General features: G+C 71.3%; 189 protein-coding genes, 3 tRNA genes, 3 pseudogenes and 1 riboswitch (1 of these 196 cut by a window edge). Of the genes and pseudogenes, 122 read left to right on the top strand and 73 right to left on the bottom strand.

Features of this window, described 5'->3' with window-relative positions:
- The 3 genes in view from ACZ7J0_RS22790 to ACZ7J0_RS22780 are tightly spaced (each overlapping or abutting the next) and all read left to right on the top strand, a layout consistent with a single transcriptional unit that may run on beyond the window.
- Window positions 1-309 carry the 3' portion of a DeoR/GlpR family DNA-binding transcription regulator gene (locus ACZ7J0_RS22790; protein WP_470890079.1) on the top strand. The gene continues 453 nt to the left of window position 1, outside the view, so only the last 309 of its 762 coding nucleotides appear in the window; its start codon lies beyond the left edge, outside the window; it ends in the stop codon at window positions 307-309.
- Window positions 306-1,259, top strand: a complete 954-nt coding sequence (gene pfkB, locus ACZ7J0_RS22785; RefSeq protein WP_470890077.1) for a 1-phosphofructokinase — start codon at window positions 306-308, stop codon at window positions 1,257-1,259. The genes ACZ7J0_RS22790 and pfkB overlap by 4 nt, the downstream gene beginning before the upstream one ends.
- Window positions 1,256-3,808 carry a fructose-specific PTS transporter subunit EIIC gene (locus ACZ7J0_RS22780; RefSeq protein WP_470890075.1) on the top strand — a complete coding sequence of 851 codons (2,553 nt, stop codon included), beginning with the start codon at window positions 1,256-1,258 and terminating at the stop codon, window positions 3,806-3,808. Before pfkB ends, ACZ7J0_RS22780 begins: the two co-directional genes overlap by 4 nt.
- 149 nt (window positions 3,809-3,957) lie before the next feature.
- Here the strand turns inward: ACZ7J0_RS22780 and ACZ7J0_RS22775 are convergent, their stop codons facing one another.
- The 3 genes from ACZ7J0_RS22775 to ACZ7J0_RS22765 form a co-directional block, all read right to left on the bottom strand.
- On the bottom strand, window positions 3,958-4,779 hold the full coding sequence (locus ACZ7J0_RS22775) for a DUF6227 family protein (protein WP_470890073.1): 822 nt from the start codon (window positions 4,777-4,779) through the stop codon (window positions 3,958-3,960).
- Window positions 4,780-4,913: 134 nt separating this feature from the next.
- Window positions 4,914-5,963, bottom strand: coding sequence for a P1 family peptidase (locus tag ACZ7J0_RS22770; RefSeq protein ID WP_470890071.1), 1,050 nt, complete (start codon window positions 5,961-5,963; stop codon window positions 4,914-4,916).
- An 81-nt stretch (window positions 5,964-6,044) separates the two neighbouring features.
- Window positions 6,045-7,280, bottom strand: coding sequence for a low temperature requirement protein A (locus ACZ7J0_RS22765; RefSeq protein WP_470890069.1), 1,236 nt, complete (start codon window positions 7,278-7,280; stop codon window positions 6,045-6,047).
- Between the two features lie 478 nt (window positions 7,281-7,758).
- On the opposite strand from ACZ7J0_RS22765, the gene ACZ7J0_RS22760 reads away from it, so the two are divergent.
- The 6 genes from ACZ7J0_RS22760 (at window position 7,759) to ACZ7J0_RS22735 (ending at window position 13,056) form a co-directional block, all read left to right on the top strand.
- Window positions 7,759-8,733, top strand: coding sequence for an MFS transporter (locus ACZ7J0_RS22760; RefSeq protein ID WP_470890117.1), 975 nt, complete (start codon window positions 7,759-7,761; stop codon window positions 8,731-8,733).
- Window positions 8,730-11,054 carry a molybdopterin oxidoreductase family protein gene (locus tag ACZ7J0_RS22755; RefSeq protein ID WP_470890067.1) on the top strand — a complete coding sequence of 775 codons (2,325 nt, stop codon included), beginning with the start codon at window positions 8,730-8,732 and terminating at the stop codon, window positions 11,052-11,054. The genes ACZ7J0_RS22760 and ACZ7J0_RS22755 overlap by 4 nt, the downstream gene beginning before the upstream one ends.
- A 9-nt stretch (window positions 11,055-11,063) precedes the next feature.
- Window positions 11,064-11,663 (top strand): 4Fe-4S dicluster domain-containing protein, encoded by a 600-nt coding sequence (locus ACZ7J0_RS22750; RefSeq protein ID WP_470890065.1) that lies wholly within the window; start codon window positions 11,064-11,066, stop codon window positions 11,661-11,663.
- Entirely contained in the window at window positions 11,660-12,313 is a 654-nt protein-coding gene (locus ACZ7J0_RS22745; protein WP_470890063.1) for a QcrA and Rieske domain-containing protein, read from the top strand. The genes ACZ7J0_RS22750 and ACZ7J0_RS22745 overlap by 4 nt, the downstream gene beginning before the upstream one ends.
- The gene (locus ACZ7J0_RS22740) at window positions 12,310-12,678 is read left to right on the top strand and encodes a hypothetical protein (RefSeq protein WP_470890061.1); all 369 of its coding nucleotides are present in this window, start codon (window positions 12,310-12,312) and stop codon (window positions 12,676-12,678) included. Before ACZ7J0_RS22745 ends, ACZ7J0_RS22740 begins: the two co-directional genes overlap by 4 nt.
- Before the next feature lie 183 nt (window positions 12,679-12,861).
- Window positions 12,862-13,056 (top strand): hypothetical protein, encoded by a 195-nt coding sequence (locus ACZ7J0_RS22735; RefSeq protein ID WP_469121479.1) that lies wholly within the window; start codon window positions 12,862-12,864, stop codon window positions 13,054-13,056.
- Window positions 13,057-13,072: 16 nt separating this feature from the next.
- Here ACZ7J0_RS22735 and mscL read toward each other — a convergent pair whose 3' ends face one another.
- From mscL to ACZ7J0_RS22705, 6 genes are all read right to left on the bottom strand, one after another.
- A complete protein-coding gene (gene mscL, locus ACZ7J0_RS22730) occupies window positions 13,073-13,573 on the bottom strand; it encodes a large conductance mechanosensitive channel protein MscL (RefSeq protein ID WP_470890059.1) in 501 nt (166 codons plus the stop codon).
- Window positions 13,574-13,711: 138 nt separating this feature from the next.
- On the bottom strand, window positions 13,712-14,197 hold the full coding sequence (locus tag ACZ7J0_RS22725) for a hypothetical protein (protein ID WP_470890057.1): 486 nt from the start codon (window positions 14,195-14,197) through the stop codon (window positions 13,712-13,714).
- Between the two features lie 313 nt (window positions 14,198-14,510).
- On the bottom strand, window positions 14,511-15,353 hold the full coding sequence (locus ACZ7J0_RS22720; RefSeq protein WP_470890055.1) for an S-methyl-5'-thioadenosine phosphorylase: 843 nt from the start codon (window positions 15,351-15,353) through the stop codon (window positions 14,511-14,513).
- A 102-nt stretch (window positions 15,354-15,455) separates the two neighbouring features.
- Complete coding sequence (locus ACZ7J0_RS22715) at window positions 15,456-15,788, bottom strand: FmdB family zinc ribbon protein (protein WP_470890053.1); 333 nt, start codon at window positions 15,786-15,788, stop codon at window positions 15,456-15,458.
- A 68-nt stretch (window positions 15,789-15,856) separates the two neighbouring features.
- Complete coding sequence (locus ACZ7J0_RS22710) at window positions 15,857-17,137, bottom strand: MFS transporter (protein ID WP_470890051.1); 1,281 nt, start codon at window positions 17,135-17,137, stop codon at window positions 15,857-15,859.
- 240 nt (window positions 17,138-17,377) lie between these two features.
- Window positions 17,378-18,916, bottom strand: a complete 1,539-nt coding sequence (locus ACZ7J0_RS22705; protein ID WP_470890049.1) for a potassium/proton antiporter — start codon at window positions 18,914-18,916, stop codon at window positions 17,378-17,380.
- Between the two features lie 270 nt (window positions 18,917-19,186).
- Here ACZ7J0_RS22705 and ACZ7J0_RS22700 point away from each other — a divergent pair, with 270 nt between their 5' ends.
- Window positions 19,187-21,916: a penicillin acylase family protein gene (locus tag ACZ7J0_RS22700; RefSeq protein WP_470890047.1), complete on the top strand. Its 2,730-nt coding sequence runs from the start codon at window positions 19,187-19,189 to the stop codon at window positions 21,914-21,916.
- Here the strand turns inward: ACZ7J0_RS22700 and ACZ7J0_RS22695 are convergent.
- Window positions 21,906-22,541 (bottom strand): 5-formyltetrahydrofolate cyclo-ligase, encoded by a 636-nt coding sequence (locus ACZ7J0_RS22695; RefSeq protein WP_470890045.1) that lies wholly within the window; start codon window positions 22,539-22,541, stop codon window positions 21,906-21,908. The genes ACZ7J0_RS22700 and ACZ7J0_RS22695 overlap by 11 nt on opposite strands.
- Before the next feature lie 94 nt (window positions 22,542-22,635).
- On the opposite strand from ACZ7J0_RS22695, the gene galU reads away from it, so the two are divergent.
- From galU to ACZ7J0_RS22660, 7 genes are all read left to right on the top strand, one after another.
- Complete coding sequence (galU, locus tag ACZ7J0_RS22690; protein WP_468710415.1) at window positions 22,636-23,538, top strand: UTP--glucose-1-phosphate uridylyltransferase GalU; 903 nt, start codon at window positions 22,636-22,638, stop codon at window positions 23,536-23,538.
- A gap of 4 nt (window positions 23,539-23,542) precedes the next feature.
- Window positions 23,543-24,877 (top strand): molybdotransferase-like divisome protein Glp, encoded by a 1,335-nt coding sequence (gene glp, locus ACZ7J0_RS22685; RefSeq protein WP_470890042.1) that lies wholly within the window; start codon window positions 23,543-23,545, stop codon window positions 24,875-24,877.
- Window positions 24,878-24,994: 117 nt separating this feature from the next.
- Window positions 24,995-25,495 (top strand): cyclic pyranopterin monophosphate synthase MoaC, encoded by a 501-nt coding sequence (gene moaC / locus ACZ7J0_RS22680; RefSeq protein ID WP_469121469.1) that lies wholly within the window; start codon window positions 24,995-24,997, stop codon window positions 25,493-25,495.
- Window positions 25,492-26,007, top strand: coding sequence for a MogA/MoaB family molybdenum cofactor biosynthesis protein (locus ACZ7J0_RS22675; protein WP_470890039.1), 516 nt, complete (start codon window positions 25,492-25,494; stop codon window positions 26,005-26,007). The genes moaC and ACZ7J0_RS22675 overlap by 4 nt, the downstream gene beginning before the upstream one ends.
- The gene (locus tag ACZ7J0_RS22670) at window positions 26,004-26,618 is read left to right on the top strand and encodes a GNAT family N-acetyltransferase (protein WP_470890037.1); all 615 of its coding nucleotides are present in this window, start codon (window positions 26,004-26,006) and stop codon (window positions 26,616-26,618) included. The genes ACZ7J0_RS22675 and ACZ7J0_RS22670 overlap by 4 nt, the downstream gene beginning before the upstream one ends.
- A gap of 142 nt (window positions 26,619-26,760) precedes the next feature.
- Window positions 26,761-27,855 (top strand): divisome protein SepX/GlpR, encoded by a 1,095-nt coding sequence (gene sepX, locus ACZ7J0_RS22665; RefSeq protein ID WP_470890035.1) that lies wholly within the window; start codon window positions 26,761-26,763, stop codon window positions 27,853-27,855.
- 75 nt (window positions 27,856-27,930) lie between these two features.
- A tRNA-Ala gene (locus ACZ7J0_RS22660) sits at window positions 27,931-28,007 on the top strand.
- A 239-nt stretch (window positions 28,008-28,246) separates the two neighbouring features.
- Here the strand turns inward: ACZ7J0_RS22660 and ACZ7J0_RS22655 are convergent.
- Window positions 28,247-29,212: a trypsin-like serine peptidase gene (locus ACZ7J0_RS22655; RefSeq protein ID WP_470890033.1), complete on the bottom strand. Its 966-nt coding sequence runs from the start codon at window positions 29,210-29,212 to the stop codon at window positions 28,247-28,249.
- Between the two features lie 275 nt (window positions 29,213-29,487).
- On the bottom strand, window positions 29,488-29,967 hold the full coding sequence (locus ACZ7J0_RS22650; protein WP_470890031.1) for a GNAT family N-acetyltransferase: 480 nt from the start codon (window positions 29,965-29,967) through the stop codon (window positions 29,488-29,490).
- Window positions 29,968-30,016: 49 nt separating this feature from the next.
- Between ACZ7J0_RS22650 and ACZ7J0_RS22645 the strand changes: the two genes are divergently transcribed.
- Window positions 30,017-30,814 (top strand): exodeoxyribonuclease III, encoded by a 798-nt coding sequence (locus ACZ7J0_RS22645; RefSeq protein WP_470890029.1) that lies wholly within the window; start codon window positions 30,017-30,019, stop codon window positions 30,812-30,814.
- Window positions 30,815-30,960: 146 nt separating this feature from the next.
- Here the strand turns inward: ACZ7J0_RS22645 and ACZ7J0_RS22640 are convergent, their stop codons facing one another.
- Window positions 30,961-31,653 (bottom strand): MerR family transcriptional regulator, encoded by a 693-nt coding sequence (locus tag ACZ7J0_RS22640; RefSeq protein WP_470890115.1) that lies wholly within the window; start codon window positions 31,651-31,653, stop codon window positions 30,961-30,963.
- 183 nt (window positions 31,654-31,836) lie between these two features.
- Here ACZ7J0_RS22640 and ACZ7J0_RS22635 point away from each other — a divergent pair, with 183 nt between their 5' ends.
- The 4 genes from ACZ7J0_RS22635 (at window position 31,837) to ACZ7J0_RS22620 (ending at window position 35,456) form a co-directional block, all read left to right on the top strand.
- The gene (locus ACZ7J0_RS22635; RefSeq protein ID WP_470890027.1) at window positions 31,837-33,366 is read left to right on the top strand and encodes a flavin-containing monooxygenase; all 1,530 of its coding nucleotides are present in this window, start codon (window positions 31,837-31,839) and stop codon (window positions 33,364-33,366) included.
- A complete protein-coding gene (locus tag ACZ7J0_RS22630; protein ID WP_470890025.1) occupies window positions 33,363-34,280 on the top strand; it encodes an alpha/beta fold hydrolase in 918 nt (305 codons plus the stop codon). The genes ACZ7J0_RS22635 and ACZ7J0_RS22630 overlap by 4 nt, the downstream gene beginning before the upstream one ends.
- Window positions 34,277-35,158, top strand: coding sequence for an SDR family oxidoreductase (locus ACZ7J0_RS22625; RefSeq protein WP_469121461.1), 882 nt, complete (start codon window positions 34,277-34,279; stop codon window positions 35,156-35,158). Before ACZ7J0_RS22630 ends, ACZ7J0_RS22625 begins: the two co-directional genes overlap by 4 nt.
- Window positions 35,159-35,276: 118 nt before the next feature.
- Window positions 35,277-35,456, top strand: coding sequence for a hypothetical protein (locus ACZ7J0_RS22620; protein WP_468710402.1), 180 nt, complete (start codon window positions 35,277-35,279; stop codon window positions 35,454-35,456).
- 98 nt (window positions 35,457-35,554) lie between these two features.
- On the opposite strand, the gene ACZ7J0_RS22615 is transcribed toward ACZ7J0_RS22620, so the two are convergent.
- Window positions 35,555-38,827, bottom strand: a complete 3,273-nt coding sequence (locus ACZ7J0_RS22615) for a S41 family peptidase (RefSeq protein WP_470890022.1) — start codon at window positions 38,825-38,827, stop codon at window positions 35,555-35,557.
- A gap of 136 nt (window positions 38,828-38,963) precedes the next feature.
- Between ACZ7J0_RS22615 and ACZ7J0_RS22610 the strand changes: the two genes are divergently transcribed.
- Together ACZ7J0_RS22610 and ACZ7J0_RS22605 are read left to right on the top strand one after the other, a co-directional pair.
- The gene (locus ACZ7J0_RS22610) at window positions 38,964-39,539 is read left to right on the top strand and encodes a TetR/AcrR family transcriptional regulator (RefSeq protein ID WP_470890113.1); all 576 of its coding nucleotides are present in this window, start codon (window positions 38,964-38,966) and stop codon (window positions 39,537-39,539) included.
- Window positions 39,540-39,649: 110 nt separating this feature from the next.
- On the top strand, window positions 39,650-41,806 hold the full coding sequence (locus tag ACZ7J0_RS22605; RefSeq protein ID WP_470890020.1) for an MMPL family transporter: 2,157 nt from the start codon (window positions 39,650-39,652) through the stop codon (window positions 41,804-41,806).
- A 95-nt stretch (window positions 41,807-41,901) separates the two neighbouring features.
- Here ACZ7J0_RS22605 and ACZ7J0_RS22600 read toward each other — a convergent pair whose 3' ends face one another.
- The gene (locus ACZ7J0_RS22600) at window positions 41,902-42,321 is read right to left on the bottom strand and encodes an SsgA family sporulation/cell division regulator (RefSeq protein ID WP_470890018.1); all 420 of its coding nucleotides are present in this window, start codon (window positions 42,319-42,321) and stop codon (window positions 41,902-41,904) included.
- Between the two features lie 162 nt (window positions 42,322-42,483).
- Here ACZ7J0_RS22600 and ACZ7J0_RS22595 point away from each other — a divergent pair, with 162 nt between their 5' ends.
- From ACZ7J0_RS22595 to ACZ7J0_RS22575, 5 genes are all read left to right on the top strand, one after another.
- On the top strand, window positions 42,484-43,557 hold the full coding sequence (locus tag ACZ7J0_RS22595) for an energy-coupling factor ABC transporter permease (protein ID WP_470890016.1): 1,074 nt from the start codon (window positions 42,484-42,486) through the stop codon (window positions 43,555-43,557).
- A 1-nt stretch (window position 43,558) separates the two neighbouring features.
- A complete protein-coding gene (gene cbiQ, locus ACZ7J0_RS22590) occupies window positions 43,559-44,320 on the top strand; it encodes a cobalt ECF transporter T component CbiQ (protein WP_470890014.1) in 762 nt (253 codons plus the stop codon).
- The gene (locus tag ACZ7J0_RS22585; protein ID WP_470890012.1) at window positions 44,317-45,075 is read left to right on the top strand and encodes an energy-coupling factor ABC transporter ATP-binding protein; all 759 of its coding nucleotides are present in this window, start codon (window positions 44,317-44,319) and stop codon (window positions 45,073-45,075) included. The genes cbiQ and ACZ7J0_RS22585 overlap by 4 nt, the downstream gene beginning before the upstream one ends.
- A gap of 126 nt (window positions 45,076-45,201) precedes the next feature.
- On the top strand, window positions 45,202-46,362 hold the full coding sequence (locus ACZ7J0_RS22580; RefSeq protein WP_470890010.1) for a serine hydrolase domain-containing protein: 1,161 nt from the start codon (window positions 45,202-45,204) through the stop codon (window positions 46,360-46,362).
- Window positions 46,359-47,147 (top strand): SDR family NAD(P)-dependent oxidoreductase, encoded by a 789-nt coding sequence (locus tag ACZ7J0_RS22575; RefSeq protein WP_470890008.1) that lies wholly within the window; start codon window positions 46,359-46,361, stop codon window positions 47,145-47,147. The genes ACZ7J0_RS22580 and ACZ7J0_RS22575 overlap by 4 nt, the downstream gene beginning before the upstream one ends.
- Here ACZ7J0_RS22575 and ACZ7J0_RS22570 read toward each other — a convergent pair.
- The 4 genes and pseudogenes from ACZ7J0_RS22570 to ACZ7J0_RS22555 all read right to left on the bottom strand — a co-directional run bounded on the left by ACZ7J0_RS22570 (window position 47,144) and on the right by ACZ7J0_RS22555 (window position 50,771).
- Entirely contained in the window at window positions 47,144-47,734 is a 591-nt protein-coding gene (locus ACZ7J0_RS22570; RefSeq protein ID WP_470890006.1) for a Uma2 family endonuclease, read from the bottom strand. The two genes, ACZ7J0_RS22575 and ACZ7J0_RS22570, sit on opposite strands and share 4 nt — an antisense overlap.
- A 58-nt stretch (window positions 47,735-47,792) precedes the next feature.
- Window positions 47,793-48,677, bottom strand: a pseudogene (locus ACZ7J0_RS22565) (helix-turn-helix domain-containing protein); the annotation flags it as partial.
- An 841-nt stretch (window positions 48,678-49,518) separates the two neighbouring features.
- Window positions 49,519-50,091 (bottom strand): dihydrofolate reductase family protein, encoded by a 573-nt coding sequence (locus ACZ7J0_RS22560; protein WP_470890004.1) that lies wholly within the window; start codon window positions 50,089-50,091, stop codon window positions 49,519-49,521.
- 119 nt (window positions 50,092-50,210) lie between these two features.
- A complete protein-coding gene (locus ACZ7J0_RS22555) occupies window positions 50,211-50,771 on the bottom strand; it encodes a dihydrofolate reductase family protein (protein ID WP_470890002.1) in 561 nt (186 codons plus the stop codon).
- A 158-nt stretch (window positions 50,772-50,929) separates the two neighbouring features.
- Between ACZ7J0_RS22555 and ACZ7J0_RS22550 the strand changes: the two genes are divergently transcribed.
- Complete coding sequence (locus ACZ7J0_RS22550; protein ID WP_470890000.1) at window positions 50,930-51,574, top strand: TetR/AcrR family transcriptional regulator; 645 nt, start codon at window positions 50,930-50,932, stop codon at window positions 51,572-51,574.
- A 560-nt stretch (window positions 51,575-52,134) separates the two neighbouring features.
- Here the strand turns inward: ACZ7J0_RS22550 and ACZ7J0_RS22545 are convergent.
- Entirely contained in the window at window positions 52,135-52,551 is a 417-nt protein-coding gene (locus tag ACZ7J0_RS22545) for an ATP-binding protein (protein WP_470889998.1), read from the bottom strand.
- A 156-nt stretch (window positions 52,552-52,707) separates the two neighbouring features.
- Between ACZ7J0_RS22545 and ACZ7J0_RS22540 the strand changes: the two genes are divergently transcribed.
- Window positions 52,708-53,556 (top strand): helix-turn-helix domain-containing protein, encoded by an 849-nt coding sequence (locus tag ACZ7J0_RS22540; protein WP_470889996.1) that lies wholly within the window; start codon window positions 52,708-52,710, stop codon window positions 53,554-53,556.
- A complete protein-coding gene (locus tag ACZ7J0_RS22535; protein ID WP_470889994.1) occupies window positions 53,553-53,744 on the top strand; it encodes a DUF397 domain-containing protein in 192 nt (63 codons plus the stop codon). The genes ACZ7J0_RS22540 and ACZ7J0_RS22535 overlap by 4 nt, the downstream gene beginning before the upstream one ends.
- A 9-nt stretch (window positions 53,745-53,753) precedes the next feature.
- On the opposite strand, the gene ACZ7J0_RS22530 is transcribed toward ACZ7J0_RS22535, so the two are convergent.
- The 3 genes from ACZ7J0_RS22530 to ACZ7J0_RS22520 form a co-directional block, all read right to left on the bottom strand.
- Window positions 53,754-54,599, bottom strand: coding sequence for an EamA family transporter (locus ACZ7J0_RS22530; RefSeq protein WP_470889992.1), 846 nt, complete (start codon window positions 54,597-54,599; stop codon window positions 53,754-53,756).
- Window positions 54,596-56,233, bottom strand: coding sequence for a penicillin-binding transpeptidase domain-containing protein (locus tag ACZ7J0_RS22525; protein WP_470889990.1), 1,638 nt, complete (start codon window positions 56,231-56,233; stop codon window positions 54,596-54,598). The genes ACZ7J0_RS22530 and ACZ7J0_RS22525 overlap by 4 nt, the downstream gene beginning before the upstream one ends.
- 118 nt (window positions 56,234-56,351) lie before the next feature.
- Window positions 56,352-58,082, bottom strand: a complete 1,731-nt coding sequence (locus ACZ7J0_RS22520; protein WP_470889988.1) for a dolichyl-phosphate-mannose--protein mannosyltransferase — start codon at window positions 58,080-58,082, stop codon at window positions 56,352-56,354.
- Window positions 58,083-58,155: 73 nt separating this feature from the next.
- Here ACZ7J0_RS22520 and rsmI point away from each other — a divergent pair, with 73 nt between their 5' ends.
- The 6 genes from rsmI to ACZ7J0_RS22490 all read left to right on the top strand — a co-directional run bounded on the left by rsmI (window position 58,156) and on the right by ACZ7J0_RS22490 (window position 63,594).
- A complete protein-coding gene (rsmI, locus tag ACZ7J0_RS22515; protein WP_470890111.1) occupies window positions 58,156-59,034 on the top strand; it encodes a 16S rRNA (cytidine(1402)-2'-O)-methyltransferase in 879 nt (292 codons plus the stop codon).
- 128 nt (window positions 59,035-59,162) lie between these two features.
- Entirely contained in the window at window positions 59,163-59,576 is a 414-nt protein-coding gene (locus tag ACZ7J0_RS22510; protein ID WP_470889986.1) for a hypothetical protein, read from the top strand.
- 31 nt (window positions 59,577-59,607) lie between these two features.
- A complete protein-coding gene (locus ACZ7J0_RS22505) occupies window positions 59,608-60,477 on the top strand; it encodes a TatD family hydrolase (RefSeq protein WP_470889984.1) in 870 nt (289 codons plus the stop codon).
- 71 nt (window positions 60,478-60,548) lie between these two features.
- Window positions 60,549-61,847 carry a ubiquitin-like domain-containing protein gene (locus ACZ7J0_RS22500; RefSeq protein ID WP_470889982.1) on the top strand — a complete coding sequence of 433 codons (1,299 nt, stop codon included), beginning with the start codon at window positions 60,549-60,551 and terminating at the stop codon, window positions 61,845-61,847.
- Window positions 61,844-62,704, top strand: coding sequence for a 16S rRNA (adenine(1518)-N(6)/adenine(1519)-N(6))-dimethyltransferase RsmA (gene rsmA / locus ACZ7J0_RS22495; protein ID WP_470889980.1), 861 nt, complete (start codon window positions 61,844-61,846; stop codon window positions 62,702-62,704). The genes ACZ7J0_RS22500 and rsmA overlap by 4 nt, the downstream gene beginning before the upstream one ends.
- On the top strand, window positions 62,701-63,594 hold the full coding sequence (locus ACZ7J0_RS22490) for a 4-(cytidine 5'-diphospho)-2-C-methyl-D-erythritol kinase (RefSeq protein WP_470889979.1): 894 nt from the start codon (window positions 62,701-62,703) through the stop codon (window positions 63,592-63,594). Before rsmA ends, ACZ7J0_RS22490 begins: the two co-directional genes overlap by 4 nt.
- A 117-nt stretch (window positions 63,595-63,711) precedes the next feature.
- Here the strand turns inward: ACZ7J0_RS22490 and ACZ7J0_RS22485 are convergent, their stop codons facing one another.
- Window positions 63,712-64,803: a hypothetical protein gene (locus ACZ7J0_RS22485; protein WP_470889977.1), complete on the bottom strand. Its 1,092-nt coding sequence runs from the start codon at window positions 64,801-64,803 to the stop codon at window positions 63,712-63,714.
- The gene (locus tag ACZ7J0_RS22480) at window positions 64,800-65,861 is read right to left on the bottom strand and encodes a hypothetical protein (RefSeq protein WP_470889975.1); all 1,062 of its coding nucleotides are present in this window, start codon (window positions 65,859-65,861) and stop codon (window positions 64,800-64,802) included. Before ACZ7J0_RS22480 ends, ACZ7J0_RS22485 begins: the two co-directional genes overlap by 4 nt.
- A 138-nt stretch (window positions 65,862-65,999) precedes the next feature.
- Here ACZ7J0_RS22480 and ACZ7J0_RS22475 point away from each other — a divergent pair, with 138 nt between their 5' ends.
- The 9 genes from ACZ7J0_RS22475 to ACZ7J0_RS22435 all read left to right on the top strand — a co-directional run bounded on the left by ACZ7J0_RS22475 (window position 66,000) and on the right by ACZ7J0_RS22435 (window position 78,723).
- Window positions 66,000-67,811 (top strand): ABC-F family ATP-binding cassette domain-containing protein, encoded by a 1,812-nt coding sequence (locus tag ACZ7J0_RS22475; RefSeq protein WP_470889973.1) that lies wholly within the window; start codon window positions 66,000-66,002, stop codon window positions 67,809-67,811.
- A gap of 251 nt (window positions 67,812-68,062) precedes the next feature.
- Window positions 68,063-69,913: an outer membrane protein assembly factor BamB family protein gene (locus ACZ7J0_RS22470; RefSeq protein WP_470889971.1), complete on the top strand. Its 1,851-nt coding sequence runs from the start codon at window positions 68,063-68,065 to the stop codon at window positions 69,911-69,913.
- Window positions 69,914-69,929: 16 nt separating this feature from the next.
- The gene (locus ACZ7J0_RS22465) at window positions 69,930-71,621 is read left to right on the top strand and encodes an outer membrane protein assembly factor BamB family protein (RefSeq protein ID WP_470889969.1); all 1,692 of its coding nucleotides are present in this window, start codon (window positions 69,930-69,932) and stop codon (window positions 71,619-71,621) included.
- An 85-nt stretch (window positions 71,622-71,706) separates the two neighbouring features.
- Window positions 71,707-73,524 (top strand): outer membrane protein assembly factor BamB family protein, encoded by a 1,818-nt coding sequence (locus ACZ7J0_RS22460; RefSeq protein WP_470889967.1) that lies wholly within the window; start codon window positions 71,707-71,709, stop codon window positions 73,522-73,524.
- Window positions 73,525-73,735: 211 nt separating this feature from the next.
- Complete coding sequence (locus ACZ7J0_RS22455; protein WP_470889965.1) at window positions 73,736-74,404, top strand: helix-turn-helix transcriptional regulator; 669 nt, start codon at window positions 73,736-73,738, stop codon at window positions 74,402-74,404.
- A 107-nt stretch (window positions 74,405-74,511) separates the two neighbouring features.
- The gene (gene galT, locus ACZ7J0_RS22450; protein ID WP_470889963.1) at window positions 74,512-75,555 is read left to right on the top strand and encodes a galactose-1-phosphate uridylyltransferase; all 1,044 of its coding nucleotides are present in this window, start codon (window positions 74,512-74,514) and stop codon (window positions 75,553-75,555) included.
- Between the two features lie 8 nt (window positions 75,556-75,563).
- Window positions 75,564-76,529, top strand: coding sequence for a UDP-glucose 4-epimerase GalE (gene galE, locus ACZ7J0_RS22445; RefSeq protein ID WP_470890109.1), 966 nt, complete (start codon window positions 75,564-75,566; stop codon window positions 76,527-76,529).
- Entirely contained in the window at window positions 76,529-77,677 is a 1,149-nt protein-coding gene (galK, locus tag ACZ7J0_RS22440; RefSeq protein WP_470889961.1) for a galactokinase, read from the top strand. Before galE ends, galK begins: the two co-directional genes overlap by 1 nt.
- A 284-nt stretch (window positions 77,678-77,961) precedes the next feature.
- Window positions 77,962-78,723 (top strand): LuxR C-terminal-related transcriptional regulator, encoded by a 762-nt coding sequence (locus tag ACZ7J0_RS22435; protein WP_470890107.1) that lies wholly within the window; start codon window positions 77,962-77,964, stop codon window positions 78,721-78,723.
- On the opposite strand, the gene tamR is transcribed toward ACZ7J0_RS22435, so the two are convergent.
- Entirely contained in the window at window positions 78,682-79,179 is a 498-nt protein-coding gene (gene tamR / locus ACZ7J0_RS22430) for a MarR family transcriptional regulator TamR (protein ID WP_468710357.1), read from the bottom strand. The two genes, ACZ7J0_RS22435 and tamR, sit on opposite strands and share 42 nt — an antisense overlap.
- Before the next feature lie 131 nt (window positions 79,180-79,310).
- Between tamR and ACZ7J0_RS22425 the strand changes: the two genes are divergently transcribed.
- Window positions 79,311-80,132, top strand: coding sequence for a trans-aconitate 2-methyltransferase (locus tag ACZ7J0_RS22425; protein WP_470889959.1), 822 nt, complete (start codon window positions 79,311-79,313; stop codon window positions 80,130-80,132).
- A gap of 190 nt (window positions 80,133-80,322) precedes the next feature.
- Here the strand turns inward: ACZ7J0_RS22425 and ACZ7J0_RS22420 are convergent, their stop codons facing one another.
- Both ACZ7J0_RS22420 and ACZ7J0_RS22415 read right to left on the bottom strand, forming a co-directional pair.
- Entirely contained in the window at window positions 80,323-80,997 is a 675-nt protein-coding gene (locus tag ACZ7J0_RS22420; RefSeq protein WP_470889957.1) for a TetR/AcrR family transcriptional regulator, read from the bottom strand.
- Window positions 80,994-81,962, bottom strand: coding sequence for an acyl-CoA desaturase (locus tag ACZ7J0_RS22415; RefSeq protein WP_470889955.1), 969 nt, complete (start codon window positions 81,960-81,962; stop codon window positions 80,994-80,996). Before ACZ7J0_RS22415 ends, ACZ7J0_RS22420 begins: the two co-directional genes overlap by 4 nt.
- Window positions 81,963-82,175: 213 nt before the next feature.
- On the opposite strand from ACZ7J0_RS22415, the gene ppc reads away from it, so the two are divergent.
- Window positions 82,176-84,905 (top strand): phosphoenolpyruvate carboxylase, encoded by a 2,730-nt coding sequence (gene ppc, locus ACZ7J0_RS22410; protein ID WP_470889953.1) that lies wholly within the window; start codon window positions 82,176-82,178, stop codon window positions 84,903-84,905.
- 87 nt (window positions 84,906-84,992) lie between these two features.
- On the opposite strand, the gene ACZ7J0_RS22405 is transcribed toward ppc, so the two are convergent.
- The 8 genes from ACZ7J0_RS22405 to ACZ7J0_RS22370 form a co-directional block, all read right to left on the bottom strand.
- Window positions 84,993-85,691 (bottom strand): LPXTG cell wall anchor domain-containing protein, encoded by a 699-nt coding sequence (locus tag ACZ7J0_RS22405; RefSeq protein WP_470889951.1) that lies wholly within the window; start codon window positions 85,689-85,691, stop codon window positions 84,993-84,995.
- Window positions 85,692-85,852: 161 nt separating this feature from the next.
- Window positions 85,853-86,314, bottom strand: coding sequence for a hypothetical protein (locus tag ACZ7J0_RS22400; RefSeq protein WP_470889949.1), 462 nt, complete (start codon window positions 86,312-86,314; stop codon window positions 85,853-85,855).
- A gap of 41 nt (window positions 86,315-86,355) precedes the next feature.
- On the bottom strand, window positions 86,356-86,952 hold the full coding sequence (gene pth / locus ACZ7J0_RS22395) for an aminoacyl-tRNA hydrolase (RefSeq protein ID WP_468710345.1): 597 nt from the start codon (window positions 86,950-86,952) through the stop codon (window positions 86,356-86,358).
- Window positions 86,953-87,080: 128 nt separating this feature from the next.
- The gene (locus ACZ7J0_RS22390; protein WP_470889947.1) at window positions 87,081-87,671 is read right to left on the bottom strand and encodes a 50S ribosomal protein L25/general stress protein Ctc; all 591 of its coding nucleotides are present in this window, start codon (window positions 87,669-87,671) and stop codon (window positions 87,081-87,083) included.
- A 321-nt stretch (window positions 87,672-87,992) separates the two neighbouring features.
- On the bottom strand, window positions 87,993-88,970 hold the full coding sequence (locus ACZ7J0_RS22385; protein ID WP_469121423.1) for a ribose-phosphate diphosphokinase: 978 nt from the start codon (window positions 88,968-88,970) through the stop codon (window positions 87,993-87,995).
- A gap of 109 nt (window positions 88,971-89,079) precedes the next feature.
- Complete coding sequence (gene glmU / locus ACZ7J0_RS22380; protein ID WP_470889945.1) at window positions 89,080-90,528, bottom strand: bifunctional UDP-N-acetylglucosamine diphosphorylase/glucosamine-1-phosphate N-acetyltransferase GlmU; 1,449 nt, start codon at window positions 90,526-90,528, stop codon at window positions 89,080-89,082.
- Between the two features lie 106 nt (window positions 90,529-90,634).
- A tRNA-Gln gene (locus ACZ7J0_RS22375) sits at window positions 90,635-90,708 on the bottom strand.
- Between the two features lie 11 nt (window positions 90,709-90,719).
- On the bottom strand, window positions 90,720-91,589 hold the full coding sequence (locus ACZ7J0_RS22370; RefSeq protein WP_470889943.1) for a hypothetical protein: 870 nt from the start codon (window positions 91,587-91,589) through the stop codon (window positions 90,720-90,722).
- A 164-nt stretch (window positions 91,590-91,753) separates the two neighbouring features.
- Here ACZ7J0_RS22370 and ACZ7J0_RS22365 point away from each other — a divergent pair, with 164 nt between their 5' ends.
- Window positions 91,754-93,067 (top strand): sensor histidine kinase, encoded by a 1,314-nt coding sequence (locus ACZ7J0_RS22365; protein ID WP_470889941.1) that lies wholly within the window; start codon window positions 91,754-91,756, stop codon window positions 93,065-93,067.
- A gap of 50 nt (window positions 93,068-93,117) precedes the next feature.
- Here the strand turns inward: ACZ7J0_RS22365 and ACZ7J0_RS22360 are convergent, their stop codons facing one another.
- Together ACZ7J0_RS22360 and ACZ7J0_RS22355 are read right to left on the bottom strand one after the other, a co-directional pair.
- Complete coding sequence (locus ACZ7J0_RS22360) at window positions 93,118-93,609, bottom strand: SUKH-3 domain-containing protein (RefSeq protein WP_470889939.1); 492 nt, start codon at window positions 93,607-93,609, stop codon at window positions 93,118-93,120.
- Window positions 93,610-93,619: 10 nt separating this feature from the next.
- Entirely contained in the window at window positions 93,620-94,156 is a 537-nt protein-coding gene (locus tag ACZ7J0_RS22355) for a YwqJ-related putative deaminase (RefSeq protein WP_470889937.1), read from the bottom strand.
- A 239-nt stretch (window positions 94,157-94,395) separates the two neighbouring features.
- Here ACZ7J0_RS22355 and ACZ7J0_RS22350 point away from each other — a divergent pair, with 239 nt between their 5' ends.
- The 3 genes from ACZ7J0_RS22350 (at window position 94,396) to ACZ7J0_RS22340 (ending at window position 99,059) form a co-directional block, all read left to right on the top strand.
- Window positions 94,396-95,391 carry an SMI1/KNR4 family protein gene (locus tag ACZ7J0_RS22350; protein ID WP_470889935.1) on the top strand — a complete coding sequence of 332 codons (996 nt, stop codon included), beginning with the start codon at window positions 94,396-94,398 and terminating at the stop codon, window positions 95,389-95,391.
- A 7-nt stretch (window positions 95,392-95,398) separates the two neighbouring features.
- Window positions 95,399-97,975, top strand: a complete 2,577-nt coding sequence (locus ACZ7J0_RS22345; RefSeq protein WP_470889933.1) for an SUKH-4 family immunity protein — start codon at window positions 95,399-95,401, stop codon at window positions 97,973-97,975.
- A 190-nt stretch (window positions 97,976-98,165) separates the two neighbouring features.
- Window positions 98,166-99,059 (top strand): DivIVA domain-containing protein, encoded by an 894-nt coding sequence (locus ACZ7J0_RS22340; RefSeq protein ID WP_470889931.1) that lies wholly within the window; start codon window positions 98,166-98,168, stop codon window positions 99,057-99,059.
- Window positions 99,060-99,452: 393 nt separating this feature from the next.
- On the opposite strand, the gene ACZ7J0_RS22335 is transcribed toward ACZ7J0_RS22340, so the two are convergent.
- Window positions 99,453-101,072, bottom strand: a complete 1,620-nt coding sequence (locus tag ACZ7J0_RS22335) for an MFS transporter (RefSeq protein WP_470889929.1) — start codon at window positions 101,070-101,072, stop codon at window positions 99,453-99,455.
- Window positions 101,073-101,284: 212 nt separating this feature from the next.
- Between ACZ7J0_RS22335 and ACZ7J0_RS22330 the strand changes: the two genes are divergently transcribed.
- The 3 genes from ACZ7J0_RS22330 to mfd all read left to right on the top strand — a co-directional run bounded on the left by ACZ7J0_RS22330 (window position 101,285) and on the right by mfd (window position 108,373).
- The gene (locus ACZ7J0_RS22330) at window positions 101,285-102,073 is read left to right on the top strand and encodes an ABC transporter ATP-binding protein (RefSeq protein ID WP_469121413.1); all 789 of its coding nucleotides are present in this window, start codon (window positions 101,285-101,287) and stop codon (window positions 102,071-102,073) included.
- Window positions 102,070-104,643 (top strand): ABC transporter permease, encoded by a 2,574-nt coding sequence (locus ACZ7J0_RS22325; RefSeq protein WP_470889927.1) that lies wholly within the window; start codon window positions 102,070-102,072, stop codon window positions 104,641-104,643. Before ACZ7J0_RS22330 ends, ACZ7J0_RS22325 begins: the two co-directional genes overlap by 4 nt.
- A gap of 199 nt (window positions 104,644-104,842) precedes the next feature.
- Entirely contained in the window at window positions 104,843-108,373 is a 3,531-nt protein-coding gene (gene mfd, locus ACZ7J0_RS22320) for a transcription-repair coupling factor (protein WP_470889925.1), read from the top strand.
- A 105-nt stretch (window positions 108,374-108,478) separates the two neighbouring features.
- On the opposite strand, the gene ACZ7J0_RS22315 is transcribed toward mfd, so the two are convergent.
- From ACZ7J0_RS22315 to ACZ7J0_RS22305, 3 genes are all read right to left on the bottom strand, one after another.
- Window positions 108,479-109,771, bottom strand: a complete 1,293-nt coding sequence (locus ACZ7J0_RS22315; RefSeq protein ID WP_470889923.1) for an SGNH/GDSL hydrolase family protein — start codon at window positions 109,769-109,771, stop codon at window positions 108,479-108,481.
- A gap of 103 nt (window positions 109,772-109,874) precedes the next feature.
- The gene (locus tag ACZ7J0_RS22310) at window positions 109,875-110,327 is read right to left on the bottom strand and encodes a phosphatase domain-containing protein (RefSeq protein ID WP_470889921.1); all 453 of its coding nucleotides are present in this window, start codon (window positions 110,325-110,327) and stop codon (window positions 109,875-109,877) included.
- Window positions 110,327-110,914, bottom strand: a complete 588-nt coding sequence (locus tag ACZ7J0_RS22305; protein WP_470889919.1) for a TetR/AcrR family transcriptional regulator — start codon at window positions 110,912-110,914, stop codon at window positions 110,327-110,329. Before ACZ7J0_RS22305 ends, ACZ7J0_RS22310 begins: the two co-directional genes overlap by 1 nt.
- 188 nt (window positions 110,915-111,102) lie before the next feature.
- Between ACZ7J0_RS22305 and ACZ7J0_RS22300 the strand changes: the two genes are divergently transcribed.
- Window positions 111,103-111,939 (top strand): SCO6745 family protein, encoded by an 837-nt coding sequence (locus tag ACZ7J0_RS22300; RefSeq protein WP_470890105.1) that lies wholly within the window; start codon window positions 111,103-111,105, stop codon window positions 111,937-111,939.
- Between the two features lie 85 nt (window positions 111,940-112,024).
- Here the strand turns inward: ACZ7J0_RS22300 and ACZ7J0_RS22295 are convergent, their stop codons facing one another.
- On the bottom strand, window positions 112,025-112,207 hold the full coding sequence (locus tag ACZ7J0_RS22295) for an antitoxin (protein WP_468710316.1): 183 nt from the start codon (window positions 112,205-112,207) through the stop codon (window positions 112,025-112,027).
- Window positions 112,208-112,467: 260 nt separating this feature from the next.
- Here ACZ7J0_RS22295 and ACZ7J0_RS22290 point away from each other — a divergent pair, with 260 nt between their 5' ends.
- The 7 genes and pseudogenes from ACZ7J0_RS22290 to ACZ7J0_RS22260 form a co-directional block, all read left to right on the top strand.
- Window positions 112,468-113,208 (top strand): HNH endonuclease family protein, encoded by a 741-nt coding sequence (locus ACZ7J0_RS22290; RefSeq protein ID WP_470890103.1) that lies wholly within the window; start codon window positions 112,468-112,470, stop codon window positions 113,206-113,208.
- A gap of 88 nt (window positions 113,209-113,296) precedes the next feature.
- Entirely contained in the window at window positions 113,297-113,641 is a 345-nt protein-coding gene (locus ACZ7J0_RS22285) for a hypothetical protein (RefSeq protein ID WP_470889917.1), read from the top strand.
- Entirely contained in the window at window positions 113,638-114,243 is a 606-nt protein-coding gene (locus ACZ7J0_RS22280; RefSeq protein ID WP_470889915.1) for a type 1 periplasmic-binding domain-containing protein, read from the top strand. The genes ACZ7J0_RS22285 and ACZ7J0_RS22280 overlap by 4 nt, the downstream gene beginning before the upstream one ends.
- A 234-nt stretch (window positions 114,244-114,477) precedes the next feature.
- Window positions 114,478-125,136: a LamG-like jellyroll fold domain-containing protein gene (locus ACZ7J0_RS22275; RefSeq protein WP_470889913.1), complete on the top strand. Its 10,659-nt coding sequence runs from the start codon at window positions 114,478-114,480 to the stop codon at window positions 125,134-125,136.
- A gap of 96 nt (window positions 125,137-125,232) precedes the next feature.
- Window positions 125,233-125,742, top strand: a complete 510-nt coding sequence (locus tag ACZ7J0_RS22270; protein WP_470889912.1) for a hypothetical protein — start codon at window positions 125,233-125,235, stop codon at window positions 125,740-125,742.
- 284 nt (window positions 125,743-126,026) lie between these two features.
- Window positions 126,027-126,461 (top strand): LppU/SCO3897 family protein, encoded by a 435-nt coding sequence (locus tag ACZ7J0_RS22265; RefSeq protein ID WP_470889910.1) that lies wholly within the window; start codon window positions 126,027-126,029, stop codon window positions 126,459-126,461.
- Window positions 126,462-126,707: 246 nt separating this feature from the next.
- Window positions 126,708-126,902, top strand: a pseudogene (locus ACZ7J0_RS22260) (serine/threonine protein kinase); the annotation flags it as partial.
- A 53-nt stretch (window positions 126,903-126,955) separates the two neighbouring features.
- Here ACZ7J0_RS22260 and ACZ7J0_RS22255 read toward each other — a convergent pair.
- The gene (locus tag ACZ7J0_RS22255) at window positions 126,956-127,810 is read right to left on the bottom strand and encodes a class I SAM-dependent methyltransferase (protein WP_470889908.1); all 855 of its coding nucleotides are present in this window, start codon (window positions 127,808-127,810) and stop codon (window positions 126,956-126,958) included.
- Window positions 127,811-127,971: 161 nt separating this feature from the next.
- Window positions 127,972-130,629: pseudogene (locus tag ACZ7J0_RS22250) on the bottom strand (YfhO family protein).
- A 125-nt stretch (window positions 130,630-130,754) separates the two neighbouring features.
- On the opposite strand from ACZ7J0_RS22250, the gene ACZ7J0_RS22245 reads away from it, so the two are divergent.
- From ACZ7J0_RS22245 to ACZ7J0_RS22230, 4 genes are all read left to right on the top strand, one after another.
- Entirely contained in the window at window positions 130,755-131,714 is a 960-nt protein-coding gene (locus ACZ7J0_RS22245) for a glycosyltransferase family 2 protein (RefSeq protein WP_470889906.1), read from the top strand.
- The gene (locus tag ACZ7J0_RS22240; RefSeq protein ID WP_470889904.1) at window positions 131,711-132,127 is read left to right on the top strand and encodes a GtrA family protein; all 417 of its coding nucleotides are present in this window, start codon (window positions 131,711-131,713) and stop codon (window positions 132,125-132,127) included. The genes ACZ7J0_RS22245 and ACZ7J0_RS22240 overlap by 4 nt, the downstream gene beginning before the upstream one ends.
- A gap of 80 nt (window positions 132,128-132,207) precedes the next feature.
- Entirely contained in the window at window positions 132,208-132,852 is a 645-nt protein-coding gene (locus ACZ7J0_RS22235; protein ID WP_470889902.1) for a SurA N-terminal domain-containing protein, read from the top strand.
- A gap of 21 nt (window positions 132,853-132,873) precedes the next feature.
- Window positions 132,874-133,845, top strand: coding sequence for a nucleoside triphosphate pyrophosphohydrolase (locus ACZ7J0_RS22230; protein WP_470889900.1), 972 nt, complete (start codon window positions 132,874-132,876; stop codon window positions 133,843-133,845).
- On the opposite strand, the gene ACZ7J0_RS22225 is transcribed toward ACZ7J0_RS22230, so the two are convergent.
- The gene (locus ACZ7J0_RS22225) at window positions 133,836-134,447 is read right to left on the bottom strand and encodes a Uma2 family endonuclease (RefSeq protein ID WP_470889898.1); all 612 of its coding nucleotides are present in this window, start codon (window positions 134,445-134,447) and stop codon (window positions 133,836-133,838) included. The two genes, ACZ7J0_RS22230 and ACZ7J0_RS22225, sit on opposite strands and share 10 nt — an antisense overlap.
- 109 nt (window positions 134,448-134,556) lie before the next feature.
- Here ACZ7J0_RS22225 and ACZ7J0_RS22220 point away from each other — a divergent pair, with 109 nt between their 5' ends.
- The 9 genes from ACZ7J0_RS22220 (at window position 134,557) to ACZ7J0_RS22180 (ending at window position 145,035) form a co-directional block, all read left to right on the top strand.
- Window positions 134,557-135,816, top strand: coding sequence for a cytochrome P450 family protein (locus tag ACZ7J0_RS22220; protein WP_470889896.1), 1,260 nt, complete (start codon window positions 134,557-134,559; stop codon window positions 135,814-135,816).
- Window positions 135,817-135,941: 125 nt separating this feature from the next.
- Window positions 135,942-136,940: a transglycosylase family protein gene (locus ACZ7J0_RS22215; protein WP_470889894.1), complete on the top strand. Its 999-nt coding sequence runs from the start codon at window positions 135,942-135,944 to the stop codon at window positions 136,938-136,940.
- A gap of 259 nt (window positions 136,941-137,199) precedes the next feature.
- Window positions 137,200-137,366: riboswitch (cyclic di-AMP (ydaO/yuaA leader) on the top strand.
- 5 nt (window positions 137,367-137,371) lie between these two features.
- Window positions 137,372-138,058 (top strand): transglycosylase family protein, encoded by a 687-nt coding sequence (locus ACZ7J0_RS22210; protein ID WP_470889892.1) that lies wholly within the window; start codon window positions 137,372-137,374, stop codon window positions 138,056-138,058.
- 282 nt (window positions 138,059-138,340) lie between these two features.
- Window positions 138,341-139,627, top strand: a complete 1,287-nt coding sequence (eno, locus tag ACZ7J0_RS22205) for a phosphopyruvate hydratase (RefSeq protein ID WP_470889890.1) — start codon at window positions 138,341-138,343, stop codon at window positions 139,625-139,627.
- 117 nt (window positions 139,628-139,744) lie between these two features.
- The gene (locus ACZ7J0_RS22200) at window positions 139,745-140,218 is read left to right on the top strand and encodes an FtsB family cell division protein (RefSeq protein WP_470889888.1); all 474 of its coding nucleotides are present in this window, start codon (window positions 139,745-139,747) and stop codon (window positions 140,216-140,218) included.
- 107 nt (window positions 140,219-140,325) lie between these two features.
- Window positions 140,326-140,862, top strand: coding sequence for a DUF501 domain-containing protein (locus ACZ7J0_RS22195; RefSeq protein WP_470889886.1), 537 nt, complete (start codon window positions 140,326-140,328; stop codon window positions 140,860-140,862).
- Window positions 140,859-141,776, top strand: coding sequence for a Ppx/GppA phosphatase family protein (locus tag ACZ7J0_RS22190; RefSeq protein ID WP_470889884.1), 918 nt, complete (start codon window positions 140,859-140,861; stop codon window positions 141,774-141,776). The genes ACZ7J0_RS22195 and ACZ7J0_RS22190 overlap by 4 nt, the downstream gene beginning before the upstream one ends.
- A gap of 390 nt (window positions 141,777-142,166) precedes the next feature.
- Window positions 142,167-143,549, top strand: a complete 1,383-nt coding sequence (locus ACZ7J0_RS22185; protein ID WP_470889882.1) for an NAD(P)/FAD-dependent oxidoreductase — start codon at window positions 142,167-142,169, stop codon at window positions 143,547-143,549.
- A gap of 190 nt (window positions 143,550-143,739) precedes the next feature.
- Window positions 143,740-145,035: a class I SAM-dependent methyltransferase gene (locus ACZ7J0_RS22180; protein ID WP_470889880.1), complete on the top strand. Its 1,296-nt coding sequence runs from the start codon at window positions 143,740-143,742 to the stop codon at window positions 145,033-145,035.
- Window positions 145,036-145,120: 85 nt separating this feature from the next.
- On the opposite strand, the gene ACZ7J0_RS22175 is transcribed toward ACZ7J0_RS22180, so the two are convergent.
- Together ACZ7J0_RS22175 and ACZ7J0_RS22170 are read right to left on the bottom strand one after the other, a co-directional pair.
- A complete protein-coding gene (locus ACZ7J0_RS22175; RefSeq protein ID WP_470889878.1) occupies window positions 145,121-147,649 on the bottom strand; it encodes an ABC transporter permease in 2,529 nt (842 codons plus the stop codon).
- 91 nt (window positions 147,650-147,740) lie between these two features.
- The gene (locus ACZ7J0_RS22170) at window positions 147,741-148,511 is read right to left on the bottom strand and encodes an ABC transporter ATP-binding protein (RefSeq protein WP_470889876.1); all 771 of its coding nucleotides are present in this window, start codon (window positions 148,509-148,511) and stop codon (window positions 147,741-147,743) included.
- A gap of 375 nt (window positions 148,512-148,886) precedes the next feature.
- Here ACZ7J0_RS22170 and ACZ7J0_RS22165 point away from each other — a divergent pair.
- Together ACZ7J0_RS22165 and ACZ7J0_RS22160 are read left to right on the top strand one after the other, a co-directional pair.
- Window positions 148,887-148,971: transfer RNA gene (locus ACZ7J0_RS22165), tRNA-Leu, on the top strand.
- Window positions 148,972-149,142: 171 nt separating this feature from the next.
- Entirely contained in the window at window positions 149,143-150,012 is an 870-nt protein-coding gene (locus tag ACZ7J0_RS22160; RefSeq protein WP_468710280.1) for a Bax inhibitor-1/YccA family protein, read from the top strand.
- Window positions 150,013-150,091: 79 nt separating this feature from the next.
- Here the strand turns inward: ACZ7J0_RS22160 and ACZ7J0_RS22155 are convergent, their stop codons facing one another.
- A complete protein-coding gene (locus ACZ7J0_RS22155) occupies window positions 150,092-150,322 on the bottom strand; it encodes a DUF4287 domain-containing protein (protein WP_468710277.1) in 231 nt (76 codons plus the stop codon).
- 99 nt (window positions 150,323-150,421) lie between these two features.
- On the opposite strand from ACZ7J0_RS22155, the gene ACZ7J0_RS22150 reads away from it, so the two are divergent.
- A complete protein-coding gene (locus ACZ7J0_RS22150) occupies window positions 150,422-150,748 on the top strand; it encodes a hypothetical protein (protein WP_470889872.1) in 327 nt (108 codons plus the stop codon).
- A gap of 56 nt (window positions 150,749-150,804) precedes the next feature.
- On the opposite strand, the gene ACZ7J0_RS22145 is transcribed toward ACZ7J0_RS22150, so the two are convergent.
- From ACZ7J0_RS22145 to ACZ7J0_RS22135, 3 genes are all read right to left on the bottom strand, one after another.
- Window positions 150,805-151,731 (bottom strand): hypothetical protein, encoded by a 927-nt coding sequence (locus ACZ7J0_RS22145; RefSeq protein WP_470889870.1) that lies wholly within the window; start codon window positions 151,729-151,731, stop codon window positions 150,805-150,807.
- 384 nt (window positions 151,732-152,115) lie between these two features.
- Window positions 152,116-153,336 (bottom strand): acetyl-CoA C-acetyltransferase, encoded by a 1,221-nt coding sequence (locus ACZ7J0_RS22140; RefSeq protein WP_470889868.1) that lies wholly within the window; start codon window positions 153,334-153,336, stop codon window positions 152,116-152,118.
- Between the two features lie 155 nt (window positions 153,337-153,491).
- Window positions 153,492-154,487 carry an SGNH/GDSL hydrolase family protein gene (locus ACZ7J0_RS22135; protein WP_470889866.1) on the bottom strand — a complete coding sequence of 332 codons (996 nt, stop codon included), beginning with the start codon at window positions 154,485-154,487 and terminating at the stop codon, window positions 153,492-153,494.
- Window positions 154,488-154,591: 104 nt separating this feature from the next.
- Here ACZ7J0_RS22135 and ACZ7J0_RS22130 point away from each other — a divergent pair, with 104 nt between their 5' ends.
- Entirely contained in the window at window positions 154,592-155,977 is a 1,386-nt protein-coding gene (locus ACZ7J0_RS22130; protein ID WP_469121385.1) for a cystathionine beta-synthase, read from the top strand.
- A 422-nt stretch (window positions 155,978-156,399) separates the two neighbouring features.
- Here the strand turns inward: ACZ7J0_RS22130 and ACZ7J0_RS22125 are convergent, their stop codons facing one another.
- Window positions 156,400-157,227 carry a helix-turn-helix transcriptional regulator gene (locus tag ACZ7J0_RS22125; RefSeq protein WP_470889864.1) on the bottom strand — a complete coding sequence of 276 codons (828 nt, stop codon included), beginning with the start codon at window positions 157,225-157,227 and terminating at the stop codon, window positions 156,400-156,402.
- 136 nt (window positions 157,228-157,363) lie between these two features.
- On the opposite strand from ACZ7J0_RS22125, the gene ACZ7J0_RS22120 reads away from it, so the two are divergent.
- On the top strand, window positions 157,364-158,110 hold the full coding sequence (locus ACZ7J0_RS22120; protein WP_470889862.1) for an SDR family oxidoreductase: 747 nt from the start codon (window positions 157,364-157,366) through the stop codon (window positions 158,108-158,110).
- Here ACZ7J0_RS22120 and ACZ7J0_RS22115 read toward each other — a convergent pair.
- Window positions 158,067-158,480 (bottom strand): hypothetical protein, encoded by a 414-nt coding sequence (locus ACZ7J0_RS22115; RefSeq protein WP_470889860.1) that lies wholly within the window; start codon window positions 158,478-158,480, stop codon window positions 158,067-158,069. The two genes, ACZ7J0_RS22120 and ACZ7J0_RS22115, sit on opposite strands and share 44 nt — an antisense overlap.
- Window positions 158,481-158,630: 150 nt before the next feature.
- On the opposite strand from ACZ7J0_RS22115, the gene ACZ7J0_RS22110 reads away from it, so the two are divergent.
- Complete coding sequence (locus tag ACZ7J0_RS22110) at window positions 158,631-159,467, top strand: MurR/RpiR family transcriptional regulator (RefSeq protein ID WP_470889858.1); 837 nt, start codon at window positions 158,631-158,633, stop codon at window positions 159,465-159,467.
- Between the two features lie 88 nt (window positions 159,468-159,555).
- Here the strand turns inward: ACZ7J0_RS22110 and ACZ7J0_RS22105 are convergent, their stop codons facing one another.
- Complete coding sequence (locus ACZ7J0_RS22105) at window positions 159,556-160,875, bottom strand: type III PLP-dependent enzyme domain-containing protein (RefSeq protein WP_470889856.1); 1,320 nt, start codon at window positions 160,873-160,875, stop codon at window positions 159,556-159,558.
- Between the two features lie 133 nt (window positions 160,876-161,008).
- Here ACZ7J0_RS22105 and hutU point away from each other — a divergent pair, with 133 nt between their 5' ends.
- The 10 genes from hutU to ACZ7J0_RS22055 all read left to right on the top strand — a co-directional run bounded on the left by hutU (window position 161,009) and on the right by ACZ7J0_RS22055 (window position 173,531).
- Window positions 161,009-162,667: a urocanate hydratase gene (hutU, locus tag ACZ7J0_RS22100; protein ID WP_470889854.1), complete on the top strand. Its 1,659-nt coding sequence runs from the start codon at window positions 161,009-161,011 to the stop codon at window positions 162,665-162,667.
- A 62-nt stretch (window positions 162,668-162,729) separates the two neighbouring features.
- The gene (locus ACZ7J0_RS22095; protein ID WP_470890101.1) at window positions 162,730-163,920 is read left to right on the top strand and encodes an allantoate amidohydrolase; all 1,191 of its coding nucleotides are present in this window, start codon (window positions 162,730-162,732) and stop codon (window positions 163,918-163,920) included.
- A complete protein-coding gene (locus ACZ7J0_RS22090; protein WP_470889853.1) occupies window positions 163,911-165,254 on the top strand; it encodes a formimidoylglutamate deiminase in 1,344 nt (447 codons plus the stop codon). Before ACZ7J0_RS22095 ends, ACZ7J0_RS22090 begins: the two co-directional genes overlap by 10 nt.
- A gap of 35 nt (window positions 165,255-165,289) precedes the next feature.
- Complete coding sequence (gene hutI, locus ACZ7J0_RS22085; RefSeq protein WP_470889851.1) at window positions 165,290-166,540, top strand: imidazolonepropionase; 1,251 nt, start codon at window positions 165,290-165,292, stop codon at window positions 166,538-166,540.
- A gap of 184 nt (window positions 166,541-166,724) precedes the next feature.
- Window positions 166,725-167,813, top strand: coding sequence for a GNAT family N-acetyltransferase (locus ACZ7J0_RS22080; protein WP_470889849.1), 1,089 nt, complete (start codon window positions 166,725-166,727; stop codon window positions 167,811-167,813).
- A 32-nt stretch (window positions 167,814-167,845) separates the two neighbouring features.
- Window positions 167,846-169,147: a glycosyltransferase family 2 protein gene (locus ACZ7J0_RS22075; protein WP_470889847.1), complete on the top strand. Its 1,302-nt coding sequence runs from the start codon at window positions 167,846-167,848 to the stop codon at window positions 169,145-169,147.
- Window positions 169,144-169,938 carry a polysaccharide deacetylase family protein gene (locus ACZ7J0_RS22070; RefSeq protein ID WP_470889845.1) on the top strand — a complete coding sequence of 265 codons (795 nt, stop codon included), beginning with the start codon at window positions 169,144-169,146 and terminating at the stop codon, window positions 169,936-169,938. Before ACZ7J0_RS22075 ends, ACZ7J0_RS22070 begins: the two co-directional genes overlap by 4 nt.
- An 80-nt stretch (window positions 169,939-170,018) precedes the next feature.
- Complete coding sequence (locus ACZ7J0_RS22065) at window positions 170,019-171,932, top strand: hypothetical protein (RefSeq protein WP_470889843.1); 1,914 nt, start codon at window positions 170,019-170,021, stop codon at window positions 171,930-171,932.
- Between the two features lie 13 nt (window positions 171,933-171,945).
- On the top strand, window positions 171,946-172,407 hold the full coding sequence (locus ACZ7J0_RS22060) for a hypothetical protein (RefSeq protein WP_470889841.1): 462 nt from the start codon (window positions 171,946-171,948) through the stop codon (window positions 172,405-172,407).
- On the top strand, window positions 172,404-173,531 hold the full coding sequence (locus ACZ7J0_RS22055; protein ID WP_470889839.1) for a glycoside hydrolase family 26 protein: 1,128 nt from the start codon (window positions 172,404-172,406) through the stop codon (window positions 173,529-173,531). The genes ACZ7J0_RS22060 and ACZ7J0_RS22055 overlap by 4 nt, the downstream gene beginning before the upstream one ends.
- A gap of 2 nt (window positions 173,532-173,533) precedes the next feature.
- Here ACZ7J0_RS22055 and ACZ7J0_RS22050 read toward each other — a convergent pair whose 3' ends face one another.
- The 3 genes from ACZ7J0_RS22050 to ACZ7J0_RS22040 all read right to left on the bottom strand — a co-directional run bounded on the left by ACZ7J0_RS22050 (window position 173,534) and on the right by ACZ7J0_RS22040 (window position 177,887).
- Window positions 173,534-175,702, bottom strand: coding sequence for a lipopolysaccharide biosynthesis protein (locus tag ACZ7J0_RS22050; RefSeq protein WP_470889838.1), 2,169 nt, complete (start codon window positions 175,700-175,702; stop codon window positions 173,534-173,536).
- Window positions 175,703-175,706: 4 nt separating this feature from the next.
- Window positions 175,707-176,855, bottom strand: coding sequence for a DegT/DnrJ/EryC1/StrS family aminotransferase (locus tag ACZ7J0_RS22045; protein ID WP_470890099.1), 1,149 nt, complete (start codon window positions 176,853-176,855; stop codon window positions 175,707-175,709).
- Window positions 176,856-177,023: 168 nt separating this feature from the next.
- Window positions 177,024-177,887, bottom strand: coding sequence for an RNA polymerase sigma factor SigF (locus ACZ7J0_RS22040; protein ID WP_470890097.1), 864 nt, complete (start codon window positions 177,885-177,887; stop codon window positions 177,024-177,026).
- 242 nt (window positions 177,888-178,129) lie between these two features.
- On the opposite strand from ACZ7J0_RS22040, the gene ACZ7J0_RS22035 reads away from it, so the two are divergent.
- From ACZ7J0_RS22035 to ACZ7J0_RS22010, 6 genes are all read left to right on the top strand, one after another.
- Window positions 178,130-178,498: an STAS domain-containing protein gene (locus ACZ7J0_RS22035; protein ID WP_468710239.1), complete on the top strand. Its 369-nt coding sequence runs from the start codon at window positions 178,130-178,132 to the stop codon at window positions 178,496-178,498.
- Window positions 178,499-178,577: 79 nt separating this feature from the next.
- Window positions 178,578-179,042, top strand: a complete 465-nt coding sequence (locus tag ACZ7J0_RS22030) for an ATP-binding protein (RefSeq protein WP_470889835.1) — start codon at window positions 178,578-178,580, stop codon at window positions 179,040-179,042.
- A gap of 153 nt (window positions 179,043-179,195) precedes the next feature.
- Window positions 179,196-179,858, top strand: a complete 663-nt coding sequence (locus ACZ7J0_RS22025; protein WP_470889834.1) for a peptidase — start codon at window positions 179,196-179,198, stop codon at window positions 179,856-179,858.
- A 23-nt stretch (window positions 179,859-179,881) separates the two neighbouring features.
- A complete protein-coding gene (locus ACZ7J0_RS22020; protein ID WP_470889832.1) occupies window positions 179,882-180,739 on the top strand; it encodes a COG1470 family protein in 858 nt (285 codons plus the stop codon).
- Complete coding sequence (locus tag ACZ7J0_RS22015) at window positions 180,736-181,860, top strand: hypothetical protein (protein ID WP_470889831.1); 1,125 nt, start codon at window positions 180,736-180,738, stop codon at window positions 181,858-181,860. The genes ACZ7J0_RS22020 and ACZ7J0_RS22015 overlap by 4 nt, the downstream gene beginning before the upstream one ends.
- Before the next feature lie 14 nt (window positions 181,861-181,874).
- Window positions 181,875-183,233: a hypothetical protein gene (locus ACZ7J0_RS22010; RefSeq protein ID WP_470890095.1), complete on the top strand. Its 1,359-nt coding sequence runs from the start codon at window positions 181,875-181,877 to the stop codon at window positions 183,231-183,233.
- A gap of 66 nt (window positions 183,234-183,299) precedes the next feature.
- Here ACZ7J0_RS22010 and ACZ7J0_RS22005 read toward each other — a convergent pair whose 3' ends face one another.
- The gene (locus ACZ7J0_RS22005; RefSeq protein WP_470889829.1) at window positions 183,300-184,817 is read right to left on the bottom strand and encodes a peptide MFS transporter; all 1,518 of its coding nucleotides are present in this window, start codon (window positions 184,815-184,817) and stop codon (window positions 183,300-183,302) included.
- A 460-nt stretch (window positions 184,818-185,277) separates the two neighbouring features.
- On the opposite strand from ACZ7J0_RS22005, the gene ACZ7J0_RS22000 reads away from it, so the two are divergent.
- A complete protein-coding gene (locus ACZ7J0_RS22000; protein ID WP_468710228.1) occupies window positions 185,278-185,955 on the top strand; it encodes a response regulator transcription factor in 678 nt (225 codons plus the stop codon).
- A 132-nt stretch (window positions 185,956-186,087) separates the two neighbouring features.
- Window positions 186,088-187,359, top strand: a complete 1,272-nt coding sequence (locus tag ACZ7J0_RS21995; RefSeq protein WP_470889827.1) for an ATP-binding protein — start codon at window positions 186,088-186,090, stop codon at window positions 187,357-187,359.
- A gap of 60 nt (window positions 187,360-187,419) precedes the next feature.
- Here ACZ7J0_RS21995 and ACZ7J0_RS21990 read toward each other — a convergent pair whose 3' ends face one another.
- Window positions 187,420-187,932 (bottom strand): GtrA family protein, encoded by a 513-nt coding sequence (locus tag ACZ7J0_RS21990; protein ID WP_470889825.1) that lies wholly within the window; start codon window positions 187,930-187,932, stop codon window positions 187,420-187,422.
- A 166-nt stretch (window positions 187,933-188,098) separates the two neighbouring features.
- Between ACZ7J0_RS21990 and ACZ7J0_RS21985 the strand changes: the two genes are divergently transcribed.
- From ACZ7J0_RS21985 to ACZ7J0_RS21970, 4 genes are all read left to right on the top strand, one after another.
- Entirely contained in the window at window positions 188,099-189,238 is a 1,140-nt protein-coding gene (locus ACZ7J0_RS21985; protein ID WP_470889823.1) for a 5-(carboxyamino)imidazole ribonucleotide synthase, read from the top strand.
- Window positions 189,235-189,756, top strand: coding sequence for a 5-(carboxyamino)imidazole ribonucleotide mutase (gene purE / locus ACZ7J0_RS21980; protein WP_470889821.1), 522 nt, complete (start codon window positions 189,235-189,237; stop codon window positions 189,754-189,756). Before ACZ7J0_RS21985 ends, purE begins: the two co-directional genes overlap by 4 nt.
- A 47-nt stretch (window positions 189,757-189,803) precedes the next feature.
- Window positions 189,804-191,027, top strand: a complete 1,224-nt coding sequence (locus ACZ7J0_RS21975; RefSeq protein WP_470890093.1) for a dipeptidase — start codon at window positions 189,804-189,806, stop codon at window positions 191,025-191,027.
- Between the two features lie 245 nt (window positions 191,028-191,272).
- Window positions 191,273-192,394 (top strand): dipeptidase, encoded by a 1,122-nt coding sequence (locus ACZ7J0_RS21970; RefSeq protein ID WP_470889819.1) that lies wholly within the window; start codon window positions 191,273-191,275, stop codon window positions 192,392-192,394.
- Window positions 192,395-192,396: 2 nt separating this feature from the next.
- Here ACZ7J0_RS21970 and ACZ7J0_RS21965 read toward each other — a convergent pair whose 3' ends face one another.
- A complete protein-coding gene (locus ACZ7J0_RS21965) occupies window positions 192,397-192,759 on the bottom strand; it encodes a VOC family protein (protein WP_470889817.1) in 363 nt (120 codons plus the stop codon).
- A gap of 92 nt (window positions 192,760-192,851) precedes the next feature.
- Between ACZ7J0_RS21965 and ACZ7J0_RS21960 the strand changes: the two genes are divergently transcribed.
- Window positions 192,852-193,367: a CGNR zinc finger domain-containing protein gene (locus ACZ7J0_RS21960; RefSeq protein WP_470889815.1), complete on the top strand. Its 516-nt coding sequence runs from the start codon at window positions 192,852-192,854 to the stop codon at window positions 193,365-193,367.
- A 117-nt stretch (window positions 193,368-193,484) separates the two neighbouring features.
- On the opposite strand, the gene ACZ7J0_RS21955 is transcribed toward ACZ7J0_RS21960, so the two are convergent.
- On the bottom strand, window positions 193,485-194,822 hold the full coding sequence (locus ACZ7J0_RS21955; RefSeq protein WP_470889813.1) for a UDP-glucose dehydrogenase family protein: 1,338 nt from the start codon (window positions 194,820-194,822) through the stop codon (window positions 193,485-193,487).
- A 209-nt stretch (window positions 194,823-195,031) separates the two neighbouring features.
- On the opposite strand from ACZ7J0_RS21955, the gene ACZ7J0_RS21950 reads away from it, so the two are divergent.
- Window positions 195,032-196,189, top strand: a complete 1,158-nt coding sequence (locus ACZ7J0_RS21950; protein WP_470889811.1) for an acyl-CoA dehydrogenase family protein — start codon at window positions 195,032-195,034, stop codon at window positions 196,187-196,189.
- A gap of 58 nt (window positions 196,190-196,247) precedes the next feature.
- Here ACZ7J0_RS21950 and ACZ7J0_RS21945 read toward each other — a convergent pair whose 3' ends face one another.
- On the bottom strand, window positions 196,248-197,513 hold the full coding sequence (locus tag ACZ7J0_RS21945) for an LCP family protein (protein WP_470889809.1): 1,266 nt from the start codon (window positions 197,511-197,513) through the stop codon (window positions 196,248-196,250).
- A gap of 129 nt (window positions 197,514-197,642) precedes the next feature.
- On the opposite strand from ACZ7J0_RS21945, the gene ACZ7J0_RS21940 reads away from it, so the two are divergent.
- Window positions 197,643-198,191, top strand: a complete 549-nt coding sequence (locus ACZ7J0_RS21940) for an acyl-CoA thioesterase (RefSeq protein ID WP_470889807.1) — start codon at window positions 197,643-197,645, stop codon at window positions 198,189-198,191.
- 43 nt (window positions 198,192-198,234) lie between these two features.
- Here the strand turns inward: ACZ7J0_RS21940 and ACZ7J0_RS21935 are convergent, their stop codons facing one another.
- The gene (locus ACZ7J0_RS21935) at window positions 198,235-199,695 is read right to left on the bottom strand and encodes an LCP family protein (RefSeq protein WP_470889805.1); all 1,461 of its coding nucleotides are present in this window, start codon (window positions 199,693-199,695) and stop codon (window positions 198,235-198,237) included.
- Window positions 199,696-199,820: 125 nt separating this feature from the next.
- Here ACZ7J0_RS21935 and ACZ7J0_RS21930 point away from each other — a divergent pair, with 125 nt between their 5' ends.
- The gene (locus ACZ7J0_RS21930) at window positions 199,821-200,837 is read left to right on the top strand and encodes a glycosyltransferase family 2 protein (RefSeq protein WP_470889803.1); all 1,017 of its coding nucleotides are present in this window, start codon (window positions 199,821-199,823) and stop codon (window positions 200,835-200,837) included.
- Window positions 200,838-200,919: 82 nt separating this feature from the next.
- Here ACZ7J0_RS21930 and ACZ7J0_RS21925 read toward each other — a convergent pair whose 3' ends face one another.
- The 4 genes from ACZ7J0_RS21925 to ACZ7J0_RS21910 all read right to left on the bottom strand — a co-directional run bounded on the left by ACZ7J0_RS21925 (window position 200,920) and on the right by ACZ7J0_RS21910 (window position 207,178).
- Window positions 200,920-202,629, bottom strand: a complete 1,710-nt coding sequence (locus ACZ7J0_RS21925; protein WP_470889801.1) for an LCP family protein — start codon at window positions 202,627-202,629, stop codon at window positions 200,920-200,922.
- Window positions 202,630-202,679: 50 nt separating this feature from the next.
- Window positions 202,680-204,407 carry an LCP family protein gene (locus ACZ7J0_RS21920; RefSeq protein ID WP_470889799.1) on the bottom strand — a complete coding sequence of 576 codons (1,728 nt, stop codon included), beginning with the start codon at window positions 204,405-204,407 and terminating at the stop codon, window positions 202,680-202,682.
- A 245-nt stretch (window positions 204,408-204,652) separates the two neighbouring features.
- Window positions 204,653-206,263, bottom strand: a complete 1,611-nt coding sequence (locus ACZ7J0_RS21915; RefSeq protein ID WP_470889798.1) for an LCP family protein — start codon at window positions 206,261-206,263, stop codon at window positions 204,653-204,655.
- 162 nt (window positions 206,264-206,425) lie between these two features.
- Window positions 206,426-207,178: a TIGR03089 family protein gene (locus ACZ7J0_RS21910; RefSeq protein WP_470889796.1), complete on the bottom strand. Its 753-nt coding sequence runs from the start codon at window positions 207,176-207,178 to the stop codon at window positions 206,426-206,428.
- Between the two features lie 137 nt (window positions 207,179-207,315).
- Here ACZ7J0_RS21910 and ACZ7J0_RS21905 point away from each other — a divergent pair, with 137 nt between their 5' ends.
- The 3 genes from ACZ7J0_RS21905 (at window position 207,316) to ACZ7J0_RS21895 (ending at window position 211,033) form a co-directional block, all read left to right on the top strand.
- The gene (locus ACZ7J0_RS21905) at window positions 207,316-208,644 is read left to right on the top strand and encodes a peptidoglycan recognition protein family protein (protein ID WP_470889794.1); all 1,329 of its coding nucleotides are present in this window, start codon (window positions 207,316-207,318) and stop codon (window positions 208,642-208,644) included.
- Window positions 208,645-208,747: 103 nt separating this feature from the next.
- A complete protein-coding gene (gene manB / locus ACZ7J0_RS21900; RefSeq protein WP_470889792.1) occupies window positions 208,748-209,830 on the top strand; it encodes a mannose-1-phosphate guanylyltransferase in 1,083 nt (360 codons plus the stop codon).
- A gap of 207 nt (window positions 209,831-210,037) precedes the next feature.
- Entirely contained in the window at window positions 210,038-211,033 is a 996-nt protein-coding gene (locus ACZ7J0_RS21895; RefSeq protein WP_470889790.1) for a DNA-3-methyladenine glycosylase family protein, read from the top strand.
- A 50-nt stretch (window positions 211,034-211,083) separates the two neighbouring features.
- Here ACZ7J0_RS21895 and ACZ7J0_RS21890 read toward each other — a convergent pair whose 3' ends face one another.
- From ACZ7J0_RS21890 to ACZ7J0_RS21880, 3 genes are all read right to left on the bottom strand, one after another.
- A complete protein-coding gene (locus ACZ7J0_RS21890) occupies window positions 211,084-212,427 on the bottom strand; it encodes a coenzyme F420-0:L-glutamate ligase (RefSeq protein WP_470890091.1) in 1,344 nt (447 codons plus the stop codon).
- Window positions 212,428-212,471: 44 nt separating this feature from the next.
- The gene (gene cofD, locus ACZ7J0_RS21885) at window positions 212,472-213,428 is read right to left on the bottom strand and encodes a 2-phospho-L-lactate transferase (RefSeq protein WP_470889788.1); all 957 of its coding nucleotides are present in this window, start codon (window positions 213,426-213,428) and stop codon (window positions 212,472-212,474) included.
- Window positions 213,429-213,493: 65 nt separating this feature from the next.
- Window positions 213,494-213,997 (bottom strand): cysteine dioxygenase, encoded by a 504-nt coding sequence (locus tag ACZ7J0_RS21880; RefSeq protein WP_470889786.1) that lies wholly within the window; start codon window positions 213,995-213,997, stop codon window positions 213,494-213,496.
- 681 nt (window positions 213,998-214,678) lie between these two features.
- Between ACZ7J0_RS21880 and ACZ7J0_RS21875 the strand changes: the two genes are divergently transcribed.
- The 3 genes from ACZ7J0_RS21875 to ACZ7J0_RS21865 all read left to right on the top strand — a co-directional run bounded on the left by ACZ7J0_RS21875 (window position 214,679) and on the right by ACZ7J0_RS21865 (window position 220,408).
- Window positions 214,679-214,942: a WhiB family transcriptional regulator gene (locus tag ACZ7J0_RS21875; RefSeq protein ID WP_015033978.1), complete on the top strand. Its 264-nt coding sequence runs from the start codon at window positions 214,679-214,681 to the stop codon at window positions 214,940-214,942.
- 223 nt (window positions 214,943-215,165) lie between these two features.
- Entirely contained in the window at window positions 215,166-218,879 is a 3,714-nt protein-coding gene (locus tag ACZ7J0_RS21870) for a glycosyltransferase family 2 protein (protein WP_470889784.1), read from the top strand.
- A complete protein-coding gene (locus tag ACZ7J0_RS21865) occupies window positions 218,876-220,408 on the top strand; it encodes a DUF5719 family protein (RefSeq protein WP_470889782.1) in 1,533 nt (510 codons plus the stop codon). The genes ACZ7J0_RS21870 and ACZ7J0_RS21865 overlap by 4 nt, the downstream gene beginning before the upstream one ends.
- A 142-nt stretch (window positions 220,409-220,550) precedes the next feature.
- Here the strand turns inward: ACZ7J0_RS21865 and ACZ7J0_RS21860 are convergent, their stop codons facing one another.
- A complete protein-coding gene (locus ACZ7J0_RS21860; protein ID WP_468714603.1) occupies window positions 220,551-220,979 on the bottom strand; it encodes a metallopeptidase family protein in 429 nt (142 codons plus the stop codon).
- Window positions 220,980-221,231: 252 nt separating this feature from the next.
- Here ACZ7J0_RS21860 and ACZ7J0_RS21855 point away from each other — a divergent pair, with 252 nt between their 5' ends.
- The 6 genes from ACZ7J0_RS21855 (at window position 221,232) to ACZ7J0_RS21830 (ending at window position 227,150) form a co-directional block, all read left to right on the top strand.
- Window positions 221,232-221,657 (top strand): DUF3499 domain-containing protein, encoded by a 426-nt coding sequence (locus tag ACZ7J0_RS21855; protein ID WP_468714605.1) that lies wholly within the window; start codon window positions 221,232-221,234, stop codon window positions 221,655-221,657.
- A gap of 108 nt (window positions 221,658-221,765) precedes the next feature.
- The gene (locus ACZ7J0_RS21850) at window positions 221,766-223,133 is read left to right on the top strand and encodes a phosphomannomutase/phosphoglucomutase (RefSeq protein ID WP_470889781.1); all 1,368 of its coding nucleotides are present in this window, start codon (window positions 221,766-221,768) and stop codon (window positions 223,131-223,133) included.
- Window positions 223,134-223,455: 322 nt separating this feature from the next.
- The gene (locus tag ACZ7J0_RS21845; protein WP_470889779.1) at window positions 223,456-223,638 is read left to right on the top strand and encodes a Trm112 family protein; all 183 of its coding nucleotides are present in this window, start codon (window positions 223,456-223,458) and stop codon (window positions 223,636-223,638) included.
- 70 nt (window positions 223,639-223,708) lie between these two features.
- Entirely contained in the window at window positions 223,709-224,899 is a 1,191-nt protein-coding gene (locus ACZ7J0_RS21840) for an SIS domain-containing protein (protein ID WP_470889777.1), read from the top strand.
- Window positions 224,900-224,940: 41 nt separating this feature from the next.
- Window positions 224,941-226,092: a mannose-6-phosphate isomerase, class I gene (gene manA / locus ACZ7J0_RS21835; protein ID WP_470889775.1), complete on the top strand. Its 1,152-nt coding sequence runs from the start codon at window positions 224,941-224,943 to the stop codon at window positions 226,090-226,092.
- An 80-nt stretch (window positions 226,093-226,172) separates the two neighbouring features.
- Complete coding sequence (locus ACZ7J0_RS21830) at window positions 226,173-227,150, top strand: cation diffusion facilitator family transporter (RefSeq protein ID WP_470889773.1); 978 nt, start codon at window positions 226,173-226,175, stop codon at window positions 227,148-227,150.
- A 169-nt stretch (window positions 227,151-227,319) separates the two neighbouring features.
- On the opposite strand, the gene ACZ7J0_RS21825 is transcribed toward ACZ7J0_RS21830, so the two are convergent.
- Window positions 227,320-229,380, bottom strand: a complete 2,061-nt coding sequence (locus ACZ7J0_RS21825) for a fructose-specific PTS transporter subunit EIIC (RefSeq protein ID WP_470889771.1) — start codon at window positions 229,378-229,380, stop codon at window positions 227,320-227,322.
- A gap of 518 nt (window positions 229,381-229,898) precedes the next feature.
- Between ACZ7J0_RS21825 and ACZ7J0_RS21820 the strand changes: the two genes are divergently transcribed.
- A partial coding sequence (locus tag ACZ7J0_RS21820; protein WP_470889769.1) for an adenosylhomocysteinase occupies window positions 229,899-230,686 on the top strand: 788 nt, incomplete at its 3' end.

The following is a 230,686-nucleotide window of genomic DNA, read 5'->3' as shown; positions in this document are numbered from 1 at the left end:
GCCGTCGACGCCTGGGCGCTGCGGGCCTACGGCGAAGTCCGCGCCGATGTCGTCTTCCTCGGCGCCAACGGCTTCTCGTCGCAGTACGGCCTCACCACCCCCGACCTCGCCGAGGCCGCCGTCAAGCGGGCCGTCATCGCCGCCGCCCGGCGCGTGGTGCTGCTCGCCGACTCGGCCAAGTACGGCCAGGAGCACTTCGCCCGCTTCGGTGACCTGAGCGAGGTCGACCTGCTCGTCACCGACAGCGGTTTCAGCCCCGAGGACGCCGCCGCCATCGAGGCGGCCGGCACGGAAGTAGTGCGCACATGATTCTCACCGTCACCCCGAACCCCTCCCTGGACCGGACGTACGAGGTGCCGGCCCTGGAGCGCGGGGGCGTGCTGCGTGCCTCCGCCGAGCGCATGGACCCCGGTGGCAAGGGCGTCAACGTCTCCCGGGCGGTCGCGGCGGCCGGCCATCGTACGGTCGCCGTCATCCCGCTCGGCGGTGCTCCGGGCGCGCTCGTCGCGGAACTCCTCACCGGCCAGGGCATCGAGGTCGTCCCCGTCCCCCTCGGCGGGCACACCCGCTCCAACGTCGCCGTCGCCGAACCCGACGGCACCCTGACGAAGATCAACGCGCCGGGTCCCGTGCTGACCCCCGGCGAGTCCGAAGCCGTCCTGGCCGCCGTGGGGGCCCACGCCCCCGCCGCGGACTGGATCGCCTGCTGCGGCAGCCTGCCCGGCGGCCTCGCCCCCGCCTGGTACGCCGACCTGGTCACCCGGGCCCACGGCTACGGCTCGCGGATCGCGCTGGACACCTCCGGTCCCTCGCTGCTCGCCGCGCTGCGCGCCCAGCCCGACGTCGTGAAGCCCAACGCCGACGAACTCGCCCAGGCCGTCGGCCGGCCCCTCGCGACGGTCGGCGACGCGGTCAAGGCGGCGGAGGAGCTGCGCGGTTGGGGCGCCGGCGCCGTCCTCGCGAGCCTCGGGGCGGACGGGCAGCTGCTGGTGTCCGAGGCGGGTCTGTGGTTCGGCTCGGCGGCCGTACCGGCCGTCCGCTCCAACGTCGGCGCCGGTGACGCCTCGCTCGCCGGCTTCCTGGCGGCCGGCGGCGAAGGCCCCGACGCCCTGGCGGCGGCGGTCGCGCACGGCGCGGCGGCGGTCGGACTGCCGGGCAGCGAGATGCCGACCCCGGCCGACCTGGACCCGTCGGCGGTCACCGTGACCGAGGACATCCCCCTGGACCGAGTACTCAGCGAGCAAGGGAGCCCGCGATGAGCCAGATGATCACCGCGGACCTGGTCGACCTCGACCTGGCCGCCCGCACGAAGTCGGACGCGATCCGCCTGCTCGCCGAGCGCCTGGTCGCCCAGGGCAGGGTCACGGACCTCGACGGCTTCCTCGTCGACGTGGCCGCCCGCGAGGCGCAGATGCCGACGGGCCTGGACGGCGGAATCGGCATCCCGCACTGCCGCAGCGCCCATGTCACCGCGCCCACCCTGGCGTTCGGCCGCGCCACCGACGGCATCGACTTCGGCGCCCCGGACGGCCCGGCGGACCTGATCTTCCTCATAGCGGCCCCCTCGGGAGCGGACGACGCCCACCTGACGATCCTGTCCACCCTGGCTCGCCGCCTGATGGACGAGGCGTTCACGACCGCGCTGCGGGGCGCGGGGGACGCGGGGGTCGCGGCATCACTGATCGCGGGTGACACCACGCCGCAGGCGGCGACGGGGGCGGGAGCGGGTAGGGACGGGGACGCGCCGCGGGCGGCCGCGCCTGGAAGGCCGCGCGCCCCGGAGGCGCACGCGCCGGCCGCGAAGGCCGACCTGCCTGCGTCGGACGCGCACGCGCCTGCCGCAGGCACGGACCTGCCGGCCGGGGACACGGACTTGTCGGCGGCGGTCGGGAGCCCGTCGGCCGGAGGCATGGACAGCCCGGCGGTCGGGAGCCCGGCGGCCGCTGGCGCGAGCGCGTTGGACTGCGGGGCGGGCTCGCCGGCCGCGGAGGCCGGCCCGTCGGGGGTGGTCGTGCACGCGCCGGCCGCGGGCGCGAATGCGCCGGAGCCCGGCGGGAACCCGTCGACCGGAGGGACGGACAACCCGGTGATGGTCGGGAGCACTTCGGTCGCGGGCACGGACAACCCGGCGGCACTCGGGAGCCCGTCGGACGGAGGCGCGAGCGCGACACGGTCCGGGGCGAACTCGTCCGCCGAGGACGCGAACACCCCCTCCCCGCCCGTGAGCTCGGGTGCCGCCCAGGTGGTCGTCGAGCCGGGCTCCCCGGCGGAGCCTGCCGCTCCTCCCGGCGCCCCTTTCCGGATCGTCGCCGTTACCTCGTGTCCGACCGGGATCGCCCACACCTACATGGCCGCCGAGGCCCTCGAAAGGGCCGGTCGGACGGCCGGCGTCGAGGTGGTCGTCGAGACCCAGGGGTCCGCCGGGTTCACCCGGCTGGACGCCGAGGTGATCGGCCGTGCCGACGGGGTGATCTTCGCGCACGACGTGCCCGTACGGGACAAGGAGCGCTTCGCCGGGAAGCCGACGGTCGACGTGGGCGTCAAGGCGGGAGTCAACCGGCCCGGTGAGCTGATCGCCGACGTGCGCCGCAAGGCGGAGCGCGGCGAGGCCACCGTGGGGGCCGCAGCTGCCACGCCCGGAACCGGCACGCCCGGAACCGACCCCCGAAGGCCCGGCACGCCGGTCGAGAAGGGCGGCGAACCCGGCGAGGGTTACGGCACCAAGCTCCGCAAGTGGCTGATGTCGGGCGTCAGTTACATGGTCCCCTTCGTCGCGGCGGGCGGCCTCCTCATCGCCCTCGGCTTCGCCATCGGCGGTTACGGCATCAGCGACGCCCCCTCCGTCGCCGAACACTTCGCCTGGGGCGAGGCCGCGAGCTGGGCCGCCCTGCTCTTCCAGATCGGCGGGCTCGCGTTCGGCTTCCTCGTGCCCGTCCTCGCCGGATACATCGCGTACGGGATGGCCGACCGCCCCGGCCTCGTACCCGGCTTCGTGGGCGGCGCGATCGCGCTCACGATCAACGCCGGGTTCCTCGGCGGCCTGGTGGCGGGTCTGATCGCGGGTGGCACGGTGCTCGCCGTCCAACGGCTCCGCGTGCCACCTGTTCTGCGCGGCATCATGCCCGTCGTCGTCGTCCCGCTGCTCTCGTCCGCGGTCGTCGGGTTCCTGATGTTCCTGGTGGTCGGCAAGCCGATCGCCGCCCTTCAGAAGGCCCTCACCGGCTGGCTGTCCGGCCTTTCCGGCGCCAACGCGATCATCCTGGGCGTGGTCCTCGGCCTGATGATGTGCTTCGACCTCGGTGGCCCCCTCAACAAGGTCGCCTACGCCTTCGCCGTCGGCGGTCTCACCACCCCCAACGACGGGTCCTTCAAGGTCATGGCCGCCGTGATGGCGGCGGGCATGGTCCCGCCGCTCGCGCTGGCGCTGGCCACCACCGTGCGCGGCGGGCTCTTCACCGAGCCCGAGCGGGAGAACGGCAAGGCGGCCTGGTTCCTCGGAGCTTCGTTCATCACCGAGGGCGCGATCCCCTTCGCCGCGGCGGACCCGCTGCGCGTCATCCCCGCCGCGATGGCGGGCGGCGCCGTGACCGGGGCCCTGTCGATGGCCTTCGAGTGCACCCTTCGGGCTCCGCACGGCGGATTCTTCGTGATCCCACTGATCGGCAACCCGCTCCTGTACCTGGTCGCCATCGTCGCCGGCATCCTCGTCAGCGCCGGTCTGGTGATCCTCCTCAAGGGCGCCCGGAAGACGAAGCCGGCTCAGCCGACCCCGGAGCGGGCGGAGCCCAAGGTGGCCGTCGCCGCCTGACCCGTGCTGAAGGCCGGCCCGTACCCGGGGCGGTCGTGGGCGGCGCGCACCCCGGGCGCGCCGCCCACGGTCTCGTGGCTTCAGCGGACTCGTGGTCTCAGCCGCCTCGTCGCCCCGCTCGCCTCAGCCGCCTCGTCGCCCCGCTCGCCTCAGCGGACTCGTGCCCGGTGTTCCATCGCCTCCCGCGCCACACGCTCCTCCTCGTACACCTCGCACATGTGCCGGCCGTCCGGTGTCGCCGTGTGCTCCACCTCCCAGAGGCTCAGCTCGCTGCCGTCGAGCAGCAGGAACGCGTGCTCGTAGAGCGTGAAACCGGCGCTCCCGCTCGCTCCCTCGGTGGCGCAGTGGCGCCCGAAGGCCTGGGTGATGTGGTGCGCGAACGCCGACCGCAGCCGGGACGCGGTCTCCTCGCCCGGCCGGTCCGGGTTCTCCGCGCGCCGCAGGACCCGACGGGCGTGGTCGGCCGAATTGTCCGGCACATACCTACGAGGCCCCGCCGGAAGCGGGCGCGCCAGCAGTCTCGCCACCAGTTCCATTTCCTCGGCCAAAGCGTTTGCGGCCAGCGAATCCTTGGCCAGAGCCTCCTCGACCAGAGCACCCTCGACCCGATTGTCCGTCGACGGGACCGCGCCCTCGGCACCCTCGCCCCGGCCGGCCGTCAGAGGCAGCCGTGACGCGGCCAGTATCGCCTCCGCCTCGTCCGTATAGAGCTCATACTGCTCCCCGGACTCCCGACCCGTGTTGTGCGCCAGTTCCCACAGGGTCAGCGTCGTGCCGTCGCTCAGCAGATACGTGTGCCGGAAGGTCGTCCGGTGCAGCGCCGCGCTGTGGTGGGAGGAGTGCAGTGAACTGGCGTGCGCCAGCGCCAATTCCAGGCGTTCGACCGTCGCGTCGGGCAGATCGAAGGAGTTGAGCGCCCGACCCATGAGTCGCTCGAGGTGTGTCTCGGTTGTCTCGTACGGATCGTTCAAGAGGGGTCTCCAGGCCGTCGCCGCATGTCACTTGATGCTTGCTTAACGTAGTCCCTGGGTCTGACATCGCGTCCGGGGTTCGGCAAAACGAAGGGGGCGCGCGGGAAGTTCCCCCGCGCCCCGGAGCGCCTCGTTCAACTTCCCTTGCTGGTAAGGAAGTCGAGGCCGTACAGCTCGGCGTACGAGGGGAACGTACCGCCCGGCCCCGCCACGCCGCGCGCCGCCAGGACCGCCCGGACGATCGCGCGCGCGACCGTGTCCGCACCCGCCGCCAGGATCGGGTTCAGCGCCAAGGGGTTCTCGCCGACCGGCAGGTCGCCGGTCGCCAGGGCGAAGACCGTGTCGCCGTCGTTGAGCAGATGAACCGGGCGCACCGCGCGCGCGATGCCGTCGTGCGCCGTTCCCGCGAGTTTGTGCGTCTGCGCGCGCGTCAGTGCCGCGTCGGTCGCGACGACCGCGAGGGTGGTGTTGAGCGGTGGTGGCGCGTTCCTGCCCCGCGCCTCCTCCAGGCGCCGCAGCGCCGCCGCGTGGACCTCCGGCGAGGGATACTCGGGCCGGCCCTCGAAGTACCGCCCGTAGAGCACCCCCGTCAGCGGATCGACCGCCGAACCCACCGCGTTGGCCACCACCAGCGCGCCCACGGTCACACCCGACTCCAGGACCGTACTGGCCGTCCCGACACCGCCCTTGAGTCCACCCACCACCGCGCCGGTGCCCGCGCCTACCGCCCCTTCCCCGACCGGGGCGCCGGACTCCGTCGCCGCCGCGGCCTCCACCGCCGCGCGTCCGGTCGAGGCGTCCGGGCGGGCCTTCCAGTCGCCGCCGCGTCCCAGGTCGAACACGCAGGCCGCCGGGACGACCGGCACCACCTGCGACGGGCCCGGGCCGACCGGTACTCCCCGGCCCTGTTCCTCCAGCCACGCCATCACCCCGGCCGCCGAGTCGAGGCCGTACGCGCTGCCGCCCGTCAGGACCACCGCCTCGATGCGCTGGACCAGATTGCGCGGGTCCAGCGCGTCCGTCTCCCGGGTGCCCGGCCCTCCGCCCCGTACGTCCACGGCGGCGATCGCGCCGCCCGGCGGCGCGAGGACGACGGTGGTCCCGCTGAGCGCGTTCGGCCCGGCCACGCGCGCGTGGCCGACGCGCAGTCCGGCCACGTCCGTCAGTGCGTCATTCTTGGTCATGTCCGCCTGCGTACCACGCCGGACGCCACCGCGTTCCCTCGGCCATCGCGTTCCCCGCGCCTTCCGCCTTCCGCCTCTGCCTCAGGCCGTCCGGCGCTCTCTGCGCCGCATGCGTGCCGTCAGCGCCATGCCGACCACGATGGTCGCCCCGGAGACCAGGCCCGCCACGAGGACCGCCCACCTGCCCGCGAACGAACTGCACAGGATCGCCAGCGCCGACGCCGGCAGGGCCAGCTGCTGGGCGATGCCGAACTTGAAGTACCGCGCGTGCAGCGCCCACACCGTCAGCAGGAAGATCGCCGCGGGGACGGTGACGGCGGACGACGCGGCGAGCGTCGAGAGGTGGGCCTTGCCGACTGCCTGCTCGACCGCGATCTCGATGCCGGCCCCGATCGCCGCCGCCGACGCGAAGATCAGATAGTGGCCGTAACCCCACAGGAACGCCTGTCGGTTGGAGAACAACCGGTTGTGGGCGGGCACGGCGAAGTAGATCCACCACGCGGCGAAGACGATCAGCAGACCACCTGCCGCGATCGCCAGCACCTCACCCAGCGCGTCGTTCTCGTCCACACCTGACTTCACGGCGACCGTGGCCGCGGCGATCGTCTCGCCCAGCACGATGATGGTGAAGAGCCCGTACCGCTCGGCGATGTGGTGCGCATGCCACTGCGTACTGAACTTCCTCTCCGCGAACACTGGCACGGACAGCTCGGCGACCACCATCACCAGGAAGACCCAGGGCCGTGCCCCTTCGGGCGCGAGCACGAGTGCCGTCCACCCGACCTGGCACAGCATCACCCCGCCCGCGTACCGCAGGGCCGTGGTGCGCTCGACGCCCGAGGCGTGGTGCGCCGCCCGCAGCCACTGCGAGACGAGCGCGAGCCGCATCACCACATATCCGAGCCAGACCATCAGGAACTCTTGGTCCTGGAAGGCCCGGGACACCCCTGCGGCGAGGATGAGGACACCGGCGATCTGTACGAGGGTGACGACACGGTAGAGGGCGTCGTCGTTGTCGTACGCCGACGCGAACCATGTGAAATTCATCCACGCCCACCAAATGGCGAAGAAGACCATCGCGTAACTGGCGATGCCCTCCCCGGTGTGGTGCTCGGCGACCGCGTGCACCAGCTGCGCGCCGGCCTGCGCGATGGCCACCACGAAGCAGAGGTCGAAGAACAGCTCCAGGGGCGTGGCGGCGCGATGCGCCTCGTCGCGGCTCCGGGACGTGAGGGGCCGCAGGGGGCGAGCGGGGCTCGGGGGGCGGGCCTGGCCGGATGAGGCACGGGGCGGCGTTTCGTCGGGCGTGTGCGTCATGAGCCCAGGACAGCAGAGCCGCCCCGGCGCCGACCCACCGCCGCGCTGAGCCGGGCGCCGGAGCGTCACGGCCCGATCCGGCCCGCGCGCGCTCCGCCGGCCGGGCTCGCTGCCCCGCCGCCCCGGTCCCCGCTGGCGAGCGGCACCTGAACCATCCGGGGGACCCACTCACCCTTCGGCCGTCGAAAACGGGATAAAAGTGTACGTAACACCCTACGGTGACCGGGTGACCGAGCCATCGCAGAGCCCCGATGACCCAGCCAGGGGTTCTACCGACGAGGCGCTCGGGCCGTCCGGCGCACCCTCGGGGAAGGTCTCGCCCCCGCCCGGCGCCCCGGAGGTTCCCGCAGCGGCCCCAGCCTCGAACCCCACCTCGAACTCCGCTCCCGACGCCGTACCCGCCCGCCCGGAGCCGGTCGTCCAAGGTCCCGACGCCGTTCGGCGCCGCGCGGCCCTCGCCGGGGCGGCGGTCTCGGTCCTGCTCGTCCTCGCGATCGTCCTCGGCAGCCGGCTGCTGCGCGACTTCGACTCCGCGCTCCTGCCCTATGCCGTCGCCACCGTCTTCCTCGCCTTCGGCGTCACCTACCGCTACACCGTCTGGGTCTCCGCCCCCGGCGCCCGGCGCCTCTTCAAGCAGGGGACGCGTTCCCTCCTCTCGGCCGACAACTTCCGCCGGGCCCCCACGGCCCTGCCCAGGATGATCGCCACCTACCTCGGCTTCCAGCGGTTCCTCGGTGCCCGCTCGCACGCCCGCTGGGTCGCCCATCAGCTGATCTTCTGGGGCTGCGTCCTCGCCGCGCTGATCACGTTCCCGCTGACGTGGGGCTGGTTCACCTTCACCTCGGGCAGCGGATCGGGCCCCGGTTACGAGATGCGGATCTGGGGCCTCGAGGTCCTCGGCTTCGACTCGCTGAGCTTCGTCGGCTGGCTCATGTTCCACGGCCTCGACCTCGCCGCCGTGCTGGTCATCCCCGGAGCCTCGTACTTCCTGTGGCGGCGGATGAGGGACCGGGGGGCCATCACCGGCCAGCGGTTCGCCTACGACCTGGTCCCGCTGATCGCGCTTGTCGTCATCTCCGTGACGGGCCTCCTGCTCACGTTCTCGTCGATCTTCCTCCATGGCGGCGGCTACCGGTTCCTCGCGATCCTCCACATGGTCTCGGTGGTCTTCACGCTCATCTACATCCCGTTCGGGAAGTTCTTCCACATCGTCCAGCGCCCCGCCGCCGTCGGCATGCAGCTCTTCAAGTACACCGGCCGTCAGGACGACCGGATCCTCGCCTGTCGCCGCTGCGGTGAACCGGTCGACACCACCGCCTATGTCGAGAACCTGCGCGGCACCATGCGCGACCTGCGCCTCGACTTCGACGAATGGACCGAGTACTGCCCGCGCTGCAAGCGCGTGCTCCGGGGCACCGCCTACCTGACCCACGTCAAGAAGGGCTTCAAGTGACGCGACAGCATGTGCGGCAGGCCCCGGCACCGGACGTCCCGCTCGACCCCTCCCTCGCCCCTCCCGGAACCAGGAACTTCCGCGACGCCGGTGGTATCCCCGCCGACCAGTGGCACGCCGACCAGAACGGCGAGACCCTCGTGCCCACCCACTGCTGCTTCTGCGGCATCCAGTGCGGCATGTATCTGCGCGTCGACCGCGGCGGCAAGGTCTTCGGCGTCGAGCCCCGCAACCACGACATCAACCGGATGCGGCTGTGCCCCAAGGGCATCAACGCCTATCAGCAGGTGAACCACCCCGACCGGCTCACCGCCCCGCTCATGCGGCGTTCCCGGGACGAGCCCTTTCGCGAGGCGAGCTGGGAGGAGGCCCTGGACTTCACGGCCGCCGAGATCCGCCGTGTCCAGGCGGCCCACGGCAACGACGCCTTCGGGCTGCTCGGCGGGGCGAGCCTCTATTCGGAGAAGACGTACCTGGTCGGCAAGTTCGCCCGGGTCGCCCTCAAGACCCGGCACGTCGACTACAACGGCCGCCTCTGCATGGTCTCCGCCGCCGGCGCCAACAAGCTCGCCTTCGGAATCGACCGGGCCGGCAACCCCTTCTCCGACATCCTCCTCACCGACTGCCTCCTGATCGCAGGGTCCAACGTCGGCGAGTGCTTCCCCGTGCTGACCCAGTACGTGTGGGGGGCCAGGGACCGGGGCGCCACCCTCATCGTCGTCGACCCGCGCGAGACCGCCGTCGCCCGCACCGCCGACATCCATGTCGCTCTGAAGCCCGGCACCGACGCGGCGTTCTTCAACGCCGTACTGCATGTGATCATCGCCGAGGGGCTCACCGACGAGGCGTATCTGGCCGCCCACGCCACCGGCTGGGACGAGGTCAGAAGGGCCGTCGGGGCGTGCCCGCCCTCCCTGGCCGCCGGGATCTGCGGGGTGCCCGAGGAACAGATCGTGCGGGTCGCCCGGGTGTTCGCCGGCGCCGGGAAGGCCATGGCCTGGCACGCCCGCGGGATCGAGCACCACTCCCAGGGCGTCGAGAACTGTCTGACGATCATCAACCTCTGCACCGCCACCGGAAACCTCGGCAAGCCCGGCGCCGGCTACGGCACCCTCACCGGCCAGGGAAACGGCCAGGGCGGCCGTGAGCACGGCCAGAAATCCGACCTGCTGCCCGGTGGGCGCTCCATCATGAACCCCGAGCACCGGCGGCAGATCTGCGAGATCTGGGGCATCGAGGAGTCCGAACTCCCGCCCGCCGGCACCTCCATGATGGAAATGGTCTGGCAGATGCAGCGCGCCGAGATCCGCGGCCTGATCGGCATCTGCAACAACCCGTTCGTCTCCCTCCCGAACTACGGCGTGGTGAAGGAGGGCTACGACGCGCTCGAATTCCACGCCCAGTTCGACTTCTTCCTCTCGGAAACAGCAGCCAACGCGCACGTGGTCCTGCCCGTGACCGTGTGGGCCGAGGACGAGGGGGTGATGGCCAACGCCGAGGCCCGCGTCGTCAAGCACAACAAGGCCCAGGAACCCCCCGCCGGAGTACGGACCGACACCTGGGTCATGTGCCGGCTGGCCGAACGCCTCGGCGCGGGCGACAAGTTCACCTTCGGCGGCCCACGGGACGTCTTCGACGAGCTCCGTGTCGCATCGGCCGGGACGGTCAACGACTACTACGGCATCACCTACGAACGGCTGGAGGAGACCGGCGGGATCGCCTGGCCCTGCCCGTCCACCGACCACCCCGGCACACCCCGCCTCTTCGAGGACGGCACGACCTACCACCCCGACGGCAAGATCCACCTGCAGGCCGTGGAATGGCATCCGCCGATGGACCCGTACAGCGAGGAGTACCCCCTCTCGCTCACCACCGGCCGCACCGTCGCCCACTTCCTCTCCGGCAACCAGACGCGGCGGCTCGGCGCCCTGGTCGAACAGACCCCGCGCCCCTGGGTCGAGGTCCACCCCTCCCACGGCTTCCGCAACGGCGATCCGGTCCGGGTCGTCACCCGCCGCGGAAGCGAGGTGTTCCCCGCCCTCGTCACCGAGGCGATCCGTCCCGACACCGTCTTCATCCCCTACCACTGGCCCGTCCCCACCGCGGCCAACGCCCTCACCATCGACGCCCTCGACCCGCGATCCAAGATCCCGGAGTACAAGGTGTGCGCCGCCCGGATCGAGGCCGCCGACCGCGTCGACGAGGTCCCCGCGCCTCCCGCCGCTCCGGGCCGCGAGGCCTACCCCGAGACCCAGGTCTCCCGCACCGACCCGATGCCGCCCACGACCCCGCAGGGCCGTGGCACCGCGGAGAGGAGCTGACGCCCCGCCATGATGGGCCGAACGATCTTCATTGACCCGGGGCGCTGCATCGGCTGCCAGGCCTGTGTCTCCGCCTGTCGCGAATGCGACTCGCACCGCGGCAAATCGATGATCCATCTCGACTACCCCGACGAGGGCCACTCGGTCGCCTCCCTTCCCACGGTCTGTATGCACTGCGAGGACCCGGTGGCCCCCTGCGCGGAGGTCTGTCCCGCCGACGCGATCCTGGTGACCGCCGACGGCGTGGTGCAGCAGGCCGACACGACGCGCTGCATCGGCTGCGCCAACTGCGTCAACGCCTGCCCCTTCGGCGTCCCGAAGATCGACCTCCAGGCGAAGCTGCAGATGAAGTGCAACCTCTGCTACGACCGCACCGCCTACGGCCTGGCCCCCATGTGCGCCACGGTCTGCCCCACCGGAGCGCTCTTCTACGGGACCGTCGAGGAACTCCGGGCCGAGCGGCCCGGCGTCGAGGTCGCCGACTCCTTCAGCTTCGGCGCCACCACCGTCCGCACGGGGGTGGCGATGGTCGTCCCCGCCGAGAAGATGCGGTGGCCCGTCCCCGGTGGCCTGCCCATCGTCGAGGTCAACGGGAGGGACGTCCGATGAGCGTCACCGAGCAGCAGCCCCCCGCGCCGGACCCGGGCGGCGACGCGGCCCACGACGCGCTCCTCGACCGCATCGCGGCCGACTCGCTCACCACACGCCGCGACTACCTCCGGATCGTCACCACCGTCTCCGGCGGTCTGGCTCTCGGCGGCCTCGCCGTCGCCGGGGGAGTCCTGCACCGGCACGGAGACAGCGAGACCACCCCTGCCCCCAAGAAGGTCGCCGAGCGGCTGCCGGCCGGCCAGTCCCTCGCCTTCCGCTACCCCGACGAGGACGACCGGGCCGTCGCCGTACGCCTGGAGGACGGCACCCTCGTCGGCTACTCGGCGGTCTGCACCCATCTCGCCTGTGCCGTCCTGTGGCGCGGCGACCGGGGCAGCGAGGGCGAGCTGTACTGCCCCTGCCACGAAGGCGTCTTCGACGCCCGCACCGGTGAGGTGACGGCCGGCCCACCACCCCGCGCGCTGCCCAAGGTGCTCCTGGTCGAGCAGGACGACGGCAGCGTCTGGGCGGTCGGCACGACCCGGTCGGGGGAGAGCGTCAAGGACGGCCTCTGCCGACAGCTCGGCGACGGGCAGGCAGCCACGGCCGAGCGCCTGGGCTGCGCAGGAGCCGCACCCCGTACGGAGGAGAGGAACAGGCGGACATGAGCGACGAACGGCCCCCTACGGGACCCGCCTACAACCCGGGCAGTGCTCAGCCACGGCTGAACCGGCCGCTCGGCGAGCGCTATCCGCAGATCCGGCCGACCAGCGGCTACGGAGACCCCCGGATCCGCCACACCGGACCGGGCCCGGGCGCCGGCGGCGAGCAGGACCCGGAGCGCTCCTCGAAGCTGTCGGCGCGACTCGCCCTGGCGCTCACCGTGCTCATCGGCCAGCTGTGGGGGCTGACGGTGGTCGTCGACGAGTGGATGACCGGAGACACCCACACCGCCTGGTGGGGCGCGGGCTTCCTGGTGCTGTCGTTCCTCGCGGTCCTTGGCCTGTGGCTGCTGGACCCGAAGGACCGCTGACGCCGAAGGGCCTCTTGCCCCCGAAGGACCGCTTGACCCCGAGTGCCCGCGTGACCCCGAGGGACCATGGAGCCTCGAAGGATCGCTTGACCCCGAGGGGCCATGGAACCTCGAGAATCCGTGGTTCCCTGATCACGCGTTGACCCCGGAGTACGCGTTGACCCCCCGGCGTACTCTGGACGTATGAGTACCGCCCCCGCCCTCGGACCGCGAGACGCGAAGCAGCCGAAGCCCACACCGAAGCTGATCTTCGACGATCCGCTGGACCAGCAGTCCGCGGACGATACGGACCGTGGGTGGGGTGAGCGGCCTCCCGGTGGTGACAGCGCCACCGACCTGGCGCGCTTCCTCGACGAGAAGCCGCCGCACCACCTCTGACGCCGGCCGGCGCCGGCTAGGGGGTGGTGCCCTGAGGCCCCACGCCCGCCGTGCCCGCCCCGGCCGAGTTCATCCCGGCCGTGACCGGACCGCGCTGATGGATCAGGGCGTCCCGGATCTCCTTGAGCACCTCCAGCTCGCTGATCTCCATGGTCTCCTGCACACCTGCCTTCGCCCTGTCCATCGCGGCCCTCCTGGCCAGGTACTTCGCCATGGGAAGGACCATCAGGAAGTAGACGACGGCCGCCGTGATGACAAAGCTGAGCGTGGCGCTGAGAACCGTTCCCCACAGGATCGGGATACCGCTCACCACGTCCCCGGCGTCGTTGACCCGGCAGGGGTCCTTCAAGCAGGACTGGTAGCCGGCCAGGTCCTTGGTGCCGAAGGCGCCGACGAGCGGATTGATGACCCCCTTGACCACCGAGTTCACGATCTGGGTGAACGCGGCGCCGATGACGACGGCGACCGCCAGATCGATCACGTTCCCGCGCATCAGGAAGGCCTTGAAGCCTGCCATCACGCTTTCCTTCTCCTTCGGGCTCACCCAAACGCCTTTCCTCGCGTGTGCAGTTGGCTGAGCCATTAGGCCGCGTACGGTGCATAGCAGTCCAATCCGTACACCCGGATCGACTACTTGACAGGGCGTCAGTGCGAATCAGCACACCGTCACCGCCAGTCGGGATGTCGAACCCGCGCCCGCCAGCGCCGTCGCCGTGGAGCGAGGAACGGCGAGGACGACCAGGGCGCCGCCGTCCGCGGCAGTCCCACCCGGCGCCGGAACGTCCTTCACCCGCGCGCCACTGGCCACCACCCGGGGCCGGCCCCCGCCCCCCATCGCCGGAGGGGCCGCGGCGATCACATCGACCCGGTCACCGGGCCGCAGCAGACGAACGGTGGCGGCGTCCGCGATGCGTACCGGCGCGGAGACCATCCGCACGGGCGGCCGCGACTCCCGGTCGGCGGCCACCGCACCCGGGCCGGGCGCATCCCCCGGGGAAGGGCCCAGCACGCCGGGCCCCATGGCCGCCAGCGCGGCCGCCGTCATCGCGAGACCGGCGGCCAGCGCCCGCCTCCGGCGCCGCAGGGCCCGCCTCAACCGGAGTTTGCCGCCCCGCACCCGCAGCGGCGGGAAGGGGGCCACCGTTCGGATCCCGGGAACGGTCGACGGCAAGAAGGGCGAAGAGGCCGAAGAGGGCGCACTGGATGAAGGGAATGAAGGCGATGAACGAAACGAAGGAGGTGAAGAGGGTGAAGAGGGTGAGGAGCGGAGGGGCGGGAAGGATGAGGGACCGGATGTCATGGCGAACACCGCCTGTCGCGAAGGGTCGCTCTCCGGACCGTCCGGAGAACACCCCCGACGATCCCGCCTTCGCTCCGGTCCCGCTCGGGCCTGTGGACAAGCCCGCCCTTGTGGAAAACCCGCTCACCCACAGGCGCCACAGCGCCCTCAGGGCCTACGGCAGTTCGATCCCCAGGTCCCACCCGTCGTGCGCGTGCGTGCACAAGCAGTCCCGGTCCGCCGTCTCCGGCAGGGCGCCCACCGCGTCGAACAGCACCTCGCGCAGCCGCCCCACGTTCTCGCCGAACACCTTGAGCACCTCGGTGTGCGAGACGCCCTCGCCCGTTTCCGCTCCCGCGTCCAGGTCCGTCACCAGCGCCATCGAGGTGTAGCAGAGCCCCAGCTCACGGGCGAGCACGGCCTCCGGGTGCCCCGTCATGCCGACCACCGACCACCCCGCCTGCGCGTGCCACCGCGACTCGGCCCGGGTCGAGAACCGAGGGCCCTCGATGACCACCATCGTGCCGCCGTCCACCGGGTCCCAACCGCGGCCGCGGGCCGCCTTCACGGCGACCCTGCGCCCATCGGGGCAGTACGGGTCGGCGAAGGTCGTGTGCACGACGTTCGGCACGCTGCCGTCCGGCAGCGGCTCACCGTCGAAGTACGTCTGCGCCCGTGCCTTCGTGCGGTCCACGAGCTGGTCGGGAACGAGCAGCGTGCCCGGCCCGTACTCCGGCTGAAGACCGCCCACCGCGCACGGCCCGAGCACCTGCCGCACGCCCAGTGACCGGAGCGCCCACAGATTGGCCCGGTAGTTGATCCGGTGCGGCGGGAGGGTGTGTCCGCGTCCGTGCCGGGGGAGGAAGGCGACCTGACGCCCGGCGATCTCCCCGACGAACAACGAATCGCTCGGGGGGCCGTACGGAGTGTCCACGGACACCTCCGTGACGTCGTCCAGGAAGGAGTAGAACCCCGAACCGCCGATCACACCTATGCCCGCGTACACGTTGGTCGCCATGGCGGCCACCCTAACGAAGTCCGCCCCGTCCCGGTGCGTCCGCATACGCCGAGAACCCCACCGTACGAAACGGTGAGGTCCTGGGAAGCGCGGAAAACCCGGTCAGGCGGCGGAGCTGGAGCCGCTCGACGAGGATGCCGTCGACGACGTCGAGGACGTCGACGCGGCGGGCTTCGCGTCCGAGGACGAGGAGCCCGTGCTGGACGTCGACGAGGTCGAGGACTTCGACGACGAGGCCGGCGAGCTGCTGGACGACGAGCCGCGGCTGTCGTTCCGGTAGAAGCCGGAGCCCTTGAAGACAATGCCGACGGCGGAGAACACCTTCTTCAGGCGTCCTTCGCAGCTCGGGCAGGTGGTCAGGGCGTCATCGGTGAACTTCTGCACCGCCTCGAGGCCCTCGCCGCACTCGGTGCACTGGTACTGGTAGGTCGGCACTTGTCTTCCTCCTGGCACTCTCACTCAATGAGTGCTAACGACTGTCCATACTGACGTATTCCGCGGAATCAGTCCACCGTCACCGGCACTCGGTGACCGATACCACGTGCCGCGATCCGTCCGGCGGGCCTCGGCGCGAGCCGCGACCGCAGGGCGAGGAGGGTGGTCAGCGCCAGGACGGTGCCGACCAGCGGCACCAGGAATCCGGTGCTCGCGCCGTGTTCGTCGGCCAGCCGGCCGGCGACCGTCACGGCGGCGGCCTGGCCCAGGGCCACCGCGCCCGTCAGCCAGGTGAAGGCCTCGGTGCGGGCGGTCGCCGGAACCAGCGTCTCGACCAGCGTGTAGCCGGTGATCAGGGCCGGGGCGATGAACAGGCCCACGACCAGGCCCAGCGCGCCGAGCAGCAGCACCGAGTGCACCGACCAGAGCAGCGAGGCCGCCACGGTGAGACCCGCGTAGCCCAGGACGAGCCTGCGGCGCGGTCCGATCTTCCAGGCGACGGCGCCGCACGCGATGCCGGCGAGCATGTTGCCGGCGGCGAAGACTCCGTACAGCAGACCGTTCGCGCCGGGGTTGCCGATCTCCTCGGTGAAGGCGGTCAGCGAGACCTGCATACCGCCGAAGACCGAGCCGATGCCGAGGAAGGCCACGGCCAGGACGCGGACGCCGGGGATGGACAGCGCCGAGGCGTGCGGCTGCTCGGACGAGGCCGCGGCGATCAGGCCGTACGCGGGCTGCGTGGAGCGCTGGGCGGCGAAGAACAGACCGCCGAAGAGGGTCAGGGCCGCCTCGGCGATCAGGCCGGCGGCCGGGTGGACGCCGGTGCACAGCGCGGTGGCGAGGACCGGGCCGACGACGAAGGTGAACTCGTCCGTCACGGACTCGAAGGCCGCGGCGGTCGGCATCAGCGGGGACTTCTCCAGCTTGGCCGCCCAGCGGGCGCGGACCATCGGTCCGATCTGCGGCACGGAGGCGCCGGTGGGCACGGCCGCGACGAACAGGGCCCACATCGGGGCGCCGGCGAGCGCGAGTGCCACTAGGGCCGACACCGAGGCGGTGTGGATGAGCACTCCGGGGAGGAGCACGGCGCGCTGTCCGACGCGGTCGGCGAGCTTGCCGCTCTGCGGGGCGAACATCGCCATGGAGACGCCGGTCACGGCGGCGACGGCACCGGCGCTGCCGTACGAGCCGGTGGTGTGCTGGACGAGCAGGACGATGCCGATGGTCAGCATCGCGAAGGGCTGGCGGGCGGCGAAGCCGGGCAGCAGGAACGAGAGGGCGCCGGGGGTGCGCAGGAGTTGTCCGTAGCCCGGGCGCTTCGTGGCGGACGTGGTGACCGTGGATGCCACGGTCCTTGCCTTTCTGCCGCCTGGTAGCGCTCCCCTGGGTGTACGGGAGCCGCCGAGAGCTGTCCTCATGCGCGGAACTGCGGTAGATGCCCGGCCCCACGGTGAGGGTGCCACGGCCGCCATACGGTCGCGCCAGCTCTGCGTCAGGCAGAGTTGGTCGATCAAGTGTTCCTTCATGGTACAGGGAGTGATGAGCTCGCGCCTGGGAAAAGACCACCCAATCTCACTGTGCACCTGTGATTAACCGGACGTTCGCCGACTGAAGAAGCGCTCGGCCCCGGCGATACGTCCCTTCAGGGCCGCGGTCGTCGCCGAGGCCCCGCCCTGGGCCGTCGCGCCGCCCGTGCCGAGCCAGCCCGCCAGCTTTCCGCCCTGGCCCACCGCCCGCAGCCGCCCCTCGGCCGCGTCGCGCACCGGATCGGTCGCGACCACGAGCAGCTCGTCCCCGCGCCGCAGCACGGTCGACGGCGCCGGTACGAAGCTCTTCCCGTCGCGTACGACCAGGGTGACCGCGGAGCCCGCCGGCAGCCGGAGCTCGGCGACCTCGACGCCGTGCATCTTGGACTTCTGCGGGATGGCGACCGACAGCAGATGCCCGCGCAGGCGCTCCAGGGGCGCCGATTCGACGCCGAGGTCGGCCGCCTCGGACGGGTCGCCGAGGCGCAGCGCCCGGGCCAGCCACGGCAGGGTGGGTCCCTGGACCAGGGTGTAGACCACGACGAGTACGAAGACGATGTTGAAGACCCGCTCGCTGCCCTCGATCCCGGACACCATGGGGATCGTCGCCAGGATGATGGGCACGGCTCCGCGCAGACCGGCCCAGGACATCAGGGCCTGCTCCTGCCAGGGGATGCGGAAGGGCAGCAGGCTGACCAGGACCTCCATGGGCCGGGCCACCACCGTCAGCACCAGGCCGATGACGACGGCCGGCCAGAAGTCGCTGAAGAGCTTGTGCGGGGTGACCAGCAGTCCGAGCAGGACGAACATGCCGATCTGGGCGATCCAGCCGAGTCCTTCGGCGAAGCCCCGGTTGGCCGGCGCGTGCGGCAGCTTGGCGTTGCCGAGCACCATCGAGGCGAGATAGACGGCGAGGAAGCCACTGCCGTGCGCCATGGCGCCGGCGGCGTACGCCACGACCGCGATGGCCATGACGGCGATCGGGTAGAGGCCCGAGGCGGGCAGGGCGACATGCCGCAGTCCGAACGAGCCGAGGAAGCCGACCGCGAGTCCGATGCCCGCGCCGATCGCCAGCTCCAGCGCGATCTTGCCGACCAGGACGTACCAGTGGTCGACCGGGCCGACCGTGGAGAAGGCCACGACGAGGATCACCACGGGCGCGTCGTTGAAGCCGGACTCGGCCTCCAGGACGCCGGTGACCCGGGAGGGCAGCGGGATCTTGCGCAGGACGGAGAAGACCGCGGCGGCGTCCGTCGAGGAGACGACCGCGCCGATGATCAGGGCGGGCCGCCACTCCAGGCCGACCAGATAGTGCGCGGCGGCCGCCGTGATGCCCACACTCACCGCGACGCCGACGGTCGACAGCACGACCGCCGCGGGCAACGCGGGTTTGATCTCCTTCCACTTGGTGCCCAGGCCACCCTCGGCCAGGATCACCACCAGTGCGGCATAGCCGATCACCTGGGTCAGCCCGGCATTGTCGAAGTGGACCTTGCCGATGCCGTCCTGCCCGATGGCGACCCCGATCCCGAGGTACAGCAGCAGGCTGGGGAGCCCGCTCCGGGACGAGACGCGCACCGCCGCGACGGCGATGAGCAGCACGAGCGAGCAGATGAGCAGGAGTTCATTGAGCTGGTGGACAGTCAGTGGCCGTTCCTTCCGCGACGGGCGGCCGGATCGTTCCTCCAGCAGCCGGTACTTCGTTACCTTACCTAATCTTTAACGTTTTCTTGACGCGGTCGATCATTCGTCCGGTAACCGTCCGAAAGTGCGTCGGTCGCTTCCTTACTGACACCGCGTCCGGGCCGGGGGAGCGCTGCGCCTATGGTTGCTCCAGCACTCCAGGACCACCCTGCCCCTCGAAGGACAGCGATGCCCGCCAACACCACTGCCTCTTCCGCCAGCAAGAAGGGGCGACGCGCCCGCCTGCTCATCATCGTCCTGGTGTTGGCGCTGGTCGCGGGCGTCGGCTATGGCACGTACTGGGGCATCAGTACCGTTCGTGCCTCATATCCGCAGACGAGCGGCACGATCAGGATCGACGGGCTCTCCGGACCCGTCGACGTCAAGCGCGACGCCTACGGCGTTCCGCAGATCTACGCCTCCAGCGACGAGGACCTCTTCCGCGCCCAGGGGTTCGTCCAGGCGCAGGACCGGTTCTACGAGATGGACGTCCGGCGCCACATGACCTCCGGCCGGCTCTCCGAGCTGTTCGGCAAGGACCAGGTGGACACCGACGCCTTCCTTCGCACGCTCGGCTGGCGCCAGGTCGCCCAGCGGGAGTACGACACCAAGCTCACGCCCGAGACCAAGAAGAACCTCCAGGCCTACGCGGCGGGCGTCAACGCCTATCTGCAGGGCAAGGAGGGCAGCGACGTCTCGGTCGAGTACGCGGCCCTCGGCTTCGTCAACGACTACAGGATCGAGCCGTGGACGCCGGTCGACTCGGTGGCCTGGCTCAAGGCGATGGCCTGGGACCTGCGCGGCAACATGCAGGACGAGATCGACCGTTCGCTGATGACCAGCAGGCTCAGCGCGTCGCAGATCCAGCAGCTGTACCCGGCCTACCCGTACGGCCTGCACAAGCCGATCCTCGACAAGGGCGGCGTGAACAAGGCCACCGGGAAGTTCGACCCGGACCGTACGCCGTCCTCGGAGGGCGCCAACGGCCCGGAGGGTGCGGCGCGGGGCCTGCAGTCGCAGCTCTCCGCGCTCTCCGAGACCCTCGACGAGATCCCGGCGCTGCTCGGTCCCAACGGCAACGGCATCGGATCCAACTCATGGGTCGTCTCCGGCAGGTACACGACCTCCGGCAAGCCGCTGCTCGCCAACGACCCGCACCTGGCCCCGCAGCTGCCCTCCCTCTGGTACCAGATGGGCCTGCACTGCCGGAGCGTCACGGCCACCTGTCGCTACGACGTGGCCGGCTACACCTTCTCCGGCATGCCCGGCGTGATCATCGGCCACAACCAGGACATCGCGTGGGGGTTCACCAACCTCGGCGCGGACGTCACCGATCTGTACCTCGAGAAGATCTCCGACACGGGCTACCAGTACGGCGGCCGGGAGCTGCCGTTCACCAACCGCGACGAGGTCATCAAGATCGCGGGCGGTACGAGCAGGACCATCACCGTACGGTCCACCAACAACGGCCCGCTGGTCTCCGACCGCAGCAGTGAGCTGGAGAAGGTCGGCGAGAAGGCCCCCGTCAGGAACTCCGCACCCGACCGCGGCGACGGATACGCGGTGGCCCTGCGCTGGACCGCGCTGGACCCGGGCAAGTCCATGGACGCGGTCCTGGAGCTCAACCGGGCCAGGGACTTCAAGGAGTTCCGGGCGGCCGCCAAGGACTTCGACGTGCCCTCGCAGAACCTGATCTACGCGGACGCCAAGGGTCCCGAGGGCCACATCGGCTACCAGGCCCCCGGAAAGATCCCGGTCCGCGCGGCGGGCCACGACGGCACCCTGCCGGCCCCCGGCTGGGACCCGGCGTACACCTGGAAGAAGACGACGGTCCCCTTCGAGGAACTTCCCTACGAGGAGGACCCGGACCGCGGTTACATCGTCACCGCCAACCAGGCCGTCATCGACGCCGGGAAGTATCCCTACCTCCTCACCAAGGACTGGGGCTACGGCTCGCGCAGCCAGCGCATCAACGACCTCATCGAGTCGAAGATCAAGGACGGCGGGAAGATCTCGCCGGACGACATGCGGACCATGCAGACGGACAACCGCAGCGAGATCGCGACGCTGCTCAACCCGCTGCTGCTGAAGATCGACATCGCGGATCCGTACGTCCGCGAGGCGCAGAAGCTGCTGGAGGGCTGGGACTACACCCAGGAGCCCGACTCGGCCGCCGCCGCGTACTTCAACGCGGTCTGGCGCAATGTCCTCAAGCTGGCCTTCGGCAACAAGCTGCCCAAGGAGCTGCGGGTCGAGGGCGACTGCATAAACGTCCGCCCGGCCGACTTCACGGGCCCGGTCGACGAGCAGAACAAGCTGGTGCGCGAGTGTGGTCAGCGCGACCCCGAGTCGGCGCAGCCGGACGGCGGCGACCGCTGGTACGAGGTGGTCCGCCCGCTCCTCAAGAACGAGAAGAGCGAGTGGTGGAAGTCCGAGCCGAGCCGTACGGACGAGGCCACCGTGACCCGCGACCAGCTGCTGGCCCGCGCGATGGAGGACGCCCGCTGGGAGCTGACCGCCAAGCTCGGCAAGGACGTCTCCACCTGGAGCTGGGGCAGGCTGCACCAGCTGACGCTGAAGAACCAGACCCTTGGCACACAAGGGCCGGGTTTCCTCCAGTCCGTGCTCAACCGGGGGCCGTGGAACCTGGGCGGCGGCGAGGCGGCGGTCAACGCCACCGGATGGAACGCGGCGGGCGGCTATGACGTCATCTGGGTGCCGTCGATGCGGATGGTCGTCAACGTCGGCGACTGGGACAAGTCCCGCTGGATCAACCTGACCGGCGCCTCCGGGCACGCCTACAACGCGCACTACACCGATCAGACCGAGCTGTGGACCAAGGGCGAACTGCTCGACTGGGCCTACGGCGAGCAGGCCGTCACGGCGGCCACGCAGGAAGCCCTGGTCCTCAGTCCGTAGGACGGGGGGCAGGGCTCCGGCCCGAGGGGCCCCAGGCCCTGAACCGGACGACGCCCTCGGGCGTCACCACCGCGTGTACGGGGTGGTCGTGCGGCTCCTCCGGGACCCGGGCGACCACCTCGTTCGCGTACAGGAGCACCACCAGCGCCGGATCCGCGCCGGCCCGCGCGAGCCGTGCGAGGACCCGGTCGTAGGAGCCGCCGCCCCGCCCCAGGCGCATCCCCCGGGCGTCCACGGCGAGACCGGGCAGCAGCACGGCGTCGGCGCCCAGGACGGCGTCCGGGCCGAGCCGTTCTCCGGCGGGCTCCAGCAGGCCGCGCCCGGCGCGCACCAGGCTCTCCGCACCCTCGTACAGTCCCCAGTCGAGGTCGTTGTCCTCGAGCAGCACCGGCAGCAGGACGCGCACGCCCATGCCGCGCAGCGCGTCCAGCAGTGCGCGTGTGCCGGGCTCGCGGCCCACCGACACATAGGCGGCCACCGTGCGGGCGTGCGCCAGTTCGGTGAGCTCCAGTGCGACATGAGCGAGAATCGTTCCGGTGTCGCGGACCTCGTCGCCGGTCAGCAGCGCCCGCGAGGCGAGCAGTTGGCGTCGAAGAGCGGCCTTGTCGGACATGTCGCCTGGCATGGGGAACTCACAAACCTCTCGTATCCGTTCTTATGATCAGGAAGTTAATCGGAGTCTCATCTTCGCCACATACCGACCGGATATGGTGCTCCGCATGACTCAGTCGCCCTCCAGGATCAGCAAGGCTGTCATCCCAGCCGCCGGGCTCGGAACCCGGTTCCTCCCGGCCACCAAGGCCACTCCCAAAGAGATGCTGCCTGTCGTCGACAAACCCGCCATCCAGTACGTGGTCGAGGAGGCGGTCGTCGCCGGCCTCACCGACGTCCTCATGGTGACCGGTCGGAACAAGCGACCCCTGGAGGACCACTTCGACCGGAACTACGAGCTGGAGGAAGCGCTGACCCGCAAGGGGGACAGCGAGCGCCTCGCCAAGGTCCAGGAGTCCAGCGACCTCGCCACCATGCACTACGTACGCCAGGGCGACCCGCGCGGCCTCGGCCACGCCGTCCTGTGCGCCGCCCCGCACGTCGGCGACCAGCCCTTCGCCGTCCTGCTCGGCGACGACCTGATCGACCCGCGCGACCCGCTGCTGTCCCGCATGGTCGAGATCCAGGAGCGCGAGGGCGGCACCGTCATCGCCCTGATGGAGGTCGAGCCCGCCCAGATCGGCATGTACGGCTGCGCCGCGGTCGAGGCCACCATCGACTCCGACGTCGTCAAGGTGACGGACTTGGTGGAAAAGCCCGATCCGGCCGACGCCCCCAGCAACTACGCCATCATCGGGCGGTATGTCCTGGATCCGGCGATCTTCGGGATACTGCGCGAGACCGAGCCCGGCCGTGGCGGCGAGATCCAGCTCACCGACGCGCTGCAGAAGCTCGCCATGGACGAGAAGATCGGCGGCCCGGTGCACGGCGTCGTCTTCAAGGGCCGCCGCTATGACACCGGCGACCGGGGCGACTATCTGCGTGCCATTGTCAGACTCGCGTGCGAACGTGAGGACCTGGGCCCGGAGTTCCGGGCGTGGCTTCGCAGTTACGTCACCGAGGAGATGTAGCACCTTGAGCAGCACGGCAGTACCGGCACCGTCATCGCCGTCCTCCGGCCTCTGGTCGGTCGACGAGCACCTGGACGACATCCTCGCCGCGGTGAAGCCGCTCGAACCCATCGAGCTGCAACTCCCCGACGCACAGGGCTGCGTCCTCGTCGAGGACGTCACGGTGCCGGTCGCGCTGCCGCCGTTCGACAACAGCTCCATGGACGGGTACGCGGTCCGGGTCGCCGATGTCTCGGGCGCCTCCGAGGAGTTCCCGGCGGTCCTGACGGTCATCGGCGACGTGGCGGCGGGCAGCGGCGAGCCGCCGACCGTCGGACCCGGACAGGCGGCGCGCATCATGACCGGCGCCCCGCTGCCGCCCGGCGCCGAGGCCGTCGTCCCGGTCGAGTGGACCGACGGGGGCACGGGCGGCGGAGCGGCCACCACCATGCGCCCCGCGGGAGCCGCCCCCGAGGGCGCGAGCGGCGAGGTCCGGGTCCACCGGCCGGTCCAGGCCCGCGCGCACGTCCGCGCCCGGGGCAGCGACGTCCAGTCGGGCGACCTGGCGCTGGAGGCCGGCACGGTCCTCGGGCCGCCCCAGATCGGACTGCTCGCCGCCATCGGCCGCGGCACCGTGCGGGTTCGCCCCCGCCCCCGCGTGGTCGTGATCTCCACGGGCAGCGAACTGGTCCAGCCCGGCGAGGACCTGGGCGAGGGACAGATCTACGACTCCAACAGCTTCGCGCTAGCGGCCGCGGCGCGGGACGCGGGAGCCATCGCCTACCGCGTCGGCGCGGTCACCGACGACGCCGACACCCTCCGCGCGGCCATCGAGGACCAGCTGATCCGTGCCGACTTGCTGGTCACCACAGGCGGCGTCAGCGTCGGCGCGTACGACGTCGTCAAGGAGGCCCTCTCCTCCGTCGGCGACCAGGACGAACCGGGCAGCGGCATCGACTTCCGCAAGCTCGCCATGCAGCCGGGCAAGCCGCAGGGCTTCGGCTCGATCGGCCGCGAGCACACCCCCCTGCTCGCCCTGCCGGGCAATCCGGTCTCCTCGTACGTCTCCTTCGAGCTGTTCGTCCGCCCCGCGATCCGCGCGCTGATGGGTCTCAACGATCTGCACCGGCCCCGCGTGCGTGCCGTGCTTAAGGCGGACAAGGCGCTGTCCTCACCGGCCGGCAAGCGCCAGTTCCTGCGCGGGACGTACGACGCGGAGAGCGGCACCGTCACTCCGGTGGGCGGCACCGGCTCCCACCTGATCGCCGCGCTCGCCCACGCCGACGCCCTGCTCGTCGTACCGGAGGACACCACGTCCGTGGACCCGGGCGCCGAGCTGGAAGTGGTCCTCATCCGCTGACGACGCCCAGGTGGCGGTAACGTGTCTGCGCTGTGCCTTCCGGGGGACGTCCCCCGGACCTCCGCCGCCCTGCGGGCCGTGCGGGGAACCGGCGCCAGAACGCGAGGCGGAGTCCAGTTGAGTACGCAAGGCAGGCTGACGCACATCGACGAGGCGGGGGCGGCCCGCATGGTCGACGTCTCCGGGAAGGACGTCACCGCGCGGACCGCGCGCGCCAGCGGCCGGGTCCTGGTCTCGCCGCGCGTGATCGAGCTGCTGCGCGGCGAGGGCGTCCCCAAGGGAGACGCGCTCGCCACGGCCCGGATCGCCGGGATCATGGGCGCCAAGCGCACCCCGGACCTCATCCCGCTCTGCCACCCCCTCGCGGTCTCCGGTGTGACACTGGACCTGACCGTCGCGGACGACGCGGTGGAGATCGCGGCGACCGTGAAGACCACCGACCGCACCGGCGTCGAGATGGAGGCGCTGACGGCCGTCTCGGTCGCCGCGCTGACCGTCGTCGACATGGTGAAGGCGGTCGACAAGGCCGCGGTGATCTCCGACATCCGCGTCGAGGAGAAGACCGGCGGCAAGTCCGGCGACTGGGCGCGCGACGCGGGTGAGGAGGCCGGGGCGTGAGCGCCGCATCACCCGACACCCCGCGGGCCGCCTACCGTGCGCTCGTCGTCACCGCGTCCAACCGGGCCGCCGCAGGCGTGTACGAGGACAAGGGCGGGCCGGTCCTCGCCGAGGGCTTGGCCGCGCTCGGCTTCACGGTCGACGGTCCCCAGGTGGTGCCCGACGGGGAGCCCGTCGAGGCCGCCCTGCGGGCCGGGGTCGCGGCCGCGTACGACGTCATCCTGACCACCGGCGGCACCGGCATCTCGCCGACCGACGCCACCCCCGAGGCCACCGGACGCGTCCTCGACTACGAGATCCCCGGCATCCCCGAGGCGATCCGCGCGTACGGCCGGGAGAAGATCCCCACCGCCGCGCTCTCCCGCGGCCTCGCCGGGGTCGCGGGCCGCACCCTGATCGTCAATCTGCCGGGCTCGCCCGGCGGTGTGCGCGACGGACTCGCCGTCCTTGACCGGCTGCTGGTCCACGCGGCCGATCAGCTCCGGGGCGGCGACCACCCCAGAACGTCATGATCCCGTCCTGGCCCGCGGTCCTGGTCGACGGCGATGTGGTGCTGCGGCCGATAAAACACCGTGACCAGCGGGCCTGGCGCGAGGTCAACCGGCGCAACCGCGACTGGCTGCGGCCCTGGGAGGCCACCATTCCGCCGCCCGGGCCCGGCGGCCCCGTCGTCCAGCGCCCCACGTACCGCCAGATGGTCCGCCATCTGCGGGCGGAGGCCAACGCCGGCCGGATGTTTCCCTTCGTGATCGAGTACGAGGGTCGCCTCGTCGGCCAGATCACGGTTGCCGGGATCACCTGGGGATCCATGTGCTCGGGCCATGTCGGCTACTGGGTCGACCGCGATGTGGCGGGCCGCGGCGTCATGCCGACCGCGGTCGCGCTCGCCGTCGACCACTGCTTCCGGACGGTCGGACTGCACCGGATGGAAGTCTGCATTCGCCCGGAGAACGGGCCGAGTCGGCGGGTGGTCGAGAAATTGGGATTCCGCGAGGAAGGGCTGCGCCCGCGCTATCTGCACATCGACGGTGCGTGGCGCGACCATCTGGTGTTCGCTCTGACGGCGGAGGAAGTCCCCGAGGGACTGCTGCGCCGCTGGCACGCGGCACAGTCCCGTAAATGAAATAAACGTTCGAATTCAATCAAGGGTTGACCATCAACTGATCTGAAGAGTCATAAAAAAAGTCAGTGATATCAGCCAGATCGTGCGACACACCGGCTCAATTGGCCGATGCCCTCGCGCGAACCCCTCTACCGTGTGAGGCGTGAGCAGCAGCGGCCTCATCTACGCAGTCATTGTCGGGGCCTGGGCCGCCTACTTGGTGCCGATGTGGCTCCGCAGGCAGGACGAGCTCAATGAGGCCCGTCCGACGGAACGCTTCAGCACCGCCATCCGGCTGCTGTCCGGACGGGCGGGAATGGAGCGCCGTTACGCCAAGGAGCTGCGGGAGCGCGACGCCGAGTCGGAGCAGCCGCCGCACGGCGGCGCCGACGAGGAGTGGCGTTCCGGCGACGGGCGGGTGGTTCCAGCCGTGGACCCGGACGCCGTGACGGACCGATTGAGTTCTGTCGACGTCCGGGCCTTCGCCGCGCCTCCGGACCGTACGGAAGCGCGCATCGAACTCCCGGCCCCCGTCCCGGCCCAGGCGTCGTCGCGGCGCCCGCGCCCCGACCGGTCGGCAGCCGAACGCGCCCGCCGCGGCCGGGTCCTGGCCCGTCGGCGACGCACCACGGTGGTCCTCTTCCTCGCCTTCACGCTCGGCGCGATCGTCGCCGCCGTCGGCGGCCTCGCCTTCCTCTGGGCCCCCGCGGCCCCGGCGGTGCTGCTGAGCGCGTACATCGTGCACCTGCGCACGCAGGAGCGGCGCCGCTTCGTGTACGTGATGGACCGCCGCCGCGCCGAGGTGGCGGCCCAGCGGCTGCGCGAGAGCCGCCCGCCGCGCCGGCAGGCCACGCCGGAGCCGGACGAGGAGACGTCCCACCCCGAACCGGAACCCGCGCCCGCGCTCTCCCCGCAGGAGGCCGGCCGCCGCGCGCTCGTCGAGCAGACGGACCACGCGGAGTGGGTCGACCAGCAGCGCGAGCGCGGACCGGCCCGCGGCGACAGCTGGGATCCCGTCCCGGTCCCGCTTCCCACGTACGTGACCGCGCCGGTCGCCCCGCGCGCCACGAGCGGTGTGGACGTGACCGACCCGGAGACGTGGAGCTCGGCCCGCTCCTCCACGGCGGACCCGACCCCCACCCCGCCACCGGCGCCGCCCCGGCGCACCGCCCCGCAGCGCAAGGGCCGCGACCACGGCCGCACGCCGCTCTTCGACCAGTACGCGGACGAGGACCGGCCCAGAGCCGCCAACGAGTGAAGGGCCTTGGCTGACCAGCGGGGGAACGGATTTCCAACCACCCCGATCGGGATGCTAATGTTTCACACGTCGCAAGGGCCTGTGGCGCAGTCTGGTAGCGCACCTCGTTCGCATCGAGGGGGTCTGGGGTTCAAATCCCCACAGGTCCACCAGCGCACAAAGAGATCCCGTCCGATCTGATTGATCGGACGGGATCTTTGTGTTGCGCCTTCTCGGTGTTGTGCCTCCTCGGCGAACGGCGGCCCTCGAGGATCTGGGTGGCCGTGACGCGGCCCGCATGTCGGCCGGGGCGAACACGCGAGTATGTCAGCGGTTCCGGCGTGCGGGAACGGGCCGGGACAGCGGGGGCGGGGTCCGGTGGGGCTCGCCCGCCGGACCCCGCCGCTGTCCGTCAGGACGTCTGGGCCTTGTCGTAGAGGGCCTTGGCGTCATTGCCGAAGTACGGGCCGAACATCCGGTTCGGCAGGAAGGTGTAGCCGAAGCTGTTCACCGAGACCTGCAGGCCGGTGCCGGCCGACTCGCTGAAGCCGGTGAACCAGGGGCCACCGCTGGAGCCGCCGGTCATGTTGCAGCCGAGGCTGTGGTCCTGTGAGAACAGGAAGTCCTTGGAGGAGTTCCCGCTGCAGTACACGAGCTTGGTGCCGTCGTACGGTGACGCCGCCGGGAAGCCGAAGGCGTACATCGGCTTGTTGTAGCCGCCGTTGAACTGGATGCCCTGGGCGCCGGTGACGGAGGTGAGCTTCTGGCCGTTCAGCGGGGCGACGACGGCCGCGCCGACGTCGTAGTTGATGTCCTCGCTCGCCTCCCACTGGGGTGTGGTCAGCGTCTTGGACGCGGCCCACTGGCCGTACGGCGCGCTGCCGTTGTTGTACGCGGGGACGAAGACCCAGTTGGTGTGCCAGCTGCCCTGGTACTTCACGCAGTGACCGGCCGTGATCACGGTGCTGGCGTTCTGGCTGGTGACCGCGTTGCCCGAGCAGGAGGCCGTACGCCCCTGGAAGCTGAAGAACACCCGGCCCGAGGTCTTCACGACCGCGCCGCCGCCGGTCCACGCGCCGCCCGCCTGGGGGAACGCGGTGGGTGCGACGGTCGTCGTCGCGGCGCCCGGCTTCGGTGGCTTGAGGCTCTTGAGCGCGCTGGGCGTGAGTAACAGGTCGAGAGGGGTGGCGGCGCGCATCCGCTCGGCGGTCCAGAAGCTACGAGCCGAGTGCTGCTCGGCGGCGGACGCGGCGCGGGCGGCGGGGGCCGCGGTGGTGCCCGGGGCGGCCGCGGTGGCCGCGCTCGCGGCGGACAGGCCGCCGGTGAGCAGGGCGCCCACTGTCAACAGGATGGCCGTGGCTGTGCGTTGGCGTCTCACGCATGTCTCCTTCTGCCGGGGCAGGTGGGGGATGAGAACGGTGCGGATCGGCTTGCGTGAGGCAGCGTGCCACGAGAACGGGGTGTTTGTCAGGGGCGCGTCAGGCGTAGGTTGCCGGGGCATGGGAGCGGGGCTCTCGCGCCGGGAGCACGGAGCCCGGGGGTTCCGTGCGGCGGGCCCCGGGTGCCGGGGGTCGGGCGGCGAGGGGGCCGGGCGGGGAAGGTCGGCGGGGGGTCGGGCGGCGGTCGCCGGGCGGGGGCCGGCGAGGTGTCCGGCTAGGCCAGCGGCTTCGCGAAGCAGCGGCTGTTGTCGTAGTGCCGGTAGGCGCCGAACTTGGAGCACGGTTCGTACCCGCTGGAGAGGTACAGCGCTATCGCCTCCGGCTGCTTCGCGCCGGTCTCCAGCACCATCCGCGTGCGCCCCGCCTCCCGCGCGTCGTCCTCCAGGGCCGCGAGGATCCGGCGGGCGAGGCCGAGGCCGCGCGCCTCGGGGACCACGAACATGCGCTTGAGCTCGGCGTCGCCGTCCGAGTAGCCCTCGTCGTTCTGCTCCTGGGAGCGCCAGCCGCCGGTGGCGACGGGGCGGTCCTGGAGGTCGTACGCCATCAGATAGAGGCCCCTCGGTGGGGCGAACATCGACGGGTCCAGGGGTGTGACATCGCCCCCGTCGCCGTAGCGGGCGGCGTATTCCAGCTGGACCTGGTCGTTGAGTTTGACGGCGTCCGGGTGGTCAAAAGCGATTCTTTGAATATTCATGCGAAGTATCGTACATCTATGCGGGTCGTGGTGTCGGTAGGGTGCCGGGATGTTCACCGTGACAACCGCGAATGTAAACGGGCTGCGCGCCGCCGCCAAGAAGGGCTTTGTGGAGTGGCTGGCCACCACTGAGGCGGACGTGGTCTGTCTGCAGGAGGTGCGCGCCGAGGCGGCGCAGCTTCCCGACGAGGTCCGGGCGCCGGAGGGCTGGTTCACCGTGTTCGCCCCGGCCGCCGCGAAGGGCCGCGCGGGCGTTTCGCTGTACACCCGGCGTGAGCCGGATCACGTGCGCGTCGGCTTCGGTTCGGCGGAGTTCGACGGCAGCGGCCGGTACGTCGAGGCGGATCTGCCGGGCGTCACGGTCGCCAGTCTCTATCTCCCCTCCGGTGAGGCCGGCACGGAGCGGCAGGACGAGAAGATGCGCTTCATGGGCGAGTTCCTGCCGTATCTGAAGTCCCTCAAGGAGCGCGCGGCCGCCGACGGCCGCGAGGTGCTGGTCTGCGGCGACTGGAACATCGCCCACCAGGAGGCCGACCTCAAGAACTGGAAGTCCAACCGGAAGAACGCCGGCTTCCTCCCCGAGGAGCGGGAGTGGCTGACCCGCGTCTTCGGCGAGGCCGCCTATGTCGATGTGGTCCGCGCCCTGCACCCGGACCAGGAGGGCCCTTACTCCTGGTGGTCCTACCGCGGCCGCGCCTTCGACAACGACGCCGGCTGGCGCATCGACTACCAGGTCGCCACCGCGGGTCTCGCCGCCCGTGCGGTGAAGGCCTGGGTCGAGCGGGCGGCCACCCATGGCGAGCGCTGGAGCGACCACGCACCCGTGACGGCGGTCTACGAGCTCTAGAGCGGCGAGCCCGGGGCCTGCGGTCCCAAGAGCACGGGGCCCGTTGTCGACGAGCGCGGGGCCTGTCGTCGTCCACGGGCTCCAAGCCTCCGGTTCGCGGGCTCGAAGCCTCCGGTCCGCGAGCTCCAAGCCTTCGTCGGCGAGCTTCAGGCCTTCGGGCTACGAGCTGTGGGTGTCGGACCGCCGGTCCGGCCGGCCTCCGCCGCGTGTGCGCGTCCGTCCGTGTCCGTCCTCAGCCGCCGGTCGAGGGCCATCGACAGCTCCGCCTCCACCACGCTCTTGGCGAGGGGGCGGAGCCGTTCGATGTCCTTCTCCTCGGCGTGCGAGCGCAGCAGGTCGGTGAACAGGCCCGCCAGTTCGTCCGCGTGTTCCCTGACCCGGCGGCCGGCCGCCAGTACGGCCGCCAGCGGAATGCCCTCCTTGACCAGCGCCGCCGAGACGTCCAGCAGACGACGGCTGATGTGGACGATCGCGTCGCCGTCCGTTGCCAGATAGCCGAGGTCCAGCGCGGCCATGAGGTTCTCCGCGGTGACCTCGCCCGCGAAGTAGTCGGCGAGCTCCTGAGGGGTGAGCCGGACCGGCTCCTCCTCGGTCGGTTCGCCGAGGCCCAGCACCTCGCCGACGTCCTTGCCGCTCTCGAAGGCGGTGGCGAGGTCGGCGATGCCATTGAGGGTGTGGCCGCGCTCCAGAAGAGCGGCGATCGTGCGGAGCCGGGCCAGGTGGTGGCTGTCGTACCAGGCGATCCGTCCCTCGCGGCGCGGTGGCTGGATCAGTCCGCGCTCGCGGTAGAAGCGCAGGGTCCGCACGGTGATGCCGGCCTCCTCGGCCAGCTCCGCCATGCGGTATTCGCGTACGTCGGACACCGGTCCAGATCCTTCTGCCACACCGGTCAGCCTATGTTGTACCGCCGGTAACTTTTACTCTCCGTACCTCTACCGCTCGGTAGGGGACTGCTCTAGTCTCCCCATCGTGCCAGTGATTGCTGGCACGGTCTGGCTGGGTACTGTGCGGCAGGAGGCAGCATGACGAAGCACGAGCATGTTCGAGTGGCGGTGATCGGATCCGGATTCGGCGGCCTGGGGGCCGCGGTCCGGCTGCGCCGCGAGGGGATCACCGACTTCGTCGTCCTGGAGCGGGCGGACTCCGTCGGCGGGACCTGGCGGGACAACAGCTATCCGGGATGCGCCTGCGACGTTCCTTCCCACCTCTACTCGTTCTCCTTCGCGCCCAACCCCGACTGGCCGCGCACCTTCTCCGGGCAGCGCCACATCCGCGCGTACCTGGAGCACGTCGCCGACACCTTCGGGCTTCGCCCGCACCTGCGCCTGAACCACGAGGTGCGGATGATGCGCTGGGACAACGACGAACTGCGCTGGGACATCGAGACCTCCCAGGGCTCGTTCACCGCCGACGTGGTCGTCTCCGCGACCGGGCCGCTCTCCGACCCCAAGATCCCCGACATCGCGGGCCTCGCCGGCTTCCCCGGCAAGGTCTTCCACTCGGCCCGCTGGGACCACGACTACGACCTGACCGGCAAGCGCGTCGCGATGATCGGGACCGGCGCGTCCGCGATCCAGATCGTCCCGGCGATCCAGCCGAAGGCCGGCTCGCTGACCCTCTTCCAGCGCACTCCCCCGTGGGTGATGCCCCGCATGGACCGGCGTATCAGCGGCGTCGAGCGCTGGCTGCACCGACAGCTGCCCTTCACCGGCACCGCGCGGCGCGGGCTGCTCTGGGGCATCCGCGAGCTGCAGGTCAGCGCCTTCACCAAGCGCCCCAACGAACTCGGCCTGGTCGAGTCCCTGGCGAAGGCCAACATGGCCAAGGCGATCAAGGACCGGGCACTGCGCGCCAAGCTGACGCCCTCGTACCGCATCGGCTGCAAGCGCATCCTGCTCTCCAGCGAGTACTACCCGGCCGTCGCCAAGCCCAATGTGGACGTCATCGCCTCCGGCCTGGCCGAGGTGCGCGGCAGCACCCTCGTCGCGGCCGACGGCACCGAGACCGAGGTCGACGCGATCATCTTCGGCACCGGCTTCCACGTGACGGACATGCCGATCGCCGAGCGGGTCGTGGGCGCGGACGGCATCACGCTCGCGGAGTCGTGGAAGGGCGGCATGGAGTCGCTGCGCGGCGCCACCGCCGCCGGCTTCCCCAACTGGATGACGATCATCGGGCCCAACACCGGCCTCGGGAACTCCTCGATGATCCTCATGATCGAGTCGCAGCTGAACTACATGGCCGACTACCTGCGCCAGCTCGACGTCCTCGGCGGCCGCGCCGCCCTCGCCGCCAGGCCGTCCGCCGTCGGCGCGTGGAACCGCAAGGTCCAGGGCCGGATGGAGCGGACCGTCTGGAAGGCGGGCGGTTGCGACAGCTGGTACCTCGACGCGAACGGCCGCAACACCACCCTGTGGCCCGGCACGACGGCCGAGTTCCGGCGTGAGACGCGCGAGGTGGACCTCGGCGAGTACGAAGTGCTCCGGCCCCCGTCCCGGCCTGCCGTGAAGGCCGCGTCGGACGCCACGCGGAAGACCGAGGCCGTCTCATGAGCCGACTCCTGAAGCGTGACAGCCCCGTCCCCCCGCAGCCCGCACGCGAGCTGACCGCCGTCTCCGCCGACGGCTCGCGCGTCCATGTCGAGGTGTACGGCCCCTCCGGCGCCCCCGCCGTGGTGCTCGCCCATGGCTGGACCTGCTCCATACAGTTCTGGGCCGAGCAGATCCGCGACCTCTCCGCCGACCACCGGGTCATCGCCTACGACCAGCGGGGACACGGCCGCACGCCGCTGGTCGGCCGGACCGGATACTCCACCGACGCGCTCGCCGACGACCTGGAGGCGGTGCTCGACACCGCCCTCGAGCCGGGCGAGAAGGCCGTGTTCGCCGGCCACTCCATGGGCGGGATGACGCTCATGGCCGCCGCTGGCAGACCGGCCTTCCAGGAGCACGCCGCCGCCGTTCTGCTGTGCAGCACCGGCGCGTCGGCACTGGTCGCCGAGTCGACCGTGCTGCCGATGCGGCCCGGCGGGCTGCGCACGCGGCTGACCCGGTCCATCCTGGGCGCGCGGGCGCCGCTGGGGCCGGTCACCGTGCTGTCGAAGAAGTTCCTGAAGTACGGGACGATGGGCCCGGGGTCGGCACCCGACCGGGTCGACGCGTGCGCCCGGATCGTGCACGCCTGCCCGAGGGCTTCCCGGGTCGCCTGGTCGCACGTCCTGGCCGGGCTGGACCTGGCGGCCGGTGTCCGTGAACTGACCATGCCGACGGCCGTGATCGTCGGGACCGCCGACCGGCTGACCCCGCCCGTGCACGCCCGCTCCCTGGTGGCCGAGCTCCCCCACTGCGTCGGGCTCGTGGAGCTCGCCGGGATGGGCCACATGACACCGGTGGAGGCGCCCGAGGCGGTCACCGCCCGGCTCCGCGAGCTCGTGACGACGTACATCGAGATGAGGGAAGCCGTATGAGCAGGGTGAGTCTGGAAGGCCAGGTCGCGGTCGTCACGGGCGCCGCGCGCGGCGTCGGCGAGCTGCTGGCCCGCAAGCTGTCGGCGCGCGGGGCGCGGATCGCGCTCGTCGGACTGGAGCCGGACGAGCTGAAGGCGGTCGCCGGCCGACTGCACACCGACTGCGACTGGTGGCACGCCGATGTCACCGACCACGAGGCGATGGCCCGGGTGGCGCAGGAGGTCAAGGAGCGCTTCGGCAAGGTCGACATCGTCGTCGCCAACGCCGGTGTCGCCTCCGGGGGCCCCTTCGTCGACTCCGACCCGGTGGCGTGGCGACGGGTGATCGAGGTCAACCTGATCGGCGGGGCGGTGACGGGCCGGGCGTTCCTGCCCGTCCTGATGGAGAGCCGGGGCTACTTCCTCCAGATCGCCTCGCTCGCCGCGATCACCCCCGCGCCGATGATGACGGCGTACTGCGCCTCCAAGTCGGGGGTGGAGGCCTTCGCGCACAGCCTGCGCGCCGAGGTCGGCTACAAGGGCGTGCGGGTCGGCGTCGGCTATCTGTCCTGGACGGACACCGACATGGTCCGGGGCGCCGACCAGGACGACGTGATGCGGGAGCTGCGGGAGCGGCTGCCCTGGCCGTCGAACCGTACGTATCCGCTGGGGCCGGCCGTGGACCGGATCGTGGAGGGCATCGAGCGCCGGTCGGCGCATGTGTACGCGCAGTGGTGGCTGCGGGGGATGCAGTCGATCCGGGGCTATCTGCCGGGACTCATCGCCACCGTGGGGCAGCGGGAGATGAAGCGCTTCGAGCCGAGGCTCGCCGGGGTCTCCAAGGGCCTGGTCGGGGCGGGCGGAGCGGCGGACGAGCAGGAGCGCACCGAGCGCGCGTGATTCCTCGGCCGCCCGGCCGAAATGCGCGGAATGTTCCGTCGTGCCACGCTGGTCGAGGCCCCGGGGGCAGCACTGCCCCCGATTCCCACACCCCTTGTAGGAGTGAACCTCGATGGGCATGGCAGACCAGTCAAAGGACAAGGCGCAGCAGCTCAAGGAGCAGGCGAAGCAGAAGGCCCGCAGCACCAAGGAGCAGGCTTCGCAGCGCTCTTCGAAGGCGAAGGACGACGCCGAGCAGGAGACGCTCAGGGAGCAGCAGGCGGCTCAGGACAAGTTCGACCAGGACTACGACATCTGACATCGGTCTCAGGTGCCGGCATCTGACACCGGTCACTGAAGAGGCGCACCCGGGACGCCGGGTGCGCCTCTTTCCGTGTCCCACCGCCGTCCCGCGGCTCACTCCCGCGGCGGCAGCTTCGGGCGGCGCAGGTCCGGGATTCCCGAGTACCCCGGCGGCATCGCCGCGGGCGTCTTGGCCAGCAGCGACAGCGCCAGCCGTACCGCGTCGTCGAGCTGGGCGTGGCGGCCCTCCGCCCAGTCCAGTGGGGTGCGCAGGATCGCCAGGTCCGGTTCGACGCCGTGGTTCTCGATGGACCAGCCGTACTCGTCGAACCAGGCCGCGTTCATCGGCACCGTGATCACCGTGCCGTCGCCCAGTCGGTGCCGACCGGTCATGCCGACCACCCCGCCCCAGGTCCGCTGGCCGACCACCGGGCCGAGGCCGAGCAGCCGGAACGCGGCCGTGATCATGTCACCGTCCGAGGAGGTCGCCTCGTCGGCGAGGGCCACGACCGGGCCGCGGGGCGCGTTCGAGGCGTACGAGACGGGCTGCGCGTCGCGCGTCAGGTCCCAGCCCAGGATCTTGCGGGTCAGTTTCTCGATGACCAGCTCGCTGATGTGTCCCCCGGCGTTGCCGCGCACGTCCACGATCAGTGCCGGGCGGGAGACCTCCAGTCGCAGGTCGCGGTTGAACTGGGCCCAGCCCGAGCCGCCCATGTCCGGGATGTGCAGATAGCCGCACCGGCCACCGCTCAACTCCCGCACGACCTGGCGGCGTTTGGCGACCCAGTCCTGGTAGCGCAGCGGCCGCTCGTCGATCAGCGGGACCACCGCGACCCGGCGGGCCCGCCCCTCGCCCTGGGCGGGCTCGAAGGTCAGCTCGACCGTCGTGCCGCCGGACGCGGCGAAGAGAGGGTAGGGCCCGGACACGGGGTCGACCGGACGGCCGTCGACATGGGTGAGCACCGCGCCCTCACGGATGCCGGTGCCGGCGAGCGGTGAGCGCGCCTTGGAGTCGGAGGACTCGCCCGGCAGGATCCGCTTGACCAGCCAACGGCCGTCCCTGCAGACCAGGTTGGTGCCGAGCAGCCCCATCGGGCGCTGGTAGTGCGGCGGTCCCTCGTTGCGCCGCGCGGGGGTGACATAGGCGTGCGAGGTGCCGAGCTCGCCCAGGACCTCACGCATCAGATCCGCGAACTCGTCGGGGGAGGCGACCCGTTCGACCAGCGGCCGGTACTGGTCCAGGACGGCCGTCCAGTCCAGGCCGCCCATGTCGGGCGCCCAGAAGTACGCGCGGATGATCCGGCCCGCCTCGTCGTACGCCTGGCGCCACTCCGCCTCCGGGTCCACCTGGTGCACGATCCGGCGCAGATCCACATAGACCGTGGAGTCTCCGTCTCCGGACTCGGTGGAGGGGACCGCGCGCAGATCGCCCTCGTCGACGACGACCAGCCGGGTGCCGTCGCCGCTGACCGCGAACCAGTCGAGGTGGTCGACCAGTTCGGACTTGCGCGCCTTGGTGATGTTGAAGTACTCGAGGGTCGGCCGGCCCGAGGTGTCCGCCGGGTTCGCGAACGTCTCGCCCAGCGCGCCCGAGATCGGCCACCGCAGCCAGACCAGGCCGCCGCCGCTCACCGGGTGCAGCGCCGAGTACTTGGACGCGGCGACCGGGAAGGGCGTGACCCGGTCCGGGAGCCCCTCGATCTCCACGATCACGGTGCCCCCGGCCTGGGCGGCCCCTTCTCCGTCGCTCTCGCCCGGGTCCAGGCCCCCCGCCGCGGGCCGCCCGTCGGGCAGCAGCGCGAAGGGGGAGGGCGTCGTCGAGGAGAGTGGTACGAGATAGGGGCGGCAGCCCAGCGGGAACGACAGATCGCCGGTGTGCACGTCGTACACCGGGTCGAAGCCGCGCCAGGACAGAAACGCGAGATAGCGGCCGTCCCGGGTGAAGACCGGGTTCTCGTCCTCGAAGCGGCCGTTGGTGACGTCGACGACCGTGCGGTCGCCGGGCCCGGTGATCCGGGCCATCTTGATCTGCCGCAGCGACCGGCCGATTCCCGGCTGCGACCAGGTCAGCCAGGCGCCGTCGGGCGAGAACGCCAGATCGCGCACGGGCCCGTTGATCGAGTGGATCAGCTCGGTGACCTCGCCGTTCGACTCCTCCGTGGCGTCGACGAGCAGCAGCCGCCCGTCGTGGGAGGCGAGGGCGAGCCGCTCCCCGTCCGGGTCCGCCACCATCTCGTGGACGCGCCCCAGCTCCCCGGAGGCCAGCCGCCGGGGCTCGCGGTCACCGCTCGCCCGGGGGAGGTAGCCGATCTCGATGGCGTCCTCGCCCTCGGCGTCCGTGATGTAGGCGACCTGGCCGCCGCTGCCCAGCATCTCCGGCAGCCGGACCCGGACGCCCGGGGTGTCGGTGATGGTGCGGGCGGGTCCGTCGCGGTGGGTGAGCCAGTACAGCGAGCCGCGCACCGAGACGGCGCTGGCGCGGCCGGTCTCGTCGACCGAGATGGCGTCCACGTGGTTGGCGGCGGCGACCTGGTAGGAACGCCGGCCGGTGCGCGGCCCGCCGAGCCGCACCTCCAGCTTCCGGGGCCGCGAGTCCGGGGTCAGTTCGTCGACGATCCACACCTCCCCGGCGCACTGGTAGACGACCCGCTGCCCGTCGGACGAGGCGTGCCGTGCGTAGAAGGCGTCGTGGTCCGTGTGGCGGCGCAGATCGCCGCCGTCGTACCGGCAGGAGTAGAGGTTGCCGATCCCCTCGTGGTCGGAGAGGAACGCGATCCGGCCGCCCACGAACATCGCGCAGTCCAGGTGCCCCCCGATGTCCGCCAGCAGCTGCTCGCCGTGCAGCCACAGCCGCCCGGTCGCCCCGCCCCGGTACCGCTTCCAGGCGGCGGGCTCGTGCGGCGGCTTGCCCGTCAGCAGCAGGGTGCGCCGCTGCCCCTCGATGTCGGCGACGGCGATGTCGGAGAGCGGGCCCCAGGGCAGCCGTCGCCCGGGGGAGCCGTCGGTGGGCACGGTGTAGCCCCAGGAGTAGTACGAGAAGGGCTGGCCGTGCGAGGAGACGGCGAGGATGTCGCCGTCCGGGGACCAGCCGCAGACGCGCGTGTCGGGGGAGCCCCAGTAGCTGAGCCGCCGGGAGGGTCCGCCCTCCACCGGGGCGAGATGGATCTCCGGGTCGAGGCTGCGCCAGCTCGTGTAGGCGATGAACCGGCCGTCCGGCGAGAAGCGCGGGTGGCCCACCCGGGTCCGGTCGACGGTGGCCCGCCAGGCCCGGCCGGGTTTCTGGCCCTCGGCGACGAGGGGCGCGACCCAGAGGTCGTCCTCGGCCGCGAAGCACAGCAAGTCGTCGTGCAGATGCGGATAGCGGAGATACGCGACGTCATCACTCACTCCCCAATGCTTTCCGCGGGGAGGGGGGTCGGCAACTTGTGGTGCGGGACACATGCGAAACGTTGCCGTTTCGCTGGGCGGTGGGCTACCGTCGTACCCGTAAGAGTACGAAACCGTTTCGTTTCGCAGGAGGCTGATCATGGCCGGCAGGCTCACCCCCGAACGGGAGTCCGAGCTGTACGGAGCCGTCCTCGATCTTCTCCGCGAAGTCGGCTACGACGCCCTCACCATGGACGCCGTCGCCGCCCGCACCCGCTCCAGCAAGGCCACCCTCTACCGCCAGTGGGGGAGCAAGCCGGAACTGGTCGCGCGGGCGATGCGGCACAACAAGCCGGTGGGGGTCGCGGAGATCGACACCGGTTCCCTGCGCGGTGACTTCCACGAGATCGTCGCGCGCACCGACGACTGCCAGATCGAGAAGGACTCCGCGCTGATGCGCGGCCTGGCCCATGCCGTCCACGACCATCCCGAACTGCTCCAGGCGCTGCGCGAGCTGATCGTCGAACCCGAGATGACCGGGCTCGACGAAGTGCTGCGGCGCGCGGTGGAGCGCGGTGAGGTCGCCGGGGACAACCCGGCCCTCACCCTCGTACCGCACATGCTGATCGGGGCGTTCGTCGCCCGTCCGCTGATCGAGGACCGATCGGTCGATCAGCAGTTCCTCCGGCAGTACCTCGACGCCGTGGTCCTCCCCGCCCTCGGCGCTCCCTGAGTCCCACCCCGCACGTCCGCACCATCCGCAACACCTGACGCGTCACCGCTCGCGCCGTCGGGTCGGCTCCCCATGCCCTTGTCTCACCCACTCAATGGGAGTACGCCCCCGTGGCCACGTTCCTCTACAAGCTCGGCCGGTCCGCCTTCCGGCGCCGCCGGCTCGTCGCCCTGCTGTGGGTCGCGCTGCTGGCACTCGCCGGTGTCGGCGCCGCCACCGCGCCCACCGCGACCTCCAGTTCCTTCTCGATACCCGGCACGGAGGCCCAAAAGGCCTTCGACCTGCTCGAAGAGCGTTTCCCCGGCGGCAGCGCCGACGGTGCCACCGCCCGGGTCGTCTTCAAGGCGCCCGCCGGCCAGAAGATGACCGACCCCGCCAACAAGGCCCGGGTCGACAAGGCCGTCGCCGCGCTCAAGTCCGGCTCGGACCAGATCGCCACCGTCACCGACCCGTACACCGGCAAGGCCGTCTCGCGCGACGGCTCGACCGCGTACGTCTCGGTCACCTACAAGGTCAGCGGCATGGAGCTGACCGACGCGACCCGTGAGGCGCTCGAGAAGGCCGGCCACGACGCCCAGGGGCAGGGGCTCACCGTCGAGATCGGCGGTGACGCGCTCCAGGCCATGCCGAAGACCGGCGCGGGCGAGATCGTCGGCGTGGTCATCGCCGGGATCGTCCTGGTCATCACCTTCGGCTCGCTGGTCGCCGCCGGACTGCCGCTGCTCACCGCGATCATCGGCGTCGGCATCGGTGTCTCCACGATCGCCGCGCTCGCCAGCGTCCTGGACCTGGGTTCGACCACCTCCACCCTCGCGATGATGATCGGCCTCGCGGTCGGCATCGACTACGCGCTCTTCATCGTCTCCCGCTACCGCGCCGAGCTCGCCGAGGGCCGCGAGCGCGAGGAGGCGGCCGGACGGGCCGTCGGCACCGCCGGCTCCGCGGTGGTCTTCGCCGGCCTGACCGTGGTCATCGCCCTGGTCGGCCTCGCCGTCGTCAACATCCCGATGCTGACCAAGATGGGCTTCGCCGCCGCCGGCACGGTCGTGATCGCCGTCCTCATCGCGCTCACCCTCATCCCGGCGCTGCTCGGCTTCGCGGGCAAGCGGGTGCTGGGCCGCAAGACGCGCAAGGGCGCGGCCCCGAGCGACAGGCCGAACATGGGCACCCGCTGGGCGCGGTTCGTGCTGCGGCGCCCAGTGGCCGTCCTGTTGGCCGGTGTCATCGGTCTCGGCGCCATCGCGCTGCCGGCCGCGTCGCTGGAGATGGGCCTGCCGGACGACGGTGCGCAGCCGGCCTCCACCACCCAGCGCCGGGCCTACGACCTGCTGTCGGACGGCTTCGGCCCGGGGTTCAACGGACCGCTGCTGGTCGTCGTCGACGGAGACAGGGCGGCGGCCGACGAGACGGTCACGACGATCAAGGGTCTCGACGGGGTCGTCGCCGTCACCCCGCCGACCCCCAACAAGGCCGGCGACACCTCGATGATCACCGTGATCCCGAAGGACCGGCCGTCCTCCGTCGAGACCGAGGACCTCGTCCACGCGATCCGTGACGCCAGCGGTGACGACGTCCTCGTCACCGGCGCCACCGCGATGAACATCGACTTCTCGCAGAAGATGAACGACGCGCTGCTGCCGTATCTGGCGCTCGTCGTCGGCCTCGCCTTCCTGCTGTTGATGGTGGTCTTCCGCTCGGTCCTGGTTCCGCTGAAGGCGGCGCTCGGCTTCCTGCTCTCCGTCGTCGCGGCTCTCGGAGCGGTCGTCGCGGTCTTCCAGTGGGGCTGGCTGGGCTCCCTCTTCGGGGTCGAGCAGACCGGCCCGATCATGTCGATGATGCCGATCTTCATGGTGGGCGTGGTCTTCGGCCTCGCGATGGACTACGAGGTCTTCCTGGTCACCCGGATGCGCGAGGCCTACGTCCACGGGGAGCGGCCCGGCGAGGCCATCGTGACCGGCTTCCGCCACGGGGCCCGCGTGGTCACCGCCGCCGCGGTGATCATGATGGCGGTCTTCTCCGGCTTCATCGGCTCCAGCGAGCAGATGATCAAGATGATCGGCTTCGGTCTCGCGATCGCGGTCCTGTTCGACGCCTTCGTGGTCCGCATGGCGATCGTCCCGGCGGTCCTGGCCCTGCTGAGCCACCGCGCCTGGTGGCTGCCGCGCTGGCTGGACCGCGCCCTGCCCAACGTGGACGTGGAGGGTGAGGGGCTGCGCAGGGAACTGGGCGAGGCACCGGACGAGGACCGGGAGCTGGTCAAGGCCTGACCCCGTGGACACGGGGCCCCACCTGAGCGGGGTGGCGGTCCCGGTTCGCCCGGGCAGCCCGTGGGGACGGGGTCTGCCGGGCGGTCGTCACGCCGTCATCGCGTCCGAGTCACGGACGTGGTGGCGGCGTACGTACGTGTGAGGAACCGGACCAGCGCCGAGGCGTTGAACTGCACCACGGAGACGCTGTCCTGGGTGTGGAATTCGACCACCACCTGGACCCGGCCGCAGGGCCACACGCCGACCGGTCCGTGCCGGGCGGGCGCGCGCAGGCCGGATTCGAGGAGGTCGCGGGGGAAGGCCCATTCGACGCCGCCGGGGAAGACGAAGCGGACGGTGGAGGGGGCGGCGACGGGGTCGTAGCGCAGGGCGACCGGGATCACGCGGGACAGCGGGGCGTCGGTGACGAGCCAGCCCTTGGCGAGCTGTTCGACCCCCGGGCTTTCGACCGCGGGATGTTCGACCGCGGCGCCGACGCGGCTGTCGACGGCGGGGCCATCAGCGGCGGGAGACATCGACCGCTCCTCACATTCGTCTTATTTGTCTCTAATGTCGCATATTTCGAGGCGTGTGCCTCGCGCTCTGCCGTCACCTATGCGCTCTTGCAACCTCTTTGCAGGTGGGCACTATCATCAAACGGTTCCCTACTCTCCAGCCTGGCCGAAAGCAGAGCTCCCATGCATGTCCCCGACGGATTCATCAACGCGCCCGCGTCCCTCGCCGCGGGCGTCGTCGCGGCGGCCGCCGTCGCGGTCAGCCTGCGCGGGGCCCGCCGGGAGCTCGGGGGCAGCGCCCTTTCCGACGGCCACGGGGGAGAGCGGACCGCGCCGCTCGCCGGACTGGTCGCCGCGTTCATCTTCGCCGTGCAGATGCTGAACTTCCCCGTCGCGGCCGGCACCAGCGGTCATCTCCTCGGAGGCGCCCTCGCCGCGATCCTGGTCGGGCCGTACACCGGAGTGCTCTGCATAGCGGTCGTCCTGCTGATGCAGGGCGTCCTCTTCGCCGACGGCGGGCTCACCGCGCTCGGCGTGAACATCACGGTCATGGGCGTCGTCACCGTCGTCGTCGCGTACGCGCTCTTCCGCGGCCTGGTCAAGGTGCTGCCCCGGAGCCGCCGCTCGGTGACCATCGCCTCCTTCGTCGCCGCGCTGGTCTCCGTGCCGGCCGCGGCCGGCGCCTTCACCCTCATCTACGCGATCGGCGGCACCACCGACGTCCCGGTCTCCAAGGTCCTCACCGCCATGGTCGGCGTCCATGTCCTCATCGGCATCGGCGAGGCGGTCATCACCATGCTGACCGTCGGTGCCGTCGTCGCCGTGCGCCCGGACCTGGTCTACGGCGCCCGGGGCCTGAGCGCGCCGCTCAAGCTCCGCGTCGGCGGCGAGCTGGTCGACGCCGAGCCGGTCGGCGAGGCCCGCCCCGCCGCCGCCGGCTCCGCCAAGAAGCTGTGGATCACCGGCCTGGTCACCGCTCTCGTCCTCGCCGGATTCGTCTCCTTCTACGCCTCCGCCAGCCCCGACGGCCTGGAGAAGGTCGCCGCCGACCAGGGCATCGACCGGAAGGTCGAGGACCACGCGGCCGCCGACTCCCCGCTCGCGGACTACGGCGTCAAGGGCATCGAGGCCCCCCGGCTCTCCGGCGGCCTCGCCGGTGTGATCGGCGTCGGGGCCACGGCCGCTGTCGGCGGCGGCCTCTTCTGGGCCGCGCGTGGCCGTCGCGCCCAGCGCCGGCGCGCGACGGAAACCGTCTGACATGGGCGCGGGCCACAGCCACAAGCTCTTCCGACACGGACACTCGCCCCTGCACCGGCTGCCTCCGCACTGCAAGCTCGCCGCCGTCCTCGCCTTCGTGATCGTGGTGGTCTCCACGCCCCGCGAGGCGATGTGGGCCTTCGCGCTGTACGCCGTCCTGCTCGTCGCCGTCGCGGCCGTGGCCCGCGTCCCCGCCCGCTTCCTGCTCAAGCGCCTCGCGATCGAGATCCCGTTCGTCGCGTTCGCGTTCCTGATGCCCTTCGTGGTGCCCGGCGAACAGACCGGCATCCTGGGGCTCTCCGTGAGCGTCCCGGGTCTGTGGGGCGCCTGGAACGTCCTCGCCAAGGGAACCCTCGGTGTCGCCGCGTCCGTACTCCTCGCCGCCACCACCGAACTGCGCTCGCTGCTGCTCGGCCTCCAGCGACTCAAGCTGCCGCCGCTGCTCGTGCAGATCGCGAGCTTCATGGTCCGCTACGGCGACGTCATCACGGACGAGATGCGGCGGATGTCGATCGCCCGCCGCTCGCGCGGTTTCGAGGCGAGCGGAGTGCGCCATTGGGGTGTCCTCGCCAAGTCGGCGGGGGCGCTCTTCATCCGCTCCTACGAACGCGGGGAGCGGGTGCACCTCGCCATGGTCAGCCGCGGCTACGCCGGCTCGATGCCCGTCATCGACGACGTGACCGCCTCCCGGACCCAATGGGCGTCCGCCGCCGCCCTCCCCGCCGCCGCCCTGATCATCTGTCTGCTGGGATGGACGCTATGACTGCCACGCTCGAACCGTCCCTGGAGGTACGCGGGCTCGCGTACGCCTACCCCGACGGCCACCAGGCCCTCTTCGGCGTCGACCTCACCGTCGGCCGGGGGGAGCGCGTCGCGCTCCTCGGACCCAACGGCGCCGGCAAGACCACGCTCGTCCTGCATCTGAACGGCATCCTCACCGGCGGCGCGGGCACGGTCGCCGTCGCCGGGCTGCCCGTCGCCAAGAACCACCTCGCCGAGATCCGGCGCCGGGTCGGCATCGTCTTCCAGGACCCCGACGACCAGCTGTTCATGCCGACCGTCCGGGAGGACGTGGCCTTCGGCCCGGCCGCCGCCGGGGTCCGGGGCGCCGAGCTGGAGGCCGTGGTGCTCCGCGCGCTGGAGCGGGTCGGCATGGCCGAGTTCGCCGACCGGCCGCCGCACCACCTCTCCTTCGGGCAGCGCCGCCGCGTCGCGGTGGCCACCGTCCTCGCGATGGAGCCGGAGATCCTGGTCCTGGACGAGCCCTCCTCCAACCTGGACCCGGCCTCGCGCCGGGAACTGGCCGACATCCTGCGCTCGCTGGACGTCACCGTCCTGATGGTCACGCACGACCTTCCGTACGCCCTGGAGCTGTGCCCCCGCTCGGTGATCCTCAGCGACGGTGTGATCGCGGCTGACGGCCCGACCCCGGAGATCCTGGCCGACACCGGGCTGATGCACAGCCACCGGCTGGAGCTGCCGTTCGGTTTCGATCCCCGGTCCGTCGCCCTGGGGTAGTGACCGGGAGGGCCGGCCCGGGACGAGCGGGCGCGGCCCCGCCGTACCGACCCGAACCCCGGAATCCGGCCCCCACCGGCCACGTTGCACCATGGGGTGAGACGAACGTGAGAGGGAGCGTGGGACGTGGACGTCCAGGGCACGGTGACGGCGGGATTCGAGCCGGTCAGGGACGCGTTCCTGCGCAATTTCGAACAGCGCGGTGAGCGGGGCGCCGCCGTCGCCGTCTACCGCCACGGCGTGAAGGTCGTCGACCTGTGGGCCGGCAGCAGGGACGTCGACGGGACCGCGCCCTGGGCCCTGGACACCGCGCAGATCATGCGCTCGGCGACGAAGGGCGTCGCCGCCGCCGTACCGCTGCTGCTGCACCAGCGGGGCCAGCTCGACCTGGACGCCCCGGTCGGCACGTACTGGCCGGAGTTCAAGGCGGCCGGCAAGGACCGGGCCCTCGTCCGGCACCTCCTCTCGCACCGCGTCGGCCTGCCCGTACTGGACCGTCCGCTGACCCTCGCCGAGGCCGTCGACCTGGAGACGGCCATGGACGCCGTCGCCGCGCAAACGCCCGTCTGGGAGCCCGGCACCGACCACGGCTACCACCCGCACACCTTCAGCTGGCTGCTGAGCGGCCTGGTCAAGCGGGTCACCGGCCGGACGCTGGGACGCTGGGTCGCCGAGGAGATCGCCGGGCCGCTCGGCCTCGACCTGTGGATCGGGCTGCCGGCCGACGAAGCACACCGAGCCGGCCGCGTCGGCCCCCTCGAGGAGCCCGAGACCACCCAGGGCGGCGGACTCAAGCTGCGCCCCAAGCGCGCCGTCACCGACGCCTACCGCGACCCGGCCTCGCTCACCAGGCGCGCCTTCGGCGCGATCGACCCCGCCCCGGACGAGAACGACCCGCTCTACCGCGCCGCCGAACTCCCCGGCTCCGCCGGCGTCTCCACGGCCCGCGCGCTCGCCCGCTTCTACGCGGCGACGATCGGCGCGGTGGACGGCCACCGCCTCTTCGCCCCGGCGACCCTGACCCTCGCGCGGACGGAGGAGTCCGAGGGCCCGGACCGGATCCTGGTCGTGGGCACCCGCTTCGGCCTCGGTTACATGCTCCACAGCACCGCCTCGCCCCTGCTGGGCCCCGGCTCCTTCGGCCACCCGGGCCGCGGCGGCTCCCTCGGCTTCGCCGACCCGGAGTCCGGGATCGCCTTCGGGTACGTCACCAACGGCATGCGCAAGACCGTGACGGCCGACCCCCGGGCGCAGGCGCTGGTCCGGGCGGTACGTTCGGCCCTATGACGCATCGCTTCGAGGGCTACGGCGTACTGGTCACGGGCGCGGCACGCGGCATCGGTGAGGCGACCGCCCGCAGACTCGCGGCGGAGGGCGCCCGGGTGCTGGTGACCGACATCGACGGCGAGGCGGCCGCGACCGCCGCCGACGCGATCCCCGGCGCGCTGGCGTTCCGCTGCGACGTGGCCGACCGCGCCTCGGTCGAGGCGGCGGTGGCGTACGCGGCCGACCACCTCGGCGGCCTCGACGTCCTCGTCAACAACGCGCTCGCCCGGGTGGCACCGGACGCCGAACGCCTCGAGGACGAGGGCGACGAGGGCTGGCGGCAGAACCTGGACGTCACGCTGATGGGCGCGTTCCGCTGTGCCCGGGCGGCGATGCCCCTGCTCGCGGCGTCGGGCCGGGGCGCCATCGTCAACATCGGCTCCGTCAACGCCGAACAGGACTTCGGCAACCACTCCTACAGCGCGGCCAAGGCGGGCCTAGCCTCCCTCACGCGCACGCTCGCGGGCGACGCGGCGGGGCGAGGGGTCCGCGTCAACCAGATCAACCCCGGCACGATCGCCACCCGCGCCTGGGAGGGCCGCGAGAAGGAACTCGCCGTCCTCGCCGAGCGCGTCTATCCCCTGGGCCGCGTCGGCACGCCGGACGACATCGCGGCCGCGGTCGCGTTCCTGGCATCGACGGACGCGTCCTGGATCACGGGCACGACGCTCCGGGTGGACGGTGGCCTGCTGGCGGTGAACACGGGGTTCGCGTGGGCGCTGGGCAGGGACGGGGGCAGCGACTAGGTGTACCGCGGAAGGTTCTCCGTGGAGATGGTCCAGTGGGCGATGGAGACGTCCTCGCCGTAGAAGAACTCCTTGCGGGTCGCGTAGCGGGGGCCGTCCGGCGTGGCGTGGATGTCCGAGAGGACGGCGCCCGTACCGGTGCGGGGATCGAAGATCGCGTACACGGGGATGCCGAGGAGCGGGTAGTCCCGCATCTTGCCGACCCAGTCGTTGTCCGGGTTGGACCGCGAGACGACCTCGACGGCGGCGAGGAGGGTCCGCGGGTCGAAGGAGCCGTCCCCCTCCATGTCGGCCTCAGCGATCACCATGACGTCGGGGTGGCGCATGACGCCCTCGGGCTCGTTCTCGACGTCTGGTTCCCCTGTGTGGGCCGCCAGCTCATCCGGCATCACCTTTTCCAGGCGCTTGCGCAGCCGCAGCACGGTCAGCTCATGGGGACGTCCCGGGGCCCGCATGTCGTGGACGATTCCTTCTCTGGTGATCTCGAACTTGCCAGGGACGGTGTCGTCCAGGCTTCGCAGGGCCTCGCGCATGGTCAGGTAGTGCTGACTGCCCTGCCGCTGCGTGTCGTCCGGGGCGATGGTCATGTCGCTGGCTCCTCGTCCGTGGCCTGGGGCCCGAGTCATCAGTTTCAGGCCAGGCGGCCTCCATGCGCTCGGTTCGGCAGTCGCGGCAGCTGCCCGCTTCGGGGGCGCGGAAGGCCCTGTCGCAGTCCTCGCAGGTCTGAAGCGGGTCGGGGGCGCGGGGTGCGGCGGGCAGCGGGGGTGGCAGCAGGGCGGTGAGGCGGTGGGCCAACAGGGCCGCCGGGTGGCGCAGGTCATCCGGGAGGCTCGCCGTCAGGGTCCGGCGTACGGCGTCGGGCGCGGCCCCACGCTCCAGCCAGGCGGAGACGCCCGGGGCCAGGCGGTGTACGTCGCGTTCGGCGAGCGTCAGCCGGGGCTCGTGCCGGCGCAGGTCGGCGAGGAGATCGGTGGCGACGCGGTGCTGTGCGGGGCCCACGGGGGCGACAGGGGCGGGGAGCGGGGGTGGCGGGGTCCTCGGAGGCGCGGCGGGTGGCGGGGGCGCGGGAGGAGGGGGCGGCGGTACGGGGTCGGGATCGGGGTTCGGATCCGGGGTTGGGGCTGGGTCCGGGGGTGTGTCCGGGTCCGGGTGCGGCGGGCGTACGGCTCCCGGCTTGTTGTACGAGACCGTACGGGCCACCACCTGCCCGTTCGGCAGCCGCTCCCGGGTGCGCTCCAGGTAGCCGTGAGCCTCAAGTTCCCGCAGGGCGGCGGCGATACGGATCTCGCCCTCGGGGAAGCGCTCGGCGAGTGCCTTGATGCCGACACTCGCACCGGACGGCATCGACTGGATGTGGGTGGCGAGCCCGATCGCGACGAGCGACAACTGGCCGTGCTGGGCGAGGTGATTGCCGATCACGGTGTAGTGCGCGGTGTGGCGCGTGTTGACGTGGATGACACCGGATCGGGTGGCAACCGGGCGATGCTGGGCCGCGGAGCCCACTGGCGCGCTAGGGTTCTGGTTATCCATCGGGAAGGTAGTGCTTCCTTGTTGGTCAGGCCCTCGATCGGGATCGCTAGTCCCGGCCGGGGGCCGTCTCATGTCCGGGTGGTCGCCGAGAGCATATGCCAGGCAAGTACCCACAAATCCAGCCCAGTTGGCCGCAACCACTCGTGTGGGTGACGCAGGGTGAGCGGGAGGCTGGAGGGGCTTGGTTGGGTACTTTCCCCTCAGGGATTGAAAGCTTTTTACGTCGTGGCGAACCGCCCCGCGGCAGCCCGCGACCCGGCGTGACCGGGGCCTGTCGATGCGGGTTCCGGCGGTCGGGTGGGGCCGGGTTCCGTTGGCTTCTGGTGGTGGCCGCCCTCTCTCCGAGTGTGGCGGTCTGCGCCGCCCCCTCAAGGGCGCTCCTACGTCGCGTCGCTGCGCGATGGGCTGCGCCCACCCTTGACCGGCCGACTCCGTCCGCCTTTTCACACTCGGAGGGCGTCCCGGGGGTGGGGTTCTCCACGCCCCGGGTTCGCTTCGGGCTCGGGTGGGGTTGGCGTGCGCGGGTCAGAGCTGCGCGGTAGTGGGATGGGGCGGTGACGGCTTGGCTTAGCGACGGGCGGCCGGTGGGGTGTTGGGGTGCCAGCTGGTGGTTGATGCCCGGTGGGGGCTTGGCCCGGGGCGGCGGCGAGACAAACAGTCATGGCAGGCCCAGGAGGTGGGGCGGGTGGTGCCTGTGTGATCGGTGCGGCATCGCCAGGGTCTGACCGCTGCTTGCGATGACTGTTTGTGCCGCGCGGCGGGACTAGGGCGTGTCTGACGGGTCGGTAGTGGGCTTGGGCCGTAAAGGGGCCTTTGACTGCGGCGGTCGTGTCGGAGGTCGTCAGCGGACGACGTCGAAGACGTTCTTCTGCAGGCCGTTGGCGTAGGCCTCGTGCTCGACGAGCTTCAGCTTCTGGGTGTCCTTGTCCGTGGCGCTGAAGAGGCGCTTGCCGGCGCCGAGCAGAAGCGGGAAGACGAGGAGGTGGTAGCGGTCGATCAGGCCGGCGTCCGAGAGGGCCTGGTTCAGGGAGGCGCTGCCGTGGACGATGATCGGGCCGCCTTCCGTCTTCTTGAGCGCGGCGACCTCGTCGAGCGAGCGCAGGATCGTGGTCTCGCCCCAGTTCGACACCAGGTCGTCCTCGGTGAGGGTGGTGGAGACGACGTACTTCGGTATCGCCTTGTAGTCGGCGAAGTCCTCCATGTCGGGCCACACCGGGCTGAACGCCTCGTAGCTGGTCCGGCCCATCAGCATCGCGGTGGCTTCCTTCTGCTCCCGGCCCTTGATGTCGAATGCTTCGGGCAGGAACTCCGTGTGCTTGAAGGTCCAGCCGGAGTTCCGGTATCCGGGCTCGCCGCCCGGAGCCTCCACAACGCCGTCGAGCGAGATGAAAGCGGTGCTGATCAGAGTGCGCATTTCGGGTTCCTCGGTGTCTCGTGTATGGGTGCAAGAAGGTTCAGTCGTGGTCTTTGACTGCCGGCCGCGGAGAAACTCATCGGTCGTCGACCGCTCGTCGGGCGGCCGGGGCGAAACGGCTAGTTGGCCCGTTCGTGACGCAGGAGGACCACCTGGGAGTCGAAGGTCCTGGTCTCGGTGAGCATCAGGTCGAACCGCTGCTGCGGGGTGGTGAAGACGGGCTTGCCGCCGCCGAGTACGACGGGGTGGACGAAGATCTGGTACTCGTCGATCAGCTGCTGTTCGGTGAGGTAGCCGGCCAGCGTGGAGCCGCCGAACAGCAGCAGGTGGGCGCCGCTGTCCTTGAGGGCGGTCAGCTCCTCGACCACGTTGGTGCTGATGACGCGAGTGTTCCAGTCCGCCTCGGTCAGCGTCGAGGAGACGACGACCTTGGACGCCTTGCGCCAGACGGGCGCGAAGGCGAGGTCGTGCTCGTGGGAGGAGAGCTCCTCGGCGCGGGGCCAGAAGCCGGACATCATGTCCCACACCACGCGGCCGTACAGGAAGATGTCGGCGCTATTGGTGAGGCTCTGCGAGTAGGCGGACAGTTCGGCGTCCATGCGGGGCCAGTCGAACTCCCCGTTCGGGCCCTCGATGAAGCCGTCCAGCGACTGGTGCACGAAGTGCGTGATCTTGCCCATGAGTATCGGGTCCCCTGGCGACAGATGTCCGGACGGCCGTTGACCGGCCCTTGTGTACGATGTCCACATTCGGAGGGTGCGGAGCTCCTCGCCCCCGAGTGATCATGCAGGAGCCTAGACGACGTAAGTGGATGCTGTCCACATTGGAGGCGGAAGCCATGGCGGCGACTGGGAACGACATACCGAGGCGGGACACCTACCGCCACGGCGATCTGCGCAACGCACTCATCGACGCGGCCCTCGAACTCGCCCGCCAGGGCGGCCCGGAGGCCGTCGTGCTGCGCGCCGCCACGCGGCAGGCCGGGGTTGTCCCCAACGCCGCCTACCGGCACTTCGCCGACCGCGACGCCCTGCTCCACGCCGTCTCCCAGGCCGCCATGGCCCAGGTCGCCCGCACCATGGAGGCCGAACAGGCCGCCCTGCCGCCCGCCGAGGACCCGGTGGCCGCCGCCCGGGCCCACTTCCGTGCCGTCGGCACCGGATACCTCCGCTTCGCCCAGGAGGAACCCGGCCTGTTCCGCACCGCCTTCCACGTCCCCGGCGACATGACCCACGCCGCCGACGACACCGCCGCGGGCGTCACCGGCAAGACCCCCTTCGAGCTGCTCGGGGAAGCCCTCGACGGCCTTGTGGACACCGGGCTCCTGGCCGAGGACCGGCGCCCCGGAGCCGAGTTCCTCGCCTGGTCGGCCGTCCACGGACTCGCCGTCCTCCTCATCGACGGCCCCCTCCGCGGCCTCCATCCCACCCAGGCCCATGACGCCGGCCAGCACGTCATCGACATGATCGAACGCGGCATCTGACACCACCAGGGACGACGGGACGCTGCCGCGGGATCAACTGTCATGGGAAGCGGCCGGGGTGGGACATCTGGCCACTGGTGTGACGGGTGGGGCGGCCACCAGGCCCCCGGCCCTCCTAGTGCCGACAGTTAGTGCCGTTCTCCCCTACCGGGCATCAGCCACCAGCCTGTGCCCCGGCCGTCATCCGTGGGGTTCGTCGCCGAACCAGCCCAGCAGCCCCATTCCACGTGGGCGCACCCCCCACCCGCCGGAGCGAGGTCCTGAATTCCAACTCCCCACCGGGCGTCACCCGCTGAGCGAAGCCCGACAGCCCCATTCCACTGCCGCGCAGCTCTGACCCGCACACGCCAACCCCACCCGGGCCCCGACCCACACTGTCGCGTGGAGAACCCCACCCCCGGGCCGCCCTCCGAGAGTGTTTTGCGCGGGTGGAGTCGGGCCGTCAAGGGTGGGCGCAGCCCATCGCGCAGCGACGCGACGCAGGAGCGCCCTTGACGGGCCGGCGGAACCCGCGACTCTCGGAAGGAGGGCGGCCACCACCAGAAGCCAACCGGCCCGGTTCAGGTGGGGAGAGCAAGCTCCGCCCAGACCGCCTTGCACGGTACGGGACCCTCCGTCGTGCCCCAGCGGCTTGCGAGGGCCTCGACCAGGAGGAGCCCCCTGCCCGACTCCTCGTCCCCCTCCGCCTTCCCGAGGGCCGGGAGACGGTCACCCCGTGTGTCGGTGACCTCGATCCGGAGCGTGGCCCCGGACGCGGTGATGGTCAGGCGAAAGTCTCGTCCCCGTACCCGCCCGTGCAGTACGGCATTGGCCGCCAGCTCGGCGACGACATGGGCCGCGTCCTCGAACGGCAGTCCCCACGCGCGGAGTTGCTCCACTGCCAGCAGCCTGGCCAGTCGGGCTGCCCTGCGGGTCGACGAGAGCTGGACGCTGAACTGGCGTACAGGCGCCAAGGTGTGGGCGGCTTCTTGATTCATGTCACTCAGCGTGGCGGGCCGTGCGTACGCTGCACAGCGACACCGCCCTTACGTACGGTTACTGTCCGCAGACTGTCCGGTCCTGTCCCGACTGTCTCGCGCGACCCCCCGGGTAGAGGGCGCTGAGGACGAACGGCACGTCGGAGGTGGGGACTCATGAGCGGCGACACGGATGAGCCAGGGTGGGAAGTCGATCCGGACGACGAATCAGGAGCGGCGGTGATCGCGGCGGTCGGCCGCCAGGTGAAGCTCCGCCGCGAGGCGAAGGGGCTGCGGGCAGCGGACTTCGGCGAGGCGATCGGCTACGGCGAGGACCTGGTCCGGAAGGTGGAGCGGGGAGACCGGATTCCGCGCCCGGAGTTCCTGGAGCGGGCGGACCAGGTGCTGGGGGCGGACGGCCTCATCTCGGCCATGAAGAAGGACGTCGAGAAGGCGCGCTATCCGAAGAAGGTCCGCGAGCTGGCGAAGCTGGAGGAGCGAGCCGTTGAGTTCGCGCTGTACAGCAACCACAACATCCACGGTCTGTTGCAGACGACGGAGTACGCACGGGCTTTGCTTGAAACCCGGCGTCCCGCCTACCCGCTGGACGAGTTGGAGCGGCTGGTGGCGGCGCGCATAGCGCGGCAGTCCGTCTACGAACGGGTGCCTGGTCCCGAGCTGAGCTTTGTCCAGGAAGAGGTGACCCTGCGGCGGCCGATCGGGGGGACAATGGTGTTGCGCCGACAGCTCGAACACCTGCTTGAGGTAGGGGCGTTGCCGAACGTCGAGATTCAGGTGATGCCGACTGCCTGCGGCGACCACCCAGGAACTGGCGGCTTGATCGAAGTGCTGAAGTTCGGAGACGGCACGGCCGTGGGACGCTCCGACGGCAAGTTCAACGGCCGTCCCGTCCAAGACCCCCGGCAGCTCCGAATCCTTGAGCTGCGATATGGCATCATCCGGGCCCAGGCTCTCACGCCCCGGGAGTCGATGGCCTTTATCGAGCAATTGCTGGGAGAAACATGATCCGCAAGGCAGAGCTGGAGTGGTTCAAGAGCAGCTACAGCAGCAGCAGTGAAGGCGATGACTGCCTCGAAGTCGCCAACACCCCCTCCCACATCCACGTCCGCGACTCCAAAGACACCACCCTCACCCCCCTCACCTTCGCTCCCACCACCTGGGCCGGCTTCATCACCTTCGCCACCACCCCCTGACCCCCTGCCTCACCCCGCGTGCAGCATCAACCCGATCCCCACCACCATCAACCCCGCCGCCGCGATCCTCGGCCCCCCGAACCGCTCCTTGAAGAACACCGCTCCGATCGCCGCGCCCACGATGATCGAGGACTCCCGCAGCGCCGCGATCGGGGCCAGGGGTGCCTTCGTCTGGGCCCAGAGGACCAGGGCGTACGCCGAGACGGACAGGACCGCGCCGAGGGCGCCGCGGGAGGCGTGGGGGCGGAGCTGGGCGGCGAGGGCGGCGCGGCGGCGGTAGAAGGTGTAGGCCGGGATCGCCGTGCCCTGGAGGACCATCAGCCAGGCGATGTACCCGAGCGGGGAGCCCGAGGCGCGGACGCCCACCCCGTCCACCACCGTGTAGAGCGCGATCGCGAGCCCCGTCCCGCCCGCGGCCAGCAACGCCGGCCAGTCGGGGCGGCTTCCCCCGCCCCGGATGCCCCACAGTGCCAGTCCCACCAGCCCCGCGCAGGCAACCGCGACGCCCGTCAACTGCCAGCCGTCCGGCACCTCGTGAACGAACGCCGCCGCGAGGACCGTCACCACCAGCGGAGCCGTACCCCGCGCGATCGGATACATCTGACCGAAGTCGCCGAGGGTGAAGGAGCGCATCAGCAGCGCCATGTAGCCGATGTGCAGCGCCGCCGAGGCGACGAGGTAGGGCCACGCCGCCGGCATCGGCACGAAGAGGGCCGTGGCCGCCCCGACCAGGACGCCGCCCCCCGAGATGAGGGTGAAGGAGAGCAGCTGGTCCTTGATGTGGTGCGCGAGGGCGTTCCAGCAGGCGTGCGTGACTGCGGCGACGAGAACGGCCGCTGCGACGAGCGGGGTCACCGCGCCTTCAGTACGGAGGCCACGACCGGGCCTGCCGCGTCGCCTCCGTGACCGCCCGACTGGACGACGGCCGCCGCCGCGAGGTCGTCGGCGTAACCGGTGAACCAGCTGTTGGAGGTGGCCTGTCCGTCGGCCTCCGCCGAGCCGGTCTTCGCACCCTTGTCGCCGCCGACCCCGGCCATCGCCTCCGCGGCCGTGCCGTTGCCGGTCGCGGCGGCCCGCATCATCTCCCGCAGACCCGAGGCGATGGAGTGGGGGAGCGGCTGGGCGGTGGCCAGTTCACGGTCGTCGAGGTCCCTGGGGACGATGACGGGCTGTCTGAAGCCGCCGCTCTTGGCGGTGGCGGCGAGCGAGGCGACATTGAGCGCGCTCATCGTGATCTTCCCCTGGCCGATGTACGAGGCGGCGGTCTCCACGCCCGTGGACTCCGGCACGTTCCCGTCGGCGGCCGGGATGCCGGTCTGCCAGTTCTCACCTATGCCGAAGTACTTCCGGGCGGTCGCGCCCAGGGCCGTACCGGCGATGTTCTTCGCGTTGAGGGGCTTGATCGCCTTGATGAAGGCGGTGTTGCACGAACGGCGGAAGGAGTCCTTCAACGTCCCGTCCGGGATGGAGAAGTCCTTGAGGTTGTGGAAGGTGTACCCCTCCCACGAGACCGTCGACGGACACTCGACCTTGGTGTCCGGCCCGGCGATGCCGTGGTCCATCATCATCGTCGCGCTGACGATCTTTATCGTGGATCCGGGGGCCTGCGCGCCGAGGAAGGCCGTATTGAAGCCTGCCGCCGGGCTGTTGGCGACCGCTCTGATCTCGCCGGTGGACGGTTTGACGGCCACCACCGACGCGTGCCCGTACTTCTTCACGGCCTTCTCGGCGGCCGCCTGGACGCCCGCGTCCAGCGTGGTCTTCAGCTCGCCCGGCTTCCCCTTGGCGAGCGTGAGCAGGGTGGTGTCGGCCGTGCCCTCCACCCCGCTGTCGATGTAGAGCTCGACGCCGGGGGTGCCGGTGGTCTTCGCCCCGTACTTCGTGCGCAGCTGGTCCAGGATGGGGCCGAGCGAGGGGTACTTCTCCTTCGTCAGCTCGACGCCCTTGTGGTCGACGGCCTTGATCTCCGCCGACTTCGCCTCGCCGGTCCTGAGCGTGCCGGTCTTGGTGAGTTGCGGGTGGATGACCGTCGGCTGCCAGTCGACGAGCGGCTTCCCGCTGGTCAGGCCGCGGACGACGGTCAGCGACGAGGAGTAGGTGAGCGGCTTGGACTGTCCGTTGTAGGTGACGGTCGCGGCGACCGTGAACGGCACCTTGGTGCCGACCGGAGTGCCCGGGGTGATGACGGCCCTGGAGACGTGGGCCGTCTCACGGAACCCCTGGACGGCCGGTCCGGCGGCGCCGGAGTTGTTGGTGAGCGCGGCGGCCTTCTCGCTCTCGCCCGCGGCCCAGGCGGCGAGGAACTCCTCGGCGGTGGTCCTGGTCTCCTCGGCGTCCAGCGGGCCGGTCTTCCTGGAGACCTCGGCGGACTTGGTGGACGTGCCGCCGCCGCTCAATCCGTTCCAGAGGTTGTAGCCGCCGTAGCCGACGCCGCCCGCGACGACGACGAAGACTCCCCCGACAACGGCGACCTTCGCTCCGCTGCGCATCGTTCAGTTCCCTCCCCCAAGAGCCCACTTGAACACGTTCAAGTGACTGACAGGAGCACTCTACGGGACAGTGGTGACAGCGGGGGATGGTTGTGGCCGGAACGAAACGAGGTCCCGGTCACACCCACGTATCGAGCCACATACGGCTCCGCCAGGAATCCATCGGAATCGCCTCGCCCGTGTACAGCGGCCAGAAATAGATGAAATTCCAGACGATGAGAAGAACGAGCACACCCGCCCCGACCGCGCCGATCGTCCGCCGCCGCTCGTCCGAGCCCGGTGGCCCCACCAGCGCGCCGATCATCATCGCCACCGCGAGACACAGGAACGGCACGAACACGACGGCGTAGAAAAGGAAGATGGTGCGCTCCTGGTAAAAGAACCAGGGCAGCCAGCCCGCCGCGATTCCGCAGGCGATCGCGCCCGCCCGCCAGTCACGCCGGAAGAACCAGCGCCACAGCACATACAGAACCGCGAAACACGCCGCCCACCACAGCAGCGGCGTACCGATCGCCAGCACCTCCCGCGCGCACTTCTCCGTCGCGTCCACCGGGCAGCCGTCGCGGCCCGCCGCCGGGTCCTCGTAGAAGTACGAGACCGGGCGGCCCAGCACGATCCAGCTCCACGGATTGGACTGGTACGTGTGACCGGACGTCAGATTGACGTGGAAGTTGTAGACCTCGGTCTCGTAGTGCCACAGGCTCCGCAGCCAGTCCGGCAGCCACGACCAGGCGCCCCCGCCGTGCCCCTTGGCCGCCCAGTCCCGGAAGTACCCCTTGTCGGAGACGATCCAGCCGGTCCAGGAGGCGATGTACGTGAGGATCGCCACCGGGACGACCGAGACGAACGCCGGGATCAGGTCCCGCCTGAGCACCGCCGCGTACGGACGGATCGCACCCGCCGTCCGGCGGCCACCCGCGTCCCACAGCACCGCCATCAGACCGAACGCGGCCATGATGTAGAGGCCGTTCCACTTCGTGGCGAACGCCAGGCCCAGCATCACGCCCGCCGCGATCCGCCACGGACGCCACCCCAGCCGCAGCGCCTCCGCGACCTCCGCGTCCGGCCGCAGCACCCCGCCGTCCTCGTCGGGATCCACCGGAAGCGCCGCCGCCAGCCGCCGCCGCGCCGCATCACGGTCGATCAGCAGACAGCCGAACGCGCCCAGGACGAAGAACATCAGCACCAGGTCGAGCAACGCCGTGCGGCTCATCACGAAATGCAGCCCGTCCACCGCGAGCAGCAGCCCCGCCAGACAGCCGAGGAACGTCGAACGGAAGAGCCGCCGGCCGATCCGGCACAGCATCAGCACCGACAGCGTGCCGAGCACCGCGACCATGAACCGCCAGCCGAACGGATCGAATCCGAACAGCTGTTCGCCGAGCCCGATGACCCACTTGCCGACCGGCGGATGCACCACATAACCCGGCTCCACCGGTACCGGCACCGCCGAGGGGTCCGCGAGGATCGACTTGTCGACGTCCTTCGGCCAGGCACCCTCATAGCCCTGATTGACCAGCGCCCAGGCGTCCTTCGCGTAGTACGTCTCGTCGAATATCACCGACTTCGGGCTGCCCAGGTGCCAGAACCGCAGCACCCCCGCGAGCAGCGCCACCAGCACCGGCCCGCCCCACGCGGCGATCCGCGTCAGCCGGTCCGCCAGAGCCGGGGAGACCCCGAGCAGCGACCACACCCGCCAGGACGGCCGCGTGTACGGCGGCACAAGCCGCTCCCGCAGCCCGATCTCCTTCCGCGGCGCATACCCGAATCGGCGCAGGCGCTGCTGCCACGCGGGCGGCTCTTCCCCGGCGTCTTGGCCCTGCAGAGCCTCTGGCGCAGTACTGGTCACCGCGCCATCGTAGGGAACGCGTCTGTGCGAGTCGCCTCTCCGGGCTGCGAGGATGGCTCCTGTGACAGGAACGGTGACCGGAACACTCGTACTCGCAGGGACCCCCATCGGTGATATCGCGGACGCCCCGCCACGGCTCGCCGCCGAGCTGCAGACCGCCGACATCGTCGCCGCGGAGGACACCCGGCGGCTGCGCGGGCTGACCAGGGCGCTCGGCATCCACACCTCGGGGCGTGTCGTCTCGTACTTCGAGGGCAACGAGTCGGCCCGCACCCCCGAACTCGTCGAGGCGCTGGCCGGCGGGGCCCGGGTGCTGCTGGTCACGGACGCGGGCATGCCCTCCGTCTCGGACCCCGGCTACCGCCTCGTGGCCGCCGCCGTCGAGCGGGACATCAAGGTCACGGCCGTCCCGGGACCGTCCGCCGTGCTCACCGCGCTCGCCCTGTCCGGGCTGCCCGTGGACCGCTTCTGCTTCGAGGGCTTCCTGCCCCGCAAGGCCGGCGAGCGCCTCGGCCGGCTCCGCGAGGTGGCCGACGAGCGCCGCACCCTCGTCTACTTCGAGGCCCCCCACCGCCTCGACGACACCCTCTCCGCGATGGCCGAGGTCTTCGGCGCGTCGCGCCGCGCCGCGGTCTGCCGTGAGCTGACCAAGACGTACGAGGAGGTGAAGCGCGGCGGCCTCGGTGAGCTGGCCGCCTGGGCGGCCGAGGGCGTGCGCGGCGAGATCACCGTCGTCGTGGAGGGCGCCCCCGAGACGGGCCCCGCCGAACTCGGCCCCGAAGAGCTGGTGCGCCGGGTCGCCGTGCGCGAGGAGGCGGGGGAGCGTCGCAAGGAGGCCATCGCGGCGGTCGCGGCCGAGGCGGGCCTTCCCAAGCGGGAGGTCTTCGATGCCGTCGTGGCGGCAAAGAACGCGGCTCGAGAAGCCCCCGCGGAAAGTAAAGGTCTATCGTAAAAGGCAAAGCCAAGACCGTGCAGCGGCCCTCTCGGCAAGGGAACGCCAAAGAGCGTTCCATTGTTCGACCGGCGCTGATGCGCTCCCGCCGGAAAAGGCGTCCACTGGGTCAGTGGAGAGGAGCTGGCATGAGTGAGATCACCGGCACATCCGTCGGCCACGAGGCGTACGCCTTCGCCTGTATGCGCTGCGGCCACGGCTGGGAGCAGGCGTATGACATAGAGCACCACATCGACGCCTCCGGCCATGAATTCATCGTCTACAGGACGGACGGGGAACGGGTACCTTCCCCGCTCTCCAGCCCCACGTGCCTCAACTGCGGAAGCCACGTGGTCCGGATCATGCGGGCCGGCCAGGTCTCCTCGGTGCGAAACCTGATGGAGCGGGCGGCGCAGGAGCCCCGGGGCAAGAAGATGCCGGAGTCCGCGCCGGCCGGACCGGTCGCCCAGCAGCCCGAGGCCGTCGAACCCGCCGAGGGCGCGCCGCGCGAGCCTCACCACTGGCACCTCTCGGACCTGCTGCACCCCTTCCAGAAGAAGTAGGCCCGCCCCGGGCCCTCGTACCATCGGGCCCATGAGTTCGAAGGACGCCCCTCCGCCCCTGCCCGAGCCGCTGCCGGTGGCCGTGGCCGATTCGCACACCCACCTGGACATGCAGGCCGGCACCGTCGAGGAGGCGCTCGTCAAGGCCGCCGCCGTCGGTGTCACCACGGTCGTGCAGGTGGGGTGCGACCTCAAGGGGTCCCGCTGGGCGGCCGAGACCGCCGCCGCGTACGAGAACGTGCACGCCGCCGTCGCCCTGCACCCCAACGAAGCCCCGCGGATCGTCCTCGGGGACCCTGAGGGCCGGTCCCGGCAGGGCGCCCGCGAGGCAGGCGGGGACGCGGCGCTCGACGACGCCCTCGCCGAGATCGACCGTCTGGCCGCCCTGCCCGAGGTCAGGGCGGTCGGCGAGACCGGCCTGGACTACTTCCGCACCGGCCCCGAGGGCATGGCCGCGCAGGAGCGCTCCTTCCGCGCGCACATCGAGATCGCCAAGCGCCACGGCAAGGCGCTCGTCATCCACGACCGCGACGCGCACGCCGATGTGCTGCGCATCCTCGCCGACGCGGGCGCCCCCGAGCGGACCGTCTTCCACTGCTACTCCGGCGACGCCGACATGGCCCGCGTCTGCGCCGACGCCGGTTACTTCATGTCCTTCGCCGGCAACGTGACCTTCAAGAACGCCCAGCCGCTGCGCGACGCACTCGCCGTCGCCCCATTGGACCTCGTCCTCGTGGAGACCGACGCGCCGTTCCTGACTCCCGCGCCCTACCGAGGACGGCCCAACGCCCCGTACCTCATCCCGGTCACCGTGCGGGCGATGGCGGCCGTGCGCGGGATCGGCGAGGACGTCATGGCCGAGGCCATCGCCACCAATACCGCCCGCGCATTCGATTACTGATGCATTACGGCGACCCTGTGTAGCCGCGCTGCTTTGGAGAGTGACCGGAGCTCCGCTAGTGTCCGGGCCTCGTGAGCACCTCGCAGGGCAGTCACCGAGCTTCACGGGGCGGGCGCCGAGCCGCCAGGACCGTCGACGCACCGCCGTCCCTCCACGAGTACGACACGCAGGAAGCGGTCCTCGTCCCGGGACAGGCGGTGGCCCCGGCCCCCGCCCCCGTGGGCGGCCGGGCCGAGGCCCGGCGGGCCGCCCGCCGCCGCAAGACCGGTGCGGGCGGCGCCGAAGGGCTGCGCCGGATCATCCCCCAGGCCCTTGTCGTCGCCTTCCTCGCCGGCGGCACCAGCGCCTTCGTCGCCAACGACAAGGCCGTCCGGCTCAGCGTCGACGGCGTCCCCCGCACGATGCACACCTTCGCCGACGACGTGGACGAACTCCTCGCCGACGAGGGCGTAGACGTCGGCGCCCACGACCTGGTCGCCCCCGGCCCCGGCGCCGCCCTCGCCAACGGCGACGAGGTCGTCGTCCGCTACGGCCGCCCCCTCACCCTCACCCTCGACGGACAGCGCCGCCGCCTGTGGACCACCGCCCGCACCGTCGACGGCGCCCTGCGCCAGCTCGGGGTGCGCGCCGAGGGCGCCTTCCTCTCCGTCTCCCGTTCCCTGGAGATCAGCCGCAAGGGCCTCACCCTCGACGTGCGCACGGAGCGCACCGTGACCTTCATGGCCGACGGCCGCGAACGCGCCATCCGCACCAACGCCGCCACCGTCCGCGAGGCCGTCGAGCAGGCCGGCATCACCCTCAGCGGCCAGGACACCACGTCCGTGGCGCCCGACAGCTTCCCCCGCGATGGCCAGACCATCACCGTCATGCGGATCACCGGCACCAAGGAGATCCGCGAGGAACCCATCCCGTACGACACCGAGAAGACCCGCGACCCGTCGCTGTTCGCCGGGACCGAGGTCGTCGAGCGCCAGGGCGCTCAGGGCGTACGCCGGGTCACCTACGCGTTGCGGACCGTCAACGGCGTCAAGCAGAAGCCGAGGAAGATCGGCTCGGAGATCGTCCGCGAGCCCGTCACCCAGCGGATCAAGGTCGGCACCAAGCCGCTGCCCTCGTCCGTCGCGGGCGCCGACGGTCTGGACTGGGGCGCGCTCGCCCACTGCGAGTCGGGCGGGCGGCCCGGCGCCGTGGACGCCTCGGGGACGTACGGCGGGCTCTACCAGTTCGACCCGGGGACCTGGCGCGCCCTCGGCGGCAGCGGCGTCGCGCAGAACGCGCCCGCCGCCGAGCAGACGTTCCGGGCCAAGAAGCTCTACGTGCAGCGGGGGGCGAGTCCGTGGCCGCACTGCGGCCGTAGGCTGTACCGGTGAGCACCACTGAGTCCGACGTCCTCCTCGGCCCCGCCGACATCCGTGAACTGGCCGCGAAGCTGGGCGTACGCCCCACCAAGCAGCGCGGTCAGAACTTCGTCATCGACGCCAACACGGTCCGCCGGATCGTCCGCACGGCCGGGGTGCGCGAGGACGACGTCGTGGTGGAGGTCGGGCCCGGCCTCGGCTCACTGACCCTGGCGCTCATCGAGGCCGCCGACCGTGTCGTCGCCGTCGAGATCGACGACGTACTGGCCGGGGCGCTGCCCACCACGATCGCGGCCCGCATCCCGGCGCGCGCGGACCGCTTCTCGCTGGTCCACTCCGACGCCATGCAGGTCCAGGAGCTCCCCGGCCCGCCGCCCACCGCGCTCGTCGCGAACCTTCCCTACAACGTCGCCGTGCCCGTCCTGCTGCACATGCTCGACCGCTTCCCGACCATCGAGCGCACCCTCGTCATGGTCCAGGCCGAGGTCGCCGACCGGCTCGCGGCCTCGCCCGGCAACAAGGTCTACGGCGTCCCCTCGGTCAAGGCGAACTGGTACTGCGACGTCAAGCGGGCCGGCGCGATCGGGCGCAACGTCTTCTGGCCCGCACCGAACGTCGACTCCGGGCTCGTCTCCCTCGTGCGGCGGGCCGAGCCGGTGAAGACGACCGCGTCAAAGGCCGAGGTCTTCGCCGTCGTCGACGCCGCGTTCGCCCAGCGCCGCAAGACCCTGCGCGCCGCGCTCGCCGGCTGGGCCGGGTCCCCGGCCGCCGCCGAGACCGCGCTGGTCGCCGCCGGGGTGTCCCCGCAGGCCCGCGGCGAATCCCTCACCGTGGAGGAGTTCGCCCGGATCGCGGAGGCCAAGGCGTGAGCGTCACCGTACGGGTCCCCGCCAAGGTCAACGTCCAGCTGGCGGTGGGCGGCGCCCGCCCCGACGGCTTCCACGACCTCGCCAATGTCTTCCTCGCCGTCTCCCTGTACGACGAGGTCACCGTCACCCCCGCCGAGTCGCTGACGGTCAGCTGCACCGGGCCGGACGCCGGCCAGGTGCCCCTGGACCGTACGAACCTCGCCGCGCGCGCCGCCGAACTGCTCGCCGCACGGCACGGCATCTCCCCGGACGTCCACATCCACATCACCAAGGACATTCCCGTCGCCGGCGGCATGGCCGGGGGCAGCGCGGACGGCGCGGGCGCGCTGCTCGCGTGCGACGCGCTGTGGGGTCTGGACTCGACGCGCGCCGAACTGCTCGACATCTGCGCCGAACTGGGCAGCGACGTGCCGTTCAGCCTGGTCGGCGGCGCGGCGCTCGGAACCGGCCGGGGCGAGAAGCTGACGGAACTCGAGGTCGGCGGCACGTTCCACTGGGTGTTCGCGGTCGCCGACGGGGGGCTGTCGACGCCCGTCGTCTTCCGCGAGTTCGACCGGCTCACCGAAGGCGTGGCGGTCCCCGCCCCCGCCGCCTCCCCGAAGCTCCTGGACGCCCTGCGCACCGGCGACGTCACCGCCCTCGCGGGCGCTCTCGGCAACGACCTCCAGCCCGCCGCGCTCTCCCTGCGGCCCTCGCTGGCGGACACCCTCGCGGCGGGCGCGGAAGCGGGCGCGCTGGCCGCGCTGGTCTCCGGCTCGGGCCCGACGACGGCCTTCCTCACCAAGGACGCGGACGCCGGACGGACGGTCGCCGAGGCACTGCTCGCGTCGGGGACCTGTCGCACGGCACGGGTCGCCTCCTCCCCGGCGCCGGGCGCGCGGGTGCTCTGACGCGGGTGCTCTGAAAGGTCCCCGGGCACGGGAACGCGGCACGGGCACGGCCCGCCGCTCATGGCCTGGGGACACGACCTAAGGCGCAGACCCGGTCGTTCAGGTCCCGGTCGCCGCTCAGGCCCAGGGCGAGGTGGGGGCCTGACAGCCGTGCCGCTTCGCCGACCGGTCCGCGAACCGCTGGAGCGCCGCACGCAGACCCGGGTGGTCGAGGACCAGCGACGAGTTCTGGAACCGCTCGCCGCGCGTGCGGACCTCGTACACCGCCGTGTTGCCGGCGCCCGGGCACTGGGCCTTCAGCAGATAGTGGCCGTCCGGTGCCACGCCCTTCTCGGGCGGCGCGTACGTCAGGTCGAACCGCTTCTGCCCGGCGAACGGACCGTAGTACGCGCTGAAGTCGTACAGCGACGCCCCCTGCAGCCCCCTGAGCGCACAGCCCTCGACCGGCGACGGGGCGGCCACGGTCTCCACAGCCGTACGGACGCCCCAGCGCCCGGCGGCCGCGGCGTCCAGGACTCCCGCGCAGGTCCCAGAGACCCGGGCCAGCGGCTTGTAGTCCCAGGTGCTGACCGAGACGCCGACGTCCTTCACCGGCTTGCCCGGCCGTGCCTCGCAGCCCGTGCGGCGCGCGTACGACATCGTCGTCTCCGTCAGTACGGACGTGAGCCGGTCCCGGGTCCGCGGGAGGTCGAAGTCGCCCGCGCCGATCTGTGCCTCGACCGTCGCCAGCAGGCCGTCCCCCGGCTTGGTGCCGCAGTCGAGCAGCAGCGACGCGGTGGCCTTGTTCCGGTGGTCGCCGCCCTGGTCCGGGTCGAAGTCGAACGAACCGGTCCACCCGTTGCCCAGCGGCGCGGCGCGGTAGCCGGGGTCGACGAACACCCGGGTCGCGTCCGCGGGCCGGATGACCAGGTTGAGCCGGAGGTTGCCGTCCTCGTCGGAGTCGGCCGCGCGCACGCGGCAGTACCAGGCGCCCTGCTGGAGGTCGATCGAGGACGTCAGTTCGGCCTCGTCGAACAGCGCCCGCACCTGTCCGGCCGCCAGGTCGCCGTCGCAGACCGACTCCAGCGCCCGGTCGTCGCGCCAGGCGTCGTAGCCGCCCGACAGCCAGAAGAACGTGCCCGCCACGGCGACGACCGCCGCCGTCCAGCCGGCCGTCAGACGCACCCGCCGCCGACGCCAGTACCGGTCCTGGTCCCGGTCGTCGCTCACTTCCACACCTTCCCGAGGATCTTGATGTCGTGGCAGTCGGGGGACGCGTCCAGATAGCGGTCCAGGAGGGCGTCGACACGGGTCGGCAGGGTGTCGCGTCCCACGCCCGACACGCTCACCCGGTGCAGGGTCGTGCCCTGCCGGCAGGTGGCCCGCGCCCAGGCGGCGAGCTCGTAGGCGCGCCGGGCCTTCGGCGGCCGGCTCGTGCCCGCGGCCGCGAGCTCCGCGCCGTACTCGGTGCGCACCTCACCCACCGCCACGCCCCACCAGCTCGCCGACGACACGGCCAGCAGCTTCTCCTCGTGTGCGGGCGCCTGGGCGCGTTCCAGGCTCAGCGAGCAGCCCCGGGCCCAGGGCGGGGTGCCGCCCCTGGCGCCGTTCTCCTGCGGCTTCCAGTCGCCGGAGCCCAGATACGCGGTCTTGAACCAGCGGCAGGTGGCCGGCATCTCGTCCTCGTCCTGGCCCGTGTCGTCGGCGGGCGGCAGCTGCCGCACATCGGCCCACCTCACCGCCGGCCCACCGCAGCCGTTCCTGACCCGGACGTCGTCGGCGAGGGCCGCGACGGCTTCCCGCAGCGGTGCCTCGTCCACGGTGTCGTCCATGGAGACGTGCAGCGACGCGTGGACGCGGAAGGCCGTCACCGGCCGGGCGTACCCGGGCAGCCCCTTCGGGCAGGGAACGGTCACCTGGGTGCCGGCCCGCTCATGGGCCAGGGCCCACTCGGGCGGGTCCTCGTACGGCGAGCTGCCCGTGATCTCGCCCACCCCCACACCGGTCAGCGGCGCGTCGAGCACCGGCACCGCCGTCACCTCCAGCGACGGGTCCTTCTCGTCGTCGCCGGTGACGGTGCAGGCCACCAGACCCCGTGGGCCGGGACCGGTGCGCAGCTCCCACCACGAGTCCTTTGCCAGGACGGAACGCACTGCGTCGGGCGGCAGCACCCCGCCGCACGCTCTCGCCAGCACCTCGTCGTTGTGGTCGTCGCGCAGCTCGAGGCGCACGACCACGAGTCCCGCCACCACCGCCGCGAGGACCAGCACCCCGGTGGCCTGAGGCAACCACCGATGCCGCCGAAACCGCGACCACACCGACTCGGCCACCCCGTGCTCCCCGCCCTCGAACGATCACCGCACGCTATCGCACGGCGCGCGGCGTCTACCCTTGGATGTCGATCCATCCCCCGGTACAGGAGTGAAATGGCCGTCAACCTGGTCAATGTCGAGGCAGTCAGCAAGGTGTACGGCACCCGTGCCCTGCTCGACGGTGTTTCCCTCGGCGTCTCCGAAGGAGACCGGATCGGTGTCGTCGGCCGCAACGGAGACGGCAAGACCACCCTCATCCGGATGCTCGCCAAACTGGAGGAGGCCGACACCGGCCGGGTCACCCACAGCGGCGGTCTGCGGCTCGGGGTCCTCACCCAGCACGACTCCCTCGATCCCACGGCCACCATCCGCCACGAGGTCATCGGTGTCATGGCCGACCACGAGTGGGCGGGCAGCGCCAAGATCCGTGACGTACTCACCGGACTCTTCGGCGGCCTCGACCTGCCCGGCTTCCCGCAGGGCCTCGACACCGTCATCGGGCCGCTGTCCGGTGGGGAGCGCCGGCGGATCGCACTGGCGAAGCTGCTCATCGACGACCCCGACCTGATCGTCCTCGACGAGCCCACCAACCACCTCGACGTGGAGGGCATCGCCTGGCTGGCCAAGCACCTCCAGGAGCGGCGCTCGGCGCTGGTCTGCGTCACCCACGACCGGTGGTTCCTCGACCAGGTCTGCACCCGCATGTGGGACGTGCAGCGGGGTGCCGTGCACGAGTACGAGGGCGGCTACAGCGACTACGTCTTCGCCCGCGCCGAGCGTGAGCGCATCGCCGCGACCGAGGAGGCCAAGCGGCAGAACCTGATGCGCAAGGAGCTGGCCTGGCTGCGGCGCGGCGCACCCGCCCGCACCTCCAAGCCCCGCTACCGCATCGAGGCGGCCAACGAGCTGATCGCCGATGTGCCGCCGCCGCGCGACACCAGCGAGCTGATGAAGTTCGCCAACGCCCGCCTCGGCAAGACCGTCTTCGACATGGAGGACGTGACGATCCAGGCCGGGCCCAAGGTGCTGCTCAAGCACCTGACCTGGCAGCTCGGCCCGGGCGACCGCATCGGCCTCGTCGGCGTCAACGGAGCCGGCAAGACCTCCCTGCTGCGCGCCCTCGCCGACGCCGCCACCAGCCGGGGCGAGGCGCAGCCGACGGCCGGCAAGGTCGTCGTGGGCAAGACCGTCCGGCTCGCCTACCTCTCCCAGGACGTCACCGAGCTGCCCCCGCAGCTGCGGGTTCTCGAGGCCGTGCAGCAGATCCGTGACCGGGTCGACCTCGGCAAGGGGCGCGAGATGACCGCGGGTCAGCTGTGCGAGCAGTTCGGCTTCGCCAAGGAGAAGCAGTGGACGCCCGTCGGTGACCTCTCCGGTGGCGAGCGGCGCCGGCTCCAGCTGCTGCGGCTGCTGATGGACGAGCCGAACGTCCTCTTCCTCGACGAGCCCACCAACGACCTCGACATCGAGACCCTGACCCAGCTGGAGGACCTCCTCGACGGCTGGCCGGGATCGATGGTGGTGATCTCCCACGACCGGTTCTTCATCGAGCGGACAACGGACAAGACGTTCGCGCTGCTCGGCGACGCGACCCTGCGGATGCTGCCGCGCGGGATCGACGAGTACCTGGAGCGCAGGCGGCGGATGATCGAGTCCGCCGTCCCCGCCTCAGCCCCCGCGCCCGCCGCGTCCGACTCCGGCAAGTCGGTGTCCGCCGCGGACGCCCGCGCCGCGAAGAAGGAATTGCAGAAGATCGAGCGGCAGCTCGACAAGGTCTCCCAGAAGGAGACCAAGCTGCACGCCCAAATCGCCGAAAACGCCACCGACTTCGAGAAGGTCGCGAAGCTCGACGCGGAGCTGCGGGAACTCGCGGGCGAGCGTGACGAGTTGGAGATGCGCTGGCTGGAGCTGGCCGAGGACGCCTGACCGCCGTCCCGCATGGCCGTGGGGAAGGCGTGCAGAGGCAATAACAAAGGCATCACGGGCCGGTCCTCCCTTGGGAACAGGGGTGGACCGGCCACTTTTGCGCCATGGCCCGAGTGATAGAAAGAAGGCCCGCTCGACTCACGTAACACTGCGGAATCCATGTCCGATTCGCTCCTTTCCGGCGGTACGTGCGCGCCGGAATCGCGGGGGAGGCCGGTCGGTCAGCGGACCGCACGAAGGGGGAAGCGCTGATGACTCAGCCACCCAGCAATCAGCCGCCCGGTTTCGGAACTCCGCAGGATCCGCCTCCGGGCTCCCCGAACTGGGGAGACAAGGCGCAGGGCGTTCCTCAGCCGCCCGCGCAGCCGCCGCAGATGCCGCCGGCCCCGCCTCAGGCACCGCAGATGCCGCCGGCTCCGCCCCAGGCCCCTCAGGCCCCTCAGACTCCGCCGCCCGGCCCGTACGGTCAGCCGCAGCAGCCGCAGCCCGGCTACGGCTATCCCCAGCAGCCGCAGCCCGGTTACGGCTACCCGCAGCAGCCCGGCCAGCCCGGTCCGTACGGCCAGCAGCCCGGCCCCTACGGCGGTTACCCGACCCAGCCGCAGTACCCCGGCGCCCCCACCCCTCCCGGCGGTGGCGGTGGCAACCCCTTCAAGGGCAAGCCCGGTGTCATCATCGGCGCGGCCGTGGCCGGACTCCTGGTCATCGGCGGCGGTACGTGGTTCGCGCTGAGCGGTGACGACGAGCCCAACAAGCCGGTCGCCAAGGAGAGCACGGGCGCGCCCCAGCCGACCGGCTCGGACTCCGTCGACACGGGCGACGGCACCGGAGGCGGCCGCGACGCCGGCGACGACCTCAACGGCGGGCGCAAGCCCGGCGAGGCGAAGGTGCTCTTCCTGACGAAGAACGACGTCGACCTGCCCCGTAACGGCGCCGAGGTGTACGGCCCCTGGGTCGTCGGCGACACGATCGTCAAGGGCATGTACAAGGAGGTCGCCGGATACTCGGTGACCGACGGCAAGAAGAAGTGGAGCGTGCCGCTCACCACCGAGATGTGCCTGGCCGCCCCGAACGCCTCGGCCGACGGAAAGATCATCATCGGGGTCAACGACGGCCCCGGTGAGAAGGCGAACTGCCGCGACATCCAGATGATCGACGCCAAGGCGGGGAAGGCGGGCTGGAAGACGCCCATCCCCAAGCGCGGCGGATTCGTCGGCCTGACCGACTACACCCTCGCCCTGAGCGGGACCACCGTCGGGGCCGCGGGCATGAACAACTCCTACGGTTTCGACCTGAACACCGGCAAGCAGCGCTGGGGTCTGCCGACCTCCGGTTGCGAGCCCTACGCCTACGCGGGCGGCTCCCAGCTGATCGCCGCCGCGAAGTGCCGCACCTCCGACGTGAACAAGGTCCAGCAGGAGATCCACGGGGTCGACCCGGTCACCGGCAAGCCCAAGTGGAAGTTCACGCTGAAGCCCCAGTGGGAGGTCGACAAGGTCTACTCGACCAGCCCCCTGGTGGTCTCCATCCAGCAGCTCGACGACGCCAACAAGCGCACGAAGTGGGGCATCATCGCGCTCACGGACAACGGCACGCTGCGCTCGCAGATGCAGGGCGGCAACGACAAGTTCCGCGCCGACTGCCGCCACGACTTCATCATCCTGGGCCAGGACATCCAGGGCTGCTCCGGCGTCGCCGCCGACGCGAACACGTTCTACATGTCCACCGAGCCGACCCAGCTCACCCGGGGCACGAACGCCGTCGTCGCCTTCGACCTGAACACCGGCAAGCCGAAGTGGCGCTCTCCCGCCGGCACCGAGCGCACCATGTCGCCGCTGGGTATGGAGAACGGCAACGTCGTCGTCTACATGGCGCCGTCGTGGGACAAGGCGGGCGCGGTCGCCACGATCGCGCCGACCGGTGGCGCGCCGAAGGTCGTGCTGAAGCACCCGGAGTCGACCGTGGAGATCGAGAACGGTTTCCCCGGCGGTGCCAGGGCCGAGTACGCCGGCGGCCGCCTCTTCCTCCTCGCCACTCGGGTCAGCGGGCGCAATGACGCCGAGGAGAAGGAGACCAAGACAATGATGGCCTTCGGTAAGTGACGGTCCTTCGACTCCGATGAATCAGCCACCACAGCCGTCACCGCAGGATTCCCCGCCCCCCACGTACGGGCCGTACGGCAGCTTCAATCCGTACGGGGGCGGGAGCTCCGCGCTGCCTCCGCCACCGCCGGAGTACTCCCTGGCGGCCCCGGCGAACGCGGAGCAGGCCGACGACGCCACTCCTCAGCCGGCGCCGACACCGATGCCGCTGCCCGGTCCGGCGGCCGTACCCGGGCCGTCACTCGTCCCCGAGGCGGCACCCGCACCGGCACCCGTCCATGCCCTGGTGCCGCAGACCGCTCCCCGTCGCCGTCGTCGGCCGCTGATCCTGATCGCCGCCGTCGTCGCGGCGGTCCTGGTCGCCGGAGGGGGCTCCTGGTACGTCCTCGGCGGCCCCGGCCACAAGGACGACAAGGCGGCGTCGAACGGGAACACGGCGTCCACGCCCAAGGCCGGGGGCGCCCCGACGCTGGACACCGCGGAGGCCGACAGGGTCAACGCCGGCCGGGTGACCGGTGACGCGAGGATGCTGTGGCTGCAGCGGGGCGGTGTCGACGTGCCGCGCACCGGCGTGGACGTGTTCGGCCCGTGGGTCGTGGGCAACACGGTCGTCACGGCGACGTACCGGACGATCACGGCGGTCTCCGCCGCGGACGGCCGGGTCAAGTGGACCCTTCCGCTCGACGCCGACATCTGCCAGGCCACACAGCAGAAGTCGGACAAGAACCAGATCCTCGTCGCGATGCGGGAGGGCGGCGGCGCCACCGGCGACTGCCTCCTGCTGCGGATGATCGACCTGAAGAGCGGCAAGGCGGGCTGGCAGCAGAAGGCGGGCCCGGACGGGATGGACGGCGTCGACAGCGGCCTGTCCATGGCGATCACCGGTGACACGGTCGTCGCCGGCCGTGCGGAGTTCGCCGCCGCCTACCGGCTCAGCGACGGCAAGAAGCTCTTCGGCCTGCCCCCGGGCAACTGCTCGCCGTACCGGTACGCGGGCGGGGCCAAGCTGATCGCCGTGCTGAACTGCCCCAGCGGTGCGGCCAACAGGTACCAGGAACAGCTCCAGGAGCTGGACCCGGTCACCGGCAAACCGCGCTGGACCTACCGGCTGCCCGTCTTCCACCAGGTCAAGGCCGTCTTCTCCGTGGCGCCCCTGGCCGTCGTGCTCCGCGACCGCTCGGCCGACAAGGTCAGCGTCCTCGTCCTCGACGAGAAGGGCGCCAAGCGTTCCACGCTGAGCCTCGAGGGCTTCTACGAACCCGGCTGTTCGACCCGGGTCGGAGACGCGACCAACCTCCAGACCTGCCAGGTGGTGGCACGGAGCACCAGCCTCTACCTCGCCTCGGTGCCCGCCAAGGCGGGCGCCGGCAACGAGATCGTCGCCTTCAACCTCGACAGCGGGAAGATAAGGCGGCACATCGCCGCGCCGGCCGGGCGGATCATGGTCCCGCTGCGGATGTCCGAAGACGGCCTGCTGGTACGGCTGGAGCCGACGAAGGACAAGGGCGGGGCGCTGCTGGTCGTCAACAGCGGTCCCCCGAAGCCGCTGCTCCAGCTCCCGGCCGCCACCGCCAAGGCCGAGAGCGCGCTCGACGCGCCGAGGGCGGTGTACGCCAAGGGGCGCTACATCATCGTGAACGGCAGGGTCGTCGCCGACGACGACGCCGCGGAGTTGAAGAGGGAGACGATGATGGCCTTCGGCAAGTGACCGCGTCCCGGGCTCTCTCCCACTCGCCCTCCTCTCTCCTTCCTTCTTCGTCCGAGACCCAAGAGACTTCAGAGGTACGCACGCCATGACGCAGCCGCCCCCACCGCCGAACCAGCCGCCCGGTCCGCCGCCGAACCAGCCTCCGGGCCCGCCCCCGCAGGGCGGTTTCGGCGCGCCCCAGGACCCGCCGCCCGGCGGTTTCGGCGCCCCGACGCCGCCGCCCGCGGACCAGTCTTCGTACGGCTACCCCCAGACGCCGCCGCCCGGCCAGCAGCCCTACGGCTATCCGCAGACCCCCCCGCCCGGCCAGGCCCCCGGCCAGGCCCCGGGCCAGCCGCCCCAGTACGGCTACCCGCCCCAGCAGCCGCAGTACGGCTATCCGCAGCAGCAGGGCCAGTACCAGCAGCCGACGACGCAGTACCCCTACCCGGGCGCTCCCGCCGGCGGCAAGAAGCTGTCCACGCAGATGCAGATCATCATCGCGGCGGTCGTCGCCGTCGTCCTGATCGCCGGTGGCGGCATCTGGTACGCGACCTCCGGCGGTGACGAGGGCAAGAAGAACGACGCCAACGGCACCTCCGGCTCGACCGACGGCGGCGGCAAGGGCGGCAACGGCCTCGGCGGCAACGGCAAGGAGAAGGCGCCCTCCAACACCCAGGCCAAGGTGGCCTTCCAGCTGCCCCAGCCGAAGGTCACCGACATCACCGATGTCGCGGGCTCCTGGATCACCGAGAAGGCGTACGTGAAGACGAACGTCAACTCGATCGTCGGCCACGACCTGGCCAAGGGCACGCCCCTGTGGACGCTGCCGCTGCCCGGCCAGGTGTGCGCCACCTCGCGGCACGTCTCCAAGGACAACAAGACCGCGATCGTCTTCGAGGCCACCAAGCGTGTCCCGCCGAAGAACTACCAGCCGTGCACCGAGGTCGGCGTCATCGACCTGCTCACCGGCAAGCTGGTCTGGAGCAAGTCCCTGACCAGCCCCCAGTCCGGCGACGACAAGGTGCGCTTCAGCGAGGTCACGCTGAGCGGCACCACGGTCGCGGCCGGCGGCACGGACGGCGGCGCCGCGTTCGACCTGGCCACCGGCGCCCCGCGCTGGAAGCCCCAGGCGAACGCCGAGAACTGCTACGACATGGGCTACGGCGGCGGCGAGGCGCTCGTCGCGGCGCGCAAGTGCGGTCCGTACGACAGCCAGTACGTCACCATCCAGAGCCTCAACCCGCTGACCGGCGCGCCGGTGTCCCAGTACAAGATGCCCACGGGCGTGAAGTACGCGGCCATCGTCTCCACCAAGCCCCTGGTGGTGGCCGCCGACGTCGGTGACACCGCCGGCGACGGCAGCGGCATCTCGGACTTCTTCTCCATCGACGAGAAGACCGGCAAGCTGAAGGCGAAGATCTCGGCCCCCGGCGACCGCTACGCCGCGCGCTGCCGTTCGACCGAGGTCGAGACCTGCTCCAAGGTCGTCGTCGGCAACGGGCGGATCTACCTGCCCACCGAGGACCACGAGGGCTCCGGCGAATACGGCGACACCAACGAGATCGTGTCGTTCGACCTCGCCACCGGCAAGCCGACCACCGACAAGGCCGACGCGGGCGACCGCTACTCGATGTTCCCGCTGCGCATGGACGGCGGCAACATCATTGCGTACAAGACCCCGCCCTACGACAAGGGCGGCCAGATCGTCTCCATCGACGGCGGCACCTTCAAGCAGACGACCCTGCTGGAGAACCCGTCCGAGGCGTCCGTGCGCAAGGCGGAGAGCAGCTTCTCGGTGGACTACGCCGAGATCCTCTACAGCAACGGCCGGCTGTTCATGTCGGAGATGATGATCAGCAAGCCCCGCGAGTCGACCCTGGGCGACAAGGAATACCTGGTGCTCTCCTACAGCACCAGCTGACAGCGGTGATGTACGCGGCCCGGTGCGTCGGGATGAATCGATGCGCCGGGCCGCGCGTGTTTGCAACTGGCCCTGATTGGCGAAGAATTCGGCATTCTGGGGGGCTTGTGGCACGTAAAGGGCGCGCGGCGTCGAACAAGCGTGTAGCTTGCCGGGTCAACAGGGCTGGGGGGCCGGGGGGCCGACTCCAGGGGGATTGGGGGGTTGCTCGATGGGCGTGCGGCTCATGGTGGTCGACGACCACCGACTGCTCGCCGAGGCGCTCGCCTCGGCACTGAAGTTGCGCGGGCACCGGGTGCTCGCGGCGGCCGCTCCCACGGCGGGCGTGGCCGACCTGGTGGTGAGCAGGGCGCCCGAGGTGTGCCTGCTCGGCACGGCGGCCCCCGCCGAACCCGGGGTGTTCGACCCCATCGTCCGGATCAAGCGCGAGCGGCCGCAGGTGGCCGTGGTGGTGCTCGGTCCGGTGCCGAGCCCGCGCGGGATCGCGGCGGCGTTCGCGGCCGGCGCCTCCGGATACGTACGCCATGACGAGCGCATCGAGGGCGTCGAGCGCGCCATGATGAAGGCGCGGGCGGGGGAGACGGCGGTCGCGCCGCAGCTGCTCCAGGGCGCGTTCACCGAGCTGCTCAATCCGGCGGCGCAGCCGGACGACGAGGGGCAGCGACTGCTGGCGATGCTCACTCCGCGCGAGGTGGAGGTCCTGGTCCGGGTCGCCGAGGGCGAGGACACCCGGCTGATCGCGGCGGGCATGGGCATCGCGCCGAGCACCGCCCGTACGCATGTGCAGCGGGTGCTCATGAAGCTGGGTGTGGGGTCGCGGCTCGAGGCGGCCGCGCTCGCCGCCCGGACCGGCCTGCTGGACCGCGCGCAGAAGCCCTGACCATCCGGATCTCCCCGAGACGTCCCCCGGTGCGTTCTGTTGACTGTCGATGTTTGATTATGGTTCCTTGTGTGTGGTTCTGTTTGAGTGCCGCACGGAGGTATCCCGTGAAGAAGACCGTGAGCAAGCTCGCCGACGGTCGCGAGCTCATCTACTACGACTCCGGTTACGGCTCCGCCCGCGACCGCGTCGACCAGCGGCCCCTCGGACCCGTCGCCACCACCTCGGAGATCCGCCGCGACGACCTCCTCGGCGATCACGTCGCCATCGCCTCCCACCGCCAGGGCCGTACGTACCACCCGCCGGCCGACGAGTGCCCCCTGTGTCCCTCCCGGGGCGGTCGCCACAGCGAGATCCCGGACTGCGACTACGACGTCGTCGTCTTCGAGAACCGCTTCCCCTCCCTCGCCGGTGACTCCGGTCGGTGCGAGGTCGTCTGCTTCACGTCCGACCACGACGCCTCCTTCGCCGACCTCGGTGAGGAGCGGGCCGCGCTGGTCCTCGCGGCCTGGACCGACCGCACCGCCGAACTCGCCGGACTCCCGCAGGTCGAGCAGGTCTTCTGCTTCGAGAACCGCGGCGCCGAGATCGGTGTCACCCTCGGCCATCCGCACGGCCAGATCTACGGCTATTCCTTCATCACGCCCCGCACCGCCCAGATGCTGCGCTCGGCCGCCGAGCACCGCGCCGCCACCGGCCGCAACCTCTTCGACGACCTTGTCGCGCGCGAACGCGCCGACTCCGTCCGGGTGGTGCTGGAGGGCGAGCACTGGATCGCGTTCGTGCCGTACGCGGCCCGCTGGCCGTACGAGGTCCACCTGCACCCCAGGCACCGCGTACCCGACCTGCGGGCCCTGGGCGACGGAGCCCGCACAGAGTTCCCACAGATGTATCTGGAACTCTTGAGACGCTTCGACCGGATCTTCGGCACGGACGCGCCGCCGACCCCGTACATCGCCGCCTGGCACCAGGCGCCGTTCCACCACGGGCAGCGCGACGAGTTCGGGCTCCACCTGGAGCTTTTCACCATCCGACGCACGTCCGGCAAGCTGAAGTACCTCGCGGGTTCCGAGTCCGGCATGAGCGTGTTCATCAACGACGTGCCGCCGGAGGCCGCGGCCCGGAGACTGCGAGAGGTGGCGACCAAGTGAGCAAGGCTGTGTCTTCCCGGTACCTGGTGACGGGCGGAGCGGGGTACGTGGGCAGTGTGGTGGCCGCGCACCTGCTGGAGGCGGGGCACGAGGTGACCGTCCTCGACGACCTCTCCACCGGTTTCCGCGAAGGGGTTCCGGCGGGCGCCGAGTTCATCGAGGGTCGCGTCCAGGACGCGGCGAAGTGGCTGGACCCGTCGTACGACGCGGTGCTGCACTTCGCGGCCTTCTCCCAGGTCGGCGAGTCCGTCGTGGACCCGGAGAAGTACTGGGTGAACAACGTCGGCGGCACCACCGCCCTGCTCGCCGCGATGCGGGACGCCGGCGTGCGCCGGCTCGTGTTCTCCTCCACCGCCGCGACCTACGGGGAGCCGGTCTCCGTCCCCATCACCGAGAGCGACCCGACGGCGCCCACCAACCCGTACGGCGCCACCAAACTCGCCGTCGACCACATGATCTCCGGCGAGGCGGCCGCGCACGGCCTGGCCGCCGCGTCCTTGCGGTACTTCAACGTGGCGGGGGCCTACGGCGCCCAGGGCGAACGTCACGACCCCGAGTCGCATCTCGTCCCGCTCGTCCTCCAGGTGGCCCTCGGTCGGCGGGCGGCGATCTCCGTGTACGGCGACGACTACCCGACCCCCGACGGCACCTGCGTACGCGACTACATCCACGTCGCCGACCTCGCCGAGGCGCATCTGCTCGCCCTGGACGCCGTCGCGCCCGGCGAGCACCTGATCTGCAACCTCGGCAACGGCAACGGCTTCTCGGTCCGCGAGGTGATCGAGACCGTCCGCCGGGTGACCGGTCATCCCGTGCCGGAGGTCCTCGCCGGGCGGCGGGCCGGCGACCCGGCGGTCCTGGTCGCCTCAGCCGACACCGCGCGCGAAAGGCTCGGCTGGACCCCCTCCCGCCCGGACCTGGCCGCCATCGTGGCCGACGCCTGGGCCTTCGCGAGAGAGCGGGAGCGCGGCTGATGGGGGTGGCGGAGGACTTCACCGCGCTGTACGGCGCCGCGCCCGAGGGCGTGTGGGCGGCCCCGGGCCGGGTCAACCTGATCGGCGAGTACACCGACTTCAACGACGGGTTCGTCCTGCCGCTCGCGCTGCCGCACACCGCGGTCGCCGCGGTCTCGCGGCGCACGGACGGCGTACTGCGGGTCCACTCGGCCGACGTGGACCAGGGCGTGGTCCACCTGGCCGTCGACGCCCTCGCTCCGGGCGGCGACACCGGCTGGGCGGCGTACCCGGCGGGCGTCCTCTGGGCCCTGCGGGAGGCCGGGCACCCGGTCACCGGTGCGGACATCCATCTCTCCTCGACGGTTCCCACCGGCGCGGGTCTGTCCTCCTCGGCGGCGCTCGAGGTCGTCACCGCCCTCGCCCTGAACGAGCTGTACGGGCTCGGACTCTCCCGCCCGGAGCTCGCGGTCCTCGCGCAGCGCGCCGAGAACGCCTTCGTGGGGGTGCCCTGCGGGGTGATGGACCAGATGGCGTCGGCCTGTTGCGTCGAGGGGCACGCCCTCCACCTCGACACCCGTGATCTGTCCTGGCGGCAGGTGCCGTTCGCCCCGGAGGCCCAGGGGCTCGCCCTGCTGGTCGTCGACACCCGGGTGAAGCACGCGCTCGGCGACGGCGCGTACGCCGAGCGGCGCGCCGGGTGCGAAACGGGTGCGCGGGCGCTCGGCGTGCGCACGCTGCGCGACGTGGATCCCGTGCAACTGCCGGGGGCCCTCGACCGCTTGTCCGCCGCGGCGGGGGAGCAGGTCGCGCGGTACGTCAGGCATGTGGTCGGGGACAACCAGCGGGTCGAGCGGACGATCGCGTTGCTGGAGGTCGGCGAGGTGCGCGCGGTGGGTCCCGTGCTCACCGAGGGCCACGCCTCCCTCCGCGACGACCTTCGGGTCTCCTGCCCCGAGCTGGACGTGGCGGTCGCCGCCGCCAACGACGCCGGGGCGCTGGGCGCCCGGATGACCGGCGGCGGTTTCGGCGGCTCCGCGGTCGTCCTCACCGAGGCGGACGGGGCGCCGGCGGTCACCGCAGCCGTCGAGAAGGCCTTCGCCGCCGCCGGGCACACCGCCCCGCGGATCTTCCCGGCGACCCCGTCCGCGGGCGCGCGCCGCCTCTGAAAACGGTGGCTCCTGTGGGCTTTTGTCGACCTCCGGCCCACAGGACCCACAGTCCACACCGCGGACGGTCAGTTCTGCGATTCGGCTTCCGTCGCAGTCCCCCGCCCGTACTCTGATGCACAGCGCCGGTGGGGGCCGGTGCTGATCAGGGGGCGAGACAGCCGGGTACGACGCCTGGGGCGGGGTAACTGTCACTGCACGGCGGCGGCCGTGCGACCGATGGGCCCCACACTCTCCGGGCGCCGTACCCGTGCCGGTCAGTTCCTCGACACTTGGGGGTGTCAGTGGTCCGTATCCGGGTTCTGGTGGTGGACGATCACCGCATCTTCGCCGAGTCTCTCGCCGCGGCTCTCGCGGCCGAGCCCGACGTGGACGTCGCGGCGGCCGGCAGCGGCCCGGCCGCGCTGCGCTGTCTGGAGCGGGCGGCCGCCGACGGCCGCCGATTCGATGTGATGCTGGTCGACGCCGACCTGGGGGCGGTGGCCGCTCCCGCCGTGGCCCGTGCGGTCCCCGACGGCGCGGAGGCAGCCGTCGACGGCATCTCGCTGGTGGCCGGGGTCCGTTCGGGCCAGCCCCAGGTCCGTACGGTCGTCCTGGCGGAGAAGGACGACCCGCGCCGGGCCGCCCTCGCGCTCCAGGCGGGGGCGTCGGGCTGGGTCGCCAAGGACTGCTCGCTGCAGCGGCTGCTCGCGGTGATACGGGGCGTCCTGCGCGACGAGACGCATCTGCCGGCCGCCCTGCTCACCGGCGTGCTGCGGGAGCTGACGGCGGCCCGCAAGCACCGCACCGACAGCGAGCGGCTCGTCGAGTCGCTGACCCCGCGCGAGCGCGAGGTGCTGCGCTGCATGGTCGCGGGCCTGGGCCGCAAGGCGGTCGCCGAGCGGCTGTTCCTCTCCCCGCACACCGTTCGTACGCATATGCAGAACGTGCTCGGGAAGCTCGGGGTGCACTCCACCCTGGCGGCGGTCGCGCTGGCCCGGCGGGCCGGGGTCGGCCCCGCCGAACTAGCCGGGAATGTTGTCGAACGGGGCGGTCAACTGGCGTAGCAGTCCGGCCAGTTCGCCGCGCTGTGCGCGGGACAGCTCACCCAGGATCGCCCGCTCCTGGGCGAGCAGCCCGGCGAGCGCCTGGTCGGCCCGGTCGCGGCCCTCGGGCGTGAGGCGGACCAGCACACCGCGGCGGTCGCTGGGGTCGGGCAGCCGCTCGACGAGGCCCTTCTTGGCGAGCCGGTCGATGCGGTTGGTCATCGTGCCGGAGGTGACCAGGGTCTGGGTGAGCAACTGCCCGGGGGACAGCTGGTACGGGGCGCCGGCGCGGCGCAGCGACGTGAGGACGTCGAACTCCCACGGCTCCAGATTGTGCTCGGAGAACGCGAGCCGGCGGGCCCGGTCGAGATGCCGGGCCAGCCGTGAGACACGGCTGAGTACCTCGAGTGGTTCCACGTCGAGGTCGGGGCGCTCGCGGCGCCATGCAGCGACCAGACGGTCGACCTCGTCCTCCATGTCGATCAGTGTAGAGGGTCCCTCGACATGAAGTCTCTTGACATCAAGATATATTCCGCTGGACTATTGGGCATGACCGGGCCGGAACCCCGTTCCGCTTCGTTGTTCCGTTCCAGCAAGGGGGCTCGAACATGCATTCCGCACCAACCTGGGATCCACAGCAGTACCTCCGGCACTCCGGCCATCGCACCCGGCCCTTTCTCGATCTCCTCACTCGCATACCCGACCTGCCCACGGGCGGCCGGCCCGCACGGATCGCCGACCTCGGCTGCGGACCCGGCAATGTGACGGCGCTGCTCGCCGACCGCTGGCCGGACGCACGGATCACCGGTTTCGACCTGTCACCCGAGATGCTGGAACAGGCCGAGAAGCACTACGCGGGAACCACCTCGGGCGGCGGCTGGCTGGATTTCCGCCCCGCCGACGCGGCCCACTGGACACCGGACGAGCCCTACGACCTGATCGTCTCCAACGCCGCTCTCCAATGGGTGCCCAACCATCCGGAGTCCTTCCCCGCCTGGCTCGACGGCCTCACACCCGGCGGCACGCTCGCCTTCCAGGTCCCCGGCAACTTCACCTCGCCCAGCCACGCCCTGCTCGGCGAGCTCTGCGACACCCCGTACTGGCGCCCCCGCGTCGGCGACCACGGCAGACGGTTCGTCCACGTCCTGGACCCGGCCGACTATCTGATCCGGCTCACCGACCTCGGCTGCGCGACCGACGTCTGGGAGACCACCTATTCCCAACTGCTGACCGGCGAGGACCCCGTCCTCGACTGGGTGAAGGGCACGGCCCTGCGGCCGGTCCTCACGGCCCTGGAGGGCGACGACGAGGCCATCGACGCCTTCCTCACCCAATACCGCCAGCTGCTCCGCGAGGCCTACCCGCCCGGTCCCCACGGCACGGTCTTCCCGTTCCGGCGGATCTTCGCCATCGCCCGGAAACCCGCCTGACCGGCGAGCGCGCATGGAAAACCGCGACCCGGGACGCCCACGCCGACGTGGCGCCCCGGGCCGCGGCCCTTCTTCGGCCGAGCCCAACCAACCGGCTATGGCCGGTCGCGGCGATCCCTGCCGCACGCCACCGCGCTTGCGATTTCCTCGCGCGCCCCACCTGCCCGGTGAAGACCGATCACCCGCCGGCTCAGTTCTTGCGGTGCCCTATCAGCCGCGGCTTCTGCTCCAGCCCGTCCAGGCCGTGCCACGCCAGGTTCACCAGATGCGCCGCGACCTCCGCCTTCTTCGGCTTGCGGACGTCCAGCCACCACTGGCCCGTCAGGGCCACACTGCCCACCAGCGCCTGCGCGTACAGCGGCGCCAGCTTCGGGTCGAAACCCCGGGCCTTGAACTCCAGGCCCAGAATGTCCTCCACCTGGGTCGCGATGTCGCTGATCAGCGAGGCGAAGGTGCCCGTCGACTGCGCCACCGGCGAGTCGCGGACCAGGATCCGGAACCCGTCCGTGTACCGCTCGATGTAGTCGAGGAGCGCGAAGGCGGCCTGCTCCAGAAGCTCCCGGGGATGGCCCGCCGTCAGCGCGCCCGTCACCATGTCGAGGAGCTGGCGCATCTCCCGGTCGACCACGACCGCGTACAGGCCCTCCTTGCCGCCGAAGTGCTCGTACACCACCGGCTTCGACACCCCGGCCTTCGCCGCGATCTCCTCCACCGACGTGCCCTCGAAGCCCTTCTCGGCGAAGAGCGTGCGGCCGATGTCCAGCAGTTGCTCACGGCGCTCGGCGCCCGTCATCCGCACCCGGCGGCCACGCCGGGGCTTGTCGCCGCTGTTCGTACTGCCGTCGATCGCCACGTCGTCAATCATGCCGCGTTCGCGGGCTCGTCCTGGCGTCGGGCTTCGATCCGGGAGGCGTTCGGCCAGCGCACGTCATAGGCCCAGCCCAGCTTCTCGAACCAGCGGATCAACCGGGCGCTGGAGTCCAGCTGGCCGCGCATCACACCGTGCCGCGCCGACGTCGGGTCGGCGTGGTGCAGGTTGTGCCACGACTCGCCGCACGACAGCACCGCCAGCCACCACACGTTGCCCGAGCGGTCCCGGGACTTGAAGGGGCGCTTGCCGACCGCGTGGCAGATCGAATTGATCGACCAGGTGACGTGGTGCAGCAGCGCGACCCGGACCAGCGAGCCCCAGAAGAAGGCCGTGAACGCCCCCCACCAGGACATCGTGACCAGCCCGCCCACCAGCGGCGGGATCGCGAGCGACAGGATCGTCCAGAAGATGAAGTCACGGGAGATGCGGCGGATCGCCGGGTCCTTGATCAGATCCGGCGCGTACTTGGCCTGCGGCGTGCGCTCCTCGTCGAACATCCATGCGATGTGCGCCCACCACAGGCCCTTGATCAGCGCCGGTACGGTCTCGCCGAACCGCCATGGCGAATGCGGGTCGCCCTCCGCGTCGGAGAACTTGTGGTGCTTGCGGTGGTCGGCGACCCAGCGCACCAGCGGCCCCTCCACCGCCAGCGAGCCCATGATCGCCAGCGTGATCCGCAGCGGGCGCTTCGCCTTGAAGGAGCCATGGGTGAAGTACCGGTGGAAACCGATCGTGATGCCGTGGCAGCCGATGTAGTACATCGCCACCAGCAGGCCCAGATCGAGCCAGCTCACGCCGCCCCAGCTCCAGGCCAGCGGCACCGCCGCGATCAGGGCGAGAAAGGGCACCGTGATGAACAGCAGCAGCGTGATCTGCTCGATCGAGCGCTTCTTGTCCCCACCGAGCGTGGCGGGGGGCAGATCCGGAGCGGGTTCCAGCACGTCGGGGCGTGTGGTCATGGGTGTCCCCTGGGGGTGAAGGGAGAAAAGGAAGGCGTGGCTACGCTCCCGTAACCTACGGCGACGTAAGTATGGCAGCGCCGGGGCCCGCGGCAAGAGGGCCATGGACGGCGTCACGAAAATGGACACCTATCCTGGGTGCGTCGGACAGCGCGGTCCGCAAGCCTCCAGTACCCCTCCAGACGTGCTCAAACACTGCAAGGAGCCGCACCTGTGAGCAGTGCCGACCAGACCCCTTCAGCCAGCGCCGAGCTGCGATCCGATATCCGCCGACTGGGCGATCTGCTGGGCGAGACCCTCGTCCGACAGGAGGGCCCCGAGCTTCTCGACCTCGTCGAGAAGGTCCGCAGGCTCACCCGTGAGGACGGCGAGGCCGCCGCCGAGCTGCTCGGCGACACCGATCTGGAGACCGCCGCCCGCCTGGTGCGCGCCTTCTCCACCTACTTCCACCTGGCGAACGTCACCGAGCAGGTCCACCGTGGCCGCGAGATGCGTGAGAAGCGCGCCGCCGAGGGCGGGCTGCTGGCCAGGACCGCCGACATGCTCAAGGACGGCGACGCCGAGCACGTACGCGAGACGGTCAGGAACCTCAACGTCCGGCCCGTCTTCACCGCGCACCCCACCGAGGCCGCCCGCCGCTCGGTGCTGAACAAGCTCCGCCGCATCGCCGAGCTCCTCGAAACCCCGGTCATCGCCGCCGACCGGCGCCGCCACGACCTGCGGCTCGCCGAGAACATCGACCTCATCTGGCAGACCGACGAACTGCGCGTCGTCCGGCCCGAGCCCGCCGACGAGGCCCGCAACGCCATCTACTACCTGGACGAGCTGCACGCCGGCGCCGTCGGCGACGTCCTGGAGGACCTCGCCGCCGAGCTGGAGCGCGTCGGCATCGAGCTGCCCGCCGGCACCCGCCCCCTCACCTTCGGCACGTGGATCGGCGGCGACCGCGACGGCAACCCCAACGTCACCCCCCAGGTGACCTGGGACGTCCTGATCCTCCAGCACGAGCACGGCATCACCGACGCCATCGAGGTCATCGACTACCTGCGCGGCCTGCTCTCCAACTCCATCCGCTACGCCGGCGCCACCGACGAGCTCCTGACCTCCCTCCAGGCCGACCTGGAGCGGCTGCCGGAGATCAGCCCCCGCTACAAGCGCCTCAACGCCGAGGAGCCCTACCGCCTCAAGGCCACCTGCGTGCGGCAGAAGCTCGTCAACACCCGCGAGCGCCTCGCCAAGGGCACCCCCCACGAGACCGGCCGCGACTACCTCGGCACCTCCGAGCTCGTCCACGACCTCACCCTGATGCAGACCTCGCTGCGCGAGCACCGCGGCGGGCTCTTCGCCGACGGCCGCATGGACCGGGTCATCCGGACCCTGTCCGCCTTCGGGCTCCAGCTCGCCACCATGGACGTACGCGAACACGCCGACGCCCACCACCACGCCCTCGGCCAGCTGTTCGACCGGCTCGGCGAGGAGTCGTGGCGGTACACCGACATGCCCCGCGACTACCGGCAGAAGCTCCTCGCCAAGGAGCTGCGCTCACGTCGGCCGCTCGCCCCGACGCCCGCACCTCTCGACGCGGCCGGGCAGAAGACCCTCGGCGTCTTCCACACGATCAAGGAAGCCTTCGAGCGGTTCGGCCCCGAGGTCATCGAGTCGTACATCATCTCGATGTGCCAGGGAGCCGACGACGTCTTCGCGGCGGCGGTCCTGGCCCGCGAGGCCGGTCTGATCGACCTCCACGGCGGCTGGGCCAAGATCGGCATCGTCCCGCTCCTGGAGACCACCGACGAGCTCAAGGCCGCCGACGTCATCCTCGACGGCATGCTCGCCGACCCCTCCTACCGGCGCCTGGTCTCCCTGCGCGGCGACGTCCAGGAGGTCATGCTCGGCTACTCCGACTCCTCCAAGTTCGGCGGCATCACCACCTCCCAGTGGGAGATCCACCGCGCCCAGCGCAGACTCCGCGACGTCGCTCACCGCTACGGCGTACGGCTGCGGCTCTTCCACGGCCGCGGCGGCACCGTCGGCCGCGGCGGCGGCCCCTCGCACAACGCGATCCTCGCCCAGCCCTGGGGCACCCTGGAGGGCGAGATCAAGGTGACCGAGCAGGGCGAGGTCATCTCCGACAAGTACCTGATCCCCTCGCTCGCCCGCGAGAACCTGGAACTCACCGTCGCGGCGACCCTCCAGGCCTCCGCCCTGCACACCTCCCCGAGGCAGTCCAGCGACGCGCTGGCCCGCTGGGACGCGGCCATGGACACCGTCTCCGACGCCGCGCACTCCGCGTACCGCAGGCTCGTCGAGGACCCCGACCTCCCCGCGTACTTCTTCGCCTCCACCCCCGTCGACCAGCTCGCCGACCTCCACCTGGGCTCCCGGCCCTCCCGCCGGCCCGACTCGGGCGCCGGTCTGGACGGTCTGCGGGCCATCCCGTGGGTCTTCGGCTGGACGCAGTCGCGGCAGATCGTCCCCGGCTGGTTCGGCGTCGGCTCCGGCCTCAAGGCGCTGCGCGAGGCCGGACTCGACCCGGTCCTGGACGAGATGAGCCGGCAGTGGCACTTCTTCCGCAACTTCCTCTCCAACGTCGAGATGACGCTGGCCAAGACGGACCTGCGGATCGCCCGCCACTACGTCGACACCCTCGTCCCGGAGAACCTCAAGCACGTCTTCGCCACCATCGAGGCCGAGCACGAGCTGACCGTCTCCGAAGTACTGAAGATCACCGGCGGAAAGCAGCTCCTGGACTCCAACCCGGCGCTCCAGCAGACCTTCGCCATCCGTGACGCCTACCTGGACCCGATCTCCTACCTCCAGGTGGCGCTCCTGGCCCGCCAGCGCAAGGCCGCCGAGGCCGGCGAGCAGCCCGACCCGCTCCTGGCGCGGGCGCTGCTGCTGACGGTGAACGGTGTCGCGGCGGGCCTGCGCAACACCGGCTGACGCTCGACGGCAGACATGACCGTGCCCCCGCCGGACTTCCGGCGGGGGCACGGTCACTCATGGCCCGAGGGCCCGGTTCGACCAGCCTCAGTGCTGCTGGGTCCTGCGGCGGCGCATCACCAGGAAGCCACCGGCCGCGGCCAGGGCCACCGCCACCGCCGCCATCGCGCCGACAGGCGCGCTGCTGCCGGTCTCGGCGAGGTCACCCTCGCCCGTGCCGCCCTGCTCCGAGGGAGCGGCCGCGGGAGCGGACGCGTCGTCGGCCGGCTTCTCGTCCGAGGGAGCCGAAGGCGCGACGGAGGGCTTCTCGACCGGCTTCTCCTCCGGCTTCTCGCCGGGCTTGCCGGGCTCCTCACCGGGCTTGCCCGGCTTCGCCTCGTCGCCGCAGTCGGTCTTGAAGACCTTGTGCTTGGCCCGGCCGTTCTCGCCCTCGAAGTTCCAGAACAGCTTGTACTGCCCGTCGGGCAGGGTCATGTCCGCCGTACGGCCGTGGCCCTCGGCGTCGAGCACGAGCGAGCCGGACTTGACGGTCTCGCCCTTGTCCAGGTCGTTGTTGGCCCAGGCCTCGATGTGCCAGGCCACCTTCTGGGCCGAGTCGAAGCCGAAGCTGTCGAGGTAGAAGGAGCAGACCTTCGGTTCGTTCCTGCGAAGCTCCGCGCCGGTCGTGGCGTCATGGATCTTCACGGTGCCGTTGTCGCCCTTGGGCGTGGCATAGGCGGACGGAGCCAGCAGCAGTGAGGCGGTCACGGCGGTGACCAGAGTGCCGGCGGGAATCAGAATGCGCATGGGCAGTCCAACGTGAGAGATGAGGGATGCCGTGGGGGGCGGCTCAGCTTCTTGCGGTAACAGCAGACCGTCAACGTCGATCAATGCGCATCGGTTACTTTTACGAAGGCGTGTCCGAATGCTCCTGGATAACGATCAGATGAACGAGCCATTCCGCATACTCAGAGCGCGAGGAACAACGCCAGCAACAGCGCCCCGCCGACCCCCGCCGCGCCCCACGCGACCCGCGTCAGCCGCAGCCCGCCACCGATGACCAGCGACGCCAGCAACAGCGCACCGCCCAGCGGCAGCCACGCGTGCAGCCCGCCCGCCCAGCCGGTCCGCACCACCTCGCTCGTTCCCGGCTTCACCACCACCCCGAACGCACCGCCCTTGCGCACGACGACCGACCGCTCGATCACCACACCCGTACGCGCCGGGGCGCCGCCCTCGGGGACGTAGCGGCCGGTGCAGGTGTCCTCACCGCAGCCGGCGACCGTCAAGGTGCCGTGCTCGCGCCCCTTCGGCAGCAGAACGTGCTGCGCGGAGCTCCACGAGGCCCGGACACCCGCGAGGACCAGCAGCAGGGCGACCAGCGCCATGGCGGCGTTGCGGGCGTAGGTGAACAGGACGGTCCGCTTCATGGGGCGCGATCCTTGGCCATGGGGCCACGCCTGGTCAACCGTCAGGAGTTGTACGCGGACTGCGCCCGCTCAAGCCCCTCGGTCACCAGACACTCCACCGCGTCCGCCGCCCGGTCCACGAAGTAGTCCAGCTCCTTGCGCTCCGAGGACGAGAAATCCTTCAGAACGAAGTCCGCCACCTGCATCCGCCCCGGCGGCCGGCCGATACCGAACCGCAGCCGGTGATAATCCGCCCCCATCGCCTTCGTCATCGACTTCAGACCGTTGTGGCCGTTGTCCCCGCCACCCAGCTTCAGCCGCAGCACGCCGTAATCGATGTCCAGCTCGTCATGGATCGCCACGATGTTCGCCGTCGGCACCTTGTAGAAGTCCCGCAGCGACGTCACCGGACCACCGGACAGGTTCATGTACGACATCGGCTTCGCCAGCACCACACGGCGGCTCGACGGCCCCGGCGGTCCCATACGGCCCTCGACGACCTGCGCCTGCGCCTTCTGCGCGCGCTTGAACTTTCCGCCGATCCTCCCCGCGAGGAGATCCGCGACCATGAACCCGACATTGTGCCGGTTCGCCGCATACTCCGGTCCCGGGTTGCCGAGGCCGACGATCAGCCAGGGGGCGCTCGCGTCGGTCGTCATCGTGGGGCGTCTCCTCGTACGGGTGCAGGGAACGGCTGCGGGGATCGGGCCGGGTGAAGGGCGGGACAGGGAAACGGGGTGGCGGGCCGCAGCCCACCACCCCGTCCGCGTCAAGCAGAGCCTACGGCTCAGGCCTCCGCGCCCTCGGTCTCACCCTCGGCCTCGGCGGCCGGCTCCTCGGCCTGCGCGGCCAGGATCTGGATGACGACGGCGTCCTCGTCGGTCACCAGGGTGGTGCCGGACGGCAGCGCGACGTCCTTCGCGTGGATGGAGGCACCGGCCTCCAGGCCCTCGATGGACACGGTGACGGACGTCGGGATGTGCGTGGCCTCGGCCTCGACGGAGAGCGTGTTCAGCACGTTCTCGACCAGGAAGCTGCCCGGGGCCAGCTCGCCCTCGGTCTCGACGACGACCTCGACGGTGACCTTCTCGCCACGACGCACGAGAATCAGGTCGACGTGCTCGAGGAAGCCCTTGATCGCGTCACGCTGGACGGCCTTCGGGATCGCGAGCTCGGTCTTGCCCTCGATGTCCAGGGACAGCAGGACGTTCGGGGTGCGCAGAGCCAGCAGCAGCTGGTGGCCCGGCAGCGTGATGTGGACCGGCTCGGTGCCGTGACCGTAGACAACGCCGGGAACCTTGTTCTCACGGCGGATGCGGCGGGCAGCGCCCTTGCCGAACTCGGAACGAGTCTCGGCGGAGATCTTCACCTCGGACATGTGCACTCCTCGTATGCAGAAACTGATGTGGCGGTCACCCGGCCACGACTGGCCTGCTACGAAGAGCGCGTCGATAACGGACCGCCGCACCTACCGGTACGGCCTCCCTCGCCGAGCAACTTCAACAGTGTACTCGGCACGCCCCCAGCGACCCAATCGATCACCCAGGCCCGCCGACGCCCTGGCCGGCCAGCACCGCGGTGGACGCGCTCAGAAGATGACGCACGCGCGTCGAGGGCCGGAGAAGGCAAGAGGAGAACCGGGAAAAGGGCCGCTCCCCGGCACGGGGAACGGCCCTTCTCCTTACGTACTACGTCCTGATCAGCCCTGCTCCTCGAAGAGGCTCGTCACCGAACCGTCCTCGAAGACCTCACGGACCGCACGCGCGATCGTCGGCGCGATCGACAGCACCGTGATCTTGTCCAGCTCCAGCGAGCCCGGGTCGGGCAGCGTGTCCGTGAACACGAACTCGCTCACCTTCGAGTTCTTCAGACGATCGGCCGCCGGACCCGACAGCACACCGTGCGTCGCCGTCACGATGACGTCCTCGGCACCGTGCGCGAACAGCGCGTCCGCGGCGGCGCAGATCGTGCCACCGGTGTCGATCATGTCGTCGACCAGGACGCACACCCGGCCCTCGACCTCACCCACGACCTCGTGGACCGTCACCTGGTTCGCCACGTCCTTGTCACGACGCTTGTGCACGATCGCCAGCGGCGCGTCCAGACGGTCGCACCAACGGTCCGCCACCCGCACCCGACCCGCGTCCGGAGACACGATCGTCAGCTTCGAACGGTCCACCTTCGCACCCACGTAGTCCGCGAGGACCGGCAGCGCCGACAGGTGGTCCACCGGGCCGTCGAAGAAGCCCTGGATCTGGTCCGTGTGCAGATCGACCGTGAGAATACGGTCCGCACCCGCGGTCTTCAGCAGGTCCGCGATCAGACGGGCCGAAATCGGCTCACGCCCACGGTGCTTCTTGTCCTGACGGGCATAGCCGTAGGACGGGATGATCACCGTGATGCTCCGGGCCGAAGCCCGCTTCAGCGCATCCAGCATGATCAGCTGTTCCATGATCCACTTATTGATCGGAGCCGTGTGGCTCTGGATCAAAAAGCAGTCCGCACCACGCGCCGACTCCTGGAAGCGGACGTAGATCTCACCATTCGCGAAGTCGAAAGCCTTGGTCGGCACGATGCCGACACCCAGCTGATGTGCGACCTCCTCGGCCAGCTCGGGGTGGGCGCGGCCGGAGAAGAGCATCAGCTTCTTCTCGCCGGTCGTCTTGATCCCGGTCACAGCACTGTCTCCTCAGACGTGTTCCCTGGCCGCGAGTCCGTCGAGCGCGAGCCAGCCGAATTTATGTGCACGTATCACGGTACGCCGAGTTCGACGCACCGGTTTCCGGTCAGCTTTCGCCGTCGGCCACTTCAGCAGCCGCCTGAGCGGCCTGCGCAGCCGCACTACCCGGCCGCTTCCTGGCCACCCAACCCTCGATATTCCGCTGCTGGCCCCGCGCCACAGCGAGCGAGCCGGGCGGCACATCCTTCGTGATCACAGAGCCCGCCGCGGTGTACGCCCCGTCCCCGATCGTGACAGGCGCCACAAACATGTTGTCCGAACCGGTGCGGCAGTGAGACCCGATCGTCGTGTGATGCTTCGCCTCACCGTCGTAGTTCACGAACACACTCGCCGCGCCGATGTTCGTGTACTCACCGATCGTCGCGTCACCGACATACGACAGATGCGGCACCTTCGTACCCTCACCGATCGTCGCGTTCTTCATCTCCACATACGCGCCGGCCTTTGACTTCACACCCAGCTTCGTACCAGGACGCAGATACGCGAACGGGCCCACCTGCGCGTCCGGACCGATCTCCACCGAGTCCGCCACCGTGTTGTCCACCCGCGCACCCCGACCCACGGTCGTGTCCCGCAGCCGCGAATTCGGGCCCACCTCGGCGTCCTCCGCGATGTGCGTCGACCCCAGCAACTGCGTACCCGGATGAACCACCGCGTCCGCCTCGAACGTCACCGTCACGTCCACCAGCACCGACGCCGGATCCACGATCGTCACACCGGCCGTCATCGCCCGCTCCAGCAGCCGCGCGTTCAACAACCCCCGCGCCTCAGCCAACTGCACACGATTGTTGATCCCCAGGATCTCCCGGTGATCACCGGCGACCGACGCGCCCACCCGGTGCCCCGCCTCACGCAGGATCCCGAGAACGTCCGTCAGGTACTCCTCACCCTGACTGTTGTCCGTACGCACCTTGCCCAGCGCATCCGCGAGCAGCAGCCCGTCGAACGCGAACACACCCGAATTGATCTCACTGATCGCCCGCTGCGCCTCGGTGGCGTCCTTGTGCTCGACGATCGCGGTGACCGCGCCCGAGTCACTGTCACGGACGATCCGCCCGTACCCGGTCGAGTCCGGGACCTCGGCGGTCAGCACGGTGACGGCGTTGCCGTCGGCGGCGTGCGTCGCCGCGAGAGCCTTGAGCGTGTCGCCGGACAGGAGAGGAGTGTCGCCACACACGACGACGACGGTCCCCTCAGGGGCCTGACCCAGCTCTTCGAGCGCCATACGAACGGCGTGACCGGTGCCGTTCTGCTCGTGCTGGACGGCGGTGCGGGTTCCCGCGTAGAAGGAGTCGAGGTGCCCCTTCACCTGCTCACGGGCGTGCCCGACGACCACGACGAGATGCTCGGGATCCAGCTCACGAGCGGCGGAGACGACGTGTCCCACGAGCGAGCGCCCGCAGATCTCGTGCAGGACCTTGGGGGTCTTCGACTTCATGCGGGTGCCCTCACCCGCTGCGAGGACGACGACGGCTGCCGGGCGGTTGGCGCTCACGGGAATGCCCTTCGGCTTCGGGTGGTGGACACCCGCAGGATACCGGGGGGTTTCTGGGGGGAAACGAGCGCGGGTCCTGACCGTGGAGGTCAGGACCCGAACGTTGTGGCTCCCGGGGAAGGAATCGAACCCTCATTCAATGGACCAAAACCATTTGTCCTACCATTAGACGACCCGGGATGGTCTGCTCCTTATGTCCGATTCTCTGAGGCGGCCTCAGGAGCAGCCCCTACTATGCCGCACCACCACCCCTCGATGCGACGGTAGAGGTCCGCGCTTTGCCGGACTTGGATCACCAGGCAGCCCCGGTAGCCCTCGTTCGTGTTCTTGCGGTTGGTCTTGGGGTTGTGCCTCTTGACCGTGGTCTTGCCGAAGGCGACGGTGTCCGCGCCGACGAAGTCGGCCCAGAACTGCTCCGCGCCGGAGATGTCCGCGGTTTCGTGGATGTGCACGTAGAAGCGCAGCCGATCCGCGGTGACCCCGAGGAGGCGGAGCCAGGCGAGGAAGACCTTGATCATGCGCGGGTCGCTGTTGACGAAGGTCACCCGCTCTTGTGGACGCGGGCCCTTGGCCTTCGTTCCCTCGGCCCAGTAGAGCCCGACGCCCACGAGGAACAGTTCGCGCTGGGTCATCCCGGCGATTTCCCGCTCCGCGTCCTCCTTGACCCGCTGCCGCTCCGCGTCCCGTCGCCCGAGTGTCGCTTCCCAGCCGCGCCTGGCGATCGCCGATGCCTCCTCGCGGGTCCTCGGCGGCGGCTTCGGCAGGTCCCTCACCCACAGCGAGATCGAACTCTTGGAGCAGCCCAGCTCGATCTGGATCTGGTCGTACGTCATTCCCTGGCGCCGCAGCTCCCGGGCACGCTCCCGCAGGTCGTCCTTGGCGCGTGGGCGCTTGGTCCATTCCGGGGGAGGCTCGCCCTTCACAAGGCGGCCCAGGATGTCGTTGTTGTCGATGTGGAGGCGATCGCGGATCTGGCGAAGGCTGAGGCCCTCCCGGCGGAGGGCCACCGCCTGCTCGCGTAAGCCCTCGAAGTCCGCGTACTTGCCCGTGGCAGATGTCATACGCACAAGCTCGTCCGGAATGTGAACCTCCGGCTCGAAAGCGCAAGCGATTCCGTAGTTCGGGGGATCCGCGCCCGTTCGGGCTGCGAAGTGCCCCGATCCGTGCTGCCGGACTCCTCGGACTCGCCGGAAAATCGTTCGCGCGCGCCCGTAGGCTGGAAGACATGACCACAACGGGGGCTAATCAGGACGCGGCGGGCACAGAGCCCCGTGGCTGGTGGTGGTGGGAGCGGCGGCGGAGTGCCGTGTTGGACGTGGGGCTCGGGCTGCTGTCGGCGGTGGAGTGCGCGTTGCAGGGGGTCGGGTTCGCGGGGCACGCGGGGTTGCCGGTGCCCGTGGGGGTGTTCTTCGGGTTTCTCGCCGGGGCCGTGCTGGTGCTGCGGCGGCGGTGGCCGATTGTCGTCGTGCTGGTGTCGATCGCGATCACGCCGGCCGAGATGGGCTACCTGATGAGCATCGTCGGGCTCTATACGCTCGCCGCCTCGGAGGTCCCGCGGCGGATCATCGCGGCGCTGGCGGGGATGTCGCTGGTCGCGGTGCTGATCGTGACGTTCGTGCGGTTGCGGCAGGATGTCGCGGCCGCGGATTTCGAGCCGGGTAGCTGGTACGTCCCGCTGGTGTCGGTCTTCATGTCTCTGGGGCTGAACGCTCCGCCGGTGCTTTTCGGGCTGTACATAGGGGCGCGGCGGCGGTTGATGGAGAGTCTGCGGGAGCGTGCCGACAGTCTGGAGCAGGAGTTGTCGCTGCTGGCGGATCGGGCGGAGCAGCGGGCGCAGTGGGCGCGGCGGGAGGAGCGGACCCGGATCGCGCGGGAGATGCATGATGTCGTCGCGCATCGGGTGAGTCTGATGGTGGTGCACGCGGCGGCGTTGCAGGCGGTGGCGGTGAAGGATCCGCAGAAGGCGGTGAGGAACGCGGCGCTGGTCGGTGACATGGGCCGGCAGGCGTTGACGGAGTTGCGGGAGATGCTGGGCGTGTTGCGGGAGGACGCGCCTGCTCCGGTGTCGGCTCCGGTGCCGTTGGCGGCGGTGGGTCTGGCGGCGGCCGCGGCGGCGCAGGGGGCGCTGGCGGCGGCGGAGGACGGTCCGTGTCTGGCCGAGGTCGAGGAGCTGGTGGAGCAGTCGCGGCAGGCGGGGACGGTGGTGGAGCTGGTGGTGGTCGGTGTGGCGCGGGGGTATGCGCCGGAGGTGGAGCAGACGGCGTACCGGGTGGTGCAGGAGGCGCTGACGAACGTCCACAAGCATGCGGCGGGGGCGAAGGTGGTTGTCCGGCTGGCGCACCGGGAGGCCGAGGTGGCGATGCAGGTGGAGAACGGCCCTTCGGACGTGGGGGTGGCGGATGCGGGTCTGCCGAGTGGCGGCAATGGTCTGGTGGGGATGCGGGAGCGGGTGACGGCCTTGGGTGGTGTGTTCGTGTCGGGGCCGACGGACGTGGGTGGTTTCCGGGTGTCGGCGGTGTTGCCGGCCCGGGGGGTGTGAGCGGGTCGTGTGGTGTCCGGGGGGAGCCGAATGGGCTGGGGCGCCGGTGGTCAGGGTGAGGTCAGCCGGGTGGGCTGGGCGCCGGTGATCAGGGTGGACAGGGCGGCGTCGATGTCGTTGCCGAGGTACCAGTCGCCGGTGTGGTCGAGGCTGTAGACGCGGCCTTGTTGGTCGATCGCGAGGACGGCCTGGTGGTCGCCTTCTTCTCCGAGGGGGGAGATGTCGGTGTCCAGGGCGCGGCCGAGGTCGGCGAGGGTGCGGGCGAGGTGGAGTCCGGCGAGCGGGTCGAAGCGGACGGTGGCGGGGGCTATCTGGCGGCCGGGGCCGGGGGCGGTGATGCGGAGGCTGCCGAATTCGGCCCAGGCTTCGACGGCGGCGGGGAAGACGCTGTGGCGGTGGCCGGCGGGTGTGAGGTGGGCGCGGAGGGTGTCGGCCCAGTGTTCGGCCTGTTTGATGTCCCAGCGGCCGGGGTGCCAGCCCGCTTCGCGGAGGGCGGCGTCGACCTCGACGGGGAAGCGGGTGGTGCTGAGGTGGTCGGGCATGGGGGCGCGGTCAGCCGTTCTGGGCGGTCGGGTCGACGGGGCGTACGCCGAAGTGGGCGAGCATGGCCGTGCAGGAGCGGCAGGGGGCGGCGTAGCTGCCGTGGAGGGGGTCGCCGTCCTCGCGGATGCGGCGGGCGGTGAGTTTGGAGTGTTTGAGTGAGCGGCGGGCTTCGCCCTGGGTGAGTGGTTTGCGTTGGGCGCGTTTGGTGCGGCCGGTTTCGGTGGCGGCGAGGTGTCGGGAGAGCAGGATCGCTTCGGGGCAGCGTCCGGTGAAGCGTTCGCGTTGGCCGCTGGTGAGGGTGTCGAGGAAGTCCTGTACGAGGGGGTGCAGGGCGGGGGGCTGGTCGCCGCGGCCGGCGGTGCAGGTGAGGGTTTCGCCGCGTACGGAGAGTGCTGCTCCGACGGTGGGCAGGATGCCGTCGCGGCGTTGACGCAGTGAGGGGGCGCGGGTGGGTTCGGCGCTGCTCCAGCTGAGGCGTGGGTCGCCTGCGGCGTTGGCTCCCGCGGTGCCGCCGGTGGTTGTACCACCGGTCTGTGCTGCGTACATGGTGCTGTCTTCCCCTCTTGCGCAATCCCCCGAGTTGCGGGACCAGCCTGCCAAATGGGGTGCCCGGTGGGGAAGCGGGGGCGCTGAAACGTGTCGAGGGTGTGTCGTGGGGGCGGCTGACCGTCACACGATTGTGACGGTTGGTCACGGTGGAGGTGGTCCGGGTGGCCCTGTTGCGGCAGCGCATAGGCTGTGCGGAACCAGCCAGACGCAGCAGGACGCAGCAGGGGGCAACCGCCATGACGACAGGTCGGCTCGGGCACGAGGCCGCGCCACCGAACGCGGCCTACGCCGGGCAGGTCGTGAACTTCCCGGACCCGGTCAGGGCTTCCCGGCATCCCCGAGGGGTGCGGGTGGACGAGGACGGCTTTCCGGATTTCTCGCCGTACGCGCGTGCGGCGGCGGAGATCGCGGAGCCTCCGGAGGGCTTCGGTGTGGACGAGCTGCGGTTGACGGACTATGTGTCCGCGAACGCGGCGCTGGCCGCTGCCGGGCATGAGCTGTGGGACACGATTCCGCCGGTGGCGACGCCGCACGGTTGGACGTGGCATCACGTGGCCGGTTCGCGCCGCATGGAGTTGGTGCCGGTCGAGGTGAAGGCGCTGTTGCGGCATCACGCGGGGGTGGCGACGTCCGCCGTTGATCAGAGCAAGCGGGGGACGCGGCCGTTGCAGGAGACGCGGCCGGCGCACTTCGGGCTGCCGAAGGGGTCGGTGTCGGTGACGGAGCAGCAGCTGCTGGGGGTGGAGGAGGATCTGGGGTATCGCCTGCCGGGTGCGTACCGCTCCTTCCTGAAGGCGGCGGGCGGGTGCGCGCCGGTGGGTGCGGCGTTGGACGCGGAGCTGGGGTTGTTGGTGGATCAGCCGTTCTTCACGGTGCGTGAGGAGGCGGCGGTCAATGACCTGGTGTACGTGAACAAGTGTCTGCGGGACCATCTGACGAAGGACTATCTGGGCGTGGGTTTCGTCCAGGGCGGGATCGTCGCGGTGAAGGTGCGGGGCGGTTCGGACGTGGGGTCGGTGTGGTTCTGCGCGTACGACGACGCGCGGGACCGGGACGGCTGGTCGGTGCAGGAGCGGGTGGAGCGGCTGCTGCTGCCGTGTGGTGAGGATTTCGACGCGTTCTTGACGCGGCTGGCGGGTAATCCGCCGGAGCTGGAGACGGTGGCGAATCTGATGGTGGACGGCGGCTTCGCGCGTGCGGTCCCGGTGTCGGACGAATCGGACGAGGGGTGACGGTCGAATGGTGACCTTCGCGCAGGCGCAGGAGCGCGCGGAAGAGTGGGTCAACGGCGACGTGCCCGCGTATCAGCATCGTGAGGTGCGGGTGCGGGAGTTCGACCTGGGGTTCGTGGTGTGGGCGGAGGACCGTGAGGACGGGCCGACGTCGGACGGGGGCCGGCAGCGGCTGGTGATCGCGCGGGACAGTGGTGAGGCGACGCTGTGGCCGGGGTTGCCGGTGGGTGAGGTGATCCGCCGGTACGAGGAGGAGTACGGGGTGCCGCAGGAGGCGCCGGAGCCGGCGGCGGCGCCCGCGCGGGTCGATCTGAACCAGACGTCGTTCTTGTTGAGTCCGCCGGAGTGGTTGCAGGACGCGGCGGACCGGTTGGGGATTCCGGATGGGCGGGGGTCGCGGGAGCCGGCCGGTTCGTCCGCCGGTGGGTCTTCGGGTTCGTCCGCGGGCGTGCCCGTGGCCGGGTCCGCGGGGTCTTCTACGGGGGCGCCCGCCGGTTCGGGTGCGGACGTGGGTGCCGTGAACGCGTCGCAGGCGGGTGGCAGTTCGTCCGCCGGGGCCGCGCCCTGGGAGGTCGGTTCGTCGGCGGGGGCGTCCTGGCCGAGCGCCGGGGGGCGTGACGACCACGAGTCGACGGCGTCGGAGGGCGTTGCCTCGGGCGCGCCGTGGGCAGACGCGAACGCCGGTGACGACAGTGGTTCCGTGCCCCTGCCGGCGACGGTGTTCGCACCGCCGCTCGCCGGGGCGGACGACGACGACACGCCCCCGCCGGTGGTGGGCGCGGACGCGCCGACGGCGCTGATGTCGGGCGGCAGCGGGCTTCCCCGTACGACAGTGGCCCCGGCGGTGGACGTCGCGGCGGCGGTGGCGGGGAGCCCGCCGTTCCCGCAGGGCGCGCCCGCGGGCCAGGGCGCGCCCGCGCCTGGCGCCCCTGGGGCTCCCGGCGCTCCTGGTGTGCCTCTCGGCCCGGGCGCTCCCGCGGCTCCCGGTGCTCCTGGTGTGCCCCATGCCCCTGGGGCTCCCGGCGGCGGCGGTGACATCGCCGATGCCGCCACGAGCAAGGCCGCCCTTCCGCCCCGTGCGTCGCGGGGCAGCGGCGTGGGGGCCACTCCGCCTCCTCCCGGGGCTCCGGGTACGCCCGGGGCCGGGTCGGCGGCTCCCGGTGCCCCGGCCGGCGGGTACGTGCCGACGCAGATGGTGGCGCAGCTGGGACCGGACGGCCCGCAGCCGCCGGGAACGCCGACTCCGCCGCCCGGTGGGGGCGTTCACCATGCGGCGACGATGCTCGCCAGCCCGAGCGCGATGGGGGCCGGTCCTGCCGCCCCGCCGCCGCCCGCGCCTCCTGGGGCGCCGGGTGCGCCCGGTGTTCCTGGTGGGGGCGCCCACCATGCGGCGACGATGCTCGCCAGCCCGAGCGCGATGGGCGCCGGCCCTGCCGCCCCGCCGCCGCCGGCTCCGCCCGCCGCGCCGGGTGTGCCCGGTGGCGGTGTGCACCACGCGGCGACGATGCTGGCCCAGCCCGGCCAGGTCGGCCCGCCGCAGCCGCCGCCCGGTGCGCCGGGCCCTGTGCAGGGTCCGCCGCCCGCGTACGGCTATCCGCAGCAGCCGACCGGTCAGCCGACCGTCGGCCCCGGCTACCAGGCCGTGCTGCGCTACCGCGCGCCCGACGGTTCCGAGGCCCAGATCATCCGTCGCTCGGCGCCCGGCACTCCGCACCCGGAGTGGCAGATCCTGCATGAGCTGCGCGCCATGAACGTGCCGCCGCAGCAGGTGCTCGAACTGCACACCGAGCTGGAGTCGTGCGAGCTGCCCGGTGGGTACTGTGCGCGGATGATCCGCGAGACATGGCCGCAGGCGCGGATCACGAACATCGCCCCGTACGGCAGGGACCATGCGGGCCGTCAGCAGGGCATGGCCCAACTGCTCACGCATCAGGGCGAGTTGCACCAGGTTGCGGACGGTCCCGCGCGGCCGGCGCCGATGCGGGCGCCGCTGCCGCACGTGCAGCCGCTGCCGCCGATCCCCCCGGAGGGGATCGCGCAGGAGCTGGCCGGCGCGTTCGGGCCGGGGATCTGCCGGTTCGACCAGCGCGCGGTGTCCCGTCAGGGGGTGCCGGAGCTGGTGGCGCTCACGCTCGTCTGGGCGGGGCTGCCGGCCGACTTCGGTCCGTTCTTCTGGGCGCAGCCCGCGCAGCCGGTCGTGCCGACACTCGCCGAGCTGGCCGCGCAGCGCCAGGTGCAGCCCGCGAGCGACGCGGGCTCGTACCTGGTCGTCGGTTCGGACTTCGGACGGGCGATCTGCGTCCAGTACGGCACCGCGCACATCGTCGCCGTGCCGGTGGAGGCGGGGCCCGGCGGTCAGCCGGTCGCGCCGCAGTTCGTGAACAGCGGGCTGCCGGAGTTCACCCGCAGTCTCGCGCTGCTCGGCCGGATGTGGCGGCTGCGCTTCGGGCTCAACCCGGAGCAGGCGGGACGCTGGACGGTCGACTTCCAGGCACAGCTGGCGATGCTCGATCCGGCGGCACTGTCGTCGCCGGAGAGCTGGTGGTCCGTACTCCTCGAGCAGATGTGGGACGGACTGCTCTGACCGGCCCGTTCACCGTCCCGTTCGCTTGAGGGGCGGGAGCCCGAACGCCCGAACGGCGGCGCCCGGCCTGGATCTCAGGCCGGGCGCCGCCGTTTCCGTGGGTGGGTGACGCATCCTTGACCGGAGAATGCGGGCGGAGTGCCGCGTATGGGGCGCTTCCGCTCGATCCGTCAGGAGAGGAGCGTCCGGAATGAGTTCAGGAGCACCACCGCACGGGTTCGACGTCGTGCGGGGCCGCGGCTACCGCGCCGAAGAGGTCGATCGCTTCCTCGCCCGTGTCTCCGCCGAGCGCGACGGCGCCTGGGAGCGCGCGGCGCGCCTGACCGTCCTGGCGAAGCAGATGGCGGGGGAGGCGGAGCGGCTGCGGGAGGTGGTCGGCGCGCTGGTCCCGCAGAGGTACGAGAACCTCGGCAGCCGCGCCCAGCAGATCCTGCTGCTCGGCGAGGCCGAGGCGGACGCGCTGCGGGTCACCGCGACGGAGGAGACGCACGCGCTCCGGGACGCGGCCGAGGCGGCGGCGCGCCGCAGCCGGGAGGACGCGCGGGACCACGCGGAGACGGTCGGCGCGCGGGCCGAGGAGGAGGCGCGCCGGATTCTGCTGGAGGCGCGGGAGGAGGCGGACGCGGCGCGGGCGGCGGCGCGGGCGGAGGCGGAGGGGATCCGTGGGGAGGCGCTGGCCGTACTGGAGGACACCCGGCGCCGCACCGAGGCGCTGCTCGCCGCGCAGCGCAAGGAGCACGGGGAGCGGGCGGAGGACGTGGAGCGCGAACTCGCCGAGCGCGAGGGGGCGATGGATGCCCGGCACGCGGAGCTCGTCGCCCGCGCGGAGGCCGCGCTGGCGGATGCGCAGCGGGACTTCGCCGAGCGGGAGGAGAGCGCCCGGCACGGTCAGGAGGACGCGGAGGCGCGGGCGGAGGAACTGCTGGCGGCGGCGCGGGCACGGCAGGAACGGGCCGAGCGGGAGACGGAGCGTCTGCTGCGGGAGCACGACGGGCTTCGGGAGGAGGTCCGGGCCCACATGGACCACGTCCGCGGCAGCCTCGCGGCCCTGACGGGCCGCGCCCCGGCGGACGGTTCCTCCTGAGCCGTAGCGGCCCCTCGCACCGGTCGGGCCGAGGGGGAATCGCTTGCCCCCCGGGCCGGTGCCGGCGGACGGAGCCTGGTGAGCCGGCCGGGGCCGCTTTCGCCGGGTGCGCGAGCGCCTCGTGGCGTTCGCGGAGTGTCCGGTGCGGCTCCTGTGCGTGGCCGCGCGCCATGGGCTGCGGTGGCACCACGGCCGGGTAAGGCCGGACGGATCCGCCCGACGTCAGCCGGCCCACCCCGTCGTCGCAGACGGGGGCGACTGAGGCGAAGGGGCGGGGCCGATCGCGCCCCCCGGGCCGATGCCGGCGCGCGAGCCTCTCGCCGCCGGCGGACGGTTCCTCCTGAGCCGAAGCGGCCCATCCCACCCGCCGCCCGCGGCGGTCCGCGCTGCTCGTTACTCCCGTTCGTCCTTGAGTACCGGGAAGCGCCGCGGCGCCAGGGTCAGGAGGGCGAGCAGGGCGAGCGCCGCCGCGGTGGCCGCGCCCACGTAGACGTAGTCCACCGCCGCGTCGACCGCGTGGCGGAGCTGGTCGGCGGCCGAGGTGGTGAGGGAGTCGGGGTCGTCCAGGGCGTGGGCCAGGGAGTCGAGGTCGCCGCTGCCGCCGAGGCGGGCGGCCAGTACGCCGTTGGCGATGGCGCCGAAGAGGGCGGCTCCGACGCTCTGGCCGACCTGGCGGCAGAAGAGGACGGACGCGGTGGTGGTGCCGCGCTCGGCCCAGGGGACGGTCGACTGGACGCCGACGATCAGGGGGAGCTGGAAGAGTCCTAGGGCCGCGCCGAGGAGCAGCATGAGCAGGGCGGGCTGCCACGGTTCGCCGGGGAAGGGCAGCAGGGGGAAGGCGAGCAGGATCAGCAAGGCGAGGGTGATGCCGATGACCGCGGTGAGCCGGAAGCCGATGCGGCTGTAGACGCGGTTGGAGAAGGCCGCGCTGACCGGCCAGCTGAGGGTCATCGCGGAGAGGACGAAGCCTGCGGCGATCGGGCCGAGGCCGAGGACCGCCTGGGCGTAGGTGGGGAGGAAGACGGTCGGCGCGACCATGAGGAGACCGAGCGCGCCGAGCGCCAGATTGACGGCGGCGATGGTCCGGCGGCACCAGATCCAGCCGGGGATGATCGGCTCGGCGGCCCTGCGTTCGATGAGGTAGGTGACCCCCGCGAGGAGGGCGCTGCCTCCGAACAGGCCCAGTGAGGGCGCCGACAGCCACGGCCAGGCGACCCCGCCCTGGACGAGGGCGGTCAGCAGCAGGGCGCCGGTGGCGAAGATGGCGAGCGCGCCGAGCCAGTCGACGGCGGGGCGCCCCGCCTCCGCGCGGTCGCCGTTCTTCTGCTCCCGGGCCCGTGAGGGCTCCTTCAGGTGGCGGGCGATCAGCCACAGGGCCACCAGCCCCACCGGGAGGTTGATGAGGAAGATCCAGCGCCAGTCCGCGTATCCCGCGAGGAGCCCGCCGGCCGCCGGGCCCGCGACCGAGGCGGTGGCCCAGACCGAGGACAGCTTCGCCTGGATCTTCGGGCGTTCCTTGAGCGGGTAGAGGTCCGCGGCGATCGTCTGCACCGTGCCCTGGAGCGCCCCGCCGCCGAGGCCCTGGACGATGCGGAAGGCGATGAGGGACGCCATGTTCCACGCGGCGGCGCACAGGAGTGAGCCGACCAGGAAAAGGATGATCCCCGCGATCAGGACCGGCTTGCGGCCGAACGTGTCGGACAGCTTCCCGTACACGGGCAGGGTGACGGTGACCGCGAGCAGATAGCCGGAGAACAGCCAGGAGAAGACGGCGAGCCCGCCGAGGTCCCCGACGATCTGGGGTACGGCGGTGGAGACGATGGTGCCGTCGAGCGCGGCGAGTGCCATGCCGAGCATCAGCGCCGCGACGACCGGCCCGCGTCCGTGCCGGGTGGTGGCGGGCGCCGCGGCGCCGGTTGTCGCTCCGACTTCGGCCACCAGGATTCCTTTCCCTATGCATGTATCTCGTCCGGACACCTTCTCACTTGAACCTGACGCAGGGGGAGGGGGCAAGGTCACCTCTGTGCGGCTCGCCCTGGAGGCGGAGACCCCCTAGGGGGTCGTCCCTACTTCGACCCAGGGAGCGGTCCTCCCACTGGAGGAGGAGCCGGACGCGCCCGGTCCCTACCGTGGACGTACGGGTCCGAGCGGGGGGCTGGGCCCGGCGGATGCCGTTTCCCGACCGCTGGACGGCATCGCTCATTCACCGATGGAGGAGACATACCGTGACTTCGGCTGTAACCATTCCCAGGCACGGGGGTACTGGAGGGAGTACGGCCGTCGCCGCGCGGGCGCGGCAGGTCGTCAAGGCCTACGGCTCCGGCGAGACTCGTGTCGTCGCCCTGGACCATGTCGACGTGGACATCGACCGCGGGCAGTTCACCGCGATCATGGGACCCTCCGGGTCCGGCAAGTCGACCCTGATGCACTGCCTCGCCGGTCTGGACACGGTCACCAGCGGCCGGATCCACCTCGCCGACACCGAGATCACGGGTCTGAAGGACAAGAAGCTGACGCAGCTGCGGCGCGACCGCGTCGGCTTCATCTTCCAGGCGTTCAATCTGCTGCCCACGCTGAACGCCCTGGAGAACATCACGCTCCCGATGGACATCGCGGGCCGCAAGCCGGACGCGGCCTGGCTCAACCGCGTGGTGGAGACGGTCGGTCTCGCCGACCGGCTGAAGCACCGGCCGACCCAGCTGTCCGGCGGCCAGCAGCAGCGGGTCGCGGTGGCCCGCGCGCTCGCCGCACGCCCCGAGATCATCTTCGGTGACGAGCCGACCGGAAACCTGGACTCGCGGGCCGGCGCCGAAGTGCTGGGGTTCCTGCGGCAGTCGGTGGACGAGCTGGGCCAGACCATCGTCATGGTCACCCATGACCCGGTGGCCGCCTCGTACGCGGACCGGGTGCTGTATCTCGCGGACGGCCGGATCGTCGACGAGATGTTCCGGCCGACCGCCGACGCCGTACTGGACCGGATGAAGGACTTCGACGCCCGGGGGCGGACGTCGTGACCGTACTCAAGGCCTCCGCGCGCAACTTCCTCGCCCACAAGGGGAGAATGGCGCTCTCGGCGGTGGCGGTCGTGCTGTCGGTGGCGTTCGTCAGTGGCACGCTCGTCTTCACCGACACGATGAACACCACGTTCGACAAGCTCTTCGCGGCGACGGCGTCCGATGTCACCGTCAGCCCCGCGTCCGCCGAGGCGGGCGAGGAGACCCCGCAGACCGGCCGCCCGGAGACGCTGCCCGCGTCGCTGGTGCGGACGGTGGAGAAGGCGGAGGGCGTCAAGGCCGCCGAGGGCGCGGTCGTCTCGATGAGCGTGACCGTCGTCAACGGCGCCAACGAGAACATGGGCTCCAGCAACGGCGCTCCCACGATCGCCGGCAACTGGACCCGCAACGACCTGCGTTCCATGGAGATCACCTCGGGTCACGCCCCGCGCGGACCCACCGAGGTGATGGTCGACTCCGGCACCGCGGAGAAGCACGGACTGGGGCTGGGCGACGACCTGCGCACCATCGCCGTCACCGGCGACCTCACCGCGAAGATCTCTGGGATCGCCACCTTCAAGGTCACCAACCCGGGTGCCGCGGTCGTCTACTTCGACACGGCGACCGCCCAGCGTGGACTCCTCGGCAAGGAGGGCGTGTTCACGCACATCTCGGTCGACGCGGCCGACGGTGTCAGCGACGCGCAGCTGAAGAAGAACGTGGCCGCCGCGCTCGGCGGCCCGTACAAGCTCCAGACCCAGCAGGAAGCCGCCGACGCGGGCCGTGAGGACGTCGGCTCGTTCCTCGACGTGATGAAGTACGCGATGCTCGGCTTCGCCGGGATCGCCTTCCTCGTTGGCATCTTCCTCATCGTCAACACCTTCTCGATGCTGGTGGCCCAGCGCACCCGCGAGATCGGTCTGATGCGTGCCATCGGATCGAGCCGCAAGCAGGTCAACCGCTCGGTGCTGGTCGAGGCGCTGCTGCTCGGCATCGTCGGCTCGGTCGCCGGTGTCGCCGCCGGTGTCGGTCTCGCCGTCGGGCTGATGGAGCTCATGTCCACCATGGGCATGGAGTTGTCCACGCAGGACCTGACGGTGCGGTGGACCACCCCGGCCGTCGGTCTGACCCTCGGCATCGTCGTCACCGTCCTGGCCGCGTACATCCCGGCCCGCCGGGCCGGCAAGGTCTCCCCGATGGCCGCGCTGCGCGACGCCGGGACCCCGGCGGACGCCCGGGCGGGACTGGTACGGGGCGGGATCGGCCTGCTTCTCACCGGCGTCGGCGCCGCCGCCCTGTGGACCGCCACCCAGGCGGACAAGGCGAGCACCGGGTCGCTCTGGCTGGGTCTCGGCGTGGTCCTCTCCCTCATCGGCTTCGTCGTCGTCGGACCGCTCCTCGCGGGCGGTGTCGTCCGGGTCATCAGCGTCCTGGTGCTGAGGATGTTCGGCCCGGTCGGACGGATGGCCGAGCGTAACGCGCTGCGCAACCCGCGCCGCACGGGAGCGACCGGCGCGGCCCTGATGATCGGCCTCGCGCTGGTGGCGTGCCTGTCGGTGGTCGGCTCGTCGATGGTCGCCTCGGCCACGGAGGAGCTCGACAAGTCGGTCGGCGCGGACTACATCATCCAGTCCGGCAACGGGCAGCCGATCATGCCGCAGGCGCAGGCGGCGCTGGAGAAGGTGCCGGGCATCGCCCATGTCACCGAGTACAAGTGGCTCGACGTCACGGTCACCGCTCCCGGCGGCACCCCGCAGAAGGACGGCCTCGTCGCCGCCGACCCGACCTACGCGCAGGATCTGCGCCGCGAGATGGTCGCCGGTGAGCTGCCGGCGGCCTACGGCGAGAACGCCATGTCCGTGGGCGACGACTACGCCGACAAGCACGGCGTGAAGCTCGGCGACGAGCTCACGGTCGCTTTCAAGGGCGGCCGGACGGCGAAGCTGAAGGTCACGGCGATCACCTCGGACGAGGGAAATGTCGACAAGGGCGCGATGTACACCAACATCACGACCGCCGAGCGGTACCTCCCCGCCGACCGGATGCCGAAGAACATGATCATGTTCGCGTCGGCCGAGGACGGCAAGGAGAAGGAGGCGTACGCGGCCCTCAAGAAGTCGCTCGCCGCCTACCCCCAGTACAAGGTGCAGAACCAGGCCGACTTCAAGCAGGACCTGAAGGACCAGGTCGGCCAGCTCCTGAACATCGTCTACGGTCTGCTGGCGCTCGCGATCATCGTCGCCGTGCTCGGTGTGGTGAACACGCTGGCCCTGTCGGTGGTCGAGCGGACCCGCGAGATCGGCCTGATGCGGGCGATCGGTCTCTCACGCCGCCAGCTGCGCCGCATGATCCGCCTGGAGTCTGTGGTCATCGCCCTCTTCGGAGCCCTGCTCGGCCTGGGCCTCGGCATGGGCTGGGGCACCTCCGCCCAGAAGCTCCTCGCCCTGGAGGGGCTGGGGGTCCTGGAGATCCCGTGGCCGACGATCCTCACGGTCTTCGTGGGCTCCGCGTTCGTCGGACTGATCGCGGCGCTGGTCCCGGCGTTCCGGGCGGGCCGGATGAACGTACTGAACGCCATCGCGGCCGAGTAGAGCCGTACGGGTACCGTGGGAACACGGCCCCGGTGAGCGTCCTCCACGCTCACCGGGGCCGTTTTCCCGTGCCGGACGGGGCGACCGGGTTGACAGGGTGACGCACGAGGTCTGGGCGTAGTCTGGGAACCCCCGGCCCGTTCGACGTGTCGGGCGGTTCGCGTTGCCCGCCCCTCGGAATCCCGGATGGATGTCCTTCATGAGTCTGTACGGTCTGCTCGACGCCGTAGTACGTGATCCGGCGCTCACCGGGGCGGTGAAGGCCGCGGCCGACGGTCATCAGCACCATGTCGACCTGGTCGGACCCCCGGCCGCCCGTCCCTTCGCCATCGCCGCGCTGGCCCGCGACTCCGGGCGGCCGGTGCTCGCCGTGACGGCCACCGGCCGGGAGGCCGAGGACCTGGCGGCGGCCCTGCGCAGCCTCCTCGACCCGGACACCGTTGTCGACTATCCCTCCTGGGAGACCCTGCCGCACGAGCGGCTCTCGCCGCGCTCCGACACCGTCGGCCGCCGCCTGGCGGTGCTGCGCAGGCTGGCGCACCCCTCGAAGGACGACCCGGCCGCCGGCCCGGTGTCGGTGGTCGTGGCGCCCGTACGCTCCGTGCTCCAGCCGCAGGTCAAGGGCCTCGGCGACCTGGAACCCGTCGCCCTGCGCAGCGGGGAGAGCGCCGATCTGAACGCGATCGTCGAGGGGCTCGCGGCGGCCGCGTACGCGCGGGTCGAGCTGGTCGAGAAGCGCGGCGAGTTCGCCGTGCGCGGCGGCATCCTCGATGTCTTCCCGCCGACCGAGGAACACCCGCTCCGGATCGAGTTCTGGGGCGACGACATCGAGGAGATCCGGTACTTCAAGGTCGCCGACCAGCGGTCCCTGGAGATCGCCGAGCACGGGCTGTGGGCGCCGCCCTGTCGTGAGCTGTTGCTGACCGACCAGGTGCGGGGGCGGGCGGCCGCTCTCGCCGAGCTCCACCCGGAGCTCGGCGAACTGCTCGGCAAGATCGCCGAGGGCATCGCCGTCGAGGGCATGGAGTCGCTCGCGCCGGTGCTCGTCGACGACATGGAGCTGCTGCTCGACGTGATGCCGGCCGGGTCCATGGCCGTGGTCTGCGACCCGGAGCGGGTGCGGACGCGGGCGGCCGACCTGGTGGCGACGTCGCAGGAGTTCCTCCAGGCCTCGTGGGCGGCGACCGCGGGGGGCGGTGACGCCCCCATCGACGTCGGCGCGGCGTCCCTGTGGGGCATCGCGGACGTCCGGGACAGGGCGCGCGAGCTGGGCATGATGTGGTGGTCGGTCTCGCCCTTCGCGGCCGATGAGAGCCTCGACGACGCCACCGTGAAACTCGGCATGCACGCCCCGGAGACGTACCGGGGTGACACCGCGCGGGCCCTCGCCGACACCAAGGGCTGGCTCGCCGACGGCTGGCGCACGGTCTATGTGACCGAGGCGCACGGCCCGGCGGCCCGTACCGTCGAGGTCCTCGGCGGTGAGGGCATCGCCGCCCGCCTCGACGGAGACCTCAGGGACATCGTCCCGTCGGTCGTCCATGTCGCGTGCGGCTCGATCGACTACGGCTTCATCGACCCGGGCCTGAAACTGGCTGTGCTGACCGAGACGGACCTGTCCGGACAGAAGGCCGCCGGCAAGGACGGTCAGCGGATGCCGACCCGGCGCCGCAAGACCATCGACCCGCTGACCCTGGAGGTCGGCGACTACATCGTGCACGAGCAGCACGGCGTCGGCCGGTACATCGAGATGGTGCAGCGCACGGTCCAGGGCGCGACCCGCGAGTACCTGCTGGTGGAGTACGCCCCCGCCAAGCGCGGCCAGCCCGGCGACCGGCTGTACATCCCGACCGACCAGCTCGAGCAGGTCACCAAGTACGTGGGCGGAGAGGCGCCGACGCTGCACCGGCTGGGTGGCGCCGACTGGACGAAGACGAAGGCGCGCGCGAAGAAGGCGGTCAAGGAGATCGCCGCGGACCTGATCAAGCTGTACTCGGCCCGCATGGCGGCGCCCGGCCACGCCTTCGGTCCCGACACCCCCTGGCAGCGCGAGCTGGAGGACGCCTTCCCGTACGTGGAGACCCCCGACCAGCTGTCCACCATCGCCGAGGTGAAGGAGGACATGGAGAAGACGGTTCCCATGGACCGGCTGATCTGTGGCGACGTGGGCTACGGCAAGACGGAGATCGCGGTCCGCGCGGCCTTCAAGGCGGTCCAGGACGGCAAGCAGGTCGCCGTCCTCGTGCCGACGACCCTGCTCGTGCAGCAGCACTTCGGCACGTTCTCGGAGCGGTACGCGCAGTTCCCGGTGAACGTCCGCGCCCTCAGCCGCTTCCAGTCGGAGACCGAGTCGAAGGCGACGCTGGAGGGCCTGCGTGAAGGCGCCGTCGACATCGTCATCGGCACGCACCGGCTCTTCTCCTCCGAGACGAAGTTCAAGGACCTGGGCCTGGTCATCGTCGACGAGGAGCAGCGCTTCGGTGTGGAGCACAAGGAGCAGCTGAAGAAGCTCCGCGCCAACGTCGACGTCCTGACGATGTCCGCCACGCCCATTCCCCGCACCCTGGAGATGGCGGTCACCGGCATCCGCGAGATGTCGACGATCACCACCCCGCCGGAGGAGCGCCACCCGGTGCTCACCTTCGTCGGCCCGTACGAGGAGAAGCAGATCGGCGCGGCGGTCCGCCGTGAACTGCTGCGCGAGGGGCAGGTCTTCTACATCCACAACCGCGTCGAGTCCATCGACCGGGCCGCGGCGCGCCTGCGGGACATCATTCCCGAGGCCAGGATCGCGATCGCCCACGGGCAGATGTCGGAGCAGGCGCTGGAGCAGGTCGTCGTGGACTTCTGGGAGAAGAAGTTCGACGTGCTGGTCTCCACGACGATCGTCGAGTCCGGCATCGACATCTCCAACGCCAACACCCTCATCGTGGAACGCGGCGACAACTTCGGGTTGTCGCAGCTGCACCAGCTGCGCGGCCGGGTCGGTCGTGGCCGTGAGCGCGGGTACGCGTACTTCCTCTACCCGCCGGAGAAGCCGCTGACGGAGACCGCGCACGAGCGCCTCGCCACGATCGCCCAGCACACCGAGATGGGCGCGGGCATGTACGTGGCGATGAAGGACCTGGAGATCCGCGGTGCGGGCAACCTGCTGGGCGGCGAGCAGTCCGGCCATATCGCCGGTGTCGGCTTCGACCTCTACGTCCGCATGGTCGGCGAGGCGGTGGCGGACTACCGGGCCTCGCTGGAGGGCGGTGTGGAGGAGGAGCCGCCGCTGGAGGTGAAGATCGAGCTGCCGGTCGACGCGCACGTCCCGCACGACTACGCGCCGGGCGAGCGGCTGCGTCTGCAGGCGTACCGCGCGATCGCCTCCGCCAACTCCGAGGAGGACATCAAGGCCGTCCGCGAGGAGCTCACCGACCGCTACGGCAAGCTGCCGGAGCCGGTCGAGAACCTGCTGCTCGTGGCGGGTCTGCGGATGCTGGCCCGGGCGTGCGGCGTCGGTGAGATCGTCCTGCAGGGGCCGAACATCCGCTTCGCGCCGGTGGAGTTGCGCGAGTCGCAGGAGCTGCGGCTGAAGCGGCTGTATCCGCGTACGGTCATCAAGCCGGCCGTCCACCAGATCCTGGTTCCGCGCCCGACGGCGGGGAAGATCGGCGGCAAGCCGGTGGTCGGGCGCGAACTGCTGGCGTGGACGGGCGAGTTCCTGACGACGATCCTCGGGTCGTAGCACCGGGCTCGTAGCGCTCGCGCCCGAACGGGCCGGGAGAGAACGGACCGAGGCCGGTCGCGCCCGCGAGGGGCGTGACCGGCCTCGGCCGTGGTGCCGGTGGGATCAGAGCGCGTCAAGGTCCAGCGCCTCGGCCATCGCGCGGTATCCGGCGTCGCTCGGGTGCAGCTTGTCGCCCGAGTCGTAGGCCGGGAGGATCCGGTCCGGGTCGGCGGGGTCGGCGACGGCACGGTCGAAGTCGACGACCGCGTCGTACTCGCCCGAGGTGCGCATCCAGTGGTTGAACGCGTCGCGCTTGGTCTCGTTGACCTTCGCCGTGTCGTCGTAGAACGAGCCCTTGATCGGCGTGAGGGTGGCGCCGATCGCCTTGATGCCCTTGGCGTGCGCCTGACGGATCAGCGCCCGGTGACCCTCGATCAGCTTCTCGACCGAGACCTCGGGGGTGGGGCCGCCCGGGTAGGCGGGACCGCTGCCGCCGATGTCGTTGATGCCCTCGAGCACGATGACCGTGCCGACGCCCGGCTCGCTGAGCACGTCCTTCTTGAAGCGGGCGATGCCCTTCTCGCCGGCCCAGGTCGTGTCGTTGACGACCTGGTTGCCGCCGATCCCCTGGTTGAGGACGCTGCGGGGCTTCCCGGCGGCGGCGAGGCGCTCGGCCAGTTCGTCGGGGTAGCGGTTGTTGGCGTTCGGTGTGGAGCCGACGCCGTCGGTGATGGAGTCACCGAAGGCCACCACGCCGTTCCGGCGCGCCGACCTGTCCCCGCTGACCTCGACCCCGGTCAGGTAGTACCAGGAGTCGCTGGTCTCCGTGAACGCCGCACCGTCGCGGTTGGAGCGGTGGTCGCCCTGCGCGCGGTAGCTGGTGGCCCCGGCGAAGGTGTGGAAGGTGGCGGGCCCGGTCGGGGCGGCCAGATACAGCGTGACGGTCACCGACTCCAGCGCCTCGACGTCGAACGGCACGCCGTCGCTGGTGATCCTGCCGCCGACCGGGACGGTGACGGACCGTCCCTTGCCGAAGGTCAGCTGCCGCACCGAACCGGCCCGCACCGAGGCGCCCTTGTCGGTACGGGCCACCGTCGCGCCGGTGATCCGCAGGGGCGTCGTGCCGTAGCGGTTGGACAGCTCGATACGGGCCTTGGTGCCGCCCTTGCTCACCCGGACGACCTGCCGGACGGTCTGCTGGGAGAAGCCCTGCTCGGACCAGTTCGGCCCGAAGGGCGCGGTCGGCGACTGCGGCGAGGTGGCCCAGGCGCCCTGCCAGGAACCGCCCTTGTACGCGGCCGCCACGGCGCCGGAGCCCGCGGTCGAGCCCTCCGCGCCGACGACCGGAAGCGCGAGCAGAGTTGTCGCGGCGAGCAGCGCGACCCCCGCGCGCTGTATGGAACGAGTCGATGTCATGCGTCTTCCCCCTTGTACGTCCGGCGCCCATCCCCGGTGATCACGTGCAGGCGACACGTACAAGCGGGGGTCGACTTCCGCTATTCCCGGGGGACTTGGAACGTCACGGGGCGAAGAGCCGGACGTACCTCTTCTGCCAGGGGGTTTCGACGGCCTGGGAGTTGTAGTTCTCCCGTACGTAGGTCACCGCCTCGTCGGCGGGGACGCCGTCGAGGACGGCGAGGCAGGCAAGAGCCGTGCCCGTTCGTCCGCGACCGCCGCCGCACACGAACTCGACGCGCTCGGTGGCCGCCCGGTCCAGGGCCTCACCGAAGACGGCGCGGGCCGTCGTGCGGCTGCTGGGCAGCCAGAAGTCGGGCCAGTGCAGCCAGACCGACTCCCACGGCATCTCGGGCGGCTTCCTGCCGAGCAGATAGACGCCGAAGTCGGGCGTGGGGCCGGGCGGCAGCGGCAGGCGCAGGCCGCGTCCCCGGACCAGACGCCCGGAGGGCAGCCGGATCACTCCGGCGGCGGTCGGCTCCCAGGTGTGCTGCGTGTCCGGGTTCTCGGTGGTCATCACGGATCTCCGGGGGCAGAGGCGTCGGCTCGGAACAGGAACGCGGTGAGCGACCGGAACACTTCCCCGGGGTCCCGGTCGCCCAGCGGTTCCTCCAGGTTGTGGCTGAGCAGCAGCGTCGCGAACCCGTGGGCCAGGGACCAGGCCGCGACTCCCGCCGTACGGGCGTCGGGGCCCCGGCCCTCGGCGGGGACCCCGGTGACACCGGCGCGCAGCCGTTCGGCGGCGCGGGACTTGGCGGCCAGGAGCCCGGGGTCGTCGGGGTGGTGCAGGTCCGGCTGGAACATCACCTGGAAGTGCGCGGGGTGCTGGGTCGCGAAGCGGACGTAGCGGACGCCGGCGTCCCGCAGGTCCGCGGCCTCGCCGAGGGCCTCGGCCAGGAGGTCGAAGCCCTCGGTGGCCACCGCGGTGAGCAGCCCCGCGCGGTCCTTGAAATGGTGGGCCGGGGCGGCGTGGGAGACACCGGCGCGCCGGGCCAGGTCGCGCAGGCTCAGGGCGGACGGACCCTCGGTGGCGATGACGTCGAGGGCGGCGGCGAGCACGGACCGCCGCAGATCGCCGTGGTGGTACGAGCGCGGACTGGTCATGAACTCCAGCCTACGCCGAATCTAGGCATTGACAAGTTCACCCGGTCGGGTCAATCTTGTCAGTGTCAAGATGCGGCAGCGCGGAGGAGGGCGTCATGAACGAGGTCGGCGAGCAGGACGGGATCGGCGGGGTCGGACAGCTCGGCGAACAGGGTGGGGCCGGCGTGGACGTGGGGCGCGTACGGCAGATGTGGCACCTGCTGGAACCCCTGCACGCCGTCCTGTACTACGCACCCGAGTCCTTCGAGGAGGCGTCAGCCCTCGGCTACGGGACCGACGAACGCTGGCCGAGCTACTTCGCCTGGCGCGCCGCCCCCCTGGGCGAGGTGGGCACGGAAGCCGTGACCAAGGCCTTCCACAGCTTCAGCCAGGACGTGGTCGCCCGCTATGTGCCGCGGGCCTGGCGGGTCGCGGCACCCACCGACGTACTCGCCGCCCGGCTGCGGGCCGTGGACCGCGCCTACCGGGCGATCCTCGGGGACGCCGTCGACTCCCCGGCGATCGCCGGGGCCGCGGCGCTCGCCCGTCGCGCCGCCGAGGCGGCGGTGGTCACCGGACGGCGCCTCGCAGCCGCCAACGCGGCTCTGGCCTGGCCCGACGCGCCGCACCTGGTCCTCTGGCAGGCCGCCACGATCCTGCGCGAACACCGCGGCGACGGCCATGTGGAGGCCCTGGCGTCGGCCGGGCTCGACCCCGTCGAGTCGCTGGTCTCCTTCGCGGCGATCGGCGCCGCGCCGGTGGAGGTCTTCGCGAGCCGGGGCTGGAGCGAGAAGGAGTGGGCGGCCGCGCGGGAGCGGCTGACCGACCGGGGGCTCTTGAGCGAGGACGGCACGGCCACCGGGGCCGGGCGTGCGCTGCGCGAGCGGATCGAGCGCCACACGGACGAACTGGCCGCCGGACCCTGGGCCGCGCTCGGCGCGGACGCCACCGCACGGCTCGCCGACCTGCTCGGCGAACCGTGGCTGGCGATGATCTCGTCCGGACTGCTGCCGGCCGTCAACACCCTGGGGATCGGCAAGGTGTGAGACGCGTGGCGGTCGGGGCGGCTCGGCGCGGGCCCGTCCGCGGAGGCCCGGAGGCTCTCCGCGGACGGGCGACGAGTGTGCCGGATCAGGTCGGAGGCTGCTCAGGCTTGTCGGGCATGCCGAGCCTGCGCTCCATCTGCTCCTGGCCCTCGTTGACCTTGTCGGAGTACTTGTTGCCGGTCCTCTCGTTGATCTTCTGCTCAGCGGCGTCGGACATGTCCTTGGCCTTGTGACGCCCCTGGCCCTTGAACCGGTCGAAAATCCCCATGTGTGTCTCCTTAGGGAGGGGACATACGGCGCATTCGACGCTACGCGCCCCCTCCCGATTCCGCTCGGCGAGCCATCGGCCGGCGGCGGCCGCCACGGCCTCGGCCTGGTTCCGAGGCCGGTTCCGGCCGGTCTCTATCCTTCGCTGCGGGGTAAGCGGTTCTGACGGCGTGTGCGACGACATGGGCGGGGTGGGGTTCTGTGCGTACCGACAGGGGCGGGAAGCCGGACATCGGGGGACGAGGCCGTACGCACCGGGCCCTGCTCGCGTTGCTGACCGCCGCGGCCGTCGCGTCCTCGGCGTCGGGATGCGAGTCCCTCGGGACGGACGGACCCGCGTCCGGTGCGCGCGGGGGCGGATCCTACGGGCCCGCGGTGAGCCCCCTGGTGAACCCGGACGGGACGAAGCCGGGCCTCGCGCCCATAGCCCCGGGCGGGGACGAGGCCAAGGGCCGTGAGCTCATCGGCACCCTCGCGACGAGGGGCCGTGGCCCCAAGACGGGCTACGACCGCGACAAGTTCGGCCACGCGTGGATGGACACGGCCGACGGGGTGCCGCTCGCGAGGAATGGGTGCGACACCCGAAATGATCTCATTCGTCGCGATGGTCAGAATCTTCGTTTCCGAGCCGGCTCCGACTGTGTGGCCATCGCCATGACACTGCACGACCCGTACACCGGGACGACCATCGAGTGGCGCAAGCAGCAGGCCTCCGAGGTGCAGATAGACCACGTGGTGCCACTGTCGTACAGCTGGCAGATGGGTTCGTCGCACTGGCCGAAGAGCAAGCGCGAGCAGCTCGCCAACGACGTGCTCAATCTGATCCCGGTCCAGGGCCGCGCCAACTCCTCCAAGGGCGACTCGGGGCCCGCGTCCTGGCTCCCTCCGAACAAGCAGGTCAGGTGCGCGTACGCGGTCCGCTTCGCCCAGGTCGCCGTCAAGTACGAGATGCCGGTGACCGCGGCGGACAAGCGGATGATGCTCGAGCAGTGCGGCGGCTGAGGGAACCCGGGGCTGACCCACGGCCCCGCGGGATGTACCGTACGGCGTCTCCACAACCGTAGTCATACATTCCGAGAGGTAGCCGAACGTGAAGGACGCCGTCGCCACTGAAAATGTGGCCCTCCCCGAGAGGAACGCCGCACCCGGCCCGCTTCCCCGGGTCCTGCTGGCGGTCGTGCCGGTCCTGAGCCTCGGGCTGCTGGGTGCCGTGCCGTCGCTGGTCCTCGCCTGGCGGCGGGGCGGGCGTGCCGACTGGCTGGCCGCCGTGGTCTTCACCGCCGTGTCGGTCGCCTGGGCGTTCCAGATCGCGCTCACGCCGGACGAGACCCACGGCGCGCAGTTCGCCGCCGACGTCCTGCTGCTGTTCGTGTCCACGCTCGGGGCCTCGGCGCACTGCCTGCTCCTCAAGCGGCAGGCGGACGACGCGCGATGAAGACCAGACGTACGTGGAGAAATCAGGCGAACACCGAGGAAAGCGGATCCGGCACGGGAGTTGCCCAGGTGCTGGCCGCGACCGCCGCCGCGCTGCGGGGCCGCCGGGGGTGGGCCGCGGCCAGTGCCGCGGTGCTGGTCCTGGGGCTGGTGGGCGTGTGGCTGTTCGTCGGCGGGAAGCAGGACGGCCCTCCGGACCCGCGGGCGCGGCAGTACATGGACTTCGACGCCTGCCTGCTGACGGACGAGAAGGGCATCGTCTCCGGGTCCGCTGCCGCTCCGGTGTGGGAGGGGATGCAGAAGGCGTCCCTGGAGACCCGCGCCCGGGTCACCTTCGTACCCGTCATGGGGGAGCGGTCGGCGGCCAACGCCCGCCCGTTCTTCAACGGCCTGATGCAGCGCCAGTGCGAGGTCGTGCTCGCGGTCGGCGCCCCTCAGGTGGAAGTGACGCAAAACGGGGCGAAGCAGTACCCGAAGGCGCGATTCGTCGTGGTCGACGGGGCGTCAACTGCCGGAAATGTCACGGTCGCGAAGTCCGGCGACGGGCTCCAGGAGGCCGTCGCGGAGGCCATCCGGCAAGCCGTCAAGGCAGCAAAAGCGTAACGCTCAAGCGTCTCTTCAGCGTGTTGGGTAAAGATCGAGCAAAGCCGCTGATCTCGGCTAGCACTTGTGTATGCGCATCAGGCAGGCTCGCGAAGCTCTTGTAAGCATCGTGTAAGTAAAGGCTCGCCCATGCGCGTTCGTTGGGTCCGTAGCCCTCGCCTCTTTCCACCGGGTCGCACCGGCAGACGCAGAGCGAGGGCTACGGCTCTTTCCGTCCTGTTCTTCTTCTCCTTCATGCTCACCACCGAGACAGCGGCGGCCACCGGTGCCACCCTGCCCGCGCTGAGCATGCCCGAACTGTCCATATCCGGCCTGCTGGACTGGGCCAACAAGTCCCCGCTGGACACCCCCGACCAGCGCGGCGGCACCGCCCGGGGCAAGAGTCACCACGCCTCGTCCGACGCCACCAGCACCGAGGGCCGCGCCGGCCGCAAGCCCGGCAAGGGCAAGGGCGAGCTCGACCCGTACAAGCGGTACGTCGACACCCCCGGCACGTCCACCACGGGCAAGGCCCGGGGCACGGCGAAGAGCTTCGACGCCCGGACCAGCAAGCGTGACGCCAAGAAGTCCACGGCCACGTCGGACCTCTACGTCAACGCCGACGGCTCCACCACGGTCCGCCACTTCGCCGGCCGCGCCAACTTCAAGGACGGCGACGGCACCTGGAAGCCGATCGACACCCGCCTCGTCGCCGACAAGGACGGACGGCTCCAGGAGCGGTCCAACTCCCTCGACGTCGAGTTCGCGACCACCGCGGCCGACCAGCAGCTCGCCTCCGTCGACTTCGGCTCCGGCCGCTCGCTCGCGTACGCGCTGCGCGGCGCCACGAAGGCCGTGCCCACCGTCGCGGCCAACGGCACCCTCAGCTACGCGGGCGTCCTGCCCCGGACCGACCTGGAGCTGGTCCCGCTCGCCGAGGGCTTCAAGGAGAACCTCGTCCTGCGCTCCGCTGAGGCCGGGAACTCCTGGATCTTCCCGCTGGACCTCAAGGGCCTCACGCCGCGCCTCGCGGACGACGGCGACGTGGAGTTCACCGACGCCGACGGCAAGGTGACCGCCACCATCCCGCACGCCTTCATGGAGGACTCGACCGTCGACCCGCGCTCCGGTGACGCGGCCCGCTCCCGGGCCGTGACCTACGCGCTGACGACCGTGGACGGCAAGCCCGCGCTGCGGATGACGGCCGACCGGAAGTGGCTGGACGACCCCGAGCGCGTCTACCCGGTGACCGTCGACCCGACCATCACCGCGAGCAACTCGACCTACACCCAGAACACGATCGGTGGCGACCACTCCGCCGAGAACCTGATCAAGGTCGGCTCGTACGACTCCGGCACCAACAAGACGAACTCGTTCCTGCAGTTCTCCTCGCTGGGCACCACGCTCAAGGGGCAGCGGGTCTCCGCCGCCACCCTGAACGTCTACGCGATCTGGTCGGCGACCTGCACCCCCGAGTCGTTCTCGGTCCACCCCATCACGCAGTCCTGGACCCCCTCGGGCGTCACCAGCTACCCCGGCCCCACCTACGGTGCTGCCATCGGTTCGACCACCCCGTCGCCCGGAGCCTCCTGCTCCAACACCGACGGCGGTACCGACGTCGGCGTGAAGATGCCGGTGGCGCTGTCGACCTCCTGGTTCGACCAGGTCGCCACGGGCGGCGCCAACTACGGCCTCGCCCTGACCGCCCCGACCAACGACGGCCTGCACTGGAAGAAGTTCCACTCCGACAACTCGGCGACCGCCGCCTGGCGCCCCGCCCTGGAGCTGACCTACACGGCCAACACCAAGCCGCAGGTCAACGCCCAGTACCCGCCGGAGAACTTCCAGACCAAGACCCTCCAGCCGGAGCTGCTCGTCTACGCGAGCGACGCCGACAATTGGCCCGGGGCGCTGACGTACTCCTTCGAGGTGTACGACGCCGGCAGCACGAGCACCACGCCCGTCGCCACCTCCGGGCTGACGGCCGAGCGCTCCTGGAAGGTCCCCGCGGGCAAGCTCACCTGGAGCAAGAACTACACCTGGTACGTCAGCGTCACCGACGGATACGACTCGGTGCTGTACTCGGCCAGCCGGTTCTCCACCACGGTGCCCCAGCCGCCGGTCACCTCGGGCCTCGCCCAGAACACCGACGGCCATGAGTTCGACCCCTCGGACGGCAACTACACCACCGAGGACACCGACGCCGACGTGCCGGTCATCGGCCCGTCGCTGGAGATCGACCGCTCGTACAACAGCATCGACCCGCGGATCGACAGCGCCTTCGGCGCCGGCTGGTCCACGGTCGTCGACATGAAGGCCGCCGAGTCCAAGGACGGCACCGGGTCGGTCACCAGCGTCGCCATCACCTACCCGGGTGGCGAGCAGGTCGCCTTCGGCCGCAACAGCGACGGCACCTTCGTGCCCCCGCTGGGCCGCTATGCCCGTCTGGAGTCCGTCACCGGCGGCTACAAGCTGACCGACAAGGACTTCACGGCCTACTCCTTCACCCAGGTCACCGGCAAGACCGGCGTGTACGCGATCTCCGGCATCACCGACTACGCGGGCCGCGCCGAGACGTTCACGTACAACGCCTCGCGCCAGCTGACGAAGATCACCAACACCACGTCCCAGCGCTCCCTGACGCTGGCCTGGTCCACCCCGGCCGGAGCCACCGTCCCGCACGTCGAGACCGTGGCCACCGACCCGTCGACGGCCGGTGACCCGAACACCGCCCAGACCTGGCAGTACGGCTACGCCGGTGACCAGCTCACCAAGGTGTGCCCGCCCGCCGACTGGGCCAAGTGCACCGTCTACACGTACGCCACCGGCAACCACCACCGCACCACGGTGCTGGACGCCGACCCGTACGCGTACTGGCGCCTCGGTGAGGCCGCGGGCGCGACCGTCACCAAGGACACGGTCGACGCCAACCAGGGCAAATACAACGGTCTGTACCGGAACGTGACCCTGGGCAGCAGCGGTCTGCTGGCCGGCTCGACGCAGAAGACGGCCACGTTCAACGGCACCACCTCGTACGTCGAGATGCCGAGCGCCCCCGGCGCCACGCCCTCGTACACGACCATCTCGCTGTGGTTCAAGACCACCCAGGTGGGCGGTGTCCTCTTCTACTACGGCGACAAGCCGCTGAGCGTCGCGGACCCCGTCGGCACCACCGCGTACAACACCCCGGCGCTGTACGTCGGCACCGACGGCAAGCTGCGCGGCTGCCTCGCCACCGGCGTGTGCACCACGACCATGACCTCCACCGCCTCCGTCAACGACGGACAGTGGCACCAGGCGGTCATCACCGGCGCGGGCAACACCCAGACCCTCTACCTGGACGGTGCCTCGCAGGGCAGCAAGTCCGGCCAGATCAAGGACTGGAACACCCCGTACATCTCGCTCGGCGCGGGTGTGAACACCCACAACTGGCCGGCGATGAACACCGCCGACCAGCTCGGCCACTTCTCCGGCCAGCTGGCCGAGGCGGCGATCTACACCGAGCCGCTCACCCCGGACGTGATCGGCGCGCAGTACCAGGCCGCCAAGCGGTCCGCCGGGCTGCTCAACAAGATCACCACACCGGTCGGCAAGATCCAGGCCTCCGTCACCTACGGCACCACCGACGACCTGGTCCTCCAGGCCACCGACGGCAACGGCGGCACCTGGAAGCTCAACCCGGCCACGATCACCGGCTCCTCGCAGGTGTACCGCTCGGCCGTGATGGGCTCGGCTCCGTCCGGCTACTGGCGCCTGGACGACACCCAGGGCGCGGCGCAGGCCGCGAACGAACTGCACACCGGCTTCGGCACGTACAACACGGTGACGCAGGGTGTGGCCGGGCCGTTCGGCACGGGCGACGCGACGGCGGCGCAGTTCAACGGCACGTCGTCGTACGCGGAGATCCCGTTCACCCCGTGGCACGCCTCGGGTGAGCGCGCGGTCGAGCTCTGGTTCAAGACCGGCTCGCCCGGTGTGATCCTGTCCGACCAGCAGAACCTGCCGACCGGTGCCACCCCGACCGGAAGCTGGAACCCGCTTCTGTTCGTGGGCTCCGACGGCAAGCTCCGCGGTCACTGGTGGAGCGTTCCCGGCTCCGGCAGCACGGTCTTCGGCTCGACGGCCTCCGTCAACGACAACCAGTGGCACCACGCGGCCCTCTCGGCCTCGGGCAGCACGCAGACCCTGTACCTGGACGGCGTCAAGCAGGCCGACTTCAGCGGCGCGGCCGCCGACCAGACCAACAGCCGCACGTTCGTCGGCGCGGGCTTCGCCAAGTACTGGCACGGCTCTCCCGGTGACGTGAGCTTCTTCAACGGCTCCATCGCGGAGGTCGCGACCTACGGCCACCCGCTGAGCGCCGACGACGTCGAACGGCACTGGTCCGCGTACAAGGCGTCCTCCGGTGTCGCCCCCGTGCGCACGGTCAAGCTCACCGACCCGAGCAACAAGACGCTCACCTACGTGTACGACGCGGAGATGGGCAACCGTCTGCTCGCCGCGATCGACACCGAGGGCAAGCGCACCACCTACGGCTACGACACGGCGGGCTTCCTGCACACCGTGACCGACGCCAACGGCAACCGCGCCGTCACCGGCCACGACATCCGCGGCAACACGGTCTCCACGACCACCTGCCAGGACACGGCCGCCGGCAAGTGCTCCACCGCGTACTACTCGTACTACCCGGACGCCACCACGGCGTTCCCGCCGATGGACCTGCGCAACGACCTGCTGCTCACCGAGCGCGACGGCCGTTCCTCGGGCCCCACCGACAACACGTATCTGACCACCAACACCTATGACGCGGGCGGCAACCTCACCGCGGTGACCACCCCGCCGGTGCCCGGACACCCGGGCGGCCGCACGGCCTCCACGACCTACACCACCGCCACCACCCCGGCGGCGGAGGGCGGCACCGCCATGGCGCCGGCCGGTCTGGTGGCCCAGGTCATCACGGCCGGTGGCAAGAAGACGTCGTACACCTACTTCGCCAACGGCGATCTCGCCGAGATCACCGACGCCAACGGCGCCAAGGCGAAGTTCACCTACGACAACCTCGGCCGGGAGGTGAGCAAGACCGAGATATCGGACGCCAACCCCGGCGGCGTGATCACGTCGAAGACGTACGACAAGAACGACCAGGTCGTCACCGAGACGGCGCCCGCGGTCACCAACCGGGTCACCGGCGCGGTGCACCAGGCGCGCACGACCACCGGGTTCGACGCCGACGGCAACATCCTGTCCCAGACGGTCTCCGACCTGACCGGCGGAGACGCGGCCCGTACGACGACCATGACGTACACCGCGTACAACCAGCTGGCCACCAGGACCGACCCGGGCGGCGACACCACGTCGTTCGAGTACGACGTCTACGGCAACAAGGTCAAGGAGACGGACCCCGCGGGGAACGTCAACACCTACACCTTCGACGCCGAGAACCGTCCGCTCACCACCAACCTGCTCAACTACATCGGCGGCGACCCGAGCAACCCCTCGGCGCCGGCGACCCTGGTGCAGGAGTCGCGGGCGTACGACCCCGCCGGCCGTCTCGCGTCGATCACCGACGCGATGGGCTGGGTGACGGCGTACACCTACACCGACGACGGCCTCTCGGCGACCGTGGCCCGCAAGGACCCGCAGTCCGGGAAGTCGTTCACGGAGCAGGCCAACACCTACGACGCGGCCGGGAACCTCATCCAGCAGGTGACCAACGACGGCCGGACCACCTCCGCCTTCACGGTGGACGCGGCCGACCGCACCACGTCCTCGGTCCTCGACCCGGCCGGCTTCGCCCGGACGACGAAGGTCTCCTACGACCCCGACGACAACGTCGTGTCGGAGACGGAGACGGACCCCACGACGGGTGACAGCTCCACGAAGGACAGCCGCTACGACAACCTGGGCAACCTGACGGGGACCACGGTCCACGACGGGACCACGGCTCCGGTGGCGCGGTACAAGCTCGACGAGACGACGGGCTTCTCCGTCGCCGACTCCTCGGGCGCCAACAACACCGGTACCCACGGCACCGGTATGCACTGGAACACCGACCGGGGTGGAAGCGCCGTCTTCGACGGAGACTCCGCCTCGTGGGCGAAGACGGCCGGCTCGGTGGTCAGCACCAGCAACGACTTCACCGTGTCGGTGTGGGCCAAGCTGGCCGATCTGACCACGAACCGCACCCTGCTGTCGCAGGACGGCACGTCGTCGTACGGTTTCGCGCTCTACTACTCGACGGCGAACGGCTGGACGTTCGCGCGCGCCGTGAAGGACGTCGAACCCAACACGCTGGTCCGGGCGATGTCCGGCACGGCGGCGGTGACGGCCGGCACCTGGACGCATCTCACGGGTGTCTACGACAAGACGGCGGGCAAGATCCGCCTCTACGTCAACGGCACGCTCGCCCAGGAGACGGCGTACACCACCCCGTGGGAGGCGACCGGCTCACTGCAGCTCGGCCGTCACAAGATCGGGGCGACGGGCAACGGCGGCAACCACAAGGGCGGTCTCGACGACGTCCAGGTCTACGGGGAGGCCCTGACCGCCTCCCAGGTGTCCGCCGTGTACGGCGGCACGCTTCCCGCCGCGGGCAGCTCCGTCCGCGGCACCACCTGGAAGCTGGACCAGCGCGGTCTGCCCCTGACCGTGACCGACGCCAACGGCAACACGACCGACTACGGCTACGACGAGGCCGGTCAGCAGACCAGCGTCACCGAGCCGGCCGTCAACGCGGAGCAGAACGGCGGGACCCCGGTCTCCGTCCGTCCCGTGTCGATGACCGGGTACAACACCTTCGGTGAGCCGACGGAGTCGTCCGACCCGCGCGGCAACGTCTCGGTCACGGCGTACGACGCGGAGGGACAGGAGTCCTCGACCACCGCGCCGAACTACACCGCGCCGGGATCCTCGACGCCGATCACGGCCACGTCCTGGAACGAGTACAACAGGCTCGGACAGGTCACCGCCGAAGTCGACCCGCTGGGCAACCGCACCACCTACACGTACACGCAGCTCGGCTCCCTGGCCTCGGTCACGGAACCCGGTGGCGGTACGACGAAGTACGCGTACAGCAACAACGGCGAGCAGCTGTCGGCCGTCCGGCCGAACGGCGCCCGGCAGGAGACCACCTGGGACTTCCTGGGACGACCGGTCACCAGCACGGACATCGTGCGCCAGCCCACGCAGCGGGCGCTCACGGCGATCAACGAGTACAACGCCCCGGGCGGCGAGCTGTCCCGGACCGTGTCCCCGACCGGGGTCACGCAGTCGTACGCGTACAACGCCCTGGGCGAGGTCACCGAGGCGACCGACGGCGCCGGCAACAAGTCCACGTTCACCTACGACATGGACGGCCAGGTCCTCACCGCGAAGGACCCGGACGGCACCAGCACGAAGAACACGTACGACGGGTTCGGGCAGCTGACGTCCTCGAGCGACCTGAGCGCGACGGGCACGGTGCTGCGCACCACCAGCGCCGGCTACGACCGTGCGGGCAACCCGGTGTCGGTGACCGACTACCGCGGTCACACCCGCACGCTCACGTACGACGCGACGGGTCTGGTGACCAGCGCGGTGGAGCCGGTCTCCGCGACGGAGTCGATCACGTCGACCTTCGGGTACGACGCGGCGGGCAACCGGACGCGTTTCACCGACGGGCGCGGTAATCCGTTCCTGACGACGTACAACGCGTGGGGGCTGCCGGAGTCGGTGATCGAACCGTCGACGCCGTCCCACCCGGACGCGGCCGACCGGACGTTCACCACGGTGTACGACGGCGCGGGACGCGCGAAGGAGTTGCGCTCTCCCGGCGGCGTGGTCATCACCCAGGAGTACGACGTCAAGGGCCGGCTGATCAAGCAGTCCGGTACGGGTGCGGAGGCCGCCACGGTCGACCACACCTACGACTACGACGCCGACGACCGGGTCACGGCCGTCGCGGGCGCCGGTGAGGAGAAGAACACCTTCTCCTACGACGACCGCGGTCAGCTGCTCTCCACGTCCGGCCCCTCGGGTGCCTCGTCCTTCGCCTACAACGGCGACGGCGCGCTGACCTCGCGGACGGACGCGTCCGGCACCTCGTCCTACGGGTACGACACGGCCGGCCGGCTCAAGACGGTCAACGACGGCGCCACCGGCACCGCGATGACCTACGGCTACGACGTCAACAACAACGTCACGTCGATCGACTACGGCACCGGCAAGTCCAAGCGGGCCTTCACCTACGACGCCCTGGAGCAGATCACCAGCGACAAGCTGACCTCGCCGACCGGCAAGGTCCTCTCGTCCACCACCTACGGCTGGGACGAGAACGGCAACGAGACGTCGAAGACGACGACGGGTGTCGCGGGCGCGTCCACGAACACGTACACGTACGACTGGGCGAACCGCCTGTCGTCGTGGAACAACGGGACGGCGACCGAGGTCTACGGCTACGACGCGTCCGGCAACCGGACCCGCGTGGGCGGCGACACGTACACCTACGACGCCCGCAACCGGCTCACGTCGGACGGGCACAGCAGCTACGCGTACACCGCGCGCGGCACGATGAGCTCGGTCACGGACGAGGGTGGCAGGACCACCGCGATCAAGGCCGACGCCTTCAACCGGGTGATCAACGAGGGCGAGCGCACCTACGCGTACGACGGCCTCGACCGCCTGCTGAGCGCGAGCGACCCGCAGTCGGGTCCGCTGTACTCCTTCCAGTACAGCGGTGCCGGAAACGATGTGGCCTCGGACGGTGTGACGTCCTACAGCCGCAATGTGGACGGCTCTCTGCTGGGTGTGAAGACGGCGGTCTCCGCCGTGCTGGCCCTGACCGATCTGCACGACGACGTGGTGGGGCAGTTCACCGCCGCGGGCGAGGCACTGACCGGCTCGGCGACGTACTCGCCGTTCGGCAAGGTCTCGGCGTCGCAGGGCATGATCGGCCAGCTGGGCTACCAGTCGGGCTGGACCGACCCGGAGACGGCGAAGGTCAACATGGCCTCGCGCTGGTACTCGCCGCAGACCGGCCAGTTCAACAGCCGTGACACGGCGGCCAACAGCCCGCTGCCGGACTCGGTGAACGCGAACCGCTACGCGTACGCGAACGCCAACCCGATGACGGGTGTCGACCCGACCGGTCACTGGTTCGAGAGCATCAAGAAGGCCTTCAAGAAGGTCACGAACAAGGTCACCACGACGGTCAAGTCGGCGTGGCACGCGACGACGGCGACGGTCCAGAAGGCCGCCGCGGTGGTCAAGAAGGCCGCTGTGGTCGTCAAGCGGGCGGTCAAGAAGACCGTGCACCGTGCTTACCGCGCGGTCCGCAAGACGGTGCGGTACGTCCACGACAGCGTCAGAAAGGTCAAGCGCTACGTCAAGCGCACCTACAAGCGGGTCAAACGGTACGTCCACAAGGTCGTCAAGCACGTCAAGCACACGGTGCGGAAGGTCGCCAAGGCGGTCAAGCACGTGGCGAAGAAGGTGGTGAAGGCAGCCAAGAAGGTCGGCTCAGCCGTCAAGAAGGCAGCCAAGGCGACCGCCAACTTCGTCAAGCAGAACGCCTCGACGATCGCCTCCGTGGCGGTCGGCATCGCGGTCTTCGCGGGCTGCACGGCCATCACGGCCGGCGTCGGCGCCCTCGGTTGCGCGGCCCTCGCGGGCGCGGCGGCCAACGGCGTCGGCTACATGATGAGCGACGGGCCGAAGACGCTCGGCGGCTTCGCCATGGCAGTCGGCGTCGGCGCCCTGACCGGTGTCGTCGGCGGCGCGGCGGGCGGCTTCGCGGCCGGCGCGGCGGGCCGTCTCCTCTCGGGCACGGCGGGCCGGATCCTCTCCGGAGCGGCCAGCGGTGCGGCGGAAGGCGCGGCGACGGGCGCGGTCGAATACGGCACGTCCTGCGTCCGCAGCGCCGAAGGCTGCAGCGTCGGCGGCGCGGCGAAGGCCACGGCGATCGGTGCCGCGATGGGTGGTGTCTTCGGCGGCGCGGGCAGCGTCCGCGGCCCGAAGGCGAAGCCCCAGACGAGGCAGGACGCCCAGCCGGACGCTCCGACCACATGTCGAGTGGGCACTCGGCACAGCTTCACCGGCAAGACGGCCGTGCTGCTCGCCAACGGCACGACCAAGCCGATCTCGAAGGTCAAGGCCGGGGACTACGTCCTGACGGCCGAGCCCGGAAAGAAGAAGAAGGAGAAGCACCGCGTCAAGGCGGTGATCGTCACCAAGACCGACCGTGACTACGTCGATGTCGTCGTCGCCACGAAGGCCGGTCCCAAGACGATCCAGACCACGAAGCACCACCAGTTCTACGAGGCCACCCGCAACGCCTGGACCCAGGCGGGGGACCTCAAGAGGGGCCAGAGGCTCCAGAACGGTGCCGGTGGCCTGACCGCGATCGCCGGGGTCAAGTCGTACGCGGCGCAGCGCGTCACGTACGACCTGAGCGTGGACGGCCTGCACACGTACCATGTGCTGGCGGGTGATGTTCCTGTCCTCGTCCACAACTGCAACGGGCGTCTCGTATCGAACGGAACTGCTGCAACCGCAACGGTCAGTCCGCAGAAGCTGCTTGATGATGCAAAGGCGCTTCACGACACCTTCGGTGTCGGAACGCGGGCAGACAAGGGCACGACGGTCGCGACAGGTCAGCTTGGCGGTGAACTCGTCTATTCCGTCGCGAATAACGGGACGAACCGGAAGTTGCGAAGCATGGCCAAGCAGCTGGGCTATCGGCGTGTATACGAGACCGATCTAACGCCGCAAGTCCATACTGATGCCGAACAGATTCTCTTCAACTCAATAGATGAAGCAGAGTATGTCGGTGACGGAATAATTGCTTCCTCTCGCCCGGCTTGTGGGCCCAGCCGCCAAAACTGCGCGGCAAGAGGAAACGACTACCCGGGCGTTCAGCTATGGGATAGAAGTAGATAGGCGCCAAGAAAAAATCTCGGCATAGTATCGTGATGCTCCGCAGGTACGGCTTGCAGTTCAAGCCGTACCTGCGGCATTAGGAGAGAGGGCAGTGGGTTGGAACTCTGGGATCAGGAAATTGAGCCGCATGCGGAGAGTCTAGAAGGCCTGGAAGGTGCGGAACTGGCCAACGCCGCACTGGATGCGGTTGAGGCCACGATTCCATTGCTCGGCCTGCCGATCGGCGAGTTCTTCCCTGCGGCACATGCCGAATTGATTCAATCGGCAATCAGGGTTCGCCAGGATTCTCCCTCGGATTGGCAGCTTGATTCTGCGTTTGCTGCAGGATTTTTGGCGCGATACGACGAGCTTCCTGATGCGCCCGTCAGGCCGGCGGTCGGACCGTTCATGATGGCGCTCGTTCGCCTTTTTGAGGCTACGGCTTCCGTTTCGGCGGACGACGTGATGGAGATCCTCTCGTCCTGCTATGAGGCTGTTCTGATGTCGCACCTCACCGGGCGCGTCACGCTTGAGGATGAGCAAAGCAGTGATCGGTGTCGCGCGGCCATCGAGCAGCAAACCAGGATCATCGAGTCCTATGCATCCCGAGGTTCTGCCGGTTCGTGATCGCTGATCATCAAAGACGCCGGTAGCGTGCGATTTTGGTAGCCCCCGTTGCGTACGCGACGGGGGCTGCTTTATTGACCTGGCTCGGCGGGCACGGGGTGCAAGGTCGTGGTGGATCGCGACAGACCGGGGCACGAGCCAAGTGGCAAGCCCTGGCTGACGGGCCGACAGAATCACGACTCCGCACCGAATTGGGGAACGTTGCGAACTGGTCCCTTTTGTGTCGGCGCCTGCGTGTAGCGTGCGCGCGTTCGATCATGTACACGTCCCCCAAGGAACCGCTCATGGCCACCCCGCCCCCGCCCCACGCCCCCGACCCCCAGCAGGTCCCGCCGCCCGTCGGGCCGGACGGTGCCGCGGTGCCCGGCGCGCATGGGTACGTCGTGCCGCCCGAGCCCGCGAAGAAGGGCGGCAAGGCGAAGAAGTTCCTTCGGGTCGTCGCCCTGCTCGTCGCCGCCGTCGCGGTGAAGTTCGGTATCTCGTACTTCTTCAACTCGCCCGTGCACGCCCAGGCCGGCGACTGCGTGCGGGTGACCGGGCCGGAGAACAATCCCGAGGTGTCGACCAAGGAGTGTGGCGACAAGGACGCCAACTTCAAGGTCATCAAGGTCGTCGACGACACCTTCGACGTCAACGCCTGTGGTCAGACCGGCGAGGCGGCCCTGGCGCAGCAGTGGGACCAGGAGAAGTTCGTCCTCTGCATGGACCCCGTCAAGTAACCCGAGCACGCACAGGACCGGGCCGGCCGCATCTCGCGGTCGGCCCGGTCCTCTGTTTTTCCCGCGCCCCGGTCAGCCCGTCTTGGCCCAGTCGCCGCAGCCGGACGTCTTGAAGTACCCGTCCCCCGCCGCGACCTTCACGATCGCCGTCCCCGTCACGTTGTTGTTCGCGAGGATGGCGTCCGTGCTGTGCGAGGCGTCCTTCGCGCGCTCCCAGTAGCACCCGTCGTCCTTGTCCACCAGAACGGCACGGACCAGGCCCGCGCCTTCGACATCCGCCGGCGCATCGGGCAGTTGCTGCTGGCGACCGGTGACCACACGGGCGCACAGCAGCAGTTGCAGAGCCTGCTGTACGACACCGAACGTACCTATGGGCCGTACCACCCGCTTCCGGCGGAGCTCCGCCGCGCCCTGGACCGCCAGCGCCAGATGCGCGGCTGACCCGACCGGCGGAGCCAGGCCTGCCCTTCGCGTCGTGAGGCTGCCCCGGGGCCCTAGCGGCTCCGCGCGTCGTCTCCGGCGCGCAGGAACACCGAGTCCGCCACGCGGCCCACCCGCCGCAGCTCCGCCGTGCCCGGACGGTCCTTGTCCTGGCCCTCTCCGTCCCGGTCGTCGCCGCCGCCCGTGACCACGATCGCGCCCGGGGCGGCCAGGCCCGCGACCGCGGCCGGGTCGTGGCCACCGTTCACGACGATCACGCCGTAGCGGCGGTCGGCGATCGTGGCCCGGACGGCCGGGTCCGCGAAGTCGCCCCGTACCACCCGCGATCCGTCCGTTTCCGCCGCCCCGCCGAGGGCCAGGTTCGCGCGCACGATGTCCGCGCGGTCCGGGGTGTCCGTCAGTGGATCGACGATCGTCAGCCGGGCACCGATGCCGCCGCGCCGCAGCATGCGCTGCAGCGCCGCCGCGAACAGGCCGTGGAGCGTGCCGATCTCGAGGACCTCGCCGGACGGCGGGGCGAGCAGCGGCACGGTCGCCAGGCGGCCGCACACGTCGGAGAGCGAACCCGCGAGGCTGCCCACGCCCAGCGCTTCCAGCGCGACCAGGTGCCGGTAGGCGACGGTGAGGTCCCGGCGGGCGCACTCACCTCCGTCGCCGGTCGTGGCCCGCACCTCCCGTACAAGGCTGTCGAACTGCGCGGCCGTGGGCATGCGGTCACCGTCCCGCCCCGCCTGGTCGAGCAGGAGCGAGAGACCGTACTGCCGGCGCCGGAGGTCGGACACCTCGTGATGGAGGGCGTCGAGGTCGGTCTGGAAGGACGTGGTGGCGCGCTCCAGCCGCTGCTCGACCAGGGCGAACGCCGGCCGAAGCACCCGCTTCGCCAGCCGGTTGCTCAGAAGTGAGGGCATGGCGGGCAAGCTACGCCGCGCGAACCGCCCTGGGGGCCACGGCACGGTGCTGGTCGGGTGAAGTCTGGGTGTCACCCGGGCGACGGATCGTCCCGACCGGGCCGGACGCGGCCCGTGTCATGGCACCCGGCGCGTTCCCACCGCGCCGGACGCGCTTTGGGTCACGGCCCCCGGCGCGTTCCCACCGCGCCGGGCGCGCCCTCGGTCACCGTGCCCGCCCGTCCCCCCTCGGGCCGCCGCGCCGAAGGATCGGCGACACCGAAGCCCTCCATCGCCCCAGCCCCCGCCCCCGCTCCGCCGCCCCGTCGTCTTCGCACGCCGCCCACCCCGACCGTGATCAGCGCCAACGCGGCCACCACCCCCGCGCCCGCGCCCAGCCGCAGCCCCGGGGGCCGGAAGGAACAGTCGACGTGGCGCCGCCCTCCGCCCGGTCGGGCCTCGCCCAGGTCCACGGCGACCAGGCCCAGGTACGAGCCGGCCGGCTTTCCGTCGCAGCTCCAACCCGCGATCCGGGGCGCCGCGATCACCGCTGTGCCCTTCGAGCCCGGCGGGAGGACGGCCCGGATGCCGCTGCCGGTGACCCGTACCGTCATCGCGCCGGACGCCCTCAGCCCGGTCACGGCGGCGGAGAGCCGCTTCCGGTCGAGACAGCCGGTGTTCTCGTCCGGCACATCCCCCTCGCCCTGGAGCGCGACCGTGGTGCCCGCCGTCCGCTGGATGCCCAGCGACGCCATCGCCGCCCGCCTCCTGGGCAGGCCCCCGCGCAGCTCCATGCCGGGGCCGTCGCCGAGACGCGCGGTGCCGGTGAAGTCCGGGGCCCAGAGGAAGACCTCGCTGCCGAGGGGGCAGACGCCGTCGGCGGGCAGGGTGTAGACGGGGGAGCCGAGGAGCAGCTCTTGGTTGCGGAACGGCGAGTCGCCGAAGCGCGGCGCGCCGCGATGGTCCCCGGGCCGCGGAGGCTGCCCGGCCCGCCGGGCTCCACCCGCCCCATCAGGCTCACCCGCCCCACCCACCCCGCCAGGCCGTACGGTCACCAGGGGCAGCACCCCTTCGGCCCGAACGACCACCGGCGGCCGCCCCTCCCCGGTACGGATCCTCGCCCCGACCGCGAAGAGCGCATCCGTGACCGGGTTGTCCAGGCTCTGCAGGTTCCGCCCGTTGGAGGTCCAGCCGCCGCCCAGCGAGGCCAGGGTCCGCGTCAGCACCTCCGGGGTGTGGCTGCTGTAGTACCCGGCGCCCTGACCGCCCACCAGCAGCGGGTCGTTGCCGGTGAGCTGCTGCCGACCCGGGTCGGTGCGGTAGCGGGGCCATCCGTCCACCCGCGCGACCGCCGCCGCGCGTGCGTCGTGCCGCCCGTCCCACGCCGGGTAGTCGTCCAGGCGCCCCAGCCGTGCCCGGTCCGCGTACGCGGTGGTCGCCGATGCCTGCCCGACCAGCGAGCCGGCCACCAGCAGCGCGGCCACGACGGCGTACTTCCCGCGTCGGGCCAGCAACAGCCCGCCCACCGCCGTGGCCAGCCCGGCGGCCGCCAGGGGAAACGTCCACACCGTGACCAGCTCGCTGGTGGCGGCGGCCGCCCAGGCCGGGGCGAGCACCACAGCGCCGCCGAGGAGCGCGCGACGCCCGGGCCAGCCGTACGACGCGGCGGTCCACGCCGTCAGCACCACCACCCCGGCGAGGACGAAGGACTGCCGGTACGGGCTGCCGTTGGGCGTCGCGAAGACATGCCACACCAGGTGCGTGGGGCCCCACTGGAGGGAGAGCGCCACCGCCGCGGTCAGGCCGGCCCAGACCTACCGTTCGCGCGCCGGCACCCGCCGGTGGAACGCCAGGGCGCAGGCGAGCAGCAGCGCGCCCGTGCCGAGGAACAGCGCCGGGGTGAAGAAGCTGTAGGTCGCGGGCAGCGTGCGCGCGAAGACGTCGGACCAGTCGGCGGGCGCGAAGGTGCGGCTCCAGCCGGGGTAGGCGAGGCGGGAGCCGAGCAGGACGGGCACGAGGACCGGGGCAGCCAGTCCGATGCCGATCAGGACGGCCACGGCGGCACGCCCCACGACCCGTCCGACCGCCCCCGCCCCGGCCCCCGCGCCAGGTCCAGTCCCCGCCCCCACGACCCGTCCGACCGCCCCCGCCCCGGCCCCCGCCTCCCGTCCGACCGCCCCCGTCTCCCGCGCCGCCACCAGCCGCGCGAGCAGCACCAGGGCGGCACCGAGCGTCGCCATGTAGGCGGTGTAGAAGTTGGCGGTCCAGGCGAGGGCGACGACCAGCGGCCCCAGGACCCTGCGCCGCCCGCTCCGCGCCCACTCGCCGACCGGGCACAGCAGCGGGAAGGCGATCAGCCCGTCGAGCCACATCGGGTTGTACGACGCCTCGACGACCGCCCAGCCGCACAGCCCGTACGAGGCGCCGAGCACCGCCGCCGCCCACCACGGTCCCTGGCGCTGGGCGAGCAGCAGACCAGCCATCGCCGCCGAGGCCGAGGCCATCTTCAGGACGGTGATCGCATAGACCGCGAGATCGATGTCATCGCGGGGGAAGAGCCCCACCAGCAGGGCGAAGGGGCTGGTCAGATAGGTCCCGAGGTCCGGCAGGAAGCTGGTGCCGTACCCGGACTGCCAGTTGAGCCACAGCCCGCCGTCGGCCCGGCCGTGGAGCAGGTCCCACAGATGGGCGTGGTACGGGACGAACTGGTTGCCCAGGTCGTTGACGCTGCGCGTGCGCGGACCGAAGGGGAAGGCGCGGGCGACGGCGTCACCGGCGCACACGGCGAGTGCGGTGAGGAGGGCGGCGAGCGCGCCTGCGCGCGGTGCGGGAGAGCGCATGGTTCTTCGAATATGCCAGCGCCGATCGTGAAAGCATGCGGGAAATGGGCCAGTTCACGCGATGGTCGCTTCCCCGCCATGTGTGGAATCCGCCCCCGACATTCCCGTCGACTGTCGTTTCCCCTGTGCTGATCTCGATTGTGGTCCCGTGCTTCAACGAAGAGGAGATCATCGGCCGTTTCCGCGACCATGTGACGGCGGAGCTCTCCCTGATGGAGGGGGAATTCGAGCTGGTTTATGTGGACGACGGAAGCCGTGACCGTACGCTCCCGCTGCTGGAGGAGATCTCCTCCCGCGACCTCCGCACCCGCTATGTCTCCTTCAGCCGCAACTTCGGTAAGGAGGCCGCCATGCTGGCCGGCCTCCAGCACGCCGAGGGCGACGCCGTGATCATCATGGACGCCGACCTCCAGCACCCGCCGGAGCTCGTCCACCGCATGGTGAAGCTCCACACCGAGGGATACGACCAGGTCATCGCCCGCCGTACCCGCAAGGGCGACCGGGTGACCCGCACCCTGACCGCGCGGGCCTACTACTGGCTGATCAACCGGCTCGTCGACGTCGAACTGGTCGACGGGGTCGGAGACTTCCGGCTCCTTTCCCGGCGGACGGTCGACGCGATCCTGGAACTCACCGAGTACAACCGCTTCTCCAAGGGCCTTTTCGCCTGGGTCGGATTCCGCGGCACCACATTCGAGTACGAGAACGCGGTGCGGGAGCAGGGCCGCTCCAAATGGACATTTGGAAAGCTGCTCAACTACGGCCTCGACGGACTGCTTTCCTTCAACAACAAGCCTCTGCGGGCCGCGCTCTATCTGGGCCTGCTGCTCGTCTCCCTCGCGACGGCGTACGCGGCCTGGATCGTCGGCGTCGCCCTGGTGAACGGCGTGGACACCCCCGGATATGTGACCCTCCTGGTGATGGTCACGGCGCTGGCCGGTGTCCAGATGGTCATGCTGGGACTGGTCGGCGAATACGTCGGCCGTATCTACTACGAGGTGAAACGGCGCCCGCACTTCCTGGTGAAGGCGACGAACGCGGGGGTGCCGCGGCAGCGGCGCCGGGGGGAGCTCGTACGGCGATGACGCTCCGGGGTCAGGTCTTCCGTTTCGTCCTGGTCGGCGCGGTGAACACGGGCACCTACTACGCCCTGTACCTCCTCCTCACGACCTGGCTCCCCTATGTGGCGGCCCATGTCGTGGCCTTTCTGCTGTCCATGGTCGGCTCGTTCTTCCTGACCTCGCACGTCACCTACCGGACCCGTCCGACGTGGCGGAAGTTCCTGCTCTTCCCGCTCACGAACGCGGCGAACTTCGTGATCACGACGGTCGGGGTCTATGTCCTGGTCGACCTGGCGGGTGTCTCCCCCCGCTACGCCCCGCTGCTCGCGGCGGCCGCGGCGATCCCGGTGACCTTCGCGGTCTCCCGGACGATCATGCTGCGGCCCGACAACCCCCGAACGCGTGACTCGTTGGTCGAAACAGTGGCCTCGAAGTAGTGGCCCAGGCCACCTCGACTGCCTAACATCGATCACCGCAAGGTCGTTCAACTTGACGCACGACCCGCCGGGAGGCTCCTTTGCACCGCCGCACTGCGTTCGCCCTCTCCGCCGCGCTCCTCGCCGCGGCTCCCCTGCTGACCGCCTGTGGCGGTGACGCCCACCCAGGCGCGGCCGCGGTCGTCAACGGTGACCGGATCGAGGTGGCCGCCCTGCAGGCGCAGGTGCAGGACGTGCGGGCCGCGCAGCAGGCGTCGCCCCAGTCCGCGCAGCTGATCAAGGCCACCGGTGATCTCAACCGGGAGAAGCTCAATGCCATGATCTTCGACCGGATCGTGCAGCGCGTCGCCGACGACGCCGGGGTGAGCGTCAGCCGCAAGGAGATCCAGCAGACCCGCGCGCAGGCCGCCGAGCAGAGCGGCGGCGAGGCGAAGCTCGCCGAGATGCTGCTCCAGTCGCAGGGCATCGCGCCGGACCAGATCGACGCGGCCGTCCGCCGCCAGATCCTGATGAACAAGGTCGCCGCCAAGCTCGGGATCAGCAACACCCCCGAGGGGCAGAAGAAGCTCACCGATGTCTTCACCGCCGCGTCGAAGTCGCTCGACATCGACGTGAACCCCCGCTACGGCGCCTGGGACAACGAGAAGATCCAGCTCGGGACCTACTCCGCGCCCTGGCTGCGCCAGCTCACCCCGCAGCCGGAGGCCGCGCCGGACGGTGCCTGAGCCGGGAGGTAGGTTCGAGGGGTGAACGCTGACAGCCCCGGTCGTATCGTCCTGCTCACCGCCAGCCACCGCGTCGCGCCCGGACTTCTCTCCTGGCCCGCGTGGCAGACGCTGCGCACCGCTGACCGGGTGCTCTGCGCCGACGCGGCCCACGCCCAGCTGCCCTACCTCCGTGAGGCCGGCGTCGAGGTGGAGATCACGGCCCCGGGTGCCCAGGAACTCGTCGACGCGTGCGCCGGGGACCGGACCGCCGTGGTCCTCCTGTCCGGCGAGGGCGACCAGGTCCTGACCGACGGCCTGGCCCGCCTCGCCGGTTCCGGCCGCGTGCGGATGCCCGATCTGGAGCTGCTCCCCGGCTCGTACGACCTCCCCGGCGCCCGGCTCCTCGACCTGGTCCAGGTCATGGACCGGATCCGGCGCGAGTGCCCCTGGTCGTCGCAGCAGACGCACAAGGGCCTCGCGAAGTACGGCATCGAGGAGGCGTACGAACTCGTCGAGGCGATCGAGGACGGCGACCGGGACGAGTTGCGCGAGGAGCTCGGGGACGTCCTGCTCCAGGTCGTCTTCCACGCGCGCATCGCCCAGGAGGACGAGGACGAGCCGTTCTCGATCGACGACGTGGCCGGCACGATCGTCGAGAAGCTGATCCACCGCCATCCGCACGTCTTCGGCGACGAGACCGCCACGACGCCGGAGGAGGTCAAGGAGCACTGGCTGCGCACCAAGGCCATCGAGAAGCAGCGCGCCTCGGTGACGGACGGCGTGCCGCTCGGCCAGCCCGGCCTGGCGCTGGCGGCCAAGCTCGCCTCACGCGTCCGCAACGCCTCCCTGGACGTGGAGCTGCCCGCCGGCGAGGGCATCGGCTACGACCTGCTGGCCCTGGCGGTGCGCGCGGAGGCCGCGGGCGTCGACCCGGAGGCGGCGCTGCGGGCGGCGGCCCGCGCCTATCGCGAGTCGATCCGCACGGCGGAGTCGGCCGGCCCTCAGTCCTGAGCGCCCCGCCGCCGGTTCACGGCGGTGAGATCGATCTCCAGATCGAACGGCATCGTGAGCTTGAGCTTGTCGTGGTGGATTCCGGTGACGGCGTAGGTGTTGCCGGCCGGGTCGAGTTCGTAGACGTAGACGACCGGCAGTCCGTCGTTCTGCTCCACCCGCCAGAAGTGCGGGATACCGGCGGCGGCGTACTTACGGGGCTTGATCTCGCGATCGCGCTCGACCGAGTCCTCGGAGACGATCTCCACGGCGAGCAGGATGTGGCTCGGCTCGTACCAGGTCTGTCCCGGGCCGGTCAGGGCGCTTTCGGGCACCACCATCAGATCGGGTTCCGGCCTGTCCCGCTTCCCCAGCTTGGTGGTCATCTCGCGGATGACACAGAGGTCGTCCGGCACGAAATCCAGCAGGGCGTTCTCCAGCAGGCGCAGGGTCGCCATGTGGAAATAGGTCTGCGGACTCATGAAGAACAGTCCTCCGTCGATCAGCTCGGTGTGCGGCGGGAGACCCGGAATCCGGTCGAGGTCGTCCGCAGTCCACCCACCGGCCGGTGGCATCGGAAATGCGTACTGCTCTGCCCGCTCGTCTTCGGCTGCGGCACTCATCAGCGCTCCCATGCGACGGAGTCTGGCGCGTACCGTCAGCCTACCCACGCGGTACGCGAGGACGTCCGCCGAACGAGTGAGCGCCTCCAGGGGCGGTTACCGTCGACCCATGCACGACCAGCCGCACCCCGCGCCCGCCCCCGGTCCCGAGCTTTTCACCTGGGAGTTCGCCACCGATCCTTACCCCGCCTACGCCTGGCTGCGCGAGCATGCCCCGGTGCACCGGACCCGGCTGCCCAGCGGGGTCGAGGCGTGGCTCGTGACGCGGTACGCGGATGCCAGGCAGGCGCTCGCCGATCAGCGGTTGTCCAAGAACCCCGCGCATCATGACGAGCCCGCGCACGCGAAGGGGAAGACCGGGATCCCCGGGGAGCGCAAGGCCGAGCTGATGACGCATCTGCTCAACATCGATCCGCCCGACCACACCCGGCTGCGCCGGCTCGTGTCGAAGGCGTTCACCCCGCGCCGCGTGGCGGAGTTCGCGCCGCGCGTGCAGGAGCTGACGGATCAGCTGATCGACGGCTTCGTGGAGAAGGGGAGCGCGGACCTGATCCATGACTTCGCCTTCCCGCTCCCCATCTACGCCATCTGTGACCTGCTCGGCGTCCCGCGCGAGGACCAGGACGACTTCCGGGACTGGGCGGGCATGATGATCCGGCACGGCGGCGGTCCGCGTGGTGGGGTCGCCCGGTCGGTGAAGAAGATGCGGGGCTATCTCGCCGAGCTGATCCACCGTAAGAGGGAGGAGCCGGGGGACGACCTCATCTCGGGGCTCATCAAGGCCTCCGACCATGGCGAGCACCTGACCGAGAACGAAGCCGCCGCCATGGCCTTCATCCTCCTTTTCGCCGGTTTCGAGACCACTGTCAATCTCATCGGCAATGGGGTGTATGCCCTGTTGCGCAACCCTTGCCAGCGGAGCCGACTCCAGGAGTCCCTCGCGGCGGGGGAGTACGGGCTGCTGGAGACGGGGGTGGAGGAACTCCTGCGTTACGACGGACCCGTGGAGCTCGCGACCTGGCGCTTCGCGACCGAGGACATCACCCTCGCGGGAGAGCGAATCGCCGCTGGGGATCCGGTACTTGTGGTGCTCGCGGCCGCCGACCGTGACCCCGCGCGCTTCGACGAGCCCGACACCCTCGATCTGTCCAGGCGCGACAACCAGCACCTCGGCTATGGGCACGGCATCCACTACTGCCTCGGCGCGCCCCTCGCCCGCTTGGAGGGACAGACCGCGCTCGCGACGCTGTTGACCCGGCTGCCCGATGTGCGGCTTGCGGTCGATCCGGCCGATTTGCGCTGGCGTGGGGGGCTCATCATGCGTGGACTGCGCACGCTTCCGGTGGAGTTCACACCCCACCAGAACTGACGGGTCGTCAAGACTGTGACTTTTATGTGATCTCCTCTGCATCGACTTGTGACTGACGTTCGAATGCCGCTACGTTCACCGTCAATCTCAACCGAGTCACACCAGTCACACGGAAGGCAACCCGTATGCGCTCCGGGAACGGACGGCACCGCCGACCTCGCCAGGCCCCCGCCCTCATCGTCGCGGCAGGGGTGACCGGATCGGCCATCGCCATCCCTCTGCTCGGGGCGGGCTCCGCGTCCGCCGCCGACGCCGCGACCTGGGACCGGGTCGCCGAGTGCGAGTCCGGCGGGATGTGGAGTGCGGACTTCGGCAACGGTCTGTACGGCGGCCTCCAGTTCACCCAGGCCACCTGGGAGGACTTCGGCGGTACGGATTACGCCCCGCGCGCCGACCTCGCCAGCCGCTCCCAGCAGATCGCGATCGCCGAGAAGGCGCTGGCCGCGCAGGGCGCCGCCGCGTGGGCTACCTGCGCCGGGATAGCGGGGCTCTCGAACGACGGCACCACGCCGGGCGTCGACCCGGGTGACGAGCCGGGGTCCGCCGGGACCGCGACACCCACCGCGCCCGCCACCCCGACGACCCCGACGACCCCTCTCCTTCCCACCGACCCCGCGGCGCCCGTCACGCCGGCCCCCGGTACGGAGCCGTCGCAGCCCGTCGAGTCGCTCACCCCCGGCACTCCCGCGCCTTCCGGGACCGGACAGACCCCCGACGCCGGCACCGGCAAGCACCGCGGCGCGCCCTCCCCCGAGGAGACGACCGGGTCCACCGGCGCCGATGCGGGCAATTCCATCGATGAGCGCGATAACGGACAGCACGCCTCACGTGGTGACGCTCCCACCCGAGACGCATCGAATCTGCCCGATACGGGCGTCGCGGATGAAACGGGCACGAATCCTGACGGCACCGAACCGCCCGGAACCGGCAAGGGCGACACGGCGGACAAGGCTCCGGCCGCGTACACCGTCCAGCCCGGCGACAATCTCTCCGCCATCGCCGAGGAGCAGGACATCGCCGGCGGCTGGCCCGCCCTGTATGACGCCAACCGGCAGACCGTGGGCGGCGATCCGGACCTCATCCTCCCCGGCCAGAGCCTTGATCTGGGAGTGAAGCAGGGGTAGTTCGGGCGCCTATGTCCGCTTCTGTTCGACTGAGACATGAGTCTCTTTGCCCCAACTGGCGCCCCTTGGCCGTGAAGTCCCGCTCTTCCCTGCCTCACCTGCGCAAATGCCGCGCAATGGAAGGCGAGTAGGGCGGGATTGCCCCTGATGTCCGTCTTTGAACTTGAGGCGGGTCTGTGTTTACGGTCGTCACCGCTCGCCATCGCGGGCCCCACCGACCGGAACGCCGAGTCCTGCCGCCGGTCGAGGGGAACAGTCGTCGCGTCATGCGCCGTAGGCAGGAGCGGGGGACCCAAGGTAAGTGCCGGGCCCGGTCGTTGAGACAGACGACCTGAGGACCGGCTTGGGGTGAAGTCGCGGACACGCGACCGGGCACCACCAGCCCGAACCCGACAGCTCACCTCGCAGGCGTCGGTGAGGGGAACAACTCCATGCTGCTTTCCGGCAAGAACAAGCACCGCCGCCCGTCCAAGGCCGTCCGCTTCGCCGCGTTCGCCGGCATCACCGGTGCCGCCGTCGCCGCCCCGCTGCTGGGCGCGAACGCCGCCTCCGCCGCCACCACCTCCGAGTGGGACACCGTCGCCCAGTGCGAGTCGGGCGGCAACTGGTCCATCAACACCGGCAACGGCTACTACGGCGGCCTGCAGTTCTCGTCCTCCACCTGGGCGGCGTACGGCGGCACCGCCTACGCCTCCTCCGCCGACCAGGCCTCCAAGTCGCAGCAGATAGCCGTCGCCGAGAAGGTGCTGGCGAGCCAGGGCAAGGGTGCCTGGCCGAGCTGTGGCGTGGGCCTGTCCGGCGCCTCGAACGACGCCGGCTCCGAGCCCGCGCCGGCCGCCGCGCCGAAGCAGCCCGAGCGCAAGGCCGAGCAGCCGACCACGCGCAGCCAGCAGCGCACCGCGCCGAAGGCCGCGGCGAAGAAGACCGTCACCACCCCGACCGGCAAGAAGGTCAAGAAGGGCGACGGCGAGTACAAGGTCAAGGGCGGCGACACGCTCAGCACCATCGCCGAGGCGAAGCACGTCAAGGGCGGCTGGGCGAAGCTCTTCGAGCTGAACAAGGACATCGTCGAGGACGCCGACCTCATCTACCCGGGTCAGCAGCTGCACCTCAAGTAAGGGCCTGTTCCACGGCAGACCCGCAGTGACCACCCCGGTCCGGCGCTCCCTTCCCCCGTACGCGCCGGGCCGGGGTTTCCCGCGTCCAGGCCCGCACCAGAGCGGTTACCGTCCAGTAGAACTTGTGTCGTTTGCCCCGCAAAGCAGGCCCTTGGGTCCTTTTTCGTCCCACGGTCCGGGCGCCCGGCTGGTCTGGGCCCCGGAGCCGGTTAGGCTCTTGCCGCAAGGCCAAAGAGACCCTGCACCGCATGCGTCACATCTAGCTTCACATCCCAGAAGGAGATGCTCGTGCCGTCCATCGACGTCGTCGTAGCCCGGGAAATCCTGGACTCCCGAGGCAACCCCACGGTCGAGGTCGAGGTGGGCCTCGACGATGGCAGCACCGGCCGTGCTGCAGTCCCGTCCGGCGCCTCCACCGGAGCGTTCGAGGCCATCGAGCTCCGCGACGGTGACCAGAGCCGCTACCAGGGCAAGGGTGTCGAGAAGGCCGTCCTCGCCGTCATCGAGCAGATCGGCCCGGAGCTCGTCGGCTACGACGCCACCGAGCAGCGCCTGATCGACCAGGCGATGTTCGACCTGGACGCCACCGACAACAAGGCCTCGCTCGGCGCCAACGCCATCCTCGGCGTCTCCCTCGCCGTCGCGCACGCCGCCTCCGAGGCGTCCGACCTCCCGCTCTTCCGCTACCTCGGCGGCCCGAACGCGCACCTGCTGCCCGTTCCGATGATGAACATCCTGAACGGCGGCTCGCACGCCGACTCCAACGTGGACATCCAGGAGTTCATGATCGCGCCGATCGGCGCCGAGTCGTTCTCCGAGGCGCTGCGCTGGGGCACCGAGGTCTACCACACCCTCAAGGCCGTCCTGAAGCGCAAGGGCCTGTCCACCGGCCTCGGCGACGAGGGCGGCTTCGCTCCGAACCTCGAGTCGAACCGCGCCGCGCTCGACCTCATCCTCGAGGCCATCAAGGAAGCCGGCTACGCCCCGGGCAAGGACATCGCGCTCGCGCTCGACTGCGCCGCCTCCGAGTTCTACAAGGACGGCAAGTACCAGTTCGAGGGCCAGTCCCGCTCGGCCGCCGAGATGACCGAGTACTACGAGGAGCTCGTCTCCGCGTACCCGCTCGTCTCCATCGAGGACCCGCTGTTCGAGGACGACTGGGCCGGCTGGAAGGTCATCACCGAGAAGCTGGGCGCCAAGGTGCAGCTCGTCGGTGACGACCTGTTCGTCACGAACCCCGAGCGTCTCGCCCGCGGCATCGAGGAGAACTCGGCCAACGCCCTGCTGGTCAAGGTGAACCAGATCGGCTCGCTGACCGAGACCCTGGACGCCGTCGAGATGGCCCAGCGCAACGGCTTCAAGTGCATGATGTCCCACCGCTCCGGCGAGACCGAGGACGTCACCATCGCCGACCTCGCCGTCGCCACCAACTGCGGCCAGATCAAGACCGGCGCCCCGGCCCGCTCCGAGCGCGTCGCCAAGTACAACCAGCTGCTGCGCATCGAGGAGATCCTCGACGACGCCGCGGTGTACGCGGGCCGCTCCGCCTTCCCCCGCTTCAAGGGCTGATCACCCCAGGCTGATCCCCGGGCCCTCGGGCCCGACGGGAGCGCAAGTCTCCGTACGTCCCCGGCCACGGTCCCGTACCGTGTCCGGGGACGTACCACGTGACAGGGGAGGCGAGCGATGGCCGGGAAGAACCGGGACCGGTTCTCCACCGCGACCAGGATCCGGCTGCTCGGCGAGCAGACCGCGGCCCGCGTCTACCGCTCCCAGACCCGCAGACAGGCCCGTCGCTCCCGGCTCACCGGCCGCGCGGCCTTCCTCGCGCTGGTCGTCTGTTCCCTCGTCGTGGCGCTCGCCTATCCCATGCGGCAGTACGTGTCGCAGCGGAACGAGATCGCCGAGCAGGAGCGGCAGGCCGCCGAGGCAGCCGAGCGGGTGGAGGAGCTGCGCGACGAGAAGGCGCGGCTCCAGGACCCGGCCTATGTGAAGCGCCTGGCCCGCGAGCATCTGCACTACGTTTTTCCGGGCGAGACCGGTTTCACCGCGAACGACCCGAACGCGGCGCGAAAGCGCCGGGGCGACCAGGACGGGGCCGACCTCCCCTGGTACTCCAACCTCTGGGACGGCGTCGACCGGGCCGACGGGAGCCGCTGACCGCCGGGCCGGGGGATGATGGGGGCGCGGGCCCCCGGCCCGTACCGCGCGGGCGCCGTCCCGCACGCCCCCTTCGAGCCCACTCCGACGAGAAGACAGACGCAGGCATGGAAACGCCCCCTCCGCAGACCGAACGCACCGAGCCGACCGAGGCGGACGTCGCAGCCTTCAAGGAGCAGCTCGGCCGCCCGCCGCGCGGCCTGCGCGCCATCGCGCACCGCTGCCCCTGCGGCAACCCCGATGTGGTGGAGACCGCCCCCCGGCTCCCGGACGGCACTCCGTTCCCGACGACGTACTACCTGACGTGCCCCCGGGCCGCGTCGGCGATCGGCACGCTGGAGGCGAACGGCGTGATGAAGGAGATGTCCGAGCGTCTCCAGAGCGACCCCGAGCTGGCCGCCGCGTACCGCGCCGCGCACGAGGACTACATCGCGCGCCGTGACGCCATCGAGGTCCTGGAGGGCTTCCCGAGCGCCGGCGGCATGCCGGACCGGGTGAAGTGTCTGCATGTGCTGGTCGGCCACTCGCTGGCGGCCGGTCCCGGCGTGAACCCGCTGGGCGACGAGGCCCTCGCGATGCTGCCGGAGTGGTGGGCCAAGGGTCCGTGCGTGACGCCCTGCGACGACAAGGAGGCCACGGCATGACCCGGGTCGCGGCCATCGACTGCGGTACGAACTCCATCCGGCTGCTCGTCGCCGACGTCCACCCGGAGACGGGCGGGATCGTCGACCTGGACCGGCGGATGACCATCGTCCGGCTCGGCCAGGGCGTCGACAGGACGGGCCGGCTCGCGCCCGAGGCGCTGGAGCGCACCTTCGCCGCCTGCCGTGAGTACGCGGCCGTCATCAAGGAACTGGGAGCCGAGCGGCTCCGGTTCGTGGCCACCTCCGCCTCCCGCGACGCCGAGAACCGCGACGACTTCGTCCGCGGTGTGGTGGAGATCCTGGGCGTCGAGCCCGAGGTCATCAGCGGCGACCAGGAGGCCGAGTTCTCCTTCACCGGTGCCACCAAGGAGCTGGCCGGGGACGAGGGCGAGCACCTCGTCGTCGACATCGGTGGCGGATCGACCGAGTTCGTGGTGGGCAACGAGCACGTGGCGGCGGCGCGTTCCGTCGACATCGGCTGCGTACGGCTGACCGAGCGGCACGTCCGCAACGACCCGCCGACGGCCGCCGAGATCACCGCGATCCGCGCCGACGTCGAGACCGCCCTGGATCTGGCCGAGGAGACCGTGCCGCTGCGCGAGCCGCGCACCCTCGTCGGGCTCGCCGGGTCCGTGACCACGGTCGCGGCGATCGCGCTGGGTCTGAAGGAATACGACTCCGCCGCGATCCACCGCTCCACGATCTCCCGTGACCAGGTCGCCGAGGTGACCGGGCGGCTGCTCGCCTCGACCCACGAGGAGCGGGTGGCGATCCCCGTCATCCACCCGGGGCGGGTCGATGTCATCGCTGCGGGCGCCCTGGTGCTGCTCGCCGTCATGGAGCGGACCGGAGCCCCGAACGTGGTGGTCAGCGAGCACGACATCCTCGACGGGATCGCGTTTTCCATCGCCTGACGGGGCCCGAACCATCGTCTCAGGGGGCCTGAAGGCCCCTGGGACGACAATCCGTCGGCGAAGTTCGTGAAGTTCTTCACAAGGAAATGGGCCCTGAGAGCCGCCGAAGAGGGGTTGTGGACCCCCGGGGCGCACTCTCGGGGCCCTTCCGCGCTTCTGACGCACGGGTCTTGGAGTGTTTCGGGGAGGTGGACCGAAGCGGTGGTCCAGCGTTGCGAACGGCTCTCTCGGCCAGCTCACAAGGGGTGAGCAACGTCCGCCGATACACCGTGGTTCCTGCGCCACGCCATGACCTCGGTCACGTGGGCGGCGGAGTGTAGCAGAGGTACCCAAGGAGCTTGTGAAGGGGCGCACGAGCGACCCCTCCGAGGGGGGTGGATACTCGATGGCATGAGCACCACGGAGCGTCCCAGGATCCTCGTAGTAGGCGGTGGGTACGTAGGCCTGTACGCAGCACGACGCATTCTCAAGAAGATGCGTTATGCGGAAGCGACCGTCACGGTCGTCGACCCGCGCTCGTACATGACGTACCAGCCCTTCCTCCCCGAAGCTGCCGCCGGCAGCATCTCGCCGAGGCACGTCGTCGTACCGCTGCGACGCGTCCTGCCCAAGGCCGAGGTGCTCACCGGTCGGGTCACGACCATCGATCAGGACCGCAAGGTCGCCACGGTCGCGCCGCTCGTCGGCGAGGCCTACGAGCTCCCCTTCGACTACCTGGTCATCGCGCTCGGCGCGGTCTCCCGCACCTTCCCGATCCCCGGCCTCGCCGAGCAGGGCATCGGCATGAAGGGCATCGAGGAGGCCATCGGGCTGCGCAACCACGTTCTCGAGCAGCTCGACAAGGCCGACTCGACGACCGATGAGGACGTCCGCCGCAAGGCGCTGACCTTCGTCTTCGTGGGCGGCGGCTTCGCCGGCGCGGAGACCATCGGTGAGGTCGAGGACCTGGCCCGCGACGCCGCGAAGTACTACAGCAACGTGAAGCGCGAGGACATGCGCTTCATCCTGGTCGACGCCGCGGACAAGATCCTTCCCGAGGTCGGCCCGAAGCTCGGCCAGTACGGCAAGGAGCACCTGGAGGGCCGTGGGGTCGAGGTCTACCTCTCCACCTCCATGGACTCCTGCGTCGACGGTCACGTGGTGCTGAAGAACGGCCTCGAGGTCGACTCCAACACCATCGTGTGGACCGCCGGTGTGAAGCCGAACCCTGCGCTCGCCCGCTTCGGTCTGCCGCTCGGCCCGCGCGGCCACGTGGACTGCTCGGAGAAGCTCCAGGTCCAGGGCACGGACTACATCTGGGCCGCGGGCGACAACGCCCAGGTCCCGGACATGGCCGCCCGCAAGGCCGGTGTCGAGAACGCCTGGTGCCCGCCGAACGCCCAGCACGCGCTGCGCCAGGCCCGGGTCCTCGGCGACAACGTCATCTCCGGGATGCGCGGCTTCCCGCAGAAGGACTACAGCCACGCCAACAAGGGTGCGGTCGCCGGTCTCGGCCTGCACAAGGGCGTCGCGATGATCGTCATGGGCAAGATGAAGATCAAGCTCAAGGGCCGGCTCGCCTGGTACATGCACCGTGGCTACCACGGCATGGCCATGCCGACCTGGAACCGCAAGATCCGCGTCTTCGCCGACTGGACCCTCGCGATGTTCCTCAAGCGCGAGGTCGTCTCCCTCGGTGCGATCGAGTCGCCGCGCGAGGAGTTCTACGAGGCCGCCAAGCCGGCCCCGGCGCCCACGACGAAGTCGGCCCCGGAGAAGGCCAAGGCCTCCTGAGCCCCGGCTGACCCAGCAGTACGGCAGTACCCCGCAGTACCCCCGCAAGGGCCGTCCGCCATCCGTGGTGCGGACGGCCCTTCGCGTGTTTTGCCGACTTGTTGCGCGACGGCGGGACTGTATTCGCCTACTGACGGTGTTCACATGGTGACGAGCATTTCTGGGGCACGACATCACGGAGGTGTGCACCATGGCCGACGCCGCGCTGCGGCTGACCACTCTTGCCGAGGATCTGTTGGGAGCGCCGCTCCCGGTACGTCTGCGCGCCTGGGACGGCAGCGAAGCGGGCCCCGCCGACGGCCCCGTCCTCGTGATCAACCAGCGCCGGGCGCTGCGCCGTCTGCTGTGGAAACCGGGGGAACTCGGCCTCGCGCGCGCCTGGGTGGCCGGGGAGATCGACGTCGAGGGCGATCTGTACGAGGGCCTGGACCGGCTCGCCGGAATCCTCTGGGAGCGCGAGACGGACGCGAAGGGCGGCATCCACGCCGTCAGGGACCCCAGACTCCGGGCCGCCGCCGCGGCGCTCGTGAAGCTGGCGGGCCCCTGGCCGCCGCCCGCGCCGCCGGCCGAGGAGATGCGCCGGCGCTCCGGCCCGCTGCACACCAAGCGGCGCGACAAGGAGGCGATCAGCCACCACTACGACGTGGGCAACGACTTCTACGAGCTGGTCCTCGGCCCGTCGATGGTCTACTCGTGCGCCTACTGGAGCGAGGGCGGCACCCTCGAGGACGCACAGCGCGACAAGCTCGACCTGATCTGTCGCAAGCTCGGCCTGAAGGCGGGCGACCGGCTCCTGGACGTCGGCTGCGGCTGGGGCTCCATGGCGATGCACGCGGCCAGGGAGTACGGGGCCGAGGTCGTCGGGGTCACCCTCTCCCGCGAGCAGGCCGCCTACGCCCGCAAGCGGATCGCCGACGAAGGGCTGACCGACCGGGTCGAGATCCGGGTTCAGGACTACCGGGACGTCAGGGACGGTCCTTTCGACGCCATTTCCTCGATCGGGATGGCCGAACACGTCGGGGCCGTCCGCTACCGCGAGTACGCCGACACGCTCTTCGCGCTGCTGAAGCCGGGCGGCCGGCTGCTCAACCACCAGATCGCGCGCCGCCCCGAGAAGAACGAGGAGGCGTACGAGGTGGACGAGTTCATCGACGCGTACGTCTTCCCCGACGGCGAACTCGCACCCCTCGGCCGGACCGTCGCCACCCTGGAGGAGGCCGGCATGGAGGTGCGCGACGTCGATGTCCTGCGTGAGCACTACGCGCTCACCCTGCGCCAGTGGGTCGCCAACCTGGAGGCGCACTGGAAGGAGGCGGTCCGGCTGACCTCGCCGGGCCGTGCGCGGATCTGGCGCCTCTACATGGCCGCGTCCGCGCTCGCCTTCGAGCGCAACCGGATCGGCGTGAACCAGATCCTCGCCGTGCGTACCCCCGAGTCCGGGGCGTCCGGGCTGCCCCCGCGCCCGCGCGCCTGGAACGAGTCCTGACGGGCTGACAGCGGCGAAGGGCCGGAACCCCCGTGCGGGAGTCCGGCCCTTCGTCCGTCCGTACGCCGGTGCCGCGGCGCCCTGCCTACTCGGCCTTGATGGCGTTCAGCATGTTCAGCTTCGCGGCGCTGCGGGCCGGCCACAGGGCGGCCAGGACGCCCACCAGTCCGGCGAGGACCAGGAAGACGCCGATCCGGTCCCAGGGCAGGACCAGCGCGTACCCGGGCAGGCTGTCCTTGAAGGTCTGGCCGATCGCCCAGCCCAGGAACGAGCCCAGGCCGATACCGACCACCGCGCCGAAGAGCGAGATGACCACGGCCTCCAGACGGACCATCCGCTTCACCCGGCGGCGGTCCAGACCGATCGCCCGCAGCATGCCGATCTCCTGCTGGCGCTCGAACACCGACATGGCGAGGGTGTTGACGACCCCGAGGACCGCGATGAGCAGGGCCATCGCCAGCAGGCCGTACATGATGTTCAGCAGCATGTTGATGGCACCGCCGTAGGTGTCCTTGATGTCCTGCTGGTCGAGGACGGTGATCGCCGGGCTGTCACCCAGCGCCTTGGCGACCGCCTTCTCGGCGGCGGCGGACTCGCCACCGTCCATCGCCACGAAGATCTGCGGGATGTACGGCTTGACCTCGTGTGCGTTGAGGACCTTCGCGTCGACGACGACGGGGGAGAGGAACTCGCTCTCCTCGAAGATCGCGCCGACCTTCAGAGTGCCCTTCTTGTCGTCGTTGTAGGTGACCGGCAGGGTGTCACCGACCTTCCAGCCGTGCTTGTCGGCGGTCGAGTCGGCGACCGCGATCCGCCCCTCGGCGAGGGTGGCCAGACTGCCGTCGCGCACCTTGAGGTTCATGACCTTCTCGATGTCACCCGGGGTGACACCGGAGGCCGACGCGAAGTCGCCCTTGATCTGGAAGTAGCCGGACTGCTGCGGCGACACCGCGGTGACGCCCGGAGCCTTCTCCAGCGCGGTCAGTGCCGACTGGTCCATGCCCATGCCACTGGCCATGGTGACCATGTAGTCGGCCTTGATCTGGTCGGTGGTCATCTTGTCCAGGGCCGTGCCGACCGTGGCGCCGAGCACCGAGAGGCCGGTGACCAGGGTCAGGCCGATGGCCAGCGCGGAGGCGGTGGCTCCGGTGCGGCGCGGGTTGCGGACCGCGTTCTGGCCGGCCAGCTTGCCCGCCACCCCGAAGCCCGCGAGCAGCGGCCGCACCAGCGCGATGACCGGGCGGGACAGCAGCGGAATCAGGATGATCACGCCGATGAGCGTGAAGAACGCTCCCGCGCCGATGACCACGCGGCCGGTGTCGCCGCCGGAACCCGCGCCGAGCACGATCCCCACCGCGCCGAGCGCGGTGATGGCCCCTCCGATGGAGTTGCGCAGCACCAGGGACTTGGTGGTGGCCACCGCGTGCACGCTGCTCATGGCGGCCACCGGCGGGATCTTCGCGGCGCGGCGGCCGGGCAGCCAGGCGGCGAGCATCGTGATCAGGACACCGACGGCGAGCGCGGCGATCACCGGGGTCGCGGAGAGGATCAGCGGTCCGTCCGGGACCTTCATGCCGAACGCGGACATCCCGGAGCGCAGTCCGATCGCGAGGCCGACGCCCAGGGCGAAGCCGACGGCCGAGGCGACCAGGCCGACCAGCGCGGCCTCGGCCAGCACCGAGCGGGTGATCTGCTTGCGCGAGGCGCCGACGGCGCGCATCAGCGCCAGCTCCTTGGTGCGCTGCGCGACCAGCATCGTGAAGGTGTTGGAGATCAGGAAGATGCCGACGAAGAGCGCGATGCCCGCGAAGCCCAGCAGCACCTGCTTGAGATTGCCGAGGCCACTCTCGATCATCTCGGCCTGCTCGTCGGCGAGGACCTGGCCCGTCTGGGCCTCGGCCTCCTTGGGGATGACCGGCTCGACCATGTCCAGGATCGCGTCGGCGGAGGCGCCGGGGGCAGCGACCACCGAGATCTCCTGGAAGTAGCCCGGCTTCACGTACAGCTTCTGGGCGACGCGGGTGTCGAAGAGGACCAGGCTGCCGCCGGCGTTCACGGCGCCGTCCTGGGTGGTGAAGACACCGGACAGCTCGTACTCCTTGACCGGCCCGTTGGTGGCGACCCGTACGGTGTCGCCGACCTTGTAGCCGCCCTTGGACGCGGTCTCCTTGTCCAGGGCGATCTGACCGTCCTTCACCGGGCCGGAGCCGTCGGTGAAGTCGTAGGCCGGGTCCTTGGCGTTCTTGCCGGGGCTGAAGTTGGTGCCCTTGTTGGACCAGCCGACGCCGATCAGTTTGCCGTCCTTGTCGGGGACGCCGGCGAAGCCGCTCACCCGGCCGGTGGCCGACTCGACGCCGTCGATCCCGGCGATCTTCCGGCGGACCTGCTCGGAGAGGCCCGGGGGCTGCTTGGGGTCGTTCTCGTTCGCGGTCGAGGTGACGGCGACCGCGACGTTGTCGTAGCTCTTGGCCGACTGGTTGCGGAAGGCGTTGGACAGGGTGTCGGTGAACACCAGGGTGCCGGAGACGAAGGCCACGCCGAGCATGACGGCGAGGATGGTCATCAGCAGCCTGGCCTTGTGCGCGAGCACATTGCGCAGGGCGGTACGGAACATGAGGTCTGTGTCCTGAGGTGGTTTCCGGAGGAAGGTCGAGAGGGGCCGTCACGCCGGCCGGAGGCCGGCGGCGCGGATCAGCCGGCCGGGGTCAGCTGGTGCGGCCCTTGGCGTCGAAGGCCTTCATCCGGTCGAGGACGCCGTCGGCGGTGGGGCTGAGCATCTCGTCGACGATGCGGCCGTCGGCGAGGAAGATCACGCGGTCGGCGTAGGAGGCGGCCACCGGGTCGTGGGTCACCATGACGACGGTCTGGCCCAGTTCGCGTACGGAATTGCGCAGGAAGCCCAGCACCTCGGCGCCGGAGCGGGAGTCCAGGTTTCCGGTCGGCTCGTCACCGAAGATGATCTCGGGACGGGAGGCCAGCGCACGGGCCACGGCGACACGCTGCTGCTGACCGCCGGAGAGCTGCGCGGGCCGGTGGCTGAGCCGCCCGGACAGGCCGATCATGTCGATGACCCGCTCCACCCACTGCTTGTCGGGCTTGCGGCCCGCGATGTCCATGGGGAGCGTGATGTTCTCCAGGGCGGTCAGCGTCGGCAGCAGGTTGAACGCCTGGAAGATGAAGCCGATCTTGTCCCGGCGCAGCTGCGTGAGCTGCTTGTCCTTCAGAGTGCCGAGCTCGGTCTCACCGATGCGTACGGAGCCGCCGCTGAAGCTGTCCAGGCCGGCGACGCAGTGCATCAGCGTCGACTTGCCGGAGCCCGAGGGGCCCATGATCGCCGTGAACTCTCCCTGGCGGAAGTCGACGGTGACCCGGTCGAGGGCGACCACCTGGGTCTCGCCCTGCCCGTAGACCTTGGACAGATCCATGGCACGGGCGGCCACCGCGGTGGCGCGGTGAGCGGTGGAGGTGGTCGTCACGAGGAGGGCTCCTTAACGGGGTGCCGCGCCTCAAGGGGGCGCTGCGCTGTTCTGCGGGGACCACTCCATCGTCATGTCCGCATCGAGCCGGGTCGTCCGTCCGCATGCCCGTTCCTGGGGCAGCCTGGAGTCGGACCGGGGAGCCCGCCCCTCCTCCTTTGGTATGACGGCGACCCTGAGGGGCGGCGACTTTCCGTCATTCCCCCACGCACATCTTTGCGGCTGCGAGCCCTGTCAGGCTTCGGGAGAACGCACTCGACCTGCGCTGACATACCCTCAGGCGTCAATAAAATAAGACAACATCGGGCCAGTGTTCCGCTGATCGGGCGATGCGTCCCGATAGGCTCAATGTGCCAACGCAGAGCCGCGCGCCACGCCCGGATGGTGGAATGCAGACACGGCGAGCTTAAACCTCGCTGCCCTCGCGGGCGTACCGGTTCGAGTCCGGTTCCGGGCACCAATCCGAGCGGGCGCGCACACGCACCGTGGCGGTCGCGCCACAGGCTGCCACGTGGCGCCTCCGTTTGACGGTCACGATCGCGGAAAGATCCTCCCCGAGCACTAGGAAGATTCCTTTGCTTCCGCATTACTCTTGACGCAAGGCCGCGCAGTGCGGCCATGAAGGAGTGAGATGAGGAGCAGCAACCCGGTCTTCTCGCGACGGGGGTTCAGCCGCGACAACGGCTACGCCGGCTTCAACGCGCAGCAGCCGCAGGCCGGGGGCCCCGCCGTTGGAACCAACCCCTACGCGCAGGGCACCGCCAACCCGTACGCGAACCCGTACGCGCCGCAGGACACGCAGTACGGCGCTCCCGCGCCGGTCCGCACCAACGCCATGACGATGGACGACGTCGTCTCGCGTACCGCCATGACCCTGGGCACCGTCGTCGTCGGCGCCGTGCTCGCCTGGGCGCTCCTGCCGGTCTCGTCGACCAGCTACGGCCTGGCCATCGGCGCGGCCCTGGTGGCGTTCGTCCTGGCGATCGTCCAGTCCTTCAAGCGGACGCCGTCGCCCGCGCTGATCATCGGCTACGCCGCGTTCGAGGGTGTCTTCCTCGGCGTGATCAGCGAGATGTACAACACCGCCTGGTCCGGTGCCCCCTTCCAGGCGGTCCTCGGCACCATGGCCGTCAGCGGCGCCACGCTGTTCATGTACAAGCAGCGCTGGATCCGGGTCACCGCCCGGTACGCCCGGATCGGCATGACGATCGCGCTGGCGTTCATCGTCGTGATGGCCGTCAACCTGCTGCTCGTGGTCTTCGGCGTCGCCGACGACGGCGGTCTGCGCAGCTTCGGCCCGCTCGGTGCCATCGTCGGCATCCTGGCGATCCTGATCGGCTGCTTCTTCCTCACCCTGGACTTCAAGCAGATCGAGGACGGCGTCAACTACGGCGCTCCCCGTGAGGAGTCCTGGCTGGCGGCGTTCGGTCTGACGATGTCGCTGGTGTGGATCTACCTGGAGATGCTGCGACTCGTCGCGATCTTCAGCGGCGACGACTAGAACGGCCGCGCGCGTCGGCGCGCGAAGGAAGGGCCCGCCCGGCTTCCGCCGGGCGGGCCCTTCGCGTCCCTTCGGTGGTCTAGAGCAGCTTGCGGGCCGCTCGCCTCAGGTCGTACTCGTGGATGATCGCCTTGGCATGGCCGTACGCGAGGTTGTGCTCGCCCCGGAGCCAGCTGACCTTCTCCTCGAAGCGGAAGAGAGAGGGTCCTTCCTCGACGGTGCGGAGCCAGTCGGACACTTCACGACCGGTGCAATGGGGGATGCGGGAGAGCAGGTTGCGATGGGTTTCTTCGGAGAAGACATGGGACATCGGCGCCTCCGGACGCGTATTGCGTGTGCTCCTTCACGTCACCGTGCCTGAGCGTTCGCCCGTTGGCAACAGGCCCGGGGCGGCGCGTAGGGTCGCACGGTGCTTGATACGAGTGAACTGACGGCCGCCGTCGAGCGGTTCGCCGACCGGCTGAGGGCCGCTCCGCAGAGCCGGCTCCAGCGGGGCGCCGCCGCCGAAGGACTGGCTCTGGCGAGGGAGTTGGCGCTGCGGGCCCAGCGGCTCGAGGAGCCGGGGACGGCGCCGCGGATCATGCCCGACGCCGGGATCTTCGCCGTCGCGGACCAACTCGTGGTCGCCGGAAACGATCTGGTGGAGATTCTGCGAACGGCCCCGCCGGGCTTCCCCGAGGAGCTGGACGAGGCCGTGAGGTCGGTACGGGAGGCGGCGCGGCGGGCCGGGCTGTAGACGGCCTCCCCGGCCCTCTCAGGCCCCTCTGGGGAGGCCCGGGGCCCCGGGGGACCTCAGAGGGACGCTATGACGCGGTCGGCGAGGATGTAGACGTTGTCGTCGCCGTTCTCGGCGAAGCCGCCGCAGGAGAACGTCAGGGCGTACGCGCCGGAGACTCCGGAGCCGCCCAGCAGCACCGGGCTGTGGCCCGCGCGCAGGGCCTCCGCGAGGCGCTCGGCCGTCTCCCGGTGCCCCGGGGTCATGCAGAGCGTCGTGCCGTCGGCGAAGACGTACACATCGAGCGTTCCGAGCGGGCCGGGCCGTACGTCCGCCAGCGCCGTACCGGTCTCGGCCAGCTCCTCGAGGCGCGACACGGTGCGCTCGTGGTCGGTGACGACCGGTGTCTGGACGGGGACGAAGTCGGGGTGCGAGGGGTGGCGGCGGCGGGCGGCGGCCAGCTCCGGGGAGTCCTCGGCGAACTCCGCGTACTCGGTGACCTCGGGCTGGTCGGCGAGGTCGGCGAGGTCGGCGAGGTCGGCGAGCTCGGCCAGCTCGGCGAAGTCGTCCAGGCGGCCCGCGTCCAGGTCCATCGACTCCAGGCCCAGCGCCTCGAGACCGGCGAAGTCGGCCTGGCGCGGGACGAAGAACGAGCCGTCGTCGCCGGGGCCACCGGGCCCACCGAGGCCGCCCAGCACGGACGGGGCGTCGGCGGCGTCCCTGGCCTCCTGCGCGGCCCAGAAGGCGCGCGCCTCGGCCAGCTCGCGCTCGCGCTCCTCGGCGAGGGCTTCGGCGACCGCGGCGCGGATCTCGTCGGCGGGGGTGGCGCTGCGGGCGTGCGGCACGGTGGCGCCGCGGCCGTTCATGTCGGCGGCGGACAGCTCGGTGCGCAGGGCGGCGACCTGCTTGCGCAGCCCGTGGGCGGCGTGCAGGGCGGCGGCGCCCACGGCCGTGGCAGCGGCCGTGGTCAGCAGCAGGGCAAGAGGCATGGCGCTCACTGACATACTCCCGGTTCCGTTCGATCCCCCGACTTCCTACCTCAGCTTGTCGTGAGGTGGTGCCAGCTGTCAGTGCATTACGTCACGAATTGGACAGGTATTTGTACCTGGTGTTTAGTGCCGCGACCACTGTGACCTGCTAAAACAGCTCTCCCCCGGGACGTAGGTCACATCCTGGGGGAGATTCGGTCACGGCTGGGACGCGGGACGGTTGGCGGGGGCGCCCCGCGGCCATGGACGCAGCCGCCCGACCTGGCGCACGGGCCTCAGCTTCGGCCCTCCGCCGCGCCTCAGCTCAGCCGCTCGGTTCTTTGGTCGCGCTTCGCTTCGGCCCTGCTGCGGGCAGGTGCCGCCCTCGTTCCTCGGGCGACCCCTACCCTCCGCCGCGCCTCAGCTCAGCCGCTCGATGACCATCGCCATGCCCTGGCCGCCGCCCACGCACATCGTCTCCAGGCCGAACTGCTTGTCGTGGAACTGGAGGCTGTTGATCAGCGTGCCGGTGATGCGGGCGCCCGTCATGCCGAAGGGGTGGCCCACCGCGATCGCGCCGCCGTTGACGTTCAGCTTGTCGAGCGGGATGTTCAGGTCGCGGTACGACGGGATCACCTGGGCCGCGAAGGCCTCGTTGATCTCGAACAGGTCGATGTCGTCCACGGTGAGCCCCGCGCGCTTGAGGGCCTGCTTGGAGGCCTCCACCGGGCCCAGGCCCATGATCTCGGGGGACAGGCCGGTGACGCCGGTCGACACGATCCGGGCGAGCGGGGTCAGACCGAGCTCCCGCGCCTTGGTGTCCGACATGATCACGAGCGCTGCGGCGCCGTCGTTCAGCGGGCAGCAGTTTCCGGCGGTGACGAGGCCGTCGGGGCGGAAGACGGGCTTGAGGCCGGAGACGCCCTCGACCGTCACGCCGGCGCGGGGGCCGTCGTCCTGGGAGACGACCGTGCCGTCCGGGGTCGTCACCGGGGTGATCTCGCGCTCCCAGAAACCGTTCTTGATCGCCTGCTCGGCGAGGTTCTGGGACCGTACGCCGAACTCGTCCATGTCCTGACGGGTGACGCCCTTGAGGCGGGCCAGGTTCTCCGCGGTCTGGCCCATCGCGATGTACGCGTCCGGGATCAGGCCGTCCTCGCGCGGGTCGTGCCACGCGGCGCCCTCGGACTGCGCCACGGCGGCCGTACGCGCCTCGGCGTCCGCGAAGAGGGGGTTGTGGGTGTCCGGGAGGCTGTCGGAGTTGCCCTTGATCGAACGGGACACCATCTCGACACCGGCGGAGATGAAGACGTCACCCTCGCCCGCCTTGATGGCGTGCAGCGCCATCCGCGAGGTCTGGAGCGACGAGGAACAGTAACGGGTGATCGTGCAGCCCGGCAGGTGGTCCATGCCCATCTGCACGGCGACGATACGGCCGAGGTTGTGGCCCTGCTCGCCCCCGGGAAGGCCGCAGCCGAGCATCAGGTCGTCGATGTCGCGCGGGTCCAGCTCGGGCACCTTGGCGAGCGCGGCCTGAATGATCGTGGCGGTCAGATCGTCGGGACGGACGTCCTTCAGAGAGCCCTTGAAGGCCCGGCCGATGGGGGAGCGGGCGGTGGAGACGATCACGGCTTCGGGCATCGGGGGCTCCTGGGGAGGTCTCGGAAAGAGGCAGGACTGAGTGGGAAGTTACCCGTACGTATCCCATTGGTCACCGGGGTGGGCGTGTGATGCGGGCCTCTTTTCTAAGCGAGCGCTCAGTCGGCCGGGGCGGGCGGCACCCGCCCCGGCCGGGATCACGATCTGTGCGCCTCCGAAGGGGCGGGCTCGACGGGCGCCGGCAGACGCCGCCTGCGACGGTGCTTCAGCAGAGCCCACGGGGCACGGGCGCCGGTGACCTCCGTACCGGGCTCCTTGGCCGCCTCGGCCGCCGCCTTCGCCACCGGCAGCATGCCCTCGTGACGGTCCGCGTCCAGACGGTCGGACTCGGGCCACAGGCCCAGGACCGCGCAGAGCGTCGGAAGGACCGCCATCGCCGCAGTCGCGTAGCCCTCCGCCGACGGGTGGTAGTTGTCCGCGCCGAACATCTCGCGCGGGTTCGCCGCGAACTCGGGACCCAGGAGGTCTCCCAGCGACACCGTCCGCCCGCCCTGCTCCACGACCACGATCGTCTGCGCCGCCGCCAGCTGCCGGGACGCCCGGCGCGCCAGCCAGCGCAGCGGCTGGTAGACCGGCTCGATCGTGCCCAGATCAGGGCACGTACCGACCACCACCTCCGCCCCCGCCGTGCGCAGCCGCCGTACCGCCGCCGCCAGATACCGCACCGACTCCGTCGCCTGCATGCGGTGCGTCACATCGTTCGCGCCGATCATGATCACGCACACGTCCGGCCGCCACGGCGCCGCGAGCAGCAGGGACACCTGCCGCTCGAGATCGTCCGAGCGGGCGCCCGGAAGCGCCACGTTCCGCAGATCCACCGGGCGCTCCGCCACCGCCGCCAGTCCCGACGCCAGCAGAGCGCCCGGTGTGTGGCCCGCACGGCGTACCCCCTGACCCGCCGCCGTCGAATCACCCAACAGGACCAGCCGAAGAGGATCCGCAGGCGCGAAGTCCGTGCCGTACAGCCCGTCCGCGCCGGGCGGAAGCGGGGCCACCCCACCGCCCACCGACCGTTTCGCCAGCTGCACCTCGGCCAGCAGCACGCCGACCGCCGCCGCGCCCAGCAGGCCGATGCTCCCGCCGCCGTACGCCGCGCCCGCCGCGATCCGCCGCGCCACCCTTGCCCTCGACATAGGGGCCGCCACCTCCTCTTGGCCATACAAGAGCTAACTGCCCCGTAACCGCATCCGACTACGCATACGCTGGCTGCACCATTACGGAGACCCCGGAGATTACGGTGCAATTCCACGACTCGATGATCAGCCTCGTCGGCAACACCCCGCTGGTGAAGCTCAACAGTGTGACCGCGGGCATCCAGGCGACCGTCCTGGCCAAGGTCGAGTACTTCAACCCCGGCGGCTCGGTCAAGGACCGGATCGCCGTGCGCATGATCGAGGCCGCCGAGCAGAGCGGCGCCCTCAAGCCCGGCGGCACGATCGTCGAGCCCACGTCCGGCAACACCGGCGTCGGCCTGGCCATCGTGGCCCAGCAGAAGGGCTACAAGTGCATTTTCGTCTGCCCCGACAAGGTCTCGACGGACAAGATCAACGTTCTGCGGGCCTATGGCGCCGAGGTGGTCGTCTGCCCCACGGCCGTCGATCCCGAGCACCCCGACTCGTACTACAACGTCTCCGACCGGCTCGTCCGTGAGACCCCCGGGGCCTGGAAGCCCGACCAGTACTCGAACCCGAACAACCCCCGTTCGCACTACGAGACCACCGGTCCGGAGCTCTGGGAGCAGACCGACGGAAAGATCACCCATTTCGTCGCAGGCGTCGGCACCGGCGGCACCATCTCCGGCACCGGCCGCTACCTGAAGGAAGTCAGCGGCGGCAAGGTCCGCATCGTCGGAGCCGACCCCGAGGGCTCGGTCTACTCCGGCGGCTCCGGCCGGCCCTACCTCGTCGAGGGCGTGGGTGAGGACTTCTGGCCCACCGCCTATGACGCGAGCGTCACCGACGAGATCGTCGCCGTGTCCGACAAGGACTCCTTCCAGATGACCCGCCGCCTCGCCAAGGAGGAGGGCCTCCTCGTCGGCGGCTCCTGCGGCATGGCCGTCGTCGCCGCCCTGCGCGTCGCCGAGGGCCTCGGCCCGGACGACGTCGTCGTGGTCCTGCTCCCCGACAGCGGCCGCGGCTATCTCTCCAAGATCTTCAACGACGAGTGGATGGCCGACTACGGCTTCCTGGAGGAGACCGGCTCCGCCACCGTCGCCGACGTGCTGCGCCACAAGGAGGGCTCCATGCCCTCCCTGGTCCACATGCACCCGGAGGAGACGGTCGGTCAGGCCATCGAGGTCCTGCGCGAGTACGGCGTGTCCCAGATGCCGATCGTCAAGCCCGGCGCCGGCCACCCCGACGTCATGGCCGCCGAGGTCATCGGCTCGGTCGTCGAACGCGAGCTGCTCGACGCGCTGTTCACCCAGCGTGCCTCCCTGGGCGACCCGCTCGACAAGCACATGAGCGCGCCGCTGCCGCAGGTCGGCTCCGGCGAGCCCGTCGCGGACCTGATGTCCGTGCTCGGCGAGGCGGACGCGGCGATCGTGCTCGTGGAGGGCAAGCCCACCGGAGTGGTGAGCCGTCAGGACCTGCTCGCCTTCCTGGCGAAGGACGGCGCGAAGTAGCCGCAGGTCGGGGCCGGTTGCGGCGCGGGCGCCGCGACCGGTCAGGGTTCGCGCGATCGGTACGAGCGCGACACGTACCCGCAGCACCCGCTTAACACGCGTCCGGCACATTGAGGGATGTCGGCGTCACGGACAACCGGAGCGGCTCCCGGACCTCCTCACGACGCCGCGGACGCGGAGACCGGCCCTGACCCGGGCCCGTGTCCCAGGCGGGGACCGCCGTCGTCCCGCCCCCCGGCAACGGGGGTGCGGCGGTCCCCGCCCGCTTCTTTTGGCGGGCTCGGCTCGCCTCCGGGGCGCTTGAAGACCGTGTCGACGGTCGATCGTGCTCGATGCCTCGTTCCTCGGCGCCTCCGCGCGTTCTCCCTTTCGACACGGCCGCGCCCCTTTGGCTCGCTCGCGTGGCGGGCTCGGCTCGCCGCCTACGGCGCCGGGGTGGACGTCCAGCTCGCCAGGAGGGACAAGCGTTCCGCCGTCGGTGAGTTCGGTTCCGGGGTGTAGACCACCAGGACCTGGTCCGGGTCGCCCGGGAGCGTCAGGGACTCGTACGGGAGCGCGAGTTCGCCGACCACCGGGTGCGTGACGCGCTTGACGCCGTGGGTCTTCTCCTTGACCTGGTGGTCCGCCCACAGCCTGCGGAACGTCTCGCTCTTCACCGACAACTCCCCCACCAGCGCGCTCAGCCGCTTGTCGTCCGGGTGCCGCCCCGCGTCCAGGCGCAGGTACGCGACCGTCTCGGCCGCCACCGCCTCCCACTCCGGGTACAGCTCCCTCGCGTCGTCCATGAGGAAGATCTGGCGCGGCACGTTCCGCTCCGCCGGGTCCATCCGTGAGTATCCGGCCAGCGCGTCGGCCAGCGAGTTCCAGGCCAGGACGTCCATCCGGCGGCCGAAGACGAACGCCGGCACCGTCCCGAGCGTGTCGAGCAGCAGCCGCAGACCGGGGCGCACCCGCTGCGAGGACGTCTGCGTGGTCCGTTTCCCCGGCCGCGCCACGTCCCGCAGATGCGCCGCCTCCGTCTCGTCCAGCCGCAGCACCCGGGCGATCGAGTCCAGTACGGCGTCCGAGACCGACGGCCCGCGGCCCTGTTCCAGGCGGATGTAGTAGTCCACGCTCACCCCGGCGAGCTGGGCGACCTCCTCGCGCCGAAGGCCCGGCACCCGGCGCCGGCCGTACGAGGTCAGGCCCACCTCCTCCGGCTGGATACGAGCACGCCGTGAGCGCAGGAAATCTCCGAGGTCACCGTCCATGTGGCGAGCCTAGGCCAGGGCGCGGGGGCCGTGCCTGGTACTGGCAGACCCAGGAAAAGCACAGCCCTGGGTGGCCCGCGGCGTGGCTCGCACAGTGGTGGACGTCAAGCAGACGACCCGTACAGGAGCAGCAGACATGAACTACGACAGCCTCGCCGGACGCACCGCCGTCATCACCGGAGCCGCCAGCGGCATGGGCGCCGCCACCGCCCGGCTCCTCGCCGCCCACGGTGCCCGGGTGGCGCTGCTGGCCCGCCGCACCGAGCGGCTGGAGGAACTCGCGCAGAAGATCACCGCCGACGGCGGAAGGGCGCTCGTCGTCACCGCCGACGTCACCGACGGCGCCTCGGTGGACGCGGCCGTCGAGCGGATCCACGCCGCCTACGGTCAGGTCGGAATCGTCGTGAACGCCGCCGGCGTCATGCTCCCGAACCCCGTCGACGACGGGCGGCTCGACGAGTGGCAGCGGATGCTCGACACCAATGTGACGGGCGCGCTGCGGCTGATCCGGGCGTTCAGCGCCGACCTGCTCGCCACCTCGGGCGACCTCGTCAACATCTCCTCGATCGCCGCGCACGTCGCCTTCCCGAACTACGCCGTGTACGGCGCGAGCAAGGCGGCACTGACCTACCTGTCGGAAGCGCTGCGCGGCGAGTTCGGGCCCCGGGGCGTAAGGGTGACCAACATCGAGCCCGGCTTCACCGAGTCCGAACTGCGCGACCACATCGACAACCCGGAACTCTCCGGGCAGCTCGACGAACTGCTGGGCACCCGCCCGATGCTGACGAGCGAGGAGATCGCCGACCTCGTCGCCTACACGGTCAGCCGCGCCCCGCACATCAATCTGCGTCAGATCGTCGCCCTGCCCACCTGGCAGGCATAGCGCCGCGGAAGCTGTGCGCGGCGTTGACGCCGACGATGCCGAGCCAGGCCACGAGCAGGCCCGGGGATTGGGCCAGGCTGGCGGCGATCGCGGAGAGCGGGATGGCGAGGACCAGCGAGATGATCCCGAAGCCGTAGCGCTCGCCGAAGGTCGCACCGCCGGCGCGGGCGGGCCGGCCGCCGCGGGCGACCACGATCTGCTGCTCGGCCAGCTGACGCCGTACGCGGCGGTCGACCGTGGCGTCCAGCCGCTGCTCGACCTTCTCCAGGAAGGACTCGATCAGGGCGGACTCGTACTCCGTGCCCAGCTCCCGGCGTGCGTGGAGGGTGGCGTCGAGCTCGGCCTTCAGCTCGGTGTCGCGGGGTTCCATGCCCCCAACGGTAGGGAGCGGCGAAGGGCGGTGTCAGTGGGGGTAACCCCCCTCTTCGCCCGTCGGCCGTCTCCCGTCGCGGACTCTCCTTGCCCGGCTGCATATCGTCATGCAGAGTTTGAGGTGACTGAATAGGCAAAGGGGGACGGCATGAACGACAGTCCGGCCGGGCGGCTCCAGGAGCTGTTCGAGGGACACCGGCTGACGCCGACGCAGCGCCGGATCGCGCACTGCATGGTGCGCCGGGCCGGTGACGTGCCGTTCCTGTCCAGTGTCGAACTGGCCGACCTCGCCGGGGTCAGCCAGCCCTCCGTCACCCGCTTCGCCGTCGCGCTGGGCTTCGACGGCTATCCGGCGCTGCGCAAGCATCTGCGGGACGTCGTGCCCGCCGAGCCCGCCACCGAGGGCGCCACGGTCAACGAGTACCAGCAGGCGGTGCAGGCGGAGATCGAGAATCTCCGCCACCTCGCCGAACTCCTCGCCGACCCCGCGCCGGTGGAGCGCGCCGGCCGGCTGCTCGCCGCGTCCCGGCCGCTGCCGGTGCTCGGGCTGCGCGCGGCGTCCTCGCAGGCGCGCGGCTTCGCGTACTTCGCCGCCAAGGTCCATCCGGACGTACGCCTCCTCGACGAGGGCGGCACGATGCTCACCGACCGCATCGACGCGGCCGTCCGGGCGGGGGCGTCGGCGCTGCTGTGCTTCGCCCTGCCGCGCCACCCGAAGGAGGTCGTGGAGGCCCTGGAGTACGCCAGGTCGGCCGGGCTGACGGTGGTGACCGTCGCCGACTCGGCGTTCGCGCCGGTCGCCCGGCACAGCGATCTCCTGATCCCGGCGGCGGTCGGCACGGGGCTCGCCTTCGACACGGCGTGCGCGCCGATGCTGCTCGGGCGGGTGCTGCTGGAGGCGATGTGCGACGACCTGCCGGACGCCCAGGCGCGTCTGGAGGACTTCGACGCGGGGGCGGCGGCCCGGGGCCTGTTCGTGGAGTGAGGGCCCGCCGTCCCGACGCCCCTGGTCACCCGCGCCGCGCAGCCGCAGCACCACCTTCTTTCACGGCCCCGGGCGATGCCGGTCGTCGTCAGGGCCCCAGCAGCGCTTCCGGGTGGGCGCCGCCGGACTCCGCGACGATCTGGTCGATGCTCTGGGGTGTCCGCACGGTCGTGAAGCGGATGTCACCCTCGGGGCCGGTGGTGAAGCCGTGGACCCCGAGGCGGGGCAGGCTGTTGTAGCCGTAGTGGCTGGAGAAGTAGTACGCGCCGGTGTCCAGCGCGGCGATCACATCGCCCTGCTCCAGCCGGGGCAGCGCGCGTCCGGCGGCCAGCAGGTCGCCCGCGAAGCAGGCCGGCCCGGCCACGTCCTGGACGACCTCGGGGCCCTCCTTGGGCAGCCCCTTGCCGTCGTACGCGGCGATGCGCAGGGGCCAGGCGAGGGGGTCGTGCACGGTACGGGTGGCGATCTGTACGCCCGCGTGGGTGATCGCGATCGGGCGGGAGCCGGAGGTCTTGGCGTACTCCACGCGGGCGAGGATCGTGCCGTGCTTGGCCAGTAGGGACCGGCCGAACTCGGTGACCAGGGCGTACCGGCCGTCGAAGAGGCCGGGCACGGTGCGCCGGAGCAGGTCGGCGTACTCGGCGTAGGTCGGTGTCTCCTCGTCGGAGGCGAAGTTCACCGGCAGGCCGCCGCCGATGTCGACGGTGTCGACCTGCTGCCGGCCGGCGGCCCTGTTGATCTCCTCGGCGAGGGCGTGGACGGACTGGACGCCTTCGGCCATCAGCGCGAGCGGGACGCCCTGGGAGCCGGAGTGAGTGTGGAGCCGCGTCAGCCAGGGCCTGTCGAGGAAGGTCCGGACGACCCGGTCGCGGGCGCCCTCGTCACGCAGGGCCACCCCGAACTTCGAGGTCGCCGTGGCGGTGGACAGGGCGTCGATCCTGCCCCGGCCGATCTGCGGGTTGACGCGCAGGCCGATGGGCGAGGCGCTGGGGGCGGCGGCGAGCAGGGTGTCGAGCCGGTCGAGCTCCTGGGGATTGTCGGCGTTGACGGCGATCCCGAGGGCCAGGGCCTGACGCAGCTCGGCGGGCGTCTTGGCGGGCGAGTCCAGGACCGTGTGGGACGGCGGTACGCCGGCGGCGCGGGCCAGGGCCAGCTCGCCCGGACTCGCGACCTCGGTGCCGAGGCCCGATTCGTACAGCAGCCGCAGGACGGGGACGAGGGGGCAGGCCTTCACGGCGAAGGCGTGCAGGACCGGGGCGTCGGTGACACGGGCGAACGCCTCGGTGAGGGCCGCGGCGGAGGAGCGGATACCGGCCACGTCCAGGAGGGCGGCGACGGGCTCGGTCTCGGTGAGGAGTCCTTGTTCGACGGCCGCGTGCACGGCCCTGTCGCGACGGTCGGAAGCCATGTGGGTCAGCCAATCATCCGAGGGGCCGCCCCGCAGCTGTTGACTACAACTATTCAGCACGTCAGGATGTGAATAAGTAGAAACCAACATCGTTGGACTTCCCTCGCCGGACTTCCATGAAGGAGGCATCGCCATGTCAGGACCCCGCCCCGTACGGGCCTCGCGCGGTACGGAACTGAGTGCCCTGGGATGGCAGCAGGAAGCCGCCCTGCGGATGCTGCAGAACAACCTCGACCCCGAGGTCGCCGAGCACCCCGACAAGCTCGTCGTCTACGGCGGCACCGGCAAGGCCGCCCGCGACTGGCGCTCCTACGACGCGATGGTGCGCACCCTGCGGACCCTGAAGCAGGACGAGACGATGCTCGTCCAGTCCGGCCGCCCGGTCGGCGTCATGCAGACCCACGAGTGGGCCCCGCGCGTCCTCATCGCCAACTCCAACCTGGTCGGCGACTGGGCGAACTGGGAGGAGTTCCGCCGCCTGGAGCAGCTCGGCCTGACCATGTACGGCCAGATGACGGCCGGCTCCTGGATCTACATCGGCACCCAGGGCATCCTCCAGGGCACGTACGAGACGTTCGCCGCGGTCGCCGCGAAGAAGTTCGGCGGCACGCTCGCCGGGACGATCACCCTGACCGCCGGCCTCGGCGGCATGGGCGGCGCCCAGCCGCTCGCCGTGACCATGAACGACGGCGTCGCCATCTGCGTCGACGTCGACCCGCGCGCCATCGAGCGCCGCATCGAGCACCGCTACCTGGACGTCCGCGCGAACTCCGTGGAGCACGCGCTCCAGCTCGCCGTCGAGGCCCGCGACGCCCGTAAGCCGCTCTCCATCGGCCTCCTCGGCAACGCCGCCGAGCTGCTCCCGCGCATGCTCGCCGAGGGCGCCCCCATCGACATCGTGACCGACCAGACGAGCGCCCACGACCCGCTCTCGTACCTGCCGATCGGCGTCGACTTCGACGACATGCAGTCGTACGCGGCCGAGAAGCCCGCCGACTTCACCCAGCGCGCGCGGGAGTCGATGGCCAAGCACGTCGAGGCGATGGTCGGCTTCATGGACGCCGGCGCCGAGGTCTTCGACTACGGCAACTCGATCCGCGGCGAGGCCCAGCTGGCCGGCTACGACCGCGCGTTCGCCTTCCCCGGCTTCGTGCCCGCCTACATCCGCCCGCTGTTCTGCGAGGGCAAGGGCCCCTTCCGCTGGGCGGCCCTGTCGGGCGAGGCGTCCGACATCCACAAGACCGACAAGGCGATGCTGGAGCTCTTCCCCGAGAACGAGTCCCTGCACCGCTGGATCAAGATGGCCGGCGAGCGCGTCCACTTCCAGGGCCTGCCCGCCCGCATCTGCTGGCTCGGCTACGGCGAGCGCGACCGCGCCGGCGAGCGCTTCAACGACATGGTGGCCTCCGGCGAACTCGCCGCCCCGCTCGCCATCGGCCGCGACCACCTCGACTGCGGCTCGGTGGCCTCCCCGTACCGCGAGACCGAGGCCATGCTCGACGGCTCCGACGCCATCGCCGACTGGCCGCTGCTCAACGCCATGGTCAACGTCGCCTCCGGCGCCTCCTGGGTCTCGATCCACCACGGCGGCGGCGTCGGCATGGGCCGCTCCATCCACGCGGGCCAGGTCACGGTCGCCGACGGCACGAAGCTCGCGGGCGAGAAGATCCGCCGCGTGCTGACGAACGACCCGGGCATGGGCGTGATCCGCCACGTGGACGCGGGCTACGACATCGCCGAGTCGGTCGCCGACGAGAAGGGCGTGCGCGTCCCGATGCGGGAGGAGGCGTGAGCGCGCCCGGCGGTGACGGGTCCTCCCGGCGGGAAGCGACGGGCGCCACGAGCTTCCAGCGGATGTGGGCCGACCTCGCCCCCGTCGGACGGCACGCCACCACCGGCGGCTACCGCCGCTACGCCTGGACCGGCGCGGACGCCGACTGCCGCACCTGGTTCCAGGAGCAGGCCGAGGCGCGCGGGCTCTCCTACGAGACCGACCGCAACGGCAACCAGTGGGCCTGGCTCGGCGACCCCGCCGCCGGGGACGCCGTCGTCACCGGGTCGCACCTGGACTCCGTACCCGACGGCGGCGCGTTCGACGGCCCCCTCGGCGTCGTCTCGTCCTTCGCCGCGCTGGACGAACTGCGCCGCCGGGGGGCCCGGTTCACCCGGCCCCTCGCCCTCACCAACTTCGGTGACGAGGAGGGTGCGCGCTTCGGACTGGCCTGCGTCGGCTCCCGGCTGACCGCGGGACAGCTCACCCGCGAGAAGGCCCACGAGCTGCGGGACGCGGACGGGATCAGCCTGCCCCGGGCCATGGAGGCCGCGGGCTACGACCCCGAGGCCATCGGGCCCGACCCCGAGCGCCTCGCCCGCATCGGCGCGTTCGTCGAACTGCACGTGGAACAGGGCCGGGCGCTGGACCTGTCCGGGGACGCGGTCGGCATCGCGAGCGCGATCTGGCCGCACGGCCGCTGGCGGTACGACTTCCACGGCGAGGCCAACCACGCCGGCACCACCCGGCTCGTCGACCGCCGTGACCCGATGCTGACCTACGCCGAGACGGTCCTCGCCGCCCGCCGCGAGGCCGAACTCGCGGGCGCGGTCGCCACCTTCGGCAAGATCTCCGTCGAGCCGAACGGCGTCAACGCGATCCCGTCCCTCGTCCGCGGCTGGCTGGACTCGCGGGCGGCGGACCAGTCCGCCCTCGACACGGTGACCGCCGGGATCGAGGCGGCCGCCCGCGCCCACGCCGAACGGAACGGCATCGACCTCACGGTCGTCCGGGAGTCCTTCACGCCGGTGATCGAGTTCGAGCACGCCCTGCGCGACGAGCTCAACAAGATCCTCGGCGGGGCCGTCCCGGTGCTCGGCACCGGCGCGGGCCACGACGCGGGTATTTTGTCCGGTTCGATCCCGACCGCCATGCTGTTCGTACGGAACCCCACGGGCGTCTCGCACTCCCCGGCCGAGACCGCGGCCGAGGACGACTGCGTGGCCGGGGTCCTCGCACTCGCCGACGTACTGGAAGGGCTCGCGTGCAGCTGACGACCTACTGGGCCGAACACGCCTGGCTCGACACGCACGTCGAGCCGGGCGTGGCACTGGACGTCGACACCTCGGACGGCCGGATCGCCGCCGTGCGGACCGGTGTCGACGCTCCGCCGCCGGGCGCCGAGGTGCTGCGGGGACTGACGGTCCCCGGCTTCGCCAACGCCCACTCGCACGCCTTCCACCGCGCCCTGCGCGGCACCGTCCAGGTCGGCTCCGGCACCTTCTGGACCTGGCGCGAGGTGATGTACCAGGTCGCGTCCCGGCTCACCCCGGAGTCGTACTTCTCCCTCGCCCGGGCCGTCTACGCGGAGATGGCGCTGGCGGGAATCACCGCGGTCGGTGAGTTCCACTACCTCCATCACGCGCCCGGAGGGGCCTCCTACGCCGACCCGAACGCGATGGGCGAGGCGCTGATCGCGGCGGCCGGCGAGGCGGGCATCCGGATCACGCTCCTCGACACGGCCTACCTCTCCTCCGGCTTCGGCCAGGCACCCAACGCGCACCAGCTGCGCTTCTCCGACGGAACGGCGGACGCCTGGGCCCAGCGGGTGTCGCTGCTGAAGGAGCGGCCGGGCGTACGCATCGGGGCGGCGATCCACTCCGTACGGGCGGTTCCCGCGGACCAGCTGTCCACGGTCGCCGAGTGGGCCTCGGCCCGTCACGCCCCCCTCCATGTCCACCTCTCCGAGCAGACCGCGGAGAACGACGCGTGCCTGGCCGCCCACGGCCGCACCCCCACCCGGCTCCTGGCCGACCACGGGGTCCTCGGCCCGCGCACCACGGGCGTCCACAACACCCACCTCACGGACGCCGACATCGCCCTCCTTGGCGGCACGACCACCGGCACCTGCATGTGCCCCACCACCGAACGGGACCTCGCCGACGGCATCGGCCCGGCGGTCGCCCTCCAGCGCGCCGGCTCGCCGCTCTCGCTCGGCAGCGACAGCCACGCGGTGATCGACCTCCTGGAGGAGGCCCGCGCGATGGAGCTCGACGAGCGCCTGCGCTCGCGCACCCGCGGCCACTGGACGGCGGCGGCCCTCCTGCGTGCCGCGACCGCCGACGGCCACGCGGCCCTCGGCCTGCCCGAGGCCGGCCGCCTGGAGACGGGCGCCCTCGCCGACTTCGCGACGATCGCGCTCGACTCGGTCAGGACAGCGGGACCGGTGCCGCGTCTGGCAGCTGAGACAGCGGTATTCGCCGCGTCCGCGGCGGATGTGCGCCATACGGTCGTGGGTGGCCGCCACGTCGTGCGGGACGGAGCCCACACGCTCGTCCCGGACGTTCCCCGGGCACTGACGGACGCCATCGCCGCCCTGCACGACTGACCCGGCCGCCCCGGCTGAAGGAGAGATCCCCCCTCATGAGCAGCGGTCCCGAGACCACGAACAACACCCCGGCGACGCCGGCCCCCGCCACGACGAACAACACCGTCGCCGCGGCGGCCACCGTCATCACCAACATCGCCAGTCTGGTCACCAACGACCCCTCCCTCGGTGACGGATCCCCCCTCGGCCTGATCCGGGACGCGGCCGTCGTCATCGACGGCGACCGCATCGCCTGGGTGGGTGAAACCAGCAAAGCACCCGCCACTGACAACCGGGTCGACGCGGGCGGCCGGGCCGTCGTCCCCGGATTCGTCGACTCCCACTCGCACCTCGTCTTCGCGGGCGACCGCACCGCCGAGTTCAACGCCCGGATGTCCGGCCGCGCCTACTCGGCGGGCGGCATCCGCACGACGGTCGCCGCGACCCGCGCGGCGTCCGACGAGCAGCTGTCCGCGAACGTGGCCCGCTACATGGCGGAGGCCCTGCGCCAGGGCACCACCACCTTCGAGACCAAGTCCGGCTACGGCCTCACCGTCGAGGACGAGGCCCGCGCCCTGCGCATCGCCGCCCGCCACACCGACGAGGTGACCTACCTCGGCGCGCACATCGTCTCGCCCGACTACGCCGACGACCCGGCCGCGTACGTCGCCCTGGTCACCGGCGAGATGCTCGACGCCTGCGCGCCGCACGCCCGCTGGATCGACGTGTTCTGCGAGAAGGGCGCCTTCGACGGCGACCAGGCCCGCGCGATCCTCACCGCCGGCCGGGCGAAGGGCCTGCACCCCCGCGTCCACGCCAACCAGCTCTCGTACGGCCCCGGTGTGCAGCTCGCGGTCGAACTGGACGCGGCGAGCGCCGACCACTGCACCCACCTGACGGACGCGGACGTCGACGCCCTCGCCCACGGCAACACCGTCGCCACGCTCCTGCCGGGCGCCGAGTTCTCCACCCGCGCCGCCTGGCCGGACGCCCGCCGCCTCCTCGACGCCGGCGTGACGGTCGCCCTCTCCACCGACTGCAACCCCGGCTCGTCCTTCACCTCCTCGGTCCCCTTCTGCGTCGCCCTGGCCGTACGGGACATGGGGATGACCCCGGACGAGGCCATCTGGTCGGCGACGGCGGGCGGCGCGGCGGCCCTGCGCCGCGAGGACGTCGGCCGCCTCGCCCCGGGCGCATACGCGGACCTCGCCCTCCTGGACGCACCCAGCCACGTCCACCTGGCCTACCGGCCGGGGGTCCCCCTGGTCACGGAGGTCTGGCGACGCGGGGAGCGCGCCACGGTCTGAGGCGTCCCCCCCGCCGCCACACCGGCACATCCCGCACTTCGCGCCCCATCAGACTCGCGAAATCTCCCTGATCACACGGTTTCACGGGTTGGTCACAAGATGGGCGAGTGGGTCTGTCCCGCAGTGATATCGACCGGTACCGTCCTGTAGCGGCAAGACTCAGGGGGACGACCGGGGGGTCGAGTTGAGCGCTGTACGCGTGTGTGTCGTGAGGCCCGGGGAGCTGAGCGGCAGGGAGATCGAAGCCTGGCGGGAGCTGCGTGCCAAGTCCGGGGCGCCCGCCAATCCCTTCATGGAGCCGGAGTTCACCCGGGCCGTCGCCGAGGTGCGACCGCGGGTGAGGGTGGCCGTGGTGTGGGAGGGCGGTGAACCGGTCGGTTTCTTTCCGTACGAGAAGGGCCCGCTCGGGCGGGGGCGGGCCGTGGGGCTCGGAGTCTCGGACTGCCAGGGGGCGGTCCTCAGAGCCGGGCTCGAGCTGCCCGCACGGGCGCTGCTGCGTGAATGCGGCCTGGCGAGCTGGGAGTTCGACAATCTGGAGGACGGCCGGAGCGCCTTCGCCGCTCACGCGGCGGAGGAGTTCGCCTCGCCGGTGATCGACGTCGGCGAGGGATACGCGGCGTACGAGCGCGTCCTGCGGGCGCAGTCGCCCAAGTTCCTGAAGACCACGCTGGCCAAGGAACGCAAGCTGGGGCGGCAGGTGGAGGGGGAGCTGCGGTTCGTCTTCGACGAGCGCGACCCGGCCGCGCTGGCCACCCTCATGGAGTGGAAGTCCGCGCAGTACCGCAGGACCGGCCGCCGCGACCGGTTCGCCAAGGAGTGGATCAGCACCCTTGTGCGGCGGCTGCACGGACTGCGGGCGCCCGGGTGTTCGGGGTTGCTGTCCGTGCTGTACGCCGGTGAGCGGCCCGTCGCCGCCCACTTCGGACTGCGCTCGGCGACCGTGCTGTCGTGCTGGTTCCCTGCGTACGACCCCGAGTTCGCGAAGTACTCGCCCGGTCTCGTCCTCCATCTGCGGATGGCGGAGGCGGCCGCCTCCGCCGGGATCGGGATGCTCGACCTGGGGCGCGGAGCGGCCGAGTACAAGGACGCGCTCAAGACCGGTGAACTGCGGGTGTACGAGGGGTCGGCGGTCCGCCCCGGCCTGCGGGCGGGGCTGTACTGGCTGGGCCGGGAGCCCTCGCGGCGCGCCCACAGCTTCGTACGGAACAGGCCCCGGCTCGCCGGCCACGGCCGCCGGGTGCTCAACCGGATCGGCCGGCTGCGGGGGAAGTGACCGGAAGCAAGCGTCAGTTCAGGGGGAGCCGTATGTTCCGTCCACCTCGTGCCCTTGCCGTCGCCGAGATCGACCTCGATGCCGACGGCGGCATCCTCGCCTTCGGGCCCGGCCCCGGCGGCCCGCCGGTGGGGGCAGGCGATGTCTACGCTCTCGTGCGCGTCCTGGGCCGGCCCGCCGCCACCGTCGTCGGGCACATCCCGGCCGGCGCCGACCCGGCGGCCACCGTCGCCGCGCTCGCCCGCGACCGGCTCGCCCACGACGTCGCCGGCGGCCCGGCCCCGGGCGTCCCGTCAGCCCCGCACGGCCCTGAGCCCTCCGGCGACCTGCCCCGCACCAGCGTCGTCGTCGCCACCCGTGAGCGGGCCGCCCAGCTCGCGAGGGCCCTCGACTCGCTCCTCGACCAGGACCACCCCGACCACGAGATCGTCGTCGTCGACAACGCGCCCCTGACCGACGCCACCGAGGAGCTCGTCACGCGCGCCTACGCCGGGCGCGTCCGGTACGTACGCGAGCCCGTGCCCGGGCTCGCCACCGCGCACAACCGGGGTGTCGCCGCCGCCGACGGAGCGGTCGTCGCCTTCACCGACGACGACGTGATCGCCGACCCGCACTGGCTGACCGCGCTCACCGCGCCCTTCGCCGCGGACCCGAGGCTCGGCTGCGCCACCGGACTGATCCTCCCGGCCCGGCTCGCCACCCCGGCCCAGGTCCTCCTCGAATCCCACGGCGGCTTCGCCAAGGGCTTCGAGCCGCGCCTCTACGACCCGCTGCGCCCGCCCGCCGGCGAGCCGCTGTTCCCGTTCACCGCGGGCAGCTTCGGCTCCGGCGCCAACATGGCCTTCCGCACGGCGGCGCTGGAGGCCGCCGGAGGATTCGACCCGGCCACCGGCACCGGCACACCGGCCCGGGGCGGCGACGACCTCTACGCCTTCGTCGCCGTCCTCGCCGCGGGCTTCCGGCTCCGCTACACGCCCGACGCGCTCGTCTGGCACCACCACCGCGAGACCTGGCAGGACCTGAGGAACCAGGCGTACGGCTACGGCGCCGGGCTCACCGCGTATCTGACCGCGATCCTCGTGCGCCGCCCCGCGCTGCTGCCGGCGCTGCTCGCCCGGCTGCCCCGCGGGCTGCTGTACGCGCGCGCCATGACCGCCCGGCGCGCGGCCGCCGACGCGGGCCCACCCGCCGGGTCCGGCGTGCGCGACGGCGCTCCGGGCGAGCACGGCGGCCATGGCCACCCCTGGCCTCGCAGCCTCTCCCGACTGGAGCGACGCGGCATGCTCTACGGCCCCCTCGGTTATGCCAAGGCCCGGCTGGGGAGGGCGAGATGACCTCCGCCATCCCCGTGCTCCTCTACCACGCCGTGATGGAGGACCCGCCCGACTGGATCGCCGAATTCACCGTCGCGCCACGGGACTTCGGGGCGCAGCTCGACGCGATCGTGGCCAGTGGCCGTACTCCGGTCCCGCTCGGTGTGCTCGCCGTCCACCTCGCGGGCGGTGGGGACCTGCCGGCCCGGCCCGTCGTGCTCACCTTCGACGACGGCTTCGCCGATCTCCCCGGGCCCACCGCCGAGGCGCTCGCCTCGCGCCGGCTGCCCGCCACGGCCTATCTGACCACCGGGGCGATCACCCCGGGCCGCTCCAGCCTGCTGCCGCCCGCGCCGATGATGGCGCTGGGCCAGGCGCCGCTCCTGGAGCAGTACGGCATCGAGATCGGCGCCCACACCGTCACCCATCCGCAGCTCGACACCCTGCCCGCCGCCGCCGTGGTCCGGGAGCTGCGGGAGTCCAGGGCGGTGCTCCAGGACGTCCTCGGCCACGAGGTGACGCACCTGGCCTATCCGCACGGCTACAACAGCCGGGCCGTGCGCAGGGCCGCTCTGGACGCCGGGTACACGTCGGCGGTCGCCGTGCGCCACGCCCTGAGTTCGGAACGGGACGAGGTCCACCGCATCGCCCGGCTCATCGTCCGCCGCACGCACACCGTCGCCGACGTCGAGAGCTGGATGGAAGGCCGCGGCGCGCGGACCGCGCCCTACCGGGACTCGCTGCCGACGGTCGGCTGGCGTACCTACCGCCGAGCGCGGACCGTGCTCAGGGGCCCCGAGTTCGCAGGCTAGGGCCTGTCTTTTGGGTGCCGAGCCCGGCAAGAGCCGAAAGACAGGCCCTGAGGCAGACCACTCCGTGGGGGAGTCGCACCGTGCAGCAGCACCACGTGTCCACACCGGTCAGAGAGAGCGGCGCGCCGCCCGAGGGGGAAGCGACCGGAATCCGCGGCGGCGCGCCACCGCCCACCCGGCCCCTGCGCGCCGCGCTCGCACCACAGGCCCTGGGCAGCTGGCTGCCCCTGCCGGTGGCTGCCGGGCTCTGGGCCTACGCGCTGCCCCGGACCGGCTTCCGGGACATCACCGACTTCGGGCTCCTCGACCGCTTCCCCCCGGCCTTCTATGCCGCACTGGCCGTCTTGACCTGCGGTTTTCTGGTCACCCTGCGCCGCGCCGGCACCGCGCCGCTGTGGCCCGCCGCCTACTGCGCCGCCATGCTGGTGGCCCTCAAGGCGCCCCCCGCCGTCCTCTACGACTCCGTGCGCTACGCCTGGGCGTCCAAACACGACGCCGTGATCAGCCGGCTCCTCGCCGAGGGAACGGTCCATCCGCACACCGAGCTGTCCGGCGGCATGTCCGCCTACGACCAGTGGCCCGGCTTCTTCTCCCTCAACGCGGCCCTCGTCCGGGCCTTCGGCGTCGACGCCGCGGCCTCGTTCATCAACTGGGCACCGGTGGCGCTCGGCATCCTGACCCTGCCCGTGCTCGTCCTGATCTACCGCACCTTCACCGACGACTGGCGTCTGGTGTGGACCGCCGTATGGATCTTCCAGCTCGCCAACTGGGTCGGCCAGGACTATCTCTCGCCGCAGGGGTTCTCGTATCTGCTCCATCTGACGGTCTTCGCCGTGGTCGTGCGGCACTTCGTCCTTCCGGGCTCGGCCGGGCGGCTGCGCGACCGCACCGGGCTCGACCCGGCGGCGGCCGCCGTGCCGCCACCCACCGGGCGGCGCCAGCGGGCGGTCTGCATCCTGATCGTCGCCCCGCTCATCGCCGCCATCAACGCGTCCCACCAGCTCACGCCGGTGATGCTCTGCGCGACCCTGGGCGCGCTCTGCCTCACCCGCCGCCACCGCAACCTCGGGCTGCTGGCGGTCACCGGGCTGATCATGCTGATCTGGGACCTGACGATGGGCAGGGTGCTCTTCCTGGAGACGATGAGCACCCTGCGCGACTCGGCCGGGGACCTGCTCGTCAACTCCCGCGCGGGATACGCGGGCGAGCCCACCGGCCCGGGGCCGGAGCTCGTCGGCGCCGCCAACATCCTGATGGTGGGCGGGCTCGCCGTCCTCGCCGGCGCGGCCGTTCTGCTGCGCCGCCGGCTCGTGCGCAGCGCTCTGCCGCTGCTGCTGGCCGCGGCCGCTCCGGTGCCGATGTTCGCCGTCAACGACTACGGCGGCGAAATGCTCTTCCGCGTCTATCTGTTCGGGCTCCCCGGCACGGCGTTCTTCGCCGCGGCGGCGCTGGTGCCGGCCGCCGGGGCGTCCGGCAGGGCCGCCCGGGCCGCCCGTCGCGTCACCGCCGTCGCCATGCCCCTGGCGCTGACCGCCCTGCTCGCCGGCTTCCTGCCCTCGTACTACGGCAAGGAGGGCATGCACTACGCCCCGCCCGCCGAGGTCGCGCTCACCCGGCGCGCCTTCGACCGGGCGCCGGACGGGGCGCTGATCCTCGCGACGACCGGGTCGTTCCCCGGCGCGTACTACCGCTACGACCGCTATGAACGCTGGTTCTTCACCGAACAGGACGTGCCCGAGAACCTCAAGATGCTCAAGGACCCGGCCGGATACCTCGCGGCGGGCATCCCGGAGGGCCGCCCGGCATACGTGATCCTCACGCCGACCCAGGAGAAGGCGGTCATCGGCGAGGGCTATCTGCCCCCGGGCAGCTTCACCATCCTGCGGGACGCGCTCAAGCGCTCCCCGCGCTTCCGCGTGGTGGAGGAGAACGCACACGGACTCGTCCTGCAATTCCGGCCGGCGGCCTCGCCGGACCGGTCCGCCCCGCGATGACGAGGAGGCCCCCATGCCCCATGTCCAGCCGACCCGAACCCAGCTGAGAGCGGGCCTGGCGGCCTCGGGCTGGCTCGCGCTGGGGGCGAGCCAGTTGCCGGGGGGCTCCCCGCTGCGCTGGATTCCCGTACTGCTCTTCGTCTGTTTCGGGCCGGGGCTCGCCCTGCTCCACCCGCAGCCCGGCGGCCTGCGTCCCGGCGCCCGGCTGGAGGGGTTCGCGCTCGCCGCGCCGGTCAGCCTCTCCCTGGCCGCGCTCACCGCGACCTCACTGTTCCTGGTCAAGGGGTTCTCGACGACCGTGTTCCTGGTCTCCCTCGCCGGTTTCGTGACGGTCGCCGCCGCCCTGCCCGGTGTACCGCTGCCCGCCGCCACCCGGGGCGCGGCCGAGCGGACCCGGCCGTCCCGTGGGCCCGGCGTTCCGGCGCCGGCCGCCGGACGCGAGCGCGAGAAACCCCACCCCGGAGGCGGCCGATGAGCGGACGCCATGCCTTACGCGGGAAACGCTCCTCCACCGCGGTCGTCCTCGCCGCCGTCGCGCTCCTGGTCGCCGGACTCGGTGTCTGGGGCACCCGCTCCTCAGGAGAGGGCGACGGCGGCCGTTCCTCGGGCGAGGACCTCCCACGCGACGCCACCTCCGGCGAGCCGCCCCGGGGCCGCTGTGCACCGGACGAGCTGCTGGTCGCACCCTGCGGCGCCTGGTGGGGGGCGTACATCCCGTACGACGGCGACGGTTCGCTGACCGCGCCGGTCTACGCCTTCGAGAAGAAGATCGGCCGCAGGCTCGATGTCGTCTACACGTACCACGACATGTCGGGGAACGAGCGCGACGGACAGCTCCTCACCCGCGACGAGCAGGAACTCGGCCGTGACCGGCTGCTGATGCTGGCCTGGGAGTCCACCGTGTGGACCGCGCCGCACCACGCGGGCTGGACCGAGCGGCAGCTCGGCTGGAAGAACATCGCCTCCGGCGCCCACGACGCGAAGATCATCGATCCGCAGGCCCGCCGCATCAAGGCGTACGGCAAGCGCGTCTTCTTCTCCTTCGACCAGGAGACCGACTTCCGGATCAAGGAGGGCGCCGGGACCCCCGAGGAGTACGTCGCCGCCTACCGCCACCTGCACGACCGCTTCGAGAAGCTCGGTGTCGACAACGTGGTCTGGGTCTGGACGGTCTCCGGCTATCTCGGCCACGCCGAGCAGATGAAGCGGCTCTACCCCGGCGACGCCTACGTCGACTGGCTCGGGATGGACCAGTACAACTACTACCTCTGCCACCGGTCGACCGACTGGCTGGACTTCGAGGCGAGTCAGCGGCCCTCCTACGACTGGCTGCGCGCCCACATCTCCTCCGACAAGCCGGTCATGCTGTCGGAGTTCTCGACCGCGCCCGATCCGAAGCGGCCCCTGCGCCCGCGCGACTGGTACACCGCGATCCCCGAGGTCGCGCCGACCCTGCCGAAGCTCCGCGCGCTGGTGCACTGGAACCGCCCGGTCCCCGGCCCCGGCTGCGATCTGACCGTCAACAGCGGTCCGGCCCTGGAGGGTTACCGGCTCGCCGGACAGGACCCGTACTTCCGCCAGCCGGTCCCGCCGCGCTAGGCCTAGCCGCGCCGCCGGCCGGCCAGGACGGCCCCCGCGGCGGCCACGCCCAGCCCCAGCGAGACGGGCAGCGCGGCCGCCGCGAACGCCTGCTGCGCCGCCCAGCCCGCCGCCACCAGCACCCACAGCACGCACGCCGTGAGCCGGCCCCCGGCCCCCACGGCCCGCAGCAGCGCTCCGGCCGACAGCAGACAGAGCCCCTGGAGCACGAGCGGCAGCAGCCGCAGGAAGCCCCCGGAGCCGTCGGGGCCCATCCCGCCCGGCAGGAGCCCGGCGAGGGCGTCCACACCGGGGCCCGCGGCCTCCGGCGGGCGCACGCCGAGCAGCAGAGGGGCCGTGTGCAGGGCCAGGAAGGTCACCAGCAGGACGGCCCCGAGGAGGACGGGACGCAGTCGCCGGAGCGAGAGCGCCGCACTCTGCCCGACGATCAGCAAAATGCCCGCGGTGAGTGTCAGCGGGGGAAGCGCCGCCAGCAGCTCCGTGCCGGACAGGCGGCGGCCGCCGAGATCGCCGGGCGCCCACGCGAGGGGGATCCAGAACAGCCCGACGGACAGGCCGAGCAGCAGCCACAGCCAGTCGGTGAGCCGCTCCTCGTCGACGTTCCGCTCGGTGCGCGGGCCCCCCGGCCCGTACACGGGCAGGCCGAAGGCCGGCGTCGCCGCGTCGTGCGCCCCGTGGAAGCAGGCGGCCCCGCGGGCCCAGTCCGTGCCGTACGCCGGGGTCTCCTCGGCCCACGCCGCCGCCCCGGCCGCCGCGGCGGGCCGTTCGGCGGCCCTGCGCGCCCAGTCCGTGCCGTACTCGCTCCGCGTGCCCTTCCTGCCCGCGCCGAGTGCGGCCCGCAGCCCGGGGGCCGACACCGCGGCCATCAGGGTCATGGAGGCGAGCACCGCGAGCCCGGCCCCGGAGATCCCGGCCGTGCCCAGCAGCACGGCGGCGCTGCCCAGGACGAGGGCGCACATCGCGCCCTGGAGGGCGGCCAGGGCGCCGGTGCGGCCCTGCACCCGCAGAACGCCGATGTAGAGCTCCACGGCCACCCTCGGCAGGGCGGCGGCGGCCAGCAGGCGCAGCACCAGAGTCCCGTGCTCGGCGTAGTCCGCTCCGAACGGCGCGAGGATCCGCGGAGCGAGGACGACGAGGACCAGGACGACCGGGACGAGCAGGACCGCCATCCGCCGCAGCGCTCCCCGTACGCCCTCGGCGAGGCTCTCGGGGCTGTGCGAGGCGTGAGCGGTGAGCGAGGAGGCCATGTTGATGGCCATGAACTCCATCGTGCCGCCGACCGTGTACGCGGTGTAGAAGAACGCGTTGTGCGCGGCGTCGAAGCGGACGGCGACCATCACCGGCAACAGGTTGATCATCGCGAGGCTGAACAGCGCGCCGACCGAGTCGCCGGCCATGAAACGGCCGATCTCCCGCATCTGGGGCGGTTCGCGGTCGCGGTCCTCGCGCGCCTGCTGGGGGATGAGCCGGCGGAACACCAGCCACCCCAGGGGCAGCACCGACAGGGCGATCGCCGCCGACCACGACACGAAGACGCCGAGCACGGGCAGCGCGGTGGCGCACAGGACGAGCAGCAGCAGCTTGCCGAGCGAGAAGACGGCGTTGCCGACGGGCACCCAGATGGCGCGGCGCAGCCCGGTCAGCACCCCGTCCTGGAGGGTGAGCAGCGCCCAGCCGACGCAGGAGGCGGTGAAGAAGACGCCGGCGCTCAGCGTGCCGAGCGGGGCGTACGAGGGCCCCCACAGGTCCAGCGTCAGCAGGAAGCCCCCACAGGCCACGGTGACGACGAGGGAGCTGACGAGGTAGATCCGGCGGACCAGGGAGCCGGTGGCCCGGCCGGCGCGCGGGACGTACCGGACGACCGCGCCGATCATGGTGGTGGCGGTGAGGGAGGCGAGCAGGCGCTGGGCGGCGATCGCGGCGGACCCCTGGCCCACGGCGTCCTCGGAGTAGTAGCGGGCCGCGACCAGCCAGAAGCCCAGGCCGAGGGCGGCGGAGACGCCGGTGGAGAGCATCAGCGCGTAGGCGTTGCGGAACATCGAGTCCCCGCCGTTGCCCCCGCTCGCGCCGTCGTGCCCGGCCCCCTCGTCCGGCCCGGGTCCCTCCGTACCGGCCCCGCGCCCGTCCCCGTCGCCGGCGTCGGGCCGGCGCAGCCGTACGGTGTCGGCCACCGCCTCAGCCGCCGTCCGGGCCCGGCGCCCCGGCCGGCTCGGCGCCCGAGGCGCGGAGCACCCGGATCACCTCGTCCGCCCGTGTCGGGTCCACCGGCAGTGCGTGCCGGGCGAACCAGCGGGCCGCGCCGGGCGCCGGCGACGGGTCGGTGAACGGCTCGCCCGCGTAGTCGTCGAGCGGCGGGTCGTAGAGGTACCCGGTGGTGATCCGGCGGCGGGCCAGCGCGGCGATCGCCGCGTCCCGGTCGGCGACCAGCAGTGGCACCCGGAACAGCGGCTGGGCGGGCCCGGGGCCCGGAGCCGCCCAGGGGCTCTCGCGCAGCCGTCGCGCCCCCGCGAGGTGGGCGGCGAGCGTGGCGTCGAGCCGGCCGAGCAGCCGCTCGGTGCGGCGCAGCCGCGCCGGGCCGGGCGCGAGCCGGTAGTCGTGCATGTCGACCCGTACCCAGGAGTGGAAGGGGGAGAGCCCGGGCGCGGCGGCCACGGCCTGCTTGAGCTCGCCCGGTCGCAGCGGCATACGGATCTCCTCGCGCTCCTCCATGCCGAGGAGCCGCATCGTCGCGCGGGCGGCGCCGACGAGCCGCAGGCCGCGTACGGCCGCCTCCGCGTACGGACGCAGGAGATAGGAGGCCTCGGCGCTCGGACGTGACGGGCGCAGCAACGCGTCGCGGGCGGCGGTCAGTTCCTCCCGCAGGCCGGGATCGGCGAGTGCGAGGAAGCCGCCGGTCTTGGCTCCGGTGTGCTTGGAGAGGCTGAAGACCGCCGCCTCGCCGAAGGTGCCGACGGGTCTGCCGTCCACCGTGGAGCCGATGGCGTGGGCGGCGTCCTCGATCAACGGGATGCCGAGCGCGTCGCACCGGGCCCGCAGGGCGGCCGCCGGGTCGGGATTCCCGTAGAGATTGGTGGTGAGGACGGCCGACAGGCCGCGCCAGTCGCCCGGGGGGATCGCCGCGAGGTCGATCGATCCGTCGCGCGGGTCGAGCGGCGCCTGCACCGGGCGCAGCCCGGCCGCCAGCACCACGAAGAAGATGACGTCGTCGTTGACCGGTGACATGAGCACCCGGCCGCCGGGCTCGCACCAGTGGCGCAGTGCCAGGAAGAGACCGAGCCGGCACGACGGCACGTACAGGCATTCCCTGCCGAGACGGCCGCGCATCCGCTCTTCCAGAGCGCCGTACGCCGCCGGGCAGCCCTCACCAGAAACCATATGATTCCCCCCTGAGCCCCGCCCAAATGTGGCGCATAGGGACGGTGCCGTCAATAACGCGGAAGGGCCCGTCCCCAGGGGAACGGGCCCTTCGGCCATCCGGGCGGCTCCGGGCCGTCACTCCTCGAGCGTCAGGCCCTTCCGGAGCCTGGTGAGGGTGCGGGTGAGCAGCCGGGACACGTGCATCTGCGAGATGCCGAGCTCTTCGCCGATCTCGGACTGGGTCATCCCGGCGACGAAGCGCAGAGAGAGGATCGTGCGGTCGCGCGCGGGCAGCGACGCGATCATCGGCTTCAGCGACTCGACGTACTCGATGCCTTCGAGGCCGTGGTCCTCATAGCCGATACGGTCCGCGAGGGCGCCCTCGCTGTCGTCCTCCTCGGGCTGGGCGTCCAGCGAGCTCGCGGTGTACGCGTTGCTCGCCGCCATGCCCTCGACGACCTCTTCCCTGGTGATGCCGAGCTTGTCGGCCAGCTCGGCGACGGTCGGCGAGCGGTCGAGCTGCTGGGCGAGCTCGTCGCCGGCCTTGGCGAGGTCGAGGCGCAGTTCCTGGAGGCGGCGCGGCACGCGCACCGACCACGAGGTGTCGCGGAAGAACCGCTTGATCTCTCCGACGATCGTGGGCATCGCGAAGGTCGGGAACTCGACGCCGCGGCTGAGTTCGAAGCGGTCGATGGCCTTGATGAGGCCGATCGTCCCGACCTGGATGATGTCCTCCATCGGCTCGCTGCGGGAGCGGAACCGGGAGGCCGCGAACTTCACCAGCGCCAGGTTGAGTTCGACGAGGGTGTTGCGGACGTAGGCGTGGTCGTGGGTGCCCTCTTCGAGGTTCTCGAGACGCGCGAAGAGCGTCTTCGACAGCGCGCGCGCGTCGAGCGCGGTCACGTCCTCGTAAGGAGGGATCTCGGGAAGATCCAGGGGCGCGGGCGGAGTTGTCGACGGCGCGGGCGGGGTGCGCGGGGCGTCGAGCCGGGGTGACATGGTCTCCTCCATCATGGTCGGCATGAGGCAGCCGGTGCCTTCCTTGCTGCTGCGGTGTGCGGCGCCTCCAAAGCCGGCCGTGGTCGGGTGTGTCTCTACTAGCCCTACCCGCTCGGGATGGATCGGTGCAAGTGTCAAAAGTCCATTTCGCCCCTTATGTGGGGGACTCCGACTACCGCGGAGTGTGGAGAAGGGCGTAAGGTTCTGCGAGCGTCAACGGCATCGACGAAGAGGGGCGGGCAATGGATCGCGGCACGGTAGGCAGTGCTCATCGGGGCCGTCTCCTGGTCGAGGTCCGGACCGAGGGCACCAGCGAGATCGTCACACCGGTGGGTGAGCTCGATCACCACACCGCGGATCTGTTGCGTACGCCACTCGAAGCCGCGCTCGACGAGGGCAGATCTCGGCTCATTGTCGACTGCTCACGGCTTGAATTCTGTGACTCCACCGGTCTGAACGTGCTGCTGAGCGCCCGGCTCAAGGCCGAGGCCGCCGGCGGCGGTGTCCACCTCGCCGGCATGCAGCCCGTCGTGGCCCGTGTGTTCGAGATCACCGGCGCTGAAGCGGTGTTCACCCTGCACGACTCGCTCGAAGCGGCCTTGTCCGATTGAGCCTGCGGGTGCCTGGGCACCCGCACCCTGGAATCGATACGAGTATTGGCGACTGGTGAATCGGTGAGGTGAAGCGCTGATGGGCACCACCCGGCAGCATCCGCCGAGCGACGTCGGCCCGGAGCCGGATGGCGACGGGCGGGTGCGTACGCTCGCGCTCGGTGGTGCGAGCGGCATCGTTCCGCTCGCCCGGGACTTCACCCGGCAGGCGCTGAGGGACTGGGGCTGGCTCCCGGCCGCCACGGCGGACCGCAGGGCGGCAGCCGAGGACGTGCTCCTCGTCGTCTCCGAACTCGTCACCAATGCCTGTCTGCACGCCGAGGGCCCCGAGGAGCTGCGCGTCTCGTACCTCGCCAAGGCCCTGCGCCTGGAGGTCACCGACCGCGGCGCCGGGCAGCCCACGCCCCGCACCCCGCACCGCGCCGGACGGCCCGGCGGGCACGGCATGTTCATCGTCCAGCGGCTCTGCCTGGACTGGGGGGTCGTCCGCACACCCGGGGCCCCGGGCAAGACGGTGTGGGCGGAGCTGGCCGCCCCCGCCTAGCGACCTCTGAGGTTTGTGGAGTTGTTGTCGAGCACGCCGATACGGCGTGCTCTTTGTCTTCCCTCGACAGGACCCCGGGCGTACCTTGAGCGCCCAATCTGATGTGCCGTCAGAATTCGGCCACGTCAACGTCCGGCATGAGGGGAAGTCAAGGTGTCGTACCAGAAGCGGACAGCCCGCACGCTGGCGGCGGCAGCGGCGGCGGGCTCAGTGGTACTGATGGCCGCCCCCGCCGCGCACGCTGCCGTCGTCGACGTCAACTACGCCTGTCAGACGAAGATCGGGCCCAAGAGCGCCGTCTCGCCCGTCGACATCAAGGCGGTCAAGAGCGGCAGCGGCTATGAGGTCACGATGTCCTTCGACAAGGGCGTGTCCGACAGCCCGATCGAGCTGCCCAAAGGGGTCATGACCCCGCGCGCGGTGCTCAAGCTCGGCGGCGCCGACAGCGGGACCGTCGCGGTCAAGGGCGTCCCGAACTCCGCCGCCATACCGCCCAACACGCCCATTAAAATAGGGCAGTTGACCGGCACGTACACGCCGAAGAAGAGCGGCAAAGTCACCTTCACCGCGGGGGTGCTCACGGTCCACGCGCTCGGCATGGACGCCGCCACGTGTACGCCCTCCAACAACCCGAAGCCCTCCCTCGAACTCGACGTGGTGGCGGCCGGCGGCTCCGGAAACTCCCAGCCCACCGGCGGCGAGCTCCCCAAGACCGGCCCGCTCGACTCCGCCGCGGCGCTCGGCACCCTCGGCGGCACCGTGGTGCTGACCGGCGCGGCCGGGGTGCTCTGGCTGACCCGGCGCTCGGCGAGCTGATGCGGGCGCGGCGGGCGTGGGGCGTGGCCGCCGCCGCGCTGTTCTGTGCCCTCGGCGCCCCCCTCGCCCCCGCGGCGGGCGCGGCCGGCCCGGTGTGGACGGCCCAACCGGCGTCCGGGCCGGGCGTCGGCAGACCGTACGTCTACCTGGAAGGCGTTCCCGGCACCGTGCTCGAGGACAAGCTCTCACTGACCAACCCCGGTACCGGACCGCTGACGGTACGACTGTCCGCCGGGGGGCCTTCGGGTACGGGCCCATGGACCCGGTTCACACAGGCCACCGTACGGGTCCCGCCGCGCACCCGGGCCCTGGTCCCCTTCTCCGTCACCGTGCCCCGGAACACCGCGCCGGGCGACCACGCGGGCGCCCTGGTGGCGACGGCCGGCGGGCGGGAGGCGACGGTGCGCCTCCATCTCCGGGTGAGCGGCGCGCCGTTGCCCGCGCTCACCGTCGAGGACGTCCGCCTCACCTCGGGGCGCATCCACTACGCCCTGGTCAACCGCGGCAACACGGTCCTCGCGCCCCGTCTCGCCGTCCACGCCGACGGCCTCTTCGGCGCCGTGCTCGACCGCCCCGCGCGATCGCTGTCCCTGGAGCTCCGCCCCGGCGCCCGGGTCGCACGCACCGAGCCGTGGCCCGACGCGCCCGCTCTCGACGCGGTGACCGTGCGGCTGACGGCCACGGCCCCGGGGGCCGCCCGGGCGGAGGGCGGCGACCGGGCACTGTTCCTGTCCTGGACGCGGATCGCGACGGCCGTGGCGGGGGCGGCGGCGCTCGCCGCGGCGGTGACGGTGTGGCGGGTACGCCGACCGGGACGTCCGAGGGTGCCCGAAGTCCCCGAAGCGCAAAGGGACATGGTGATGGCGGGAGCGGACTCATGACCCTGCGTACCGGAGCTCTGACCGCCCGGGCGGTCCGCCCGCTGAGCCTGCTCTGCCTGGCGTCCCTGCTGGCGCTGGTCGCGCTGCCCGCGCTCGTTCTCGTACCGGCGGAGCGGGCGCGGGCGGCCGCCGATCCCAAGCCCGCCGTGTCTCTGTCCCAGCGGGAGGCGGGCAAGGGCGGGGAGATCACCGTCAGCGGCACCGGCTGGCGGCCGGGAGCCCTGCTGATGCTGCTGATCTGCGGTCAGGGCACACCCGACAAGGGCGTGATCGGCGGCACCAACTCCTGTGCCAACTCCGTGGGCCGCGCGGCCACCGTCGACACCAGGGGGGCGTTCAGCCAGAGGATGCCGGTGGCCGAGCCGCCCACGCCCTGTCCCTGTGTCGTCCATGTGGCCGGGGTGACCGGCGAACGCGCCACCGTGGACGTCGCGTTCACCGTCGCGGGCCACCCGGTCGCCGATCTTCCCGCGCAGAACGGCGACGGCAGGCTCGCCGTACTCGACACGGTCCGGCTCGAAGGGTCCGGCGGTGTACTCGTCTGGTTCGGCGCCCCGCCCTCCCGCGAGATCACCTTCACCGTCGGAAATCTGGGCTCCGCACCGGTCAAGGACCCCGTCTTCCAGGTGGGCACCAGCCATGGCGTCTACGCGCCGCAGTGGGAGGAACAGCAGTGGCGCGGCACCGTCGCACCCGGCATGAAGGCTCGGGTGCGACTCCCCGCCCAGCTGTCCGCCGGCGCCTACGGCGACTACCAGGTGTCGGTGAAGTACGCGGGCACCGTGCTCGTCGAGCAGCCGTGGGGCGTGGGGCGGCCATGGGGCGTGACGCTCTTCTGGCTGCTGCTCGCCGTCGTGGTCCCGGCCGCGCTGTTCCGGATCGGCATGGCGGTGGTGGACCGCGTGCGGCCGCGCGGGCCCTCCAAGGCCCCCGGCCGAAGTCCGTACAAGAAGGCGTCGAGGAGGCGGGACGGGCCCGGGCGGCACCGCCCGCCCGCCGAGCCCGCCACCGGCACCGGCACCGGCTCCGCTCCCGCCCGTCCGAGCACCGCGGCGCTGCCGTGGTTCACACCTGACTCCGCACCGTCAGAGAACAGACCGACGACGAAAGGACATTCGTGAGCACGCAACGGAGGATGAGCGCGGCCGGGGTCGCGCTGATGCTCGGCGGCGCGGGAATTGTGCTGGCCGCGAGCCCCGCGCAGGCCGCCGAGGTGTCGTACAAGACGGAGTGCATTCCGCCCGCCATCTCCGGCCTGCCGCCGGTGAACGGGACCACCAAGGTGCAGATCACCGCACCGGCCGAGGCGAAGGTCGGGGACGAGGTCGAGGTGGTGTGGAAGACGGTCGCGGCCGCTTCCAAGAACCCCGACATCCTCGACCTGGAGAAGGACACGGTCAAACCGACCGGCGTCATCAAGCTCGGTGGCGCGGGTAGCGGCACGCTCTCCATGGAGGGCCCCCGGCAGAATCCGCCGATCCCCAAGAACAGCCCCATGGTCCTGCCCGACATGAAGGGCAAGCTCAAGCTGGAGAAGGCCGGCGAGATCACGCTGACGCCGGACAAGTACACCATCAACGTCTCCAAGCCGATGTCCACGGACACCAAGTGCTCACCGAAGGAGACGGTCGCGGTCGGTGCGACGATCAAGGTGACGGCGGGCGGCGGGTCGTCGGGCGGTACGACGAGCAGCGGTGGGTCGACCTCCGGTGGGTCGACGGCGTCCGGCGGGACGACCTCGGGCGGCACGGCGTCGGGCGGGACGACCACCTCCGGGGGGACGACCACCTCCGGCGGTTCGACGGCGTCCGGCGGGTCCACGGCCGGCGGGTCCACCGGCGGCGGTGGAGGACAGACCGACTTCCCCGGCAAGGAGGTCGCGGTCCAGTTCGCGTGCCAGTCCCCCGGCCCGGCGACCATCACCTCCAAGGTGACGATCAACGCCAAGAAGAACGGCGAGAGTTACGACCTCACCGTGAAGACCGCCAAGGGCGTCATGAACAGCCCGGCGCCGCTTCCCGCGGGCGCCCTCAAGCCGTCCATGGCGGTCAAGCTCGGCGGCGCGGACAGCGGCACGGTCAAGGTCGAGGGACCCGCCAACGCCGCCCCGCTGGAGCAGGGCAAGCCGGTGGACCTCCCCGACATGAAGGGCACGTACAAGCCGGGGGCGACCGGCAAGTCCACGCTCAGCCCCGGCACTCTGACCATCAACGTCTCGCTCGGTGGTTCCCCGATCGTCATCCCCTGCGCGGTCAAGGGCAGCGCCGACGCCTCGCTGACCCTGGACACCGCGAAGCAGGCCGGCGGCGCCTCCGGAGGTGACTCCTCCGGCTCCGGCTCCGGAGGCACGGACAGCGGCGGCGGGCTCGCCGAGACGGGCGCCGAGGACGAAGGCGCCCTTCGCGCCCTCGCCCTGGTCGCGGGCACGGTGATCCTGCTGGGCGGGGCGGTGTTCACCTTCACCCCGTGGGGCCGGCTGCGCGGTACCCGGTAACGGCGGAGGGCCGCCGCACCGGATCCGGTGCGGCGGCCCTCACGACCGTACGTGCGACCCGCGAGGTCAGTGGACCTCGCCCATCATCGTCTGGACCTTCTTGCGGTACATGTAGACCGCGAGGCCCGCGGCGGCCGCGAGCGTGGCCTGAAGGGCGATGATGCCGGTGCCGTTGAGGTCCACGCCGGCCAGCGAGATCAGACCGGTGACGCAGTCGCCGGCGGTGACGGCGAGGAACCAGACACCCATCATCTGGGAGGCGTACTTCCGCGGAGCCATCTTCGTCGTGACCGAGAGGCCGACCGGGGAGAGGCACAGCTCACCGATGGTCTGGATCATGTAGATCGAGACCAGCCACATCGGGGAGACCTTGCCGTCGGCCGCCATGCCCATCGGGACGATGAAGACGAAGAACGAGGCGCCGACCGCGACCAGACCCATCGCGAACTTCACGATGGTGTTCGGCTCCTGGTTCTTACGGGCCAGCCACAGCCACAGCCACGCGAAGACCGGCGCCAGCGCCATCACGAACAGCGGGTTCAGCGACTGGTACCAGGTGGCGGAGAAGTCGAAGCCGAAGACGCTTCCGGCGGTCTTGCTGTCCGCGAAGAGGGACAGCGTGGAACCACCCTGGTCGTAGATCATCCAGAAGATGGCGGCGGCCACGAAGAACCAGATGTAGCCGTTCATCTTGGACTGCTCGGTCTTCGACAGGTCCTTGTCGCGCTTGATGCGGACCAGCACGGCGACCGGGATGATCAGGCCGGCGAGGGTCAGCGGGACGAGCGCCCAGTTCAGCGTGTAGGCACCCAGGGCGATGACGGCGCCGTAGAACGCGGCGACGACGACGACTCCGCCCACGAGCCTGACGAGCACGCTCTTGCGCTCGGCGGGGCTCAGCGGGTTCGGGACGAGGTTGCTCTTCGGGCTGAGGTTGCGCGTACCGATGAGGAACTGCGCGAGGCCCAGGCCCATGCCCACCGCGGCGAGCGCGAAGCCCATGTGCCAGTTGTGCTCCTTGCCGATCGTGCCGATCACGAAGGGAGCGACGAAGGCGCCGAGGTTGATGCCGATGTAGAACAGCGTGAAGCCGCCGTCCCGGCGCGGGTCCTCGGGGCCGTCGTAGAGGTGGCCGACCATCGTGGAGATGTTGGCCTTCAGCAGACCCGAACCGGCCGCGACCAGGATCAGTCCGACGAAGAACATCGCCTGGCCCGGCAGGGCCAGAGACAGGTGGCCGGCCATGATCACGAAGCCGGCGATGGTGACGGTCTTGCGGGCACCCCAGACGCGGTCACCGAACCAGCCGCCGGGCATGGCCATCAGGTAGACCATCGAGACGTACACCGAGTAGATGGCCGTGGCCGTGGCCGCGGTCATCGCCAGTCCGCCGCCCTGGCTGCCGGTCGCGGCGTCGGCGCCGCCCGAAACCAGGTAGTACACGAGAAGGGCGCGCATGCCGTAGTAGGAGAAGCGCTCCCACATCTCGGTCATGAAGAGAGTGGCCAGGCCGCGGGGGTGGCCGAAGAAGGACTTCTCGGATCCGGTGGTACTGGCCGAGTCCTTCGTCAGGCTGGACGCCATGGTCGATCCTTGCTTGCTCGGGACGCGCTGCTTTGTGAGCTGTCGACGCCCGTGTGGGGGAGGCCGGCACCGGCGAGGATTTCGTTCCACCCCACGCCCGGGGGTTCGCACCGTGTGGGGCGGCAGCGGGAGAACGGTCCACATCGGGATCCACGCCCCGGACGCGTCATCGCGCCGCGGAGCCCGGCCCATAGGTCATTCACTGTCCTCAAGACTGGCAAAACCGGTCTTGCGCAGAAAAGAGACCCTTGGCAGGGCGAAGCAGGCCAAAGGTCCCCGTGTAGTGCGTCGCCACCATACGTCAGGACAGTGCCCCATATGGAAGTGATTGAGAGATGGATCACAGGTGTCGCCGCAACCGTCGGCGGTGTTTCGAAGGTGTGGACCAGGATCCCATCCCGAACCGCAGGCCTGATCCATCACTCCCCGGGGTGCCTGCCGTCCGGACTACCATCACCCCATGACCCGTGTACTGCTCGCCGAGGACGACGCATCCATCTCGGAACCGCTGGCCCGCGCCCTGCGGCGGGAGGGATACGAGGTCGAGGTGCGCGAGGACGGACCGACCGCGCTCGACGCCGGACTCCAGGGCGGAGTGGACCTGGTCGTGCTCGACCTCGGCCTGCCCGGCATGGACGGCCTCGAGGTCGCCCGGCGGCTGCGGTCCGACGGGCACACCGTGCCGATCCTGGTCCTGACGGCCCGTGCCGACGAGGTGGACACCGTGGTCGGCCTGGACGCCGGCGCCGACGACTACGTCACCAAGCCGTTCCGCCTCGCCGAGCTGCTCGCCCGTGTCCGCGCCCTGCTGCGGCGCGGAGCCACGGAGCCCGCGCCGGCGCCCGCCACCCACGGCGTACGGATCGACGTCGAGTCGCACCGGGCCTGGATGGGCGACGAGGAGCTCCAGCTCACGGCGAAGGAGTTCGACCTGCTGCGGGTCCTGGTCCGCGACGCGGGCCGGGTGGTGACCCGCGACCAGCTGATGCGCGAGGTCTGGGACACCACGTGGTGGTCCTCGACCAAGACGCTCGACATGCACATCTCCTGGCTCCGCAAGAAGCTCGGCGACGACGCGGCGAACCCGCGGTACATCGCGACGGTACGGGGCGTGGGTTTCCGCTTCGAGAAGAGCTGACGGTCCCGTCCGCCGGCGCCGACGGTCCCGTTCCGTCCGGCGCCGTGGCCCCGTACGTCCGGCCCCGTGCGCCGGGCGCCTAGGCTCTGAGGCGCACCCCGTACGTTCGCGTCACCCCCGCCCGGAGGGCCCGTGCGCCGTCGTCTGATCAACTCCACGCTCGCCGTGGTGCTCGTCGTCATCGCCGTCTTCGGGGTCTCCCTCGTCATCGTCGAGACCCGCACCATCAGCAGCAGCGCGCAGGAGAGCGTGGACTCCGAGGCGCTGCGGCTGGTCAGCATCGTCGACAGCCGCCTCATCGGCGGGGAGCCCGTCAACCCCGACATCCTCGCCGAGCAGAGCGGCGCCAAGCGGTACGCGCTGATCACCATCCCCGGTCGCGCCCCCATCGAGATCGGCACCCGCCCGGGCGGCAGCGTCATCCGGGGCGTCGCCAAGGGCGAGCGGGGCGAGAGCGTCACCGTCGAGGAGTCGCGCTCCACGGTCACCGCCGAAGTGGGCCGCACGCTGCTCATCATCGGCATGGTCGCGCTGCTCGCCGTGATCGCCGCCGTGCTGCTCGCCGTACGGCAGGCCAACAAGCTCGCGTCGCCGCTCACCGACCTCGCCGAGACCGCCGAGCGCCTCGGCTCCGGCGACCCGAGGCCGCGCCACAAGCGGTACGGCGTCCCCGAGCTGGACCGGGTCGCCGATGTGCTGGACGCCTCCGCCGAGCGGATCGCCCGGATGCTCACCGCCGAGCGCCGCCTCGCCGCCGACGCCTCCCATCAGCTCCGCACCCCGCTGACCGCGCTCTCCATGCGCCTGGAGGAGGTCGCCGTCGCCGACGACCTGGACACCGTCCGGGAGGAGGCGACCGTCGCGCTCACCCAGGTCGAGCGGCTCACGGACGTCGTCGAGCGGCTCCTCACCAACGCACGCGACCCACGGACCGGCTCCGCCGTCGCGTTCGACTTGGACGAGGTCGTCAAGCAGCAGATCGAGGAGTGGCGGCCGGTCTATCGCAGCGCGGGCCGGGCGATCGTCTGCTCCGGACGGCAGGGGATGCGGGCCGTCGGCACCCCGGGCGCGGTCGCCCAGGTGCTCGCCGCGCTGATCGAGAACTCGCTCATGCACGGCGGCGGCACGGTCGCCCTGCGTACCAGGGTCACCGGCAACCAGTCCGTGATCGAGGTGACCGACGAGGGCCCGGGAGTCCCCGCCGACCTCGGCGCGCGGATCTTCGAGCGGACCATCAGCGGCCGCAACTCGACCGGGATCGGGCTCGCCGTCGCCCGCGACCTGGCGGAGGCGGACGGCGGACGCCTCGAACTGCTCCAGCAGCAGCCGCCGGTCTTCGCGCTGTTCCTGGGCCGGGAGGTCCGCAGCCGCAAGGAGGAACCGGAGCCGCGCACGGTCCGGTAGGAGGTTCGTACGGTCCGCGACAAACTACGGGAGCATGCGAGGGCCTGGGGGTACCGGCCGTCAGGCGACGCGGTCGCGCTGCGGCTGCGGGGCGGAGCGCTGCTCCAGGAACGATTCAGCTGTCTGGACGGCCTCGCGGGCCGGCAGCGTACGGAACACCCATGTCCGGTACGACCAGAAGCGGAACAGCGTCGCGATCCCGATGCCGAGGAACTTGAAGATGTTGCTCTGCAGCGGGGTGTCCCAGCCGAAGCCGTACGTCGCGGCGTACAGCACTCCGCTCTGGATCACCAGACCGACGACGCTGAACACCAGGAAGAGCGTGAGCTCCTTGGTCCGGCCGCTCTTGTCGCGGTCCCGGTAGGTGAAGTAGCGGAACCCGAGATAGTTGAAACCGATCGCGACAACGGTCGCCACGATGCTCGCCCGCACGACGGGGAGGTCGGTGACATGGCGTACGAGGTTGAAGACTCCGAGGTCCACCAGAAGCCCGATACCACCGACCGCGCCGAACTTGGCGAACTCGCGTGTGAGCTGATCAAGCCGCACACGCAGTGCGCTTCGTTCACTCATGGTGATTGCTCAGCCCCGTCCATTCGATACGTCAACGTGGTCCCGTCAACCCGGCCATGCTAACCAGCACCCTTCCAGCATGCGCGAGGGCCGGAGAAAACGCGTGCCGGAGCTGTGACAAAGCACAGGCGACGAGGCTCCGCGACTCGGCGGATACCCTAAGAGGGTGACGTTCCCGGTAGTCGGCATGGTCGGCGGCGGTCAGCTCGCCCGTATGACCCACGAGGCGGGCATCCCCCTCGGCATCAAGTTCAAGCTCCTCAGTGACACCCCCCAGGACTCGGCGGCCCAGGTGGTGAGCGAGGTCGTCATTGGCGACTATCGCGACCTGGACACGCTGCGTGACTTCGCGCGCGGCTGCGATGTGATCACTTTCGATCACGAGCATGTACCGACCGAGCACCTGCGGGCCCTCGAGGCGGACGGCATTCCCGTCCGCCCGGGGCCCGACGCGCTGGTGCACGCCCAGGACAAGGGGGTGATGCGCGCCAAGCTCGACGAGATCGGCGCGCCCAGCCCCCGGCACCGCCTGGTGAAGGACCCCGCCGACGCGGCGGCCTTCGCCGGAGAGGTGGGGGGCTTCCCCATCATCCTCAAGACGGTGCGCGGCGGGTACGACGGCAAGGGGGTGTGGTTCGTACGTTCCGAGGCGGACGCGCGCGACCCGTTCCTCGCGGGGGTGCCCGTCCTCGCCGAGGAGAAGGTGGAGTACGCCCGTGAGCTGGCGGCGAACATCGTCCGCTCGCCGCACGGCCAGGCCGTGGCTTACCCGGTGGTCGAGTCCCGCCAGGTCGACGGTGTCTGCGACACCGTGATCGCCCCGGCGCCGGACCTCTCGCCGGAGCTGGCCGGCCAGGCCCAGGAGCTGGCCCTGCGGATCGCCAAGGAGCTCGGGGTCGTCGGTCATCTCGCCGTCGAACTCTTCGAGACCGTCGACGGGCGCATCCTCGTCAACGAGCTGGCGATGCGTCCCCACAACTCCGGACACTGGACCCAGGACGGGGCCATGACGTCCCAGTTCGCCAACCATGTGCGGGCCGTGCTCGACCTTCCGCTGGGCGACCCGCGCCCGAGGTCGCGCTGGACGGTCATGTGCAATGTGCTGGGCGGCGACTATCCCGACATGTACGCGGCCTATCTGCATTGCATGGCGCGGGATCCGCAGCTGAAGATCCATATGTACGGCAAGGACGTGAAGCCCGGTCGCAAGGTGGGGCACGTCAACACCTACGGCGACGACCTGGACGAGGTGCTGGAGCGCGCCCGCCACGCCGCCGACTATCTGCGAGGAACGATCACCGAATGAGCCCTGTCGTTGGCATTGTCATGGGATCCGACTCCGACTGGCCGGTGATGGAGGCCGCGGCGCAGGCGCTCGACGAGTTCGAGATCCCGTACGAGGTCGATGTCGTCTCCGCGCACCGGATGCCCCGCGAGATGATCGCGTACGGCGAGGAAGCGGCCGGCCGGGGCCTGAAGGCGATCATCGCCGGGGCGGGCGGCGCCGCGCACCTGCCGGGCATGCTGGCCTCGGTGACGCCGCTGCCGGTGATCGGCGTTCCCGTACCGCTGAAGTACCTCGACGGCATGGACTCGCTGCTGTCCATCGTGCAGATGCCGGCCGGGGTGCCGGTGGCCACGGTGTCGGTGGGCGGCGCCCGCAACGCCGGTCTGCTCGCGGCCCGCATCCTCGCGACGTCCGACGCGGACCTGCTCGCGCGGATGAGGGACTTCCAGCAGGAGCTGAACGACCAGGCGACGGAGAAGGGCAAGCGACTGCGGGCCAAGGTCGAGGGTTCGGCGGCGTTCGGCTTCGCGAAGTGAGCGGGGCGTCCGGCGGAACGGACGCGGGCTCCCGGGAGGCGGGCCCGGTGGAGACGGAGGCGAGCCCGCTCGCGCGTGCGCGGGAGCTGCTCGCCTCAGCGCCGGTGGTCGACGGCCACAACGACCTGCCGTGGGCGCTGCGCTTGGGGTCTCCACACCCGGAGGGTAGGGGAAACGTCCAGTACGACCTGAACCGCCGGGACATCGCGACGGACCAGACCGGTCTGCTGCACACCGACATCCCCCGGCTGCGGGCCGGCGGGGTCGGCGCGCAGTTCTGGTCGGTGTACGTGCGCAGCGACATGGCGGGCGACAACGCGGTCACAGCCACGCTCGAACAGATCGATGTCGTCGACCGCCTGCTGGCCCGTTACCCGGCCGACCTGGCGCCCGCGTTGACCGCGGACGACATGGAGAGGGCACGGGCCGAGGGCCGGATCGCCTCCCTGAAGGGCGCGGAGGGCGGGCACTCGATCAACAACTCGCTCGGTACGCTGCGGGCGTTGTACGCGCTGGGCGTCCGCTACATGACGCTCACGCACAACGACAACATCGCCTGGGCGGACTCGGCGACGGACGAACCGGCGGTCGGCGGCCTCTCGCCGTTCGGCCACGAGGTCGTGCGCGAGATGAACCGCCTCGGCATGCTGGTCGACCTCTCGCACGTCGCGGCGACGACGATGCGGGACGCGCTCGCCACGTCGGTCGCGCCGGTCGTCTTCTCCCACTCGTCGGCGCGGGCGGTCTGTGACCACCCGAGGAACATCCCCGACGACGTCCTCGCGCTGCTCCCCGCCAACGGGGGCGTGGCGATGGCCACGTTCGTCCCGAAGTTCATCCTCCCCGCGGCGGTGGACTGGACCCGGCGGGCCGACGAGAACATGCGGGCGCACGGCCTGCACCCCCTCGACACCACCGAGGCGGGCATGAAGGTCCAGCACGCCTTCGAGGCCGCGCACCCGCGCCCGATGGCGACGGCGTCGACGGTCGCCGACCATCTCGACCACATGCGCGAGGTGGCCGGCATCGACCACATCGGCATCGGCGGTGACTACGACGGCACGGCCTTCACCCCGGCGGGCCTGGAGGACGTCTCGGGCTACCCGAACCTCATCGCGGAACTCCTGTCCCGCCGGTGGTCCACGGCGGACGTGTCGAAACTGACCTGGCAGAACGCGGTCCGCGCGCTGAGGTCGGCGGAAGATGTCTCCCGCGCGCTGTCGGCGACCCGAGCCCCGTCGACCGCGACGCTGGAGGACCTGGACGGATAGGACGGCGCGGGGCGAAGGCCTGAGGGCCGGCGCCACCTTCCCCTCATGCCGGGCGCGGCGTGCTCTGCGTCGCCGTCACCTCGGCGCCGGGCGAGGGCCCGGCGCGTGTGGGTCTTTCGCGCCGTGGGCCTTGGTGCGCGTCCCGTCACGCTGCGTGCGTACCCCGAACGCACCACTCCACCGCGTCCCCCCGCCCCACCCGTGCCACGGTGGCTCTACTGCCTCGCTGAACCCGGAGGCCCACCATGGCAGATCTGGAACCCCACGGCGCCGACGCCATTGGTGAGCTCGACCCGACGTCCACGGCATCCGGCCCCTCCGTATCCGAGTCCGCCGACGACGAGCTCGCCCGTGCCAGGACCCTTCTCACCTCGCATCCCGTCGTGGACGGCCACAACGGCCTCGCCCACGCGCTCGTCGCAGGCGGGGCAGGGCATGACGTGGAGCTGGGCGAGAGCTCCCTCGACACCGACCTTCCCCGGCTCCGCGCCGGTGGCGTCGGCGCCCAGTTCTGGGCGCTGCACGCACCCGGCGAGGCCGCGACCATCACCGGAACGCTCCGGCAGATCGACGTGATCCGCTCCCTCGTCGCGGCCTGCCCCGGCGATCTCCGGCTCGCCCTCACCACCGGTGACATGGCCGACGCCCGCAACTGCGGCCGTATCGCCTCGCTCCTGGGCCCCGTGGCCGGCCCCGCGCTCGGAGACACGCTCGCGATGCTGCGCGTCTATCACGTCCTTGGCGTGCGCAGTGTCACGCTCGCCGGCGCCCGGTGGACGAAGGCGGACAAAGGCCTGACCAGGTTCGGCGTCGAGGTCGTACGGGAGATGAACCGTCTCGGCCTTCTCATCGACCTGTCCGGCGCCTCCGAGGCCACCATGCGCCGGGTCCTCGAAATCGCCCGCGCGCCTCTCTTCCTCTCCCGGTCGGCGGCCCGCGCGCTCACCGACCACCCCTCCAACGTCCCCGACGACATCCTGCGGCTGCTCGGCCCGAACGGCGGCGTCTGCATGGTCGGCTTCGCCCCGGACCAGGTGGCCCGGCACTCCACCCCCGCCGCCCTGCGGGACGTCGCCGACCACCTGGACCACGTACGGGAGGTCGCGGGAGCGGAGTGCGTCGGCCTGTCCGGCACGTTCGGCCTCGACGGGCACGCCTCGCGGACCGTCGGCCTGGAAGACGCCTCCTGCTATCCGCACCTCATCGCCGAACTGCTCCGCCGCGACTGGACGGACATCGAGATCGCCGACCTGACGTGGGGCAACGCGGAACGGGTCATCCGCGAGGTGGAGTTCGTCGCCCGCGCGCTACGGGAGCGCGGCCCCTCGACCCTCACCATCGAGGAGCTGGACGACGCCCGGCCCTGAGCTCAGCAGACGCAGAGACAGAACGGGTGGCCCGCCGGGTCCGCGTAGACCCGCCAGTTGCGCGAGCGGTCGTCCGCGTCGAGCGGGCGCGCACCGAGCGCCAGCGCCCGGGCCTCCGCCGCGTCGAGGTCCTCGACGGTCAGATCGAGGTGCGCCTGCTGCGACGCCTCGGGCGAGGGCCAGCGCGGCGGTACGTGACCGGGGGCCTCCTGGAACGCGAGCGGGGCGCCGCCGTGCCCGGTCAGGTCGACCCACCCGGTGTCGCCTTCTTTCGCCTCGCCGCCGAGGAGCCCGGCGTAGAAGGCGGCGAGGGCGTGCGGGTCGGGGCAGTCCAGGACGACGGTCCCCAGTGTGGCAATGGCCATGACGTACTCCTCCATAGACGTCGGTTACCCCTACATCCGCTCATCCGGTAACCGTTACTGCATGCTCCCGCATAAGAGGTAACGTCGCAACCATGAATGACCGTGCGCCCGCACCCGACGGCCTGTCCCTCGTCGAGTCCCTGGTGAACACGCTGAACATCGAGACCGGCGCGGACGCCCTCGACAGTGCCGACGGCCGCGCCCCCTTCGGCATCACCGAGGCCGGGCTGCCGGCCGCCCGTGAGCTGCGCGAATCACTGCGGGTCGTCTGCCTCGCGCACGCGGGCCACCCGCCGCACCGCACGACGACCCCGCTGGACGATCTCCTCGCCGAGGCGCCCCTCCTGGTCAGCGTCGCCCGTGCCGACGGCACGGCGACCCTGCGCCCGGCCGCTCCGGACACGCTGGTCTCCCGGGTCGCCGCGGCGATCGCGGCGGCGGCCGCGGCAGGGACCTGGACCCGCCTGAAGGCGTGCGAGGCGCCGGACTGCCACTGGGCGTACTACGACCGCAGCCCGGCCGGCCGCAGCCGCTGGTGCTCGATGGCGGTCTGCGGCGCACGCGCGAAGATGCGCACCTACCGGGCGCGCCGCACCCCGCCCGCCTGAACCACGCGTCGCCCCCGGGCGCCAGGCCCGGGGCGGTGAACCGCTAGGTCATGTCCGGAAAGTCTTGCCTGGCGCGCCCCGCCCTTCGGGCGGACGGCCATACCTTCCGGACACTCCCTATGCCCGCGGCCGCCCCATCGCGCGGTACGTCCATCCCGCCTCGCGCCACTTCGCCGCGTCCAGCGCGTTGCGGCCGTCCAGAAGCACGCGCGACGTGACCACCTCGCCCAGCGCCGCCGGGTCCAGGTCGCGGAACTCGCTCCACTCGGTCAGGTGCAGCACGACGTCCGCGGACCGTACAGCGTCCGTCGCGGTCGCCGCGTACCCGAGCGTCGGGAAGAGGCGCGCGGCGTTGGCCATGCCCTTCGGGTCGTAGACCGTCACCTGGCCGCCCTGGAGGTGGATCTGCCCGGCGACGTTGAGCGCAGGCGAGTCGCGTACGTCGTCCGAGTCGGGCTTGAAGGTCGCGCCGAGCACGGCGACCCGCTTGCCCAGGAACGAGCCGCCGCCGAGCGCCTCGCGGGCCATCTCGACCATCTGGCCGCGGCGGCGCATGTTGATGGAGTCGATCTCGCGGAGGAAGGTCAGCGCCTGGTCCGCGCCCAGCTCGCCGGCCCGCGCCATGAACGCCCGGATGTCCTTGGGCAGGCAGCCGCCGCCGAAGCCGATCCCGGCCCGCAGGAACTTCCTGCCGATCCGCTCGTCGTGCCCGATCGCCTCCGCGAGCTTCGCGACATCGCCGCCGGCCGCCTCGCAGACCTCGGCCATCGCGTTGATGAAGGAGATCTTGGTGGCCAGGAAGGAGTTCGCCGAGGTCTTCACCAGCTCGGCGGTCGGGAAGTCGGTCACCACGAACGGCGAGCCCTCGGCGACCGGGCCCGCGTACACCTCGCGCAGCACCTTCTCCGCGCGCTCGCTCTCGGTGCCGACGACGATCCGGTCCGGGTGCAGGGTGTCCTGCACGGCGAAGCCCTCGCGCAGGAACTCGGGGTTCCAGGCCAGCTCCACACCCTCGGCCGCCTGGTCGCTGAGCAGCTCCGCGAGCCGGTCCGCCGAGCCCACCGGCACGGTCGACTTGCCGACGACCAGCGCGCCGGGCTGGAGCACCGGCGCGAGCGAGCCGAAGGCGGCGTCGACGTACGACATGTCACACGCGTACTCACCGTGCTTCTGCGGAGTGTTCACACAGACGAAGTGCACATCGCCGAACGCGCCGACCTCCTCCCACGAGGTGGTGAAGCGCAACCGCCCGGACGAGCCCTCGATCCCCGCGACGTGCTTGGCCAGCAGCTCCTCGAGGCCGGGCTCGTACATGGGCACGCGGCCCGACGCCAGCATCTCGATCTTCTCGGGCACCACATCGAGGCCGAGGACCTCGAACCCCAGCTCCGCCATGGCCGCGGCATGCGTGGCGCCGAGGTAGCCGGTGCCGATCACGGTGATCTTGAGGGCCATGCGGTGCTCCAGTGGGTACGGGCCGGAAATGCCTGCCCGAGCATAGTCGGGCCGCGCGGCGGGCAGACCGGCTGCGGGGGAACGTCAGCCGGAGCGCGGCCCCGGCGCCTGTCGGCAAGCTCACGTAGGGCTCACATATCCCTGACGGAGCGAGACCACTAAAATTTGGGTTACTTAACGGTAGTTAGCGTCTTGGGGAGTGAGAGACCTTGGCCGGTTCGGCTGATTTCGACCTGTACCGCCCGTCCGAAGAGCACGACATGCTCCGGGACACGATCCGCTCGCTCGCCGAGGCCAAGATCCTGCCCTTCGCCGCCGCGGTGGACGAGGAGGCGCGCTTCCCGCAGGAGGCGCTGGACGCGCTGGTCGCCTCCGACCTGCACGCCGTGCACGTTCCTGAGAGCTACGGCGGCGCCGGTGCCGACGCCCTCGCCACGGTCATCGTGATCGAGGAGGTGGCCCGCGTCTGCGCGTCGTCCTCCCTCATCCCGGCCGTGAACAAGCTCGGCTCCCTCCCGGTGATCCTCTCCGGCTCCGAGGAGCTGAAGAAGAAGTACCTGGGCCCGCTCGCCAAGGGCGACGCGATGTTCTCGTACTGCCTCTCCGAGCCCGACGCGGGCTCCGACGCCGCCGGCATGAAGACCAGGGCCGTGCGCGACGGCGACTTCTGGGTCCTCAACGGCGTGAAGCGCTGGATCACCAACGCCGGCGTCTCCGAGTACTACACCGTCATGGCCGTCACGGACCCGGAGAAGCGCTCGAAGGGCATCAGCGCCTTCGTCGTCGAGAAGGGCGACGAGGGTGTCTCCTTCGGCGCCCCGGAGAAGAAGCTCGGCATCAAGGGCTCCCCGACCCGCGAGGTCTACCTCGACAACGTCCGCATCCCCGCCGACCGCATGATCGGCGAGGAGGGCACCGGCTTCGCCACCGCGATGAAGACCCTGGACCACACCCGCATCACCATCGCGGCCCAGGCGCTCGGCATCGCCCAGGGCGCCCTCGACTACGCCAAGGGCTACGTCAAGGAGCGCAAGCAGTTCGGCAAGCCGATCGCCGACTTCCAGGGCGTGCAGTTCATGCTCGCCGACATGGCCATGAAGGTCTCCGCCGCCCGCGCCCTGACCTACCAGGCCGCCGCGGCCTCGGAGCGCGGCGACGCCGACCTGACCTACCTGGGTGCGGCCGCCAAGTGCTTCGCCTCGGACATCGCCATGGAGGTCACCACGGACGCCGTCCAGCTGCTCGGCGGCTACGGCTACACCCGTGACTACCCCGTGGAGCGCATGATGCGCGACGCGAAGATCACCCAGATCTACGAGGGCACGAACCAGGTCCAGCGCATCGTCATGGCGCGCAACCTGCCGTAACCCGGGATCCGCGAAAGGGCCCCACCGCCGCCGGCGGTGGGGCCCTTTGCGCTGGGCGTCAGCGGTTCGAGGTGACCGTGACCTTCTCGTCGTTCTGGATCTGCCGCACGAGCTGCTTCACCTTCGGCATGTCCCACTTCAGTGAGCCCTGCGGGGCCGTCCCCGAGATCGGGATGTTCATCGACTTCCCGTCCCCGCCGCTGATGCCCTTCATCGCGAAGAACATCTGGCCCAGGTCGTACAGCGACATGTCCTTGTCCACGATCAGGGTGTCCAGGCCCGCGCCCAGCGTCGGGTAGAGCCGGAACGGGTTCAGGATCGTGCCCGGCGTCGCCGCCTGGTTGGCCAGGGCCGACAGGAACTTCTGCTGGTTCTTCGTGCGCGCCAGGTCGGACTCCGCGAAGGCGTACCGGGTCCGGACGAAGGCCAGCGCCTGCTCGCCGTTGAGGGTCTGCTGTCCGGCCTGGAAGTCGGCGCCGGAGTTCTTGTCCTTGAAGGCCTTCGGGATGTCCAGCTCGACGCCGCCGAGGGCGTCCACGATGTTCGCGAAGCCGGCGAAGCCGATCTCCGCGTAGTGGTCGATGCGCAGACCGGTGTTGAACTCGACCGTGCGCACCAACAGCTCGGGACCGTCCATGGCGTACGCGGCGTTCAGCTTGGAGCCGCCCTTGGCCTGGAACGTCTTCCCGGATTCGGAGCCGACGAAGGACGGGATGGTCACCCAGGAGTCGCGGGGCAGCGAGACCATCGTGTTCCCGCTGTCGCAGGCCGCGAGGATCATCATCGAGTCGGTGCGCTTGCCCTCGGCGGAGCCGGTGTGGAGCTTCTTCTTCTCCTCGGCGGACATGCCCTCACGGCTGTCCGAGCCGACGATCAGGTACGTCGTGCAGTCGCCCTCCGCGGGGCGCTCGATGACCTTGGCGAGATCGACTTCGCCGCGCATCTTGGAGCTCGCCCAGGCGTACGTACCGATGCTCCAGCCGAGCACGGCGACGAGCAGCACGATCGAGCCGACCTTGATCCGGCGGCCCCAGTCCGGGGCCGCCCCGGGGCGCGGGCCGCGCGGGCCGCGCGGCGGGGGGACCGTGCCCTGACCGCCGCCGTAGCCGCCGCCCTGCGGGGTGCCGTAGACCTGGCCCGTGTTGTAGCCGCTGTCGTACGCCGACGCGGGCCCCTGGCCGTAGCCGTCGTCGTACCCCTGCGGCTGCGGGGGGACCGGGGGGCGCTGCACATGGCGCATCACCCGAGCGCCCTCGGGCTCCGCGCCGCCGGGTCCCCGGCGGTTGCCGCGGTCGTCGCTCCATCGATCGGGCCAGTCATTCATGCGCCCCAGTGTGCAGTCCGCCCTCCGGCCCCCGACAGGGTGGGTGGGAGTTCGGACCAGGGCTGTTGCGAAGCTGATGCAATGCGACGCCCGCGTGACCGGCGCGGAGCCCGGCATAGGGTGGAGGGCATGACAGATCAGGCCCAGCGTCCGGAGGTCGACATTCCGGGCAAGCCCACCTCGGCGTCCCGGACGACCCTCAGCCACATCATGACCGCGAGCGAGACCAATCTCCTCGGTACCGTGCACGGTGGCGTGATCATGAAACTGGTGGACGACGTGGCGGGCGCCGTGGCCGGGCGGCACTCCGGCGGGCCCGCCGTCACCGCGTCCATGGACGAGATGGTGTTCCTGGAGCCGGTGCGGGTCGGGGACCTCGTCCATGTGCGGGCTCAGTGCAACTGGACCGGCCGCTCGTCCATGGAGATCGGCGTACGCGTCCTCGCCGAGCGCTGGAACGAGTCGACGCCGCCGCAGCAGGTCGGCTCCGCCTATCTCGTCTTCGCGGCCGTCGACGCGGACGGCAAGCCCCGGACCGTCCCGCCGGTGATCCCCGAGACCGAGCGCGACCAGCGCCGCTACCAGGAGGCCCAGATCCGCCGCACGCACCGGCTCGCCCGGCGCCGCGCGATCAAGGAGCTCCGGGACACGCGCGCCGCCGAGGGCCTCGACGACTGACCCCGCGCGGGCCCGACCGGAGCCCGTCCGGCCCCGCTCCGGACTACTTGCAGACCACCTGGTCGCCCGTGACCGCGTCGAACTCGCCCTGGCTGGCGTCGTCGGCGCGCACCGGCGTGACCCCCTTGTAGTCCGGCCCCGCGACCACCTTCAGCGTCGACCCCTGCTTCTTCACCGCCCGCAGTTCGCACCCCGGCAGGGCCGTGGCCAGCGACTTGGCCGAGCGGTCCCAGCGCGGGTCGTACGAGACGACGGTGCGCCGCGCCAGGGGCCCCGGGGCGTTCAGCGGGGAGCGGGTCGTGTTGAAGCCGGTGCCGCGCAGGGCGGTGTCGACCCTGCGGCCCAGCCCGTTCACCCGCGTCCCGTTGTAGACCTGCACGCGGATGCGCTGGGGGGCCACCTCCACCAGCGTCCGGTGGGAGGCCGAGCGGCGCGCCGCGAGCGGCTTGTCGTCGCGCAGGGCCTGGAAGAGCTTCTTCGACTTGACCGGGTTCCACTTCACCGTCGAGCCGATGCCCTTGACCGGGTAGGAGGCGTCCTGGATCGGGACGGAGGTGAACTCCGATGAGGCCGCCGTGAAGCCCCGCATGGCCTTGGCGAGGGACAGCATCTCCTCTGTGCCGAAGCCCTGGTCGGCCCGGACGGAGCTCAGCATCGTCGCGGCGACCCCCTGGAACTTCACCGGGTTCAGCAGCACACCGCTGCTGGTCGCCCGGTGGATCAGCGCGGCCAGGAAGCGCTGCTGGCGCTGCATCCGTCCCAGGTCGGCGGCCCCGTCGATATGGCGGGAGCGGACGTACTGGAGCGCCATGCCACCGTCGAGCTCATGGCTTCCGGCGGGCAGGTCGAGACCCGTGTACGCGTCCTTCATCGCCCCGGCCGTGCAGATCTCCACACCGCCGAGCGCGTCGACCGTCTTCATGAAGCTGGTGAAGTCGACCTCCAGGTAGTGGTCGATCTTGACGCGGGTCATCTGCTCGACGGTCCGTACGGTCAGCGAGGGACCACCCTCGGCGTACGCCGCGTTCAGCTTCACCGGATGTGCCTTGTGCGGCTTGCCCGTGACGCCGTCGGTGTGCTCGGGCATCTCCGCGTACGAGTCGCGCGGCAGGCTCACGATGCTGGCCCGCCGGCGGTTCTCTGAGATGTGCACCAGCATCACCGTGTCGGTGCAGTGACAGGGGGCCCCGCCGAGCCGGTACTTCCGCTTCTCCTCGGGGGTGATCTTGTCCCGCCCGTCGGTGCCTACGACCAGGATGTTCGTTCCGTGACCGGCCTGGGGGCGGTTCTTCATGTCCTTGAACGGGTCGATCCGGTTGATGCCGGTGTCGAGGCTCGACACCAGCGCGTGTCCGATGCCGCCCGCCCCGAGGACCAGGACCGACAGCGTCGTCGCCATCCGCATCCCCCACCGTGGCCGGCCGTCCCGTCTGGTGCGGCGCGCCGCCGGAGCGGGACGGGCGGCGGCCGGCCGGGGACGGTGCGAGCGGGGCGGTGTGGGCACCGGGGGACACCTCCGCGGTTGACAGCGGGAACCCTGAGAACCGTAGGCCCATACGATCAGCGTCAGAGTGCAGCGGCCCCTGCGGCGCGCACCGGTGTCCCCCATTCGCGGTAACGTGGCGACCGATGAACGCCATGCCCCCTGTCTCCGTGATCATGCCGGTCCTCAATGAGGAGCGGCATCTGCGCAACTCGGTCCGCCACATCCTCGAGCAGGAGTACGACGGCGAAATGGAGGTGGTGATCGCCCTCGGCCCGTCCACGGACCGCACGGACGAGATCGCCGCCGAGCTCGTACGGGAAGACCCGCGCGTGCACACCGTCCCCAATCCCACCGGGCGTACGCCCGCGGCGCTCAACGCCGCGATCAAGGCGTCGCGTCATCCGATCGTGGTACGGGTCGACGGCCATGGAATGCTCTCGCCCAACTACATCGCGACCGCGGTCCGCCTCCTCGGCGAGACGGGCGCGCAGAACGTCGGCGGCATCATGCACGCCGAGGGCGAGAACGCCTGGGAGGACGCGGTCGCCGCGGCGATGACGTCGAAGATCGGCGTCGGCAACGCGGCCTTCCACACGGGCGGCCAGGCAGGCCCCGCGGAGACCGTCTACCTGGGTGTCTTCCGCCGCGAGGCGCTGGAGCAACAGGGCGGTTACAACGAGGAGTTCATCCGCGCCCAGGACTGGGAGCTGAACTTCCGCATCCGTGAGGCGGGTGGCCTCATCTGGTTCTCGCCCGAGCTGCGCGTCCAGTACCGGCCCCGGCCGAGCGTGCGCGCCCTGGCGAAGCAGTACAAGGACTACGGCCGTTGGCGCCATGTCGTCGCCCGTTACCACCAGGGCTCGATCAACCTCCGCTATCTCGCTCCGCCGGCCGCCGTCTGCGCGATCGCCGCGGGCCTCGTGGTGGGCGTCGCGTTGCACCCGGTCGGCCTGGTGATCCCGGCCGGCTATCTCGCGGGGATCGCGGTCGGCTCGATTCCGGCGGGCAAGGGCCTGTCCCTGAAGGCGCGGCTGCAGATTCCGGTCGCCCTCGCCACCATGCACATGTCGTGGGGGTACGGCTTCCTGACCAGCCCGCGCGCGCTGGCGCGGAAGGTCATCGCGAGCCGCCGCCCGGCGGTGCGGACGACCACCGTCTGACCCGCACACGCGTATCCACGAAGAAGGCCGCCCGGTGCGTCACGCACCGGGCGGCCTCCTTCGTTCGCGGTGGGGGCGGGGGTCAGTCCTTCCCGTCCCAGCGGTAGGTCTTGTACACCGGCATGCAGCCCTCCTCGGCGGCGTTCATGGCGTCCGCGTTCTCGGGAATGTCGCCCGCGTCGACCTTCGGCTTGGCGAACGAGGTGCCCTCGCGCCAGTCGGCGCCGATGACCAGCGTCAGCCCCTCCGCCTTGGCGTCGGCCTTGACCGCCGTCGCCGGCAGACCGACGGCCGTCGCCACGGACAGCGCGTCCGCCTTGCCCTGTGCGCCGCCCGCCGCCGGATAGCGGACCACCGAGTCCTTGCGCGGCTCGGCGCCCTTCGAGGCGGTGGCCTTGGTGTAGCCGACGCCCCGGAGCGTCTGCGCGATCCCGGTGGCCCGCCCGCTCACGGACGGCTCACCGTCGCCGGCCGTGCCGTTGACCACCGTGATGCCCAGCGTGTTGGGCGCGGCGGCGGCCGGGCCGGTGGCCTGGACCGTGGGACTCGGCTTGGCGTCGGCCGGCTTCCCGTTGCTGTCGAAGGCGACGTCGCCGCGGAGCATGGACCAGAGCTTGTCCGCGTCCTTCTTCACCGGCACCAGACGGTTTGGGTCCTTGGGCCACTCGAGCGTCGGCATGGTCGTCATGGTGATGCGGTTGGTCGGGACGTCCTTGAGCTGCATGGCCACGTCGGAGAGGCCCTTGACCGAGCCGATCTCCTCGGAGACCTGGAGCGCCTTGGTGCCCGCCTCGGCGAGGTCCATCAGCCGGCCGGTGTCGGTGAAGACGCTCTGCGCCTTGAGCGTGCGGATCATCGAGTTCATGTACATGTGCTGGGCCTTGGCCCGGCCCTGGTCGTTGAAGAAGGCGTGCCGCGTGCGCAGCCACTTCAGCGCGTCCTCACCCTTGACGATGTTGTCGCCGGCCGGGAGCTTGAGGCCCGAACCACCCTTGACCAGGCGCGTCGGCCGGTCCCAGACGCCGTGCTCCACACACACCTTCACACCGCCGATGGCGTCCGCCATCGACACCACACCCGCGAAGTCGATCATCATCCAGTGATCGACGTACACGCCGGTGATGCTCTCCCAGGTGGTGAGGGTGCAGCCCGGACCGCCGCGTTGCAGCGTCTCGTTGATGGGGGAGTAGGAGGCGCGGAACGTCTCGCCCTTGTCGTCCTTGCACTCCGGGACGTTCACCATGGTGTCGCGCGGGATGCTGACGACGGAGGCGTTCTTTCGGTCGGCGGAGATGTGCAGCAGCATCTGCACGTCGGCGAGGGGCTTCTGGCCCACCGAGTCCCGGCCGCCGCCGAGCTTGACGTTCTCCGGCTTGTTCCGGCTGTCGGAACCGATCAGCAGGATGTTCAGCGCGCTTCCGGCGCCCCCCGAGGCCTTCTTCACCCCGCTCTCGCCACCGCTGCGCCCCCCACTGCGGATGTTGCTGTTCAGGTGCTGGATGTAGAGGTAACCGGCGCCCGCCGTACCGAGTATCAGTACCGCGAGCACGATGGCTATCCAGCGAAATATGCGCCGCTTGCCGCTCTTGGCACGCTTGCGCGGGCCGCCGCGGCGGTGACCCCTGCCACCGCCGCCACTGCCCTTCCCGCCGTCGCCGCCGCCCGATCCGGGCCGCGGCGACGGTATGTCCGAGTCCGCACCGTCGGCGTAAAGACTCTCGTCCCAGCCGAGTTCGCGGGCGCGCGAAACGCGACGACGCGTTCCCTCCCCACGCACGCTGCTCTGTCCCACCCCAGGTCCCCCTGTCGTTCAGGCGCGCCGAGCGATCCGGTGCATCCGGATCACTTGGCGCATACCTGCTTGTCTGCTTCTACCTTCTGCACACCCTCCGGCGCCTTCGCCGGACCGGTGATGGGCACCCCCGCGCCCTTGAAGTCCGCTCCGAGAGTCAGCGTCATCGCCTGAAGTCCCTCGGCGTCCTTGGTGCCCGGCTTGAGAGCCGTGGCCGGCAGTCCCATCATGTCCGCGAGCTTGCGGGCCTGATCGGCCTGGTTGGGTGCGTACACGAGCATGGTCTTCGCCGCCTTCTCGGGGGCGTTGCTCTTGTTCGTGGACTTGGGCACGCCCTGCTCGTTCTGCAGCCAGTTGATCGTCGACTGCGCCGCCCCCTGGATGCCGCTGCCGTTGTAGACGTCGACCCGCACGGCGGACGCCTCGGCCCGCGCGCCCGTGAGAAGGGCGGACTGGGCGTTCTTGGCGTCCTGTTCCTTCTTCTTCACCTCGGTGAGCGAGGTGTCGTTCTGCATCATCCCGAAGAGCTGCGGAGCCTTCACCGGGTCGGGCACGACCGTCACGGGCCTGGGCTCGTTCGGGTTGTCGATGACGGGCAGCGTCGCGAACGTGATGTTCTTGGCGTCGATCTTCCCGAGCTCCTGGGCCAGGGCGGTGAGCTTCTTGATGCTCCCTATCCCGGAGTCCACCGTCAGCGCCTTGGTCGCGGCGTCGGCGAGGCCGTACAGCTTCGTGGGGCTCGTCAGCGTCTCGTTGGACTTCATCTGCCGGATCATCGAACTCAGGAACTGCTGCTGGACCTTGATCCGGTCGAGGTCGCTCTTGTTGCCGAAGCTGGAGCGGGTACGGACGAAGGCCAGCGCCTGCTCGCCCTCGATCGTGGACTCACCGGCCGGCAGTTCGAGGTGCGACTTCTTGTCCTTGACGGGCTTGGCGAGGCAGACCTTGACGCCGCCGACGGCAGTGGTCAGCTCCTTGACGGCGTTGAAGTCGGCCATCATGAAGTGGTCGACGGTGAGCCCGGTGATCTCCTTGACCGTCCGCATGGTGCAGCCCGGGTCGCGGCCGGACTGGCCGAGGCTCTCGTTGAAGCGCGTCTGACGAGAACCCTGGATGACCTTGGTGCCGTCCGGCGTCTTCGTCTCGCAGTCGGGGATGTCCGTGATCAGGTCGCGCGGAATGGACAGCGCGGTCGCGTTCGTCCGGTCCTTGGAGACATGGAAGAGGATCGTGGTGTCCGCGTGGCCCGGGCTGTTCTTGTCGCCGTAGCCGCCGTTGCCGTCACCGGTGCGCCGGTCCGTGCCGATCACCAGGACGTTGACCGGCTGGTCCTTCTTGAAGCCACCACTGCCCGCGCCCGCGACGTCGACGGTCTTGATGTTCCCGTTGAAGTGCTCATAGAGGGCGTACGCGCCGACGGCGCCCGCCACGACCACGAAGGCCATGACTCCGCCGGTCCACATCAGCGCCTTCTTCTTGCGGGACTTCTCCGGCTTCCGCTTGCGCCGGCCCGCGCCGGGCGGCGTGCCGTCCGGACCGCCCGCCGGGCGACGCCTGCGCTGGCCGGGGACTTCGGCGGACCGGCTCCGGCCGCCGGGGACATCGGCGGTTCTGCCGCGGCCGGTGGCCCGGGAGGCGCCGGCTCCCCGGGGGCGGGACACGGACGACCGCTCAGCGGATTGGTCCAGTCGCAGTTCGTAACTGCCGGTCTGCGGGTTGAGTACCCACTGGTCGGCGGGGTCGATCTCGTCCGCCCGTCCACGGCTGTGCGCGTCCACGGTTGCTTGAGTCCTCCGTCGGTGCCACGCGAGGCGCCTCCCCCGTCAGGCGCTCGGTCTTACGATCCTCAGAGTGCGCGACCTGACGGTCTGAGCACCGGATCGCGTCACACTATCCGCCCAGTTCAGCGCGGGGCGACGTCCGTGACAAATTCCACGCTCCTTACAACCGGGCAATCCACCCAAACCTCATACATCGGGGCTCTCGCCTTGGCTATCGCTTTACCCGCGGGCCCCACACGGGCTCAAGAACACAGGCCGCTCGCCGCGTTCGTACCGGAATAGGTGGGAGCCGGGGAGCGGCTCGGGCCCGGGTCGTCCGGCCTCTCGTCGCCGCCGTCCGCGCTCCCGTCGTTCTCCCGCGTCCCCTCGTCCGTGCTCGGCGCGGCCGGGCCGGGGCTGCGGCCGGTACGCGTCGTCGTGCCGTCGGTGGAGACGACGAGCGGCGCGTCCTCGCGCAGCCGCTTGAAAAGGTTGGCGGCATCGGGCTGGACGAGCTGGTCGCGGTTGGTGTCGTACGCGTAAGGCTGCCGTGGAACGGTAAGGAACTGCACCTTTTCGGTCGGTACGTTCCGCATGGAGCGGGCGAGATCGTACAGATCCTTGAGGGAGTCGAGGCCCGCGTCCGTCGTGATCGCCTTGGTCGCCGCGTCCAGCACCGGGTACAGCCGCGTCGGGTTGAGCAGCACACCATTGCTCTGCACCTTGTTGACCAGCGCCCCGAGGAACTGCTGCTGGCGCTCCATCCGCTCGGTGTCACTGCCGTCGCCCAGGGACTTGCGCGCCCGCACGAACCCCAGCGCCTGCTCGCCGCGCAGAACGTGCCGTCCGGCGGACAGCTTCAGATGGGCGTCGTCGTCGTCGATCCGCTCCTTGAGGCAGACCTCCACGCCGTCGACCGCGTCGACCATCTTCTTGAAGCCGCGGAAGTCGATGACCATGTGGTGATCGATACGGATGCCGGTCATCCGCTCCAGGGTGCGGATCGTGCACGCGGCCCCGCCGAACTCGAAGGCCCAGTTGAACTGGACGAACTGCGCACGGCTGCGCGAGCCGTCAGAGGTCCGGCAGCTGGGAACGTCCGCCATCAGGTCGCGGGGGACGGACATCGCGGTCGCGCTGCGCCGGTCGGCGGCGAGATGCAGCAGGATCGTGGTGTCGGAGTGCTGGGTGCCGCGGTCGCGGCCGTACTTGGCGTTCCCTCTGCCGCTGCGGGTGTCGGAGCCGATGAGCAGGATGTTCTGCGCGCCCCTCACGGCCGGGACGGGCCGCTCCTTCTCGTACCGCTCGAGCTCGGCGGCTGCGCTGGTGTCAGTGGTGATGTTGTTGTCGAGCTTGCGGTAGAGCCACCAGCCGGTGCCGGCTCCCGCGAGAAGGACGACGGAGGCGCCGAGGGCGGTCCAACGCAGCCAGCGGCGCCAGCGGTTGGGGGACTCCTCATCCGATGTGCCGGATTCATCGGATGAGTCCGATGTGTCCTCGTCGGAATCCGGATGGGGGTCGGGGACCGGGTTGGCGTCCTCGACCTCGTCGACCTCGGGGTCCACGTCGTTCTCGGCGTCCTCGTCGCCGCCCGCGTCCGCGGCAGCGGAGTCGTCGGGGCCGCCGGCGCCTTCGGCCGAGTCCTCCGCGTCTTCGTCCGCGTCATCCGCATGATCCGACTCATGCGAATCGCCGGGCTCGTCCGGATCATCCAGCACTTTGGACTCGCTCGGCTCGTCCTCTTCCCCGGCCCCGTCCGTCGCCTCGTGACTCTCCGGCGGTTCCGGTGCCCTCGCTCCGCGCGACGTGCCGGCCGATGGCTCGTCTTCCGCCGATGAGTCCGGTTCGGCGGGCGTGCCAGCACTGTCCGTCACGTTCTGAGTCCGTCCTTCAAGGCGTCGCCGGATACGTACCGCCGATCATGTACCGGAGGTGACGCCGGGGCCCCGGGACTCGGCAGTCGATTGCGCCGGACGGGTGGACTTCATGCCGCTTGCCACCCCGTGCTTGTCACACGGGGTGGTCACGTGCCGTGATCACCCCGCGGTGTGGGTGACCCGCTCGCTCTCGATCCGCTTCTCCAGGCCCTCGGGGGACAGCTGGTCGAGGTTCCGGCACAGCACCACGGACGCGCCGGCCGCCAGCGGCGCGTACAGCCCGGCGGAGAGCCCCTCCCAGGTGTCGTACGACAGCCCCGACAGCAACCGCGAGCCGGGTTCGAGGCCCAGGGTCCGCGCGTCGGAGCGGGCCCGGTCGACGAGCTCGGCGCCCGTCAGTTCCGTACCGCCGACCGAGAGCGCGGGGGAGTCCGCGTCCACCGGCGCGTACGGCGCGAAGCGGTCACCCTGGCTGGGGACCTCGACGGCGTAGTCGGCATATCCGGCGGGCGGGGCGGGGAAGCGTCCGCCCAGCGGGCGCAGCGCCAGCGCGACCCGCTCGCCGGAACAGGCCAGCCCCGCGTCGAGCCCGTCCGGCCCGGCGACCACGAGATCGGCGCCGGCCGGATCACCGCCGACCTCCGCCGCCACCCCCACGGACGCGCAGGCGAGCAGCCAGACGGCGGTCTGCCAGTGCGCGGGCAGCATCAGCGCGAGCCGGTCGCCGGGCTCGGCCGAGAGGTCGCCCTGGAGCAGATTGGCGGTCTTGGCCACCCAATTGGCGAAGGTGGCGACGGACAATTCCACGCGCTCACCGGTGGCGTCGTCGTAGAAGGTGACCAAGGGGCGGGCCGGGTCCGCGGTGAGCGCGGATCGCAGCAGGTCGGCGGGGGTACGGTCGCTGGCGTTCACCCGCGCAACAGTACGCCGGGGCCCGGCGGATGTGCCGCCGTACCGGTGACGCCGTCCTCCGGTCGGACCGACACTCCGTCAGTTCCGCGCCGCCGTCCCGGGAGGCGGAACAAGTGGGCCCGGCCGACTATCGCTTCATGCGTGCCTCTCTAGCTTCAGCCATCGGCGTCGCGTGCACCGCCGCCCTCGTTCTCCCGCTCTCACTGCCCGCCACGGCGGCCACGCCCGCTGTCGCGGAGGCGGACGCGGTACCGGGTTCGACGCAGTCGCTCCCGCTCGCCCCCCTCGGCTCGAACCGCGCGGCCGGGGCCGCCCAGCAGGGTCTGCCCCAGCGGAACGTCAGACCGTTCTCACTGGTCGGCGTCGTCTGGGACGACGCGAAGACCGAGCTCCGCGGCACGGTCCAGGTCCGTACGCGCGCCACCAGGGGCGGCGTCTGGTCCGACTGGCAGGCCGTGGAGACCCACAACGACGAGCACTCCGCCGACCCGGGCACCCCCGAGGGCGAGTCGGCCACGGTCCGCGGCTCCACCGCCCCGCTGTGGGTCGGCGACTCCGACGGAGTCGAGGTGCGCGTCCAGGCGGGCGGGTCCGACCGCGCCGGCGGCGGAGTGCTCCCGAGCGGACTGCGGCTCGAACTGGTCGACCCGGGACCGACTCCCGAGGGCGACGGCCCCGGCCTCACGGCGGGAGCCGCCTCGGACGACGCGGACCGCGCGCCCGTGAGCACCCAGATGACGGCGGCGGACGCCGCCGCGTCGGCGGTCAACGCGGACCTCGCCCCCCTCGGCGCCACCCACATCCCCGCCCTCTCGAAGGCGGAGACGGAGGCCGGGCTCGTGGGCTTCGTCAAGCCGTACATCGGACCGCGCCCACGGATCGTCACCCGCAAGGGCTGGGGCGCGGACGAGCGCCTGCGCGAGCGGAACTTCGTCTACACGAAGTCCGTGAAGGCCGTCTTCGTGCACCACACCGTCACCGGCAACGGATACGCGTGCAAGCAGGCACCCTCCGTCCTGCGCGGTATCTACCGCTACCACGTCAAGAGCAGCGGATGGCGTGACCTCGGCTACAACTTCGCCGTCGACAAGTGCGGAAACATCTACGAGGGACGCGCGGGCGGGGTGTCCAAGGCGGTACTGGGCGCGCATACGCGCGGCTTCAACAGCAACAGCATGGGCATCGCCGTCCTCGGCACCTACAGCAGCAAGTCACCGCCCGCGGCGGTGGTCAACTCCCTTGCCAAGCTGACCGCCTGGAAGCTGGGGCTGTACGGAGTCAACCCCCGCGGCACCACGTATCTGACGTCGGGTGGGGGCAACTTGTACAAGAAGGGCAAGAAGGTCAGGCTCAAGGTCATTTCCGGCCACCGGGACGGATTCGCGACGGAGTGCCCCGGCAGTCGGCTCTACGGCAAGCTCGGCACGGCCAGAGCCACATCCGCGCGGTACCAGGGGCGCAGCTGACGGAGTGGGCTCGGGAAGCGCCGGGGCGTCTCATACACTGGCCGGTCACATCGGTCATACGACCGACCATCGACCGGCCCCAGCAGGAAGCAGAGACGACAAGGTGACTGAAGCGATCCTCCTGGTCGGTGGCAAGGGCACGCGGCTGCGGCCGCTGACGGTGAACACGCCGAAGCCGATGGTCCACGCGGCGGGCGTTCCGTTCCTCACGCATCAGCTGGCGCGGGCGAGAGCGGCGGGCATCGAGCACATCGTGCTCGCCACCTCCTATCTGGCCGAGGTCTTCGAACCTCACTTCGGCGACGGCTCCGCGCTGGGGCTGCACCTGGAGTACGTCACCGAGCGGGAGCCGCTCGGCACCGGCGGCGCGATCCGCAATGTCGCCTCCCGGCTCCACTCGGGCCCCGAGGACCCCGTACTGATCTTCAACGGGGACATCCTGACCGGCCTGGACATCCGGGCGCTGGTGGCCACTCACCAGGAGTCCGGTGCGGATGTCTCCCTCCACCTGACCCGCGTCGAGGACCCGAGGGCCTTCGGCCTGGTTCCCACGGACGCGACGGGCCGGGTGACGGCGTTCCTGGAGAAGCCCCAGACGCCGGAGGAGATCGTCACCGACCAGATCAACGCGGGGGCGTACGTCTTCCGTCGTTCCGTGATCGACACGATCCCCGAGGGCCGCCCGGTCTCGGTCGAGCGGGAGACCTTCCCCGACTTGCTGGCCTCCGGAGCGCATCTGCAGGGCATGGTCGACTCCACGTACTGGCTGGACCTCGGCACCCCGCAGGCGTTCGTCCGGGGCTCCGCCGATCTGGTCCAGGGCCTGGCCCCGTCCCCGGCGGTCCCGGGGCGCTGCGGTGACCGGCTCGTCCTGCCGACGGCCTCCGTCGCCCCGGACGCCAAGCTCACCGGCGGCACGGTCGTCGGCGAGGGCGCGACCGTCGAAGCGGGCGCGCGTATCAGCGGCAGCACGGTCCTGGCGGGCGCGGTCGTGGAGGCGGGCGCGGTGATCACGGACTCCCTGATCGGCGCGGGCGCCCGGGTCGGCGCCCGCACGGTCGTGACGGGGGCGGTCATCGGCGACGGCGCGCAGGTGGGCGCGGACAACGAGCTCCGTGAGGGCGTCCGGGTGTGGTGCGACGCGACGCTCGCGCCGGGTTCGCTGCGGTTCTCCTCGGACCAGTAGGACGGCTTCCCGGCACGGCCGAGGGGGCGGACCGGCCCGGGGGCGAGGAATTCGCGGCCCGGGGGCAAAGGCATCGGGTCCTGGTGCGGGCAGGGCTCCGGGGCCGGTGGCCTCGGGTCCGGCGCGCGCAGAGGCTTCGGGTCGGGCGCGGGCAAGGGCCGCGGGTCCGGCCCCGTCGCCCGGGCGGCGAAGGCATACCCTCATTACGTGTCCGGCCGCTACGCTCCCCGTCCCTCCCGCACCACGGTGCGCGGTGGCCACGTCGTCGTACCCGCTCCCCGGGCGGCCGCACCGGCCCCCGCGCAGGTCCGCCGCTGGACGCCCCCGGCCCCCCTGGACCTCGGCCTCACGCTCGGACCCCTGCGGCGGGGCCCCGGTGACCCCACCTTCCGTACGACCCCCGACGGGTCCGTCTGGCGGTCCGCCCGTACGCCCGCGGGGCCCGGCACACTCCGGGTCGCCCAGCGCGGCGGCGACGTCGAGGCGGAGGCCTGGGGTCCGGGAGCCGACTGGCTGCTCACCCAACTCCCCGAGCTGCTAGGGGCGTTGGACGATCCGGACGCCTTCGAGCCCCGCCATCGGCTGCTCGCCGAGACCCACCGCCGCCGCCCCGGGCTGCGGCTCGTCCGCACCGGCCTGGTCCTGGAGTCGCTGATCCCGTCCATCCTGGAGCAGAAGGTCACCACGGACGAGGCGTACCGCGCCTGGCGGCTGCTGGTACGGAAGTACGGAGAGCCGGCCCCCGGGCCGGCCGAGCGGATGCACGTCATGCCGGACGCCCGCACCTGGTCGATGATCCCCTCCTGGGAGTGGCACCGCGCCGGCGTCGACAACAAGCGCGCCTCGACGGTACTGCGCGCCGTCAAGGTCGCCCGCCGGATGGAGGAGGCGGCCGGCATGGAACCCGAACAGGCCCAGGCGCGCCTGGAGTTGATTCCTGGCATCGGCCCGTGGACCTCCGCCGAGACGGTCCAGCGCAGCAACGGCGCCCCGGACGCGGTGTCGGTCGGCGACTACCACCTCCCGAGCATCGTGGGGTACGCGCTCGGCGGCGACCGCACCGCCGACGACGCGGCGATGCTGAAGCTCCTCGAGCCGTACGAGGGCCAGCGCCACCGCGCGGCCCGGCTGATCCTCCTCAGCGGCCGCACCCCACCCCGCCGGGCGCCCAGAATGACCCCGGGCAACATCGCGGCCCTGTAGCCGCAGGGGTACGGTCGCGGCCTCCGCCCCGGTGGCGGGAACGCCCGCCGCTACCGCACCTCGACGAAGTCCTCCGCCGCCCGCGCCGGCCGGTCCTTCGGCGGCGCCGCCGCGTGCCCGACCGCCACCGCGCCCATCGGATCCCAGTCGTCCGGCAGGCCGAGCACCTCGCGGACGACCTCGCGGCAGAACATCGTCGAGGACACCCACGCCGAGCCCAGGCGCTCGCCGGCCAGCGCCACCAGGAAGTTCTGCACGCCCGCCCCGGCCGCGACCACGAACATCTCGCGCTCGGCGGCGTCCCGGCGCGGGTCGCCGTAGTGGTGCGAGCCGTCCGTCACCAGGCAGGGCACCACGAGGTACGGCGCGTCGCGCAGCACATCACCCCGCTTCACGCGCTTCGCGACGGACTCCTCCGACTTGCCGTCGCGACGCAGGTCGGCGATCCAGGCGTCCCGCATCGCGTCGAGCAGCCGGGTGCGCGACCCGGCCGATTCGAGCAGGACGAAACGCCACGGGGTCGTGTGGTGCGGCGCGGGCGCCGTGACGGCCGCGGCGACGGCCCGCCGGACGGCGCCCCCGTCGACCGGCTCGTCGGTGAACGCGCGGACCGTACGCCGCTGGGTCACCGCTTCCCGTACCGCCTCCGAGGTCCCGAGCCGGAACATGTCGTCGGCGGCCACCCGCACCAGCGCCCGTGCGCCGTCCTCACCGCCCGCTCCGGCGCCCACCAGATGTGGGAGCCCCCGGACCACCGCGACCGGCAGACCCTGGGACTTGCCCTTCACCAGGTCGCCCGCGGCGGCCAGTTCGTCGGCGGTGGCGACGACGGTCGCGCTCAGCGGATTGCCGTACGTGTCGGTGCCGCCGCGCAGATCGTCCAGGACGCGCACGCCCGCCGCGCCGATCGCGACGTCGGTGAGCCCGGTGCGCCAGGGCCGTCCGAAGGTGTCCGTGACGACGACGCCCACGTCCACGCCGAGCGTGTCCCGCAGCCCCTCGCGTAGCGCGCGGGCCGAGGCGTCCGGGTCCTCGGGCAGCAACAGCACTGTCCCGGAAGGGGTGTTGGAGGCGTCGACACCGGCCGCGGCCATCACCAGGCCCTGTCGGTTCTCGACGATCCGCAGCGTGCCGCGCCGCGCGACGACCCGCACGGTCTCGGCGTCTATCGCCGCCTCCCGGTCGTCGGCGGCGACGATCCGGCCCTCCGCCTTGCTGACGATCTTGGAGGTGACGAGCAGGACGTCACCGTCGACGAGCCCGGGCTCGGTGGCCGCGATCAGCTTGGCGAGGCTGTCTCCGGCACGCACCTCGGGCAGCCCGCTCAGCGCCCAGACCCGGTACGACGCCGAGACGCCCGCCCTCGCGCCGGAACCACCGTCCGGCAGCCCGATCGCGTTGCCGGTCCCGGGGTCCCGCCGCGCGTCGCGATCCCCGCTCACGCGCGGACCTCCTCCGCCAGCGCCAGCGCCTCACGCGCCATCGCCGCCGTGGCCTCGACGTCGGTCATCATCAGCGGCACGGCCCGGCAGCGGATGCCCGCCGCCTCGACCTCGTCGACAACGCCCGCGTCGACCGTGTCGACGAGCCAGCCGTCGAGCAGCCCCGACCCGTAGTGCGCCGCGACGGCGGCCGCCGTCGACTCGACCCCCACGGCGGCCAGCACCTTGTCGGCCATCCCGCGCACCGGTGCGTCACCGACGATCGGGGAGAGGCCGACGACCGGCACCCCCGCCTCGGCGATGGCCTCGCGGATGCCCGGCACGGCGAGGATCGTGCCGACGCTGACGACCGGGTTGGACGGGGGGAAGAGGATGACGTCGGCGGAGGCGAGCGCCTCCAGCACTCCCGGCGCGGGCTTCGCCTGCTCGGCCCCGACGGGGACGACCGCGTGCGCCTCCACGGAGGCCCGCAGCTTCACCCAGTACTCCTGGAAGTGCACGGCCTTCCGCTCGCCGTCCACATCGATCGCGACATGCGTCTCGACGCGGTCGTCGGTCATCGGCAGCAGCCGCACACCCGGCTTCCAGCGCGCGCACAGCGCTTCGGTGACGGCGCTGAGCGGATAGCCCGCGCCGATCATCTGCGTACGGACGATATGGGTGGCGAAGTCGCGGTCGCCGAGCCCGAACCACTCGGGGCCCACGCCATAGGCGGCGAGCTCCTCCTTCACCTGGAAGGTCTCGTCCGCGCGCCCCCAGCCCTGCTCCTCGTTGATGCCGCCGCCGAGGGTGTACATCACCGTGTCGAGGTCGGGGCAGACCTTCAGCCCGAAAAGATGGATGTCGTCACCGGTGTTGCCGATGACGGTGATGTCCGCGTCGGGGGCGGCGGACTTCAGACCACGGAGGAAGCGGGCACCACCGATGCCGCCGGCAAGAACCACAATGCGCATACGAACAGTCTGTCAGGCGCGGCCTGATCCTCTGAGGGGTGGTGGTCGGGCGGCGGGTGGGAGTGTCAGGCGCGCACGGCGTCCTGGGTCGCGGGGGCGGCGCACCGGGCCGCGTGCATGGGCATCTCGGTCAGGCCCGGGTAGTAGACGTGCAGGCTCACGGCCGGTTCGAGGGAGTCGTTGACCACCTCGTGGACGTAGCCGGGCGCGAAGACGCGCTGGGCGCCCTCGCCGAGCGCCCGGTGTCCGCGCTCCGTACGCTCCGTCAGCTCGCCCTGGAGCACGGTGAGTACGCCGGACGACTGCCCGTGGTCGTGGACGCCGCTGCTCTGCCCCGGCACCCAGGAGAGCAGCCAGATCTCGTATCCGGGGCCGGTGCGCAGCCGGTGGTACCAGCGGGCGGTGGCGTCGTACTGGACGAGCGGGGCCCACTGGGAGCGGTCGGCGGCGAGGGAGCGGGCGAGGCCGGCGAACTCGGCCACGGTGGCGGGGTGCTGCTTGACCGGCTGGAGGAGGTGCTGGACCTCGAGGATGTCGCCGGCGATCTGAAGGTCGCTGTCGCTGTTCATGGGTGCGGTGGTTCCTCAGCAGAAACAGAAGTGCAGTGCGGGGGGTCGCAAACAAGGAAGACGCTGGAGCGCTGTGTCCTGGAGCCCTGACGTGCAGGGGGAGAAGCTCAGGAGCGCATCAACAGCTGGAACAGCAACAGTGAGCCTGGACAGCACTGCGGAACCCACGGGTGCGGGTCGCGAGGGGCGCTGAGGTCACTGGCATGCAATCAAGGTGCCGGGCCGGGTACCCGACTGTCAACCCAATGCCCGATTTGGTGGCAATGTTTCACCTCATCCGGTTACTGCGACAGGAGAAAGGTTTGTGCAGCGGGAGCCCGGGACACATGGCGCATCAACCGCGCCCACAAACGCCGTTATGCGCCCGTGACCGGACTGTGATCCGGATCGCTTCCGTGGCTCGATCGCAACAAGATCAGAGTTTCGGACGTCCTCCCCTCCGGAGGGCTTGGGCGGGCGTCCGGCGGGAAGGGGGGCGGAGCAGGCCGATGGCATGTGTCACCTTTTTGGTGATTTGAACACTTTCCGCATAGCCTTGGTTCCGCAGAGTGAATACCGGGCTCAATAGCAGATCCCGGCTTGACTCTCACGGAGCGACGAACTTGTAATTTCACTCGTGTCGTTCAGCCGAAATCGGTAACGGCAACATCACGGGGACGCAAAGACGGACGAGGGGCGCACATGACCGAGTTGTTCCAGGAACTGCTGGTCGAGGACGCGGACGAGGAACTCGGCTGGCAGGAGCGCGCTCTGTGCGCCCAGACCGATCCCGAGTCCTTCTTCCCCGAGAAGGGCGGCTCGACCCGAGAGGCCAAGAAAGTCTGCCTCGCCTGTGAAGTCCGCTCGGAATGCCTCGAGTACGCCCTTCAGAACGACGAGAGATTCGGAATCTGGGGCGGTCTGTCCGAGCGTGAACGCCGTCGTCTGAAGAAGGCCGCCGTCTGACCAGCGCGCGACCGAACCGCACACCCGTCGTTGAACAACGGTCCGCCGCCTGTGCCTGTCCACAGGCGGCGGACCGTTTTCATGCCCGCCCGTATCCCGGCCGCCGCCGCTCATCGAGGCGCTTCGCTCCGCGGCGCTTTTCCCTACCGTTAGGGTGGGGCCCCGTCCGAGACGCTCCCACGCCCCCCGCGGGCGACCCCCCGGCCGGAGGGCCCGTACCTCGATGTCCGCCACCACGCCAGCGTTTGCTCCCGCCCAGCCGCCCGAGTACCCGCGACACGTCGTCACCGCCGTGCTCGTCTCCCACGACGGCGCCCGCTGGCTGCCCGACGCCCTCGCCGGACTCCTCGGCCAGGAACGTCCCGTGCAGAACGTCGTCGCCGCCGACACCGGCAGCGCCGACGACTCCGCGCGGCTGGTCACCGAGGCCATCGGAGACGAGCGGGTCCTGCACCTCGCCCGGCGTACCGGATTCGGCGCCGCCGTCGACGAGGCCGCCCGGACCGCCCCCGTCCTCGGCCCCGACGACCTTCCCTATCTGAAGCGGCCCAGCGGCTGGGACCCGGTCAGCAGGAGTTGGCGCGACGACGCCTACGACATGCCCGAACTGCCGCACGGCGAGCCCGTGCAGTGGCTCTGGCTGCTCCACGACGACTGCGCCCCCGCGCCCGACGCCCTCGCCGAACTCCTGCGCGTCGCCGACTCGGACGCGTACGCCGCCGTCATCGGCCCCAAGCTGCGCGGCTGGTACGACCGCAAGCAGCTCCTTGAAGCCGGCGTCTCCATCGCCCGAAGCGGCCGCCGCTGGACCGGACTCGACCGCCGTGAACAGGACCAGGGCCAGCACGACCAGGTCCGACCGGTCCTGTCCGTCTCCTCCGCCGGCATGCTCGTCCGCCGTGACGTCTTCGAGGAACTGGGCGGCTTCGACCGCCGCCTCCCCCTCATGCGCGACGACGTCGACCTGTGCTGGCGCGCCCACTCCGCCGGCCACCGTGTCCTCGTCGCCCCCGACGCCGTCCTGCGCCACGCCGAGGCCTCCGCCCGCGAGCGGCGCACCGTCGACTGCGCGGGCCGCTCGGTCACCAACCCGCACCGCGTCGACAAGGCCGGCGCCGTCTACACCCTGCTGGCCAACACCCGCGGGATCACCCTCCCGTATGTACTGCTCCGGCTCGTCCTCGGCACCCTGCTGCGTACCGTCGCCTACCTCGTCGGCAAGGCGCCCGGCCAGGCCGTCGACGAAGTCATGGGCCTGTTCGGCACGTTGCTGCGGCCCGAGCGGATCATCGCCGCCCGCCGCAGGCGCGCCAGGCCCGCCGTACCGGCGAGCGACCTGCGCCCGCTCTTCCCGCCGCCCGGCGCCACCGTCCGTGCCACCGTCGAACAGATCGCGTCCAACTTCGGCGGCTCGGACGCCGAATCGGGCGGCTCGCGCCACGGTGTCATCGAGTCGGGACCCGGCGGTGACGAGGCCGACTTCCTGGAGATCGAGCAGTTCGCACGGCTGAAGAAGATCGCCCGGAAGCCCGGCCCGGTCCTCTTCGCGCTGCTGCTCCTCATCTCCCTCGTCGCCTGCCGCGGACTGCTCGGCGGCGGCTCGCTCGCCGGCGGCGCCCTGCTGCCGGCGCCCGACGACGTCTCCGGCCTGTGGAGCCGCTACGCCGACGGCTGGCACCCCATCGGGACCGGCGGCACCCAGTCCGCCCCGCCCTACCTCGCGGTGCTCGCTGGCCTCTCCGGACTCTTCCTCGGATCCACGGGCTTCGCGCTCACCCTGCTGCTCGTCTGCTCGGTGCCGCTCGCCGGCCTGACCGCCTACTTCGCCTCGCGCTCCCTCGTCGAGTCCCGGCTGCTGCGCGCCTGGGGCGCCATCGCCTACGCGTTCCTGCCCGCCGCCACCGGCGCCCTCGCGACCGGCCGCCTCGGCACCGCCGTCCTCGCCATCCTGCTCCCGCTGATCGCCCGCGCCGCGATCGCGGCCCACGGGCTGCGCGGCGAGGGACGCGGCAGCTGGCGCGCCACCTGGGCCTACGCCTTCCTGCTGACCTTCACGATGGCGTTCACGCCGATCGTCTGGCCGCTCGCCGTCGTCCTCGGCCTCGCCGTGCTCGCCCTGCGCCGCGACGACCTCACCGCCTACGGACTGCGCTTCGTCGCCGCCGTCGGCACCCCGCTGCTCGTCCTCGCGCCCTGGTCCCTCTCGGTGCTGACCAGCCCCTCCGCCTTCCTGCGCGAAGCCGGCCTGGAGTTCAGTACGGGCACGGCCTCCGCGCTCGACCTCCTCGGCATCAGCCCCGGTGGCCCCAAGGCGGCCGGCGGCCTGCTGCTCATCGGCCTGGTCCTGGCGGCGCTCGCCGCCCTGCTGCGCGGTGAGCGCCAGTTCGCCGTCCGCGTCACCTGGGCCGTGGCCCTCACCGGACTGGTCTTCGCGGTCCTCGCCAACGGATCGGGCTGGGCGGGACCGGCGACCCTCGTCTACGGCATCGCGCTCATCGCCGCCGGCATGCTCGGCGCCGAAGGCGGCCGCACCCGCGTCGCCGCCCAGAGCTTCGGCTGGCGCCAGCCCGTCGCCGCGCTGATCGCCCTCGCGTCGGCCGCCGGCCCGCTGCTGGCCGCCGCCGGCTGGATGATCGACGGCGCGGCCGGCCCGCTGGACCGGCGCGACCCCGTGCAGGTCCCGGCGTTCGTCGCCGAGGAGAGCGGCACCCGCGACCAGCCCCGCACCCTCGTACTCGGCGGCACCTCGCCCGCCACCGTCTCCTACACCCTGGTCCGGGGCTCGGGCGCCCGCCTCGGCGACGCCGAACTGGCCGCTACCGGAGGCAGCGACCCGCGCCTCGACAAGGTCGTCGCCAACCTGGTCGCCGGCTCCGGCGCCGACCAGACCGAACAGCTCAGCGGCTTCGCGATCCGTTACGTCCTCGTACGGGACGGGGCGCCGCGCCAGATGAGCCGCGTCCTCGACGCCACACCCGGCCTGAGCCGGCTCAGCCAGCTCGACGGCAGCGCCCTGTGGCGCGTCGACCGCCAGGTCGCCCGGGCCACCGTGGTCCCGCCCGCCGCCGGCGGAAGCGACGCCAAGGGCGAACCGCTGCCCGTCGCGTCCGAGGCGGTCGAGGCGCACACCCACGTCCCGGCGGGCCCCGCCGGCCGGATCCTGCGCATCGCCGACCGGGCCGACGACGGCTGGCAGGCCACCCTCGACGGCAAGGAACTCAAGAAGACCACCGTCGACGGCTGGGCGCAGGGCTTCGAACTGCCCGCGAACGGCGGCCGGCTCGACCTCATCTTCGACGAGCCCCTCACCCACACGGCGTGGATCTGGACCCAGAGCACCCTCGCCGTGGTCCTGCTCGTCCTGGCCCTGCCCGGCCGGCGCCGCGAGATCGACGACGACCTGCCGGAGGAGGAGACCGTCGTCCCCGCGCAGGCACTGGAGGGCGACGGACGCCGTGCCCGCAGGCTCCGCGCGGCCGCCGAGGCCGAAGCGGCGGCCGAGACGGCCGACGCCGCGCAGGCCGCGGCCGCGACGGCGGCCCCGGACGCGGATCCGTACGCCCAGCCGCAGACCCAGCAGCCGTACGCGGACATCCCCCAGCAGCAGCCGTACGGCGAGTGGAACGGCCAGTACACCGACGGCGGCCAGTACGCCGAGAGCCCTCAGGGCCAGACCGCCGACCAGGGCCAGGGCCAGTACCAGCAGGAGTACGCGCAGTACGACCCGAACCAGCCCCAGTACCAGCAGCAGTACCAGCAGTACGACCCGAACCAGCAGCAGTACCCGGCGGACGCCTATCAGTACCAGCAGGGCCAGTACGACGCGCAGTACGACCCCTACGGCTACGGACAGCAGCAACAGCCGTTCGAGCCGCAGCAGCCCTACGCCGACGGCCACGAGACCGAGCAGCGTCCCGACGGGAGCAGCAACCAGTGAAGCGCACCACCCTCTCCCTGATCGCGGCCGCCACGGCCCTCGCGGCCGTCACCGGCGTGGCCGCCCTGACCGCGCCCGACGCCGGGCCGGGCGCCGAGGCGAAGGCCCCCGCGCGTCTGCCCGTCGAGCGGTCCAGCCTGCTGTGCCCCGCGCCCAGCACGTCGGAGCTCGCCGAGACGGTGTACACGTCCTTCACCCCGGCGGGGGAGAAGGCGTCCGGTCAGGGCGCGGAGGCGGCCAAGGCCGCCAAGGCCGAACTGAAGCCGGCCACCAAGACCCTGGCCGACCCGGACGCCGCCAAGAAGAAGGCCGACAAGGCGCCCGCGGCCGACAAGTCCGTCGTCACCCTCACCCAGCCCGGCAAGCCCGTCACCGCCGCGGCCAACGGGGGAGAGGCCCCGGCCCTCGTCGGCTCCGCCACCGGCCCGCTCGCCCCCGGCTGGACCACCCAGCAGACGACCACCCAGTCAGCGGGCGGCGCCCGCGGACTGCTCGGCCTCAGCTGCACCTCACCCGACACGGACTTCTGGTTCCCGGGCGCCTCGACCGCCAAGGAGCGTCAGGACTACGTCCACCTCACCAACCCCGACGACACGGCGGCGGTCGCGGACATCGAGCTGTACGGCCCGGACGGCGTCATCAAGTCCTCGCTGACCGAGGGCATCCCGGTGCCCGCCCGCTCCAGCGTGCCCGTGCTGCTCTCCACCCTCACGGCGGCCCCCGCGGCGGCCGACGTGACCGTCCACGTCACCACCCGCTCCGGCCGGGTGGGCGCGGTGGTCCGCGCCGCCGACGACAAGACCGGCAGCGACTGGCTGCCCGCCTCGGCCGACCCGGCGGGCTCGCTGGTCCTGCCCGGCATCCCGGCGGACGCCACCTCCGTACGGCTGATCGCGTACGCCCCCGGCGACGACGACGCCGACGTGAAGATCCGCCTCGCCGGCGCGACCGGCACGATCACCCCAGCCGGCCATGAGTCGCTGCACGTCAAGTCGGGGATGACCGCCTCCGTCGACCTCAGGGACGTCACCCGGGGCGAGGCCGGCTCCCTGCTGCTGACCCCCGCGCAGAGCGGACACGCCACCCCGGTGGTGGCCGCGCTGCGCGTGGTCCGCGGCACCGGTGCCAAGCAGGAGATCGCCTTCATCCCGGCCACCCTGCCGGTCGGCACCCGCTCCGGCGTCGCCGACAACCGCGCCACCGGTTCCACCCTCTCCCTGACCGCGCCCGGCGCGACCGCGCAGGTCAGGGTCACGGCGTCGGCGGGCAGCCAGGCGGGTACGGCGACCAGCAAGACGGTCACGGTCAAGGGCGGGACGACGATGGCCTTCACCCCGCCGGTCCCGGCCGGACTCAAGGGCTCGTACGCGCTGACCGTCGAGACCCTCTCGGGCGGCCCGGTGCACGCGGCGCGCACGCTGGCCGTGCCGCGCGAGGGCATCCCGATGTTCACCGTGCAGACGCTGTCGGACGACAGGGGAACGGTCGAGGTGCCGACGGCGAAGCAGGACCTGACGGTGCTCGACTAGGACCTGTCTCCTGGACCGGGCCGGATCTCCTGGACCGGGCTGGATCTCCTGGATCGGGCCGGAGCACGGCACCATCCGACAGAGCAGGCCCGGCGGCGAGGGCTCGGGCCGGCCGGCGGCCAGACCGGGCCGTCGGAGACCTCTAGGTGTCGCCGTACCGGGGGTCGACCGACTCGGGGGAGAGCCCCAGGAGCTCGGCGACCTGCTCGACCACGACCTCGTGGATCAGCAGTGCCCGCTCGTCGCGGTTCTTGGAGCGGATCTCGACCGGCCGCCGGTAGACCACGACGCGCGCGGGCGTCTCCTTCTCGGCCGGCACCGCGCTGCCGAGCGGCACCGAGTCGTCGCGGGTCTGCGGCACCTCCATGACCACGAACTCCACATCGGCCAGCTGGGGCCAGTGCCGCTCCAGGCGTTCCACCGAGTCCTGCACCAGATCGCGGAAGGACTCCGCTCGGCTGGCCGACAGCGGCACCTGGGGTGGGGCGACGGGCCCGCGCATACCGCGGCCGTGGCGGTCGCGGCGGCGCGGCCGTGGCTCGTTCGGGCGGGGCGGCACAGGAGTGTCCATCACTGACGCAGCGTAGCTCTCCGCGCGGCGCCCCAGCCGTATGTCGCAAGTTGAACATTTTGGCCGGGCCCGGGCCCGGTTCGATACGCCTCCGCGACCATCTCCCTGGCGTTCATTGACCGGATTCCTACTGGCCGATGTCCGGATCGCTCACCGCCCCCGTCGGTGATCCCCTCCTCCCCCGCAGGTCAGGCCAGTTGCCCGGAGAGCACCCGTGGCGGAGCTCACACCGCGACACGGTGGAGTGACGTGGTGGAGAGTCGTCGCGGCCCGCTCAAGAGTGCGGTACCGTCCAACGTCGTGAGCCCTGTACGTCGCTGTTCGCGCACCGCGTGCGGCCGCCCTGCCGTCGCGACACTGACGTACGTCTATGCCGACTCGACTGCGGTCCTCGGCCCGCTCGCCACCTACGCCGAGCCCCACTGCTACGACCTCTGTGCCGAGCACAGTGAGCGCCTGACCGCGCCCCGTGGCTGGGAGGTCGTGCGGCTGACCGACGGTTCGGCCCCCTCCCGCCCCAGCGGTGACGATCTCGAGGCCCTCGCCAACGCCGTGCGCGAAGCGGCCAGACCGCAGGAGCGCGCGGCGGAGGCCGGAGGCAAGGGCGGCCGCGGCGGCAGCCCCGTCGAGGCCGGACGCCGAGGTCATCTGCGCGTCCTGCGCTCCCCCGACTCCTGACCCGCCCCGCCCCGCCGGCGTCCCCCGCGGATCCGGGCCGCCCCTTGCGCATGCTCCCCTCTACGGACGGGTAGTTTGGGCGGTCCGAGACTTCAGGAGGGTTGGGCCGTGGCTGCTGATCTGTCACAGATCGTGAAGGCGTACGACGTCCGCGGAGTGGTGCCGGATCAGTGGGACGAGGCGCTGGCGGAGCTGTTCGGCGCGGCGTTCGTCCGGGTGACCGGCGCCGACGCGATCGTCGTCGGGCACGACATGCGACCGTCGTCGCCCGGGCTGTCGGGCGCCTTCGCACGCGGCGCGGCCCGCCTCGGCGCGGACGTCACCCTGATCGGGCTCTGCTCCAGCGACCAGCTGTACTACGCCTCCGGGGACCTGGACCTTCCGGGCGCCATGTTCACCGCCTCGCACAACCCCGCGCAGTACAACGGCATCAAGATGTGCCGCGCGGGCGCGAAGCCGGTCGGCCAGGACTCCGGCCTCGCCGAAATCCGCGAGCTCGTCGAGTCCTGGTCCGGGAGCGGGGCGCCCGAGGCGGCGGCCACGCCCGGCAAGGTGACCGAGCGGGACACGCTCGCCGGATACGCGGCGCACCTCAAGTCCCTCGTCGACGTGGCGGACATCCGCCCGCTGAAGGTGGTCGTGGACGCCGGCAACGGCATGGGCGGCCACACGGTCCCCACCGTCTTCGAGGGTCTGCCCCTGGACCTCGTACCGATGTACTTCGAGCTCGACGGCACCTTCCCGAACCACGAGGCCAACCCGCTGGACCCGAAGAACATCGTGGACCTGCAGGCCCGCGTCCTCGCCGAGGGCGCCGACATCGGCCTCGCCTTCGACGGCGACGCCGACCGCTGCTTCGTGGTCGACGAGCGGGGCGAGGGCGTCTCCCCGTCCGCGATCACCGCGCTGGTGGCGGCGCGCGAGCTGGCCAAGCACCCCGGCGGCACGGTCATCCACAACCTGATCACCTCGTCGACCGTGCCCGAGGTCGTCCGCGAGAACGGCGGCACGCCCGTGCGGACCCGGGTCGGCCACTCCTTCATCAAGGACGAGATGGCCCGCACCGGGGCGATCTTCGGCGGCGAGCACTCCGCGCACTACTACTTCCGCGACTTCTGGAACGCCGACACCGGCATGCTGGCCGCCCTCCACGTCCTGGCGGCCCTCGGTGGCCAGGACGGCCCCCTGTCGGCCCTGGTCTCCGCGTACGACCGCTACGCCGCCTCGGGCGAGATCAACTCCACCGTCACCGACCAGGCCGACCGCATGGCGGCGGTCCGCGAGGCCTTCGCCTCCCGCGAGGGCGTCACGACGGACGAGCTGGACGGCCTCACGGTCAAGGCGAAGGACTGGTGGTTCAACCTGCGCCCGTCCAACACCGAGCCGCTGCTGCGCCTGAACGTCGAGGCCGTGGACGAGCCCACGATGTCCGCACTGCGCGACGAGGTCCTGGCCCTGGTGCGGGCGACCTCCTGACGACGGAGGACCGGGCGGGGACGGCCGGGGCGCGGGGCTGACTGAGCGCTGGGGCGGGGTCGTACGGGACAGTCCGTACGACCCGCCCCGCAAAGGCGTCCCGCCGACCGCCCGGCACTTCAGCCGAGCCGCGCCCGCCCGGCGCCTTCGCCCGGGCCGCGCCCGCCCGGCGCCTTCGCCCGGGCCGCGCCCGCCCGGCGCCTTCGCCCGAGCCGCGCCCCGTCGGCGCGGCACTCACCTGAGCCGCGCCCGCCGCCCCCCGGCGGTAGGCTGACCTGGCCCAACCCCAACCGCCACACCCATCGTTCGAAGGGACAACCCCATGCCGCTCGAAGCCGGCCTCCTGGAGATCCTCGCCTGCCCCGCCTGCCACGCGCCGCTCAACGACCGCACGGCAGCCGAGACCCCCGAGCTGATCTGCGGCGGCTCGGACTGCGGCCTGGCCTACCCGGTACGCGACGGCATCCCCGTCCTCCTCGTCGACGAGGCCCGCCGCCCGGAGTGACCCCCGTCGGCGTACGCACGTTCATGTAGCGCATGCAACGCACGCGGAGGCGATCGGAGGCCCCACCCCCATGCTCGACGAGTCGCTGCTCGACGACCCGGAAGCCCTGGCCCGTGCCGACCACCGCGGTCTCCTCCGGGGCGCCGCCGAAGCCGGCGCACGGGTACGGACCGCCGCACGGCACGCCGCCGAGGCCGGTATCGGCGACCTCAGGCCCGAGGGCCGCCCCCGCGCCGTCCTCGTCGCAGGCACCGGGACCGCCGCCACCGGCGTCGCCGACCTGATCGCCGCCCTCGCGGGCGCCGCCGCCCCGGTCACCCGGCTGCACCCCACCGGTGTCGCCCCCGCCGCCGGCGCCCTGCGCTGGGCACTCCCCGGCTGGGCGGGCTCCCTCGACCTGCTCCTCGTCGTCACCACCGACGGCTCCGAGCCCGGCCTCGCCCTCCTCACCGAGCAGGCGTACCGCCGAGGCGTCACCGTCGTCGCCGTCGCCCCCCAGAGCTCCCCGCTGATGTCGGCCGTCGCCGACTCCCACGGCCTCGCCGTGCCCATGGCCACCCCGCCGAACGAGATGTACGACGAGACGCTGGAGACGCCCGCGGCGAGCCCCGGCGCCCTATGGGCCCTGTTCACCCCGCTCCTCGCGCTGATCGACCGGCTGGGCCTGTTCGCCGCGCCCCCGGAGATCCTGGAGAAAGTCGCGGACCGCCTCGACCGCACCGCCGAACGCTGTGGCCCGGCCACGGCCACGTACAGCAACCCCGCCAAGACTCTCGCCGCCGACCTCACCCAGTCCCTTCCGCTGATCTGGACCGAGGGCGTCACCGCCGGACCGGCCGGCCGCCGGTTCGCCGCCGTTCTGGCCGAGCTGGCCGGCCTTCCCGCACTCGCCGCCGACCTCCCCGAAGCACTCCCCGCCCACGGCGTCCTGCTCGTCGGCGACTACGCCGCCGGGGCCGACCCGGACGACTTCTTCCGTGACCGGGTCGACGAGCAGCAGGCCCTGCGCGCCCGGATCGTGCTCATGCGCGACCGCCCGGACGGAGCCGACGGAAGCCTGACCGCCGCGCCCGCCGCCCGCGAACTCGCCCTCGGCCACGACACGGCCATCAGCGAGCTGGAGCCCGAGGAGGGCACCGAGCTGGAGGCCCTCGCCGAACTCGTCGCCATCACCGACTTCGCCGCCGTCTACCTCGCGCTCGCCTCGGCCGCCACCGCCGCCACCCCGGAGTCCGACGACACCGACCGCGGCCCCTCGTGACAGAACCCGCCGCCACGCCCTGAGGAAAGCTGGAACGCCGCATGGACCGCCTCTCCAACACCGTCCGCCCCTATGCCTGGGGCTCCACGACGGCCATCCCGGAACTCCTCGGCCTCGCCCCCACCGGCGAGCCCCAGGCCGAGATGTGGATGGGCGCCCACCCAGGAGCCCCGTCGCGGACCGAGCGCGGCCCGCTGACCGACGTCATCGCCGAGGACCCCGTACGCGAACTCGGCGCCGCGGCCGTCGACAGGTTCGGCCCGCACCTGCCCTTCCTCCTCAAGCTCCTCGCCGCCGGCGCCCCTCTCTCCCTCCAGGTCCACCCCGACCTCGCACGGGCGAAGGAGGGTTACGCCGCCGAGGAGAGCGCCGGCATCCCCATCGACGCGCCCCACCGCAACTACAAGGACGCCAACCACAAGCCCGAACTGATCTGCGCCCTCACGCCCTTCGAGGGTTTCTGCGGCTTCCGCCCGCCGGGCGAGTCCGCCGACGCCATGGCCGCGCTCGGCGTCGACTCCCTCAAGCCGTACGTGGACCTCCTTCACGCCCACCCCGAGGAAGCCGCGCTCCGCGAGGTCCTCACCGCGATCCTCACCGCCGACCCGGAGGAGATGGCGGCCACGGTCACCGAGGCGGCGGCCGCCGGCGCCCACCTCGGCGGCGCCCTCGCCCCGTACGCCCGGATCGCCCACCACTTCCCCGGCGACCGGGGCGTCGTCGCCGCCATGCTGCTCAACCACGTCCAACTCCAGCCCGGCGAGGCGCTCTTCCTCGGCGCCGGCGTTCCGCACGCCTATCTCAGCGGCCTCGGCGTCGAGATCATGGCCAACTCCGACAACGTCCTGCGCTGCGGCCTGACCCCCAAGCACGTCGACGTTCCCGAGCTGCTCCGCGTCGTCCGCTTCGAGGCGGCCGACCCGGGCGTGCTGCGCCCGGAGGCGTCGCCGTCCGGTGAAGAGGTCTACGACACCCCCACGGACGAGTTCCGGCTCTCCCGCTACGTCCTCGCCGCCGGCGCGGCGCCCCTCGACATCACCGCCACGACCCCGCAGATCCTGCTCGCCACCTCGGGTCGCCCGGAGGCGGGCGACCTCACCCTCGGGCCCGGCGAATCGGTCTTCGTACCGGCGGGCGAGAAGGCCGAACTGTCCGGAACGGGCACCCTCTTCCGCGCGACCGTGGTGGCCTGATCCCGCCCTGATGCAAGAATGTGCGGCCGAACACCGGCGGCACCGGAGTCACAGCATCAACGAAGGGAACTCCTGCATCCATGAGCGCGTCAGGCGGATCCAAGGCGATCGTGGCGGCACTCGCCGCCAATCTCGCGATCGCTGTAGCCAAGTTCGTGGCGTTCCTCTTCAGTGGTTCGTCGTCGATGCTCGCCGAGAGCGTCCACTCGGTCGCCGACTCCGGCAACCAGGGCCTGCTGCTCCTCGGCGGCAAGAAGGCCCAGCGCGAAGCGACCCCGCAGCACCCCTTCGGCTACGGCCGTGAGCGGTACATCTACGCCTTCCTCGTCTCCATCGTGCTCTTCTCCGTCGGTGGCATGTTCGCCATCTACGAGGGCTACGAGAAGATCAAGCACCCGCACGCCATCGAGGCCTGGTACTGGCCGGTCGGCGTCCTCGTCTTCGCGATCATCGCCGAGGGCTTCTCGTTCATGACGGCCATCAAGGAGTCGAACCAGATCCGCGGCACGCTCTCCTGGAAGGAGTTCGTGCGCCGGGCCAAGGCCCCCGAGCTGCCCGTCGTCCTCCTGGAGGACCTCGGCGCGCTGGTCGGTCTGGTCCTCGCGCTCGTCGGCGTGAGCCTGGCGCTGGCGACCGGGGACGGCGTATGGGACGGCATCGGCACCCTGTGCATCGGCGTGCTCCTGATCGTGATCGCGATCGTGCTGGCCGCCGAGACCAAGTCGCTGCTCCTGGGCGAGTCCGCGGGCGCCGAGGACGTGAAGAAGATCGAGGCCGCGGTGGTGGACGGTGACACGGTCACCCGCATCATCCACATGCGTACGCTCCACCTCGGCCCGGAAGAGCTCCTCGTCGCCGCCAAGATCGCCGTCCAGCACGACGACACGGCGTCCGAGGTGGCGGCCGCGATCAACGCGGCGGAGGAGCGGATCCGTACCGCCGTCCCGATCGCCCGGGTCATCTACCTGGAGCCGGACATCTACAGCGAGTCGGCGGCCGCGGCGGGCGCGAACCCGGCGAAGACCCCGGGCGGCCCCACGCCCGCAGCCGACCACTGACGCCCGGGGAAGGCCCCCGGCCGCCGCTGCTCACGCAGGGGGGCCGGGGGCCTTCCTCATGCCCGTGGGGCGCGTACTCGATTGGCCTTCACTTCGCCCCGTCCTCGGCTCGCCCTCGCCCCGCCTTCACGCCACCATGCCCTCGCCTCGCCCCGCCTCGCGCTCGCCTCTACTCGACCTCGCCGAGGATCTCCAGGACGGCCTCCCGGTCCGGCGCCTCCCGCAGCCGATCCCGGAAGCCGGGATCCATCAGCTTGCGCGAGAGCAGGGCCAGGATCCGCAGGTGTTCGTCGCCGGCGGCCGCCTCCGGCACCGTGATCATGAAGATCAGCCGGGCCTTCGTACCGTCCAGCGATCCCCACTCCACACCCTCGTCGGACCGGGCGAAGCCGACGATCGGCGCGGTGACCGCGTCCGTCTTGGCGTGCGGGATGGCGATCTCCTCCCCGAGACCGGTCGTGCCCTGCTCCTCGCGCGCGAGCGCCGCCCGCACCAGAGCGTCGGGGTCCACGACTTTCCCGGTGGCCGCGAGCAGCGCGGCCATCTCCCGGATGGCGGTGTCCTTGCTGTCCGCCGCGAGCCGCACCTTCACGGTCTCCCCGGTCAGGTACCCGGACAGCACCCCGGTCTCCTCCCGTAGAGAGACGGCGACAGCGCCGCCGCCGTCGGACCGACCGTCCGGGACGGGACGGCCTCCGGTTCCGCCTCCGCCCGCGGGACCCTCGCCGGTCGCCGCGCCGGGCGCCGCGACCGGCGTTCCAGCCTCCGCGGACGCCCGGCGCTCCTTGAGACCGATGAGCGCGTTGGTGGTGAGCGCGGTGACGACCGTGCCGACGGCGACGGCGAGGAAGAAGGTCGGCACGCCCCCGATCGCGCCCAGCGCCGCCACGATCGGCCCGCCGTGCGGAACGGCGTCCGTCACCCCGGCCAGGCCCGCCACCGCCCCGGCCACGGCGCCGCCGAGCATGTTGGCGGGGATGACCTGCGCCGGCCGCGCCGCCGCGAACGGGATCGCGCCCTCCGAGATGCCGAACATCCCCATGAACAGCGCCGCCATGCCCGTCTCGCGCTCCTGCCGCGAGTAGAGCCTGCGCCGGATCAGAGTCGCCAGGCCCTGCCCGAGTGGCATCACCGGGATCGCGGCGGCGCACATGCCCATGACGCTCTGGTTGCCGGTCGCGATGAGTCCGGCACTGAACAGGAACGCCGTCTTGTTGACCGGCCCGCCCATGTCGAACGCGATCATCAGCCCCAGAATCGCGCCGAGCAGAATCGCGCTGGTCCCGGTCATCCCGGAGAGCCAATCGGTCAGATGCGTGAAGACCCAGGCGATCGGCTTGCCGATGACGAAGATGAAGAACAGGCCCAGCGCCGTGGTCGCCACGATCGGGATCACGATGATCGGCATGATCGGCTGAGCGAACTTCGGAACCTTCACCTTCTTGATCCACAACACCAGATAGCCGGCGAGGAACCCGGTCACGATGGCGCCGATGAACCCGGCGCCCGCCTTCGAGCCGTACAGCTCGCCGTGTGCCGCGATCCACCCGCCGATCATGCCGGGCACCAGCGCGGGCCGGTCGCCGATGGCGTACGCGATATAGCCGGACAGGACCGGGATCATCAGCGTGAATCCGACGACGCCGATGTTGTTGACGTCCTGCCAGAAGGAGTCCGCCGGGATGACGTACCCCTCCGGCGTCGCGTGTCCGCCCAGCGCCAGTGAGATCGCGATCAGCAGCCCGCCGACCACCACGAACGGGATCATGTACGAGACGCCGTTCATGAGCGCCTTGTACACGACGCTCCGCTCCCGGCCCGCTCCGGACGCACCGCTCGTCGGCGCTCCCGTCCCGCCGGTGCCGTCGCGGTCGCCGTCGCCTTCGGCCGCCCCGTGCACCGGCGCGCTCCGCACCTGCTCGATCAGCCGCTCCGGATGGTGGATCCCCTCCGCGACCCCGACCGCCAGGACCCTCTTGCCCACGAAGCGGCTGCGGTCCACGTCCTTGTCGGCCGCGATGATGATGCCGTCAGCCTGGCTGACATCGTTGTCAGAAAGCACGTTCTCGGATCCGATGGATCCTTGCGTCTCCACCTTCATCTCCACGCCGAGCGCTTCCGCGGCCTGCGCCAGCTTCTCCGCCGCCATGTACGTGTGCGCGATACCTGTCGGACAGGCGGTCACCGCGAGCAGCTTCACCTTCCGCTGCCCGCTCCCGGGACTGGTCACGTCATCTCCTCGCGGGTCGTCGGCCGCGGCCCTGATCCGGCCGTGGTCCTGTTATCGCCATCGCCATCGCCATCGCCATCGCCCATGGCCATCGCCCATCGCCACCGTCGGCGTCGGCGTCACGTCGGCGTCGGCGTGGTCGTGGCGCGGATCGTTCGGACTCCTGCTGACCGCCGGTTCCGGGGCGGATGCGGAGGCTCTCGATCCACAACGCATCGTGCAACAGACCACGGCGTCCTCGGAACCCCCGGAGCACCCACGCGGCATGCCGCCCGAATCCCCGATTACCCCGAGCCACGGGGCCGGGCGGGCTGTGGGACGCCGCACCGATCGGTGTAGATTCGTGACCAGAGCCAGACGTCGCTGCTGATGGCGGTCGGGCGGTCCGCGACGGACCGGCCGAGGGAGAGAGGGCCTCCGACGACTGCACCGCGGAAGTACCCGGGCATTCGTGTGCCCTTAGCGCGGTGCCGGCGCCCAATCGACCCTCGATCCAACCCACGAGGAGCAGCCCAGTCATGACGACTGTCGCCAACCAGCAGGACTTCAAGGTCGCCGACCTGTCCCTGGCCGAGTTCGGCCGCAAGGAGATCACCCTCGCCGAGCACGAGATGCCCGGCCTGATGTCGATCCGCAAGGAGTACGCGGAGCAGCAGCCGCTGGCCGGCGCCCGGATCACCGGCTCCCTGCACATGACCGTGCAGACCGCCGTCCTGATCGAGACGCTCGTCGCGCTCGGCGCCGAAGTCCGCTGGGCCTCCTGCAACATCTTCTCGACCCAGGACCACGCGGCCGCCGCCATCGCGGTCGGCCCGAACGGCACCCCCGAGGCCCCTCGCGGCGTTCCGGTCTTCGCCTGGAAGGGCGAGACCCTAGAGGAGTACTGGTGGTGCACTGAGCAGGCCCTGACCTGGCCGAACACCCCCACCGGTGGCCCGAACATGATCCTGGACGACGGCGGTGACGCCACCCTCCTCGTCCACAAGGGCGTCGAGTTCGAGAAGGCCGGCTCGGCCCCGGACCCCTCCACCGCGGACAGCGAGGAGTACGGCCACATCCTCCGTCTCCTCAACCGCACCCTCACCGAGTCGCCCCAGAAGTGGACTCAGCTCGCGTCTGAGATCCGTGGGGTGACGGAGGAGACGACGACGGGTGTGCACCGCCTGTACGAGATGCATCGTGATGGGTCGTTGTTGTTCCCGGCGATCAACGTGAACGACGCGGTGACGAAGTCGAAGTTCGACAACAAGTACGGGTGTCGGCATTCGTTGATCGATGGCATCAACCGGGCGACCGATGTGCTGAT

The organism is Streptomyces sp. NPDC038280 (assembly GCF_055600045.1).
This window is presented reverse-complemented; position numbering and strand designations above follow the sequence as displayed.

What these genes read in the sequence shown, in the direction of transcription:
- ACZ7J0_RS22600 (WP_470890018.1), bottom strand. Translation starts at nt 42,321, where the DNA reads ATGTCTCCCGCCGCTGATGGCCCCGCCGTCGACAGCCGCGTCGGCGCC.
- mfd (WP_470889925.1), top strand. Translation starts at nt 104,843, where the DNA reads ATGAGTCTGTACGGTCTGCTCGACGCCGTAGTACGTGATCCGGCGCTC.
- ACZ7J0_RS22535 (WP_470889994.1), top strand. Translation starts at nt 53,553, where the DNA reads ATGATCCGCAAGGCAGAGCTGGAGTGGTTCAAGAGCAGCTACAGCAGC.
- ACZ7J0_RS22295 (WP_468710316.1), bottom strand. Translation starts at nt 112,207, where the DNA reads ATGGGGATTTTCGACCGGTTCAAGGGCCAGGGGCGTCACAAGGCCAAG.
- ACZ7J0_RS21960 (WP_470889815.1), top strand. Translation starts at nt 192,852, where the DNA reads ATGAATGACCGTGCGCCCGCACCCGACGGCCTGTCCCTCGTCGAGTCC.
- ACZ7J0_RS22650 (WP_470890031.1), bottom strand. Translation starts at nt 29,967, where the DNA reads ATGAATATTCAAAGAATCGCTTTTGACCACCCGGACGCCGTCAAACTC.
- ACZ7J0_RS21880 (WP_470889786.1), bottom strand. Translation starts at nt 213,997, where the DNA reads ATGAACAGCGACAGCGACCTTCAGATCGCCGGCGACATCCTCGAGGTC.
- ACZ7J0_RS21970 (WP_470889819.1), top strand. Translation starts at nt 191,273, where the DNA reads ATGGCAGATCTGGAACCCCACGGCGCCGACGCCATTGGTGAGCTCGAC.
- ACZ7J0_RS22360 (WP_470889939.1), bottom strand. Translation starts at nt 93,609, where the DNA reads ATGCCCGACCACCTCAGCACCACCCGCTTCCCCGTCGAGGTCGACGCC.
- ACZ7J0_RS22465 (WP_470889969.1), top strand. Translation starts at nt 69,930, where the DNA reads ATGAATCAGCCACCACAGCCGTCACCGCAGGATTCCCCGCCCCCCACG.
- ACZ7J0_RS22415 (WP_470889955.1), bottom strand. Translation starts at nt 81,962, where the DNA reads ATGACCACACGCCCCGACGTGCTGGAACCCGCTCCGGATCTGCCCCCC.
- ACZ7J0_RS22505 (WP_470889984.1), top strand. Translation starts at nt 59,608, where the DNA reads ATGAGTTCGAAGGACGCCCCTCCGCCCCTGCCCGAGCCGCTGCCGGTG.
- ACZ7J0_RS22200 (WP_470889888.1), top strand. Translation starts at nt 139,745, where the DNA reads ATGGCCGGGAAGAACCGGGACCGGTTCTCCACCGCGACCAGGATCCGG.
- ACZ7J0_RS22560 (WP_470890004.1), bottom strand. Translation starts at nt 50,091, where the DNA reads ATGCGCACTCTGATCAGCACCGCTTTCATCTCGCTCGACGGCGTTGTG.
- ACZ7J0_RS22015 (WP_470889831.1), top strand. Translation starts at nt 180,736, where the DNA reads ATGACCCTGCGTACCGGAGCTCTGACCGCCCGGGCGGTCCGCCCGCTG.
- ACZ7J0_RS22095 (WP_470890101.1), top strand. Translation starts at nt 162,730, where the DNA reads ATGTGGGCCGACCTCGCCCCCGTCGGACGGCACGCCACCACCGGCGGC.
- ACZ7J0_RS22110 (WP_470889858.1), top strand. Translation starts at nt 158,631, where the DNA reads ATGAACGACAGTCCGGCCGGGCGGCTCCAGGAGCTGTTCGAGGGACAC.
- ACZ7J0_RS22370 (WP_470889943.1), bottom strand. Translation starts at nt 91,589, where the DNA reads ATGACATCTGCCACGGGCAAGTACGCGGACTTCGAGGGCTTACGCGAG.
- ACZ7J0_RS22510 (WP_470889986.1), top strand. Translation starts at nt 59,163, where the DNA reads ATGAGTGAGATCACCGGCACATCCGTCGGCCACGAGGCGTACGCCTTC.
- ACZ7J0_RS22185 (WP_470889882.1), top strand. Translation starts at nt 142,167, where the DNA reads ATGAGCACCACGGAGCGTCCCAGGATCCTCGTAGTAGGCGGTGGGTAC.
- ACZ7J0_RS22635 (WP_470890027.1), top strand. Translation starts at nt 31,837, where the DNA reads ATGACGAAGCACGAGCATGTTCGAGTGGCGGTGATCGGATCCGGATTC.
- ACZ7J0_RS21955 (WP_470889813.1), bottom strand. Translation starts at nt 194,822, where the DNA reads ATGGCCCTCAAGATCACCGTGATCGGCACCGGCTACCTCGGCGCCACG.
- ACZ7J0_RS22645 (WP_470890029.1), top strand. Translation starts at nt 30,017, where the DNA reads ATGTTCACCGTGACAACCGCGAATGTAAACGGGCTGCGCGCCGCCGCC.
- ACZ7J0_RS22540 (WP_470889996.1), top strand. Translation starts at nt 52,708, where the DNA reads ATGAGCGGCGACACGGATGAGCCAGGGTGGGAAGTCGATCCGGACGAC.
- ACZ7J0_RS22585 (WP_470890012.1), top strand. Translation starts at nt 44,317, where the DNA reads ATGACTGCCACGCTCGAACCGTCCCTGGAGGTACGCGGGCTCGCGTAC.
- ACZ7J0_RS21860 (WP_468714603.1), bottom strand. Translation starts at nt 220,979, where the DNA reads ATGGACACTCCTGTGCCGCCCCGCCCGAACGAGCCACGGCCGCGCCGC.
- ACZ7J0_RS22030 (WP_470889835.1), top strand. Translation starts at nt 178,578, where the DNA reads ATGGGCACCACCCGGCAGCATCCGCCGAGCGACGTCGGCCCGGAGCCG.
- ACZ7J0_RS22120 (WP_470889862.1), top strand. Translation starts at nt 157,364, where the DNA reads ATGAACTACGACAGCCTCGCCGGACGCACCGCCGTCATCACCGGAGCC.
- ACZ7J0_RS22780 (WP_470890075.1), top strand. Translation starts at nt 1,256, where the DNA reads ATGAGCCAGATGATCACCGCGGACCTGGTCGACCTCGACCTGGCCGCC.
- ACZ7J0_RS22750 (WP_470890065.1), top strand. Translation starts at nt 11,064, where the DNA reads ATGATGGGCCGAACGATCTTCATTGACCCGGGGCGCTGCATCGGCTGC.
- ACZ7J0_RS22640 (WP_470890115.1), bottom strand. Translation starts at nt 31,653, where the DNA reads ATGGCGGAGCTGGCCGAGGAGGCCGGCATCACCGTGCGGACCCTGCGC.
- ACZ7J0_RS21830 (WP_470889773.1), top strand. Translation starts at nt 226,173, where the DNA reads ATGAGCGCGTCAGGCGGATCCAAGGCGATCGTGGCGGCACTCGCCGCC.
- ACZ7J0_RS22740 (WP_470890061.1), top strand. Translation starts at nt 12,310, where the DNA reads ATGAGCGACGAACGGCCCCCTACGGGACCCGCCTACAACCCGGGCAGT.
- ACZ7J0_RS22420 (WP_470889957.1), bottom strand. Translation starts at nt 80,997, where the DNA reads ATGATTGACGACGTGGCGATCGACGGCAGTACGAACAGCGGCGACAAG.
- galK (WP_470889961.1), top strand. Translation starts at nt 76,529, where the DNA reads ATGGGGGTGGCGGAGGACTTCACCGCGCTGTACGGCGCCGCGCCCGAG.
- ACZ7J0_RS22405 (WP_470889951.1), bottom strand. Translation starts at nt 85,691, where the DNA reads ATGCGCATTCTGATTCCCGCCGGCACTCTGGTCACCGCCGTGACCGCC.
- ACZ7J0_RS22455 (WP_470889965.1), top strand. Translation starts at nt 73,736, where the DNA reads ATGGGCGTGCGGCTCATGGTGGTCGACGACCACCGACTGCTCGCCGAG.
- ACZ7J0_RS22350 (WP_470889935.1), top strand. Translation starts at nt 94,396, where the DNA reads ATGACGACAGGTCGGCTCGGGCACGAGGCCGCGCCACCGAACGCGGCC.
- ACZ7J0_RS22390 (WP_470889947.1), bottom strand. Translation starts at nt 87,671, where the DNA reads ATGTCCGAGGTGAAGATCTCCGCCGAGACTCGTTCCGAGTTCGGCAAG.
- ACZ7J0_RS22470 (WP_470889971.1), top strand. Translation starts at nt 68,063, where the DNA reads ATGACTCAGCCACCCAGCAATCAGCCGCCCGGTTTCGGAACTCCGCAG.
- pfkB (WP_470890077.1), top strand. Translation starts at nt 306, where the DNA reads ATGATTCTCACCGTCACCCCGAACCCCTCCCTGGACCGGACGTACGAG.
- ACZ7J0_RS22035 (WP_468710239.1), top strand. Translation starts at nt 178,130, where the DNA reads ATGGATCGCGGCACGGTAGGCAGTGCTCATCGGGGCCGTCTCCTGGTC.
- ACZ7J0_RS22475 (WP_470889973.1), top strand. Translation starts at nt 66,000, where the DNA reads ATGGCCGTCAACCTGGTCAATGTCGAGGCAGTCAGCAAGGTGTACGGC.
- ACZ7J0_RS22720 (WP_470890055.1), bottom strand. Translation starts at nt 15,353, where the DNA reads ATGGCGACCAACGTGTACGCGGGCATAGGTGTGATCGGCGGTTCGGGG.
- ACZ7J0_RS22300 (WP_470890105.1), top strand. Translation starts at nt 111,103, where the DNA reads ATGTGGCACCTGCTGGAACCCCTGCACGCCGTCCTGTACTACGCACCC.
- ACZ7J0_RS22310 (WP_470889921.1), bottom strand. Translation starts at nt 110,327, where the DNA reads ATGACCACCGAGAACCCGGACACGCAGCACACCTGGGAGCCGACCGCC.
- pth (WP_468710345.1), bottom strand. Translation starts at nt 86,952, where the DNA reads ATGACGACCGACGCGAGCGCCCCCTGGCTGATCGTCGGCCTCGGCAAC.
- ACZ7J0_RS22400 (WP_470889949.1), bottom strand. Translation starts at nt 86,314, where the DNA reads ATGAAGCGGACCGTCCTGTTCACCTACGCCCGCAACGCCGCCATGGCG.
- ACZ7J0_RS22140 (WP_470889868.1), bottom strand. Translation starts at nt 153,336, where the DNA reads ATGCCCGAAGCCGTGATCGTCTCCACCGCCCGCTCCCCCATCGGCCGG.
- ACZ7J0_RS22315 (WP_470889923.1), bottom strand. Translation starts at nt 109,771, where the DNA reads ATGACATCGACTCGTTCCATACAGCGCGCGGGGGTCGCGCTGCTCGCC.
- ACZ7J0_RS21840 (WP_470889777.1), top strand. Translation starts at nt 223,709, where the DNA reads ATGCTCGACGAGTCGCTGCTCGACGACCCGGAAGCCCTGGCCCGTGCC.
- ACZ7J0_RS22225 (WP_470889898.1), bottom strand. Translation starts at nt 134,447, where the DNA reads ATGAGTGCCGCAGCCGAAGACGAGCGGGCAGAGCAGTACGCATTTCCG.
- ACZ7J0_RS21990 (WP_470889825.1), bottom strand. Translation starts at nt 187,932, where the DNA reads ATGAGTGAACGAAGCGCACTGCGTGTGCGGCTTGATCAGCTCACACGC.
- ACZ7J0_RS22255 (WP_470889908.1), bottom strand. Translation starts at nt 127,810, where the DNA reads ATGCCCTCACTTCTGAGCAACCGGCTGGCGAAGCGGGTGCTTCGGCCG.
- ACZ7J0_RS22695 (WP_470890045.1), bottom strand. Translation starts at nt 22,541, where the DNA reads ATGCCAGGCGACATGTCCGACAAGGCCGCTCTTCGACGCCAACTGCTC.
- ACZ7J0_RS22115 (WP_470889860.1), bottom strand. Translation starts at nt 158,480, where the DNA reads ATGGAACCCCGCGACACCGAGCTGAAGGCCGAGCTCGACGCCACCCTC.
- hutI (WP_470889851.1), top strand. Translation starts at nt 165,290, where the DNA reads ATGAGCAGCGGTCCCGAGACCACGAACAACACCCCGGCGACGCCGGCC.
- ACZ7J0_RS22075 (WP_470889847.1), top strand. Translation starts at nt 167,846, where the DNA reads ATGTTCCGTCCACCTCGTGCCCTTGCCGTCGCCGAGATCGACCTCGAT.
- ACZ7J0_RS22125 (WP_470889864.1), bottom strand. Translation starts at nt 157,227, where the DNA reads ATGGACGGTGACCTCGGAGATTTCCTGCGCTCACGGCGTGCTCGTATC.
- ACZ7J0_RS22460 (WP_470889967.1), top strand. Translation starts at nt 71,707, where the DNA reads ATGACGCAGCCGCCCCCACCGCCGAACCAGCCGCCCGGTCCGCCGCCG.
- ACZ7J0_RS22595 (WP_470890016.1), top strand. Translation starts at nt 42,484, where the DNA reads ATGCATGTCCCCGACGGATTCATCAACGCGCCCGCGTCCCTCGCCGCG.
- ACZ7J0_RS22210 (WP_470889892.1), top strand. Translation starts at nt 137,372, where the DNA reads ATGCTGCTTTCCGGCAAGAACAAGCACCGCCGCCCGTCCAAGGCCGTC.
- ACZ7J0_RS21845 (WP_470889779.1), top strand. Translation starts at nt 223,456, where the DNA reads ATGCCGCTCGAAGCCGGCCTCCTGGAGATCCTCGCCTGCCCCGCCTGC.
- mscL (WP_470890059.1), bottom strand. Translation starts at nt 13,573, where the DNA reads ATGGCAGGCTTCAAGGCCTTCCTGATGCGCGGGAACGTGATCGATCTG.
- ACZ7J0_RS22525 (WP_470889990.1), bottom strand. Translation starts at nt 56,233, where the DNA reads ATGCGCAGCGGAGCGAAGGTCGCCGTTGTCGGGGGAGTCTTCGTCGTC.
- ACZ7J0_RS22175 (WP_470889878.1), bottom strand. Translation starts at nt 147,649, where the DNA reads ATGTTCCGTACCGCCCTGCGCAATGTGCTCGCGCACAAGGCCAGGCTG.
- ACZ7J0_RS21870 (WP_470889784.1), top strand. Translation starts at nt 215,166, where the DNA reads ATGTCCGCCACCACGCCAGCGTTTGCTCCCGCCCAGCCGCCCGAGTAC.
- ACZ7J0_RS22055 (WP_470889839.1), top strand. Translation starts at nt 172,404, where the DNA reads ATGAGCGGACGCCATGCCTTACGCGGGAAACGCTCCTCCACCGCGGTC.
- ACZ7J0_RS22745 (WP_470890063.1), top strand. Translation starts at nt 11,660, where the DNA reads ATGAGCGTCACCGAGCAGCAGCCCCCCGCGCCGGACCCGGGCGGCGAC.
- ACZ7J0_RS22105 (WP_470889856.1), bottom strand. Translation starts at nt 160,875, where the DNA reads ATGGCTTCCGACCGTCGCGACAGGGCCGTGCACGCGGCCGTCGAACAA.
- ACZ7J0_RS22145 (WP_470889870.1), bottom strand. Translation starts at nt 151,731, where the DNA reads ATGTCAGTGAGCGCCATGCCTCTTGCCCTGCTGCTGACCACGGCCGCT.
- ACZ7J0_RS22770 (WP_470890071.1), bottom strand. Translation starts at nt 5,963, where the DNA reads ATGACCAAGAATGACGCACTGACGGACGTGGCCGGACTGCGCGTCGGC.
- ACZ7J0_RS22355 (WP_470889937.1), bottom strand. Translation starts at nt 94,156, where the DNA reads ATGTACGCAGCACAGACCGGTGGTACAACCACCGGCGGCACCGCGGGA.
- galU (WP_468710415.1), top strand. Translation starts at nt 22,636, where the DNA reads ATGACTCAGTCGCCCTCCAGGATCAGCAAGGCTGTCATCCCAGCCGCC.
- ACZ7J0_RS22070 (WP_470889845.1), top strand. Translation starts at nt 169,144, where the DNA reads ATGACCTCCGCCATCCCCGTGCTCCTCTACCACGCCGTGATGGAGGAC.
- hutU (WP_470889854.1), top strand. Translation starts at nt 161,009, where the DNA reads ATGTCAGGACCCCGCCCCGTACGGGCCTCGCGCGGTACGGAACTGAGT.
- ACZ7J0_RS22365 (WP_470889941.1), top strand. Translation starts at nt 91,754, where the DNA reads ATGACCACAACGGGGGCTAATCAGGACGCGGCGGGCACAGAGCCCCGT.
- ACZ7J0_RS22345 (WP_470889933.1), top strand. Translation starts at nt 95,399, where the DNA reads ATGGTGACCTTCGCGCAGGCGCAGGAGCGCGCGGAAGAGTGGGTCAAC.
- ACZ7J0_RS22280 (WP_470889915.1), top strand. Translation starts at nt 113,638, where the DNA reads ATGAAGACCAGACGTACGTGGAGAAATCAGGCGAACACCGAGGAAAGC.
- ACZ7J0_RS22190 (WP_470889884.1), top strand. Translation starts at nt 140,859, where the DNA reads ATGACCCGGGTCGCGGCCATCGACTGCGGTACGAACTCCATCCGGCTG.
- ACZ7J0_RS21945 (WP_470889809.1), bottom strand. Translation starts at nt 197,513, where the DNA reads ATGAATGACTGGCCCGATCGATGGAGCGACGACCGCGGCAACCGCCGG.
- ACZ7J0_RS22630 (WP_470890025.1), top strand. Translation starts at nt 33,363, where the DNA reads ATGAGCCGACTCCTGAAGCGTGACAGCCCCGTCCCCCCGCAGCCCGCA.
- tamR (WP_468710357.1), bottom strand. Translation starts at nt 79,179, where the DNA reads ATGGAGGACGAGGTCGACCGTCTGGTCGCTGCATGGCGCCGCGAGCGC.
- ACZ7J0_RS22135 (WP_470889866.1), bottom strand. Translation starts at nt 154,487, where the DNA reads ATGTCGAGGGCAAGGGTGGCGCGGCGGATCGCGGCGGGCGCGGCGTAC.
- ACZ7J0_RS22045 (WP_470890099.1), bottom strand. Translation starts at nt 176,855, where the DNA reads ATGCGCGGCCGTCTCGGCAGGGAATGCCTGTACGTGCCGTCGTGCCGG.
- ACZ7J0_RS21940 (WP_470889807.1), top strand. Translation starts at nt 197,643, where the DNA reads ATGACAGATCAGGCCCAGCGTCCGGAGGTCGACATTCCGGGCAAGCCC.
- ACZ7J0_RS22240 (WP_470889904.1), top strand. Translation starts at nt 131,711, where the DNA reads ATGACGCTCCGGGGTCAGGTCTTCCGTTTCGTCCTGGTCGGCGCGGTG.
- ACZ7J0_RS22550 (WP_470890000.1), top strand. Translation starts at nt 50,930, where the DNA reads ATGGCGGCGACTGGGAACGACATACCGAGGCGGGACACCTACCGCCAC.
- ACZ7J0_RS22700 (WP_470890047.1), top strand. Translation starts at nt 19,187, where the DNA reads ATGCCCGCCAACACCACTGCCTCTTCCGCCAGCAAGAAGGGGCGACGC.
- ACZ7J0_RS22000 (WP_468710228.1), top strand. Translation starts at nt 185,278, where the DNA reads ATGACCCGTGTACTGCTCGCCGAGGACGACGCATCCATCTCGGAACCG.
- ACZ7J0_RS22620 (WP_468710402.1), top strand. Translation starts at nt 35,277, where the DNA reads ATGGCAGACCAGTCAAAGGACAAGGCGCAGCAGCTCAAGGAGCAGGCG.
- eno (WP_470889890.1), top strand. Translation starts at nt 138,341, where the DNA reads ATGCTCGTGCCGTCCATCGACGTCGTCGTAGCCCGGGAAATCCTGGAC.
- ACZ7J0_RS21875 (WP_015033978.1), top strand. Translation starts at nt 214,679, where the DNA reads ATGACCGAGTTGTTCCAGGAACTGCTGGTCGAGGACGCGGACGAGGAA.
- ACZ7J0_RS22060 (WP_470889841.1), top strand. Translation starts at nt 171,946, where the DNA reads ATGCCCCATGTCCAGCCGACCCGAACCCAGCTGAGAGCGGGCCTGGCG.
- ACZ7J0_RS22670 (WP_470890037.1), top strand. Translation starts at nt 26,004, where the DNA reads ATGATCCCGTCCTGGCCCGCGGTCCTGGTCGACGGCGATGTGGTGCTG.
- ACZ7J0_RS22265 (WP_470889910.1), top strand. Translation starts at nt 126,027, where the DNA reads ATGGCCACCCCGCCCCCGCCCCACGCCCCCGACCCCCAGCAGGTCCCG.
- ACZ7J0_RS22160 (WP_468710280.1), top strand. Translation starts at nt 149,143, where the DNA reads ATGAGGAGCAGCAACCCGGTCTTCTCGCGACGGGGGTTCAGCCGCGAC.
- ACZ7J0_RS22305 (WP_470889919.1), bottom strand. Translation starts at nt 110,914, where the DNA reads ATGACCAGTCCGCGCTCGTACCACCACGGCGATCTGCGGCGGTCCGTG.
- ACZ7J0_RS22040 (WP_470890097.1), bottom strand. Translation starts at nt 177,887, where the DNA reads ATGTCACCCCGGCTCGACGCCCCGCGCACCCCGCCCGCGCCGTCGACA.
- ACZ7J0_RS22425 (WP_470889959.1), top strand. Translation starts at nt 79,311, where the DNA reads ATGCATTCCGCACCAACCTGGGATCCACAGCAGTACCTCCGGCACTCC.
- ACZ7J0_RS22180 (WP_470889880.1), top strand. Translation starts at nt 143,740, where the DNA reads ATGGCCGACGCCGCGCTGCGGCTGACCACTCTTGCCGAGGATCTGTTG.
- ACZ7J0_RS22555 (WP_470890002.1), bottom strand. Translation starts at nt 50,771, where the DNA reads ATGGGCAAGATCACGCACTTCGTGCACCAGTCGCTGGACGGCTTCATC.
- ACZ7J0_RS21905 (WP_470889794.1), top strand. Translation starts at nt 207,316, where the DNA reads ATGCGTGCCTCTCTAGCTTCAGCCATCGGCGTCGCGTGCACCGCCGCC.
- ACZ7J0_RS22155 (WP_468710277.1), bottom strand. Translation starts at nt 150,322, where the DNA reads ATGTCCCATGTCTTCTCCGAAGAAACCCATCGCAACCTGCTCTCCCGC.
- ACZ7J0_RS22010 (WP_470890095.1), top strand. Translation starts at nt 181,875, where the DNA reads ATGAGCGCGGCCGGGGTCGCGCTGATGCTCGGCGGCGCGGGAATTGTG.
- ACZ7J0_RS22570 (WP_470890006.1), bottom strand. Translation starts at nt 47,734, where the DNA reads ATGACCATCGCCCCGGACGACACGCAGCGGCAGGGCAGTCAGCACTAC.
- cofD (WP_470889788.1), bottom strand. Translation starts at nt 213,428, where the DNA reads ATGCGCATTGTGGTTCTTGCCGGCGGCATCGGTGGTGCCCGCTTCCTC.
- ACZ7J0_RS22625 (WP_469121461.1), top strand. Translation starts at nt 34,277, where the DNA reads ATGAGCAGGGTGAGTCTGGAAGGCCAGGTCGCGGTCGTCACGGGCGCC.
- ACZ7J0_RS22735 (WP_469121479.1), top strand. Translation starts at nt 12,862, where the DNA reads ATGAGTACCGCCCCCGCCCTCGGACCGCGAGACGCGAAGCAGCCGAAG.
- ACZ7J0_RS22005 (WP_470889829.1), bottom strand. Translation starts at nt 184,817, where the DNA reads ATGGCGTCCAGCCTGACGAAGGACTCGGCCAGTACCACCGGATCCGAG.
- ACZ7J0_RS22275 (WP_470889913.1), top strand. Translation starts at nt 114,478, where the DNA reads ATGCTCACCACCGAGACAGCGGCGGCCACCGGTGCCACCCTGCCCGCG.
- ACZ7J0_RS21965 (WP_470889817.1), bottom strand. Translation starts at nt 192,759, where the DNA reads ATGGCCATTGCCACACTGGGGACCGTCGTCCTGGACTGCCCCGACCCG.
- ACZ7J0_RS22575 (WP_470890008.1), top strand. Translation starts at nt 46,359, where the DNA reads ATGACGCATCGCTTCGAGGGCTACGGCGTACTGGTCACGGGCGCGGCA.
- manA (WP_470889775.1), top strand. Translation starts at nt 224,941, where the DNA reads ATGGACCGCCTCTCCAACACCGTCCGCCCCTATGCCTGGGGCTCCACG.
- ACZ7J0_RS22195 (WP_470889886.1), top strand. Translation starts at nt 140,326, where the DNA reads ATGGAAACGCCCCCTCCGCAGACCGAACGCACCGAGCCGACCGAGGCG.
- ACZ7J0_RS22340 (WP_470889931.1), top strand. Translation starts at nt 98,166, where the DNA reads ATGAGTTCAGGAGCACCACCGCACGGGTTCGACGTCGTGCGGGGCCGC.
- cbiQ (WP_470890014.1), top strand. Translation starts at nt 43,559, where the DNA reads ATGGGCGCGGGCCACAGCCACAAGCTCTTCCGACACGGACACTCGCCC.
- ACZ7J0_RS22765 (WP_470890069.1), bottom strand. Translation starts at nt 7,280, where the DNA reads ATGACGCACACGCCCGACGAAACGCCGCCCCGTGCCTCATCCGGCCAG.
- ACZ7J0_RS22215 (WP_470889894.1), top strand. Translation starts at nt 135,942, where the DNA reads ATGCGCTCCGGGAACGGACGGCACCGCCGACCTCGCCAGGCCCCCGCC.
- ACZ7J0_RS22220 (WP_470889896.1), top strand. Translation starts at nt 134,557, where the DNA reads ATGCACGACCAGCCGCACCCCGCGCCCGCCCCCGGTCCCGAGCTTTTC.
- purE (WP_470889821.1), top strand. Translation starts at nt 189,235, where the DNA reads ATGAGCCCTGTCGTTGGCATTGTCATGGGATCCGACTCCGACTGGCCG.
- ACZ7J0_RS21930 (WP_470889803.1), top strand. Translation starts at nt 199,821, where the DNA reads ATGAACGCCATGCCCCCTGTCTCCGTGATCATGCCGGTCCTCAATGAG.
- ACZ7J0_RS22545 (WP_470889998.1), bottom strand. Translation starts at nt 52,551, where the DNA reads ATGAATCAAGAAGCCGCCCACACCTTGGCGCCTGTACGCCAGTTCAGC.